This is a genomic window from Streptomyces griseochromogenes, assembly GCF_001542625.1.
Classification (GTDB): Bacteria; Actinomycetota; Actinomycetes; order Streptomycetales; family Streptomycetaceae; genus Streptomyces; species Streptomyces griseochromogenes.
Genome location: NZ_CP016279.1, coordinates 507,428 through 735,576 on the forward strand (window position 1 = coordinate 507,428; position 228,149 = coordinate 735,576).

The 228,149-nt window shown below is 70.9% G+C and carries 210 protein-coding genes, 1 tRNA gene, 3 rRNA genes and 3 pseudogenes (2 of these 217 running past the window's edge); 144 read left to right on the plus strand and 73 right to left on the minus strand.

Features of this window, described 5'->3' with window-relative positions; all coding sequences use genetic code 11:
• The 10 genes and pseudogenes from AVL59_RS02390 to AVL59_RS53880 all read left to right on the plus strand — a co-directional run.
• Nucleotides 1-1,597: the 3' portion of a hypothetical protein gene (locus tag AVL59_RS02390; RefSeq protein ID WP_067299553.1), read on the plus strand. 176 nt of this gene lie to the left of the window's left edge; the window shows 1,597 of its 1,773 coding nt (coding positions 177-1,773); its start codon lies off the left edge, out of view; its stop codon occupies nt 1,595-1,597.
• Nucleotides 1,594-3,768 carry a site-specific integrase gene (locus AVL59_RS02395; protein WP_067299554.1) on the plus strand — a complete coding sequence of 725 codons (2,175 nt, stop codon included), beginning with the start codon at nt 1,594-1,596 and terminating at the stop codon, nt 3,766-3,768. Before AVL59_RS02390 ends, AVL59_RS02395 begins: the two co-directional genes overlap by 4 nt.
• A gap of 1 nt (nt 3,769) precedes the next feature.
• Nucleotides 3,770-4,267, plus strand: a complete 498-nt coding sequence (locus AVL59_RS02400; RefSeq protein WP_067299555.1) for a hypothetical protein — start codon at nt 3,770-3,772, stop codon at nt 4,265-4,267.
• Between the two features lie 263 nt (nt 4,268-4,530).
• Nucleotides 4,531-4,986: pseudogene (locus tag AVL59_RS02405) on the plus strand (CpaE-like family protein); the annotation flags it as partial.
• Nucleotides 4,983-6,215: a TadA family conjugal transfer-associated ATPase gene (locus AVL59_RS02410; RefSeq protein ID WP_067299556.1), complete on the plus strand. Its 1,233-nt coding sequence runs from the start codon at nt 4,983-4,985 to the stop codon at nt 6,213-6,215. The pseudogene AVL59_RS02405 and the gene AVL59_RS02410, both read left to right, overlap by 4 nt.
• Before the next feature lies 1 nt (nt 6,216).
• Nucleotides 6,217-7,068: a type II secretion system F family protein gene (locus tag AVL59_RS02415; RefSeq protein ID WP_067299557.1), complete on the plus strand. Its 852-nt coding sequence runs from the start codon at nt 6,217-6,219 to the stop codon at nt 7,066-7,068.
• Nucleotides 7,065-7,850 (plus strand): type II secretion system F family protein, encoded by a 786-nt coding sequence (locus AVL59_RS02420; RefSeq protein ID WP_067299558.1) that lies wholly within the window; start codon nt 7,065-7,067, stop codon nt 7,848-7,850. The genes AVL59_RS02415 and AVL59_RS02420 overlap by 4 nt, the downstream gene beginning before the upstream one ends.
• 60 nt (nt 7,851-7,910) lie before the next feature.
• On the plus strand, nt 7,911-8,111 hold the full coding sequence (locus AVL59_RS02425; RefSeq protein ID WP_067299559.1) for a DUF4244 domain-containing protein: 201 nt from the start codon (nt 7,911-7,913) through the stop codon (nt 8,109-8,111).
• Nucleotides 8,098-8,457 (plus strand): annotated as a pseudogene (locus AVL59_RS02430) (TadE family type IV pilus minor pilin); the annotation flags it as partial. The gene AVL59_RS02425 and the pseudogene AVL59_RS02430, both read left to right, overlap by 14 nt.
• A gap of 209 nt (nt 8,458-8,666) precedes the next feature.
• Nucleotides 8,667-9,029: pseudogene (locus AVL59_RS53880) on the plus strand (Rv3654c family TadE-like protein); the annotation flags it as partial.
• 145 nt (nt 9,030-9,174) lie between these two features.
• Here the strand turns inward: AVL59_RS53880 and AVL59_RS02435 are convergent.
• Nucleotides 9,175-11,748, minus strand: coding sequence for a DEAD/DEAH box helicase (locus tag AVL59_RS02435; protein ID WP_079146495.1), 2,574 nt, complete (start codon nt 11,746-11,748; stop codon nt 9,175-9,177).
• Between the two features lie 82 nt (nt 11,749-11,830).
• Here AVL59_RS02435 and bldG point away from each other — a divergent pair, with 82 nt between their 5' ends.
• From bldG to AVL59_RS02490, 11 genes are all read left to right on the plus strand, one after another.
• Nucleotides 11,831-12,172, plus strand: a complete 342-nt coding sequence (gene bldG / locus AVL59_RS02440; protein ID WP_067299561.1) for an anti-sigma factor antagonist BldG — start codon at nt 11,831-11,833, stop codon at nt 12,170-12,172.
• 158 nt (nt 12,173-12,330) lie between these two features.
• Nucleotides 12,331-12,768: an ATP-binding protein gene (locus AVL59_RS02445; protein ID WP_067299562.1), complete on the plus strand. Its 438-nt coding sequence runs from the start codon at nt 12,331-12,333 to the stop codon at nt 12,766-12,768.
• 327 nt (nt 12,769-13,095) lie between these two features.
• Nucleotides 13,096-15,501: a sodium-translocating pyrophosphatase gene (locus tag AVL59_RS02450; RefSeq protein WP_067299563.1), complete on the plus strand. Its 2,406-nt coding sequence runs from the start codon at nt 13,096-13,098 to the stop codon at nt 15,499-15,501.
• A 215-nt stretch (nt 15,502-15,716) separates the two neighbouring features.
• Nucleotides 15,717-16,316 (plus strand): small secreted protein, encoded by a 600-nt coding sequence (locus AVL59_RS02455; RefSeq protein WP_067316802.1) that lies wholly within the window; start codon nt 15,717-15,719, stop codon nt 16,314-16,316.
• A 53-nt stretch (nt 16,317-16,369) separates the two neighbouring features.
• On the plus strand, nt 16,370-17,899 hold the full coding sequence (locus AVL59_RS02460; protein ID WP_208870295.1) for a N5-glutamine methyltransferase family protein: 1,530 nt from the start codon (nt 16,370-16,372) through the stop codon (nt 17,897-17,899).
• 301 nt (nt 17,900-18,200) lie between these two features.
• Nucleotides 18,201-18,398: a hypothetical protein gene (locus tag AVL59_RS02465; RefSeq protein WP_067316805.1), complete on the plus strand. Its 198-nt coding sequence runs from the start codon at nt 18,201-18,203 to the stop codon at nt 18,396-18,398.
• A gap of 258 nt (nt 18,399-18,656) precedes the next feature.
• Nucleotides 18,657-21,488, plus strand: a complete 2,832-nt coding sequence (topA, locus tag AVL59_RS02470) for a type I DNA topoisomerase (protein WP_067299564.1) — start codon at nt 18,657-18,659, stop codon at nt 21,486-21,488.
• A 129-nt stretch (nt 21,489-21,617) separates the two neighbouring features.
• Nucleotides 21,618-24,938 carry a dTMP kinase gene (gene tmk, locus AVL59_RS02475; RefSeq protein ID WP_067299565.1) on the plus strand — a complete coding sequence of 1,107 codons (3,321 nt, stop codon included), beginning with the start codon at nt 21,618-21,620 and terminating at the stop codon, nt 24,936-24,938.
• A 161-nt stretch (nt 24,939-25,099) separates the two neighbouring features.
• Nucleotides 25,100-26,305 (plus strand): DNA polymerase III subunit delta', encoded by a 1,206-nt coding sequence (locus AVL59_RS02480; protein ID WP_067299566.1) that lies wholly within the window; start codon nt 25,100-25,102, stop codon nt 26,303-26,305.
• 96 nt (nt 26,306-26,401) lie between these two features.
• Nucleotides 26,402-28,036: an alpha/beta hydrolase gene (locus AVL59_RS02485; protein ID WP_067299567.1), complete on the plus strand. Its 1,635-nt coding sequence runs from the start codon at nt 26,402-26,404 to the stop codon at nt 28,034-28,036.
• Between the two features lie 108 nt (nt 28,037-28,144).
• Nucleotides 28,145-28,221 (plus strand) — tRNA-Thr (locus tag AVL59_RS02490).
• 143 nt (nt 28,222-28,364) lie between these two features.
• On the opposite strand, the gene AVL59_RS02495 is transcribed toward AVL59_RS02490, so the two are convergent.
• Both AVL59_RS02495 and AVL59_RS02500 read right to left on the minus strand, forming a co-directional pair.
• On the minus strand, nt 28,365-29,393 hold the full coding sequence (locus tag AVL59_RS02495) for an alpha/beta hydrolase (RefSeq protein ID WP_099052991.1): 1,029 nt from the start codon (nt 29,391-29,393) through the stop codon (nt 28,365-28,367).
• 346 nt (nt 29,394-29,739) lie between these two features.
• The gene (locus tag AVL59_RS02500; protein ID WP_067299568.1) at nt 29,740-30,498 is read right to left on the minus strand and encodes a metallophosphoesterase family protein; all 759 of its coding nucleotides are present in this window, start codon (nt 30,496-30,498) and stop codon (nt 29,740-29,742) included.
• Nucleotides 30,499-30,587: 89 nt separating this feature from the next.
• Here AVL59_RS02500 and AVL59_RS02505 point away from each other — a divergent pair, with 89 nt between their 5' ends.
• Nucleotides 30,588-31,106, plus strand: a complete 519-nt coding sequence (locus tag AVL59_RS02505; protein ID WP_067299569.1) for a GNAT family N-acetyltransferase — start codon at nt 30,588-30,590, stop codon at nt 31,104-31,106.
• Here AVL59_RS02505 and AVL59_RS02510 read toward each other — a convergent pair.
• Both AVL59_RS02510 and AVL59_RS02515 read right to left on the minus strand, forming a co-directional pair.
• Nucleotides 31,073-32,098, minus strand: coding sequence for an SAM-dependent methyltransferase (locus tag AVL59_RS02510; RefSeq protein WP_067299570.1), 1,026 nt, complete (start codon nt 32,096-32,098; stop codon nt 31,073-31,075). The genes AVL59_RS02505 and AVL59_RS02510 overlap by 34 nt on opposite strands.
• Nucleotides 32,099-32,188: 90 nt before the next feature.
• Nucleotides 32,189-33,409 (minus strand): ATP-grasp domain-containing protein, encoded by a 1,221-nt coding sequence (locus AVL59_RS02515; RefSeq protein ID WP_067299571.1) that lies wholly within the window; start codon nt 33,407-33,409, stop codon nt 32,189-32,191.
• Nucleotides 33,410-33,874: 465 nt separating this feature from the next.
• Between AVL59_RS02515 and AVL59_RS02520 the strand changes: the two genes are divergently transcribed.
• The 13 genes from AVL59_RS02520 to AVL59_RS02580 all read left to right on the plus strand — a co-directional run bounded on the left by AVL59_RS02520 (nt 33,875) and on the right by AVL59_RS02580 (nt 48,190).
• Nucleotides 33,875-34,615: a YqcI/YcgG family protein gene (locus AVL59_RS02520; protein ID WP_208870296.1), complete on the plus strand. Its 741-nt coding sequence runs from the start codon at nt 33,875-33,877 to the stop codon at nt 34,613-34,615.
• A gap of 125 nt (nt 34,616-34,740) precedes the next feature.
• Nucleotides 34,741-35,646: a nucleoside-diphosphate kinase gene (locus tag AVL59_RS02525; protein ID WP_099052993.1), complete on the plus strand. Its 906-nt coding sequence runs from the start codon at nt 34,741-34,743 to the stop codon at nt 35,644-35,646.
• The gene (locus AVL59_RS02530) at nt 35,643-36,671 is read left to right on the plus strand and encodes a GNAT family N-acetyltransferase (RefSeq protein WP_067299574.1); all 1,029 of its coding nucleotides are present in this window, start codon (nt 35,643-35,645) and stop codon (nt 36,669-36,671) included. The genes AVL59_RS02525 and AVL59_RS02530 overlap by 4 nt, the downstream gene beginning before the upstream one ends.
• A 58-nt stretch (nt 36,672-36,729) precedes the next feature.
• Nucleotides 36,730-38,112, plus strand: a complete 1,383-nt coding sequence (locus AVL59_RS02535) for a helix-turn-helix transcriptional regulator (RefSeq protein ID WP_067299575.1) — start codon at nt 36,730-36,732, stop codon at nt 38,110-38,112.
• 5 nt (nt 38,113-38,117) lie between these two features.
• A complete protein-coding gene (locus AVL59_RS02540) occupies nt 38,118-39,002 on the plus strand; it encodes an isocitrate lyase/phosphoenolpyruvate mutase family protein (RefSeq protein ID WP_237281423.1) in 885 nt (294 codons plus the stop codon).
• On the plus strand, nt 38,999-40,171 hold the full coding sequence (gene aepY / locus AVL59_RS02545) for a phosphonopyruvate decarboxylase (protein ID WP_067299576.1): 1,173 nt from the start codon (nt 38,999-39,001) through the stop codon (nt 40,169-40,171). Before AVL59_RS02540 ends, aepY begins: the two co-directional genes overlap by 4 nt.
• Complete coding sequence (locus tag AVL59_RS02550) at nt 40,168-41,367, plus strand: phosphonoacetaldehyde reductase (protein ID WP_208870297.1); 1,200 nt, start codon at nt 40,168-40,170, stop codon at nt 41,365-41,367. The genes aepY and AVL59_RS02550 overlap by 4 nt, the downstream gene beginning before the upstream one ends.
• A gap of 26 nt (nt 41,368-41,393) precedes the next feature.
• The gene (locus tag AVL59_RS02555; RefSeq protein WP_208870298.1) at nt 41,394-42,431 is read left to right on the plus strand and encodes a C-terminal binding protein; all 1,038 of its coding nucleotides are present in this window, start codon (nt 41,394-41,396) and stop codon (nt 42,429-42,431) included.
• A complete protein-coding gene (locus tag AVL59_RS02560) occupies nt 42,428-43,549 on the plus strand; it encodes a pyridoxal phosphate-dependent aminotransferase (RefSeq protein ID WP_067299578.1) in 1,122 nt (373 codons plus the stop codon). The genes AVL59_RS02555 and AVL59_RS02560 overlap by 4 nt, the downstream gene beginning before the upstream one ends.
• A gap of 52 nt (nt 43,550-43,601) precedes the next feature.
• Nucleotides 43,602-44,495: a nucleotidyltransferase domain-containing protein gene (locus AVL59_RS02565; protein ID WP_067299579.1), complete on the plus strand. Its 894-nt coding sequence runs from the start codon at nt 43,602-43,604 to the stop codon at nt 44,493-44,495.
• Nucleotides 44,492-45,643, plus strand: a complete 1,152-nt coding sequence (locus AVL59_RS02570; RefSeq protein WP_067299580.1) for a GNAT family N-acetyltransferase — start codon at nt 44,492-44,494, stop codon at nt 45,641-45,643. Before AVL59_RS02565 ends, AVL59_RS02570 begins: the two co-directional genes overlap by 4 nt.
• A gap of 61 nt (nt 45,644-45,704) precedes the next feature.
• Complete coding sequence (locus AVL59_RS02575; protein ID WP_067299581.1) at nt 45,705-47,063, plus strand: MFS transporter; 1,359 nt, start codon at nt 45,705-45,707, stop codon at nt 47,061-47,063.
• 56 nt (nt 47,064-47,119) lie between these two features.
• On the plus strand, nt 47,120-48,190 hold the full coding sequence (locus AVL59_RS02580; RefSeq protein ID WP_067299582.1) for a GNAT family N-acetyltransferase: 1,071 nt from the start codon (nt 47,120-47,122) through the stop codon (nt 48,188-48,190).
• Nucleotides 48,191-48,465: 275 nt separating this feature from the next.
• Here AVL59_RS02580 and AVL59_RS02585 read toward each other — a convergent pair whose 3' ends face one another.
• On the minus strand, nt 48,466-49,914 hold the full coding sequence (locus AVL59_RS02585; protein ID WP_067316814.1) for a glycosyltransferase family 39 protein: 1,449 nt from the start codon (nt 49,912-49,914) through the stop codon (nt 48,466-48,468).
• Nucleotides 49,915-50,393: 479 nt separating this feature from the next.
• Between AVL59_RS02585 and AVL59_RS02590 the strand changes: the two genes are divergently transcribed.
• The 5 genes from AVL59_RS02590 to AVL59_RS47385 all read left to right on the plus strand — a co-directional run bounded on the left by AVL59_RS02590 (nt 50,394) and on the right by AVL59_RS47385 (nt 58,779).
• The gene (locus AVL59_RS02590) at nt 50,394-50,687 is read left to right on the plus strand and encodes a lactococcin 972 family bacteriocin (RefSeq protein WP_067299583.1); all 294 of its coding nucleotides are present in this window, start codon (nt 50,394-50,396) and stop codon (nt 50,685-50,687) included.
• A gap of 167 nt (nt 50,688-50,854) precedes the next feature.
• Nucleotides 50,855-52,963 carry a hypothetical protein gene (locus tag AVL59_RS02595; RefSeq protein ID WP_067299584.1) on the plus strand — a complete coding sequence of 703 codons (2,109 nt, stop codon included), beginning with the start codon at nt 50,855-50,857 and terminating at the stop codon, nt 52,961-52,963.
• 43 nt (nt 52,964-53,006) lie between these two features.
• Nucleotides 53,007-53,663 carry an ABC transporter ATP-binding protein gene (locus AVL59_RS02600; protein ID WP_067299585.1) on the plus strand — a complete coding sequence of 219 codons (657 nt, stop codon included), beginning with the start codon at nt 53,007-53,009 and terminating at the stop codon, nt 53,661-53,663.
• A 253-nt stretch (nt 53,664-53,916) separates the two neighbouring features.
• Nucleotides 53,917-54,810, plus strand: a complete 894-nt coding sequence (locus tag AVL59_RS02605; protein WP_079146499.1) for a glycosyltransferase family 2 protein — start codon at nt 53,917-53,919, stop codon at nt 54,808-54,810.
• A 453-nt stretch (nt 54,811-55,263) separates the two neighbouring features.
• Entirely contained in the window at nt 55,264-58,779 is a 3,516-nt protein-coding gene (locus tag AVL59_RS47385) for a BTAD domain-containing putative transcriptional regulator (RefSeq protein WP_079147342.1), read from the plus strand.
• Between the two features lie 43 nt (nt 58,780-58,822).
• Here the strand turns inward: AVL59_RS47385 and AVL59_RS02615 are convergent, their stop codons facing one another.
• Both AVL59_RS02615 and AVL59_RS02620 read right to left on the minus strand, forming a co-directional pair.
• Nucleotides 58,823-60,508: a bifunctional 3'-5' exonuclease/DNA polymerase gene (locus AVL59_RS02615; protein ID WP_067316818.1), complete on the minus strand. Its 1,686-nt coding sequence runs from the start codon at nt 60,506-60,508 to the stop codon at nt 58,823-58,825.
• A 48-nt stretch (nt 60,509-60,556) separates the two neighbouring features.
• A complete protein-coding gene (locus AVL59_RS02620; protein ID WP_067299586.1) occupies nt 60,557-61,303 on the minus strand; it encodes a Clp protease N-terminal domain-containing protein in 747 nt (248 codons plus the stop codon).
• A 227-nt stretch (nt 61,304-61,530) separates the two neighbouring features.
• On the opposite strand from AVL59_RS02620, the gene AVL59_RS02625 reads away from it, so the two are divergent.
• Nucleotides 61,531-62,637: a DUF2786 domain-containing protein gene (locus AVL59_RS02625; RefSeq protein WP_208870299.1), complete on the plus strand. Its 1,107-nt coding sequence runs from the start codon at nt 61,531-61,533 to the stop codon at nt 62,635-62,637.
• Nucleotides 62,638-62,697: 60 nt separating this feature from the next.
• Here the strand turns inward: AVL59_RS02625 and AVL59_RS02630 are convergent, their stop codons facing one another.
• From AVL59_RS02630 to rpmB, 4 genes are all read right to left on the minus strand, one after another.
• Nucleotides 62,698-63,213: a DUF4232 domain-containing protein gene (locus AVL59_RS02630; protein WP_067316822.1), complete on the minus strand. Its 516-nt coding sequence runs from the start codon at nt 63,211-63,213 to the stop codon at nt 62,698-62,700.
• Between the two features lie 164 nt (nt 63,214-63,377).
• Complete coding sequence (locus AVL59_RS02635; RefSeq protein ID WP_237281424.1) at nt 63,378-63,866, minus strand: hypothetical protein; 489 nt, start codon at nt 63,864-63,866, stop codon at nt 63,378-63,380.
• Nucleotides 63,867-63,932: 66 nt separating this feature from the next.
• Nucleotides 63,933-64,238 (minus strand): 30S ribosomal protein S14, encoded by a 306-nt coding sequence (gene rpsN, locus AVL59_RS02640; protein WP_067299588.1) that lies wholly within the window; start codon nt 64,236-64,238, stop codon nt 63,933-63,935.
• Complete coding sequence (gene rpmB / locus AVL59_RS02645) at nt 64,238-64,474, minus strand: 50S ribosomal protein L28 (RefSeq protein ID WP_067299589.1); 237 nt, start codon at nt 64,472-64,474, stop codon at nt 64,238-64,240. The genes rpsN and rpmB overlap by 1 nt, the downstream gene beginning before the upstream one ends.
• 62 nt (nt 64,475-64,536) lie before the next feature.
• On the opposite strand from rpmB, the gene rpmG reads away from it, so the two are divergent.
• The 8 genes from rpmG (at nt 64,537) to AVL59_RS02685 (ending at nt 68,063) form a co-directional block, all read left to right on the plus strand.
• The gene (rpmG, locus tag AVL59_RS02650; protein ID WP_067299590.1) at nt 64,537-64,701 is read left to right on the plus strand and encodes a 50S ribosomal protein L33; all 165 of its coding nucleotides are present in this window, start codon (nt 64,537-64,539) and stop codon (nt 64,699-64,701) included.
• Nucleotides 64,702-64,710: 9 nt separating this feature from the next.
• On the plus strand, nt 64,711-64,965 hold the full coding sequence (locus AVL59_RS02655) for a type B 50S ribosomal protein L31 (RefSeq protein WP_067299591.1): 255 nt from the start codon (nt 64,711-64,713) through the stop codon (nt 64,963-64,965).
• On the plus strand, nt 64,962-66,119 hold the full coding sequence (locus AVL59_RS02660; protein WP_067299592.1) for a CobW family GTP-binding protein: 1,158 nt from the start codon (nt 64,962-64,964) through the stop codon (nt 66,117-66,119). The genes AVL59_RS02655 and AVL59_RS02660 overlap by 4 nt, the downstream gene beginning before the upstream one ends.
• On the plus strand, nt 66,119-66,352 hold the full coding sequence (gene rpsR, locus AVL59_RS02665; protein WP_067299593.1) for a 30S ribosomal protein S18: 234 nt from the start codon (nt 66,119-66,121) through the stop codon (nt 66,350-66,352). Before AVL59_RS02660 ends, rpsR begins: the two co-directional genes overlap by 1 nt.
• A gap of 65 nt (nt 66,353-66,417) precedes the next feature.
• Nucleotides 66,418-66,822: a VOC family protein gene (locus AVL59_RS02670; protein ID WP_067299594.1), complete on the plus strand. Its 405-nt coding sequence runs from the start codon at nt 66,418-66,420 to the stop codon at nt 66,820-66,822.
• A gap of 7 nt (nt 66,823-66,829) precedes the next feature.
• Nucleotides 66,830-67,177, plus strand: coding sequence for an ArsR/SmtB family transcription factor (locus AVL59_RS02675; protein WP_067299595.1), 348 nt, complete (start codon nt 66,830-66,832; stop codon nt 67,175-67,177).
• On the plus strand, nt 67,174-67,647 hold the full coding sequence (locus AVL59_RS02680) for an SRPBCC family protein (RefSeq protein ID WP_067299596.1): 474 nt from the start codon (nt 67,174-67,176) through the stop codon (nt 67,645-67,647). The genes AVL59_RS02675 and AVL59_RS02680 overlap by 4 nt, the downstream gene beginning before the upstream one ends.
• Before the next feature lie 146 nt (nt 67,648-67,793).
• Nucleotides 67,794-68,063: a DUF397 domain-containing protein gene (locus AVL59_RS02685; RefSeq protein ID WP_067006203.1), complete on the plus strand. Its 270-nt coding sequence runs from the start codon at nt 67,794-67,796 to the stop codon at nt 68,061-68,063.
• Between the two features lie 111 nt (nt 68,064-68,174).
• Here AVL59_RS02685 and AVL59_RS02690 read toward each other — a convergent pair whose 3' ends face one another.
• Entirely contained in the window at nt 68,175-68,675 is a 501-nt protein-coding gene (locus tag AVL59_RS02690; RefSeq protein ID WP_067299597.1) for an ATP-binding protein, read from the minus strand.
• A 355-nt stretch (nt 68,676-69,030) separates the two neighbouring features.
• Here AVL59_RS02690 and AVL59_RS02695 point away from each other — a divergent pair, with 355 nt between their 5' ends.
• From AVL59_RS02695 to AVL59_RS02720, 6 genes are all read left to right on the plus strand, one after another.
• Nucleotides 69,031-69,855, plus strand: a complete 825-nt coding sequence (locus AVL59_RS02695; RefSeq protein ID WP_067299598.1) for a helix-turn-helix domain-containing protein — start codon at nt 69,031-69,033, stop codon at nt 69,853-69,855.
• A gap of 106 nt (nt 69,856-69,961) precedes the next feature.
• Complete coding sequence (locus AVL59_RS02700; protein ID WP_067299599.1) at nt 69,962-71,422, plus strand: aldehyde dehydrogenase family protein; 1,461 nt, start codon at nt 69,962-69,964, stop codon at nt 71,420-71,422.
• Between the two features lie 98 nt (nt 71,423-71,520).
• The gene (locus AVL59_RS02705; RefSeq protein WP_067299600.1) at nt 71,521-72,060 is read left to right on the plus strand and encodes a DinB family protein; all 540 of its coding nucleotides are present in this window, start codon (nt 71,521-71,523) and stop codon (nt 72,058-72,060) included.
• 24 nt (nt 72,061-72,084) lie between these two features.
• Nucleotides 72,085-72,726, plus strand: coding sequence for a PadR family transcriptional regulator (locus tag AVL59_RS02710; protein ID WP_067299601.1), 642 nt, complete (start codon nt 72,085-72,087; stop codon nt 72,724-72,726).
• A 93-nt stretch (nt 72,727-72,819) separates the two neighbouring features.
• Nucleotides 72,820-73,770, plus strand: a complete 951-nt coding sequence (locus tag AVL59_RS02715) for an ATP-binding cassette domain-containing protein (protein ID WP_067299602.1) — start codon at nt 72,820-72,822, stop codon at nt 73,768-73,770.
• Entirely contained in the window at nt 73,770-74,546 is a 777-nt protein-coding gene (locus tag AVL59_RS02720; RefSeq protein WP_067299603.1) for an ABC transporter permease, read from the plus strand. The genes AVL59_RS02715 and AVL59_RS02720 overlap by 1 nt, the downstream gene beginning before the upstream one ends.
• A gap of 21 nt (nt 74,547-74,567) precedes the next feature.
• On the opposite strand, the gene AVL59_RS02725 is transcribed toward AVL59_RS02720, so the two are convergent.
• Together AVL59_RS02725 and AVL59_RS02730 are read right to left on the minus strand one after the other, a co-directional pair.
• The gene (locus AVL59_RS02725) at nt 74,568-75,974 is read right to left on the minus strand and encodes a glutamate decarboxylase (protein WP_067299604.1); all 1,407 of its coding nucleotides are present in this window, start codon (nt 75,972-75,974) and stop codon (nt 74,568-74,570) included.
• Nucleotides 75,975-76,002: 28 nt separating this feature from the next.
• Nucleotides 76,003-77,289, minus strand: a complete 1,287-nt coding sequence (locus AVL59_RS02730; RefSeq protein WP_067299605.1) for an ion channel protein — start codon at nt 77,287-77,289, stop codon at nt 76,003-76,005.
• A 113-nt stretch (nt 77,290-77,402) separates the two neighbouring features.
• On the opposite strand from AVL59_RS02730, the gene AVL59_RS02735 reads away from it, so the two are divergent.
• A complete protein-coding gene (locus AVL59_RS02735; RefSeq protein WP_067299606.1) occupies nt 77,403-78,164 on the plus strand; it encodes a MerR family transcriptional regulator in 762 nt (253 codons plus the stop codon).
• Nucleotides 78,165-78,185: 21 nt separating this feature from the next.
• Here AVL59_RS02735 and AVL59_RS02740 read toward each other — a convergent pair whose 3' ends face one another.
• The gene (locus tag AVL59_RS02740; protein ID WP_067299607.1) at nt 78,186-78,551 is read right to left on the minus strand and encodes a YbjQ family protein; all 366 of its coding nucleotides are present in this window, start codon (nt 78,549-78,551) and stop codon (nt 78,186-78,188) included.
• Between the two features lie 142 nt (nt 78,552-78,693).
• On the opposite strand from AVL59_RS02740, the gene AVL59_RS02745 reads away from it, so the two are divergent.
• Nucleotides 78,694-79,680, plus strand: a complete 987-nt coding sequence (locus tag AVL59_RS02745; protein ID WP_067299608.1) for a DedA family protein — start codon at nt 78,694-78,696, stop codon at nt 79,678-79,680.
• Nucleotides 79,681-79,760: 80 nt separating this feature from the next.
• Here AVL59_RS02745 and AVL59_RS02750 read toward each other — a convergent pair whose 3' ends face one another.
• Nucleotides 79,761-81,416 (minus strand): threonine/serine exporter family protein, encoded by a 1,656-nt coding sequence (locus AVL59_RS02750; protein ID WP_067299609.1) that lies wholly within the window; start codon nt 81,414-81,416, stop codon nt 79,761-79,763.
• Between the two features lie 110 nt (nt 81,417-81,526).
• A complete protein-coding gene (locus AVL59_RS02755) occupies nt 81,527-82,018 on the minus strand; it encodes an inorganic diphosphatase (RefSeq protein ID WP_067316824.1) in 492 nt (163 codons plus the stop codon).
• A 124-nt stretch (nt 82,019-82,142) separates the two neighbouring features.
• Here AVL59_RS02755 and dacB point away from each other — a divergent pair, with 124 nt between their 5' ends.
• From dacB to folE, 6 genes are all read left to right on the plus strand, one after another.
• A complete protein-coding gene (gene dacB / locus AVL59_RS02760; protein WP_067299610.1) occupies nt 82,143-83,717 on the plus strand; it encodes a D-alanyl-D-alanine carboxypeptidase/D-alanyl-D-alanine endopeptidase in 1,575 nt (524 codons plus the stop codon).
• 88 nt (nt 83,718-83,805) lie between these two features.
• Nucleotides 83,806-84,954, plus strand: a complete 1,149-nt coding sequence (locus AVL59_RS02765) for a zinc-dependent metalloprotease (RefSeq protein ID WP_067299611.1) — start codon at nt 83,806-83,808, stop codon at nt 84,952-84,954.
• Between the two features lie 192 nt (nt 84,955-85,146).
• The gene (gene tilS / locus AVL59_RS02770) at nt 85,147-86,226 is read left to right on the plus strand and encodes a tRNA lysidine(34) synthetase TilS (protein ID WP_067299612.1); all 1,080 of its coding nucleotides are present in this window, start codon (nt 85,147-85,149) and stop codon (nt 86,224-86,226) included.
• 87 nt (nt 86,227-86,313) lie between these two features.
• Nucleotides 86,314-86,874 carry a hypoxanthine phosphoribosyltransferase gene (gene hpt / locus AVL59_RS02775; protein WP_067299613.1) on the plus strand — a complete coding sequence of 187 codons (561 nt, stop codon included), beginning with the start codon at nt 86,314-86,316 and terminating at the stop codon, nt 86,872-86,874.
• Nucleotides 86,875-87,069: 195 nt separating this feature from the next.
• Nucleotides 87,070-89,106 (plus strand): ATP-dependent zinc metalloprotease FtsH, encoded by a 2,037-nt coding sequence (gene ftsH, locus AVL59_RS02780; protein ID WP_067299614.1) that lies wholly within the window; start codon nt 87,070-87,072, stop codon nt 89,104-89,106.
• A 131-nt stretch (nt 89,107-89,237) separates the two neighbouring features.
• Complete coding sequence (gene folE / locus AVL59_RS02785) at nt 89,238-89,843, plus strand: GTP cyclohydrolase I FolE (protein ID WP_067299615.1); 606 nt, start codon at nt 89,238-89,240, stop codon at nt 89,841-89,843.
• Nucleotides 89,844-89,865: 22 nt separating this feature from the next.
• Here folE and AVL59_RS02790 read toward each other — a convergent pair whose 3' ends face one another.
• From AVL59_RS02790 to AVL59_RS02815, 6 genes are all read right to left on the minus strand, one after another.
• Nucleotides 89,866-90,354, minus strand: coding sequence for a DUF3180 domain-containing protein (locus AVL59_RS02790; RefSeq protein ID WP_067299616.1), 489 nt, complete (start codon nt 90,352-90,354; stop codon nt 89,866-89,868).
• A gap of 82 nt (nt 90,355-90,436) precedes the next feature.
• Nucleotides 90,437-91,048: a 2-amino-4-hydroxy-6-hydroxymethyldihydropteridine diphosphokinase gene (gene folK, locus AVL59_RS02795; protein WP_067299617.1), complete on the minus strand. Its 612-nt coding sequence runs from the start codon at nt 91,046-91,048 to the stop codon at nt 90,437-90,439.
• Nucleotides 91,045-91,404, minus strand: coding sequence for a dihydroneopterin aldolase (gene folB, locus AVL59_RS02800; protein ID WP_067299618.1), 360 nt, complete (start codon nt 91,402-91,404; stop codon nt 91,045-91,047). The genes folK and folB overlap by 4 nt, the downstream gene beginning before the upstream one ends.
• Nucleotides 91,405-91,654: 250 nt before the next feature.
• On the minus strand, nt 91,655-92,194 hold the full coding sequence (locus AVL59_RS02805) for a nuclear transport factor 2 family protein (protein ID WP_067299619.1): 540 nt from the start codon (nt 92,192-92,194) through the stop codon (nt 91,655-91,657).
• On the minus strand, nt 92,191-93,051 hold the full coding sequence (folP, locus tag AVL59_RS02810; RefSeq protein WP_067299620.1) for a dihydropteroate synthase: 861 nt from the start codon (nt 93,049-93,051) through the stop codon (nt 92,191-92,193). Before folP ends, AVL59_RS02805 begins: the two co-directional genes overlap by 4 nt.
• Before the next feature lie 133 nt (nt 93,052-93,184).
• A complete protein-coding gene (locus AVL59_RS02815) occupies nt 93,185-94,999 on the minus strand; it encodes a phosphatidylglycerol lysyltransferase domain-containing protein (protein ID WP_067299621.1) in 1,815 nt (604 codons plus the stop codon).
• 227 nt (nt 95,000-95,226) lie between these two features.
• On the opposite strand from AVL59_RS02815, the gene AVL59_RS02820 reads away from it, so the two are divergent.
• Both AVL59_RS02820 and AVL59_RS02825 read left to right on the plus strand, forming a co-directional pair.
• Entirely contained in the window at nt 95,227-96,354 is a 1,128-nt protein-coding gene (locus AVL59_RS02820) for an alpha/beta hydrolase (RefSeq protein ID WP_067299622.1), read from the plus strand.
• Between the two features lie 97 nt (nt 96,355-96,451).
• Nucleotides 96,452-97,831: a hypothetical protein gene (locus tag AVL59_RS02825; RefSeq protein ID WP_208870301.1), complete on the plus strand. Its 1,380-nt coding sequence runs from the start codon at nt 96,452-96,454 to the stop codon at nt 97,829-97,831.
• Nucleotides 97,832-97,908: 77 nt separating this feature from the next.
• Here AVL59_RS02825 and AVL59_RS02830 read toward each other — a convergent pair whose 3' ends face one another.
• Both AVL59_RS02830 and AVL59_RS02835 read right to left on the minus strand, forming a co-directional pair.
• Nucleotides 97,909-99,234: a PH domain-containing protein gene (locus AVL59_RS02830; RefSeq protein ID WP_067299623.1), complete on the minus strand. Its 1,326-nt coding sequence runs from the start codon at nt 99,232-99,234 to the stop codon at nt 97,909-97,911.
• Nucleotides 99,231-99,734, minus strand: coding sequence for a PH domain-containing protein (locus tag AVL59_RS02835; RefSeq protein WP_067299624.1), 504 nt, complete (start codon nt 99,732-99,734; stop codon nt 99,231-99,233). Before AVL59_RS02835 ends, AVL59_RS02830 begins: the two co-directional genes overlap by 4 nt.
• A 31-nt stretch (nt 99,735-99,765) precedes the next feature.
• On the opposite strand from AVL59_RS02835, the gene AVL59_RS02840 reads away from it, so the two are divergent.
• Complete coding sequence (locus AVL59_RS02840) at nt 99,766-100,914, plus strand: NADH-quinone oxidoreductase subunit D (RefSeq protein ID WP_067299625.1); 1,149 nt, start codon at nt 99,766-99,768, stop codon at nt 100,912-100,914.
• Between the two features lie 16 nt (nt 100,915-100,930).
• On the opposite strand, the gene AVL59_RS02845 is transcribed toward AVL59_RS02840, so the two are convergent.
• The gene (locus AVL59_RS02845) at nt 100,931-102,028 is read right to left on the minus strand and encodes an SAM-dependent methyltransferase (protein WP_067299626.1); all 1,098 of its coding nucleotides are present in this window, start codon (nt 102,026-102,028) and stop codon (nt 100,931-100,933) included.
• Nucleotides 102,029-102,146: 118 nt separating this feature from the next.
• Between AVL59_RS02845 and AVL59_RS02850 the strand changes: the two genes are divergently transcribed.
• Both AVL59_RS02850 and AVL59_RS02855 read left to right on the plus strand, forming a co-directional pair.
• Nucleotides 102,147-103,352, plus strand: a complete 1,206-nt coding sequence (locus AVL59_RS02850; protein ID WP_067299627.1) for a sensor histidine kinase — start codon at nt 102,147-102,149, stop codon at nt 103,350-103,352.
• Between the two features lie 69 nt (nt 103,353-103,421).
• A complete protein-coding gene (locus tag AVL59_RS02855) occupies nt 103,422-104,093 on the plus strand; it encodes a response regulator (protein ID WP_067299628.1) in 672 nt (223 codons plus the stop codon).
• 132 nt (nt 104,094-104,225) lie between these two features.
• On the opposite strand, the gene AVL59_RS02860 is transcribed toward AVL59_RS02855, so the two are convergent.
• Nucleotides 104,226-105,368 carry a DUF5937 family protein gene (locus AVL59_RS02860; protein WP_067299629.1) on the minus strand — a complete coding sequence of 381 codons (1,143 nt, stop codon included), beginning with the start codon at nt 105,366-105,368 and terminating at the stop codon, nt 104,226-104,228.
• Between the two features lie 172 nt (nt 105,369-105,540).
• On the opposite strand from AVL59_RS02860, the gene AVL59_RS02865 reads away from it, so the two are divergent.
• Nucleotides 105,541-105,750, plus strand: coding sequence for a hypothetical protein (locus AVL59_RS02865; protein ID WP_067299630.1), 210 nt, complete (start codon nt 105,541-105,543; stop codon nt 105,748-105,750).
• Here AVL59_RS02865 and AVL59_RS02870 read toward each other — a convergent pair.
• Nucleotides 105,747-106,943: a threonine aldolase family protein gene (locus AVL59_RS02870; RefSeq protein WP_099053257.1), complete on the minus strand. Its 1,197-nt coding sequence runs from the start codon at nt 106,941-106,943 to the stop codon at nt 105,747-105,749. The genes AVL59_RS02865 and AVL59_RS02870 overlap by 4 nt on opposite strands.
• Nucleotides 106,944-107,124: 181 nt before the next feature.
• On the opposite strand from AVL59_RS02870, the gene AVL59_RS02875 reads away from it, so the two are divergent.
• The 10 genes from AVL59_RS02875 to AVL59_RS02920 all read left to right on the plus strand — a co-directional run bounded on the left by AVL59_RS02875 (nt 107,125) and on the right by AVL59_RS02920 (nt 115,465).
• Nucleotides 107,125-108,072: a Rossmann-like and DUF2520 domain-containing protein gene (locus AVL59_RS02875; protein WP_067299632.1), complete on the plus strand. Its 948-nt coding sequence runs from the start codon at nt 107,125-107,127 to the stop codon at nt 108,070-108,072.
• Nucleotides 108,069-109,061, plus strand: coding sequence for a pantoate--beta-alanine ligase (gene panC, locus AVL59_RS02880; protein ID WP_067299633.1), 993 nt, complete (start codon nt 108,069-108,071; stop codon nt 109,059-109,061). The genes AVL59_RS02875 and panC overlap by 4 nt, the downstream gene beginning before the upstream one ends.
• The gene (locus AVL59_RS02885) at nt 109,058-110,791 is read left to right on the plus strand and encodes an L-aspartate oxidase (protein WP_067299634.1); all 1,734 of its coding nucleotides are present in this window, start codon (nt 109,058-109,060) and stop codon (nt 110,789-110,791) included. Before panC ends, AVL59_RS02885 begins: the two co-directional genes overlap by 4 nt.
• Before the next feature lie 4 nt (nt 110,792-110,795).
• On the plus strand, nt 110,796-111,773 hold the full coding sequence (gene nadC / locus AVL59_RS02890) for a carboxylating nicotinate-nucleotide diphosphorylase (RefSeq protein WP_067299635.1): 978 nt from the start codon (nt 110,796-110,798) through the stop codon (nt 111,771-111,773).
• A 5-nt stretch (nt 111,774-111,778) separates the two neighbouring features.
• Nucleotides 111,779-112,576 carry a type III pantothenate kinase gene (locus tag AVL59_RS02895; protein ID WP_067299636.1) on the plus strand — a complete coding sequence of 266 codons (798 nt, stop codon included), beginning with the start codon at nt 111,779-111,781 and terminating at the stop codon, nt 112,574-112,576.
• 171 nt (nt 112,577-112,747) lie between these two features.
• Nucleotides 112,748-113,422 (plus strand): hypothetical protein, encoded by a 675-nt coding sequence (locus tag AVL59_RS02900; protein ID WP_067299637.1) that lies wholly within the window; start codon nt 112,748-112,750, stop codon nt 113,420-113,422.
• Between the two features lie 186 nt (nt 113,423-113,608).
• Nucleotides 113,609-113,788 carry a hypothetical protein gene (locus AVL59_RS02905; RefSeq protein WP_067299638.1) on the plus strand — a complete coding sequence of 60 codons (180 nt, stop codon included), beginning with the start codon at nt 113,609-113,611 and terminating at the stop codon, nt 113,786-113,788.
• Between the two features lie 179 nt (nt 113,789-113,967).
• Nucleotides 113,968-114,384, plus strand: coding sequence for a BlaI/MecI/CopY family transcriptional regulator (locus AVL59_RS02910; protein WP_079146500.1), 417 nt, complete (start codon nt 113,968-113,970; stop codon nt 114,382-114,384).
• Nucleotides 114,385-114,393: 9 nt separating this feature from the next.
• On the plus strand, nt 114,394-114,927 hold the full coding sequence (locus AVL59_RS02915; protein ID WP_067299640.1) for an amino-acid N-acetyltransferase: 534 nt from the start codon (nt 114,394-114,396) through the stop codon (nt 114,925-114,927).
• Nucleotides 114,928-115,129: 202 nt separating this feature from the next.
• On the plus strand, nt 115,130-115,465 hold the full coding sequence (locus tag AVL59_RS02920; protein WP_067299641.1) for a histone-like nucleoid-structuring protein Lsr2: 336 nt from the start codon (nt 115,130-115,132) through the stop codon (nt 115,463-115,465).
• Here AVL59_RS02920 and AVL59_RS50265 read toward each other — a convergent pair.
• Nucleotides 115,444-116,094, minus strand: coding sequence for an SCO3374 family protein (locus AVL59_RS50265; RefSeq protein WP_067299642.1), 651 nt, complete (start codon nt 116,092-116,094; stop codon nt 115,444-115,446). The two genes, AVL59_RS02920 and AVL59_RS50265, sit on opposite strands and share 22 nt — an antisense overlap.
• 448 nt (nt 116,095-116,542) lie before the next feature.
• Between AVL59_RS50265 and AVL59_RS02930 the strand changes: the two genes are divergently transcribed.
• Nucleotides 116,543-119,071, plus strand: coding sequence for an ATP-dependent Clp protease ATP-binding subunit (locus AVL59_RS02930; RefSeq protein ID WP_067299643.1), 2,529 nt, complete (start codon nt 116,543-116,545; stop codon nt 119,069-119,071).
• A 71-nt stretch (nt 119,072-119,142) separates the two neighbouring features.
• Here the strand turns inward: AVL59_RS02930 and AVL59_RS02935 are convergent, their stop codons facing one another.
• Together AVL59_RS02935 and AVL59_RS02940 are read right to left on the minus strand one after the other, a co-directional pair.
• A complete protein-coding gene (locus tag AVL59_RS02935; RefSeq protein WP_067299644.1) occupies nt 119,143-122,226 on the minus strand; it encodes an NACHT domain-containing protein in 3,084 nt (1,027 codons plus the stop codon).
• Nucleotides 122,227-122,297: 71 nt separating this feature from the next.
• Nucleotides 122,298-122,909 (minus strand): HAD family acid phosphatase, encoded by a 612-nt coding sequence (locus AVL59_RS02940; RefSeq protein ID WP_067299645.1) that lies wholly within the window; start codon nt 122,907-122,909, stop codon nt 122,298-122,300.
• 477 nt (nt 122,910-123,386) lie between these two features.
• Here AVL59_RS02940 and AVL59_RS02945 point away from each other — a divergent pair, with 477 nt between their 5' ends.
• Nucleotides 123,387-123,938: a M23 family metallopeptidase gene (locus AVL59_RS02945; RefSeq protein WP_067299646.1), complete on the plus strand. Its 552-nt coding sequence runs from the start codon at nt 123,387-123,389 to the stop codon at nt 123,936-123,938.
• Nucleotide 123,939: 1 nt separating this feature from the next.
• On the opposite strand, the gene AVL59_RS02950 is transcribed toward AVL59_RS02945, so the two are convergent.
• The gene (locus AVL59_RS02950; RefSeq protein ID WP_067299647.1) at nt 123,940-124,539 is read right to left on the minus strand and encodes a TetR/AcrR family transcriptional regulator; all 600 of its coding nucleotides are present in this window, start codon (nt 124,537-124,539) and stop codon (nt 123,940-123,942) included.
• Between the two features lie 126 nt (nt 124,540-124,665).
• On the opposite strand from AVL59_RS02950, the gene AVL59_RS02955 reads away from it, so the two are divergent.
• The 3 genes from AVL59_RS02955 (at nt 124,666) to AVL59_RS02965 (ending at nt 127,352) form a co-directional block, all read left to right on the plus strand.
• The gene (locus AVL59_RS02955; RefSeq protein WP_079146502.1) at nt 124,666-126,258 is read left to right on the plus strand and encodes an MDR family MFS transporter; all 1,593 of its coding nucleotides are present in this window, start codon (nt 124,666-124,668) and stop codon (nt 126,256-126,258) included.
• A gap of 195 nt (nt 126,259-126,453) precedes the next feature.
• Nucleotides 126,454-126,921: a helix-turn-helix transcriptional regulator gene (locus AVL59_RS02960; protein ID WP_067316829.1), complete on the plus strand. Its 468-nt coding sequence runs from the start codon at nt 126,454-126,456 to the stop codon at nt 126,919-126,921.
• Nucleotides 126,918-127,352 (plus strand): VOC family protein, encoded by a 435-nt coding sequence (locus AVL59_RS02965; protein WP_067299648.1) that lies wholly within the window; start codon nt 126,918-126,920, stop codon nt 127,350-127,352. Before AVL59_RS02960 ends, AVL59_RS02965 begins: the two co-directional genes overlap by 4 nt.
• A 3-nt stretch (nt 127,353-127,355) precedes the next feature.
• Here the strand turns inward: AVL59_RS02965 and AVL59_RS02970 are convergent, their stop codons facing one another.
• Nucleotides 127,356-128,102 (minus strand): SDR family oxidoreductase, encoded by a 747-nt coding sequence (locus AVL59_RS02970; RefSeq protein WP_067299649.1) that lies wholly within the window; start codon nt 128,100-128,102, stop codon nt 127,356-127,358.
• Between the two features lie 139 nt (nt 128,103-128,241).
• Between AVL59_RS02970 and AVL59_RS02975 the strand changes: the two genes are divergently transcribed.
• Nucleotides 128,242-128,847, plus strand: coding sequence for a TetR/AcrR family transcriptional regulator (locus tag AVL59_RS02975; protein WP_067299650.1), 606 nt, complete (start codon nt 128,242-128,244; stop codon nt 128,845-128,847).
• Here AVL59_RS02975 and cseC read toward each other — a convergent pair.
• The 5 genes from cseC to AVL59_RS03000 form a co-directional block, all read right to left on the minus strand.
• Nucleotides 128,840-130,198, minus strand: coding sequence for a two-component system sensor histidine kinase CseC (cseC, locus tag AVL59_RS02980; RefSeq protein WP_067299651.1), 1,359 nt, complete (start codon nt 130,196-130,198; stop codon nt 128,840-128,842). The genes AVL59_RS02975 and cseC overlap by 8 nt on opposite strands.
• An 11-nt stretch (nt 130,199-130,209) precedes the next feature.
• The gene (gene cseB, locus AVL59_RS02985; RefSeq protein WP_067299652.1) at nt 130,210-130,914 is read right to left on the minus strand and encodes a two-component system response regulator CseB; all 705 of its coding nucleotides are present in this window, start codon (nt 130,912-130,914) and stop codon (nt 130,210-130,212) included.
• Nucleotides 130,915-130,955: 41 nt separating this feature from the next.
• A complete protein-coding gene (locus AVL59_RS02990) occupies nt 130,956-131,552 on the minus strand; it encodes a hypothetical protein (RefSeq protein WP_067299653.1) in 597 nt (198 codons plus the stop codon).
• Nucleotides 131,553-131,593: 41 nt separating this feature from the next.
• Complete coding sequence (locus tag AVL59_RS02995; protein ID WP_067006350.1) at nt 131,594-132,133, minus strand: SigE family RNA polymerase sigma factor; 540 nt, start codon at nt 132,131-132,133, stop codon at nt 131,594-131,596.
• A 271-nt stretch (nt 132,134-132,404) separates the two neighbouring features.
• Nucleotides 132,405-133,280, minus strand: a complete 876-nt coding sequence (locus tag AVL59_RS03000; protein WP_067299654.1) for an HhH-GPD family protein — start codon at nt 133,278-133,280, stop codon at nt 132,405-132,407.
• Nucleotides 133,281-133,461: 181 nt separating this feature from the next.
• On the opposite strand from AVL59_RS03000, the gene AVL59_RS03005 reads away from it, so the two are divergent.
• Entirely contained in the window at nt 133,462-134,268 is an 807-nt protein-coding gene (locus AVL59_RS03005) for a hypothetical protein (RefSeq protein ID WP_208870302.1), read from the plus strand.
• 82 nt (nt 134,269-134,350) lie between these two features.
• On the opposite strand, the gene AVL59_RS03010 is transcribed toward AVL59_RS03005, so the two are convergent.
• From AVL59_RS03010 to radA, 3 genes are all read right to left on the minus strand, one after another.
• Complete coding sequence (locus AVL59_RS03010; protein WP_067299655.1) at nt 134,351-134,803, minus strand: RICIN domain-containing protein; 453 nt, start codon at nt 134,801-134,803, stop codon at nt 134,351-134,353.
• 160 nt (nt 134,804-134,963) lie between these two features.
• Nucleotides 134,964-136,088, minus strand: a complete 1,125-nt coding sequence (gene disA / locus AVL59_RS03015; protein ID WP_067299656.1) for a DNA integrity scanning diadenylate cyclase DisA — start codon at nt 136,086-136,088, stop codon at nt 134,964-134,966.
• Between the two features lie 81 nt (nt 136,089-136,169).
• Nucleotides 136,170-137,579, minus strand: coding sequence for a DNA repair protein RadA (gene radA / locus AVL59_RS03020; protein ID WP_067299657.1), 1,410 nt, complete (start codon nt 137,577-137,579; stop codon nt 136,170-136,172).
• 200 nt (nt 137,580-137,779) lie between these two features.
• Here radA and AVL59_RS03025 point away from each other — a divergent pair, with 200 nt between their 5' ends.
• On the plus strand, nt 137,780-139,456 hold the full coding sequence (locus tag AVL59_RS03025; protein WP_245384177.1) for a BACON domain-containing protein: 1,677 nt from the start codon (nt 137,780-137,782) through the stop codon (nt 139,454-139,456).
• On the opposite strand, the gene AVL59_RS03030 is transcribed toward AVL59_RS03025, so the two are convergent.
• Nucleotides 139,453-140,292, minus strand: a complete 840-nt coding sequence (locus AVL59_RS03030; RefSeq protein ID WP_067299659.1) for a DUF3109 family protein — start codon at nt 140,290-140,292, stop codon at nt 139,453-139,455. The two genes, AVL59_RS03025 and AVL59_RS03030, sit on opposite strands and share 4 nt — an antisense overlap.
• A 71-nt stretch (nt 140,293-140,363) precedes the next feature.
• On the opposite strand from AVL59_RS03030, the gene AVL59_RS03035 reads away from it, so the two are divergent.
• The 4 genes from AVL59_RS03035 (at nt 140,364) to ilvD (ending at nt 144,838) form a co-directional block, all read left to right on the plus strand.
• Complete coding sequence (locus AVL59_RS03035) at nt 140,364-141,296, plus strand: Ppx/GppA family phosphatase (RefSeq protein WP_067299660.1); 933 nt, start codon at nt 140,364-140,366, stop codon at nt 141,294-141,296.
• A 148-nt stretch (nt 141,297-141,444) separates the two neighbouring features.
• Nucleotides 141,445-142,257, plus strand: coding sequence for a sugar phosphate isomerase/epimerase family protein (locus AVL59_RS03040; RefSeq protein ID WP_067299661.1), 813 nt, complete (start codon nt 141,445-141,447; stop codon nt 142,255-142,257).
• Nucleotides 142,254-142,859, plus strand: a complete 606-nt coding sequence (locus AVL59_RS03045; RefSeq protein WP_067299662.1) for a TetR/AcrR family transcriptional regulator — start codon at nt 142,254-142,256, stop codon at nt 142,857-142,859. The genes AVL59_RS03040 and AVL59_RS03045 overlap by 4 nt, the downstream gene beginning before the upstream one ends.
• A 125-nt stretch (nt 142,860-142,984) precedes the next feature.
• Entirely contained in the window at nt 142,985-144,838 is a 1,854-nt protein-coding gene (gene ilvD / locus AVL59_RS03050) for a dihydroxy-acid dehydratase (protein WP_067299663.1), read from the plus strand.
• A 48-nt stretch (nt 144,839-144,886) separates the two neighbouring features.
• On the opposite strand, the gene AVL59_RS03055 is transcribed toward ilvD, so the two are convergent.
• Entirely contained in the window at nt 144,887-146,986 is a 2,100-nt protein-coding gene (locus tag AVL59_RS03055; protein WP_067299664.1) for a serine/threonine-protein kinase, read from the minus strand.
• Between the two features lie 180 nt (nt 146,987-147,166).
• On the opposite strand from AVL59_RS03055, the gene AVL59_RS03060 reads away from it, so the two are divergent.
• The 7 genes from AVL59_RS03060 to proC all read left to right on the plus strand — a co-directional run bounded on the left by AVL59_RS03060 (nt 147,167) and on the right by proC (nt 152,072).
• Nucleotides 147,167-147,481: an SH3 domain-containing protein gene (locus tag AVL59_RS03060; protein WP_067299665.1), complete on the plus strand. Its 315-nt coding sequence runs from the start codon at nt 147,167-147,169 to the stop codon at nt 147,479-147,481.
• Between the two features lie 138 nt (nt 147,482-147,619).
• The gene (locus AVL59_RS03065) at nt 147,620-147,907 is read left to right on the plus strand and encodes a peptidase (RefSeq protein WP_067299666.1); all 288 of its coding nucleotides are present in this window, start codon (nt 147,620-147,622) and stop codon (nt 147,905-147,907) included.
• A gap of 55 nt (nt 147,908-147,962) precedes the next feature.
• Entirely contained in the window at nt 147,963-148,472 is a 510-nt protein-coding gene (locus AVL59_RS03070) for a hypothetical protein (RefSeq protein WP_067299667.1), read from the plus strand.
• Between the two features lie 173 nt (nt 148,473-148,645).
• Nucleotides 148,646-149,452, plus strand: a complete 807-nt coding sequence (locus AVL59_RS03075; RefSeq protein WP_067299668.1) for a class I SAM-dependent methyltransferase — start codon at nt 148,646-148,648, stop codon at nt 149,450-149,452.
• A gap of 121 nt (nt 149,453-149,573) precedes the next feature.
• Entirely contained in the window at nt 149,574-150,371 is a 798-nt protein-coding gene (locus AVL59_RS03080; protein ID WP_067299669.1) for an ABC transporter ATP-binding protein, read from the plus strand.
• Nucleotides 150,368-151,150, plus strand: a complete 783-nt coding sequence (locus tag AVL59_RS03085; RefSeq protein WP_067299670.1) for an ABC transporter permease — start codon at nt 150,368-150,370, stop codon at nt 151,148-151,150. Before AVL59_RS03080 ends, AVL59_RS03085 begins: the two co-directional genes overlap by 4 nt.
• A 109-nt stretch (nt 151,151-151,259) precedes the next feature.
• A complete protein-coding gene (gene proC, locus AVL59_RS03090; protein ID WP_067299671.1) occupies nt 151,260-152,072 on the plus strand; it encodes a pyrroline-5-carboxylate reductase in 813 nt (270 codons plus the stop codon).
• A 60-nt stretch (nt 152,073-152,132) separates the two neighbouring features.
• Here the strand turns inward: proC and trpS are convergent, their stop codons facing one another.
• On the minus strand, nt 152,133-153,161 hold the full coding sequence (trpS, locus tag AVL59_RS03095) for a tryptophan--tRNA ligase (protein WP_067316833.1): 1,029 nt from the start codon (nt 153,159-153,161) through the stop codon (nt 152,133-152,135).
• An 817-nt stretch (nt 153,162-153,978) separates the two neighbouring features.
• Here trpS and AVL59_RS03100 point away from each other — a divergent pair.
• The 12 genes from AVL59_RS03100 (at nt 153,979) to AVL59_RS03150 (ending at nt 166,950) form a co-directional block, all read left to right on the plus strand.
• Nucleotides 153,979-155,504: ribosomal RNA gene (locus AVL59_RS03100) — 16S ribosomal RNA — on the plus strand.
• Between the two features lie 300 nt (nt 155,505-155,804).
• Nucleotides 155,805-158,924, plus strand: a 23S ribosomal RNA gene (locus AVL59_RS03105).
• Nucleotides 158,925-159,010: 86 nt separating this feature from the next.
• Nucleotides 159,011-159,127, plus strand: a 5S ribosomal RNA gene (gene rrf / locus AVL59_RS03110).
• The 16S, 23S and 5S rRNA genes sit together here, the layout of an rRNA operon.
• 72 nt (nt 159,128-159,199) lie before the next feature.
• A complete protein-coding gene (locus AVL59_RS03115) occupies nt 159,200-159,844 on the plus strand; it encodes an HAD family hydrolase (protein ID WP_067299672.1) in 645 nt (214 codons plus the stop codon).
• A 93-nt stretch (nt 159,845-159,937) separates the two neighbouring features.
• Nucleotides 159,938-160,666 carry a VC0807 family protein gene (locus tag AVL59_RS03120; RefSeq protein ID WP_067299673.1) on the plus strand — a complete coding sequence of 243 codons (729 nt, stop codon included), beginning with the start codon at nt 159,938-159,940 and terminating at the stop codon, nt 160,664-160,666.
• Between the two features lie 81 nt (nt 160,667-160,747).
• Nucleotides 160,748-161,959: an MFS transporter gene (locus tag AVL59_RS03125; RefSeq protein WP_067299674.1), complete on the plus strand. Its 1,212-nt coding sequence runs from the start codon at nt 160,748-160,750 to the stop codon at nt 161,957-161,959.
• Nucleotides 161,910-163,082 (plus strand): acetoin utilization protein AcuC, encoded by a 1,173-nt coding sequence (locus AVL59_RS03130; protein ID WP_067299675.1) that lies wholly within the window; start codon nt 161,910-161,912, stop codon nt 163,080-163,082. Before AVL59_RS03125 ends, AVL59_RS03130 begins: the two co-directional genes overlap by 50 nt.
• Before the next feature lie 118 nt (nt 163,083-163,200).
• Nucleotides 163,201-164,016, plus strand: coding sequence for a phosphatase (locus AVL59_RS03135; protein ID WP_067299676.1), 816 nt, complete (start codon nt 163,201-163,203; stop codon nt 164,014-164,016).
• A 130-nt stretch (nt 164,017-164,146) separates the two neighbouring features.
• Entirely contained in the window at nt 164,147-164,356 is a 210-nt protein-coding gene (locus AVL59_RS03140; protein ID WP_067299677.1) for a helix-turn-helix domain-containing protein, read from the plus strand.
• A 134-nt stretch (nt 164,357-164,490) separates the two neighbouring features.
• Complete coding sequence (locus AVL59_RS47400) at nt 164,491-164,589, plus strand: 30S ribosomal protein bS22 (RefSeq protein ID WP_003948845.1); 99 nt, start codon at nt 164,491-164,493, stop codon at nt 164,587-164,589.
• A 229-nt stretch (nt 164,590-164,818) separates the two neighbouring features.
• On the plus strand, nt 164,819-165,880 hold the full coding sequence (locus AVL59_RS03145) for an NAD-dependent epimerase/dehydratase family protein (RefSeq protein WP_067299678.1): 1,062 nt from the start codon (nt 164,819-164,821) through the stop codon (nt 165,878-165,880).
• A gap of 14 nt (nt 165,881-165,894) precedes the next feature.
• Entirely contained in the window at nt 165,895-166,950 is a 1,056-nt protein-coding gene (locus AVL59_RS03150; protein ID WP_067299679.1) for a lysophospholipid acyltransferase family protein, read from the plus strand.
• 83 nt (nt 166,951-167,033) lie between these two features.
• Here the strand turns inward: AVL59_RS03150 and AVL59_RS03155 are convergent, their stop codons facing one another.
• The 3 genes from AVL59_RS03155 to AVL59_RS03165 all read right to left on the minus strand — a co-directional run bounded on the left by AVL59_RS03155 (nt 167,034) and on the right by AVL59_RS03165 (nt 170,655).
• Nucleotides 167,034-168,266, minus strand: coding sequence for a DUF5667 domain-containing protein (locus AVL59_RS03155; protein WP_067299680.1), 1,233 nt, complete (start codon nt 168,264-168,266; stop codon nt 167,034-167,036).
• A gap of 235 nt (nt 168,267-168,501) precedes the next feature.
• Complete coding sequence (locus tag AVL59_RS03160; protein ID WP_067299681.1) at nt 168,502-169,281, minus strand: ECF subfamily RNA polymerase sigma factor, BldN family; 780 nt, start codon at nt 169,279-169,281, stop codon at nt 168,502-168,504.
• A 426-nt stretch (nt 169,282-169,707) separates the two neighbouring features.
• Nucleotides 169,708-170,655 (minus strand): HAD family hydrolase, encoded by a 948-nt coding sequence (locus AVL59_RS03165; RefSeq protein ID WP_067299682.1) that lies wholly within the window; start codon nt 170,653-170,655, stop codon nt 169,708-169,710.
• A gap of 94 nt (nt 170,656-170,749) precedes the next feature.
• Here AVL59_RS03165 and AVL59_RS03170 point away from each other — a divergent pair, with 94 nt between their 5' ends.
• The 5 genes from AVL59_RS03170 to AVL59_RS03190 all read left to right on the plus strand — a co-directional run bounded on the left by AVL59_RS03170 (nt 170,750) and on the right by AVL59_RS03190 (nt 176,450).
• Nucleotides 170,750-171,031: a glutaredoxin family protein gene (locus AVL59_RS03170; RefSeq protein WP_208870303.1), complete on the plus strand. Its 282-nt coding sequence runs from the start codon at nt 170,750-170,752 to the stop codon at nt 171,029-171,031.
• A 256-nt stretch (nt 171,032-171,287) separates the two neighbouring features.
• Nucleotides 171,288-172,064 carry a redox-sensing transcriptional repressor Rex gene (locus AVL59_RS03175; RefSeq protein WP_067299683.1) on the plus strand — a complete coding sequence of 259 codons (777 nt, stop codon included), beginning with the start codon at nt 171,288-171,290 and terminating at the stop codon, nt 172,062-172,064.
• Entirely contained in the window at nt 172,061-173,758 is a 1,698-nt protein-coding gene (locus AVL59_RS03180) for a glutamyl-tRNA reductase (RefSeq protein WP_067299684.1), read from the plus strand. Before AVL59_RS03175 ends, AVL59_RS03180 begins: the two co-directional genes overlap by 4 nt.
• A complete protein-coding gene (gene hemC / locus AVL59_RS03185; RefSeq protein ID WP_067299685.1) occupies nt 173,755-174,750 on the plus strand; it encodes a hydroxymethylbilane synthase in 996 nt (331 codons plus the stop codon). The genes AVL59_RS03180 and hemC overlap by 4 nt, the downstream gene beginning before the upstream one ends.
• Nucleotides 174,747-176,450 (plus strand): bifunctional uroporphyrinogen-III C-methyltransferase/uroporphyrinogen-III synthase, encoded by a 1,704-nt coding sequence (locus AVL59_RS03190; protein WP_067299686.1) that lies wholly within the window; start codon nt 174,747-174,749, stop codon nt 176,448-176,450. Before hemC ends, AVL59_RS03190 begins: the two co-directional genes overlap by 4 nt.
• Nucleotides 176,451-176,549: 99 nt before the next feature.
• On the opposite strand, the gene AVL59_RS03195 is transcribed toward AVL59_RS03190, so the two are convergent.
• Nucleotides 176,550-177,542: a phospholipase D-like domain-containing protein gene (locus AVL59_RS03195; protein WP_067299687.1), complete on the minus strand. Its 993-nt coding sequence runs from the start codon at nt 177,540-177,542 to the stop codon at nt 176,550-176,552.
• 216 nt (nt 177,543-177,758) lie between these two features.
• Between AVL59_RS03195 and hemB the strand changes: the two genes are divergently transcribed.
• The 3 genes from hemB (at nt 177,759) to AVL59_RS03210 (ending at nt 180,947) form a co-directional block, all read left to right on the plus strand.
• Nucleotides 177,759-178,751 (plus strand): porphobilinogen synthase, encoded by a 993-nt coding sequence (hemB, locus tag AVL59_RS03200; RefSeq protein WP_067299688.1) that lies wholly within the window; start codon nt 177,759-177,761, stop codon nt 178,749-178,751.
• A gap of 265 nt (nt 178,752-179,016) precedes the next feature.
• The gene (locus AVL59_RS03205; RefSeq protein WP_067299689.1) at nt 179,017-179,373 is read left to right on the plus strand and encodes a DUF805 domain-containing protein; all 357 of its coding nucleotides are present in this window, start codon (nt 179,017-179,019) and stop codon (nt 179,371-179,373) included.
• Between the two features lie 371 nt (nt 179,374-179,744).
• Nucleotides 179,745-180,947, plus strand: coding sequence for an aminotransferase-like domain-containing protein (locus AVL59_RS03210; protein WP_067299690.1), 1,203 nt, complete (start codon nt 179,745-179,747; stop codon nt 180,945-180,947).
• 13 nt (nt 180,948-180,960) lie between these two features.
• Here the strand turns inward: AVL59_RS03210 and AVL59_RS03215 are convergent, their stop codons facing one another.
• The 5 genes from AVL59_RS03215 to AVL59_RS03235 form a co-directional block, all read right to left on the minus strand.
• Complete coding sequence (locus AVL59_RS03215; RefSeq protein WP_067299691.1) at nt 180,961-181,776, minus strand: DUF4253 domain-containing protein; 816 nt, start codon at nt 181,774-181,776, stop codon at nt 180,961-180,963.
• A 56-nt stretch (nt 181,777-181,832) separates the two neighbouring features.
• Nucleotides 181,833-182,057, minus strand: a complete 225-nt coding sequence (locus AVL59_RS51975; protein ID WP_067299692.1) for a hypothetical protein — start codon at nt 182,055-182,057, stop codon at nt 181,833-181,835.
• A 19-nt stretch (nt 182,058-182,076) separates the two neighbouring features.
• Nucleotides 182,077-182,355, minus strand: coding sequence for a hypothetical protein (locus AVL59_RS03225; protein ID WP_067299693.1), 279 nt, complete (start codon nt 182,353-182,355; stop codon nt 182,077-182,079).
• 301 nt (nt 182,356-182,656) lie between these two features.
• A complete protein-coding gene (locus AVL59_RS03230; RefSeq protein ID WP_208870304.1) occupies nt 182,657-183,178 on the minus strand; it encodes a hypothetical protein in 522 nt (173 codons plus the stop codon).
• A 126-nt stretch (nt 183,179-183,304) separates the two neighbouring features.
• Complete coding sequence (locus tag AVL59_RS03235; RefSeq protein ID WP_067299694.1) at nt 183,305-183,691, minus strand: VOC family protein; 387 nt, start codon at nt 183,689-183,691, stop codon at nt 183,305-183,307.
• A 72-nt stretch (nt 183,692-183,763) separates the two neighbouring features.
• On the opposite strand from AVL59_RS03235, the gene AVL59_RS03240 reads away from it, so the two are divergent.
• Entirely contained in the window at nt 183,764-184,741 is a 978-nt protein-coding gene (locus AVL59_RS03240; protein WP_067299695.1) for a helix-turn-helix transcriptional regulator, read from the plus strand.
• 59 nt (nt 184,742-184,800) lie between these two features.
• Here AVL59_RS03240 and argS read toward each other — a convergent pair whose 3' ends face one another.
• Complete coding sequence (argS, locus tag AVL59_RS03245; RefSeq protein WP_067299696.1) at nt 184,801-186,564, minus strand: arginine--tRNA ligase; 1,764 nt, start codon at nt 186,562-186,564, stop codon at nt 184,801-184,803.
• Between the two features lie 208 nt (nt 186,565-186,772).
• Here argS and lysS point away from each other — a divergent pair, with 208 nt between their 5' ends.
• Complete coding sequence (gene lysS, locus AVL59_RS03250) at nt 186,773-188,512, plus strand: lysine--tRNA ligase (RefSeq protein ID WP_067299697.1); 1,740 nt, start codon at nt 186,773-186,775, stop codon at nt 188,510-188,512.
• 59 nt (nt 188,513-188,571) lie between these two features.
• Here lysS and AVL59_RS03255 read toward each other — a convergent pair whose 3' ends face one another.
• The 3 genes from AVL59_RS03255 to AVL59_RS03265 all read right to left on the minus strand — a co-directional run bounded on the left by AVL59_RS03255 (nt 188,572) and on the right by AVL59_RS03265 (nt 191,829).
• Nucleotides 188,572-189,840: a DUF2637 domain-containing protein gene (locus AVL59_RS03255; protein WP_208870305.1), complete on the minus strand. Its 1,269-nt coding sequence runs from the start codon at nt 189,838-189,840 to the stop codon at nt 188,572-188,574.
• Nucleotides 189,841-189,939: 99 nt separating this feature from the next.
• The gene (locus AVL59_RS03260) at nt 189,940-190,830 is read right to left on the minus strand and encodes a DUF3558 domain-containing protein (protein WP_079146503.1); all 891 of its coding nucleotides are present in this window, start codon (nt 190,828-190,830) and stop codon (nt 189,940-189,942) included.
• Nucleotides 190,831-190,956: 126 nt separating this feature from the next.
• Nucleotides 190,957-191,829, minus strand: coding sequence for a hypothetical protein (locus AVL59_RS03265; RefSeq protein ID WP_067299698.1), 873 nt, complete (start codon nt 191,827-191,829; stop codon nt 190,957-190,959).
• Nucleotides 191,830-192,044: 215 nt separating this feature from the next.
• On the opposite strand from AVL59_RS03265, the gene AVL59_RS03270 reads away from it, so the two are divergent.
• Nucleotides 192,045-193,238, plus strand: coding sequence for an RtcB family protein (locus tag AVL59_RS03270; protein ID WP_067299699.1), 1,194 nt, complete (start codon nt 192,045-192,047; stop codon nt 193,236-193,238).
• A gap of 41 nt (nt 193,239-193,279) precedes the next feature.
• Here the strand turns inward: AVL59_RS03270 and AVL59_RS55945 are convergent, their stop codons facing one another.
• The 5 genes from AVL59_RS55945 to AVL59_RS03285 all read right to left on the minus strand — a co-directional run bounded on the left by AVL59_RS55945 (nt 193,280) and on the right by AVL59_RS03285 (nt 195,591).
• Nucleotides 193,280-193,627 (minus strand): hypothetical protein, encoded by a 348-nt coding sequence (locus AVL59_RS55945; protein ID WP_308281870.1) that lies wholly within the window; start codon nt 193,625-193,627, stop codon nt 193,280-193,282.
• Complete coding sequence (locus AVL59_RS55950) at nt 193,624-194,112, minus strand: hypothetical protein (protein ID WP_308281869.1); 489 nt, start codon at nt 194,110-194,112, stop codon at nt 193,624-193,626. The genes AVL59_RS55945 and AVL59_RS55950 overlap by 4 nt, the downstream gene beginning before the upstream one ends.
• Nucleotides 194,113-194,265: 153 nt before the next feature.
• Nucleotides 194,266-194,424 (minus strand): hypothetical protein, encoded by a 159-nt coding sequence (locus AVL59_RS53135; RefSeq protein ID WP_167549291.1) that lies wholly within the window; start codon nt 194,422-194,424, stop codon nt 194,266-194,268.
• A complete protein-coding gene (locus AVL59_RS03280) occupies nt 194,424-195,200 on the minus strand; it encodes an SDR family NAD(P)-dependent oxidoreductase (RefSeq protein WP_067299700.1) in 777 nt (258 codons plus the stop codon). The genes AVL59_RS53135 and AVL59_RS03280 overlap by 1 nt, the downstream gene beginning before the upstream one ends.
• Nucleotides 195,201-195,252: 52 nt before the next feature.
• Nucleotides 195,253-195,591: a YnfA family protein gene (locus tag AVL59_RS03285; RefSeq protein WP_067299701.1), complete on the minus strand. Its 339-nt coding sequence runs from the start codon at nt 195,589-195,591 to the stop codon at nt 195,253-195,255.
• Between the two features lie 111 nt (nt 195,592-195,702).
• On the opposite strand from AVL59_RS03285, the gene AVL59_RS03290 reads away from it, so the two are divergent.
• Nucleotides 195,703-196,173, plus strand: a complete 471-nt coding sequence (locus AVL59_RS03290; protein ID WP_308281868.1) for a hypothetical protein — start codon at nt 195,703-195,705, stop codon at nt 196,171-196,173.
• Nucleotides 196,174-196,227: 54 nt separating this feature from the next.
• Nucleotides 196,228-196,707 carry a MarR family winged helix-turn-helix transcriptional regulator gene (locus AVL59_RS03295; RefSeq protein WP_067299702.1) on the plus strand — a complete coding sequence of 160 codons (480 nt, stop codon included), beginning with the start codon at nt 196,228-196,230 and terminating at the stop codon, nt 196,705-196,707.
• A gap of 30 nt (nt 196,708-196,737) precedes the next feature.
• Here AVL59_RS03295 and AVL59_RS03300 read toward each other — a convergent pair whose 3' ends face one another.
• Nucleotides 196,738-197,142 (minus strand): winged helix-turn-helix transcriptional regulator, encoded by a 405-nt coding sequence (locus AVL59_RS03300; RefSeq protein ID WP_067299703.1) that lies wholly within the window; start codon nt 197,140-197,142, stop codon nt 196,738-196,740.
• A 134-nt stretch (nt 197,143-197,276) separates the two neighbouring features.
• On the opposite strand from AVL59_RS03300, the gene AVL59_RS03305 reads away from it, so the two are divergent.
• From AVL59_RS03305 to AVL59_RS03330, 6 genes are all read left to right on the plus strand, one after another.
• On the plus strand, nt 197,277-198,167 hold the full coding sequence (locus tag AVL59_RS03305; RefSeq protein ID WP_067299704.1) for an NADP-dependent oxidoreductase: 891 nt from the start codon (nt 197,277-197,279) through the stop codon (nt 198,165-198,167).
• Between the two features lie 91 nt (nt 198,168-198,258).
• The gene (locus tag AVL59_RS03310; protein WP_067299705.1) at nt 198,259-199,344 is read left to right on the plus strand and encodes an LLM class flavin-dependent oxidoreductase; all 1,086 of its coding nucleotides are present in this window, start codon (nt 198,259-198,261) and stop codon (nt 199,342-199,344) included.
• Nucleotides 199,341-199,919, plus strand: coding sequence for an FMN reductase (locus AVL59_RS03315; RefSeq protein ID WP_067299706.1), 579 nt, complete (start codon nt 199,341-199,343; stop codon nt 199,917-199,919). Before AVL59_RS03310 ends, AVL59_RS03315 begins: the two co-directional genes overlap by 4 nt.
• Before the next feature lie 186 nt (nt 199,920-200,105).
• Complete coding sequence (locus AVL59_RS03320) at nt 200,106-200,840, plus strand: response regulator transcription factor (protein ID WP_067299707.1); 735 nt, start codon at nt 200,106-200,108, stop codon at nt 200,838-200,840.
• Nucleotides 200,840-202,252, plus strand: coding sequence for a sensor histidine kinase (locus tag AVL59_RS03325; RefSeq protein ID WP_067299708.1), 1,413 nt, complete (start codon nt 200,840-200,842; stop codon nt 202,250-202,252). The genes AVL59_RS03320 and AVL59_RS03325 overlap by 1 nt, the downstream gene beginning before the upstream one ends.
• Nucleotides 202,253-202,485: 233 nt before the next feature.
• Nucleotides 202,486-203,754: an ArgE/DapE family deacylase gene (locus AVL59_RS03330; RefSeq protein ID WP_067299709.1), complete on the plus strand. Its 1,269-nt coding sequence runs from the start codon at nt 202,486-202,488 to the stop codon at nt 203,752-203,754.
• Here the strand turns inward: AVL59_RS03330 and AVL59_RS03335 are convergent.
• Nucleotides 203,723-205,558 carry a phosphatidylglycerol lysyltransferase domain-containing protein gene (locus AVL59_RS03335; RefSeq protein WP_067299710.1) on the minus strand — a complete coding sequence of 612 codons (1,836 nt, stop codon included), beginning with the start codon at nt 205,556-205,558 and terminating at the stop codon, nt 203,723-203,725. The genes AVL59_RS03330 and AVL59_RS03335 overlap by 32 nt on opposite strands.
• A gap of 98 nt (nt 205,559-205,656) precedes the next feature.
• The gene (locus tag AVL59_RS03340) at nt 205,657-205,938 is read right to left on the minus strand and encodes a hypothetical protein (protein WP_067299711.1); all 282 of its coding nucleotides are present in this window, start codon (nt 205,936-205,938) and stop codon (nt 205,657-205,659) included.
• A gap of 79 nt (nt 205,939-206,017) precedes the next feature.
• Between AVL59_RS03340 and AVL59_RS03345 the strand changes: the two genes are divergently transcribed.
• Nucleotides 206,018-206,848 carry a M55 family metallopeptidase gene (locus AVL59_RS03345; protein WP_067299712.1) on the plus strand — a complete coding sequence of 277 codons (831 nt, stop codon included), beginning with the start codon at nt 206,018-206,020 and terminating at the stop codon, nt 206,846-206,848.
• 257 nt (nt 206,849-207,105) lie between these two features.
• On the opposite strand, the gene AVL59_RS03350 is transcribed toward AVL59_RS03345, so the two are convergent.
• Complete coding sequence (locus AVL59_RS03350; RefSeq protein ID WP_067299713.1) at nt 207,106-207,750, minus strand: CGNR zinc finger domain-containing protein; 645 nt, start codon at nt 207,748-207,750, stop codon at nt 207,106-207,108.
• A 94-nt stretch (nt 207,751-207,844) separates the two neighbouring features.
• Here AVL59_RS03350 and AVL59_RS03355 point away from each other — a divergent pair, with 94 nt between their 5' ends.
• On the plus strand, nt 207,845-208,627 hold the full coding sequence (locus AVL59_RS03355; RefSeq protein ID WP_067316844.1) for an MBL fold metallo-hydrolase: 783 nt from the start codon (nt 207,845-207,847) through the stop codon (nt 208,625-208,627).
• 110 nt (nt 208,628-208,737) lie between these two features.
• On the opposite strand, the gene AVL59_RS03360 is transcribed toward AVL59_RS03355, so the two are convergent.
• Nucleotides 208,738-209,175, minus strand: coding sequence for a hypothetical protein (locus AVL59_RS03360; RefSeq protein WP_003974483.1), 438 nt, complete (start codon nt 209,173-209,175; stop codon nt 208,738-208,740).
• A 575-nt stretch (nt 209,176-209,750) separates the two neighbouring features.
• Between AVL59_RS03360 and hemL the strand changes: the two genes are divergently transcribed.
• The 8 genes from hemL (at nt 209,751) to AVL59_RS03405 (ending at nt 218,041) form a co-directional block, all read left to right on the plus strand.
• On the plus strand, nt 209,751-211,067 hold the full coding sequence (gene hemL, locus AVL59_RS03370) for a glutamate-1-semialdehyde 2,1-aminomutase (RefSeq protein WP_067299714.1): 1,317 nt from the start codon (nt 209,751-209,753) through the stop codon (nt 211,065-211,067).
• 35 nt (nt 211,068-211,102) lie between these two features.
• Nucleotides 211,103-211,750, plus strand: coding sequence for a histidine phosphatase family protein (locus AVL59_RS03375; RefSeq protein ID WP_067316847.1), 648 nt, complete (start codon nt 211,103-211,105; stop codon nt 211,748-211,750).
• Nucleotides 211,751-211,897: 147 nt separating this feature from the next.
• Nucleotides 211,898-213,190: a polysaccharide deacetylase family protein gene (locus tag AVL59_RS03380; protein ID WP_067299715.1), complete on the plus strand. Its 1,293-nt coding sequence runs from the start codon at nt 211,898-211,900 to the stop codon at nt 213,188-213,190.
• A 125-nt stretch (nt 213,191-213,315) separates the two neighbouring features.
• Nucleotides 213,316-213,906, plus strand: a complete 591-nt coding sequence (locus AVL59_RS03385) for a TlpA family protein disulfide reductase (protein WP_067299716.1) — start codon at nt 213,316-213,318, stop codon at nt 213,904-213,906.
• A 1-nt stretch (nt 213,907) separates the two neighbouring features.
• Nucleotides 213,908-214,672, plus strand: a complete 765-nt coding sequence (locus AVL59_RS03390) for a cytochrome c biogenesis CcdA family protein (protein WP_067299717.1) — start codon at nt 213,908-213,910, stop codon at nt 214,670-214,672.
• A 3-nt stretch (nt 214,673-214,675) separates the two neighbouring features.
• On the plus strand, nt 214,676-216,397 hold the full coding sequence (gene resB, locus AVL59_RS03395) for a cytochrome c biogenesis protein ResB (RefSeq protein ID WP_067299718.1): 1,722 nt from the start codon (nt 214,676-214,678) through the stop codon (nt 216,395-216,397).
• Nucleotides 216,394-217,494, plus strand: a complete 1,101-nt coding sequence (ccsB, locus tag AVL59_RS03400; protein ID WP_067299719.1) for a c-type cytochrome biogenesis protein CcsB — start codon at nt 216,394-216,396, stop codon at nt 217,492-217,494. Before resB ends, ccsB begins: the two co-directional genes overlap by 4 nt.
• Nucleotides 217,495-217,633: 139 nt before the next feature.
• Complete coding sequence (locus tag AVL59_RS03405; protein ID WP_067299720.1) at nt 217,634-218,041, plus strand: SRPBCC family protein; 408 nt, start codon at nt 217,634-217,636, stop codon at nt 218,039-218,041.
• On the opposite strand, the gene AVL59_RS03410 is transcribed toward AVL59_RS03405, so the two are convergent.
• The 4 genes from AVL59_RS03410 to AVL59_RS03425 form a co-directional block, all read right to left on the minus strand.
• On the minus strand, nt 218,038-219,585 hold the full coding sequence (locus AVL59_RS03410; RefSeq protein WP_067299721.1) for a type 1 periplasmic-binding domain-containing protein: 1,548 nt from the start codon (nt 219,583-219,585) through the stop codon (nt 218,038-218,040). The genes AVL59_RS03405 and AVL59_RS03410 overlap by 4 nt on opposite strands.
• A complete protein-coding gene (locus AVL59_RS03415; RefSeq protein WP_067299722.1) occupies nt 219,585-221,696 on the minus strand; it encodes a hypothetical protein in 2,112 nt (703 codons plus the stop codon). The genes AVL59_RS03410 and AVL59_RS03415 overlap by 1 nt, the downstream gene beginning before the upstream one ends.
• A gap of 90 nt (nt 221,697-221,786) precedes the next feature.
• Nucleotides 221,787-222,764, minus strand: a complete 978-nt coding sequence (locus AVL59_RS03420) for an isopenicillin N synthase family dioxygenase (protein ID WP_067299723.1) — start codon at nt 222,762-222,764, stop codon at nt 221,787-221,789.
• Nucleotides 222,757-223,206 carry a nucleoside deaminase gene (locus AVL59_RS03425; RefSeq protein WP_067299724.1) on the minus strand — a complete coding sequence of 150 codons (450 nt, stop codon included), beginning with the start codon at nt 223,204-223,206 and terminating at the stop codon, nt 222,757-222,759. Before AVL59_RS03425 ends, AVL59_RS03420 begins: the two co-directional genes overlap by 8 nt.
• A 112-nt stretch (nt 223,207-223,318) precedes the next feature.
• Between AVL59_RS03425 and AVL59_RS03430 the strand changes: the two genes are divergently transcribed.
• Together AVL59_RS03430 and AVL59_RS03435 are read left to right on the plus strand one after the other, a co-directional pair.
• Entirely contained in the window at nt 223,319-224,128 is an 810-nt protein-coding gene (locus AVL59_RS03430) for a CDP-alcohol phosphatidyltransferase family protein (RefSeq protein ID WP_067299725.1), read from the plus strand.
• 56 nt (nt 224,129-224,184) lie between these two features.
• Nucleotides 224,185-224,631 (plus strand): RICIN domain-containing protein, encoded by a 447-nt coding sequence (locus tag AVL59_RS03435; RefSeq protein ID WP_067299726.1) that lies wholly within the window; start codon nt 224,185-224,187, stop codon nt 224,629-224,631.
• 83 nt (nt 224,632-224,714) lie between these two features.
• Here AVL59_RS03435 and AVL59_RS03440 read toward each other — a convergent pair whose 3' ends face one another.
• Nucleotides 224,715-225,317 carry a TetR/AcrR family transcriptional regulator gene (locus AVL59_RS03440; RefSeq protein ID WP_067299727.1) on the minus strand — a complete coding sequence of 201 codons (603 nt, stop codon included), beginning with the start codon at nt 225,315-225,317 and terminating at the stop codon, nt 224,715-224,717.
• An 85-nt stretch (nt 225,318-225,402) separates the two neighbouring features.
• Here AVL59_RS03440 and AVL59_RS03445 point away from each other — a divergent pair, with 85 nt between their 5' ends.
• The 3 genes from AVL59_RS03445 to AVL59_RS03455 form a co-directional block, all read left to right on the plus strand.
• Nucleotides 225,403-226,152 carry an LppU/SCO3897 family protein gene (locus AVL59_RS03445; protein WP_067299728.1) on the plus strand — a complete coding sequence of 250 codons (750 nt, stop codon included), beginning with the start codon at nt 225,403-225,405 and terminating at the stop codon, nt 226,150-226,152.
• Nucleotides 226,153-226,168: 16 nt separating this feature from the next.
• Complete coding sequence (locus AVL59_RS03450; protein ID WP_067299729.1) at nt 226,169-228,019, plus strand: serine/threonine-protein kinase; 1,851 nt, start codon at nt 226,169-226,171, stop codon at nt 228,017-228,019.
• A gap of 105 nt (nt 228,020-228,124) precedes the next feature.
• On the plus strand, nt 228,125-228,149 hold the 5' portion of the coding sequence (locus AVL59_RS03455; RefSeq protein WP_067299730.1) for a DMT family transporter. Its footprint extends 923 nt past the window's final position; the window shows 25 of its 948 coding nt (coding positions 1-25); the start codon lies at nt 228,125-228,127; the stop codon falls past the right edge of the window.

Here is a 228,149-nt window from a genome sequence, read left to right on the forward strand (position 1 = left end):
CGTCGACCAGGAGAGCACGCTGGCCGGCTACCTGGGAGGGATCAGGGCCTTCACGAACGGGCTGGCCGAGCTGGGATTCACCGGCGGCGCCGCCGAGCTGACCCGGGGGCGGCTGGCCGCGCACTGGATGAGCGGGAAGTACCGCCCGGTGGAAGAGGGCCGCGCGCGGATGATGCTGCGGCGCCTTGACGACCTGCACGGCGTGTTGCGTCCGGATGTCCGTGAGCTGGTCGACGGCCGCCGGTTCGTTTCCAAGAGGCGCCGCGACCAGAACTTCATACAGCCCTACAGCGAGACCGAGTGGTCAAGCCTGACCCAGGTCTGCCGCACCGCGGTCAAGGAGTCGTACGCGGCCCACCGGCTCGCGGTGAAGACGGCGGAGTCGGGCCAGGATCCGCGCGTTGGCGGGTGGACGGACGCAAACCTGCTCTGGCTCTATGCCCAGGTGGGACCGGTGGAAGCGGCCCCGTTCGCGACCTGGTCCGCGGACCACCCCTCAGGGCTGTCGCAGTCGAGATTTCCGTGGCGCCGCAGCTGGCAGGCCGCCAAGTTGTTCCCCACGGTCAACGTCATGCTCGGCTACCGGCTGCTGTTCGGCGTCTACACCGGCATCGTCCCGGACGGGCTGGACGACCTCGGACTGGGCGATGTCGACTGGGCCGGGGACAGGACCATCCTGCTGGACTATGTGAAGGGCCGCACGGCCGAGGAGAGCCGGACGCTGACCACACGGGCGACCCGGCTGCTGCAGCAGTGGACTGACCATACAGAACTCTCCCGCCGGTTCGCCCCGCCCGGGGCACGGGACGCACTCTGGGTCCGCTACGACACACACAATGCGGGTCCTTGGATCACCCGGCCCGCCACGGTCACCACGATCCGTGCGTGGGTGGTGGACAGAGGGCTGGTGGGTGACGACGGCCAGCCGCTGGCCTTGAACATGCACCGGATCCGCACCACCTACGACTCGATGCGGGACCGCCGCGCGTGGGCGGGCAGCCGCCGCGCGACCCTGGACCCCAACCGGAGTCCTCAGGCCGAAGGCGACCACTACCTGGGAGCCGGGACCCCCAAGCAGCGCGAGCTCGTGGACGAGATCATCGCCGAGGCCCAGAACGACATGCTGAAACGGGCCGAACCACCGGTCGTCCTGGCGGACGACGACGTCGCCGAGCTGGTCCGCGACTACCCGCAGAAAGTCGCTGCCCTGGGCCTGGACGACGAGGCTCTGGCCGCGCTGGTCGGCGGGGAACGGGACGTGTTCACCGCTGCCTGCGGCGACCAGCTGTCGGGCCTGCACGGCCCGAAGGGGAAACCGTGCCCGGCCCGCCCATGGGTGTGCTTGCTCTGTCCGCTCGCCCTGTTCACCCCTCGGCACCTGCCCAATCTGATGCGGCTACGGGCGTTCTTCGCCCGCCAGTGGGACCAGATGCCCCAGGCCGAGTTCATGGGCGTCTTCGGCCGCTACGACCAGCGCCTGGCCGAGATCCTCACCCCCGATGCCCACTTCACCTCCCAGGCTCTGCTCGCCGCAGCCGCACAGGTCGCCGATGACGATGACGAACTGCCGCTGCGGCCGGAAGAAGGAACACGATGACGACCGTGACCACTAAGGCGCCCGCGGGCTCCGGACCGGTCCGGAGCCCGCTCTTCGGGCTCGATGTCTGTGAAGAGGCCGGGCTGCGGGTGAAGCCGGGCGGGATGCGGCCCCGGGTCGGTGAGCCGGTCTGGTCCTTCACCGGTGTCGAGGGTCTGCCCGTCAGCCTCAAGCCGAGTGAACGCCGGCTGGACTTCTCCAGGATCCGGGATCCGCGCTGGCGCGTCGTGGCCGAGGAGTTCATCTTCGCGCGCCTGGCTCCGGGACACGAGGCCGTACGTGAACTGCCGCAGGCCTTCCGATATCCCATCGCGATCAGGACCTGCCTGGCCCGGCTCCAGAACCTGGCCGAGTGGTTCAACTGGCTCACCGAACACGGGGTCACGTCGCTGGGGGAGGTCACACAGCTGCACTGTCAGGCGTACTACCTGCACCGCAGTGACGTGCGCGATCGCAAGGGCAGGATCCTTCGGCCCGCGGCTCCGGAGACACGGCTGGCCGCCGTCCAGGCCATGCAGGAGCCCGCCTTCTACGGCGAACTGTTCAGCACCGACCGGTTCGCCGACGGGTTCGTTCCGTGGCCCGGCCGTTCCCCCTTCGAGGTGGCCGGCTGCAAGCCGCGCGAGGCGAACGTGACCCAGCCGATGCGGCAGGACGCCCTGCAGCCGTGGCTGGCCGCGGCTCTCTACGTCGTCGAAACACTCGGCCCGCACGTCCTGGAACTGGTCGAGGCGGTCCGGCAGGAGGAAGCCCCGACCCTCTGGACCAGCAGTGAGAGGTGGCAGGCCCGTCTCAGCACAGCGATCCGTGCCCACATTGCCGAAGGTGTCCCACTGGAGGCACTCGAAGACATGGAAGTGACCAGGCGACTGCTCGACGGATGGTCCCAGGACGACCCCCTGCTGAACGTGAGCCTGAACGCCCTTGCCCGCAAGGCGGGCAAGAAGACCTTCCCCCACCGCTGGATTCCCACCCTGCGTCCGCTGATGGAACAAGCGGTGGCCGCAGTCGGCGTGAGACCCCGATGGGGACGCGACGCGCGGGCGGTGTCACGCGCGGACGGTGGCGGCGAGGTTCCGTGGACCGAAGGGGTCGAGGGAATCCTGGACTTGAAATTCCTGGTGGACAGGGTCCGGACGGCCTGCATCGTCGTCGTCGCCCTGCTCACTGGAATGCGGGCGAGTGAGTTGATGGAGATGCCGGTCGATGCCTGCGCGCCCCCGAAGGATCTGGGATCTGGCCGGATGCGATACCGGCTGAAAACCAAACTGATCAAGGGGCAGGGACCGGGCGGCGTCTGGGAAGAATGGGTCACTGTCCGCCAAGCGTATTCTGCAGTCCAACTCGCGGTCGGACTCCGGGACCCGCAGGACACGTCCTCACGCGCGTTTGGCCGGTTCACCTTCAATGGGCGGTGCGCGAGCCTGCGAACCTGGGTCAACGGCCCGGAAGGGCAACGACTGGGACTTGCGCCGATACCGAACGACCCGATTAGCCTGCAGATCACCCGCCGCACCCTGGCCATGGAACTCGCACACCGTCCCGGCGGATTGCTGGCCGCGAAGATTCACCTCAAGCACGTGAGCGTGGTCACTACCGAGGGATATGCAGCAAGGCCCGGCGGTGCACAAGCAGAGTTCCTTTCCGACGTTGCCGCAGAAGAGCAGGTTCGAAACAAAGACTTGACCTTGGAAGCCTTCCGTGATTCCCAGAAGGGGATCCTTCCCACCGGCTCCGGAGCGCGCGATCTCATCGAGTTCTTTGCCTCTGTCGACGAGAAGCTGAAGGAGATGGAGGCATCCGCACCAGGGGTCAAGCCAGGGGACCAGGAGGTCATCAACCTGCTGTCCAGACGGGCGAAGACACTACACCTGGGAATCGCCAACTACTGCTGGTTCATCGATCCGTCCAAGGCGCTGTGCCTGATCCTCGCGGGGACGCCCGGGGCCGACAAACCGCTGGCCGGCATGTGTGACTCCGTCCGCTGCCCGCAAGCCACCCACCATCAGAGCCACCGCCCGGTCTGGGCCGCCAGCGCGGAGAACAAAAAGGTCTTCATGGGCGGCATCGGGCGAGGCCAGCCCACAGAGAAATCCCGCCTGCAAGCCGACCTGAACCGCGATTTGCGTGTCCTGGCCGAGATCGATGCCGCGAACGGAACTGGAGTCTGACATGGGACGCATCAGCGAAGAGGCTCGGAGTCGGAAAGAAGAAGCGATCCGGGCCGCAACGGACCGGATCCTGCGGGGTGAACTTCCACCCGGGGGAAAATGCGATCTCAGCACCCTGGCCACAGAGGCCGGAGTGACCCGCACGGCGTTCTACCCGAAGAAGAACCGTGACGGCACCACTCGGCCCGGCCCATACCAGCACTTGGCCGAGGAATTCGAGAGGCGCTTGAAACTCCTCCAGGAAGCCGGAGCCGTCGTCGACCCCAGAATCGCCCAGATCCAACGACTCAAGGACACCAACACTCAACTCGAAGAACGCATCAAGAAACAGAACATCGAAATCGACGAACTCAAGGAATTCCAGCAACTGGCCCTGTCCCGGATAGCGGCCCAGCACCTGGAGATTGAGCGCCTACGCACTGAGGCGGCAGCCGGCGGCAAGGTCACCGTCCTCACGCCACGACGATCGGTCTCCGGGACGATCGGCACCTGCAACTGACCCTCCGGCCGGGGCCCCGGGCCCCGGCCGGCCGTCTGACGGCAAATCTCGCCTGGCCTCGTGGCACAGGGCACTGGTGAGGCTTACTCGCACCATGCAATCCTTCAGAGCCACTTCCGCAGCCACTATGACTCAAATCACTAGGTATGCTTCCGGCTGCCATCCAGAGCGACACCACGCTCCTGCGCTAAGCGACACGGGCTGAGGACTCGCCCACCGCCAAAGCGACGTGACCTGCGAGGGACACGAACTTTGCGGAAAGAAGCTGGGACCGGGGTGACTGCGTCGGCATTCCGCCCCAGGCCGTACGCGCGGTCCTGGCCGCCGCCCGGCGGCGTGGCGGCACGGTCGTCGTCGACCTCCCACGCCGCCTGGACGACGGGGTCGCCGAGGCCCTCGCCCAGCTCGACCTGGCGGTGCTCGTCGTCCCGGCCGAACTGCGCGCGGTGGCGGCGGCCGGCCGGGTGGCCTCCGCCGTCGGCATGGTGGTGCGGGATCTGCGCGTGGCGGTCCGGGGGCCGTACGCGCCCGGTCTCGACGACCGTGAGGTGGCCCGGCTGCTCGGCCTGCCCCTGGCCGGCGAGGTCCCCGTCGAGCCGGCGCTGCTGCGCCCGCACCCGGCTCCCGAACCGCCCGGCGCGAGCGGGCGTGGCCCCCTGGCCCGCTTCTGCACCACCTTCTGGGAGCAGGCCCTGGTCGAGGCGGGAGGCACCCGATGACGCTCCCCGGACTCGACCGGGCCGACGGCGCGGCCCTGCTCGACGGGGTCCGCCGATGGCTGGCCGAGAGCGGCGCCGAACCCACCCCCGCGCGCGTCGCCCAGGCGCTGCGGGAACAGGGCCGGGTGCTGGGCGACGCCGAAGTCCTCGGCGCGGCCGAACGCCTGCGGTCCGAACTCGTCGGCACCGGCCCGCTGGAGCCGCTGCTGGCCGACCCGGGCGTCACCGACGTCCTCGTGTCCGCCCCGGACCGGGTGTGGGTGGACCGCGGCGGCGGCCTGGAACTGACCGCGGTGACCTTTCCCGACCCGGCGGCCGTACGACGCCTCGCGCAGCGGCTGGCCTCCGTCGCCGGACGCCGGCTGGACGACGCACGGCCCTGGGCCGATGCCCGGCTGCCCGACGGGACCCGTCTGCACGCGGTGCTGCCCCCGGTGGCGGTCGGCTGCACCTGCCTGTCCCTGCGGGTGGTACGGCCGCGGGCGTTCACCCTCACGGAACTGGTCGAGGCGGGCACCGTGCCACCCGGCGGCGACCGGATCCTGCGGGCACTGCTGGCGGCCCGGCTGTCCTTCCTCGTCAGCGGCGGCACCGGCAGCGGCAAGACGACCCTGCTGAGCGCCCTGCTCGGCCTGGTCGGACCCGGCGAACGGATCGTGCTCGCCGAGGACTCGGCGGAGCTGAGACCGGAACACCCGCACGTCGTACGGCTGGAGACCCGCCCCGCCAACCAGGAGGGCGCGGGCCTGGTCACCCTGGAGGACCTCGTCCGGCAGGCCCTGCGGATGCGGCCCGACCGGCTGGTCGTGGGCGAGGTGCGCGGCCCCGAGGTGGTGCATCTGCTGGCCGCGCTCAACACCGGCCACGAAGGCGGCTGCGGCACCGTGCACGCCAACGCGGCCGCGGATGTGCCGGCCCGCCTGGAGGCCCTCGGTACGGCGGCCGGGCTCGACCGGGCCGCGCTGCACAGCCAGGTGGCGGCCGCGCTGTCGGTGGTGCTCCACCTCGTGCGGGGCCGGTCCGGGCGGCGCCGCATCGCCGAGGTGCACGTGCTGGAACGGGACGCCTCGGGGCTGGTGCGGACGGTACCGGCACTGCGCTGGGGCGCGCGTGCCTTCGTTCGGGAGCGGGGCTGGGAGCGGCTGCGGGACCTGCTGCGCGGCGAGTTCGAGAGCGAGAGCGGTGTGCGGCACGGGAGGAGCGAGAGGGGTGACGACGGTGAGCACTGAGATGTCGCTGAGCGCGACGGTGGCCTGCCTCGGGGCCGCGGCCTGGCTGCTGGGCGGACGGCATTACGGCGCACGGCGGGCACGGCTGTTGCTCGCGGGCGGCGGAGTGGTGACGGCCGGCCCGCCCTCCTGGGAACAGGCGGTGCGGGAACTGCGGCGGCTGTGGGGCCGGTTGGGGGTCGAGTGGTGGTCGCTCGCGGCCGGACTGCTGCTCGCGTTGCTGGGTGCCTCGCTGATTCCGGTGGTCGCGGGGGCGGCCGGGGTGCCGGTGCTGCGCCGGATGCGGCTGGCCCGCCAGGCGGGACGGGCCCGGGAGCGGCGCGCGGACGCGGTGATCGGCCTGTGCGGAGCGCTCGCCGCCGAGGTGCGTGCGGGACGGCAGCCGGGTGAGGCGCTGCTGCGGGCCGCGCGGGACTCCGGCGGGCTGGGGGAGGCACGGGCGGCCGTGGTCGCGGCGGCGCGGTTCGGCGGGGACGTGCAGGGCGCGCTCGCCGTCGCGGCCCGGCAGCCGGGCGCCGAGGGCTTGCTGGGCCTCGCCGCCTGCTGGCGGGTGGCCGTGGACCAGGGCGCCGGGCTCGCGGCCGGCCTGGACCGGCTGGACGGCGCCCTGCGGGCCGAGCGGGACCAACGTGCCGACCTGCGTGCCCAGTTGGCGGGCGCCCGGGCCACGGCGGTGCTGCTGGCCGCGCTGCCCGCCCTCGGACTGCTCCTCGGCTCGGCCATGGGCGCCGATCCGCTGCGTGTGCTGCTGCACAGCGGGGCCGGGCTGGGCTGCCTGCTGGCCGGAGCGGTGTTCGAGGGGGCCGGGATGTGGTGGGTGGCCCGGATCGTACGGGGAGCTGAGGCGGTATGAGCGCGGAAGTCGTCCACAGACTGGGGATGAGTGCGGCCGTGGTGCTCGCCCTGGGCTGGGCGGTTCGGCGGCTGGAGACGGCCCGGCGGCGGCGCCGGGCGCGGCAACGGGTGGCCGGGCTGCTGGCCTCGGGGACGGCACGCTCGGGCCCGTCCTTCGAGTTCACCGGCGCGGTACGGCGGTGGCTGCCCGTGGTGGGGGCCATGTGCGGTGTGTGGGCGCTGGTCGGCGGGGCGGCCGGTGCGGCTGTGGGGCTCGGTGTTGCCGCGGGGCTGTGGCGGTGGAGGCGCCGGCAGGCGCGAGCGGGCCCGTCGGACGAGGTCGACACGGCACTCGCCGCCCGCCAGCTTCCCCTCGCGGCCGACCTGCTGGCGGCCTGCGTCACGGCCGGGGCCGGTCCGGTGATCGCCGCGCAGGCCGTGGGGGAGGCCCTCGGCGGCCCTGTCGGGGACGCGCTGGCGCGAGGCGCGGCCGAGGTGCGGCTCGGTGGTGAACCGGCGGGCGCCTGGCGGCGGTTGGCCGCCCTGCCCGGCGCCCGAGCTCTGGCCCGGCTGCTGGAGCGGGCCGACGAGTCCGGGCTGCCGGCTGCCGGACCCGTCGCCCGTCTCGCCTCGGACGCGCGCGCCGAGTGGGCACGCGCCGCCACCACCCGGGCCCGCCGGGCGGCCGTGCTGGTCTCCGCACCGGTGGGGCTGTGCTTCCTGCCCGCGTTCATCGCGATCGGCGTGCTGCCCGTGGTGATCGGGCTGGCGGGCGGCGTGGTGGGAGGGGGTGGGGGCTGACGGGGGCGGCGACGGACGCACGGGATGAAGACAACGGGGCTGGAACGAAAGGAGCTTGGGATGCGTGAGAAGGCGGGAGAACTGCGGGCGTTGCTGCGGGAGCGGTGTCGCCGGGACGCGGGGATGGTGACCTCGGAGTACGCGATGGGGATCGTCGCGGCGGTCGGGTTCGCCTTGCTGCTCTACGAAGTTGTCACCAGCGGCCAGGTCAAGGCGGAGCTGCAGTCCATCGTGAAGCAGGCCCTCAGTGCGCGAATGTGAGCGAGGGGCGGACGCGGGGTTCGTGACCGCGGAGGCGGCCGTGGTGCTGTCCGTGCTGGTGGCGTTCACCATGGCGCTGGTCTGGGGGCTGCTCGTGATGGCGGCCCGGATCCAGTGTGTGGACGCCGCCCGCACGGGCGCCCGGGCCGCCGCCCGGCAGGACCCGCCCGACGCGGTGGTGCAGGTGACGCGGGAGGCGGCCCCGCGCGGAGCGCGGGTGAGCGTCGCCCGCGAGGGCGACCAGGTCCGGGTGACCGTGGTCGCCAGGGCGCCGGTCCTGAGCGGATTGCCGTTCGAGGTCCGTGAGGAGGCCGTGGCGGCGGCGGAGGAGACCGTGGGATCCGGGCCGGGAACGGAGAAGGCGGAGACCGTGGAGCCTGGTTCGGATACGGCGGCGCACGGGGCCGCAGGACCTGGTTCGGGTGCGGCGGCGGAGCAGGCTGCGGGGTCTGGTGCGGGAGGGTCGGGTGACCGGGCCGGAGAGGCTGACTCCGGTACCGCGGGGGCTGCGGGGCCCGGTCCGGGCGGGGCGGCTGGAACAGGGGAGGCGGGTCCGTGAAGTGGTGTCCGCGTGAACGTCGGCGCTCGGATCGTGGGTCCGCCACGATCTGGAGCCTCGGGGTGATCGCCCTGCTCTGTGTGGTCTTCGGTGCCGTCCTCGCCCTCGGGCAGGCCGTCGTCGTCCGGCACCGGGCGGCCGGCGGCGCCGATCTGGCGGCGCTCGCGGCGGCGGACCACTGGGCCGAGGGCGGCTCTCGGGCCTGTGCCCGCGCCGACCGGGTGGCCGTGGCCCAGGGGACGCGATTGGTGCGGTGCGCGATCGTGGGGGAGATCTCGGACGTGACGACGGCCTCCGGACGGGGGCCGTTCGCGGCGGAGGTCAGGGCGAGAGCGGGGCCGGCTGGACCGATGCCGACTGGATCGATGCCGACTGGATCGATGCCGCCGGGAGCGGGGCAGTCGGGAGCGGGGCAGTCGGGACCCGTGCCGACCGGAGTGGGGCCGATGGGACCGGCTCCGTCCGCGCTCCCGGGGCGGAAGCCGGCCCCGGACGCCGCACCGCTCAGCCGCCCTCCGGACCCTTCTCCGGCGCCTCCTCCGGCCTCTCGTCCGGCCTCTCGTCCGGCCTCTCCTCCGGTGCCTCCCGCAGCAGCACCGTGAGGAGCCGGACCGCGCCCCTCTTGTGCAGCGGGTCGTTGCCGTTGCCGCACTTGGGGGACTGGATGCAGGACGGGCAGCCGGCCTCGCACTCGCAGGAGGCGATGGCCTCCCGGGTGGCGCTGAGCCAGGCGCGGGCGGTGCGGAAGGCGCGCTCGGCGAAGCCCGCCCCGCCGGGGTGGCCGTCGTACACGAAGACCGTCGGCAGGAGCGTGTCGGGGTGGAGCGGGACCGAGACTCCGCCGATGTCCCAGCGGTCGCAGGTCGCGAAGAGGGGCAGCATGCCGATCGAGGCGTGCTCGGCGGCGTGCAGGGAGCCGCCGAGGATCTCCGGGTTGATCCGGGCCTCGTCCAGCTGGTCCTCGGTGACCGTCCACCACACCGCGCGTGTGCGCAGCGTGCGAGGAGGGAGGTCGAGTTTCGTCTCGCCCAGCACTTCGCCCGTGATGAGACGTCTGCGGAGGAAGGAGACCACCTGGTTGGTGACCTCGACCGAGCCGTAGCACAGGCGGCCGGCGCCCCACGGCACCTCGATGTCCGTCTCCAGGACGGAGATGGACGTGATGTCACGGGCGACCGTCGAGTAGGGCGGGTCGGCCTGCTCGACCAGCGCGACCGAGTCCTCCAGGTCGAGGGAGCGGACGAGGTAGGTGCGGCCCTGGTGCAGGTGCACGGCGCCCTCGTGGACCGTGGAGTGGGCGGCGCCCGCGTCCACCGTGCCGAGCAGGCGTCCCGTGCCCTCCTCGACGACCTGCACGGGCTGCCCGCCCGCGCCCCGGATGTCGGTCAGGTCGGCGGCCCGCTCCCGGCGCGTCCAGTGCCAGGCCTTCGTCCGGCGGCGCAGCAGCTTCGCGTCCTCCAGCTGCGGCAGCAGCTCCTCGCAGGCGGGGCCGAAGAGGTCCAGGTCCTCCTCGGTCAGCGGGATCTCCGCGGCGGCGGCGCACAGATGCGGGGCGAGGACGTAGGGGTTGTCGGGGTCGAGGACCGTCGATTCCACCGGTTGGTCGAACAGGGCCTCGGGATGGTGGACGAGGAAGGTGTCCAGCGGGTCGTCGCGGGCCACCAGCACCGCCAGGGCGCCCTGCCCGGAGCGGCCCGCGCGGCCCGCCTGCTGCCACAGGGAGGCACGCGTGCCGGGGTACCCGGCGATCACCACCGCGTCCAGGCCCGAGACGTCCACGCCCAGCTCCAGGGCCGTCGTGGCGGCGAGGCCGAGCAGCTCGCCGGAGTGCAGGGCGCGTTCCAGGGCCCGGCGCTCCTCGGGGAGGTAGCCGCCGCGATAGGCGGCGACACGCCGGACGAGGGAGCGGTCGACCTCGGCGAGGCGCTCCTGGGCGATCACCGAGATCAGCTCGGCGCCGCGCCGGGAGCGCACGAAGGCGACCGAGCGCACACCCTGCAGGGTGAGGTCGGTCAGCAGATCGGCCGTCTCGGCGGTGGCGGTACGCCGTACGGGTGCGCCTTTCTCGCCGTGCAGTTCGGTGAGCGGGGGCTCCCACAGGGCGAACACGAGTTCCCCGCGCGGGGAGGCGTCGTCGGCGACCTCGACCACCGGCAGACCGGTCAGCCGGCGGGCGGCGACGGCGGGCTCCGCGGCGGTGGCGGAGGCCAGCAGGAACACGGGCGAGGCGCCGTAGCGGGCGCACAGGCGGCGTAGCCGGCGCAGCACCTGGGCGACGTGTGAGCCGAAGACGCCCCGGTAGGTGTGGCACTCGTCGATGACGACGTACTTGAGCGACTTCAGGAAGGAGGACCAGCGGGGGTGGGAGGGCAATATGCCCCGGTGCAGCATGTCGGGGTTGGTCAGGACGTAGTTGGCGTACTGGCGGATCCACTCGCGTTCCTCGAACGGGGTGTCGCCGTCGTACACGGCCGGGCGCACCGCGGCGCCCAGAGATTGTGAAAGTTCCTTCACCGACCGGCACTGGTCCGCCGCGAGCGCCTTGGTGGGGGCGAGGTAGAGGGCGGTGGCGCCACGACCGCCCACCCGTCGCCCGCCGCCACCCCGTGGAAGCGCTTCGCGCTGCTGCGCCCCTTGGGCGGGGGCCTCGGAACCGTCCAGCAGGGCCGACAGGACCGGCACGAGGTAGGCGAGGGACTTGCCCGAGGCGGTGCCGGTGGCGACGATCACCGACTCGCCGTCCAGGGCGTGCTCGGCGGCCAGCGCCTGGTGGGTCCAGGGGTGCTCGATGCCGCGCGCCTGCACCGCCGCGATCACTTCCGAGCGAATCCGGTCAGGCCAGACGGCATGCCGACCCGCGCGGGGGGGCAAGTGCTCCGTATGAGTGATGCGCGCGGAGCGGCTCGGCCCGGAGGCGAGCCGGCCCAGGACGGTGCCCGGAGACGGGCGGGAAGCCGGGTTCGCCGGGGGTTGATCGGATCGGTGATTCTTGGCCATCGGGACCGAGTGTGTCACTGGCGTGACGGACAATGGGGCCAAGGCGTCGTGCACGCCTGCCGGTAAGTGATTGAATGCCATCGCGGCTGGCGATGCGTCCCGGGGGCCGTAAGCCGAGATGTCCCGAGGGGCGACCGCTCGATAGCAAGGTGCTGGAGGATCCGTGGACCTGTCCCTGTCGACCCGTACCGTCGGCGATCGTACGGTCGTCGAGGTCGGTGGCGAAATCGATGTATACACCGCGCCCAAGCTGCGCGAGCAGCTGGTCGAGCTGGTGAACGACGGGAATTTCCACCTCGTCGTCGACATGGAGGGCGTGGACTTCCTCGACTCCACCGGGCTCGGCGTGCTGGTTGGCGGCCTGAAGCGGGTGCGTGCCCATGAGGGCTCGCTGCGCCTGGTCTGTAACCAGGAGCACATTCTGAAGATCTTCCGCATCACCGGCCTCACCAAGGTGTTCCCGATCCACACCTCGGTCGAGGAAGCGGTGGCGGCCACCGACTGACCCGGGGCCGCCCAGCCGGGTCCGGGCCGACCTTCGGCCCGGACGCCGGTAGGCCCCGCCTCGGGCCGGTGTGCCCGGGGCCCAGAAGTTCATCAGGGGGTGCGGGCTTTCGGCGGCCCCGCTCCCGTACCGCACGCCCGTAGTCGCGAGGGGGATGCATGGCCACCGTCGAACTCCGCTTCAGCGCGCTGCCCGAGCACGTCAGGACCGCCCGTCTGGTGGCGGCAGCGGTGGCACGCCGGGCCGGAGTGGACGAGGCCGTCCTCGACGAGGTCCGGCTCGCCGTGGGCGAGGCGTGCTCCCGTGCCGTCGGGCTGCACCAGATCAACGACATCACGGCACCCGTGAAGGTCGCGCTGATCGAGGAGGAGAAACAGTTCTCCATCGAGGTCGGCGACGAGGCCCCGCACGCGGCCCCCGCCGAGCGGGTGGCGGGTGGTGCCGCCGCGGACGCGGACGTCGAAGCCGAGGAGGACGAGATGGGCCTCGCGGTCATCAGCGGCCTCGTGGACGACGTGGAGGTCACCACGGGGGAGAGCGGCGGGCTGATCCGCATGACATGGCCGACCGCCCCGCCGGCCACCGCTCTCGTCTGATGCCGCGCGCACGGTGCTGAGCCGCCGTGCACACTGCACCGAAGGGCCCTGCTGAGCAGGGCCCTTCGTGTTGTTCCGGCACTGTTTCGAGCGGCCCCGGAATTCGTGAATCAATTCACGATCGATAGCCCGATAATTTGATCAAGCATCAATGTGGTCGTCAATGCCTTTGAGGCGTTACCACTTTCGGGTCCCCTGGCCTGACCTCGATCATTTGCTGAAGAGCACAAGAAGGCCAATTCCGTTTACCGCGCCCTGTTTAGATCACGGTCGGGTACCTACAATCCGTCCACATCTTGAGCTCAGCCCAAGCGTCAAGGAGGACGAATGGCGGGGCTTTCTACCCCTCATCAGTTTGGCCACCCCACAACCTTCGCAGCCGCAGTCCTGACCGACGACAACCGGATCATCGTGGCGGTGATCGCGGCCGTTGCCCTGGCCGCGCTCGTGGTCGCGGGCGTCCTGGTGCGCCAGGTGCTGGCGGCGGGCGAGGGCACCGACAGCATGAAGCGGATCGCCGAGGCGGTCCAGGAAGGTGCCAACGCGTATCTCGGCCGGCAGCTGCGCACACTCGGCGTATTCGCCGTCGCCGTGTTCTTCCTGCTCCTGCTGCTGCCCGCGGACGACTGGAATCAGCGCGCCGGACGATCGGTGTTCTTCCTGATCGGTGCGGTGTTCTCGGCGGCCACCGGCTATATCGGCATGTGGCTGGCCGTGCGCAGCAATGTGCGCGTCGCCGCGGCGGCCCGGGAAGCGACCCCGGCCGAAGGCGAACCCCAAAAAGATCTCACCACCGTCTCGCACACCGCGATGAAGATCGCATTTCGCACGGGCGGCGTCGTCGGCATGTTCACAGTGGGGCTCGGCCTGCTGGGCGCCTCCTGTGTGGTGCTGGTGTACGCGGCCGATGCTCCGAAGGTGCTCGAAGGCTTCGGCCTCGGCGCCGCCCTGATCGCCATGTTCATGCGTGTGGGCGGCGGCATCTTCACCAAGGCCGCCGACGTCGGCGCCGACCTGGTCGGCAAGGTCGAACAGGGCATTCCGGAGGACGATCCGCGCAATGCCGCGACCATCGCCGACAACGTGGGCGACAACGTCGGCGACTGCGCGGGCATGGCGGCCGACCTGTTCGAGTCGTATGCGGTGACCCTGGTGGCCGCGCTGATCCTCGGCAAGGCCGCGTTCGGCGACTCCGGGCTCGCCTTCCCGCTGCTCGTGCCCGCGATCGGTGTGCTCACCGCCATGATCGGCATCTTCGCGGTCGCTCCGCGGCGCAGCGACCGCAGCGGAATGTCGGCGATCAACCGCGGCTTCTTCATCTCCGCGGTGATCTCCCTCGCGTTGGTCGCGATCGCCGTCTTCGTCTACCTGCCGTCGAAGTACTCCGGCCTCAACGGTGTCTCGGACGCGGCGATCAAGGCCAAGGACGGTGACCCGCGGATCCTCGCCGTGGTCGCGGTCGCCATCGGCATCCTGCTCGCCGCCGTGATCCAGCAGCTGACCGGCTACTTCACCGAGACCAACCGCCGCCCGGTCAGGGACATCGGCAAGACCTCCCTCACGGGCCCGGCCACCGTCATCCTGTCCGGCATCTCGCTGGGCCTGGAATCGGCCGTTTACACCGCCCTGCTCATCGGCCTCGCCGTGTACGGCGCGTTCCTGCTCGGCGGTACGTCGATCATGCTGGCGCTGTTCGCGGTCGCCCTGGCCGGCACCGGTCTGCTCACCACGGTCGGTGTGATCGTCGCCATGGACACCTTCGGGCCGGTCTCCGACAACGCGCAGGGCATCGCCGAGATGTCCGGCGACGTCGAGGGCGCGGGCGCGCAGGTGCTCACCAACCTGGACGCGGTCGGCAACACGACCAAGGCCATCACCAAGGGCATCGCGATCGCCACCGCCGTCCTCGCGGCCTCGGCGCTCTTCGGGTCGTACCGGGACGCGATCACCACCAACGTGCAGGACGTGGGGGCGAAGCTGACCGGCCCCGGCTCACCGCTGAGTCTGTCGCTGGACATCTCGCAGCCCAACAACCTCGTCGGCCTCATCGCGGGCGCCGCGGTCGTCTTCCTCTTCTCCGGACTCGCCATCAACGCCGTGTCGCGCTCGGCCGGTTCGGTGGTGTTCGAGGTACGGCGGCAGTTCCGCGAGCACCCCGGGATCATGGACTACACCGAGAAGCCCGAGTACGGGCGCGTCGTGGACATCTGCACCAAGGACGCCCTGCGGGAGCTGGCCACGCCCGGTCTGCTCGCCGTCATGGCGCCGATCTTCATCGGGTTCACGCTCGGGGTCGGCGCGCTCGGCTCCTACCTCGCGGGCGCCATCGGCACCGGCACGCTGATGGCGGTGTTCCTCGCCAACTCCGGCGGCGCCTGGGACAACGCCAAGAAGCTGGTGGAGGACGGCCATCACGGCGGCAAGGGCAGCGAGGCGCACGCCGCCACGGTGATCGGCGACACGGTCGGTGACCCCTTCAAGGACACCGCGGGACCGGCGATCAACCCGCTGCTGAAGGTCATGAACCTGGTCTCGTTGCTCATCGCGCCCGCGGTGATCAAGTTTTCCTACGGCAGTGACAAGAGCATCGGCGTACGGGTCGCGATCGCGGTCCTCGCGCTCCTGGTGATCGTTGGCGCGGTGTACGTCTCCAAGCGGCGTGGCATCGCGGTCGGCGACGAGGAGGGCGCCGAACGGGTCGCCAACTCACCCGACCCGGCGGTGGTTTCGTAGGCCGTCTCGACGGGGCCTGCTCAACGGGCGGGCGGGTGGCACGTACTGACGTGCCGCCCGCCCGCTTTCCATATGTGGTCTCGCCCACGTCGTGAGCCTTCTCTCCCATGGTGCAAAGAGTCACAAAAGCGGACTTATGGAGTGCCCTCCATGTGGAGGACGTCGGTGTGCCGTGTAGATTCCGGGGGCCGAGAGCCATGGAAGGGACCGATCCGGTGAACAAGAAGCTCGCGGCCGCACTGTCCAGCGGTGCGGTACTGGTAGTGGCGCTGTCGGGATGCAGCAGCAAAAAGGACAGCGGCCCCGATCCCAAGCTGGTGGCCTGGGCCAAGACGGTGTGTGACGCGGTGCCCGCCCAGGACTCGAAGATCAGGGCGGCGAACGCGTCGATCGCCAAGATCGCCACAGACAGCAATCTGCCGCCCAAGACGGCCAAGGAAACGTACGCGCAGGCCTTCCAGGACATGGCCGGCGGCTACAAGGCGATCGCCTCCGCCATCAGCAGTGCGGGGGCGCCTCCCGGGGTGTCCGACGGCTCCAAGCGGCAGCAGGACGCCGCCAAGAACCTCAACGGCCTCTCCGCCTCGTACGCCGCCCTGAAGAAGAAGGTCGACGCGCTCGACACCAAGGACCAGGGCAAGTTCGCCAAGGGCCTGCACGACGTCGCCGACCAGACGAAGGAGATCGGCCAGCAGAGCAACAGCGGCACCGAGGCGCTGAAGCGGCTGGAGCAGGGCGACGTCAAGGCGGCGATCGCCAAGCAGCCCAGTTGCCAGGTCGCCGCGTCGGCGTCGGCCTCGTCGACGGCCGGCTGACATCGGCGGGCGGCCCGCGCTGAGGCAGCCTTCGGCGGCCGCCGCGGGCCACAATGGGGGGTGTGACTGACACCGGCCTCGCCCCCCTGCCCGCCACCGACCGGCCCGACGTCGCCGCGCGCCTGCGCGACGCCCTGCTCGCGGCCTCCTTCACCGCCGACGGACTGCTCGATCTGCTCGGCGCCCCCGCCTACGCGGCGCTGGCCCGCAGTGAGACCGTGCCCGCGCTCAGGGCGACCCGCGGCGACACGCCGTTGGAGGCGCTCGTGCGGCTGTTCCTGCTCCAGCAGCCGGTGCCCCACGCGCGTGTGGCGTCCGTTCTGCCCGTGGAGGAGGCCCTGGAGTGCGGGTGGCTCGCGCGTGTGGGCGGCGACGAGGTGGCCGCGACCGTGGACGTACGGCCCTACGGCGGTCCGGGCGGCGAGGACTGGTTCATCGTGTCCGACCTCGGGTGCGCGGTCGGCGGCGCGGGCGGTATCGGGCAGCGGGACGAGAGCGTCGTCCTGGGTGTCGGCGGCGCCTCCACGACCCTCGCCGGCATCACCGTGCGGACGCCCGTCGCCTCCGCGCTCGACCTCGGTACCGGCTCCGGCATCCAGGCACTGCACGCCTCGCAGCACGCCACGCGCGTGACGGCCACCGACCTCAATCCGCGCGCGCTGCACATCACCGCGCTCACGCTGGCACTCTCCGGCGCGCCGGCCGCCGATCTGCGCGAGGGCTCGCTGTTCGAGCCGGTCCGGGACGACGAGACGTTCGACCTGATCGTGTCCAACCCGCCCTTCGTGATCTCGCCGGGCGCCCGGCTCACGTATCGCGACGGCGGAATGGGCGGGGACGATCTGTGCCGCTCACTCGTTCAGAGGGCGGGGGAACGGCTGAACGAGGGCGGGTTCGCGCAGTTCCTCGCCAACTGGCAGCACGTCGCGGGGGAGGACTGGCAGGACAGGCTCAGGTCATGGGTGCCGCGCGGGTGCGATGCCTGGATCGTGCAGCGCGAGGTGCAGGACATCACGCAGTACGCCGAGTTGTGGCTCAGGGACGCGGGCGACCACCGCCAGGACCCCGTGGAGTACCAGGCGCGGTACGACGCCTGGCTCGACGAGTTCGAGGCGCGCAAGGTCAAGGCCGTCGGCTTCGGGTGGATCACCCTGCGCAGGACAGGGGCCGCCGAGCCGTCCGTCACCGTGGAGGAGTGGCCGCATCCGGTCGAACAGCCGCTCGGGGAGGTGATCCTGGCGCACTTCGACCGCCTCGACTATCTCCGGGAGCACGACGACGCGGCCCTGCTCGAAGGCCATTTCAGGCTGGTCGCCGAGGTGGTCCAGGAGCAGGTTGGGCTGCCCGGCGCCGAGGACCCGGAGCACGTGGTGCTGCGCCAGCACCGCGGGATGCGCCGCGCCACCAAGGTGGACACGGTCGGCGCGGGCTTCGCGGGCGTGTGCGACGGCACGCTGAGCGCCGGCCGGATCCTGGACGCCATCGCCCAACTCGTCGGCGAGGATCCGGTGTTGCTGCGCGACCGCACTCCCGCGCAGATCCGGCTGCTGGTGGAGCAGGGCTTCCTGGAGCCGGTGGTGTGAGACGAACCGGTGGTGTGAGACGCGGTACGGCGGCCGGGCGGGCCGTCGTACCCCGGCTACCCGGGCCGTAGTACGGGCGTCCGGATCGCCTTCGTACGCCCGAGGCGTGAGCGGGGACGCGCCGATGTCGGGAAAACGGCCGGAAAAATGCGGTGGGCGGGCTCCGGGGAATCTCGTTCGAGTGTTCGTTCGGTATCGCGTCGACCTTCCGTTCACCCTGATGTCGCCCCTCCGTCTCCCGCGCGTGCCACCCTCCCCGCGCTGGGTACGGGCGGACGGCACGAAAGGGGCGGGCGGGGTCATGGAGAGCGGGCCGGCGATCTTCGCGGGATTGGTGTTCGCCCTGTTCGGCGGCGCCCTGCTGGTGTGGACCGGGACCCGGGTGCGGCGTGGTGAACCAGTCGCCCAGGGTGTGAGCCAGGTCGCATCGGCCACCCTGGCCGGCGCCGTCGCGGTCGTCTCGCTGGGCCTCGGCGCCTACTGCCTCACCCGCCTCTGACGTCGGGGGCCGTACTGTCGTACGGGTAACTGGAGCATTACCCTCCGGACAGGGGCCGAGGGATCACCGGGGACTCCGGGCGGCAGGAATGGCGGGAGTCGGGTTACCGTTCGAGTGGCCGTTGTGGGCTTTTCCCGTTTGACACGGGGGCGGGATGTACCGTCACACTCCGCAGCGTCACACGAGCCAGAAGCACGCCGCGACCCCGGGACGAAGGCCCTGGGGAGGCCCCAGCGTCGACCGGAGAGAAGAGCGAAGTTGTCCCCGACCAGCGAGACCGCACAGGGCGGCCGCCGACTCGTCATCGTCGAGTCGCCTGCCAAGGCGAAGACGATCAAGGGCTACCTGGGCCCCGGCTACGTAGTCGAAGCGAGCGTCGGGCACATCCGCGACCTTCCCAACGGCGCCGCCGAGGTGCCGGAGAAGTACACCGGCGAGGTCCGCCGCCTCGGTGTGGACGTCGAACACGACTTCCAGCCGATCTATGTGGTCAACGCCGACAAGAAGGCGCAGGTCAAGAAGCTCAAGGACCTGCTGAAGGACTCCGACGAGCTCTTCCTCGCCACCGATGAGGACCGGGAGGGCGAGGCGATCGCCTGGCACCTCCAGGAGGTCCTCAAGCCGAAGATCCCGGTCAAGCGGATGGTCTTCCACGAGATCACCAAGGAGGCGATCCGCGAGGCCGTCGCCAACCCGCGCCAGCTCAACCAGAAGCTGGTCGACGCCCAAGAGACCCGCCGCATCCTCGACCGCCTCTACGGCTACGAGGTCTCGCCGGTCCTGTGGAAGAAGGTCATGCCGCGCCTGTCGGCAGGGCGTGTCCAGTCGGTGGCCACCCGTCTCGTCGTCGAGCGGGAACGCGAGCGCATCGCCTTCCGCTCCGCCGAGTACTGGGACCTGACGGGAACCTTCGCGACCGGCCGCGCCGGTGACCCGAGCGACCCGTCGTCCCTGGTCGCCCGTCTCCAGACCGTCGACGGCCGGCGCGTCGCCCAGGGCCGCGACTTCGACTCCGTGGGACAGCTCAAGACCGCGAACACCCTGCACCTCGACGAGGCGAACGCCCGCGCCCTCGCCGCCGCCCTGGAGAACACCCGCTTCTCCGTGCGGTCCGTCGAGTCCAAGCCGTACCGCCGCTCGCCGTACGCGCCGTTCCGTACGACGACGCTGCAGCAGGAAGCCAGCCGCAAGCTCGGCTTCGGCGCGAAGGCCACGATGCAGGTCGCGCAGAAGCTGTACGAGAACGGCTACATCACGTACATGCGTACGGACTCCACGACGCTGAGCGACACCGCCATCGCGGCCGCCCGCGCCCAGGTCACGCAGCTGTACGGCGCCGACTACCTGCCCCCGCAGCCACGCACCTACGCCGCCAAGGTGAAGAACGCCCAGGAGGCGCACGAGGCGATCCGTCCCTCGGGTGATCGTTTCCGCACCCCGGCGGAGACCGGCCTGACCGGCGACCAGTTCAAGCTCTACGAGCTGATCTGGAAGCGGACCGTGGCCTCCCAGATGAAGGACGCGACCGGCAACAGCGTGACCGTGAAGATCGGTGGCACGGCCGCCGACGGCCGCGACGTCGAGTTCAGCGCCTCCGGCAAGACGATCACCTTCCACGGTTTCCTGAAGGCCTATGTCGAGGGTGCCGACGACCCGAACGCCGAGCTGGACGACCGCGAGCGCCGGCTGCCGCAGGTGGGTGAGGGCGACCCGCTGTCCGCCGAGGAGATCACGGTCGACGGCCACGCCACCAAGCCGCCGGCCCGCTACACCGAGGCCTCCCTGGTCAAGGAGCTGGAAGAGCGCGAGATCGGCCGCCCGTCGACGTACGCGTCGATCATCGGCACGATCCTCGACCGCGGCTACGTGTTCAAGAAGGGCACGGCCCTGGTGCCGTCCTTCCTGTCGTTCGCCGTGGTCAACCTCCTGGAGAAGCACTTCGGGCGGCTCGTCGACTACGACTTCACCGCCAAGATGGAGGACGACCTCGACCGCATCGCCCGTGGTGAGGCGCAGGCCGTGCCGTGGCTGAAGCGGTTCTACTTCGGCGAGGGCACGGTCGCGGGTGCGGCCGAGGCCGGCAACGGCGACGGCGACCACCTCGGCGGCCTCAAGGAACTGGTCACCGACCTGGGCGCGATCGACGCGCGCGAGGTGTCCTCGTTCCCGGTGGGCAGCGACATCGTGCTGCGGGTCGGCCGCTACGGCCCCTACATCGAGCGCGGCGAGAAGGACACCGAGCAGCACCAGCGCGCCGACATCCCGGACGACCTGGCGCCGGACGAGCTGACCGTCGAGCTGGCCGAGGAACTGCTGGCCAAGCCGAGCGGCGACTTCGAGCTGGGCACCGACCCCGAGACCGGGCACGCGATCGTCGCCAAGGACGGCCGCTACGGCCCGTACGTCACGGAGATCCTCCCCGAGGGCACCCCGAAGACGGGGAAGAACGCGGTCAAGCCGCGCACGGCCTCGCTCTTCAAGTCGATGTCGCTGGACACGGTGACCCTGGAGGACGCGCTCAAGCTGATGTCGCTGCCGCGCGTCGTCGGCACCGACGCCGACGGCGTGGAGATCACCGCGCAGAACGGCCGCTACGGCCCGTACCTGAAGAAGGGCACGGACTCGCGCTCGCTGCAGACCGAGGACCAGCTGTTCACGATCACGCTGGAGGAGGCGCAGGCGATCTACGCCCAGCCGAAGCAGCGGGGCCGCGCGGCCGCCAAGCCGCCGCTGAAGGAGCTGGGCGCGGACCCGGTCTCCGGCAAGCCGGTCGTGGTCAAGGACGGCCGCTTCGGTCCGTACGTCACCGACGGCGAGACCAACGCGACCCTGCGCTCCGGCGACAGCGTGGAGACGATCACCCCGGAGCGCGGCTTCGAGCTGCTCGCCGAGAAGCGGGCGAAGGGTCCCGCCAAGAAGACGGCGGCGAAGAAGGCCCCGGCCAAGAAGGCCGCTCCGGCGAAGAAGACCGCGGCCAAGAAGACGGCGGCGAAGAAGACGACCGCGGCCGCGAAGAAGACCACGGCGAAGAAGACGACGGCCAAGAAGGCGACGGCTTCGAAGGCGACCGCCTCCGGCGCGGAGGACTGACGCTCCGCCGGGCCACCGGCTTCGCGTAACGAACGTCCCGGCACCGCCCCGGCATCACTTTGGTGTCGGGGCGTGCGCATGCCCGGGCGGCCCGGGCATCGTGTCGGTGGCTGCCGATAGGCTGAACGCATGACGCGAGCCGAGCAGCCAACGGCCCCCACCACAGCACCCGACGACACCCTCGTAGCGGACTCCCGTGAGCGGGCCGTCCGCGCCCTGCTGCGCCGACCGCAGGTGCGGCGCCTGTGGAGCGCGCAGCTCGTGAGCGGTGTCGGTGACACCCTCGCGCTCCTCGTGCTGGTCCTCCTAGTCCTCCAGGCGTCCATCGTCGAGGGCTCCTTCGGCGGCGGTTACCGGGGTGTGGCGTTCGCAGTGGCGACCGTTTTCGCCGTGCGCATCCTCGCCACCCTGCTCTTCGGCGCCGTCCTCCTCGGCCCGCTGACCACGCTCACGGCCCAGGAGGGCCCGCTCGACCGCCGCTGGACCATGGTCGGCGCCGACGGCCTGCGTGCCGTACTGCTGATCATCGCGCCCCTGTGGATCGACTGGACCCCGGACAACGCGCTCGCGGTCCTGCTGGTCACCGCCTTCGTCACCGGCGTCGCCGAGCGGCTGTGGACGGTGTGCCGCGAGAGCGCGGCGCCCGCCCTGCTGCCCGCCCCGCCCCTGGAGGGGGCCACCGTACGGCCGCTGCCGGACCACATGGACGCCCTGCGCCGCCTCGCGCTGCGCACCAGCTTCCTGGCGATCCCGCTGGCCGCCGCCTCCCTGGTCGTGGCCGCCCTGCTCAACAATCTGCTGGGCACCGGGGTGGCCTGGTTCGACCAGCACCAGGCGGCCCTCGGGTCCTACGTCGCGGCCGGACTGTTCGCCGCGTCCCTGTCCGTGCTGACCTTCCTGGAGCTGCCCGACACGCGTACCCCGCGCGCGCGGTCCCCGCTGGAGGGCCTGCGCCGCCCGCGCACCGGCACGGGGGTGGACAAGGGCCGTACGGGCGCCATCCCGCTGCTCGTGCCGGCCTGCGCCGCCGTCGCCGGGGCCATCGCCGCCGCGGTCGCGGTCTGTGTCCTGCACGCCAAGGACCTGGGCGGCGGCCCGGTCCTGTACGGCCTGCTGGTGCTGGGCCTGACCGGCGGCGTCGCCGTCGGCATCCGTACGGCGCCCTCGGTGCTGCCCTCGCTCTCGCGCCGCCGGCTCCTCGCCCTGTCCATCGCCTTCACCGGCATCGCCCTGCTGGTCGCCGGACTCGTCCCGGACGTCACCACCGTGCTGCTGATCGTCACGCTGGCCGGCGTCTCCGCGGGCGCGGCCGCGAACACCGGGCACGCGCTGCTCGACCAGGAGACCGAGGAATACCGCAGGCCGCGCGTCACCGAGCACCTGCACGCGGTGGTCCGGGTCTTCATCGCCCTCGGCGTCCTGATCGCGCCCGTGGTCGCCGGGCTCATCGGCCGGCACCGGCTGGAGAACGGCCGGTTCGTCTTCGCGCACGGCGGCGCCTCGTTCACGCTGATGCTGGTCGGCGCGCTGCTGCTGCCGGTGGCCGCGCTGGTGCTCGCCAAGGTCGACGACCGCTCCGGCATCCCGCTCCGGCAGGACCTCAAGGACGCGCTGCTCGGCGGCGACGACCCCGTCGAGGCGTCCGCGGCCGGCGGATTCTTCATCGCCCTGGAGGGCGGTGACGGCGCCGGCAAGTCCACCCAGGCCGAGGCCCTCGCGGAGTGGATCCGCGCCAAGGGCCACGAGGTCGTGCTCACCCGTGAGCCGGGAGCCACGCCCGTGGGCAAGCGGCTGCGTTCGATCCTGCTGGACGTGTCCTCGGCGGGCCTGTCGCACCGCGCGGAGGCGCTGCTGTACGCGGCCGACCGGGCCGAGCACGTCGACACCGTCGTACGGCCAGCCCTGGAGCGCGGCGCGGTCGTCATCTCGGACCGCTACATCGACTCGTCCGTCGCCTACCAGGGCGGCGGCCGTGACCTGTCCCCGACCGAGATCGCCCGCATCAACCGCTGGGCCACCAACGGGCTCGTCCCGCACCTCACCGTCCTGCTGGACGTCTCGCCGGAGACCGCCCGCGAGCGGTTCACCGAGGCACCGGACCGGCTGGAGTCGGAGCCGGCCGAGTTCCACGCGCGCGTGCGGGCCGGTTTCCTCACGCTCGCCGCGTCCGACCCCGGCCGCTACCTGGTCGTGGACGCCGGGCAGGAGCCCGAGGCCGTCACCACCGTCGTCCGGCACCGGCTCGACACCGTGCTGCCGCTGTCCGAGGCCGAGATCAAGGCCCAGGAGGAGGCGCGCAGGAAGGCCGAGGAGGAGGCCCGCCGCAAGGCCGAGGAAGAGGCCGCGCGCAAGGCCGAGGAGGAGCGCCTGGAGCGCGAGCGCCAGGAGCAGCTCGCCAAGCTGCGCGCCGAGGAGGAGGAGCGCAAGCGCCGCGAGCTGGAGGAGGCGCAGCGCCGCGAGGCCGAACGGCAGGCGGAGGAGGCCCGGCAGCGGGCCGAGGAAGCACAGCGCCGGGCGGAGGAGGAGCGGCAGCGGCTGCTCGCGGAGGAGAAGGCCCGCGCCGAGGAGGAGGCCCGTCGCAGGGCCGAGGAGGAGCGGCGCCGCAAGCAGGCCGAGGAGGAGGCCAGGCTGCGCGCCGAGGAAGAGGCGCGGCAGGCCCGGCTGCGCGCCGAGGCCGAGGCGGAGCGCCTGGAGAAGCAGCGGAAGGCCGAGGAGGCCCTGTTGCGCGCGGAGGCGGCCCGCCGCGAGGCGGCCGAGGCCGCGACGACGGCCGACGCGGCGGCCCGCCGGCCCAGCACCCCGCGGCCGACCGTGCCCGGCGTGACGGACGCGGCGACCCCGGCGGTGTCGCGGGGTGCGGAGGAGACGGTTCCGACGCCGGTCGTGTCTGCGGGTACGGAGGAGACGACGGTCCTGCGGCCGGTGCGCGAGGAGCGGGACGGAGAGACCCGGAAGGCTCGGTCCGCCCCGGACTCCGAGGTGACGGCCGAACTGCCGCAGCCGCCGGTCGCCTCCGGCGCGGCGGACGAGACGGCCGTGCTTCCGCCGGTGACTCCCGGTGCGGCGGATGAGACGGCCGTGCTTCCGCCGGTGACTCCCGGCGCTGCCGACGAGACGGCGGTGCTGCCTCCCGTGTCCGCCGACGAGACCGCCGTACTGCCGCCCGTACGGGGTGACGACCCGGCGCGGCGGGTTCCGCGCGGCCTCTTCCGTGACGAGCGGCCCGTGGCGGGCCCGGACGGCTCCGAGAGCCGCACCCGCGAGATGCCCCAGGTCGACGCCGAGGGCGCACCCCGCCGCCGGCCGCGTCCCGACTGGGCCGAGGAGACCCCGCTGGACGATCTGCCGACGCTGGCGGACGAACTGCTCGGGACGTACGACGAGCGGGGGGACGGCGATGCCGGCGAGGACCAGGGCCGCCGGGGCCGGGGCCGTGGCCGCCGTGGCTGAGACCACCGAGTCCGGGCGGCGCCCGGCCCGCGATCACCGGGGCTGAGCGAGGACATGGGGCGGCGCACGTCGGAGAACCGATGAGCGCCGCCCCCGCTGTCAGTGCCGACCCGCACAATGGATGGCGGAACGCGGAGTGTGACGGAAGGGCGGCGTGACCCATGACCGTGTGGGACGACCTCGTCGGGCAGGAGAAGGTGAGCGCGGTGCTCGACGCCGCCGCGCGGGACGCCGACGCCCTGGTCACCGCCGCCGCGGCGGACGCGCCGCTGCCGGAGGCGTCGAAGATGACCCACGCCTGGCTGTTCACGGGCCCGCCCGGAGCGGGCCGGAACCAGGCGGCGCGGGCCTTCGCCGCGGCGCTGCAGTGCGTGAGCCCCGACCGCGCCCTCGGCGGATCCCCCGGCTGCGGCTTCTGCGACGGCTGTCACACCGCGCTGCTCGGCACCCATGCGGACGTCACCACGGTCGCCGCCGTGGGCTCCGAGATCCTGGTGAAGGACATGCGGGACACGGTCCGCAAGTCGTTCACCTCCCCGGCGAACGGCCGCTGGCAGATCATCCTGGTCGAGGACGCCGAGCGGCTGAACGAGAAGTCGGCCAACGCCGTCCTCAAGGCCGTGGAGGAGCCCGCCCCCCGTACGGTCTGGCTGCTGTGCGCCCCCTCCATCGAGGACGTCCTGCCGACCATCCGCTCCCGCTGCCGCCATCTGAACCTGCAGACGCCCTCGGTCGACGCGGTCGCCGACATGCTCGTACGGCGTGACGGCATCGAGCCCGGGGTCGCCCTGGCCGCCGCCCGCGCCACCCAGGGCCATGTCGACCGGGCCCGCCGTCTGGCCACCGATCCGGCGGCCCGCGAGCGCCGCGCCGCCGTGCTCAAGCTCCCGCTGCGCCTGGACGAGGTCGGCGCCTGCCTCAGAGCCGCCCAGGAACTGGTCGACGCGGCCGCCGCGGACGCCAAGCAGCTCGCCGAGGAGATGGACGGCAAGGAGGCCGAGGAGCTGAAGACGGCGCTGGGCGCGGCCCAGGGCGGCCGGCTGCCGCGCGGTACGGCGGGCGTGATGAAGGACCTCGAGGACATGCAGAAGCGCCGCAGAACCCGCACGCAGCGCGACAGCCTCGATGTCGCCCTCGGTGACCTGACCGGTTTCTACCGCGACGTCCTCGCCCTCCAGCTCGGCTCCCGGGTCGCGATCGCCAACGGGGACGCCGAGGACGCCCTGGACCGGCTGGCGCAGGGCAGCAGCCCGGAGTCCACGCTGCGCCGCATCGAGGCGATCGCCGCCTGCCGGGAGGCGCTGGACCGCAACGTGGCCCCGCTGCTGGCGGTGGAGGCGATGACGATGGCCCTGCGGGCGGGGTGAGCCGGGCGTACGGTGGTTGACGCACCACGTCCTCCGTATGAGGCCACCCTTCGCACGCACCGCACCGGCCTCGTCGCACAGCGTTACGCTCGTCCGATGCACACCTGGTCATCCCTCCGCCGGAACCGCCGGACCCGGACCCGAACCGGACCTCGGACCCGAAACCGAACCCGGGCGACGGCGCGCGTCACGGGCGCCCTCCTCGCCGCCGCCGCGATGCTCGTGTCCGCCTGTTCCTCCGGGAGCTCGACCACGTCGTCCGACGGCCCGCATGAGGCGGCACTGGCCGCGCTGCCCCGTGCCACGCCGGCGGCGCTGTCGTCGTACTACGCCCAGCACCTGACGTGGCGCGACTGCGGTGCCTCCGGCTTCCAGTGCGCCACGATGAAGGCTCCGCTGGACTACTCCAAGCCCGGCGCGGGTGACATCCGGCTCGCCGTCGCCCGCAAGAAGGCCACCGGCAAGGGAGAGCCGCTCGGCTCGCTGCTGGTCAACCCGGGCGGCCCCGGCGGCTCGGCGATCGCCTACCTCCAGCAGTACGCGGGCATCGGCTACCCCACCGACGTCCGCGCCCGCTACAACATGGTCGCGATGGACCCGCGGGGCGTCGCCCGCAGCGAGCCCGTCGAATGTCTGAGCGGGCGCCAGATGGACGCCTACACGCAGACGGACAACACCCCCGACGACCAGAAGGAGACGAACGCGCTGGTCGGGGAGTTCAAGCAGTTCGCCGAGAGCTGCGGGGCGCACTCGGCGCGACTGCTGCGGCACGTGTCCACCGTCGAGGCGGCCCGGGACATGGACATCCTGCGGGCCGTGCTGGGCGACCCGAAGCTGAACTATGTGGGCGCGTCGTACGGCACCTTCCTCGGGGCGACGTACGCCGGCCTGTTCCCGGACCGGGTGGGCCGCCTGGTGCTGGACGGGGCGATGGACCCCTCCCTCGACTCCCGCAAGCTGAACCTGGAACAGACGGCCGGCTTCGAGACGGCGTTCCAGGCGTTCGCGAAGGACTGCGTACGGCGGGCCGGCTGCCCGCTCGGCGGCAAGGGCGCCACACCCGCGCAGGTCGGCGACCACCTCAAGGCCTTCTTCCGCGAGCTGGACGCCCACCCCATCCCGGCGGGCGACCCGGACCACCGCAAGCTCGGTGAGTCGCTGGCCACGACCGGGGTGATCGCGGCGATGTACGACCAGGCGGCCTGGGAACAGCTGCGCGACGCGCTGGCCTCGGCGATGAAGCACAACGACGGTGCGGGCCTGCTCGCGCTCTCGGACAGCTACTACGAACGCGACGCGAACGGTCACTACAGCAATCTGATGATGGCCAACGCCGCCGTGAACTGCCTCGACCTGCCTCCCGCCTTCACCGGCTCCGAGCAGGTGGAGAAGGCCCTGCCCGAGTTCGAGAAGGCGTCCCCGGTCTTCGGCGCGGGCCTGGCCTGGGCTTCGCTGAACTGCGCGTACTGGCCGGTCAAGGCCCTGGGGGAGCCGCACCGCATCAAGGCGAAGGGCGCGGCACCCATCGTGGTCGTCGGCACCACCCGCGACCCGGCGACCCCCTACCCCTGGGCGAAGTCCCTCGCCGGCCAGCTCGCCTCGGGCCGCCTGCTGACCTACGTCGGCGACGGCCACACCGCCTACGGCCGCGGCAGCACCTGCATCGACTCGGCGATCGACACCTACCTCCTGCACGGCACCCCGCCGACCGCCGGAAAGCGCTGCTCCTGACCCCTCGCGCCCGCCCCGGACCCCTGGGCTCCGGGGCGTGTACGAAGCACCCCGGGAAACTGTGTAGACTTACCGACGTTGCTGATCGCACCATAGTGCGGGCAACGCGCCGCTTTAGCTCAGATGGCCAGAGCAACGCACTCGTAATGCGTAGGTCTCGGGTTCGAATCCCGAAAGCGGCTCCACTGAAACCCCAGGGCGGATGGTATCCGACCTGGGGTTTTCTCGTTCACGGGACGTCGTCGCGGCGCCCGGCGCGCGCCGCGCGGCGGTCCTGGCGCCTCCGGCGGCAAGCGTCACGAAAACGCCGTGGCGCAACACCTCGGGCTCACGAGGACGGCGTGGGGCCCTCCATCTGCTCGCTGATCCACCGCGTGGGCTCCTCCATCTGCCTCAGGTAGGTGGCGCCGTTGTGGGTGCCGCCGGGTATCTCCCACAGCTTGGTGTGGACCGGGCCCTTGCCGTAGCCGGCCATGAAGTTCTTGATGGCGTTGATGGTCGCGGGGTTCTCCTTCGAGCCGACCTGGAACGCGACGTAGACGTCCGGCCCCTTGGCGGCCGCCAGTCGCTTGGCCAGCACCTTGGGGTTGTTCTCCCGCATCTCCTTCTCGTGGCCCCGCCACAGCGGGGAGTCGGGGACGATGTCAGGGCCGTTGGCGATGGCGGTCTTGAACTTGTCGGGGTGCTTCAGGACGGCCTTCAGGCTCGCGAAGCCGCCGGTGGAGGAACCCATGTAGGTCCAGCCCGCACGGTCCTTGATCGTGCGGAAGTTGGCCTTCATCAGGTCCGGGACGTCCTCTGTCAGCCAGGTGCCCATCTTCGGCTGGTCGGGGATGTCACTGGCGTCCCAGTAGATGCCGTGTGTGTCCGGTCCCGGATTGAGGATCGGCATGGCCAGCAGGAAGGGCTTGCTCCTGCCCTGCTCGTACCACTTGGAGATGCCCTTCTCCAGCGAGAGCCTGTCCGGGCCGAACTCGCCCACCGACCAGTAGTTGCTGTCATTGCCGGGGCCGCCGGGCAGGGCGATCATCACGGGGAAGCCGCTCGCGGCGAACTTCGCGTCCTGGTACTCCTTGGGCGCCCAGACCCACACCTTGCCCTTGAACCCGGACTTCGGTCCGTCCAGGGTGACGACGCTGACGTGGGTGCCGTCGCTCAGGGTCTTGACGTTCCTGAACTCGGCCCTGGGGCCCGTGGGCATCAGCACCTTGGAGTCGGCGCCCTGGGCGGCCTTCGCGCCCTTGCCGTTCTGCGCACCGCGGGCCTGGTCGTAGTTGACGGGATCGCCCTTGTCCGTGAACGGCGGGATCTCGTAGTAGCTCATCACCTGCCAGGCGATCAGTCCGAGCGCGGCCACGGACGCCGCCCTGATGATCCAACGTCGGGCACGGGACGCGCGGCGTCGGCCCTTGGACCGGTGGGTCCCGCCGGATGGGTTCCACATCATGTTGCTCCGACTGGTACGGCCCCATAGGGCAAGAAGGTCAGTTCTGTCCCGTTGGATGGACGCGCCAAAGCCAGAGGTTGCTCGATCAAGTCGTTCAGCAGGTCTTTGATGCGAAATCATGACAATCGCACCAATGCCCCCGTCCCTGCCGCGCCGCTGGTGTGGCTGCGGCCTTGGCCGATCCATGGACGCAAAGCGCAGTGGACGGAGGGCCTGACGGTGCTGTGCGGCGGCACTTTCGTGGGCTTCCGCCGCGTCACGGGCTCGGGGGCCTGTTCTTCGGGCCGAAGATCGCGAACGCCTCTTCCTCCGTGCACCGCGCGTTCAGGCAGTGGTCGGCCCACTCCGCCGCCTGCTCGAAGGACGAGTCCGCGATGATGCGGGCGGAGGCGGAGGGTACGTCCAGGAGGGTGTGACGCAGGTGCACGCCCTGGCCGAGCAGGGCCCAGTGGGCGCCGGGTCTGCCGTACGGCATGCCGACGCTGCCGGGGTTCACGACGAGGCGGCCGGCCGCGAGGCGGGTGAACGGCATGTGGGTGTGGCCGCACACGACCGTCGTGACCTCGGGGCCGACGTCGGCGAAGACATCCGCCCATCGCTGGAGAGGGCTGTCGACCAGGACCACCTCCTCGTCGTCGCGCGGGGTGGCATGGCAGAACAGCACCGTGCCGAGCCCCTCGACCGGAAGCGTGAGCGAGATCGGCAGTCCCTCGAGGAAGCCGACCTGGTCCTCGCGCAGGCCACGGGCGGCCGAGGGGCCGATGGGGTCGGGGATGGAGGTCCGCAGCCCGCGCCGGTACTCGACCAGTTCCCGGTCCGCATTGCCCCGGACCCAGGCCGCTCGGTCGCCGAGACCCGTCAGCAGGTCCAGGACCGCGGCGGGCTGCGGTCCGCACGCGATGTCACCGGTGAGGACGATCAGGTCCGCGGCCGCGACATCGGGTTCCGCGAGGACCGCCTCCACGGCGGGCAGCACACCGTGGATGTCGGAGAGGACTGCTACGCGCTTCACCATGACCCGAAGTATCCCGGCCGTAAACCCGAGTTGGCGGCCTAGCATGGCCGGGATCAGGTCGGATGGATCGAGCGCACTCGAGGAGGGTCATGTCGGAGCCGGTCATCGAGGTCCTTGAGGACGTGGACGACGCCGTGGTCGAGGGATTCCGCCGGCTGCTGCCCCAACTGGGCAAGGAGCCGCCCGAGTTGACCGAGGAGTATGTCCGGGGCGTTGTCACCCATCCGGCGAACCTCGTGCTCGCGGCGCGCGCCGGACAGGACGTGGTCGGGCTGCTCACCCTCGTGATCCTCGCCCTGCCGACCGGAACCACCGCCCGGTTCGAGGACGTGGTGGTCGACGAGTCCGCGCGCGGCGGGGGCATCGGTCTCGCGCTCGTACGGCGGGGACTCGACCTGGCTCGCTCCCGCGGGGCCCGCCAGGTCGACCTGACCTCCCGGCCGAGCCGTACGGCCGCTCACCGCCTGTACGAGAAGGCCGGTTTCGTGCGCCGGGAGACCCATGTCTTCCGCCACGCCCCGGAGCACGCCGCAGTACTGGGGGCGCCGCGGGCGGACACGGCCGTGGCGCCCGCTCAGTCCGCCCGCGGGATCAGTTCGAACAGGTAGCCGTTGGGCGGAGTGGTGGTCGGCTGGACGGTCCGGCACTCCCATCCGGCCTCACCGAACGCCTCGTGCCACTGGTCCAGGGTGGGGAGGTAGTCGCCCATCAGCGCGTGCACGGCCTCGAAGCCGAGGGTGAAGACGGTGGTGTCCGGGCCGGGCAGGTCGCTCGTCCGTACGACGTCGCAGATGAACAGGCGGCGGGCTGCCGGGAACGCGGTGCGCAGCCTGCGCAGGGTCTGTACGCAGCTGTCGTACGGCCAGAAGTCGTGCCCCATGAAGACGCAGGTGACCGTATCCACGTCGGCGAACTCGGGGTGCGGTTCGAGGGCGAGGACATCGCCCTGGAGCAGGGTGATCCGGTCGGTGAGGCCGGCGGATTCGACGGACTCGGTGGCGAGCCGCACGGCCGCGGTGGAGATGTCGACGCCCACTCCGCGCGCACCGGGGTGGTTGCCGAGGATCCGGATGAGCCGCTGCCCGGAGCCGCAGCCGAGGTCGGCGACCTTCTCGACGGGCGGGTCGGCGAGGATACGGTCGAAGAGCGGCTCGACCTCCTCGTCCCCGATCAGCCGGGAGCCGACGGCCACCGCCCGCATGTCGCGGTGGTAGAAGTCGCCGGTCCTGCGCTCCGTGAGGGCCACGTCGGGGGCGATGCTGAAGAGTTCGCCGCAGCCCTTGACCAGCCAGTAGAAGTAGCCGCGTGCCGCGTACGCCTCGGCGAAGAGGGGGCCGGGGATGACCGCCTCATCGTCCTTGATCTCGACGACCCGCGCCCAGTGCAGGGTGCGGTGCACGGAGCGGACCACGGTGTCGGAGAGGCGATCGTCGCCACCGTTGCCGAAGGGCGCCTGACCGTGCTCGGCGAGCTGGTCGAGGATGCCGAGCTGGTGGGCGGTCGACAGAGCCGCGGTGGCGACGTAGGACGAGAAGAGATCGGCGACCGGTCCGCGGACCCAGTCGGCCGGTGCCGGCGAGCTTTCCTTCGGTGAAGACATGCCGTGTCCCCCTTTTTTCTGTTGTGGACCGTGTTGGTTCCACTCGCGTGTTGGCTCGTGCCGTCCGCGGTCGCGGACGGCCGGGCGTGGTCAACTGCCGGGTGACACCACGGGCACCATGTGCTCGCCCACCCGGTCGAGGCGCCGGATCACCTCGTCCTCGGAGCCACCGCGTACGGAGACGATCGCCACGGCGTCGTTGCAGTTCTCGGGGCGCGAGAGGCGGTCGCCGGGCCGGGCGAGCACCTGGCACTCCAGCACCCAGGGTTCGTCCGGGGGCGTCAGGGGCCGCTGGAGAACGCCGGCGTCCGCGTAGATGACGGTGAATCCGGTGAGGTGGTCGGCGGGCGGCCGCGGTACGGGTACCGTCCCCTCCACCTGGGCCCGGATGACGGCCTCGTCGAGGTTGACGCCGGTCCGGGAGAGGAAGCCGGCGATGACCCCACCGCCGCCCGCTCGGGCGCCGATCTCGCAGAAGACGATCTCGCCGTCGCGTACGAACAACTCGTGGTGGGTGACCCCGGTGAAGTCCGGGTGGGCCGCCAGGACGCGCTGGTTGAACTCCAGCAGCGCGTCGAGCTGCGGGCCGGGGCCGACGGCCACGTCACGGCAGGGGCGCAGCTCGGTGTAGGACGTGGTCTTGTCGATGTACCGGGCGGCGACGGCCGCGAGCACCTTGGAGTCCTGAACGACGCTGTCGACGTGGAAGAGTTCGCCGTCGACGAACTCCTCGACCTCGAATTCGCCGAGGCGGTCGGTCTGCCCGGCGGCGAAGGCGGCGACATCGGCCGGCTCGCGCAGGACGAAGATGTCCCGCGCGCCGCTGCCCAGCCGGGGCTTGGCGACCACCGCGGTGGTCCGGGACAGCAGTTCCCGCGCCGCCGCTTCGCTGAACGGGGCGAACTCCGGGACGCGGATGCCGTGGGCGCGCAGGTGCTCCTTCATGTGGACCTTGTCGCGGAAGAGCAGCGCCTGCTCCACGGTCTGGCCCGGCAGGCCGAGTTCCCCGCGCAGTTCGGCGGCGCGCAGCAGGAGCCGTTCGGTGATGGCCACCAGGCGGTCGGCTCTGATCCCCTTGAAGCCGGCCTGGTGGTGGACCGCGTCCGCCAGCGCGCGGTTGTCGTAGACATCGACCGCGACGACGGATTCCAGTTCTTCTCCGGTGGCTTCGCCGACCTTGTCGAGGGAGGTGACCAGCCGTACCGAGTAGCGGTCTTCCGGAAGGAAGCTGCGTCCGCCTCTGTCCTGGTAGAAGGAATAGCCGATCCGGTCGAGCAGAAGGACGGAAAGCCTGCGTCGTGGATCACTCATTTTCGTCATTGCCCCCGGTTTAAGTGCGCATGCCGCCAGGTGTGCCTGACGTGTGCTGCGCAAGTGATTTCGGGTGCCTCGAGAGGTCCGCTTCTGTCCAGTCGGGACGTTGTCCGAAGAAGCGGAGAGGCACGACATCGAACCCGGATCACAACCGTAAGCAGACCATTCAGGAAGTGTCCAGCGGTAATTTTCGGAGACGGAAAAGAGGGGGTATTTCCTGGCAAGTTGTCGGAGTTCATCCGCTTTGATGGTGCTGGATTGTGCGGGCTTGAAGCCGGTGAGGCACACGCTTTCAGTCAGTTCACGGTTCAAGATCGACAAGCCTTGACGATCACTTGGAGGCGTGTTTTGATCGGTGAATCTCTGCTGAACACAAGGAATCGCCGCGGTGTTTGCCGATGGTGAACAGGGCCCTGACCTGGGCTGTCCGGGGCATGGTGGAGAAGGGGGAAAGTGGTTCACGTGAGTCGTCTATGGCCTGCCACCGAGCAACCGCAGACGGATGTGCTGGGACGGTTTCCCGGCTGGATTTCGCAAACATACGAGGCCTTCGCCGGTAAACTGCTCGACAAGGAACGCGGTTATCCCTGCTACTTCGGAGTGCAGGGCCAGCAGCGCGGAAACAATTGGTTCACCGTATTCGACGCCTCTTTTCCGGCGGAGCACGGTGTGCGGGCCCTGGCCGACGCCCTGGTGGAATTCCGTGAGCAGGCCAGGCGAGGCCCCAAGCGGCAGACGCTCATCGTCTTCGCGGGGCCGCCCGAGCCCCGGGCCGAGCTGGCCGACCATCATGCCGCGTTCTGGACGCTGCTGAGAGACCTGAGCGCCATCGACACCGAACCCTGGCCGGAGGGCTTTCCCACCGACACCGCCGACCCGGCCTGGCAATGGTGTTTCGCCGGGGAGCCGTGGTTCACCTTCATGGCGAGCCCCGGCTACCACCACCGCGACAGCCGCAACCTGGGCCCCTGTCTCACGCTGGTCTTCCAGACCCGGCGCGTCTTCGAGGGCCTCGGTGGCTCCACCGTGGCCGGGCAGGCCGCCAAGCAGCGCATCCGGGAGGACCTGGAGCGCTACGACACGGTCCCGCCGCACCCCTACCTCGGCGATCCGATGTTCTCCTCCGTCCACAAGTGGCGCCAGTACGCGCTGCCGGACGACCAGTCGGTGGGCATCCCCGAGAAGTGCCCCTTCGCCGGCTGACACCGTCCCGCACCCGCACCCGTCCGCACGCGTCGTGAACCCGGCCGTGTGCCGGCCCATCAGCGCCGCATGAGTGCTGCATGAGTGCTCCTCTCCGATCCGACCGGTCGAAAGGTGACTCCTCCGTGCCCGACTCCGACTTCTGGTCACGCCATGTCTTCGTGCTCCTCAGCTCCGACGCGCCCTACCGGGGCGTCCACGCGGACATGGTCAAGCGACTGCGCAAGGAGGGATTCCCGCCCGTCGCCGCCCGCGCCCTCCACGCCGATCCCGAGCTGATCGACGACCTCTACGCGGACCTCATCGCCGGCCAGTGGCAGACCTGGCGGTACCGGCTGGTGGACGCGGTCCTCGCCCTGGGGCCGGCCATGGCCCTGATCTGCCGGTACGAGGGGGACACCGGGCAGCAGCCGGAGCGAGGCGCCCATGACATCCTCGCCCTGCGCAAGGGCTACCAGCACCCCGAGCAGGCCGAACACGGCACGCTGCGCCGCGACTTCGGCGCCGTCAACAGCATCGTCGGACTGATGCACAGCTCCGACGGGCCGGCGGAGTCCGAGCGCGAGGCCGCCATCTTCGGCCTGACCGCGGCGGACGCCGCCGCCGATCCGGAGGCCGCGGCCGCCGAGATCGACTACCTCTGCCAGGTCGTCGCCCCGCACACGCCCGAGCACCGGGACTTCGACCAGGTGCTCGCCGCCGTGCGCACCCGGGTGCTGGCTTCCCTCTGGGAGGACCTGCCCGCCGACGTCCGCCGCCGCGTCCGGGAACGGTTCCCGGAACCCGCCGGCCTGGGCGAGGTGAGCGCCGGGGCCGAGCTGGCGGCGCTGCTCGCCGGTCACGCCCCCGAGCCGCTGCCGGCGTTCATCGCCTGCGAGTTCGAGCCCTCGGCGGCCGGCAGCATGCGCATGTCGGTGGCCGAGCAGGCCCTGCGGACCACGGGCGTGGTGCTCGACCCCTGGGAGCGGGTGGTGCTGGAGTCCTCGCTGCATTTCCAGCCGCTGCGCGCGAGCCGACAGGCCGTCCGATGACGGTCACCGGCGCCGGGGAGCAGGTCCGGATCACTGTCACGGACTCCCTCGCCCCCGTGGGCCGCGAGGCCTGGAACGAGCTGGTGGCCGCCTGTGACGCCAGCGTCTTCTACGGCTACGACTTCCTGCGCAGCGTCGAGTCCGACCCGCTGACGTACCCGTCGACCGCGTACTACCTGCTGGCCCGCACCGGCACCGGCGAGTTGGTCGCCGCGCTGCCCGTGTACCTGCAGCGGACCCGCGACCCCTTCGCGACCGGCCCCGGCGCGGACGACGTCCTGGACGCCCTGGTCGGACACGTCTGGCACTGCTACGACACCCGCCTGCTGTACCGGGGAGAGCTGACCGCCTGGCTCGTCGAGCAGTTCTGGCAGGCGCTCGGGGATCTGGCCGCCGCGCACCGGGCCCAGATGTGGGGCCTGGTCAACGTGCCGCTGAGGGAGCGGCTGGCGCAGCAGCTCAAAGCCATCGGCGTACCGGTGGAGCAGACGGCGCCGCGCTACCGGCTGCCCATCGTGGGCGGCCCGGCGACTCTGGACGAGCATCTGGCCGGCGTCGGCCGGGCCTCGCGCAGGTCGCTGCGGCAGTACGCGCGCCGGGCAGAACGCGCCGAGGCGCGGGTCACCCTGCGCACCGGCCGCGACGTCCTCGACGAGGACGTGCTCGACCTGTGCCTGGGCACGGCGAACAAGCACGCCCCCGGCTACTATCCGCCCGACCGGCTCGGCGCGTTGATCGAGCGGCTGGGCGACGCCTGCCGGATCCTGCGCATCGACCTGGGCGGCACACTCCTCGCCACCTCCATCTGCCTGTACGACGACACCCGCATGCATGCCTGGGCCGGCGGCTGCCTCTATCCGCCGGAACTCAACTGGAGCCCGCAGTACGCCCTGTTCGAGGCGGAACTGAGGGCCGGCTTCGGCTCCGGCCGCCCGGTCCTCGAATGCGGCCGGCGCAATGACGAGTTCAAGCTCCGCTACGGCCTGCAGGCATATCCGCTCGGCCGCGCGGTGCAGCGCGGCTGAGCGCCCGGGTCTTCGCCTCAGGCCTTCACCCAACGACTTGGAATTCGGGGAAATCACCATGTCAGCCACAGTGGGAGAGGGATTCGACCGCAGGGCCGCCGCACTGCTGCGCGCCGCGGCCAACGACCTCAAACGCGACGACGACAACGCCGAGCGCGACCTCGGCCTGGAACCGGGCAGCTTCGCCGAGTACACCTCCGGACGGCGGCCCGTCGACTGGGCCCTGCTGCAGCGGGCCGCCGAGGTCTGGCCGCTCAACGAGCGTGACCTGCTGCCCATCCATGACGACTGCCCGACGGGTCTGTCCGTCCTGCGGGCCAAGGAGTCCGAGGCCAGCTCCCGGGTGCTGGCCCGGGGCGGCACGGACTACTACGAGTACCGCGACACCGCCATGTCCCGGATCGCCTCCTACCGGCCGGAGTGGATCCGGATGCTCCAGGTGGTCGGGAACGATCGGGCGGACAACCCCGACGTACGGTGGAACCGCGGGCATCTGCTGTACCAGTTCACCTACTTCGTCGGCCCCGTCAACTACTACTACCGGTGGCAGGGCGAGTCGTACTGCGTCCCCATGGAGACCGGGGACTCCGTGTGGGGCCTGCCCTTCGCCCCGCACTCCTTCACCGCGCGCGGCGACGCCGAGCCGGCCTACATCCTCGCCCTGACCTACGGCGGTGGCCTGGTCGGGGACGCCCAGCGGGAACTGGCGGTCCTCGGCCGGCGGGCGGCCCATGAACTGGCCCTCCCCGTCACCCGGGACGCCACGTCCGCCGACGGACAGATCCGCTCCTTCATGGCGGCGGGCTGCGTCACCCCCGCCGAACTCGCCGCCCGTACCGGACTCCCGCCCGAGCGGATCCGGCAGCTGACCGGTCCCGGCGCCCGGGCCGTGCCCACGCAGGACGAACTCACGGTGCTGGCAGACGGGTTGGGAGTGTCCGTACGGGACCTTCTGCCGCCCCGCAGCACCTCGCGGCACGGTGTGTCCATCCAGCACGCCCGCGACGCGCGCAGCTGGGTGCATCCCGACGAGGGCCGGCCCGCCTACCGGCTCACCCGGCTCGCGGGCGATCCGCTGCACCCGCACACCTCGGCCCTCCAGGTCGACGTGCTGGCCACCGCGGACGCGGACAGCGCCCCCCTGGCCACCCACCAGCACCAGTACCTGTTCGTGCTGGGGGACGCGCCCGTACGGATCAGCTGGGAGCGGGACGGCGAGCGCCGTACCGACGTGCTCGGGCCGGGCGACTCCGCCTACACCGAACCGCTGGTCCCCGTCACCTTCTCGGCCGTCACCGAGGCCGCTCCCCGGGTTCTGATGCTCCGCATCGGCGGACATGTCACGCCCGACGTGCGCCACGCGCTGGGCGCCATGGCCGAGCAGGGAATCGACCGCTACATCGCCGAAGACCGCCTGTGGTACAGCAAGGAAGGAAACTGATCGCCGTGCCGGACACTCAGCCGATCCAGGCCCAGGGCTCCAAGGCCGCCCGGCTGCGCGCGCTGCTCGAGGGAACCTCCGTGGTCCGAGCGGTGGGCGCGCACGACGGTCTGTCCGCCAAGCTGGTGCAGCGCGCCGGGTTCGAGGCCGTGTGGGCCTCCAGCTTCGAGATCTCCGCGAGCCACGGTCTGCCGGACGCGAGCCTGGTGACCATGACGCAGTACCTGGATGCCGCGATCGCGATGGACGCGGTCACCGACATCCCGGTCATCGCCGACTGCGACACCGGTTTCGGCGGGCCGATGAACGCCGCGTACGCGATGCAGCGCTACGAGCGGGCGGGCATCTCCGCGCTCTGCATCGAGGACAAGCTCTTCCCCAAGATCAACAGTTTCGCCGACGCGGCCCAGGACCTGCTGCCCGCCGAGGACTTCGCCCTGAAGATCAAGAACGCCAAGGAGATGCAGTCCGACCCCGACACCGTGCTGATCGCCCGCACCGAGGCGCTGATCGCGGGCCGGCCGGTGGCCGAGGCGCTGGAGCGCGCGCACGTCTACGTCGCCGCGGGCGCCGACGCGGTCCTCGTGCACAGCAAGAGCCGCCGCCCCGAGGAGGTACTGGAGTTCGCCTCCCGCTGGGAGTCGCCGGTGCCGCTGGTCGCCGTACCGACCACCTACAACACCGTGACCGAGGGCGAGCTGTACGACGCCGGGTATCGCCTGGTGATCTACGCGAACCAGGGCCTGCGGGCCGCGGTCAAGGGCATGCAGGAGGTCCTCCAGGATCTCGGCGGGGCCGATCGCGCCGCCGAGATCGAGGAGCGCATCGCGCCGATGGCCGAGGTCTTCGCGCTGCAGGGCATGCCGTCGACGTTCCGCACGAAGCCGTGACGGCTGAGGCGGCCGGCGGGTCGGAGGCCTTCCTCGCCGGGCTGGAAGCCATCGGCGTCTCGCTGGTGTCCGGGGTGCCCTGCTCCTACTTCAAGGAGCCGATCCGGCGCCTGGAACAGCACCCCCGCATCCGGTACGTCCCGGCCGTGAACGAGGGCAGCGCGCTGGCGATCGCCGCCGGTGCCAGGCTCACCGGCGAGACGGCCGCGGTGGTCGCGCAGAACTCGGGGTTCGGCAACCTGGTCAACCCGCTCACCTCGCTGGCGCTGCCGTATCGCATCCCCCTGCTGGTCTTCGTCAGCATGCGCGGCTGGCCCACGGCCGACGCGGGCGAGCCGCAGCACCACTGGATGGGCAAGGTCGTACCCCCGTGGCTCGAGTCCCTGGAGGTGCCGTACTGGTGGCTGACCACCGACGGCCCCTCGCCCGACGCGGTCGTCAAGGAGGCGGGCACCGTCCTGGAGTCCGGCCGTACCGCGTTCGTCCTGGTGGGCAAGGGCGCGCTGAAGGACGCCGGAGCGGCGCCGGCTCCGGACCCGGCCGCACCGCGGGCCTCGGTCCCGGACCGCGACGACCTCGTGGACGCGGTCCTCGCCGAAGTGCGCGAGGAAAGGATTCTGTCCACGACCGGATACCTCTCCCGCACCCTCTACAACAGGGGTGACCGGCCCGGGAACTTCTACATGCAGGGCTCGATGGGACACGTCGCGGGCCTCGCCCTGGGCGCGGCGCTGGCCCGGCCCGAGGAGCGGTTCGTGGTCCTGGACGGCGACGGCTCGGCCCTGATGCACCTCGGCAGTCTCGCCACCGTCGGCCACTTCACGCCCGCCAACCTGGTCCATGTCGTCTTCGACAACCAGGCGTACGACTCCACCGGCGGGCAGCCCACCACCTCCGCCACCACCGACTTCGCCGCGGTCGCCCGCGCCTGCGGCTACCGGCAGGTGCGCCGGGTCGGCACGGCGGCCGGGCTGCGGCCCGCGCTGCGGGCACTGCTGGACGCGCCGGGACCCGGCCTGCTGGCGGTGGACGGGAAGGTCGGCGGCGCGCCCTGCGAGCGGGCCTCCAACAGCCTGTCCGTGGCCGGCATCGCGACACGCTTCGCCGCCCAGCACCGGTCGGCCGGCGCGCACGGCGGAGCGTCGGGCGGCCACCGGGAGCAGACGTGACCAGCCCGACGCTGCCGGCGGTCACCGGTGCCTGGCCCGGACTGACCCGGCTGCCCGGCCACCCCGCGGCCCACCTGGGCGCCGGTGCCGCCGCCCGGCTGGGCGACGCGCTCGACGCTCTCGGCGCCGAGCGCGTCCTGGTGGTCCACGGCAGGACCTCCTACCGGCGCTGCGGCGCCGACCGGATCGTCGAGGCCCTGTCGGCCCACCACACGGTGGAGCACTTCGACGGAGTGCGCCCCAACCCCGACATCGAGCAGATCCGGGCCGGTATCGACGTCATGCGGCGCTTCGCACCCCAGGCAGTCGTCGGCATCGGCGGCGGCAGCAGCCTGGACGTGGCCAAGACCATCGCCGTCCTGGCCGCCCAGCGACGCGACGCCGAGGAGTGCCTGCTGCACGCCGAGGCCGTCACCGAGCGCAGGGAGTGCGCCCTCGTGCTCCTGCCCACCACCGCCGGGTCCGGCAGCGAGATGACCTGCTTCGCCACCGTCTACGTCGACGGACGCAAGCACTCGCTCGACGTCGACCAGGCCCGGGCCGACCTGGTCCTGGTCGACGAGGACCTGACCGCCTCGCTGCCGCTGGGCGACTCGGTGGCCAGCGGCCTCGACGCGCTGAGCCAGGCCATCGAGTCGTACTGGTCCGTCGCGGCCACCCCCGCCTCCCGGGAGCTGGCCCTCGCCGCCCTGGACCGGCTGGCTCCGGCCCTGGCCCGCGCGGCCGACACCGGATCCTTCGCGGACCCGGCGATCCGCGCGGGCACCGCCCACGGGGCCTCCCTGGCGGGCGCGGCGATCGGCCTCACCCGCACCACGGCGGCGCACGCCCTGTCCTACGACCTGACGGCGCGGCTGGGCCTGGCCCACGGCACCGCCGTGGCCCTGCACCTGCCCTGGGTGCTGGAGCGGCACGCGATGGCCACCACGGCCGACTGCCGCCATCCGCACGGCGCCGCGGCGGTGCGCGACGCGGTGGCCGTCGTCGAGGACACCACCCGTACGCGCACCGGCCGGAGCGTGCGGCAACTGGTGGAACAACTGCTGACCCGCGCCGGGCAGCCGGTCCGGATCGAGGACCTGGCACTGCCCGCGCGGCACTGGCGCGGCCCCATGACTCAGGCGCTCACCTCCGGCCGGGCCGCCAACAACCCCTGCGTACTGACCGAAGCCGATGTGCTTCAGCTGCTGCGCTGAAGCCGTATGACGAAAGGCGGACAACGATGGCCACTGGCCGTGTGCTGTACACCGACCCGGCGTGGCTCGTGGAGGAGGGCACCTGGAGCCGAGAACGGGCCACCGTGGAACGGGAAGTCCTCGGACCGGGCGTGGAGCTGCGCTTCGGCCCGTACGAGAACGGACGTTACCTGGTCGACAGCCCCGCGATGCATCAGGCGGCCGCCGGGTGCGAGGTGCTGGTGGTCTACCGCACCCAGGTCACCGAGGAACTCCTCGACGCCGCCGGGGACGGTCTGCGCGTGGTGGTGCGCCAGGGCGTCGGCGTGGACAACCTCAACGCCGATCTGCTCGCCGCCCGCGGCATCCCCGCCTACAACGTGCCCGACTACTGCGTGGACGAGGTCGCCGCCCACACCTCGGCGCTCGCCCTCGCGCTGGAACGGCAACTGATCCCGCAGCACCGGACGCTGACCGGGGGCACCTTCGACATCTACGCCGGCGGCACCCCGCACCGCACCAACCGGCGCACCCTCGGCATCGTCGGCTTCGGCCGGATCGGCCGCGCCGTCGCCCGACGCCTGGGCTCCTTCTACGGCGAGACACGGGTCTACGACCCCTACCTCGGCCGCGACCTCGCCGAGGGCTACGGCGCCCGCGCCGTCGACACCCTCGAGGAGCTGCTCGCCGAGTCGGATCTGGTCACCCTGCACTGCCCGCTCACCCCCGAGACCGAGCGGCTGATGGACGCCGACGCCCTGCGGGCCATGAAGCCGGGCGCCTTCCTGGTCAACGCGGCTCGCGGCAAGCTCGTGGACCCCGAGGCCCTGGGCAAGGCGCTGGAGCAGGAGTGGATCGCGGGCGCCGCCCTCGACGTCTTCTTCCCCGAGAATCCCCATCACGACCCGCGGTGGGAGCCGGTGCTCAGGCATCCCCGGGCCGTGGTCACCAGCCACCGCGCCTTCCTGTCCGAGGAGGCCGAGGCCAGCAGCCGCCGCCGGGTGGCCGAGCTGGTGCGGGCGGCCCTGGACGGACGCGTCGACGGCCACCCCGGCCGGGTCCTCGGGCAGGGGGCGGGCCGGTGACCGCGCTCTCCCCGACGGCCGCCGGGGCCCACGGACAGGACGTCGTCGTCCTGTCCACCGGTGACGTACGCGTCCCGGTGCACCCGGCGGACTCCGCCGTGCGGGTACGGCGGGCCGACCAGCACTACCGGGCCCCCGCCGGCGACCCGGACCTCAGATCTCTCATCGCTCGGTACGCCACCTCCTCGAAGGATGCCGTGGTGCCCTCCGCCGACCAGATCCTGGTGGCGCCGGGAGCCCGGCAGGCCCTGGTCGCGGTGCTCCGCGCGGTCCTCGGCGAGCGCCGCGAGGTGCTCTTCGCCACGCCGTACTGGGCCAGCTATCCGCACCTCGTGGAACTGGTCGGAGGCGTCCCCGTGCCGGTGCCGGGACGGGTCGGCGAGGGCACCCTCGACCTCGACGCGTGGGAGGCGCGGCGCACCCCGGACACCGGCGCCGTCATCGTCAACTCGCCCCGCAATCCCGACGGTGCCGTCATCGACCGGGACTCGCTGCGGGCCCTGGTCGAGTGGGCCGGCCGGCACGGACTGGTCGTGATCTGCGACGAGGTGTACCGGGGGGTCGCGCTCGGCGGCCGGCCGGCGCCCTCGGTGCGTGACGTGTTCCCGGAGCTCCCGGAGCACTGTGTGGTCGTCGACGGGCTGTCCAAGAGCCACGCCCTGGCGGGGCTGCGGTTCGGCTGGGCGATCGCCCCGGCCGGCATCCGCGCCCGCGCCGTCGCCGTCGCTTCCCACCTCATCGGCAACACCAGCGGCCTGGTGCAGGACGCCGCGGCCGTCGTGCTGGCCGACCCGGAGCCGGAGCGGCAGCGGATCGGCGCCGAACTCACCTCGAACCTGGACATGGCGATGAAGGTCCTCGACACCGTCGAGGGGCTCGTCTGTCCCCGTCCGCAGGGCGGCATCTTCCTGTTCCCGGACATCCGGCCGCTGCTCTCCGGCCTCGAGCAGGAGGCGCGCCGCGCGCCTGCCGTCTGGCTGAAGGACCGGCACCGGGTCGCGGTCGTGGACGGCGCGGCGTTCGGCGCGCCGGGCCATCTGCGGCTCTCCTTCGCCCTCCCCGCCGAGCAGCTCGCCACCGGACTGGAACGCCTGCGGCAGGCACTGACCACCGTGTGAAACCGCTCTGAAGGCACCGACGCCCCGCACCCGTTGTGAGAGGAACCATTTCGTGGATGTCTCCCTGCTGGACCGGCTGCCCGCCCCCGTGCGGGCCGAACTCGACCGGCGGCAGGCCGCCCTGCCCGCGATAGCGGCCCTGGTGGAGGCCGACCAGGACGAACCCGTGCTGCTCGCCGGCTCCTACGCCACCGGGGAGTGGAACCCCACCTCGGACCTCGACCTGCTGGTCCTCACCAGGCGGTACCGCCCGCGCCGCACCCCCGGCACCACCAACCACCCCTCGATCCTCGGGGACAGCTTCGACGGACGGGCGGGCGACCTTCCGGTCAACGTCGAGTACGTCGGCGAAGAACGTCTCCAGGACATCGCCCGGGTCCTGGAGAACACCGCCGGGGAGGACGGCACGGTCGACCTGCCGAACTTCCAGGGCCTCGAACTGCGGCTGGTCCAGCGCGTGCACCAAGGCGTCGCGCTGAGCGGTGCCGAGGAACTGGACAAGCTCCGTGCGGGACTCGACCTCGACGCGGTCCGCTCCGCGGCCACCGCCCTCGCTTTCGTGGGCACGCTCAGCCTGCTGGAGGACACGACGGTTCTGGCGAGCCCGACCCGCGAGCTGATGTGCCGGGGCGCGGCCGAATCCCTGCTGATGTCCGCGGTGAACGCCTTCGGTGTGCTCACCCACGACGGCAAACACCTGCTCACCCGCGCGGCTCGGATCGCCGAACACGACGACGTGCCAAGGCTGTTCCGGCAGATCGAAGGCCTGCTGTTCGCCGATCGCCTCGTGCACGAGGAGGCGCTCGGCCTGATCCTGGACCTGGCCGGAGACCTGTATCGCTCGTTCACCGACCCGCGCTGTCCCTCCGGGGTGCTCCGGATGCTGGAGCCCTTCGTCCCCACGTGGGGGTGGACGGGACGGGTACTCGCGGGGGAGCGCGCGTGAGCGGCGGCAGCGGCCGGGCGGCCGACGCGTGGGGACTGCTGGACCCCGATCCGCCCCTGTTCGCCTCCGAGGCGTGGCTCGCCGTCATGTCCGACCGCATCGAGGGGACGCACCGCCGCACCGTCAGCGCGCCCGGGACGCCCGACGCCACGGGCTTCTTCGCCACCGTCATCGGCGACAGCGAGGTGTCCGAGAGCAAGAACCCCTGGCAGCTGCTGTTCGAACCGTGCAGTCTGCGGACGCTGGCGCCCGAGGCCGAGGCGGCGCAGGCCGCGGCGCGCGCCGGGGGACCGGCCCGTGAGACGTGGTTCCCCTCGCTGGTGCTGATGTACCCGGGTCTCGAATGCTTCCCGACCGGTCCCGGCCGTCACCGGCCCGCCGCGCTCGACCGCGCGGTCGCGTCCGTCGTCGGTCGGGCCCGCGACGAAGGGCTGAGGTCGGTGGCCTTCCTGTACGTGCAGCCGGAGGAGCGGGTGCTCGCCGAGGCGTTGCGGCGAGCGGGGTTCGTCGAGTTTCCGCTCGCCCTGCGCTGCAACCTGAGGCCCCCCGGGACGTCGTTCGCGGACTACCGGGCCGCGCTGAGCCGCAACGCGGCCCACAGCATGGACCGCATCCGCCGCCGGATCGCCGAACGCGGCGTGACCGTCCGCCGGTTCACGCTGGACGAGCTGGACGAGGCGGGCGTCGAGCGGCTCGTCGAGCTGCGCCTGCAGCACCGTGCCAAGTACGGCCGGCGCCCCGACACGGCCGGGGAGCGGGCGCAGTTGACCGCGTTCCGCCGGCACTTCGGCGACCGCGCGGAGGTCGTGGCCGCGATGGCCGACGAGCGGATGATCGGGTTCTGCCTGTTTCTCGACGCCGGCGACGTGCGGCACGCCTGGACGCATGGCATCGACTACACCGACAGCCGGTCCAAGGACGTCTTCTTCGAGGTCTGTTACTACCGGCCGGTCGAGGACGCCTACCGTACCGGGCGCAAGGAGCTGTCCTTCAGCTACGGCGCGGAGGGCAGCAAGCTCGAGCGGGGCTGCCGTCTGGACGAGGTCAGCGGGTTCGTCCTGCCGCTGGACGACGGCGACCTGGCGTCCGCGCACAGCGCGGCACGGGCCCTCGCCCGGGGGCTCGTCCGGCCCGGGCCGGGTCGCTGACCCCGCCTCACCGGCAGCGGAGAGCAGCCACGGGAACGCACGGTACGACTACAGGAGTGTGATGGACGCCGACGCCGGCATCGCCCGCAAGGGCCTGGGCATCTTGCGTGAGCGGGGCTTCCGGTACTACTGGACGGCCCGGGCCCTGTCCCTCATCGGGGACTACGCCTTCCGTACGGCCTTTGCCACGCACATCATCAGCGTCAGCGGCTCGGCGTCCACACTGGCCGCCGCGACGGCCGTGCTGCTGGTGCCGTCACTGGTCTTCTACCTGGTGGGCGGCGCTGTCGGAGACCGTACCGCCTCCCGACGCGCCATCATGGTCTGGGTCGACGCCGCCCGGTTCGTGGTCCTCCTGCTCATCGCCGGGGTGACCTACTGGACGCCCAGCGTGGTTCTGCTCGTCGTCCTCGCCGTGCTGATCGGCGTGGCGGACGGGTTCTTCCAGCCCGCGTCCTTCGCGTACATGCTGGAGATCACTCCGAAGGAGAAGCTGGTCGCGGCGAACTCGGCGCTCTCCGTCGGCCAGCAGATCGGACTCATCGGCGGCCCGCTGATCGGCGGATTCATGGTGAGCCTCGCGGGTGCCCCGGCGACGTTCGCCTTCGACGCGGCCACTTTCCTGGTCTCGGCGATCCTGCTCCTGCTCGTCCGCGCCTCCCGGAGCACCGGCGAGGATCCGGCCGGTGCCGCGGAGCCCGACGGCGCGGCCGGGGAACCGGTGGCCGGCGGCCACCGGCTCAGGCAGGTCGGCGTGGACGTCGCCCAGGCGGTACGGTTCGTCGCCGGCCTGCGGTGGCTGCTGGTCTCCCTGGTGGTCAACGCGTGCACCAACGCCGTGTACGCGGGAGTCCTCGATGTCTCGGTGCCGCTGATCATGGCGCCGGAGGGGACCTCCGAGGGCCGGTCGCTGGGCACGTTCTACGCGTTCCAGGGCATCGGTGCGCTGGCCGGGGCGGCGGTGCTGGCCAAGCTGACGGTGCGCAGGACGGGGCCCGCCCTGTACCTCATGCTGGCCCTCATGGCGCTGTCCCTCGCGGCCACCGGTGTGACCGGCGGCGGCGCGGGCGCGCTCGCCATGGCCTTCACCTACGGGGTCGGCCTGCACTTCTTCAACTCGCTCTTCCCGAGCCTCCTGCAGGAACAGGTGCCGGACAACCTGCTCAGCCGCGTGGGCAGCCTGGCGTTCCTCGGGTTCAACGGCCTGATGCCGCTCGGCGCCCTGCTGATGGGCCCCCTGGTGAGCACGCTCGACGCCCGCGGGGCGGCCGTCGCCGCGGGCCTCGTGGCCGCGGCCACGAGCCTCGCCGCCCTGCTGTCCGCGGACGTACGCCGTCTCACCGCGGCCGGGCCCGAGCCGGACACGGGTGCGCGGCCGGACCCGGCCGACGGAGACAAGGACGCCGTCGGCCGGGTCTAGGCCCGCTCGTCACGTTCCTGCCCGACCCGACCCGACCCGACAAGAAGAGGAAGATCATGCACAGCACGGAAGTTGCGCGGCTGTCCGGTCCGTTCGACGGACCGAGCTGGGACCGGCTGGGGCCGGGCGCCGCGGTCCAGGGCGGCCGCTGGCTGACCGCGATGCTCAGCAGACTGCCGGGCGAGCCGGTCAGGGTGTCGCACGACGGCTCGGACGGCGCGCTCGGCTTCACGGGTGCGGTGGTCCGGGACGGCGACGCGTACGAGGCGTACAACCCATGGGCGATCCTGCGCCGGGAGGACCCCGTCTTCCCCGAGGTGCGGGCCCTCGGCCGACGGGTCCTGCCGCACCTCGGTGACGGCCGTGAGGCGATCCTGCCCGGACTGCTGCTGGTGGCTCCCGGATACCTCGGGGATCCGGTGGGACCGGCCGCGGACCACCCCGACAGCGTGAAGCGGTGCCTCGCCGATGTCTGTGCCTGGGCGGGCGATGCGGGTCTGGCCACCGTGTCGGTGCTCTACACCAGGCCGGCCGCCTCGCGAGTCCTGGCCCCGGCCGTCGGCGCCCTGGGCGGCGAGAGCTTCGATCTGACCACACGGTCGATGATGCCGGTGACCTGGGACGACGAGGAGAGCCTCGCGGCCGTCCGGTCGAAGCGGCGGCGTATCGAGGTGCGGCGTCAGCTGCGCCGCCTCGCGGAACACGGCTGCTCCGTCGGTACGGGCGTCCCGGACGAACTGTTCGACGAGGTCATCGAGGGCAGGTGCGCCCTGCTGCGCTGGTACGGCCAGCCCGCCGACGAGGCGGCGGAGCGGCGCCGGCTGCGCACCCTCATCGACTCGTTCGGCGAGGACCTGCTGCTCTTCACCGCCCAGGTCGAGGGGCGGCTGATCGCCCACGCGCTGTTCGTGGCCGACATGAGGACCTTGCAGAACGTCTATGTCGGCACCACGGAGCTCGGCCGGAACGTTCCGTACGCCCACCTGGCGGTGACCTATCACGCGCCCATGCGCCATGTCGGGCGCGAGCGTTACGACTGGATCGACTACGGCGTCGGCCATGGCGACACCAAGCGGACGCAGGGGTGTGAGGCCGTACCGCTGATGGGACATGTGATCCCCCTGTAGCCCTTGGTGTGCCTTCTGCACAAGGGTGCGGGCCGGCCACGACCGGTACCCCGCGGTCCGGCCTCTGCCGGCGAGCGCCGGAGGCCGAGGGGCATCACGCCCGGGCCTGCCGGTCATCGACCCCACGGCCGTGCCGGCCCGGGCAACGGTCAGGGAGGCCTTGGCCCCGGTGGGCAGCCCGTAGCCAGGGGCCACCGGACACCGTCCGGCCCCGCACCGCGTCGGGCTTCGCGGGCTCGGCACCGCTTCGCACGCCGTCGGACCGGCGGTCGGCGTCAGCGCGGGCGGCGCTCGTAGACGGTCACCCTGCGGCCGCGTACCTGCTCGTCCGTCACTGCCGTGAAGTACTCCTTGAGTACGGAGGCCTTCACCCTGTCCCGCTGTGCCGACACCGGCCTCGCCACCTCGACCGCGTCCGTGACCAGCAGAATGCGGCGCTCGGCCAGCATCGCGGCGCGGATCCGGTCGGGTCCGGCCTCCACGCCCTTCAGGGTCCCGGAGTCCTCGGGGCTGTCCCGCAGGGCGATGTCCCTCAGACCGGTGAAGTCCGCGGGGGAGACCAGCGCGGTGTCGCGCCGGGCGGCCGGTACGAAGAGCACCGCGTCCCCGGTCTGCTTGAGGCGCTGTACGTCCGCCGCCACCGACAGGACGTCGTCCACCCGGCTGGCGGGGGAGCGCTTGGCCAGCGTCTGCGGCAGCAGGGCCACCAGCGCCGTGGCGGCCACCACGGGCAGGATCCACCGGGACGCTCTCGGGAAGCGGGGCGCGGCCACCCGTACCAGGGTGCCCAGCGCCGTCCCGATCAACAGAGCGAGGCCCAGCATGCTGAACAGCACATAGCGGTCGAGGAACAGCGGCTGGACCAGGGAGAGCCCGATCAGGGTGAGCTGGGGGACGGCCAGGAGGGGAAGGCCGACGGCCGCGGTCGACAGGTGTCCCGCCGGCGGCCGGTCCAGCAGGGCTCCCAGCCCGCCGATCGCCAGCAGCACCGCAGGGCCGATCATCATGTGCCAGGTCAGCGGCGGGATCCAGGAGACCTGGTCGGACTGCCCGCGGCTGAACAGGATCAGTGGCAGCACACCCGTGGTGGCGGCCGCCGAGGCCACCGCCCAGCGCGTCCACGGTCCGCGCCCGGCCCGCGTCCAGACCAGGGTCGCGGCGTGCGCCGGCAGGATCATCAACGACAGCCAGTTGAGCAGACCGCACAGCAGGACGGTGCCGCCGTACGCCGCCCAGCGAAGCGCGTGACAACGGTCTTCGAGCAAGGTCACCAGCAGCAGTGTCGAGATCGCCGCCCCGGCCGCGACCAGGGCGTACGGCCGCCCCTCCTGGAGGTAGAACTGCGCGGCGGGCAGGAGCCCCAGGGCCAGGCCGGCGCCCAGACCCGCCCGCGGTCCGGCCAGCCGGTCGCCGATGACCGTCACGCAGGCCGCCGCCACGGCCATGGCCAGCACGGAGGGCAGCCGCAGGGTCGTGGTGCTCGGTCCGAAAGCCTCGAAGAGACCGTGCATCAGCAGGTAGTAGAGGCCGTGCACGGCGTCCACATGGCTCAGCATGTGCCAGATCTCGGGGACGGACCGCTCCGCCACCTGCCAGGTCGCGGCCTCGTCCCGCCACACGCTGTGCTGCCGGGGCAGTCCCCACAGGCCGAGGGCCAGGGTCCACAGGAGCGGTATCAGCCAGATGGGCAGGCGGCGCCGGCCGACGGCTATGTGGGAAGTCATGAAGTGGTCGAGGCCCCCGAGGTAGCGGTGCGGACCGGACACGAGCGGTCCGCGGACTTGAGGAAGAGGGACCGGGCCGCCGGTCGGGTTGCGTGGGGGCGCGGAAAAGACGCGAAGGGCACACGGTCCTGGCGGCGGGCACACGGTCCGGGCGGCGGGGGGCACGGTCCGCGCCGGGGCGGAGTTCGCCGGCCGTACCCGCGGCCAGAAATGGAAGACCGTATTCCGGAATGATGGCCGAAAATTTCCGTCAGGATTGGCGGTATTGAACCCAACGCCTCACGGCAATTTCCCGTCCACTCGCGACTTCTTCTTCGTTCGCCGCGCGCGCCGGGCATCCGGGGGTCTGCTTTTTCCGATCCTGACCTGGTTTATGTGTTGAATTGATCACGTAAATATTCGGTTGCTTTAAGTCATGCATACGATCAAGATCTGGCCTGTCCTGACCAGAACAAGATGACTTGGAGTCACTCTTGAGCATGCGAAACGGGGTCAAGGCCGCTCTCGCGACCGGCGCCATCATCATGGCCGCTGCCACACCGGCGCTGGCCGATACGGTCTCGGTCGGTGGCGGCACCTGGAGCCACGACATGGGTGCCAACACCCTGTGGTCCAACTACAAGCACCCGTACGTCCAGCACTCGTCGTCGGTGCACGGCAAGTACTGGTCCTTCAGCGGCTGCACCGCGAAGGGCCAGTGGTCCCTGGCCTCCGCGGACAAGGACCACATCCTGCCGAACGAGAACAAGGCGTACTGGTCCAAGGACTGCTAGTCATTCCGTGCCGGTAAGTCCCTTGTGGCCGTAGGCGCTTCGGCATCTGCCCACGCGTCCCGGCACGCCCGGCTGTGGGGGCGGGTCACTCGTCCCCGCAGCCGGGGTTCACCGTCCCAGCCCTGCGGGATCCGAGTTCCGGCGAGGGCCTCGAGCTAGGTAAATCCATGCTGCACCGAGGTATCAAGTTCGTCCACGCAGCCGTACTGGCGTTTTCCGCGGTGCTGGCATTTCTGTTCGTGCGGGGACTGGACGAGGACGGGGTTCTGGGCAGCTCGGCTCTTGTCTGGGTGTTCGACTCCGGCAATTCGACGACCGGTGGCCAGGTGGCCCAGGACATCGAGTCCTTCTCCGCGCGCCACGGGTTCGCGGTGGCTCGCGAGGTGCCCGATCTGAGGGACCCCGACAGCCATCGCCACCTGTATCTCGCGGCGGGCAAGAGGTCCGATGCGGCGTCGTGGCTGGATGAGGGATATCCGGAGTTCAGCAGGAATTTCCGGACGGATGTGCATCCGATCTCCGAGATCGGACAGCGTGATCCGCGCGGCTATTACTACGTCTTCGGGTCGTCCGCCGATGCCGACGCGCTGCTGGCCGAGTTCACCCGCCTCGGCCTGCAGGCCGGTGTGAGCCACCCCTTCTCCTACAGCGAGCTGGCCACCGCCTACAAGGGCGGTGCCCTGTACTGGTCCTTCTGGGTGGTCGCGCTCGCCGCGGTGACGATGTGCGGCGCGAGCGTGCTGCTCAACGCCAAGGCGTACGGGGTCCTGCGGCTGCAGGGCATGTCCTTCACGGACCTGCTGCTGCGTGATCTGAGACAGCTCGCGGTGTTCTGGTCGATCAGCCTCGGTGCCGTGGCGGCCGCGGCGGTCGCCTTCCTCGGTTTCTACAACGGCTTCGCCCGGCTCGGTCTGTTCGCCGCGGTCGCCGCGGTCCTGGCCGGCCTGCTCGTTCTCATGACACTGGCCGCACACGCCGCCGTACTCGCCCTGACCGGCAAGGTCGAGGTGCTCCGCGCCCTCAGGGGCGAACTGCCCGCCAGGGCGGCGACCGCGAGCGCCTATCTGGTGCGCGTCCCGGCCATGCTGCTGGCCCTCGGCATCGCCGTGGATGTCGCCCATGCGGGCCAGAACGTCCTGGCGCGTCAGGCGAGCCAGACCGCTTACGCCAAGGCGGGCGACGCCGTCACCATCCGGCTCAACGGAAGTCTGCGCGGCGAGACGAAACAGGTGATCAAGGAACTCGGGCCATGGCTGCGCCGGGCCGACCGGGCGGGCAAGGTCGTGGTGGCCGGGCGCCGCGACCTCCAGAGCATCGCCCCGACCTCCCATCTGCCGACCGGTGAGGTGCTCTTCGTCAACGAGACCTTCCTGAGGAAGCAGCCGGTCCTCGACCCTGCGGGCCGGCGCTACGGCCCGGCACCCCGGGACGGCAAGGCTCCCGGGACGCACGCGGTGCGGCTCATCGTCCCGCAGTCGCTGAGCGCCCGTACCCCGGCCATCGCCACCGCGGTTCGCGGGGTGCTGGACGTGGGTTCCCGCCGGCACATCCGCGTGGAGGCGTTCCGGTCGAGGAACGGCCAGCGCGTGTTCGCCTACAACCCCGGCAGTGAGATCTACAACGCGGCCCACGCCCCGGAGGAGGACCGGTCCCTCGTCCACGACCCGGTCGTCGTCGTGATCCCCAACGGGTCGGACGTCATCGACGACGACCTCTACACCGCGTTCGCCAGCCAGGAGGGGATCGTCTTTCCCGACCCGGCCGACGTCCTGAGCGCCGTCGACGGCAAGGGGCCGGGCAAGCTGTCGACCTACGTGGCGGCCGTGCGTCCTGTCGCCGAGAACTCCGCCCTGAAGAGGAGGGACGCCGTCCGGGAGCTCCGGCTGGACCTGTTCAACCTCGTCGTGGCCGTGGCCGTGCTCCTCATCGCCGGTGTCGGCGTCTGCATCATCTACTCCCGCAAGAACGCGCAGGCCATCTTCGTCCAGCACATCAGCGGGTGGAGATACGCGACCACCCACCGCTTCATCCTCGCCGTGGAGGCGGCCCTCGCGGTCGTGCTCGCCACCCGGGTGCCGTTCGAGAACTGGCTGCACAACCGGAAGTACCGGGAGTTCGCGGACGCCGGGATCCCCGCCCCTTACCCGCCCGCTCATCTCACCGCGGTGGACGTCGGCGTCATCGCCGGGCTGGTGACCGTCGAGCTCGGCGCGGTCCTCGTCACCCTCGCCGTGTTCCACCGCCGCATCGTCAAGGAAGGGGCGACCGAGGCATGAGCCCCGCACCCACGCATCCCCGCCACCCAGCCGGAGTACCGTCATGATCGATGTCGAGAAACTGTCGAAGGCCTTCGGCGCCCGGACGCTGTGGTCCGATGTCACCTTCACCATCGGGCGCGGCGAGATGGTGGCCCTGGTCGGCCCCAGCGGCTCCGGCAAATCCACCCTGCTCAACTGCCTCGGCCTGCTCGACAGGCCGAGCGCGGGCGCCATCCGCCACGAGGGACAGGACCTCACCCGGTTCGGCCCCCGCGAGACCCGGCGCTTCCGCCGCGACGTGCTCGGCTATCTCTTCCAGAACTACGCCCTGATCGAGAACGCCACCGTCGCCGACAATCTGGAGGTGGCCGTGAAACCGCGCCGGGCCGCGCGCGGCACGACCGGCACCGGCATCGCGGAGGCTCTCGACCGGGTCGGACTGGCGGGGCGGGAGCGGGAGCGGATCCACCACCTCAGCGGTGGAGAACAGCAGCGCGTGGCCCTCGCCCGGCTCATGGTCAAGCAACCCGCCCTCGTGCTCGCGGACGAACCCACCGGTGCCCTCGACCGCGCCAATGCCACCATGGTCGTCGACGTCCTCCGCGAGATGAGCGAGGCCGGGTGCGCGGTGGTCATCGCCACCCATGACGACGGTGTGCGCGACCGCTGCGACACCGTCTTCGCGGTGCGCGAATCCTCGCTCGTCGGCGTCTGCTGAGACCGCCGCCCGAGCGCGGTTCCCCGGGCTCGCGGGCCCGGACGCGGTCCCCGAGGGGCATGCGCCGGGCTGGGGAGGCCCCCGCGCCGTGCGCAGGGAAAGACAAGCAAACGCACGGACAAAAGCGGAGCAAAGGGGGTGTCAAGTGAATCGGGGTCCAGTGAACCGGCGCCCTTGAGGCAACATCTTGGTGAACGGCGAGCACCGCGCGGTCGGGACGTGGCGCCGCCGTCGGCCGGATGGGGTGAGGGACGTGGTGGAGCCGAGGATCGCGGTCGCCGTGGTGACCATGGGCAACCGGCCCGCCGAAGTTGACGCCCTGCTGGAGTCCGTGGCCAAGCAGGACATCGAGCCCGCCCGCATCGTGATCGTCGGCAACGGCTGCCGGCTGCCCGAGTTCGCCGAACGGCTCTCCCTGCCGGGCCGGGTCACCACCATCGACGTCGAGGAGAACCTCGGCTGCCCGGGTGGCCGGAACGTGGCCCTCGCCCGGCTGCGCGAGTACGACGACGTCGACGTCGTCGTGGAACTGGACGACGACGGACTGCTCGTGGACGCCGATGTGCTGCGCCGGGTGCGCGAGCTGTACGCGGCCGACCCGCGCCTTGGCATCGTGGGCTTCCGTATCGCCGACGAGCACGGCGAGACCCAGCAGCGGCATGTGCCCAGGGTGGGCAAGTCCGACCCGATGCGCGGCGGTGACGTGACCGGCTTCCTCGGCGGCGGGCACGCCCTGCGCATGGAGATGCTGGCGGAGACCGGCGACTGGCCCGCCGAGTTCTTCTTCGCGCACGAGGAGACCGACCTCGCCTGGCGGGCCGCCGACGCCGGCTGGAAGATCCGCTACGTCCCCGAACTGCTCCTGCAGCACCCCAAGACCTCGCCGGCCCGGCACGCCATCTACTACCGCGTCAACGCCCGCAACCGGGTCTGGCTCGTCCGGCGCAGGCTGCCCCTGCCGCTCGTTCCGCTGCACCTGGGGGTGTGGACGCTGCTCACCCTCGCCCGCACCCGTTCCACGGCCGGACTGCGGGCCTGGTTCGGCGGGTTCGTGGAGGGGCTGCGGGAGCCGGCCGGCGAGCGCCGGCCCATGCGCTGGCGGACGGTGTGGCGGCTCACCCGGCTGGGGCGCCCGCCCGTCATCTGAGCCGAAGGCCGGGCAGGGCTGGGCGAGGCCGGGTCAGGAGCTGAGCCAGGGCCGTGCGGGGGTTCGAGGGCGCGGGACAGGCCCCGGTCGGTCACCTCCGCCGACCGGGGCCATTTCAGGTCCCCGGACCAGGCCTACGGCGACACTCCCCCGAGTTGCGCGACATCACGCGCGCGCCGTCGACCGGATCCGATGGATTGATCACATCAGGGCCCACCAACAGATCGCTAACATGTGGCCAACGGTTCCTGCGTAGGTCGCGAACCGGTCGGCCGGAAGTCGCCGGGAGAAGGCGGCAACAAGCGGAAATCCCAGGGATTCCGGCCCCGACCGGTAGGCGGGCGGCGGCAGGAAGCCATGGGAAATGGGGCGGGATTCCGCCAGGGAACGGCGGGCGAGAGCCCGTCGCGCAGCACGGTCGGACAGGACCGCGGGAAGGCAGTGGGCGACGTGATGCGGCGATGCGAGCTGCGTTTCGGACTCCTTGGGTCACCCGTCCTCTACGACCGACAGTCGTACGGCATTTCGGACGACGCTTCTGAGGGGGCCTCGGACGGTGCCCTTCCGGGTTCGGGCTACGCCTCCGATCCCGTCCCCGACAACCTCCTCCACCCCATCGGCAGCCCCAAGGTGCGCGTCCTGCTCGCCGCGCTGCTGCTGGAGGCCGGCCGGGTGGTGTCGGTCGAGTCCTTGAAGGACGCCCTGTGGGGCGGGGCGCCCCCCGTGTCGGCGCAGGCCTCGCTGCACAACCACGTCACCCGGCTGCGCCGGCTGCTGGACGACCCCGAGCGGCTCAGGGCCGTGCCGCCCGGCTATCTGCTGCGCGTCGACCACGGCGAGTTGGACGTGCACGTCTTCGACGCCCGGGTCGCCGAGGCGCGCGCCGCGCACGCCCGGCGGGACTGGGCGGGTGTCGTGCGCGCCTGCACGGCCGGGCTCGCGCTCTGGCGCGGCACACCGCTGAGCGGGCTGCCCGCCGACTTCGGCGGCTACGCCCTCGTGCAGCGCCTGGAGGAGGCGCGGCTGCTCCTGCTGGAGTGGCGCTACGACGCCGAACTCGACCTCGGGGGAGCCAGGCTGGCCGGGCTCGTCCCGGAGCTGGCGGCGCTCATCGCCGGGCATCCGCTGCGTGAGGCGTACCACCGCCAGCTGATGCTCGCCCTGCACCGCACCGGCCGCCAGGCCGAAGCCCTGGCCGTCCACCGCGACCTGCGCGCCCGCCTGATCGAGGAACTCGGCGTCGAGCCCGGCCCCGCCGTCCGCGAGGCCCACATGGAGGTCCTGCGCGTCTTCTCACCCCCCAAGTCCAGAAGGCCCTCCCTCAAGTCCGCGCCTCCCCTCAGGCACACCCCCACCCCGGCCGCCGACGACCCGAACCCACCCCACCCGCCGGCCGACAGCGAGCGGCCCCGTCACGGCACGCAGGCACCTACAGCCACCGAGCCCCCTCGCCCCGGCGAACCGCCATCCACCGCCGCCGAGCCGCCCCGCTCCGACACTCCCGCACCCACCGTCGGGGAGCCGGCTCTCGACATCGTGCCCGCGCCTGCCGTCGGCGGGTCGCCTCTCCACCCCGCACCCGCGCCTGCCGTCGGGGAGCCGCCTCTCGACATCGCGCCCACGCCTGCCGTCGGTGGGTCGCCTCTCCACCCCGCATCCGCGCCTGCGCCTGCCGACGGCGGGTCGCCTCTCCACGCCGCACCCGCCGACGGCGCTTCCGCCCCGCAGGGGCCACCCGCACCCGACGACGAAAGCAGCACGGGTGGTGCGGGTGGGAAGACGCACCCGGCCGGAGGCCGGGTGCCGCCCCACACCCCGCCCGCCCCCGCCCAACTCCCGCCCGCCCCCGCCATCTTCGCGGGCCGCGCCACCGAACTGCGCGAGCTCCAGCACACCCTCGCCACCCAGCGAAGCCACCTCGCAGTGATCAGCGGCATGGCCGGCGTAGGCAAGAGCGCCCTCGCCCTGCACGCGGCCCACGCACTGCGGGCACGTTTCCCGGACGGCCAGCTGTACATCAACCTGCACGGCGCCACCCCCGGCATGCCCCCACTCACCTCGGCCCAGGCCCTCGTAGGACTCCTCCGCGACCTCGGCGCCGAGCCCCGCAGCATCCCCGAACACCCGGACGCGGCCGCCGCCCTGCTCCGCTCCCTCCTCGCCCCGGCCCGCATCCTCCTGCTGCTGGACGACGCGGCGAGCGCGGCCCAGGTGCGCCCCCTGCTGCCGGCCGGCCCCGGCTGCGCAGTGATCGTCACCAGCCGCTCCCCGCTGACCGCCCTGGACGGCGCCCGCCGCTTCCCGCTCGGCCCGCTCAGCGGGGAGGACAGCGCGGCGCTGCTGCGCGCGGTGAGCGGACGCGAGGAACTCGACGCCGGCCACGCCCTGGTCGAGCTGACCGGCAGGCTCCCGCTCGCGCTGCGGGTCGTCGCCGCCCGGCTGGCCGCCCGCCGGGCCCTGACCCCGGACGTGCTGGCCCGGCAACTGGCCGCCACCGAGGGCCGGTTGCACCACCTGGAGTACGACGACCTGAGCGTCCGCCGCTCCCTGGCCGTCGCCCACGACGCCCTCGCCGCCGCCGAACGCGAGGCCGACCGGGACGCGGCGCTCGTCCTGCGCCACATCGGCGCCCTCGACCTGTCGGCCTACGGCGCTCCGCTGGTCGCCCGCCTCACCGGCACCGACGAGCGCCGGGCCGAGGCCGCCCTGGACCGGCTGGTGGACGTGGCCCTGCTGGAGGAGACGGCGTACGGCCGCTACGCCCCGCACGACCTGGTGCGCGACTTCGCCCGCGAACTGGCCGCCAAGAGCCCCGAGCCGGCCACCGACGCCGATCTCACCGCCCTGCGCTGGTACGCCGCCGTCGCCGAGCGTGCCCTCATCGCCATCGTGGAGCCCGGTCTCGACCAGGACGACCGCCGCCGGCCCACCGCCGCCCAGCCGCCCGAGCACGGGGCGGACGTGGCGGCACTGGTGCCCTTCGAGTCCGCCGAGATGGCCTTCGCCTGGGGCGAGGTGGAGCTGGAGAACATCGTCGCGCTGGTGGAGCGCAACGCGGACACGGCCGACGACCGCCGGGCCGCGTATCTGTCCTCGCTCGTCCGGCTGTTCTTCCCCTATGTGCAGCGCGGCGGCCGGGTCGCCGAGATGGAGGTGCTGGGGCGGGCCGCGCTCGGCGTGGCGCGGCGGCTCGGGGACGCGGCGGCGGAGGCGTACGCGCTCGGCGACCTGGCGGGCCTGCACTACCTGACCGGCCGGCAGAACGACGCCCTCGCCCTCACCGACCAGGCCCTGGTGATCTGGTGCCGGCTCGGCACGGTCTCCTGGATCCGGCGCAGCCTGAACAACCGGGGGCTGCTGCTGGAGGGGCTCGGACGGTACGCGGAGTCCGGGGAGGCGCTGCGGCAGAGCCTCGGCTACTGCCGGCAGCTGAACGACCCCTACGGCGAGGCCGTCACTCACAGCCACCTCGGCAACCTCTACGAGCACACCGATCCGCGGGCCGCCATCGAGCAGCACCGCCGCTCGCTGGCGATCGGGGACGCCATCGGCGCGGTCATCGTGCAGCACACGGCGCACTGCAACATCGGCTACGCCCATCTCGCCCTCGGCGAACCGGCCGCTGCGGCCCGGCACTTCGAGGAGAGTCTGAGCATCCTCGGCGGGCACGGCGACTGGCACGGCGAGTCGCAGACCCGGCTCGGTCTGGTCCGCGCGCTGCGGCGGCTGGGCGAGTCCGAGCGGGCCACCCACGAGTGCGCCGAGCTGCTGCACCGGGCCGACGCCCGGGCCGACCGCTACATCGGCGGACTCGCCCGCCACCAGTACGGGCTGCTGCTGCGCGAGCGGGGGCGGTGGCCGGAGGCGTACGACATCTGGCGCGCGGCCCTCGCGGCGCTGGACGGTACGGACGAGCACGCGGTGCTGGAGGAACTGCGGGAGCTGCTGGCGGACGGCCCGGCGTCGTAAGAGGCGGACGGCCAGGCGTCGTAAGAGGCGTGGCAAGAGGCGTTCATTTGGCGTCGGCATAGCACTCCACCACCGCCGTCGTGAACGGGAAGCGCACCGGGGTGTCGCCGAAGGTCAGCCGTCCGGCGAGGTCGGCGGCGTCCTGGATGGCCCGGACGACCGTGTCGGCCTCCTCGGCGGGGCAGTGCACGATCACCTCGTCGTGCTGGAAGAAGACCAGCTCGGCCGCGAGGGCCGCGCAGGCCCGGCGCAGCGCGGCGAGCAGCAGCAGTGCCCAGTCGGCCGCGCTGCCCTGCACGACGAAGTTCCGTGCGAAGCGGCCCCGCGCGCGGGAGTTGGTGGAGGCGTAGCCGGGGACCCAGGCCCCGCCGTCGGTGTCGTCCTCGGCGACCGGGATGCCCGCCTCCTCCGCCGTGTCCTCGTCCGCCCGGGCGGCGGGCGGGCAGGTCCGGCCCAGCCAGGTGCGCACCAGGCGGCCCTCCTCGCCGGCCCGCGCGGCGTCGTCCACGTAGGCCACCGCCCTGGGGAAGCGGCGGCGCAGCGCGGCGAGGTTCTTCAGACCGTCGCCGGAGGTCTGGCCGTAGACCGCGCCGAGCACGGCGATCTTGGCCTGCTCCCGGTCGCCGGAGAAGGCGTGGTCGGACACGGACTGGTAGAGGTCGCTCGCGCGGCCGGCGACCTCCATCAGGCCGGGGTCCCGGGAGATCGCGGCGAGCACGCGCGGCTCCATCTGGTCGGCGTCGGCCACGACCAGCCGCCAGCCGGGGTCGGCGACCACGGCCCGCCGGATCACCTTGGGGATCTGCAGCGCGCCCCCGCCGTTGGTCACCCAGCGCCCGGTGACCGTGCCGCCGGCGAGGAACTCCGGCCGGAAGCGGCCGTCGCGCACCCAGTCCTGCAGCCAGGACCAGCCGTGCGCGACCCAGATGCGGTACAGCTTCTTGTACTCCAGCAGGGGTTCCACGGCCGGGTGGTCGATGGAGCGGATCTCCCAGCGGCGGGTGGACCTAACCTTGATCCCGGCCTGCGCGAACGCCTTGATCACGTCGGCGGGCAGGTCGGGCCGCACCCGGCGGCCGAAGGCCTTGGACACCTCGTCGGCCAGCTCGGCGAGGCGGCGCGGCTCGCCCCCGCCCGCGTACCGCTCGCCGAGCAGGTCGTGCAGCAGCTCGCGGTGGACCTCGGCGCTCCAGGGGAGACCGGCACCGTTCATCTCGGCGGCCACCAGCATTCCCGCCGACTCGGCGGCGGTCAGCAGCCGCATCCGGTCCGGGTGGGCGGTCTTCTCGTGCCGCCGCTGCTGCTCGGCGTAGACCGTGAGGAGGTCGGCGAGAGGCATGCGGGCGCCGGACGGCTCGAACAGCGGCGACTGGGCGCCCGGTGCGGCCGAGCGCTGCGGCGGATCGGGCGGTACGGGGCCGCCCCGGAGGCGGGCCAGGGCGGCGGCGGCCGAGCGTGGCTCGCCGTGCCGGCCCTCGTGGCCCAGCAGGAGTGTTTCGGCGTCCTCGATGTCGTAGCACCGCTCCACTCGCACCCCCGTGGCGAGCAGACGCGGGTAGACCTCGGCGGTCGACCGCCACACCCAGCGCATCACCTCCGGGCGGCTCCGCACCGCCCCGGCGAGATCGCTCTCCCGCCGCACCGGCCCGGCGGGCAGCCCGTCCGGGCCGAGGGGGGCGACGTCCACGCCACCGTCCTCGGCCGGTGCGAGTGCCCACCGGTCCGTCATGTCCGCGAGTGTGGCAGGCGGCACTGACAATCGTCGTGACCTGCGGTTTCAGTCTTCCTGAGCGGCGTCCTGCCGCTTCTGCTCCAGCAGCGGCGCCAGCGTCTTGCCCAGGTACTCCTCGACGGCGGCCTTGTCGAGGCCGAGTCCGCTGAGCACGCCCCGGCCGTTCTCGTGCTCCAGCAGGGCCAGCAGCAGGTGCTCGGTGCCGATGTAGTTGTGGCCGAGCCGGAGCGCCTCGCGGAAGGTGAGTTCCAGGACCTTCTTGGCTTCCGGACCGTAGGGGACGAGGTCGGGGGCGTTCTCCGCGGCCGGCGGGAGCGCGGCGGTCGCGGCCTGGCGCACGGAGTCGAGCACGACGCCCTGCGCGGTGATCGCATGCGCGGCCAGGCCCTCCGGCTCGGCCAGCAGCCCCAGGACCAGGTGCTCGGGGCGGCCTTCGGGGTTGTGTGCCGCCACGGCCTCGTTGTGGGCGGCCATGACCACGTTCCGCGCGCGCGTGGTGTAACGGCTGAATCCCTGGCTGGGGTCGAGATCGGCCGACTCCTTCGGCACGAACCGCTTCTGCGCCGCCTGCCGGGTCACGCCCATGCTCTTGCCGATGTCGGTCCAGGACGCCCCCGAGCGGCGGGCCTGGTCGACGAAGTGACCGATCAGATGGTCGGCCACGTCACCGAGGTGATCGGCGGCGATCACCGCGTCCTGGAGCTGGTCGAGGGGCTCGGTGTGAACTGTCTTGATGGCCTCGATGAGGTCGTCGAGGCGTACGGATGCCCTGATGTTCGGATTGCTCGCCATGTGTCAACCGTAGGTTGCCACCCTCTGGCTGTCAACCGAAGGTTGACAGCGGGTGTCCGTCCCGATGCCCTCCGCTCGGCGATTGTCGGGCGACGCCCTCGACCGCGTCCGGGAGGCGGCCGCCCGCGCCTGAGACTGTCCACAGGGTGTGGACGGCCGGGCGCCGGCACGATCCGCCGGACGGGCCGGCGGGCCCGCTGTCAGTGGCGCGTGGCACGATCGGCGGTGTGACCAGCGCTGCCAGCACCGTCGAGCGGGCCCTGAGGGCCGCCCTGTACGACGACACCGACACCGGACTCGACACCGGCGCCTCCCTGCTCGCCGCCGACCCCGCCGCGGATGCCGAACTGGCTCGGCGGGGCGAGGAGTTCGTCGCGGCCGCCTGGCAGCGCGGCTGGCAGCCCGCCGATGTCGTACGGCTGGTGCGGCGGGAGCTGGAGGACCTCCACGTACGCCTGGCCGCGAGGCTGATCCGGGCGCAGGCCGGGCAGGACCGCCCGCGCGGGCGCCGCTGGGCCGGCCAGCTGGAGGCCCTGCCGGCGGACCCCGCCCGCGGAGCCGACCGCTTCTCGCACGCCACCGCCGTCCTCCGGCTGTACCGCCTGCTGCTGCGCCTGCCCACCCTGGAGCCCCTCGAAGAGCCCCGCCGCGAGCACGGGCCCGCCGCCTCCCGCATGCTCACCCGGATCCGCGCGCTGCTCGCCAAGGCCGAGGCGACCGACTATCCGGAGGAGGCGGAGGCGCTGAGCGCCAAGGCGCAGGAGCTGATGGCCCGGCACAGCGTCGACGAGGCGCTGCTGGCCGCCGGTGCCCCCGCGTCGGACGCGCCCGGCGCCTGCCGCATCGGCGTCGAGCCGCCGTACGAGCAGGCCAAGGCGGTCCTCCTGGACGCGGTCGCCACGGCCAACCACTGCCGCGCGGTGTGGAACGAACCGCTGGCCTTCTCGACGGTCGTCGGCTTCGAGGCGGACCTGGAGGCCGTCGAGCTGCTCTACACCTCGCTGCTGGTGCAGGCCACGCACGCGATGACCAAGGCGGAGGCCGCCCAGAGAGCCGGCGGCCGCAAGCGCACCAAGACCTTCCGGCAGTCCTTCCTCGCGGCCTACGCCCACCGCGTCGGCGACCGCCTCGCGGCCGCGGCCGAGACCCAGGTGACCCAGGACCTGCTGCCGGTCCTCGCCACCCGGGACATAGCCGTCACCGACCGGCTGGAGCGCATGTTCCCCGAGACCACCACGACCCGGCTGCGCGGCGTGAGCGACGCGGCGGGCTGGACGGAGGGCGCACGGGCGGCGGACCGGGCCCAGGTCAGGACCCGCCCGCGACTGCCGTGAGACCCCGTGCCGACGCGGGCCCCCGTGCCGACGTGAGACCTCGTGCCGACGCGCGGATGATCAGTCCCCGACCTGCTGGAAGGCGCTGACGGAGGCGTCCGGGGTGTTCGAGGAGCCCTTGGCGGCGACGGGTCCGTACGACCACGGGAAGCTTCGGGTGCTTTCGGAGCCGGGCAGGGCGATCTTCACGGTCTTCGCCGCCAGACCGGACTTGTCACCCTCCTTGCCGCGCACATAGCTGATGGTGAAGGTCGCCGAGTCGCCCTTGGCGAGCTTCAGCTTCTGGGCCTTCGCACCCTGCTGCACGGGCACGTCCACGTCGGCGCCGCCCGTCTTCAGCGATGCGCTCGGGAAGTGGTCCAGGGTGCAGGGAGCGCTCTGGTTGGTGATGCTGACGGGCACCTCGCCCGTGTCACCGGCCTTCGGCGCCACGCTCGCCGATCCGATCTGCACCGACACCCCGCCGATCTCGCAGGCGGAGCTGCTCTTGCCGTTCTTGCCGCCCCCGCTGTCGTTGCATGCGGTCAGCAGGAGAGCGGCGGCGAGGGCGGTGACGGTGAGCGGAATGGCGCGCATGAGCAGGTCCCCATCGAGGTCGTGGCGGTCTTCCCGCATCATGGCCCATGCGCCCTGGCCCCGATCGCCCGGCCCGGCCGAATTCACCTGATTCCGACGAGGATGCGCAGACGCTTGACGCCGAGGGGGAAACGGCCGGGAAGGCGACCGCTCCGGGCGCGCCGTCAGGACTTCGCGGCTGCCGTCGGCAGACCCGGGGGCAGCTTGCCGCCCTCGGCCTTGGTGTAGGTCTCCTGGCCGAGCTTGCCCGACCAGGTCACCTTCATACCGTCCTTGTTCACCGAGTCGACCATGCCGGTGCCCCGGTCCTTGTTGCCGTCGGTGCAGGTCAGATGGATCATCTGCATGCCCGACTCGGCGCCCGCGGCGCCGCTGCACACGGAGCCGCCGGTCGCGAAGAGCCCGGCCTTCTTCCCGGTGATCACCAGGGCCACGATCGTGCCCTTGCTGGTGGTGATCCAGCTGCCCTGGAGCTTGTCGGAGGCGCCCGTCACCGCGCCCGTGGCGCCACCGGTGGACGTCGGGGTCGCGCTCGGTGTCGAGGAGGAGGTGTCGTCCTTGGAGCCGCTCCCGCTGCACGCGGTCAGGGCGAGCACGCCCACCAGCCCCGCGGCCGCGGCCGCCGTCCGCACCCTTGCAGTCGCCGTCGTCACGTCAAGCTCCCATGCTCCAGTGGTCGGCCGCCCGTGGCCGGAGGGACCGCAGCAAGCTATCAGCCGTTACCAGGACGACTTCCGAACGCCGGGCAGGAATCCCTTGTGAGCCTGCGCTCGCAGGCTCACCCGGGACAGACCGAACGTGCGCAGGTAGCCGCGCGGCCGGCCGTCCACCTGGTCGCGGTTGCGCACGCGCGTGGCGCTGGCGTCCCGCGGCTGCCCGCGCAACTCCCGCTGTGCGGCGAGCCGTTCGGCCTCCGTGCTGGAGGGCCGCCGGATGATCTCCTTCAGCTCGGCGCGGCGCCCGGCGTACCGGGCGACGACTTCCTTGCGGCGCTCGTTCTTCGCGATCTTGCTCTTCTTCGCCATCAGACCTTCACTCCCCGGGCGCGGATCCGGACCACGGCCGCCTCGACGCCGATGGCGTCCACGGTCTTGATCGCCTTCGTGCTCAGTCGCAGCCGGACGTACCGGCCCTCGCCGGGCAGCCAGTAGCGCCTGGTCTGGATGTTCGGGTCGAAGCGCCGGGAGGTGCGCCGGTGGGAGCGGGAGATGCGGTTGCCGAACCCCGGCCGGGCGCCGGTCAGCATGCAGTGGGCGGACACGGGTGACGTACCTCTCCTCGTTGGTGATTGGTAATGGATTTCATTTTCAGTACCATAGCAGCATGGCACGCAACGAACTCCGCCCGGTCATCAGGCTCCGGTCCACCGCCGGGACCGGCTACACCTACGTGACCCGCAAGAACCGCCGCAACGACCCGGATCGCATGACGCTGCGCAAGTACGACCCGGCCGTCGGCCGTCACGTCGACTTCCGAGAGGAGCGCTGAGACACCGCCGTGCGCAAGGGAATCCACCCCGATTACGGGCCCGTCGTGTTCCGTGACCGTGCCGCCCGCCACGCCTTCCTCACCCGCTCGACGATGACGAGCGAGAAGACGATCGAGTGGGAGGACGGCCACACCTACCCCGTCGTGGACGTCGAGATCTCCGACGTCAGCCACCCCTTCCACACCGGCACCGCCCGCGTCCTGGACACGGCCGGCCGGGTGGAGCGCTTCGAGCGCCGGTACGGGAAGCGGGGCGGGGCGTGAGTCTGTCCGTGACGGTCGTCGGCGGGCTGCACGCCGAGGCCCGCAGGGCGGCCGTGGACCGGCTCCTCGCCGACGTCCCCGGCAGCGTCGTCCTCCACCACGACCTGGCGACGGCCGTGGCCGGCACGGTCGTGCGCACCGTCCGCGACCGTGACGGCATCCTCTCTGCCGGCGAGGCGCCCCTGGTCAACGACTGCGCGTGCTGCGCCCTGCGCGAGGACCTGGTGCCGGAGCTGCGCCGCCTCGCCGATGACGGCACGACCCGCCTCGCGGTCGTCGAGCTGTGGGACTCGGTCGAGCCCAAGGCGATGGCCGAGGTGGTCACGGCCGGCGGCCTCACCGTCACCGGCGTGATCACCGCGGTCGACCCGGCGCTGGTGCTGCCGTACCTCGGCAACGGCGACGACCTCGTGGACGCGGGGCTCGCCGCGGCCGCCACCGACCGGCGCACGGTCGCCGACACCTTCGCCCGCCAGCTGGAGTACGCCCCCGTCCTCGCCGTGGCCGACTCGCCGGAGGCCGACGACGAGGACCGCGAGCTGCTCGCGCAACTCCATCCGACGGCCCGCCGCGTTCCGATCGGCCACGGTGGCCCGGCGGGCGCACCCGCGGCGTCCTCCCCGCTGGCCGCGGCCGCCCTCGCCGGTTTCGACGTGGAGGCGGCCGCGGCGGCCCAGCACCCGGCCTGCGCCCTCCTACCCGCCGAAGCCGACGGCCACGGTGTCTCCACCCTGGTCTGGAACCGCCGCCGCCCCTTCCATCCCGAGCGGCTGTACGCGGCCCTGGAGGACCTGACCTGCGCCGCGGCCCGCAGCCGGGGCCGGTTCTGGCTCGCCGACAAACCCGATGTGCTGCTGCACTGGGACGCGGCCGGCGGTGCGCTGTGCGTCGAGAGCGCGGGCCCGTGGCTGGCCGCGCTGCCCGACGCGGCCTGGGAGATGGTCCCGCCGGTGCGCCGGGCCGCCGCCGCGCTGGACTGGCACCAAGAGCACGGCGACTGCTGCAACCACCTCGTCTTCACCTCGCCCGGCCTCGACCGCGACGGACTGGAGCACCTCCTGGAGTCCTGTCTGCTCACCGATGCCGAGTACGCCGCCGGGCGCGACGCCTGGAGGAAGCTGCCGCCCGCCTTCGACACCCTGCTGGAGGTCTGATGCCTCGCACGAGCGACCGCAAGCCCGCCAAGAGCCGCCCCAACCCGCTGGACCGGGCCGGGATCACTTATATCGACTACAAGGACACCGACCTGCTCCGGAAGTTCGTCTCCGACCGCGGCAAGATCCGCAGCCGCCGGGTCACCCGGGTCACCGCCCAGCAGCAGCGACTCCTGGCGCGGGCGGTCAGGAACGCACGGGAGATGGCGCTGCTGCCGTACTCCAGCAGGTGAACGCATATAGGTAGGCAATCTCCTACGATTGACGCGTAGGTAATTGCCTACCTATTCTTCGGGGCATGGCCATCACACACGCCTCTTTCGTCACGCTTCCCGTCTCCGATCAGGACCGCGCGCTGCGCTTCTACACGGAGGTCCTCGGCCTCGAGGTCACCGCCGACCGGGACATGCCCCAGGGCCGCTGGCTCCAGGTGGCCCCCGCGGGAGCCCAGACCGTCTTCACGCTCTCCGGGCCGGGCATGGGCCGGGGGTCCGGGGGTGCACCCCGGGAAAAAGGTGCCGGACCCGGCTCCGCACAGGGGATCATGTTGGTCACGACCGACGTCGACGCGGACTGCGCCCGGCTCGCCGAGGCCGGGGTCCTCGTGCAGGGACCGGACGAGCTCCCCTGGGGGCGCATGGCCTCCTTCGCGGACCCCGACGGCAACGGTCTGATGCTGCTGACGGAGAAGGAAGGCTTCTGACCGCTCCATGAACGGGACGGGTACCGCCGACGAGGACCGCGTCTTCGCCGCGCTCGCCAACGCCACACGCAGGGAAGTGCTGCGGCTGCTGCGCGAGCGCGGACCGCAGCCCGTCCAGAGCCTGGCCGACCACTTCGACATGCGCCGCCCGAGCCTCTCGGAACACCTCAAGGTGCTCCGGGAGGCCGGCCTCGTCTGCGAGCAGCGCTCCGGCCGGCAGCGCATCTACCGCCTGGAGGCGGCCCCGCTCGCCGAGGTGCAGGACTGGCTCCATCCGTACGAGCGGTTCTGGCGGGACCGGATGAAGGGTCTCGGCGATCTCCTCGACCGTATGCCCGACGATGACCGCCCATGAGCACCGCACCGCCCGGCGACGCCGACGACCTCACCACGATCCGCGTCGACCAGTTCTTCCCTCATCCGCCCGCCAAGGTCTGGCGGGCCCTGACCGAGCCCGAGCTGCTCGCCCGCTGGCAGATGCCCGGCTCCGAGGACTTCCGCCTCGAGGTCGGCCACCGGTACCGGATGACCTCGGTCCCGCGTCCCAACTCCCGCTTCTCCGGCGTCGTAGAAGTGCAGGTTCTCGCCTACGACACCGAGCGGATGCTGTCCCTCCGCTGGGCGGATGCCGATCCCGCCAATCCCGCGGACTGGACCATCACATGGACCCTGGAACACGAAGGGCGTGGTACGCGTCTCTTCCTAGTGCACGAAGGGTTCGATCCGGACGACCCGGCGCAGCTGATGGCACGGAAGATCATGGACGGGGGCTGGAGGGGGCATGTACTGCCGTCTCTGGGGCAGACGCTGGACCGGCTTCGGTAAAGCGGGCGTCAAAGGTGTAATCGCGGGAACACCCCCCGTGCACGTGCATCTGTCCATGCATCTGCACGTGAACGGGGTTATGATCCGGGTCAGTTGACCACAGCATCTATGGCCTCACCAGCCAGTGCACCACCGGGGAGCGACCTGTGGACCGCGACGTTGACGGCGTGTACGGGGGGTACGACGTGTACAACGGCATGGCTGCCACGCAGCTGGACGGAGTGGCCTGGCAGAAGAGCAGGCACAGCAACTCGCAGGGCTCCTGTGTGGAGTTCGCGCGGCTGCCCGGCGGCGAGGTGGCCGTACGCAACTCGCGCTTCCCGGACGGGCCCGCGCTCGTCTACACACGCGCGGAGATCGAGGCCATGCTCCTCGGTGTCAAGGACGGCGAGTTCGATCACCTGGTGGCCGGCTGAAACGACTCACCGGCCCTGACGCGACCGAGGGGTCACGGCGGGCCGGCCGGGGTCGGGTGAAGTCCGGATGTACGCGCGTAGAACCGCGGCATCCGTCGGCGCCGGGCCGCGTCAGTCGGCCGGCCGGAGCCGGAACAGCGCCCAGACGACCTTGCCCTCGAGGTTGCCCGCGAGCGGGTGCCAGCCCCAGCTGTCGGCGAAGGAGTCGACCAGGAACAGGCCGCGGCCCGACTCGGCCGAGAAGTCGTCCGAGTCGCGCGGGGCGGGGGTCTCGTGGCTGGGGTCGCGCACCGCGCACACCAGCCGCTCGGTCCAGCGCATCAAGTGCAGCCGTACCGGGGACTGGCGGTCGGCGCAGCCCGCGTCGGCCGGGTCGCAAGGGTGGTGGTGGGTCAGTGGCAGGCCGTGCCGCAGGGCGTTGGTGACCAGTTCGGAGACGACGAGGCATATGTCGTCGAAGCGGTCGCCCACGTCCCACTGGTCCAGTGTGCGACGGGTGAAATGTCTGGCCTCGCGCACCGCTTCGTACCGGGCGGGCAGAGCGCAGGAGGCGGCATCGGACACGGCTGCGGGGTCCAGCGGCGGAAGGCCCTGCCGTAACGGCTTGAGCATGGTCGATCCATTCGTTCCCATGCGAGGCACTCCCGGGAATTCGCGGTCGTTGCGATGCAGCGGTGGCGCGGCACCATGCTTTCGGATGCGAACGGCAGATGCAAGGGCAGATGCACGTGCACGCGACCGAATTGAACCTGCCCGCCCCGCTTCTTGGCCATTTTTTCCGCCAAGTTGAAGCGGTTGCTGTCACAGGTCCTGTCCTCTTCCCCGCCCAAAACGGCTGACCTCTTTCCGTTTCCGTAACCGGCCGAGTACTGCTCGAAGTGTTTTAGTGGCAGACTTCGGCCCCTGAAGACGGTTGGGGAGGCTGGCGAACGTGAGCGCGGGAGAGCCCGGATCGGTGGTGCGGCGCATGCTGCTCGGCTCGCAACTCAGGCGACTGCGTGAAGCACGGGGGATCACGCGCGAGGCGGCGGGTTACTCCATCCGCGCCTCCGAGTCGAAGATCAGCCGGATGGAGCTGGGCCGGGTGAGCTTCAAGACCAGGGACGTGGAGGACCTGCTGACGCTGTACGGCATCACGGACGAGGTGGAGCGCGAGTCGCTGCTCTCCCTCGCCCGGGAGGCCAACGTCGCGGGCTGGTGGCACAGTTACACGGACGTGCTGCCCAGCTGGTTCCCCACTTATGTGGGCCTGGAGGGCGCCGCTTCCCTGATCCGGGTGTACGAGGTGCAGTTCGTGCACGGCCTCCTGCAGACCGAGGAGTACGCCCGCGCGGTGGTGCGGCGAGGCATGAAGGGCGCGAGCGCGGCCGACGTGGAGCGGCGGGTCGCGCTGCGCCTGGAGCGGCAGAAGCACCTGCTCGCGGAGCACGCGCCCGAGCTGCACATCGTCCTCGACGAAGCCGCCCTGCGCCGTCCCTACGGCGACCGCGACGTGATGCGCGGCCAGCTCCAGCACCTGATCGAAATGTCCCAGCGCCCCAACGTACGGCTGCAGATCATGCCGTTCGGCTTCGGCGGGCACTCCGGCGAGAGCGGCGCCTTCACCATCCTCAGCTTCCCCGAGTCCGACCTGTCCGACGTCGTGTACCTGGAGCAGCTGACCAGCGCGCTCTATCTGGACAAGCGCGAGGACGTCACCCAGTACGAGCAGGCGCTCAAGGAGCTCCAGCAGGACAGCCCCGGCCCGGACGAGAGCCGTGACCTGCTGCGCGGTCTGCTGCAGCTGTCTTGACCTCACAACTCACGGGAAACACAAGTACGATGACGTGTGATCAGACCGTGTAGTCGACCGGGTGTCTGTCTGGCTGCTACCCAGCAGCGGGGGATCGAGGGAACACATGTCGTCCTGCTTCACCGACCTGGCCCAGCAGTACATCGGCGGCGAGTGGCGTCCGGGCACGGGTTCCTGGGACATCATCGACTTCAACCCGTACGACGGCGAGAAGCTGGCCTCGATCACCATAGCCACCGTTGACGAGGTCGACGACGCCTACAGAGCCGCCGCCCGGGCCCAGCCCGCATGGGCACAGACCAACCCGTACACCCGCCGTGAGTTCTTCGAGAAGGTCCTGCGCCTGGTCGAGGAACGCGAGCGCGAGATCACCGAGATGATCATCGCGGAGCTGGGCGGCACGCACATGAAGGCCCGGTTCGAGATCCACCTCGCCAAGGAGTTCCTGCGCGAGGCGGCCCAGCTGGCGCTCCGCTGCGACGGCCGTCTGCTGCCCTCGCCGGTCGACGGCAAGGAGAACCGCCTCTACCGCCTCCCGGTGGGCGTGGTCGGCGTCATCAGCCCCTTCAACTTCCCTTTCCTGCTGTCGGTCAAGCCGGTCGCCTCCGCCCTCGCGCTGGGCAACGCCGTCGTCCTCAAGCCCCACCAGGACACCCCGATCACCGGCGGCACGCTGATCGCCAAGCTCTTCGAGGACGCGGGCCTGGCGCCCGGCCTGCTCAACGTCGTGCTGACCGACATAGCCGAGATAGGCGACGCGTTCATCGAGCACCCGGTCCCGAAGGTCATCTCCTTCACCGGTTCCGACAAGGTCGGCCGGCACATCGCGACCGTGTGCGCGGCGCAGCTCAAGCGCTCGGTGCTGGAACTGGGCGGCAACAGCGCGCTGGTGGTCCTGGACGACGCCGACATCGACTACGCGGTCGACGCGGCGGTCTTCAGCCGTTACGTCGACCAGGGGCAGGTCTGCATGGCCGCCAACCGGGTCCTGGTGGACCGGTCGGTGAGCGAGGAGTTCACCGAGAAGTTCGTCGCCAAGGTCAGGACGCTGAAGACGGGTGACCCGCGTGACCCGCAGACGGTGATCGGTCCGGTCATCAACTCCCTCCAGGCGAACGCCATATCGGCCGCGATCGACCAGGCGGTCGCCGAGGGCGCCACCGTTCTCGTCAGGGGCGGGGCGAACGACAATCTGGTGGAGCCCTCCGTCCTCACCGACGTGCCCTCCGGCTCCTCCCTCCTGCACAAGGAGATCTTCGGACCGGTCGCCCTGCTCGTGCCGTTCGAGGGCGAGGAGGACGCGGTCCGCATCGTCAACGACACCCCCTACGGGCTCAGCGGCGCCGTGCACACCGCGGACGTCGAGCGCGGGGTGGCCTTCGCCAAGCGGATCGACACGGGCATGTTCCATGTGAACGACGGGACCATCCACGACGAACCGCTGGTCCCGTTCGGCGGCGAGAAGAACTCCGGGATCGGCCGGCTGAACGGCGAGACCACCCTGGACGCCTTCACCACCCTGAAGTGGATCTCGGTCCAGCACCGGCGCAGCGACTTCCCGTTCTGAGCCCCCGGACTTGCGGACAGAAGCTGACCGCAAGCACCCGTAGCGTCATCGGTGTCAGGGGAAAGGACCCCGAGGACTGCGAGGAAAGGCGGCCGGTCATGGTCACTCACGTGCAGGCGGAGACGCAGGGCGACGAGCGCGGGGCGCTGCTGGCGTTCGTGGAGGAGCAGCGCGGCGGAATCCGCAGGGCGCTGCTGGGGCTGACCGAGGAACAGGCCCGGCTGCGCCCGAGCGCCAGCGAGCTGTCTCTGGGCGGGCTGCTCAAGCATGTCGTCGAGGTCGAGCAGGGCTGGGTGGCCCGTGCCAAGCAGGAGCCGCCGGCCATCCACCGCGACGAGTCGAACTGGCACGAGACCTTCCAGCTGGTCGGGGACGAGACGGTCGCCTCGCAGCTCGCGTACTGGGAGCAGGTCGCCGCCGAGACGGAGAAGTTCGTCCGCTCCGCGCCCAGCCTGGACGACACGTTCCCGCTGCCGAACGACCCCTGGTTCCCGCCCGAGGCCCGGGTCTCCCTGCGCTGGCTGTGCCTGCACCTGATCCGCGAGACGGCCCGGCACGCGGGGCACGCCGACATCATCCGCGAGTCCCTGGACGGCAGGACGGCGTTCGAGCTGGTGGCCCTGGAGCAGGCGGGCTAGCCGCGCGGCAATAACCTGGACGGCATGTCAGCGATCCGTCTTCTCGTGCTGGGCGCCGTCCGCCAGCACGGGCGGGCCCACGGCTACCAGGTGCGCAACGACCTGGAGTACTGGGGCGCGCACGAGTGGTCCAACGCCAAGCCGGGCTCCATCTACCACGCCCTGAAGCAGATGGAGAAGCAGGGGCTGCTGCACGCGCACGAGATCGCGCCGTCCACCGCCGGGGGCCCGCCGCGCACCGAGTACGAGATCACGGACCGGGGCGTGGAGGAGTTCTTCCGGCTGCTGCGCGAGTCCCTGGTCGCCTACGACCAGAAGATGGACATCCAGTCGGCGGCCATCGGCTTCCTGGTCGAGCTGGAGCGCGCCGAGGCGCTGGACCTGCTCGGGGAGCGGATCCGGCGGATCGAGGAGTGGCGCGCCGCCGTCACGGAGCACTACATCCCCGAGGACGGTCCCGAACAGCTCGGCCACATCGGCGAGATCATGAACCTCTGGGTCCACACGGCCGACTCCGACGCGGCCTGGACCCGGGGGCTGATCGCCCGTCTGGAGGCGGGCGCCTACACGTTCGCCGGCGAGGGCGAGCCGTTCGTGGGCGTGCTCCCCGAGGGCCGGGAGAACCCGTACGCGACAGGGGAGCGGCACCCGGGGGACGACCGCTGACACGGCGGAAGGCCTACTGATCAAGTTTGACCAATGAACGGGACGGCGTTACCTTCGATGAGTAGTCAAGTTTGACTAGCGAGGGAGCGGCACGTGGCCGACACGGCGATCACCGTCGAGGACGCACGCAAGACCTACGGCACCAGACACGCCCTGGACGGGCTCGACCTGCATGTCGCACGGGGCACCGTGCACGCGGTGCTCGGGCCCAACGGGGCGGGCAAGACCACCTTGGTCCGGATTCTGTCCACCCTGCTCAGGCCGGACGGCGGCCGCGTCGAGGTCGCCGGGCTCGACGCGCTCACCGAGGCCCGCGCGGTCCGCCGGCGCATCGGTCTGCTGGGCCAGTACGCGGCGCTGGACGAACAGCTGGACGGCCGGCAGAACCTGCAGATGTTCGCCCGCCTGCACCACCTCGGCGCCCGCCCCGCGCGCGTGCGCGCCGCGGAGCTCCTGGAGCGCTTCGACCTCGCCGGCACCGGCCGCACCCCGGTCGCCCGCTACAGCGGCGGCATGCGCCGCCGTCTCGACCTCGCCGCCTCCCTGATCACCGATCCCGAGGTGCTGTTCCTGGACGAGCCGACGACCGGACTCGACCCGCGCGGCCGCGCGGAGGTCTGGGCCGCCGTCCGCTCCCTGGTCGGCGGCGGCACGACCGTCCTGCTCACCACCCAGTACCTGGAGGAGGCGGACCAGCTCGCCCACCGCGTCGCGTTCGTGGACCGCGGCCGGGTCGTCGCCGACGGCACCCCCGACGAGCTGAAGACGCTCACCGGCGGCGACCGCCTCGACGTCGTCCTGCGCGACGCGGGCCAACTCGGCGCGGCCGTCGCCCTGCTGCCCGTCACCGGCGTCTCGGTGGACACCGACCGCCGACTGCTCAGCGCCCCGGTCACCGACCGTATGAGCGCGCTCTCCGGGGTCGTACACGCCCTGGAGGCCGCCGGCATCGAGGCGGCGGACGTCGCCCTGCGCCGGCCCACCCTGGACGAGGTGTTCCTGTACCTCACCGGCGACGTGAACCGAGTGAAGGAGGCCGCGTGATGGCGGTGTCCCCGTCCGCTCAGTACGTCCTGACCGACTCCTGGACCATGACCCGGCGCGAACTCGCCCGCTGGGCACGGCAGCCAGGGCAGGTGCTGGTCGCCCTGGTCTTCCCGGTGATGCTGCTGCTGATGTTCGGCTACCTGATCGGCGGCGGCCGGGGCGTCGCCGGCGACTACGTCGACTACCTGGTGCCCGGCATGCTCGCGCTCACCATGGCCTTCGGCCTGGAGGGCACGATGCTCAACGTCACCCAGGACCTCACCAAGGGCGTCATCGACCGCTTCCGGTCCCTGCCCATGGCGGACGGCGCCGTCCTGGTGGGCCGTTCGGCGGCCGACATGCTCCAGTCGACGGCCGGACTCGCGCTGATGACGGGTGTGGCGTACGCGCTGGGCTGGCGGGCGCACGCCGGCCCCGGCGCCTTCCTGGGCGCCGTGGGCCTGCTGCTCCTGCTCCGCTTCGCCATGCTCTGGGTGGGCATCCACCTGGCCCTGATCGCCGGCCGGCCCGAGATGGTCCAGGCGGTCCAGATCCTCATCTGGCCGGTCGGTTTCCTCTCCAACGCCCTCGCCACACCGGACGCCATGCCCGGCTGGCTGGGCACGGCCGTCCAGTGGAACCCCCTCTCCCGCACGGCCACGGCCGTACGGGACCTGCTCGGCGGCCAGGGCGGCGAGCAGGGGCACGTCTGGGCGGCCGTCGCCTGGCCGCTGGGTCTGCTGGCCGTGTTCCTCCCGTTGGCCGTGGGGAAGTTCGCGCGGCTGGGCCGCTAGCGCCTGCCCGCCGGACGCGGCCTAGTGGTGGAAGCCGGTGGCCGCCTCCTTGTCCCGGGTCAGGGGGTGCGGCTGCCGGCGAAGCTCGGGCACCAGACGGGTCAGGTCGTCCAGGAACAGGTCCGCGAGGTCGTGCGAGAAGCCGTTGCGGCACACGATCCGGATCACGGAGAGATCCTCCCGGTTGGCCGGGAAGGTGTACGCGGGCACCAGCCAGCCGTTCTCGCGCAGCCGCCGGGAGACGTCGAAGACGTCGTACGACGTCACGTCCGCGGCGGTGGTGAAGGCGAACACCGGCAGCTCGTCGCCGTGTGTGAGCAGCCGGAAGTCGTCCAGCGCCCCGATCCTGCCGGCGACGTACCGCGCCGTGTCCCGTGTCGACTGCTGCACCGCCCGGTAGCCCTCCCGGCCCAGCCGCAGGAACGTGTAGTACTGCGCCACCACCTGGGAGCCGGGGCGGGAGAAGTTGAGCGCGAAGGTCGGCATGTCGCCGCCCAGATAGTTCACCCGGAAGACCAGTTCCTCGGGCAGCGCCTCCTTGTCCCGCCACAGGGCCCAGCCGACGCCCGGGTAGACCAGGCCGTACTTGTGGCCCGAGGTGTTGATCGAGGCCACGCGCGGGAGGCGGAAGTCCCACACCAGCTCCTCGTCCAGGAAGGGCGCCACCATGGCCCCGGACGCGCCGTCCACATGCACCGGGACGTCCAGGCCGGTGCGCTCCTGAAGGGCGTCCAGGGCCGCGCACAGGTCCGCGATCGGCTCGTAGGACCCGTCGAAGGTGGAGCCGAGGATGCCGACGACCCCGATGGTGTTCTCGTCGCACAGCTCGGCCGCCGCCTGCGGGTCGAGGTGGTACCGGTCGCCCTCCATGGGGACCAGGCGGGCCTCCACCTCCCAGAAGTTGCAGAACTTCTCCCAGCAGACCTGCACGTTGATGCCCATGATCAGGTTCGGGCGGGCGCCCGGGTAGCGGTCGGCGTTGCGCTTCGCCCAGCGCCGCTTCAGCGCCATCCCGGCGAGCATGCACGCCTCGCTGGACCCCGTGGTCGAACAGCCCACGGCGGCCGACGGGTCCGGCGCGTTCCACAGGTCGGCGAGGATCGCCACACAGCGCCGCTCCAGCTCGGCGGTGCGCGGGTACTCGTCCTTGTCGATCATGTTCTTGTCCCGGCACTCCGCCATCAGCACCCCGGCCTGCGGCTCCATCCAGGTGGTGACGAAGGTCGCCAGGTTCAGCCGGGAGTTGCCGTCCAGCATCAGCTCGTCGTGCACGATCTGCGCCGCCGTGGTGGGAGGCAGGGGCGCATCGGGGAGCCGGTGCTTGGGCGGGGCCTCGGTCATTTCGACCACCGGGTTCGCCTCCCCGAAGAACGGGTTGACCGACACCGGCCGCTCGTCGTGTTTCTCGGGACCTTTGTGCAGAGCCATCGAACATGCCTCCAGGCGGGGGAGTCGATCAGCGGATCGGGGTGCCGTCCGGCCGCAGCTGCATCTGCGGGCGCCCCGTGACCAGCAGCCAGGCCGGCAGCGAGGCGATGCAGAGCAGAGTGAGGACGACGGGTGAGGCGACCAGGACGGCGGCGGTGAACAGGCTCACCCAGCCCTGCCGGGTGATGGCCAGGAGAATGCCCAGTACGCCCGCCGCCACGCCCACGGCGGGCGGGACGGCGGGTACCAGGGCGTGGGCGCACAGACCGAGGGCGGTTCCCACGAACACGGCGGGGAAGATCCGGCCGCCACGGAAGCCGCAGGTCGCGGCGGTGACCAGGGCAGCCAGCTTCACCACCGCCATCGTGGCGAACTGCCCGGCCGACCAGCCCTCGGGGTCGCGCGCCAGCTCCGCGATCTGGTCCAGCCCCTTGAAGAGCGTCAGCGGGCCGCCCAGGGCCCCCAGGGCCCCGAGGACGGCCCCGCCCACCGGAAGCATCAGCATCGGGTGCCGCAGCCGCTGGAAGGCGCTGTGGAGGTACGGGAAGACGTAGACCGCGCACATACCGAGCACCGCGCCGGCCGACGCGACGACGAGCGCCGCCAGCACGTCGCCCGCGTCCGGACGGCCGATCGGGGGCAGGCGGAGGTCGAAGCTCGCGTGGTGGAGGAGGTCCGTCGTCAGGGCGCCCGCCGCCGCGGCGGCCAGCGGGGCGAAGAGGTTGTCCCACAGCAGCCCTCTGATCGGCCGCCCGGCCAGCGCTTCCGAGATGACCAGGGCGGCGGCCACCGGGGTGCCGAACAGCGCGCCGAGCGTCGCCGCCTCCGCGAGCATCCCCCACAGCGAGGACGGCAGCCCGGGCACGAACCGGCGGCCCAGCCACACCGCCAGCCCGATGTTGGCGGCGATGATCGGGTTCTCGGGGCCGAGGCTCGGGCCGCCCGCGAGCATCAGGGCCGCGGCCAGCAGCAGACCGGGCAGGACGAAGGGCGGCAGTGCGGGCGCGTTCAGCCCCATGGTGGCCGGGTCGGGCCCGGCGTGCCCCGGCACCAGCCACACCACCAGACCGACCGCGATGCCGGTCGCGATGAGCATGACGAAGATCCACAGCACGGAGTAGCGGCCGATCTCCAGGGCGTCGGGCAGGCCCTGCCACAGCACGCCCTGGAGTCGCTCGGCCCCGACGCTCACCCCCACGAAGAGCAGGCTGGACCCCACGCCCACCACGAGGGCGGGCAGGATCGACGGCAGCAGGGCGCGCGCGGGGGCCGCGGGAGCGCTGGTGGGCGCCTGCTGCGCGCTGTCCTGGGCCACGGGCTCACCATAAGCGGACAAAAGATGACGAACATCCCGAAGTGAATTCGCCTTGCACCTCACGTTGCGTGAGGCCTCAGCGTTGAGGGCGTACCGACGACAAGGAGCGGAAAGTGAGCTACTCCGTGGGACAGGTCGCGGGGTTCGCCGGAGTCACGGTGCGCACCCTGCACCATTACGACGAGATCGGCCTGCTCGTACCCAGCGAGCGCACCCACGCCGGCCACCGGCGTTACGGCGACGCCGACCTCGACCGGCTCCAGCAGATCCTGTTCTACCGGGAGCTCGGCTTCCCGCTCGAGGAGGTCGCGGCCCTGCTCGACGACCCGGATGCGGACGCGCGCGCACATCTGCGCCGCCAGCACGAACTGCTGACCGCTCGGATCGAGAAGCTGCAGAAGATGGCCGCGGCCGTGGAGCACGCCATGGAGGCACGCACGATGGGCATCAATCTCACCCCCGAGGAGCGTTTCGAGGTCTTCGGGGACAACGATCCCGAGCAGTACGCCGAGGAGGCCGAGCGGCGCTGGGGCGGCACCGAGGCCTACGCGGAGTCGCAGCGCCGTGCCGCCCGCTACACCAAGGAGGACTGGAAGCGCCTGCAGGCCGAGGCCGACGACTGGACCGAGCGCTACGTCGCCCTGATGACCGCCGGCGAGCAGCCGTCCGGCGAGGCGGCGATGGACCTGGCCGAGGAGCACCGCGGGCACATCGGCAAGTGGTACTACGAGTGCCCGCACGCCATGCATCGCTGCCTGGGCGCGATGTACGTCGCCGACGAGCGCTTCAAGGCGTTCTACGACGCCGTGCGGCCCGGCCTCGCCGAGCACCTGAGCGAGTCGATCGCCGCGAACGCCGACCGGCATCCGGCCTGATCCCCTGGTCCGGGAGGAGGCCTACTCCCGGGCCAGGACCACGGCCGTGCCGTACGCGCACACCTCGGTGCCCACGTCCGCGGCCTCCGTCACATCGAACCGGAACGCCAGTACCGCGTTGGCCCCGCGCGCGCGTGCCTGCTCCACCAGCCGCTCCATGGCCTGGTTGCGGGTCTGCACCAGCGTCTTGGTGAGCCCCTTCAGCTCGCCGCCGATCATCGACTTCAGCCCGGCGCCGATCTGGCTGCCGAGGTGCCGGGAACGCACGGTGAGACCGAAGACCTCGCCGATCACCTGCTGCACCCGGTGGCCGGGCACGTCGTTCGTCGTCACGACCAGCACGTCCGGCTGGGGCCCCTGGCCGCCGCCGTAGTCATCGAGTCCCATGGCTCACAGCTTTGCCCCAGTTGTCCCACAGTGCATCCTGGAGCCACCGGTGGAACCTGGGGCGGTCACATCGCGTTGATAGTTTTGTGCGCCCGCACAAGGACGCCGTAGCCGCCCTTCATCCCCTCAGGAGCCCGGACCCGTGATGACACTCGCCCTCGGCCCGAGCTGGCTGGATCCCAACTATCTGCTCGACACCTACAGCATCTGGGGCCTGCTGCTCATCGTCTTCGCCGAGTCCGGTCTGCTCATCGGCTTCTTCCTGCCGGGCGACTCGCTGCTGTTCACCTGCGGTCTGCTGATCACGTCCCACCAGCTGGACTTCCCGCTGTGGGGCGCGATCGCGCTGATCTGTCTCGCCGCGGTCCTCGGCGACCAGGCGGGCTACATGTTCGGCAAGAAGGTCGGCCCGTCGCTCTTCAACCGTCCGGACTCCCGCCTCTTCAAGCAGGAGAACGTCACCAAGGCGCACGAGTTCTTCGAGAAGTACGGCCCGAAGTCCCTGGTCCTGGCCCGCTTCGTGCCCATCGTGCGCACGTTCACGCCGATCATCGCGGGCGTCAGCGGCATGAAGTACCGCTCGTTCCTGATCTTCAACGTCATCGGCGGCGTCCTGTGGGGCGCGGGCGTCACGCTGCTCGGCTCCTGGCTGGGCAACATCGACTTCGTCAAGAACAACATCGAGGCGATCCTCATCCTGATCGTCCTCGTGTCCGTGGTCCCGATCGCCATCGAGTTCCTCCGCGCGCGCGGCAAGAGCAAGAAGGCGGAGCCCGCCCGGTCCGAGCCGCGGCCCGCCCCCGAGCAGCAGCCCCTGTACCAGCACCAGCCGCCCATGGACGACGCGACGACCCGCCTGCGCCGCATCGAACCGGAGCAGCCCTACGAGCAGCCCTACGAGCAGCCCTACGAGCAGCCGTACGAGCAGCCGTACCAGCCGCAGCCGCAGCAGCAGAACCAGCAGTACTGGGACCAGGGGCACGACAACCAGGGCTACGACAACCACGGCAACCAGGGCTACGACAGCCACGGCAACCAGGGCCACGGCAACCAGTACTACGACCAGCAGCAGTACCCGCAGCAGCAGTACGACCAGTACCAGTACCCCTACGATTCCCGCCGGCAGTAATAGGGGCGCGGGGAACCGCGCGAACGACCACGACGAACCCGCACCCGCCGACGGCGAAGGCCTCCCGAGTTCTCCGGCGCCTAGAACCCTCGGGTCCGCTTGGCAGCCCTTCGCTTACCGGCGGAGCCGACCCGCAGGGTCAGCCTGGAGATCTCCGACCCCAGGTTGACCCCGATGGCGATCGCCATGGCCAGCGAGGCGGCCTTCGCGAGGGACACCAGCCCCTTGTCCACCTCGTTCTGGGCCATCGACAACAGCCCGAAGTACGTGGCCGAACCGGGCAGCAACGGCCCGATCGCAGCCGTCGTATAGGGCAGCGCGGACGCGAACCGGAACCGCGACAACAGCTGCCCGAACAGCCCCACCAGCCCCGCCGCCACGGCCGTGGAGGCGACCGGCGAGATGCCGCCCGTGTAGTGCATCGCGCCGTACACCGACCAGGCGACGCCCCCGTTGAGCGTCACCGCGAGCACGGTGGACCGTTCCTGCTGCAGCAGTACGGCGAAGGTCAGCGACAGCAGCATGGACGCGGCGATCTGGATCAGCGGCCGCTCGGACAGGACCAGCGCCGCGTCCGGGTTCAGCTTGCCGCCGACCTTCACACCGAAGTACAGGACGACCAGCACGCCGATGACGATGCCGACGAAGAAGTACATGACCTCCAGCAGGCGCGCCGACGCGGTGATGTAGAAGCCCGTCAGACCGTCCTGCACCCCCGCCACCAGCGCCCGCCCGGGCAGCAGCGCGAACAGTCCAGCGGTGACGACGGCGGACGCCTTGACGTCGACATGGGCGAGCGCGAAGGCGACCCCGATCGCGGCCGGCGGCATCGCGGCGATCATGAACTGGTAGAACTCCGGCAGCCCCCGCCCCGCGCACAGCCACGCCAGCCGGTCGCCGAGCATCGCGCCCAGCGCCGCCGCGAAGAACACGATCAGATCACCGCCGACCAGAATGGAGGCCGCCCCCGCGAGCAGCCCGTTCGCCAGGGTCAGCGCCCAGCCGGGGTAGGGGTGCCGGTTGCGGCGGATCTCCGCCAGGCGCCGGTAGGCCTCCTCCAGGGAGACATGCGTCTCCGGGTCGGTCAGGTCGTCCACCAGCCGGAACACGGCCGCGAGCCGCGTGTAGTCCGTGCCGCGCCGCCGTACCGTCCGTGAGGACGTCACCGGGTCCTCCACCAGGGACGGCTGGTGGGAGATCGACAGCAGCGTGAAGGTGACGTTCGGCTCGCACCGGTCCAGGCCGTAGGACCGGCACACGGCGAACATCGCGGCCTCCACGTCCTCCGCGCCCTCACCGCCCGCCAGCAGCAGTTCCCCGATACGCAGGGTGAGGTCGAGCACACGCGGGACCGCCGGGCCGCCCTCCTCGGCCCGCTGCACGTGCTCCGGCGCCGGCCGCTCGGCCACCGGCATGCGCAGCATCGTGCGCATCCGGTCCTGCCAGGGCGCGTCCTTGACCAGGCTGACCGCCGGAATGCCGGTCGCCGGAGTGAAGGCGGTCGGGGCGTCCTTGGCGCTGTAGGTGCTCGGCAGGCTGAACGCCGAGCCCTCCGGCTCGGCACCCGTCGGCTGCGGCGCCTGCAGGCCCTTCGGCACGGCGAACTCGGACGTGGTCTCCGGCTCGCCGCCGCCCTCGGGAACCTCGATGCCTCGGGGGACGGCGAACTCGGACGTGATCTCCGGGTCGTACCGCGCCTCGTCCGACCGGGGCTTGCGGTCCTCCGTCTCCGTCACCTCGGCACTCCCTGAACGACACCTTCCGCTGGCCTCAGTATGCGCATGGGTACGCGAACGGGCCGCACGCGTGCGCGTACGGCCCGCGGAACCGGTACGGTTCCGGACGTTCAGTGACCGCCCTGCTCCTCGAAGCGCTTGTAGGACCGCTCGATCTCCGCCTCGGCGTCCGTGCGGCCCACCCAGTTGGCACCCTCGACCGACTTGCCGGGCTCCAGGTCCTTGTAGACCTCGAAGAAGTGCTGGATCTCCAGGCGGTCGAACTCCGACACGTGGTGGATGTCGCGCAGGTGCTCCACGCGCGGGTCGGTGGACGGCACGCACAGCAGCTTGTCGTCGCCGCCCGCCTCGTCCGTCATCCGGAACATGCCGATCGCGCGGCACTTGATCAGGCAGCCCGGGAAGGTCGGCTCGTCCAGGATGACCAGCGCGTCCAGCGGGTCGCCGTCCTCGCCGAGGGTGTTCTCGACGAAGCCGTAGTCGGCCGGGTAGGCGGTCGAGGTGAAGAGACGACGGTCCAGCCGGATCCGACCGGTCTCGTGGTCCACCTCGTACTTGTTCCGCGAACCCTTCGGGATCTCGATCGTGACGTCGAACTCCACCGGTGGCTCCTCCATGATCAGCACATAGTTCTGGTGATTAAGTGTCCCTCACGCAGGTGTGTGATCGCGAAAGGGGCTGGTGGTCGTGCCAGAGCTGAGGCCTTGGCGAGCCGCGGAACCGCAGGTGGAGCGGATCGCGAACGCCGTACGACCGCGTCTGGCACGCGCCGCGACGGCCGTGAGGCCCCGGGCCGCGCGGCTGGCGCGATCGGTTCGGCCCGGTCTCGCCCGGATTGCGCACCTCCCCCGTCCGCGACCCGTGAGGACCTGGCAGTACACCGCTGGCGCGGTCACCGCCGGGCTGGCGCTGGCCGCCGGTGTGGTGACCGTGGCCGGCCCCTGGGACGCCACCGGCCAGCGTACGGCCGAGCGGGACCGCGCGGCCGCCCTGGAGCGGTCAGGTGGCGCAGATCACGGCGGCTCGGGCACGTCCGCCGGAGCGCCCCGGCCCGCACCGAGCGCCCCGCCCGTCCTGACGGGCCTGGACGGCGCCGCGGGCACCGTCAGCACCAAGAAGGCACCACCCGCCGGAAAGGCCTTCTCAGACGTCCTGAGGCCGCTCCTGGGCGTCTCCGCGCTCGGTGGCAGCCACGCGGCCGTCGTCGTCGACGTCACCACCGGCGAGCGGCTCTACGGCACCGGTGCCGGCATGGCCCTGGCCCCCGCCTCGACCACCAAGATCGCCACCGCCGTCGCCGCGCTGTCCGCCCTCGGCCCCGACCACCGCTTCACCACCCGCACCGCCCTCGAACCCGACACCAGGGAACTGGTCCTGGTCGGCGGCGGCGACCCCACCCTCACGGCCCGCGACGACCGCCGGAACACGGACGGCTGGGCGAGCCTGCGCACCCTGGCCGCCGACACCGCCGCCGCGCTCGAGCGGCGCGGCATCCACAAGATCACGCTCTCCTACGACACCACGCTCTACTCCGGCCCCGCGCTGCACCCCATCGGCGTCAACGACAACCTCGCCCCCGTTAGCGCCCTCAGCGCCGACGAGGGCCGCACCGACGACTCCACGAGAGGGCCGGCGTTCCGCGTGTCCGACCCGGCGGCGGACGCGGCCGGCAAGTTCGCCGGCTTCCTGCGGGCCGCCGGCGTCCAGACCACCTCTCCCGGCCCCTCCAAGGCAACCGGCCGCGCCACGGCCCTCGCCACCGTCACCTCGCCCCCGCTGTCCGACGTGGTCGAGCGGATGCTGACCAACAGCGACAACGACATCGCCGAGGCCCTCGCGCGTCAGACCGCCCTCGCGAGCGGCGGGCCGGCCGACTTCGAGGGCGGCGCCAAGGCCGTCGCCGCGCAGCTCGGGAAGCTCGGCCTGCCGATGTCCGGCGCCTCCTTCCACGACGGCAGCGGCCTCAGCCGCGACGACCGGCTCACCGCGGACCTCCTGACGGCTCTGCTGGTCAAGGCCGGCGACCCGGCCCGCCCCGGCCTCCGCCCCGTCCTCAGCGGCCTCCCCGTGGCACGCTTCACCGGCACCCTGGCCGGCCGCTACGCCGACGGCGCTGCAGGATTCGTACGAGCGAAGACCGGCACGCTCACCGGCGTGAACACCCTGGCCGGCACGGTCGTGGACCAGGACGGACGCCTCCTGGCCTTCGCCTTCCTCGCCTCCGGCACGACGGACCCCCACCAGGCCCAGGCGGCCCTGGACAAGACGGCCACGGCCCTCGCGGCCTGCGGCTGCCGGTAGGGCCGTCGCCGCCGCGCGCGGCCCTTCGGCGACCCCACGCGAGGGCCATGGCCTGCCTCAAGCGGCAGCGCTCACGTACGGTTGACGCATGACGAGCTTCGGTGGCACCGCATCTTCCGGGATGGTCGACTGGAACCTCGCGGTGGCGACCGCGACACGGCTCGTACGACCGGGCCCGGACGTCAGCCGCGACGAGGCCAGGGCCGTCGTCTCGGAGCTGCGCCGGCACGCGAAAGCCTCGGAACGTCACGTCCGGGGCTTCACTCGTATGGGCACCGAGGGGACCCACGACACCCCCGTCCTCGTCGTCGACCGCCCGGGCTGGGTCCGGGCGAACGTCGCCGGCTTCAGGGAGATCCTCAAACCCCTTCTGGACAAGATGCAGGAACGACGCGGCAGCAGCCCCTCGGGCGCCGTCCTCGGCGCCGTCGGCGGCAAGGTCACCGGCGTCGAACTCGGCATGCTGCTGTCCTTCCTCTCCTCCCGCGTCCTCGGCCAGTACGAGACCTTCGCCCCCGCCACCCGCGACCTCCCGGCCGGCGGCCTCCCCGGCTCGCCGGACGGCGGCGGCCGCCTCCTGCTCGTCGCGCCCAACATCGTCCACGTGGAGCGCGAACTCGACGTCGCGCCCCACGACTTCAGGCTCTGGGTGTGCCTGCACGAGGAGACCCACCGCACACAGTTCACCGCCGTGCCCTGGCTGCGCGATCACCTGGAGGGTGAAATCCAGTCGTTCTTGGCGGAGACCGACGTCGACCCCATGACCGTGCTGGAACGTGTCCGCGAAGCCGCCCAGTCCCTCGCCGGCGGCCGTCCCGAGGGCGAGGAGGACGACGGCGGCCGCTCCTTCGTGGAACTCGTGCAGACCCCGGTCCAGCGCGAGATCCTCGGCCGCCTCACCGCCGTCATGTCCCTGCTGGAGGGCCACGCCGACTTCGTCATGGACGGAGTCGGCCCGAGCGTCGTGCCGAGCGTCGCCGAGATCCGCGAGAAGTTCCAGCAGCGCCGGGCCAAGGGCGCCTCCCGGCTCGACCTGGCCCTGCGCAAACTGCTCGGCCTGGACGCCAAACTCAGGCAGTACCGGGACGGCGAACGGTTCGTACGAGCCGTCGTCGAGGAGGTCGGCATGGACGGCTTCAACCGTGTGTGGACATCCCCCAACACCCTGCCCACCAAGGCGGAGATCGCCAAACCGGCGGACTGGGTCGCACGGGTGCATCGCAAGCCCGAGTCGTGAACCCCACGGGGAAGTCGTGTGCGAATCCGGCCGACGGCAGGCGAACGCCCCTTCAATCACCCGTCCGAGGGACCGTGTGCCATGGGTAGGCGTGCGATGCTCGGGGAACGGCCCGGTTCTGTCACCATCTACACACTCTGAGTGACCGACCTCGGGCCTCACCCCCCGAAAACTTCATGAAGGGAACCGGACATGGGTCCCCATCCTGCGGTCGCGGCGATACGCCTGGCGGTCCGCCGCGTCCTCCACGACATCCTCACCGACCACCGCCGCGACCCCGAGGCGGCGACGACAGCGGCAGCGAGAGCGGCCGCGGCCCCCGGCGAAGCCCGCGAACGCCTTCGGTGCGCGCTGGCGCCGTCCCCCCTCGTGTTCGTCGCGTGCTCCGGCGGCGCCGACTCCATGGCGCTCGCCTCCGCCCTCGCCTTCGAAGCCCCCAAGCTGGGCATCCGCGCCGGCGGCATCACCGTGGACCACGGCCTCCAGCCCGGCTCCGACCTCCGGGCCGACGAGGTCGTCCTCAGGCTGCGGGAGATCGGGCTGAGCCCCGTCGAGTCCATCGCCGTGACCGTCGGCCGCGACGGCGGCCCCGAGGCCGCCGCCCGAGACGCCCGCTACGCCGCGCTCGACGCCGCGGCCGAACGCCATGGCGCCACCGCGGTCCTGCTCGGCCACACCCGCGACGACCAGGCGGAAACCGTCCTGCTCGGCCTCGCCCGCGGCTCCGGCATCCGCTCCCTGTCCGGCATGGCCGCGGTCTCGGGGGCCGGCGGCCGTTACCGGCGCCCCTTCCTGCACCTCGACCGGCAGACCGCCCGCAAGGCATGCATGGCCCAGTCCCTGTCCGTCTGGGACGACCCGCACAACGCCGACCCCGCCTACACCCGCTCCCGGCTGCGGCACGAGGGTCTGCCCGCCCTCGAAAAGGCCCTCGGCAAAGGCGTCGTGGAGGCCCTCGCCCGCACGGCCCAGCTCTCCCGTGACGACGCCGACGCCCTCGACGCGTGGGCCAGCCAGGCCGAGAACTCCGTACGCGACGCCACGGGCCTTCTGGAGTGCGCCAAGCTCTACGCCCTCCCGCCCGCCGTACGCCGCCGCATCCTGCGCCGCGCGGCCATCGAGGCCGGTGCCCCCGCGGGATCCCTCTTCGCCCGCCACATCGAGGAAGTCGACCGGCTGATCACCGGCTGGCGCGGCCAGGGAGCCATCAATCTCCCCGGCAAAGTCGTCGCGCAGCGACAGGGTGGCAGACTGGTGATTCGGCAGGGCTGAATTCCCGACCCCCGGAGCGACCCTCCGACGGCGGCCGGGCAGCCGGTCGCCGTAAGTGCGGCCGTAAGTGCGGGACGACCGAAAGTGATGCGGGTGGACGCGAAAGACATGGGTGCCGACCTCCAGCAGGTACTCATCAGCAAGGAAGAGATCGACGCGAAGCTGGCCGAGCTGGCCGCGAAGATCGACGCGGAGTACGCGGGCAAGGACCTGCTCATCGTCGGCGTCCTCAAGGGCGCCGTGATGGTCATGGCGGACCTCGCCCGGGCGTTGTCCACCCCCGTCACCATGGACTGGATGGCCGTGTCCTCCTACGGGGCCGGCACCCAGTCCTCCGGTGTCGTGCGCATCCTCAAGGACCTCGACACCGACATCAAGGGCAAGCACGTCCTGATCGTCGAGGACATCATCGACTCGGGCCTGACCCTGTCGTGGCTGATCAACAACCTCGGCTCCCGCGAGCCCGCCACCCTGAAGGTGTGCACGCTGCTGCGCAAGCCGGACGCCGCCAAGGTCGCCATCGACGTGGAGTGGGTCGGCTTCGACATCCCGAACGAGTTCGTCGTCGGCTACGGCCTCGACTACGCCGAGAAGTACCGCAACCTGCCGTTCGTCGGTACGCTCGCGCCTCACGTCTACGGCGGCTGAGCCAACCGGGTCAGCTCTTGTAAGACGATCGGGAACCCCAGCGGGTTTCGCGCCGTTGGAGGAAGCAGAGACGGGATCGCCTGCCGTCCATGCCACTCCGTGCGGCTTCGGACAACAATGCTGGGGTACCGTCAGAAGAACTGTCTTATCAAACTCACTATGGCAGGAGGGACGGGGCGGCACCGCTCCGTATGGATGGACGTGAAGCGATACTTCCGTGGGCCGGTCATGTGGATCGTGCTGGCCGTCCTTGCCGTGGTCGTGTTGATGCAGGTCGTCGGCTCGTCCGGCGGCTACAAGACGGTGGACACCGGCCAGGTCGTGGCGGCGATCAACGCGAACAGGGTCGAGTCGGCCAAGCTCACCACCGGTGACGAGCAGACCATCAAGGTCACCCTCAAGGACGGCCAGAAGGTCGAGGGCAGCTCGAAGATCCAGGCGAGCTACATCGGCGACCAGGGCGTGACCATTGCCGCCACGCTGCAGGACAAGTACCAGCACAAGCAGATTCCGGACGGCTACACGGTCTCGCCGTCCAAGCAGAACCCGTTCGTCGGCGTCCTGCTCTCCCTGCTGCCCTTCGTCCTGATCGTGGTCGTCTTCCTGTTCCTGATGAATCAGATGCAGGGCGGCGGTTCCCGGGTCATGAACTTCGGCAAGTCCAAGGCCAAGCTCATCACCAAGGACACCCCGAAGACGACCTTCTCCGACGTCGCCGGCTGCGACGAGGCCGTCGAGGAACTCCACGAGATCAAGGAGTTCCTCCAGGAGCCGGCCAAGTTCCAGGCCGTCGGCGCCAAGATTCCCAAGGGCGTGCTCCTCTACGGCCGTCCCGGTACGGGCAAGACCCTGCTCGCCCGAGCGGTCGCCGGTGAAGCGGGCGTCCCGTTCTACTCGATCTCCGGTTCCGACTTCGTCGAGATGTTCGTCGGTGTCGGTGCCTCCCGTGTCCGTGACCTGTTCGAGCAGGCCAAGGCGAACGCCCCGGCGATCGTCTTCGTGGACGAGATCGACGCGGTCGGCCGCCACCGCGGCGCCGGCCTCGGCGGCGGTCACGACGAGCGCGAGCAGACGCTGAACCAGCTGCTCGTCGAGATGGACGGCTTCGACGTCAAGGGCGGCGTGATCCTGATCGCCGCCACCAACCGGCCCGACATCCTCGACCCGGCGCTGCTGCGCCCCGGCCGCTTCGACCGTCAGATCGCGGTCGACCCGCCGGACCTGCAGGGCCGCATGGAGATCCTCAAGGTCCACCAGAAGGGCAAGCCGGTCGCGCCCGACGTCGATCTGGCCGCCGTCGCCCGCCGCACCCCGGGCATGACCGGTGCCGACCTCGCCAACGTGCTGAACGAGGCCGCGCTGCTCACCGCCCGCAGCGACCAGAAGCTGATCGACAACAAGGCGCTGGACGAGGCGATCGACCGCGTGGTCGCGGGCCCGCAGAAGCGGACCCGGATCATGTCGGACAAGGAGAAGAAGATCACCGCGTACCACGAGGGCGGTCACGCCCTGGTCGCGGCGGCCTCGCCGAACTCCGACCCGGTCCACAAGATCACGATCCTCTCCCGCGGCCGCGCCCTCGGCTACACGATGGTGCTCCCGGACGAGGACAAGTACTCGACCACCCGCAACGAGATGCTCGACCAGCTCGGCTACATGCTGGGCGGCCGCGCCGCCGAGGAACTGGTCTTCCACGACCCGACCACCGGCGCCGCGAACGACATCGAGAAGGCCACCAACCTGGCCCGCGCGATGGTCACGCAGTACGGCATGACCGAGCGGCTCGGCGCCATCAAGTTCGGCGGCGACAACAGCGAGCCCTTCCTCGGCCGTGAGATGGCTCACCAGCGTGACTACTCGGAAGAGGTCGCCGCGCTGGTCGACGAAGAGGTCAAGAAGCTCATCGAGAACGCGCACAACGAGGCCTGGGAGATCCTGGTCGAGAACCGCGACGTGCTCGACCAGCTCGTCCTTCACCTGTTGGAGAAGGAGACCCTGGGCAAGGAGGAGATCGCCGAGATCTTCGCCCCGATCGTCAAGCGCCCGCCGCGGCCCGCCTGGACCGGCTCCTCCCGCCGTACGCCCTCCACCCGCCCGCCGGTGCTCTCCCCGAAGGAGCTGGCACTGACCAACGGTGCGAACGGCGCGACGGCGGCGATCAGCACGGTGAAGTCCACGGCGACCGAGGCGGCCCCGGCGACGGAGCACCCGGAGGACCGCACCGACGGCTGACCGCTTTCGGCCAACCGGCCCGGAATGAATGCCGCGCCCCCCAGGTTTTAGCCTGGGGGGTGCGGCGTTTCGCCATGTCCGCACGGAGCGCGTGGGCCGCACGCGTCACAGGCACAGGAACGAGGAACCAGATGACCGACCCCGTCACCCTGGACGGAGAGGGCACCATCGGCGAGTTCGACGAGAAACGCGCCGAGAACGCCGTACGGGAACTGCTGATCGCGGTCGGCGAGGACCCGGACCGTGAGGGCCTCAGGGAGACCCCGGCTCGGGTGGCGCGGGCCTACCAGGAGATCTTCGCGGGCCTGTGGCAGAAGCCCGAGGACGTCCTGACGACGACGTTCGACCTGGGGCACGACGAGATGGTGCTGGTGAAGGACATCGAGGTGTACTCCACCTGCGAGCATCACCTGGTGCCGTTCAGGGGCGTCGCCCACGTGGGCTACATCCCCTCCGTGACCGGGAAGATCACCGGCCTGTCCAAGCTGGCCCGGCTCGTGGACGTCTACGCCCGGCGCCCGCAGGTGCAGGAGCGGCTCACCACGCAGATAGCGGACTCGCTGATGGAGATCCTGGAGCCGCGGGGTGTGATCGTGGTCGTGGAGTGCGAGCACATGTGCATGTCGATGCGGGGCATCCGCAAGCCGGGTGCGAAGACCATCACGTCGGCGGTACGCGGTCAGCTGCGGGACGCGGCGACGCGCAACGAGGCGATGAGCCTGATCATGGCGCGCTGATGCCCCTTGCCGGAGCCGGTGGTCAGGCCACCGGCTCCGCGCCGGGGTGGTTCTGGTCCTCGTCCTCGGGGAGTTTGCACACCCGCTCCAGGAACAGGGCCGCCGCTATCACGGCGATGCCGGCCAGGACCGAGAAGCCGGCGTAGATGGCCTGGTCGCGGCGGACGGGGATGTCGAGGAGCTCCAGCAGGAAGACGCCCGTGCCGCCGTACATACCGGCGACCAGGGCGGCGACCAGGGCGCTGGCCTGGCCGAAGACGACCGCTCGGGCGGCCATCAGGGGGTCGACCCCCTTCGCTCCCGGGCGGCGCTCGCGCTGGGCCTTGAAGCGGGAGCGCAGCGAGAGCGCCGTGGAGAGCAGGACCACCGCGATCAGCGCCAGGACGATGGGGGCGGCCAGGGGGACGCTCGGGAGGGTCCCGACCGAGTTCCAGAGGCGGGCGCCCGCCCAGGAGAGGACTCCGGCAACGACGAACACGCCGGCCAGCACCCTGATGCGCAGCTGTTTCACGGTGTCCCTTCAGCTCCCCCGGACCGATCCCGGACTGTGCTCGTCTCGACGCTCGTCTCGACGCCCGTCTTGACCTTAACGACTACTCGGGCAGTCGGAGTTCCAGGTCCTCGCGGGGTGCGACACCGTCGCGGGTGACGGCCGACAGCAGCTCGGCGACCGCGCCGATGCCGGGCAGCTGCGCCTGGGGGTCGACGTCGTGCCAGGGCGCGAGCACGAAGGCACGTTCGTGGGCGCGCGGGTGGGGGAGGGTCAGCTGCGGGTCGTCGGAGGTGACGTCCGCGTACGCGACGATGTCGACGTCCAGGGTGCGCGGTGCCCAGCGCTCGTCGCGGACCCGGTTGAAGGCTTCCTCGACGGCGTGTGCCCGCTCCAGCAGGGAGGACGGGGGCAGCGTGGTCTTCAGGACGACGACCGCGTTGAAGTAGGAGGGCTGGCTGCCGGGCTCGACGCCCCACGGCTCGGTCTCGTACACCGGCGAGACCGCCTTCACGCGGACGCCGGGGGTGTCCTCCAGGGCGTCGACGGCTCCCTGGAGCGTCTCCAGGCGGTTGCCGAGGTTGGAGCCGATGGAGATCACGGCCCGTTTGGGATTGCTCAGTGTCGTGTCGGCGGCGTCCACCTGCTCGACGACGGAGGCGGGCACCGGCTGGACGGTCGGGTCGCTGTGACCCTGGGCGAAAGGTCGGGTCATACTCGGCTCCGGGTGATGGTGACGGTCACGTCGTCGAAGGGGACCGTGATCGGCGCGTCCGGCTTGTGGACGCAGACCTCGACCTCCTGGACTCCATCGTGCTTCAGGCAGGCCTGCGCGATCCGCTCGGCGAGCGACTCGATGAGGTTCACCGGCTCGCCTTCGACCACGGCCACGACCTCTTCGGCCACGACGCCGTAGTGCACGGTCTTCGCCAGGTCGTCGTCGGCGGCGGCCGGCCGGGTGTCCAGGCCAAGGACGAGGTCCACGATGAAGGTCTGGCCCTCCTCGCGCTCCTTGGGGAACACGCCGTGGTGCCCGCGGGCCTTCAGGCCGCGCAGCGCGACACGATCCACGCGAATCACTCCTGCAATCGTCGGGAACGACCGGTGGGTGTCGCGTGCGGGCGGCACACCGGCCACAGACGAATCTACCTGCGGGCACTGACACGGCCGGGGCACGGGGCCGCGAGCCGGGCCCGGAACCCAGAGGGTTCACCGCGTGTTTCCCCCGGGGAACCCGGTCGCATCATGGGCTGGAAGCCGCACCTACCCCGAGGTTCGTGATTCCAACCACTTCTTCGTCGCCGCGGGGTGCGCACCCGTTCTACGTGAGCGGACCGCCGTCCGTATTCGAGCCGTTCGTACCGTTTTGGTCGTTGTCTTCTTCCTCGTCGGTCTCGGCCAGGACCGGCGAGGCGTGGTGCGACCAGATCTTCCAGCCCTCGGGCGTGCGCCGGAAGACGTTGGTGGCGACCACCAGCTGCCCGACCAGGGGGCCGAGCTCCGCGCCGCCCTCCGGGGCCGGGCCGCCGCTGAGGATGTTCTCGGTGCAGGTCACCAGGGCCGTGTCGCCGGTGACGGAGACGTGCACGTCGGTGAGGAAGAACTGGATGTAGTCGGTGCTCGCCATGATCAGCGCGTACGACCTCAGGACCTCGCCGCGGCCGGTGAGCACCGGCCAGCCGGGGTGCACGCAGGAGATCACGCCGGTGTCCGCCGGGTCGTGGTACTCCTCGTCGACGCCCAGGTCGGAGGGTGTGAGCCAGAGCGCGGACAGTTCCTCGAAGTCACCGCGTTCCATCGCCTCGTAGAAGGCGGTGTTGGCGGCCTCCACCTGCTCGACGTCGGTGTGGGGGGCGCTCACCGCGCTCCTTCCACGGCCCGTGCGACCCGTACGGCGTCCGCTGTGGCGTGCACCTCGTGCACGCGCACCGCCCAGGCGCCGGCCTGCGCCACGAGCGCGGAGACGGCGGCCGTGGCGGCGTCCCGCTCGCGGGCCGGCGGGGGAGCACCCTGCGGGCCGGCGAGGACACGCCCGAGGAACCTCTTGCGGGAGGCGGCCACGAGCAGCGGGTGTCCGAGGGCGTGCAACCGGTCGAGGTGGGCGAGGAGGGTGAGGTCGTGGTCTGCCTCCTTGGAGAAGCCGAGGCCGGGGTCGACGACGATGCGGTCGGGGGCGATGCCGCCCTCCAGTACGGCCTCCACGCGCGCGTGGAGTTCGTCCATGACTTCGGCGACGACATCCCCGTACCTGCCCTTGACGTTGCCGCCCTGGAGGAAGCCGCGCCAGTGCATGACCACGAAGGGCGCGCCGGTGGCGGCGACCACCGGGATCATCGCGGGGTCGGCGAGGCCGCCGCTGACGTCGTTGACGAGGGCGGCGCCGGCGGCGAGCGACTGCTCGGCGACGGAGGCGCGCATGGTGTCGACGGAGACGACGACGCCCTCGGAGGCGAGGCCGCGGACGACGGGGATGACGCGCCTGAGTTCCTCGGCCTCGTCGACACGGGTGGCGCCCGGGCGGGTGGACTCGCCGCCGACGTCGACCAGGTCCGCGCCCTCGGCGACGAGTTCCAGGCCGTGCTTGACGGCGGCGGTGGTGTCGAACCAGCGGCCGCCGTCGGAGAAGGAGTCGGGGGTCACGTTCACGACGCCCATGACCGCGCACCGGTCCCATTCCGGAAGGCCCGCGACCCGGCCGCGCCCGCTGAGGATGTTCATACGTTCAGCGTAGGCCCAGGACGGGGCCGTGAACGCGCCGCGGCCCGGGCGGAAGGCCCCGTGCTGGAGGGGGTGGGGCTTCCGCCCGGGCCAGTCGGGGGCCGGGCCGGGCTCGGTGCGGACCGGGCCGTGCTCAGGCGGCTCTTACATCGTGTTCCGCCATGGTGTGCGCGCAGGGGCGCGCGGCGGACGCCCGGCGCCGGCGCAGGAAGCGCGGGAGCGGCAGGGCGAGGGTGACGAAGCCCTCCGCCTGCATCGTGGCGAAGCCGATGCGGGGCAGGTCGGCCGTGGCCCGGTAGACGATGAACCGGGGCTCCCAGCGCGGCTGGAACTTCGCGTTGAACTTGTACAGCGACTCGATCTGGAACCAGCGGGAGAGGAACACCAGCAGCCCGCGCCAGGCGCGCAGCACCGGCCCCGCGCCGATCTTCTCGCCGCGCGCGAGGGCCGAGCGGAACATCGCGAAGTTCAGCGAGACCCGCGCGATGCCGAACTTCGGGGCGGCCTGCAGGGCGGCGACGATCAGCAGTTCGTTCATGCCGGGGTCGGCACTGCGGTCACGGCGCATCAGGTCCAGGGAGGCGCCGTCCTTGCCCCAGGGCACGAAGTGCAGGACCGCCTTCAGGTCGCCGAACTCGCCGGGCTCGTCGTCCTGCTTGTGAGCGGTGGCGATCAGGCAGTCGCCGTCGGTGGGGTCGCCGATACGGCCGAGCGCCATGGAGAAGCCGCGCTCGGTGTCGGTGCCGCGCCAGTCCTCCGCGGCCTGGCGGATGCGCTCCAGCTCGGCCTCGCCGAGGTCACGGATACGCCGTACCCGGGTTTCGTAGCCGGCTCGCTCGATGCGCTTGACCATCTGTCGCACGTTGCGCATCGCGCGTCCGGCCAGCGAGAAATCCGCGACGTCGACCACCGCCTCGTCGCCCAGTTCCAGGGCGTCGAGGCCCGTCTCGCGGGTCCACACCTCGCCGCCGGTCTCCGAGCAGCCGACGACCGCGGGGGTCCAGGAGTGCGCCTTGGCCTCGTCCATGAAGCGCTCGATGGCGCCGGGCCAGGCCTCGACGTCGCCGATCGGGTCGCCGCTGGCGAGCATCACACCGGAGATGACGCGGTAGGTGACCGCCGCCTTGCCGCTGGGCGAGAAGACGACCGCCTTGTCGCGGCGCAGCGCGAAGTGGCCGAGGGAGTCGCGGCCGCCGTGCTTGGTGAGCAGTTCGCGCAGCCGGGACTCGTCCTCCTCGGTGAGACGCGCGGCCGGGTGCTCGGGCCGGAAGGCGAAGTAGATGGTGGTGACCGCGGTCAGCCAGCCGAGGGCGCCGAGCGAGAAGGCGACCGTCCAGGAGGTGTTGCCGTCGTAGTCCAGGGGGCCCTCGAAGCCGAACAGGCCGTAGACGACGTGCGTCAGCCGGTCGGCCAGGCTCGGGTCGCCGACCATGCCGTGCCCGTGGACGCTGACGATGACCATTCCGAGGATCAGGGAACCGGCCGCCATGAGCACGAAGTTGGCGAGCGCGCGCCAGCGGCTGCGCGGATCGGGCAGGGCGGTGAACTCGTTGCGGTGGCGCAGCAGCGGTACGAGGAGCGCCACCGAGATGAGCACACCGATGACCGAGTGCCGGTAGACGAACTCGGCGAAGGCGCCGGCCGGCAGCAGCGCGACCGCGGCCCGCCAGGCCCGGCGCTTGCGCCGCCTGAGACCGTGGGCGAGCAGCAGCAACAGCACACCCGCGCTGAGCGAGAGCGCCGCCGCGAACGGCCCGAAGGAGCCGGGCAGTACCTCGGCTATGGCGTGCATTCGGCTGTGACGGAAGCGCGGGAACACACCCGCGGCAATGTCCAGAGCGCCCACGACGGCGCACGCCCTGGCGACCAGAGCGGGAACGGCCTCGGGGCGTGGGCCGCGCAATATGCGCCGCGCCCGGCTTGATCGGCTCGGAACCTCGCCCGACATTTCCCCATCTATCCTGACAGACATCGCATCCCGTAGTTCTGCGAGAGACCTTGAACCCGGTGCCGATCGGGGCATCCGGCGACATTGCGCCCTCTAGGACGGTGTCACGGGGAGAGAGGTTCACTCCCCTCCGGAAAGTCGGGTCAAAGGCCAAGGAAAGCCCCGGGCAAGCCCTTGCAACGAAGCATGGGCGGCAACGGGCGGAAAGCGCAGGCAGGAAGCAGCCCATGGGTCTCACGAGCAACAAGGTGCTGGTACTGGCGATCGTGATCGCCGTGGTGCTGTTCGCAGGAACGGTGTGGCTGTGGCCACGGCTCGCCCGGCAGAGCTGGCGGGCCGTCACAGGCCGCGTCGGCCTGCTGCTCGCCACGCAGCTCGCCCTCTTCTCCTCCCTGGGGATCGCCGCCAACCAGGCTTTCGGTTTCTACGCCAGCTGGGCGGACCTCTTCGGTCAGGAGACCGACCAGGGTGTCGTGGTCGACCACACCGCGAACGGCCGCCCCGGCGGTCCGCTCCAGGTGATGTCCACGGCCTCCGTGAAGGGTGTCAGGAGCTCGCGGCCGCAGACGGGCGGGCAGATCCAGAAGGTCGCCATAGCGGGCCGCAAGACCCACCTCACCACACCGGCCTACGTCTACCTGCCGCCGGAGTACTTCCAGCCGCAGTACCGCACGCGTACGTTCCCGGCGGCCGTGGTGCTGACCGGCTATCCCGGTACGGCGCAGGCGCTGGTGGACAAACTGGACTACCCGCGCACGGCGCAGCAACTGGCCAAGAACGGGCGGATGCAGCCGATGATCCTGATCATGCTGCGGCCGACCGTGGCGCCGCCGCGCGACACGGAGTGCGTGGACGTCCCGGGCGGGCCGCAGGCGGAGACGTTCTTCGCCAAGGATCTGCCGGAGGCCGTCCTCGCGCACTACAGGGTGGGCAAGCGGCCCGGCAGCTGGGGCGTCATCGGCGACTCCACCGGCGGCTACTGCGCGCTGAAGCTCGCCATGCACCACCCGGACGTCTACGCGGCCGGCGCCGGTCTCTCGCCGTACTACAAGGCGCCGATCGACCCCACGACCGGTGACCTCTTCCGCGGCGACAGGAATCTGAAGAATCGTGCCGACCTGTGGTGGCTCCTCAAGCACGAGCCCGCGCCGGACACCTCGCTGCTGGTCACCAGCAGCAAGATCGGCGAGCACAACTACAAGGACACGCTCAAGTTCATAGACCAGGTGCAGGCCAAGAACCTGACCCGGATCTCGTCGATCATCCTGGACAGCGGCGGGCACAACTTCAACACCTGGCGGCGGGAGATCCCGGCGACCCTGCAGTGGATCAGCGGACGGCTGACCGACCGCTGAGCCGACGTGTGCCTGATGCCCCGTGAAGCGTTTGGTGTGGCCGTGTTTTTACGGGGCGGGGGCCCACGATTCGCCTACGCGCGGTAAGTTTCTGGCCATGCCACGTGGACGCCACCGCCATTCCCCGCCTCTGCACCGGCTGTTGCCGCCGTCGGCGATCGCCGGCGTCTCCGTCGTCTGCGCGCTGGGTCCCTGGGTGTTCTCCGCGGCCACCGTGCTGCGCACGCTGGCCGCGGCCGCCGCGGCGACCGCCGTCGCCGGCGCGGTCGTGATGCGCCGCTGGGACACCTCTGCGGGCAAGCGGGTCGCCGACCTCGCCCGCGCGCGCACCAGCGACGAGTGGCGCTACGAGGAGCGGGTCGCCGAACTGGAGACCGACCTGGAGGAGTCGCGCGAGGTGCGCACCAAGCTCGAGCAGCGACTGCGCGCCAAGCGCGCGGAGCTGGCAGGGCTGCGCAACGAGCACGCGGCCCTGCTGCGCCGCTACGCCACCGCCGAGACCGAGCGCGCGACCGCCCTGGAGGGGCGCCGGCTGCTGGAGATCGAGGCGGCCGAGCCGTCCGGTTCCCTCGCGCTGCCGCCCGCGCGGAGCGCCGAGCCGAAGGCGCCGGAAGCGCCGGAGAAGACGGCCGAGGACAAGCCGGAGCCCGGCGCGGTGTTCTCGCCCGAGGGCTCGCGGCTGTACCTGCGGGCCGCGGCGGCACTGGCCCGGTTCGGCTCCGACGCCTCCGCCGGCCCGGAGTCCGCGAAGCCGTCCGCCGGGTCCGAGCCTGTGACGCCGTCCCCCGAGTCGGAGATGGCGAAGCCTTCCGCCGAGTCGGAGATCGCGAAGCCCTCCGCCGGGGAGCCGGTGGACACTTCCGCCGAGACCGAGCCGGTGAATCCTTCCGCCGAAGCCGAGCCGGTGAATCCTTCCGCCGGGGCCGAGCCGGTGAAGCCCGTCGCCGGGTCCGAGGCCGTCGAGCCCGGACCGGATCGGCCCGGGCCCGCTGCCAAAGGAGCGGGCGCCGTGGACGCGGAAAGCGTGAAGGAGACGGCCGACGCTCCCCGGAGCGAAGGCGCGGCCCAGGAGGGCGAGGCGCAGGGGCAGTCCGAGGCGGCCGACCCGCACGCGCGCGCGGCGGACGCCCCGGCCGAGACCGCACCGCCCGCGGGACAGCAGGGCGCCGGGCACTTCGCGGTGCCCACCGCGGTGGCCGTCGTACCGGCCGCGCCCGCCCGCCCGGTGATCGAGGGTGGCTTCGATTTCTTCGGCACCCAGAAGCAGACGTCGTCCGCCGCGCTGGACTCGGTGCAGAACGAGGACCTCGCGGACGTCGTCGGCCAGGAGGCCCTCGCGGTGCACAAGGCCGAGGCCGAGGCCGAGTTCAAGCCCGCCGACGCGCGGTCGCGCGGCGCCGGGCAGGTCATCGACCTGACGGCGCACGACGAGACGGAACAGATCGACCTTCAGGGGCTGCGCAGCGCGGCTTCCTGAGAAGTCCTGAGATGTCCTGAGATTTCGGCAAGCACAGCGCCTCGGAGCCCGGTTCACCCGTGAGGGGTGGGCCGGGCTCAGGCCATCCAGCGGTCCGGACGGGCGTCCCCGCGGCCGGTGCGGGACCGCTCCGCCTGGGCGCGCAGCAGCCGCGCGGCCGCCTCGGCGTCCCGCAGACGGGCCGTGACGGTCTTGTCGGCTCCGGTGTCCACATGGACGTCGGCGAGCCGCCACAGACGCTCCCAGGGCCCCTGGGTGAGCCGTACGCTCTGGACCTTGGCGTGCGGGACCAGGGCCAGGCGGCGGCGCAGCAGGCCGTGCCGGGCGGCGAACACCGTGTCGGTGACCGCGAGGCCGTGCCCGCGCCACCACACCGGCACACACCACCCGGCCCGCCGCGGCGGCCGCGACGCCGCCGCCGGAACGGTCACGCCGGGCAGCACGCGCGCTATGACCGACTCGGCGACCGCGCGCGGGGCGACGGGCACCAGCACCGAGTTGTCGGATCCCGCCACGTCCAGTTCCACCCGCACCCAGCCGCGCCGCCGCCACAGCACGGGCTCCACGATCCGCACGGTCTGCACCCGCCCGGGCGGCACCGTCTCGTGCGCGCGGTCGAGCAGCCCGTGGTCGATACGCAGCCCGTCCGGGGACTCGCCGACGGTCCAGTCGTACTCGGCGACGAACCGCCCCCCGCTCCTCGCGCCCGCCGCGCCGAGCAGCGGCAGCCCGGTGGCCAGGACCGTCCACAGGCTGTGGGTGGCGAGCCACAGCACGGGCGGTACGACCAGGGCGGCGGTCAGCGAGCCCCAGGTGGCGACCGACAGCACCAGGGAGAGCGCCAGCTCGCGCGGGGGCACGCGCAGCAGTTCGTGGGCCGGCGCCTCGCCGACTTCGCGGGCCGTCTCGGGCGCGAAGCCCGCCGCGCGCGCGAGGAGTTCCGCGCGCAGGACGCGGGCCTCCCGCTCGCCCAGGAAGGCGAGTTCGTCCTTCTTGTCCGCTCCGACGACGTCGATCCGCAGCTTGGCGACGCCCGCCACGCGCGCGAGGAGCGGCCGCGTGACGTCGACCGCCTGGATGCGTTCCAGCCGGATGTGCGCGGTGCGCCGGAACAGCAGCCCGGTACGTATGCGCAGTTCGGTGTCGGTGACCGCGAAGTGTGTGAACCACCAGGACAGGAAGCCGTAGAGGCCGGCCGCCGGGACCAGCACGGCGAGCCCGACGAGGAGCATGGTCGAGGTCAGCCGCTGCAGCTGCTCCTGCGCCCCGTTCGGGTCGTGCACGGCCCATCCGGCGCATACGGTGACCGGCGCCCACGCCCGCCGGAAGGGCGTGACGGGGTGCAGCCGCCGCTCGGAGAGGGGCGGGCGCGCCGGCGCGTCGTCGGGCCCCGGAGTCGTCACAGTCCCGCCGATCGGGCCTCGCCCAGCTCCGTGAGCCGGTCGCGCAGCCGCTCCGCCTCGGCCGGGTCCAGCCCAGGGATGGCCGCGTCGGTCGCGGCGGCCGCGGTGTGCAGCTGCACACTGGCCAGCCCGAAGTACCGCTCGACGGGCCCCGAGGTGACCTCCACCAGCTGCATCCGCCCGTACGGCACCACGGTCTCCTCACGCCACAGGACACCCCTGCTGATCAGCAGGTCGTCGGCGCGCTCGGCGTACCGCCAGGAGCGCCAGTTACGGCCCAGCAGCCGCCAGCCCCACCCGCCCAGGGCCAGGGGGAGCAGTGCGAAGGCGGCCCAGGCAGGTCCCGCGAGCAGGCCGGGCAGCAGCCCCGCCGCGAGGGAGAGCACGCCCGTCCACGTCATCAGCAGCAGCCGCCGCATGCGCAGCAGGCCGGACGGCAGTCCCCGCCACACCGGCTCGTCCCCCGCCACCCCGGTCTCTTCCGGGCTCCCCGTCTCCATGGGCCCAGCGTACGTAGGGGAAACTGGGTCCATGAATGCGACGGAGACCACGGTCGGCATCGGCGGTGCCGCCGAGAGCACCGACATGGTGCTCAACATCGGCCCCCAGCATCCGTCCACGCACGGCGTGCTGCGGCTCAAGCTGGTGCTGGACGGGGAGCGCATCCTGCACGCGGAGCCGGTGATCGGCTACATGCACCGGGGCGCGGAGAAGCTCTTCGAGGCGCGCGACTACCGGCAGATCATCATGCTCGCCAACCGTCACGACTGGCTGTCGGCGTTCTCCAACGAGCTGGGCGTGGTCCTCGCCGTCGAGCGGATGCTCGGCATGGAGGTCCCCGAGCGCGCGGTGTGGACGCGCACCCTGCTCGCCGAGCTGAACCGGGTCCTGAACCACCTGATGTTCCTCGGGTCGTACCCGCTGGAGCTGGGCGGGATCACGCCGGTGTTCTACGCGTTCCGGGAGCGCGAGGTGCTCCAGAACGTCATGGAGGAGGTCTCCGGCGGGCGCATGCACTACATGTTCAACCGCGTCGGCGGCCTCAAGGAGGACCTGCCTGCCGGGTGGAGCGCACGCGCGCGTGCCGCCGTCGCGGCGGTGCGCTCCCGTATGGACGTCTTCGACGACCTGGTGCTCGGCAACGAGATCTTCCGCGGGCGCACGCGGGGCGTGGGGGCGCTCACGCCCGAGACCGTCCACGCCTACGGCGTGAGCGGGCCCATCGCGCGCGCCTCGGGCGTCGACTTCGACCTGCGCCGCGACGAGCCGTATCTGGCCTACGGAGAGCTCCAGGACACGCTGAACGTCGTCACCCGCGGCGAGGGCGACTGCCTCGCCCGGTTCGAGTGCCTGCTGGAGCAGACCCACAACGCGCTGGACCTCGCCGACGCCTGCCTGGACCGGCTCGCCGAGCTGCCGCCCGGACCCATCAACCAGCGGCTGCCCAAGGTGCTCAAGGCGCCCGAGGGCCACACGTACGCGTGGACCGAGAACCCGCTCGGCATCAACGGCTACTACCTGGTCAGCAAGGGCGAGAAGACCCCGTACCGGCTGAAGCTGCGCTCGGCGTCGTACAACAACATCCAGGCGCTGACCGAGCTGCTGCCGGGCACGCTGGTGGCGGACATGGTGGCGATCCTGGGGTCGATGTTCTTCGTGGTCGGGGACATCGACAAGTAGGACAGGCCCGGGCGTCCTAGGGGAGCGGGTCCGCAATGCCCACCGGCTGGAGCAGCCAGCCGAAGTCGCCGAGGCCACCGGAAGCGGTGAGTTCGGCGGCCTCCCCGGTACTCGCGAGAGCGCGTACGTAGGCCGAGGGGTCCTTGGAGGCGAGCGCGAGCGGGGGGCGTGCGCCGGTGAGCTCCAAGGTGTGCAAGGCGGCGCGTTGCGTGAGCAGGCGCGCCGCGGGGAGTGCGCACGCTGTGCCAGGAGGTGTCCGAGCGTGGTCGGGCGCGGTGCGGGCTGTGCCCGAGGGCGTGCGCGCCGTGTCCGCCGACGTGCACGCGGCCGCGCACGCGTCCAGCGCGACGTGTGCCGTGATGTCGCAGGACCCGTCCGGCGCGGGCGCCGTCTCGCGCCCCTCCCGGAAGCCGGTGAGCGTGCCGAACGGGGGGCGCGCGTCCGCGGTGTGGGCGTAGTCCACGGCCACCGCGAGCCCCCGCGCCACCCGGTCCACGGCCGCCGCCCACGCCAGGTCCCTGGGCAGCCCGATCTCCGCGCGCAGCCCCTCCTCGGCCGGCAGCGGCCACCACCGCGCCAGCCAGTCCGCCTCCGCGCCCGACACGGGCTCCCCGAGAGCCTCGGTGCCGTCCGCCGCGACGAGCACCAGCCGGGGCACACCCGCCGGGTCCACCTCGGCGACGTCGACCGGCACGTTGTCCAGCCACTCGTTGGCGAACAGCAGCCCGGTGATCTCCCGCGGGGGCTCGCTCAGCCAGGTGATCCGCTCGTCCAGGCCGTCCGGACGGCCGGCGAGCTCGACGGCGTACCCGCGCGCGCGGGCGGCCACGTCGGCCGGCAGGGCGGCGAGCACGCCGCCGACCAGTTCACCGTGCCCGGCGCCCAGGTCCACGAAGTCCAGCGTCCGCGGCCGCCCGAGCGCCTCGTCGACCCGGCACAGCAGCCGGGCGATCGCGTGTGCGAACAGCGGGGACGCGTGCACGGACGTTCGGAAGTGACCGGCAGGGCCCTCGGGCCGCCGGTAGAAGCCGTCCGGCCCGTAGAGGGCCTCCTGGGTCGCCGCACGCCAGCCGCGTCGCTCGCCGCCGCCCTTTGACCTCGCACCATCCGTCACCGGAACAGACTAGGCGCACAGGTGATCACTGCCTCCACCTTGCGGAGTATGCGTCCGGGGTAGGGATCGGCCCTCCGGTTGACCCCTGCACACATCTCACTTCCCTACTCTGGGTTACGTGCAGCGCCTCTATGACTTCCTCCGCAGGCACCCGACGTGGGTCGACACCTTCTGGGCCGTCGTCCTGTTCGGGCTCTCCGGCGTGAGCGTGATGAGTGTCGACGAGGCGCCCGGCCACCACATGGGGCTCGGCGGGGGGCTGGCGGTCTCCGCCGTCCTGTGCGTCGTCGTCGCGCTGCGCCGCCGCTACCCGGTGCCGATGCTGCTGCTGGCCCTCGTGACCGGCCTGCTCCAGCTCGTCCTGGACATCGAGACGACCGTCGCCGACTTCGCCATGCTGGTGATCACCTACACGGTCGCCATGGTCGGCGCGCGCTGGGCCTCGCGGCTGGCGCTCGCGGTGAGCCTCGGCGCCGCGACCCTGGCGCAGCTGCGCTGGCCGGAAGTGGGGACGAGCTTCCTGGGGCATGTGGCGATCGCCGTCTTCCAGACGGTGCCCTTCGCCCTCGCCTGGGTGCTCGGCGACTCCATGCGCACCCGTCGCGCCTACTTCGCACAGCTGGAGGAGCGCGCCGCCCGGCTGGAGAAGGAGCGCGAGGCGCAGGCCAAGGTGGCGGTCGCCGCCGAGCGCGCCCGGATCGCGCGCGAGCTGCACGACGTCGTCGCGCACAACGTGTCGGTGATGGTCGTCCAGGCCGACGGCGCCGCCTACGTCCTCGACGCCGCCCCCGACCAGGCGAAGAAGGCCCTGGAGACGATCTCCTCCACCGGCCGCCAGGCCCTCGCCGAGATGCGCCGCCTGCTCGGCGTCCTGCGCACCGGGGAGCACCAGGAGAGCGGGGAGTACGTTCCTCAGCCGGACGTCGAGCAGATCGACGACCTGATCGAGCAGTGCCGCAGGTCCGGCCTGCCCGTCGACTTCAAGGTCGAGGGCACCCCGCGCCCGCTGCCCAGCGGAGTGGAACTGACCGCGTACCGCATCGTGCAGGAGGCACTCACCAACACCCGCAAGCACGGCGGGCCCAACGCGGGCGCGAGCGTGCGGCTGGTCTACTTCGACGACGGGCTCGGCCTGCTCGTCGAGGACGACGGCAAGGGCGCCCCGCACGAGCTGTACGAGGAGGGCGGTGCCGACGGCCAGGGGCACGGCCTGATCGGCATGCGCGAGCGGGTCGGCATGGTCGGCGGCACCCTGGACGCGGGCCCGCGCCCGGGCGGAGGATTCCGCATCAGCGTGCTGCTCCCGCTCAAACCGGCGCACTGACGTCCCCGTGCGCACCCTGTTGACACCTGCCACACCCCCGGCCCCGCCCGCCCGAACGAAAGAGACCCGATGACGATCCGCGTGATGCTCGTCGACGACCAGGTGCTGCTGCGCACCGGATTCCGGATGGTCCTCGCCGCCCAGCCGGACATGGAGGTCGTCGCGGAGGCGGGCGACGGCGTCGAGGCCCTCCAGGTGGTGCGCTCCACCGCCGTCGACGTCGTTCTCATGGATGTGCGCATGCCCAAGCTGGACGGTGTGGAGGCCACCCGGCGGATCTGTGTGGAGCCCAATCCCCCGAAGGTGCTGATCCTGACCACCTTCGACCTGGACGAGTACGCCTTCTCCGGGCTGAAGGCGGGCGCCTCCGGCTTCATGCTCAAGGACGTGCCGCCCGGCGAGCTGCTGGCGGCCATCCGTGCCGTGCACAGCGGCGACGCCGTCGTGGCCCCGTCCACCACCCGGCGCCTGCTGGACCGGTTCGCGCCGATGCTGCCCTCCAGCGCCAAGGAGCCCCGGCACAAGCAGCTGGAGCGGCTCACCGACCGGGAGCGCGAGGTCATGGTGCTGGTCGCACAGGGCCTGTCCAACGGGGAGATCGCGGCCCGGCTGGTGCTGTCCGAGGCGACGGTGAAGACCCATGTGGGCCGCATCCTGACCAAGCTCGGACTCAGGGACCGGGTGCAGGTGGTGGTGCTGGCCTACGAGACGGGGCTGGTGCGGGCGGGCGGCCACGGCTGACGCCCCTGCGGCCCTGAAAGGGGTGCGGGGCCGTGCCGGTATGCGGCTCCGCCGCGTGGGCGCGACCAGCCACGACGGCGCCGCAGGCGGTCGACGGCACATCGCGGCTCCCCGGCACGGCCGGCGGAGCGTCTAGCGCAGGACGCCCTCGATGAAGTCGCTGCCCAGGCGCGCCACCGCCGACAGGTCCAGCTGGTGCCGGACGTACCTGCCGCGCCGGCCGCTGGTGATCAGGCCCGCCTTCTTCAGCACCGCAAGGTGCCGGGATATCTCGGGGGCGGACATGCCGTGCGCGTCCGCCAGTTCGCTCGTGGTGTGCGGGGCTCGGGCCAGATGGCGGCACAGCCGCATGCGCACCGGGTGGGCCAGCGCCTCCATGCGGCGTGTGAGCTGCTCCACGGACGGCGTCTGCGGGCGGGAGTCGCTCACCGGATAGGTGATCGAGGGCTGCCAGCCGTACCGGTGCAGGACCATCACATGCGGCCAGCCGAGGCTGGTCGGCACCAGCACCAGGCCGCCGTCGCCGGTCGCCGTGCGGCCCACCAGGAGCTTGTCGACGGTGATGAGCGCGGCTTCCTCGTCCAGCGAGATGGCACCGGAGAGCGAGGCGAGGGTCTCGCCGAGGCCTTTGCGCCGCAGCAGCTCGCTCTTGTGCCGGGCCTCCGCCGCGAGCTGGGGCTGGATCCGGGCCCAGGTGTCGGCGAAGAAGGCCTCGTCGCAGTCGAGCATCAGCTGCCGGAACCACGCGCGGATGGCCGGCGGATCCTCCAGGAGACGGCGGGTGAACCGCTCCTGGGCACCGCCGCGCGCGGCGGCCAGCTCCAGGGAACGGCGGCGCAGCCCCGGGTCGTCGAGCGGACCGGGATCCGCCACGTCGTAGCGCAGCTGGCAGGTGAACTCCAGGGCCGCGTGGACGAACTGTTCGTCAGTCAGCTTGTCCAGCTGGTCCAGCTCCTCGGCGAGGGTCGCGCCCGGCAGCTCGCGCCCGCCGGGGATGCCGGCGAACGGCGCGAAGACGTCCGAGAACGTCATGCGCCACAGGAAGTCCGCCTCGCACAGCCGGTCGGCGAGACCCGGGTCCAGCCGGGTCGACACGGCGGTGGCCCAGCCCTGCAGGCGTGGGTGGTGACCGGGCTCGCTGAGCGCGTGCAGCGCCATCCCCAGCTCCGCCAGCGGAGAGGGCACGACGGAAACCCTCCCCCACCTCTCGGCCGCGCCCGAGCCGGAGGCACCCCCGTCGGCGGCCAGCCCGGTGATGTCGATGATCACGCTCATGCCCCCATGGTGCACCCGCCCACTGACAGCGCCCCGTCGATTGACGGCAGTCGTCAATCGACGGGACATCCGCTCTGAGCAGGGGCAATCTGTGGACACCGGGGCAGCCGCGGAGCCCGATCAGTCACCGGGTCATCGGTGATGAGTCCACGTCCCGAAAAGGCGATCCGCCATGAGCATCACTCAGCAGTACCTCCTCGACACCTACCGCGCCCGTCTGCACGGCGAGCCCGAGCCGCCCGCTCCGGGCCGGCACGACCTCGACCTGGTGCGCGAGCTGCGCGAGTACCGGCGCTTTCGCGCGGTCCTCGCCGGGCGCCCCGCGCGCGGGCGGCTCCGCCGGGCCCTGGCCCGCCGGCTGCGCCCGCGCGCCCTCGGCTAGACCTGGCCCGGCAGGCGGTCCACGAAGTCCCGCACGGCGGTGCGGACGTCGTCGGCCGTCCACTCCAGGCCCGCGGCACGGATGACGACCTCGGTGAACGCGATGCCGGGCCCTTGGCCGTCCCAGGGGTTCGCGAAGAGCATCACCGAGGTCTCCTCCGCCTGGCGCACGGCCGCCTGCGCCACCACCTCGGGCTCGTAGGGCAGCCAGACCTGGAACTCGTGGGTGTGTGGTTGTTCCGGGTGGACGCGGGCCCAGGGCACCCCGGCCGCCGCGAAGCCCTCGCGCAGCGCGGCGGCCACCACGCGCGCGTGACGCACGTACTCGGGCAGCCGGGGCAGCTCACGGTCCAGGCCGATCAGCGCGGACAGGGCGGTCGGGAACTGCTGGAACACCATGCCGCCGTACCGGTGCCGCCAGGTCCTGGCCTCTTCCACCAGGGTCCTCGGGCCGGCGAGCGCGGCGCCGCCGAAGCCGCCGAGGGACTTGTAGAACGACACGTAGACGCTGTCGGCCAGGCCGGCGATCTCCTCCAGGGGGCGCCCGAAATGGTCCGTGCACTCCCACAGGCGCGCGCCGTCGAAGTGCACCACCGCGTCGCGCTCCCGCGCCGCCTCGACGACCTCCGTCAGTTCCTCCCAGGTGGGCAGCACGAACCCGGCGTCCCTGAGCGGCAGTTCCAGCATCAGTGCCCCGAAGGGCTCCTCGCACTCGCGGATCTCGGCCGCCGTGGGCAGCCGGGGCCCGCCGCCCACCCTGACCGGGCGCAGGCCGCTGACCTGGCTGAACGCATGCCGTTCATGCACCTCGGGGTGGGACAGGGCGTGCAGGGCCACCGCCGGGTCGCCGGTGCGGGCCGCCCAGCAGCGCAGAGCCACCTGCTGGGCCATCGTGCCGGTCGGGAAGAACGCGGCGGCCTCCGTGCCGAGCAGCTCGGCGACCCGCTCCTCCAGGGCGGCCACGATCCGGTCGCCGTAGACGTCGGCCGGCTCGTCCAGGTCGTACACCCCGGCCCCCGCCTCCGTCAGATACGCGAGACGTTCGCGGATCGTGGACCCCCAGCCCGCGCGGGACAGCGTGCGCCGCGCCTGCCGCTGGGCGACCGTGCGCCGGTCCCGCAGCCGCTCCCTTTCCGATCGTTCCCCGCCCTGCCCGGTGTCCTGCTCCGGACCCTGCCCAGTCGTGTCGGTCATGCCGGGGATCATGCCGCTCCGGACCCGCGCGGGGTACGGAATATGTCCGGGGGCGAACCGCGACGGCGTGGTGTAACCCACAGCCTGTGGACAACCGATCGGCGTCGAACCGAGATAGCGTTAACATGACGAGAAATCGTCCGGTACCCAGAGCGGACTGGAACGGGAAGGCCGCCGTCGCGTGAGTACAGTCCACCAGCCAGACCTCAAGGACCGCCCCGCGCGGCTCACCGTCGGCGTCGTCGGCGCCGGCCGGGTGGGTCCCGCGCTGGCCGCGTCCCTGCAGCTCGCCGGGCATCGCCCGGTAGCCGTCTCCGGAGTCTCCGACGCCTCCCGCAGGCGCGCCGAGGCCATGCTCCCCGACGTGCCGCTGGTGCCGCCTGCCGAGGTCCTCCAGCGCGCCGACCTCGTCCTGCTCACCGTCCCGGACGACGCCCTGCCCGGCCTGGTCGCCGGCCTCGCCGAGACCGGCGCGGTACGACCGGGACAGCTGCTCGTGCACACCTCCGGGCGGTACGGCGCCAAGGTGCTCGACCCCGCCCTGCGCGCGGGCGCGCTGCCGCTGGCCCTGCACCCGGCGATGACCTTCACCGGCACCCCCGTGGACGTCCAGCGCCTGGCGGGCTGCTCGTTCGGCGTCACCGCTCCCGAAGAGCTGCGGCTGGCCGCCGAGGCCCTGGTCATCGAGATGGGCGGCGAGCCCGAGTGGATCACCGAGGAGAACCGCCCGCTCTACCACGCGGCCCTCGCCCTCGGTGCCAACCACCTGGTGACCCTGGTCGCCCAGTCCCTGGAGCTGCTGCGCACGGCCGGTGTCGAGGCCCCTGACCGGATGCTCGGCCCGCTGCTCGGCGCGGCCCTGGACAACGCCCTGCGCTCGGGCGACGCGGCGCTCACCGGCCCGGTTGCGCGCGGGGACGCCGGCACGGTCGCCGCGCACGTCACCGAGCTGCGCAGACACGCCCCGCAGACCGTCGCCGGCTACCTGGCGATGGCCCGTGCGACCGCCGACCGGGCCCTCGCCCACGGCCTGCTGAAGCCGGAACTCGCCGAGGACCTGCTCGGCGTGCTGGCCGACGGATCCGACGGCACCAACGGCACCAACGGCACCGAGGGGAACGCCCGATGACCACCGCCCTGCTGAGCACCGCCGAAGAGCTGCGCGCGCGCGTGCGCGGTGGCCGCCGCGCCGTCGTGATGACCATGGGCGCCCTGCACGAGGGCCACGCCACGCTGATCCGCGGCGCGCGCGAGATCGCCGGCCAGGACGGCGAGGTCGTCGTCACCGTCTTCGTCAACCCGCTGCAGTTCGGCGCCGGCGAGGACCTGGACCGCTACCCGCGCACCCTCGAAGCCGACCTGAAGCTCGCCGAGCAGGCCGGCGCCGACGCCGTGTTCGCGCCCTCCGCCGACGAGGTCTACCCCGGTGGACAACCCCAGGTGCGGATCACCGCCGGCCCCATGGGCGAGCGCCTGGAGGGCGCCTCGCGGCCCGGCCACTTCGACGGCATGCTCACCGTCGTCGCCAAGCTGCTGCACCTCACCCGCCCCGACGTCGCCCTGTTCGGCCAGAAGGACGCCCAGCAGCTGGCCCTGATCCGGCGCATGGTGCGGGACCTGAACTTCGGCGTCGAGATCGTCGCCGTACCGACCGTGCGCGAGGAGGACGGGCTCGCCCTGTCGAGCCGCAACCGCTACCTCTCGCCCGACGAGCGCCGCAGCGCACTCGCCCTGTCCCGCGCCCTGTTCGCCGGCCGCGACCGGCACGCCGCGCAGGAGGCGCTGCGCGCGCGGGCCCGCGAAGTGCCCTCCACGCACGCGCGTGCCGAGGCGCTGAGCGCCATAGGGGAGTCCCGTGCGGCGGCCGACGCGCACGCCGTGGCCACGGCCGTGCCCGGCGCCCCGGCGGCCGTCCGCGCGGCCGCCCGCCAGGTCCTGGACGAGGCCGCCCGCCTCGACCCGCCGCTGCGGCTGGACTACCTGGCCCTGGTGGACCCGTCCGACTTCACCGAGATCGGCGACGGCTTCACCGGCGAGGCCGTCCTCGCCGTCGCCGCCCGGGTCGGTACGACCCGGCTGATCGACAACCTTCCTCTCATCTTCGGAGCCGCTTCGTGACCAGCACCGGCACCAGCACAGGCATACGACTGCACGCGCCCGCCCCCGGCTGGGCCATCTCCGCGGACGTGGTCGTCGTCGGCTCCGGGGTGGCCGGCCTGACGGCGGCTCTGCGCTGCGAGGCCGCCGGGCTCACGACGGTCGTCGTCACCAAGGCCCGTCTGGACGACGGCTCCACGCGCTGGGCACAGGGCGGCATCGCCGCCGCCCTCGGCGAGGGCGACACCCCCGAACAGCACCTCGGGGACACCCTGGTGGCCGGCGCCGGCCTGTGCGACGAGGAGGCCGTACGGATCCTCGTCACCGAGGGCCCCGACGCGGTACGGCGGCTCATCGACACCGGCGCGATCTTCGACGAGTCCTCCGCGGGAGAGCTGGACCTCGCCCGCGAGGGCGGCCACCACCGGCGCCGGATCGCGCACGCGGGCGGCGACGCGACCGGCGCCGAGGTCTCCCGGGCCCTCGTGGAGGCGGTACGCGCGCGCGGGCTGCGCACCATCGAGAACGCGCTCGTGCTGGACCTGCTGACCGACGCGGAAGGCCGTACGGCCGGTGTCACGCTGCACGTGATGGGCGAGGGCCAGCACGACGGCGTGGGCGCCGTGCACGCCCCCGCCGTGGTCCTCGCGACCGGCGGCATGGGGCAGGTGTTCTCCGCGACCACCAACCCGTCCGTGTCCACCGGCGACGGCGTGGCGCTGGCGCTGCGCGCGGGCGCCGAGGTCAGCGACCTGGAGTTCGTGCAGTTCCACCCGACCGTGCTGTTCATCGGTGCGGACGCCGAGGGACAGCACCCGCTGGTCTCGGAGGCGGTGCGCGGCGAGGGCGCCCATCTGGTCGACGGCGACGGCGTGCGCTTCATGGTGGGCCAGCACGAGCTGGCCGAGCTGGCGCCCCGGGACATCGTCGCCAAGGGCATCACGCGGCGGATGCTGGAGCAGGACGCCGACCACATGTTCCTCGACGCCCGGCACTTCGGCGCCGACATGTGGGAGCACCGTTTCCCGACCATCCTGGCCGCCTGCCGCGCCAACGGCATCGACCCGGTCACCGACCCCGTCCCGATCGCCCCGGCCGCCCACTACGCCTCCGGAGGCGTGCGTACCGACGCGCGGGGGCGTACGACCGTCCCCGGGCTGTACGCGTGCGGCGAGGTCGCCTGCACCGGCGTGCACGGCGCCAACCGGCTCGCCTCCAACTCGCTTCTCGAAGGCCTCGTCTACGCCGAGCGCATCGCCGCCGACATCGCCTCGGCCCACGCCGCGGACGGCCTCCACGCGCGCGTGCCCGAGCCGGTCCCGGACCCCGAGAGGCCCGCCCACCCGCTGCTCGCCCCCGAGGCCCGCTTCGCCATCCAGCGGATCATGACCGAGGGCGCGGGCGTGCTCCGTTCGGCCGGTTCCCTGGAGAAGGCCGCGGACCAGCTCCAGCGGCTGCACACCGAGGCCCGCGACGCCCTGGAGGAGAACGGCAAGACCGCCGAGCCCGGCGTCGACACCTGGGAGGCCACCAACCTCCTGTGCGTGGCCCGCGTCCTGGTCGCCGCCGCCCGGCTGCGCGAGGAGACCCGCGGCTGCCACTGGCGCGAGGACCGCGCCGAGCGCGACGACACGCACTGGCGGCGCCACATCGTGGTACGGCTCAATCCCGACCGGACCCTGGCCGTACGCACCACGGACACCGCAGACTTCCCCCCTACCCGGCAGACCCAGCGCCCCCAGGAGCAGTGAACAAGTGAGCACCGACGACCTTCCCCTCGTCCCGACCGCCGGCTGCGGTGACGGCTGCGCCTGCGGCGCCGAGGGCGACGAGGAGTACCTGGAGAGCGGGCTCGACCCCGCGCTGGCCGAGCTGCTGGCCGCTGCCGGACTCGACCCCGTCGAGGTCGAGGACGTCGCCAACGTCGCCATTCAGGAGGACCTGGACGGCGGCGTGGACGTGACGACCGTCTCGACCATCCCCGAGGACGCCGTCGCCACCGGCGACTTCACCGCGCGCGAGGCCGGCGTGGTGGCGGGCCTCAGGGTCGCCGAGGCCGTGCTCTCGGTGGTCTGCACGGACGAGTTCGAGGTCGAGCGGCACGTCGACGACGGTGACCGCGTCGAGGCCGGGCAGAAGCTGCTGTCGGTCACCACGCGCACGCGGGACCTGCTCACCGGCGAGCGCAGCGCCCTCAACCTCCTGTGCCGCCTGTCCGGCATCGCGACCGCCACGCGCGCGTGGTCGGACGTGCTGGAGGGCACCAGGACACGCGTGCGGGACACCCGCAAGACCACGCCGGGTCTGCGCTCGCTGGAGAAGTTCGCGGTGCGCTGCGGCGGGGGCGTCAACCACCGCATGTCGCTCTCCGACGCCGCCCTGGTGAAGGACAACCACGTGGTGGCCGCCGGCGGCGTCGCACAGGCCTTCAAGGCCGTACGGGAGACCTTCCCGGAGGTGCCGATCGAGGTCGAGGTCGACACCCTGCACCAGCTGCGCGAGGTCGTCGAGGCGGGCGCCGACCTGATCCTGCTGGACAACTTCACGCCCGTGGAGTGCGCCGAGGCCGTCGGCATCGTCGGCGGCCGGGCGCTGCTGGAGGCCTCCGGCCGGCTCACGCTCGACACCGCGCGCGCGTACGCCGACACCGGCGTGGACTTCCTGGCCGTCGGCGCCCTCACCCACTCCTCGCCGATCCTCGACATCGGCCTGGACCTGCGCGAGGCGGAGTAACGGCCATGCTGCTCACGATCGACGTCGGTAACACGCACACCGTGCTCGGCCTGTTCGACGGCGAGGACATCGTCGAGCACTGGCGCATCTCCACGGACGCGCGCCGCACGGCGGACGAGCTGGCGGTGCTGCTGCAGGGCTTGATGGGCATGCACCCGCTGCTCGGCGAGGAACTCGGCGACGGCATCGACGGCATCGCGATCTGCGCCACCGTGCCGTCGGTGCTCCACGAGCTGCGCGAGGTCACCCGCAGGTACTACGGCGACGTGCCCGCGGTGCTGGTCGAGCCGGGCGTGAAGACGGGCGTGCCGATCCTCACCGACAACCCCAAGGAGGTCGGTGCGGACCGGATCATCAACGCGGTGGCCGCCGTCGAGCTGTACGGCGGTCCGGCGATCGTCGTCGACTTCGGTACGGCGACGACGTTCGACGCGGTCTCCGCGCGCGGGGAGTACGTCGGCGGGGTCATCGCGCCCGGCATCGAGATCTCCGTGGAGGCGCTCGGCGTCAAGGGTGCGCAGCTGCGCAAGATCGAGGTGGCCCGGCCGCGCAGCGTGATCGGCAAGAACACGGTGGAGGCCATGCAGGCGGGCATCGTGTACGGGTTCGCCGGGCAGGTCGACGGAGTCGTCAGCAGGATGGCGCGCGAGCTGGCCGACAATCAGGACGACGTGACGGTGATCGCCACGGGCGGTCTTGCGCCGATGGTGCTGGGGGAGTCCTCGGTGATCGACGAGCACGAGCCGTGGCTCACGCTGGTCGGGCTGCGCCTGGTCTACGAGCGGAACGTGTCGCGCATGTGAGGGGACCGGCGCCCGCGACGGCGCCGGTTTTCGCTACTACCCGCGCGCGCGTGGCCCCGGTCGAGGGAAACCGGGAAGCGACACGCGGCGACATGACATTCCGATCCGTAACTTTTGTCCGATTAGCGGTAGCGTCGCCGCATGCCCACGCCATACGGATCCCGCGGCGGCATGGCGTTCGGCGCGGAGGAGCTGCGTGTGCTCCGCCGCGCTCTCGCCCTCGCCCTTCACCCCGGCAAAGCGTCCGCCGAGGACGTCAAGGACTGCTTCCGCCTCGCCGAGTCCCTCGACGAGGCGATGCGCGAGGGGGCCCGGCTGCGCGCCTTCCTGGTGGCCGACCTCGGCCGGTACCGCGCCGCACTGCCGGGCACCGCCGCCGATTACCTCGCGGTCCTGGAGGAGGCGCTGGGCTCCGGGCACCGGCCGACGCCGGACGACCTCGCCGCGCTGGCGGCGCTGAGCGGGAACCCCCTGGCGGCCGCCCTGCTGGACCGCTGCCGGGTGCTCGCCGAGCAGGACGTACGGGCGCGTTTCGCCCAGGGCGCGCGCAAGGCCCCCGCCCCCGCCGTACCCCCCTCCCGGACGCGCCTGCTGGCCCTTCCGGGCGGCGCGGAGGACGCGGGGGCCCTCCGGTCCGAGGACCCGGAGAAACCCGCTCAGAAGCCGGCGCAGGACCCTGCCGGGAAGCCCGCCCCGAAGCCCGTCCGGCCCCCTTCCGAGCGTCCCGCCACCGAGCCGGCCGCCCCGAAGCGCCCCATCCCCACCCCGGGTGAGGTCTTCCCGCCCCGCAGAAGGCCCGGCCCATCGGCCACTCTCCCCGAGACGCGGCAGCTCGCGGCCGGCTGAGCGGATCGCGACAGCCGGGGCGCCCGGCCGGGTGGCGCGGCCGGGCGAGGACTCCGGAGGGGGCGACACGGCGGCGCGGCCGGCCGAGCGGGCATCGTCGCAGGCCAGGGCGTCCCGTCCGGGCCCGGCGCCCCGCTTCGTCCACCCCGCCCCATTCGCCCCGGCTCCCGTGGCTAACCTGAAGCCATGGACTATGTCTCCGCGCTCGTGCCCCCGGTCGTCATGGCCGTGTTCTTCATCGGTCTGGTCAGGGTGATCGTGAAGACCCAGGGCGGGGCCGCCAAGGCCAAGGAGGACGCGGCCGTGGACGCCGCTCTCGCGCGCGCGGACAGCGTGCACAAGGCCCCGGCCGGCGGCGACGCCTGAGCCGGCGGCCGAACAAGCGGCCGAACGGACGGCCGGACATCTCCCAGGGCGTACGACTCCCCGCACCCCCGGTGCTTTCCGAGCCGTACGCCCTTTTTGTTCGCGTTCGTAGCCTAAGCGCACGTCCGGCACGCCATTGTCGGGATCTCCCACTATTGTTCTGAGCTGTGCCTCGCCCATTGGGAGAACTCGAAGACGCGGTCATGACGCGGGTGTGGAAGTGGAACCGCCCGGTGACCGTTCGAGAAGTCCTGGAAGACCTCCAGCAGGAACGGTCCATCGCGTACACCACCGTGATGACCGTTTTGGACAATCTCCATCAGAAGGGCTGGGTGCGCCGCGAGGCGGAAGGGCGCGCCTATCGATATGAGGCCGTCTCGACGCGAGCCGCGTACGCCGCCGCCCTGATGAACGACGCCTGGTCGCAGAGCGACAACCCGGCCGCCGCTCTCGTCGCCTTCTTCGGGATGATGAGCGACGAACAGCGCCAGGCCCTCAGGGACGCCGTACGGATCGTCCAGGGGCCGGAAACGCGGGAAGCTCAAGGCCCGCAAGAGGAGAACCCCGGCTCGGCGGGGGACGCCGACGGGCGATAGCGTCCGCTCATGTCAGCAGAGCGTCCCGAAGTCAGCGCAAAAGCCATCACCGTCCGGCGGGCCCGGACCAGCGATGTCCCGGCCGTGCGCCGGCTCCTCGACGCCTACGTTCGCGACCGCATCCTGCTCGACAAAGCCACGGTCACGCTTTACGAGGACATCCAGGAGTTCTGGGTCGCGGAACGCGACGACAACGCCGAGGTGGTCGGCTGCGGCGCGCTGCACGTCATGTGGGAAGACCTCGCGGAAGTCCGCACTCTCGCGGTGAAGCCCGGCCTGAAGGGCGCGGGCGTCGGTCACCAGTTGCTGGAGAAGTTGGTGGAGACCGCGCGCTGGCTCGGCGTTCGGCGCGTTTTCTGCCTGACCTTCGAAGTGGACTTCTTCGGGAAGCACGGCTTCGTCGAGATCGGTGAGACGCCGGTTGACACCGATGTCTACGCGGAGCTGTTGCGTTCCTATGACGAGGGCGTCGCCGAGTTCCTCGGTCTCGAACGAGTGAAACCGAACACCTTGGGCAACAGCCGGATGCTTCTGCATCTGTGATCGTCATTGCCCCGGTGGCCTATGTCCGAAACGCGCATGTTTCCCGGCCGAGGCGGGTCCCCGGATCTCTCCCAGGGGTTTGTGTTTTTCCGGCAAAAGCGGTTTGCTTTCCGACGTACTGCAGTACTGCATATAACAGGGGCGGCGAAACGGCGGACGCCGCACACCCCCTGCCCTCACGTTATCGATGAAAGGAAATCCGGTGGCACAGAAGGTTCAGGTCCTTCTTGTCGACGACCTCGACGGCGGCGAGGCGGACGAGACCGTCACGTTCGCGTTGGACGGCAAGACGTACGAGATCGATCTCACGACCGCCAATGCGGACAAGCTGCGCGGCCTTCTCGAGCCCTATGTGAAGGGCGGTCGTCGTACCGGAGGCCGTGCTTCGGGCGGGCGCGGAAAGGCGCGTGCCGCTTCCGGCGGCAGCCAGGACACCGCGGCGATCCGCGCCTGGGCGAAGGAGAACGGTTACGAGGTCAACGACCGTGGCCGTGTTCCCGCGTCCATTCGCGAGGCCTACGAGAAGGCCAACGGCTGATTCTGATTTCTCCGGCAGGCGAGCGAGGGGGCGCTCGCGCGCCGCAGCCGGACGCGGTGGCACTGCGCTGCCACCGTGTCCACCAGTCGTACGAGATCGGGGGTGCCCCCCGGGCCCCCCATGGCCGGCAGTGCCGGCAGCGAGGCCTCGACCTCGCACCCCGGCGAGGGGGGTCGCAGCCATACGGCGGCCCCCTGAACGGCATCGGCGCCGTCCCCGCCGCGGGCCCGCCCCGGCGGCAGTGGCGCCTCCGTCAGGCCGCCCGTGCCCAGGGCTCGCAGATCGAGCGCCAGCGCGCCCCATTCCAGCCAGTCCAGCACCTCCGGCAGCTCCTCCGCGCTGCCCGCGGCCACCAGCAGCCGCATCCGGTCGCCGCAGCGGGCCACCGGAGAGTCCGGTACGAGATGCCTGAGCGCCGCGGCGCCCGCCTCGGCCGGCACGTCCAGCACGTCGAACCGCACCCCCGTGAGCAGCCGCAGCGGCCGTCCGGGCACGGTCGGCCAGCCCAGATCGTTCTCGTACCAGTGCCGGGCCCGGACATGCGGGCCGGGCCGGGCGTCCGGGAGGCCGGGCCTCTCCGGATCGACGGGGCGGCGGGGAAGGGGGACCGTGGAGGTTGTGGAGGTCATGGAGACCGTGCCAGCCATGCCAAGCGCAACAGCCGAAGCGGGCCACAGGTTACGCTGGGTGTTCTGTCGTACGCGCAGAGTGCCCAGGAGAGGGACGTGTGGGGGCCCGGGGAGGCGCAAGGTTGTTCGCCCATAGCGGAGGGAACCGGTGCGCGCGGCATGGAGTGTCAGTCCCTGCGGGTAAGACATGCCTAGTGGGAGGGGGCGACGCGCAGGACGGGACGTCTCACGTTCGCCATCGGCGTAGTGGCGAGTGGGGTAACTGCCTGGCCTGCGGGAACATCGTCTCGCACCATCGGGTTGGAGCAGATGTCGGCGTTCGGGGTCAGGAGGCCAAGGACGGTGTCGGCAGTTGGAATGAGCGGTCCCCGCTTGCGGGACTAAGCTGCGGAAGGACAGGGAGGGGAAGTTCCCCCCACTGCCTGACCGCTCTGAGGAGCGATTAACGATGTTCGAGAGGTTCACCGACCGCGCGCGGCGGGTTGTCGTCCTGGCTCAGGAAGAAGCCCGGATGCTCAACCACAACTACATCGGCACCGAGCACATCCTCCTGGGTCTCATCCACGAGGGCGAAGGTGTCGCCGCTAAGGCCCTGGAGAGCCTCGGCATTTCGCTTGAGGCGGTCCGCCAGCAGGTGGAGGAGATCATCGGCCAGGGCCAGCAGGCCCCGTCCGGGCACATCCCCTTCACCCCCCGTGCCAAGAAGGTCCTGGAGCTGTCGCTCCGCGAGGCTCTTCAGCTGGGCCACAACTACATCGGCACGGAGCACATCCTGCTCGGCCTGATCCGCGAGGGCGAGGGCGTCGCCGCCCAGGTCCTGGTCAAGCTGGGCGCAGATCTCAACCGGGTGCGGCAGCAGGTCATCCAGCTGCTCTCCGGTTACCAGCAGGGCAAGGAGGCCGCCACCGCCGGCGGTCCCGCCGAGGGCACGCCCTCGACGTCCCTGGTCCTCGACCAGTTCGGCCGGAACCTCACCCAGGCCGCTCGTGAGTCCAAGCTCGACCCGGTCATCGGGCGCGAGAAGGAGATCGAGCGGGTCATGCAGGTGCTGTCCCGCCGTACCAAGAACAACCCGGTGCTGATCGGTGAGCCCGGCGTCGGCAAGACCGCCGTCGTCGAGGGCCTCGCCCAGGCCATCGTCAAGGGCGAGGTGCCCGAGACCCTCAAGGACAAGCACCTCTACACGCTGGACCTCGGCGCCCTGGTCGCCGGCTCCCGCTACCGCGGTGACTTCGAGGAGCGCCTGAAGAAGGTCCTCAAGGAGATCCGCACCCGCGGCGACATCATCCTGTTCATCGACGAGCTGCACACGCTGGTCGGTGCGGGTGCCGCCGAGGGCGCCATCGACGCCGCCTCGATCCTGAAGCCGATGCTGGCCCGCGGTGAGCTGCAGACCATCGGTGCGACCACCCTGGACGAGTACCGCAAGCACCTGGAGAAGGACGCGGCCCTGGAGCGCCGCTTCCAGCCCATCCAGGTCGCCGAGCCGTCCCTGCCGCACACGATCGAGATCCTCAAGGGTCTGCGCGACCGGTACGAGGCCCACCACCGCGTCTCCATCACGGACGAGGCCCTGGTCCAGGCCGCCACCCTGGCCGACCGCTACATCTCGGACCGCTTCCTGCCGGACAAGGCGATCGACCTGATCGACGAGGCCGGATCCCGGATGCGCATCCGCCGGATGACCGCTCCGCCGGACCTGCGCGAGTTCGACGAGAAGATCGCCGCCGTCCGCCGGGACAAGGAGTCCGCGATCGACTCGCAGGACTTCGAGAAGGCCGCCTCCCTGCGCGACAAGGAGAAGCAGCTCCTTGCCGCCAAGGCCAAGCGGGAGAAGGAGTGGAAGGCCGGCGACATGGACGTCGTCGCCGAGGTCGACGGCGAGCTGATCGCCGAGGTCCTCGCCACGGCCACGGGCATTCCCGTCTTCAAGCTCACGGAAGAGGAGTCCTCCCGCCTGCTCCGCATGGAGGAGGAGCTGCACAAGCGGGTCATCGGCCAGACCGACGCCGTCAAGGCGCTGTCGAAGGCGATCCGCCGTACGCGTGCCGGTCTGAAGGACCCGAAGCGTCCGGGTGGTTCGTTCATCTTCGCCGGCCCGTCCGGTGTCGGTAAGACCGAGCTGTCCAAGGCGCTCGCCGAGTTCCTCTTCGGCGACGAGGACGCGCTGATCTCCCTCGACATGTCGGAGTTCAGCGAGAAGCACACGGTCTCGCGTCTCTTCGGTTCGCCCCCCGGCTACGTGGGCTACGAAGAGGGCGGCCAGCTGACGGAGAAGGTGCGGCGCAAGCCGTTCTCGGTGGTTCTTTTCGACGAGGTCGAGAAGGCGCACCCGGATATCTTCAACTCGCTGCTGCAGATCCTGGAGGACGGTCGTCTGACCGACTCCCAGGGCCGGGTCGTGGACTTCAAGAACACGGTCATCATCATGACGACCAACCTCGGCACCAGGGACATCTCCAAGGGCTTCAACCTGGGCTTCGCGGCCTCGGGTGACACGAAGACCAACTACGAGCGCATGAAGAACAAGGTGTCGGACGAGCTGAAGCAGCACTTCCGCCCCGAGTTCCTCAACCGCGTCGACGACGTGGTCGTCTTCCCGCAGCTGACGCAGGAGGACATCCTGCGGATCGTCGACCTGATGATCAGCAAGGTGGACGAGCGCCTCAAGGACCGGGACATGGGCATCGAGCTCTCCCAGTCCGCCAAGGAGCTGCTGTCCAAGAAGGGTTACGACCCGGTGCTGGGCGCGCGTCCGCTGCGTCGCACGATCCAGCGCGAGATCGAGGACACGCTCTCGGAGAAGATCCTCTTCGGCGAGCTGCGCCCCGGTCACATCGTGGTCGTGGACACCGAGGGCGAGGGCGAGTCCCAGACCTTCACCTTCCGCGGCGAGGAGAAGTCGGCGCTGCCGGACGTTCCGCCGATCGAGCAGGCGGCCGGTGGGGCTGGGCCCAACCTGAGCAAGGACGCGTAAGCGTCGCGGCCGAGAGGCCGAGCGAAAGGGGCCGGTGCTTTCGGGCACCGGCCCCTTTGCCGTGGGCGGCGTCAGAGCGCGTACGGGCGGGACTGCGCCACGGTGACCTGGGCATGGGGGAACAGGGGGGCGTAATCGGCCTCGTGCAAGGACACCGCGGTCGAGTCCTGGTACAGCTTCACGGTGCGGGCCCGCGGGCACAGGCCGGCGAGGGCCGAGAGGTCGTCGCCCTGCTGAACCCTGGTCACCTGGATCAGCTCGATGCCCGTCAGCTCGGGGGCACCTGTGGAGGAGGGCACGACGGCCGTGTCGATGCTGAGGCCGGTGAGCGAGGGAAGCGCGGCGACTTCGTGCCAGTCCGCGCGGCCGAGGAAGGAACCCTCTCCCCTGAGGGTCAGGTGTTCCAGCGTGGCCCACTGACCCAGCCCCCGCAGGCCGCTGTTCAGGACGGCTTGCTCACCCAGTCCGAGCGAGGTGAGGGGCGCGCTTCGGGGAAGGTCGGCCAGCCCCCCGGACAGGCTGGTCATCACTTGCAGGTGGCTGAGGGTGTCGAGGCGGTCGAGCCCGGCCACCCCGCCCAGGCCGGTCAGGTACAACTCGCTCAGCGCCAGTTCCGTCAGCGGCGTCAGATCCCCTGTGCCCGGGCAGTTCGCCAAGTTCAGCATGTCAAGCGCGGTCAAGGCCGTCAGCGGACGCAGGTCTTCGACCAGGGGGTTGTCGGCCAAGGCGAGTCTTTGCACGCCCGCGGGCAGCGCCTCCAGCATGGTCCGGAGGTCGTGAGGTCCCTGGATCAGCATGCGGGCCCGGTGTCCGATACGCGGCAGCTCACGCAGCGTCTCGGGCGTGGTGATGCAGATGAAGAAGTCCGCGGAGTCGACATGGGCCAAGATCTCGTCCGCGTACGCGGCCAGGTCGTAGCGCTCCCACGCTCGTGCCAGGGTGTTCCGCACCCGCCACTCGGAATGCCCTGAGAAGCGCGCCAGCACCGGCAGGGAGCCGTCCGTCCCCACCAGCGCGGCCGTCGCCGTCACCGCCTCGGCCTGGTCGTCGGTCAGGCCGTCCGGGCCGGGCAGCAACTCCAGCACCAGAGGGCCCGCCTCGGCGAGTTCCCTCGCTTCTTCCGCCGTCCCGGGCGGCAGCAGGGCCGATGCCAGCTCCTCGACCCGGCGGCGTACCGCGGGATCCAGCTGTGTCGCGTGTTCCAGGCACGCCATGGCCAGCAGATGGGCCCGCTTGGCGGGGACGGCCATCAGCAGGTCCAGCAGTTCGGCGCGTTCGCGGGGCCGGGCCTGGGCAACGGCCATACGGATCACGTCCGCCCACTGGTCGTCGGTGGCGTGCTCGGCGAGGAGGCCGAGGTCGCCGGCCTCCACGGCCGCACGGGCACCCAGGAAGTCCTGGAAGGTGCGGTGGACGAAGTGGAGGGTGTCGGGACCGGGAGAGAGGAGCAGACCGGTGCGGATCAGGAAGTGCTCCAGCACGTCCGTGGTGTCACCGAGGGCCGATGCGGCCGGCACGGCCGGCAGGATCTCCCCGACGATGCGCTCGGCGCGGCTGCGGTCCATCTCCGTACGGCCGTTGCGGATGAGCCAGTAGGCGAGCCGCTGGAGCAACTGGAGTTGGGGCTCCTCACTCAGCTCCGGGCCGGCCATGTCGCGCTCACGGTCACGGCGGACCAGCAGCATGGAAAGGGCGGACTCGTACAACTCCTTGCGACCGTGCGGCAGATAGCCGCGCCGGTCGCGGTGCAGGGCGCAGATCAGGCCGCACATCAGTGGATTGGTGGCCAGGCGGCCCAGATCGCCCTTGGTGCGGACGGCATGGAGGAGCTGGCTCTCGTACGAGGCGAGCAGCGCGTCCGCGTCGGGGTTACCGGTGACGGCCGCCCGGTGCCAGCGGCCGATGAACGCCGCCACGTCCGCCGGGCTCATCGAGGACAGCCGCAGTTCGGTGAAGTCCTCGTCCGCGAGCCAGTCGTCGCGTACGGCGCTGGGACGGGAGGTGACCAGCCAGCGGTTGCCGGGGAAGGTCTCCACGAGGTCGCTCAGCCAGCGGCGGGTGCGCTCCCGCTCGGCTTCGGGTACCTCGTCGAGGCCGTCCACCAGGACGAGTGCGCGTCCGCCGGTCAGGACCCTGTCCTCCCAGCCCTCCGGCTGGGCTCCGGCGAGCGGGCAGCCGACGGCCCGGAGGAAACCGGCGGGTGCCGGAAGGGGTTCGCCGTGCCGGGTGAGGGTGCGCAAGGGAAGGACGAACGGCATCCGGCCGGCGAGGTGGGCCATGCGGTCGGTGGGATCCGTCGCGGCCGACACGGCGAGCCACTGGATCAGCGTCGTCTTCCCCGACCCCGCGACTCCCCGGAGCAGGACGCGGTCGTGGCCGGCGAGCGTCTGGTCGGCAGGCGTGGGCAGGGGCGCGGCGGAGGGCAGCCCCGGGAGGGGTTCGCCGCCGCGTCCGGTCACTTCCAGGCTCAGATATGCGGCGCTCAGCGGCCATTGGCCGGGGGAGTTGCTCAGGTCGATGCCGTAGATCGTGAGCTTGCTGTGTTTCTTCGCGACGTACGGCAGATAGCGGCGCTCGAAGGCGGTGTCGCGGGCGTCGGGACGTGGGATGCGGGCGATCAGCTCGTCCACCTTGGCGATGAGTTCCGCGTGCGCCCGGCTCTGTTCGACGAGGGTACGGGCCACAAAGGTGGAGCGGCGGGTGAAGAACTCCAGGACCTGCAGGCAGGCCCACTCGGTGGCCGAGTCGAGGAAGTGGTGGGCGTCCGGGGACAGGCCCTCGGGGGTGGTGGCGCCATAGTGCAGCTTCTTGGCCAGCTCACGGTGGCCGAGGCGGACGGCCTGGACGTCGTCCATCTCCAGGTCGCCGAGGGCGAGCAGCCGCCTGGCCAGGGCCTCGGCGACGGCGGGCTGCTCCGCCGCGGGAAACGGCGCCTCGCCCGGTGATTCCACCGCCTGCGCGACCAGCCGCTCGGCCAGCCGGTGGACGTCCTTCTCGGTCAGGGTGCGTTTCTCGCCCCGGAAGGACACGAGCGCCGACAGACGCACGGGCTTGTCCACCAGCCCGGCGCCGGGCCCGTCCGCCACGAACAGCTTCTTCACCAGCGGCCCGATCAGACCGGACGCCAGCTTGCCGCCCAGTACGGTCGGCTCCATCCGCCACCCCCCGTGGTCGCACAACGGCAGAGACAGGGATGGAGCCTAACCGGAGGAGATTCAGCTTCGCGTCAGGACAACTGCCCGTTGTAGTCCGGGAGTTTGAACGTCTTCTCGGCGTGGCCCCCCGACAGGTCGGTGGCGCTGTTGCCGATGTTCGCGATGATCTTGTAGCCGTGGTTCTCGATGTCGACGCGCTGGGCGGTCTTGTAGGCGGCGACGTCCTTGAAGAGGTCGAAGAGACCGCGGACGTAGAGGCCGGAGACGTCGTAGCCGTCGTGCTCGAGGTTGTACTCGGTGGGCCAGTAGATGATGCCCGGGCGAGCGGTGACGAAGAAGAGGGAGACGCCGTGCTCCTGGGCGTACCGGGCGACGTCCAGGACGGGCTTGTTGGCCGGCTGCGGGTAGCTGAAGCCGAAGTCGGTCTCCAGCGTGGTGTTGTCGATGTCGAAGACGATCGCCTGCTTCTCGCCGGGCCCGGCGTCGGCGATGCGCTCCTTCAGGTACGGCAGGGCCTGGTCCATCACCGTCTGGCAGTCCTTCTGCCAGGTCGCGTAGTCGACCTTGGCGGTGCTGCTGCTGGTGGTCGTCGTCGCCGCTTCGGCCGGGGTGGCGAGCGCGGCGAGCGCGGCCACGGAGACGGCGGTGACGGCTGTCCGGCGCGCCCAGGGGCGTCTGGTCATCGGTGGGGGTCCTCTCACGTCCGTACGGTGCACGGCCTGAACGGGAAATGTGCGGGGGATGTCAGGGGCATGATCCGTGGCCCGGGTGGCGTGAGGGGAACCGTAAGGTTACTGAACGGTAGGTGCCTAGAGGTGTGCATCACATTTCTCAGGCTGTCGGTTTAGGGAGCCGACGGTATGCCGGTGATATGACGCACAGGCGTTTTGTCCGTTACTAGCTCGGATAGTGGGGCATCTTATCCAGGCAAAAGGGGATTTTTATGCCGGAACTCTGCGTGAAATGACGACGTCGGCCGGTCGATTCCCGGGGTGTGGGCCCTCTGTCAAGAAGTGGATTGTTCTGTGCTCACCTACTACTGGGTGCCGTAGACAGGGGGCATTGAGGGCGAATGGGGCGTCGGGTTACCAATGACGGGCCGTCCGGCGAGCGAATGTGCGCCGGAAGGGCGGTTCTGTCCCCGAATCCACGAGGTCTCGATGTTCAAGCGCGTCACGTCCCGTTCCTCCCGCACGTCCTCGCTCCGTACCCGCGTGACCGTCCTGGCCGCCGGAGTGGGCGCCACGGCCGTGCTGGGTGCCGGGGTCGCGAGCGCCGCCGCGCCGTCCGCCGCCTCCTGGGTCGACCCGGTGAAGAAGTACACGCTCTCGGCCAGCTTCATGCAGGCCGGCAGCCACTGGGTCGCCAAGCACAGCGGTCAGGACTTCGCCGTGCCGACCGGCACCGAGGTCGTCGCCGCGCACGGCGGAACCGTCGTCAAGGTCGGCCCGAACGGCGCCGGTGACGGCCCCGCGTACGGCAACGCCGTCGTCATCAAGCACGGCAACGGCAACTACTCGCAGTACGCGCACCTGTCCCGGATCGACGTCAAGGCCGGCCAGGTCGTCAAGACCGGTCAGCACATCGCCCTTTCGGGCAGCACCGGCAACTCCACCGGCCCGCACCTGCACTTCGAGATCCGTACGACCCCGAACTACGGTTCCGCCGTCGACCCGGTCACCTTCCTGCGGTCCCACGGCGTGACCGTCTGAGTCAGGCTCCCCCGCGGGCGCCCTCGTGCGCCCGCGTGATGAGGTCCAGAGCGACCTCGAGAACGGCCGCGCGCCTCTTCTCGAAGTCGCTCTCCAGGTCCTGCATCAGGAACATCCCGGCGTGCAGCGTGAACACGGCGCTGACGCAGCGGACCTGTTCGACGAGCGGCGCCTCGGGGTCGATGAAGATGTCCCTGAGGTCGCGCATGCGGTCCTTGAACGTGTCGCCGATGCGCAGTTCCCGTACCGTCGCCTGGTTCTCCTGCATGAAACGGAACAGCGGTTCCGCACCGACCAGGGCCCGGCTGTAGCGCCGTACGATCTCGTGCTTGGTCTCCAGGGTGTGCGGCTGCTTCCTGCCCCACTCGATCAGTTCCTCGATCGGCTTCGTCAGGTCCTCGAAGAGGCTGACGATGATCTCTTCCTTCGTCTTGAAGTGGTAGTACAGGGCCGCCTTCGTGACGTCGAGATGTTCGGCGATCTCGCGCAAAGAGGTCTTCTCGTAGCCCTGCTCGGCGAAGAGTTCGAGTGCCACGTCCTGGATGCGCTGGCGGGTGTTGCCGCGGCGCTGCTGTTTGGTGCCGTCCATGGTGACGCCCATCCTGGTACTCCTCGCGCTCCCGCGGAAACTTACTTGACGCCCGGCTAGTGACAGGTCTACCTTCCCAGTGTAGTGATAACTAGCCGGGCGGCAAGTAAGCGCCAGTCGTCAGGGGGAGTAGGAGAGATGGCGGACACGAAGGCGGCCCCCGTGGGCCACGAGATATCGGACCAGCCGGAGAAACAGCCCAAGAGCGTGCGGGTGGTCCTGCTCGCGCTCATGATCGCGATGATGCTCGCGATGCTGGACAACATGATCGTGGGTACGGCGATGCCGACGATCGTGGGTGAACTGGGCGGCCTGGAACACCTCTCCTGGGTAGTGACCGGCTACACGCTGGCGACCGCGGCCTCCACCCCGATCTGGGGCAAGGTCGGCGACATGTACGGGCGCAAGGGCGCCTTCCTCAGCTCGATCGTCCTCTTCCTGATCGGCTCCGCGCTGAGCGGCATGGCGCAGGACATGGGACAGCTGATCGGCTTCCGGGCCGTGCAGGGTCTGGGCGCCGGCGGTCTGATGGTCGGCGTCATGGCGATCATCGGCGACCTGATCCCGCCGCGGGAGCGCGGCAAGTACACCGGCATGATGGCCGGCGTCATGGCGCTGGCGATGATCGGCGGTCCGCTGGTCGGCGGCACCATCACCGACAACTGGGGCTGGCGCTGGTCCTTCTACATCAACCTGCCGCTGGGCGTCGTGGCCCTGGCGCTGGTCAGCGCCGTGCTGCACCTGCCCAAGAAGCGGGCCAAGGCGCGCATCGACTACCTGGGCGTCGCGCTGCTGACCGTCGGCATCACCTCGATCGTGCTGGTCACCACCTGGGGCGGTACCGAGTACGCCTGGACCTCCGCGCGGATCATGGAGCTGATCGGCATCGGTGTCGCCACGCTGATCGGGTTCGTGCTGTGGCAGACCAGGGCCGCCGAGCCGGTGGTGCCGCTGCACATGTTCCTCAGCCGCAACTTCACCCTGATGTCGGTCATCGGCTTCATCACCGGCTTCGTGATGTTCGGTGCCACGCTCTACCTGCCGCTGTACCAGCAGTCGGTGCAGGGTGCCTCCGCGACCAACTCCGGCCTGCTGCTCCTGCCGATGCTCGGCGCGATGCTGGTGACCTCGATGGTCGCGGGCCGGGTCACCACCAACACCGGCCGCTACAAGGTCTTCCCGATCGTCGGCGGTGCGCTGATGATCGTCGGGCTGTACCTGCTGTCGCTGATGGACACGGAGACGACCCGGCTGACGTCCGGCATCTACATGGCCGTGCTCGGCGCGGGCATGGGCTGCCTGATGCAGATCACGATGCTGGTCGCGCAGAACAGCGTGCAGATGAAGGACATGGGCGTGGCCTCCTCGTCCAGCACCCTGTTCCGCACGCTCGGCTCCTCCTTCGGTGTCGCCATCATGGGCGCGCTGTTCAACCACAAGGTCCAGCACGTCATGGCCGAGCGGGCCGGCGCGGCGGGCAAGCACATGACCGAGAAGTCCGCGGCGCTGGACGCGAAGAGCCTGGCGAAGCTGCCTCCGATGGTGCGGGAGGCGTACCAGCACGCGGTGTCCGCCGGTACGCACTCGGCGTTCCTGCTGGGCGCGGCCATCGCGGTGCCGGTGCTGATCGCGGCGCTGTTCGTGAAGGAGGTGCCGCTCAAGGGCGGGCCGCAGAAGTCCTCCACGGACACCGAGGACGCGGCTCCGGCGCAGGTGATCGAAGCGGTCTGAGCCGAAGCGCATCCAGAGCCGAAGGCCCCCGGTCGGTGTCCGCCCCGGGGGCCTTCGCCTTTTTGCGCCCGAACCGGCGCCGCTCTCGCGGACCTGGCCGATCGCGGTCGTGGTTCCTCACATGATGGTTGCGGCCCTGGTGGGCTCTTCAAAGCGTTGTCAGTCCCCCGTGCCACCATCGGCCCCATGGACAAGATGCGCCGTCTGCGCCTGGCCAAGGACGCCATGGACCGGGACTGGGCCGACCCCGGGCTCGACCTGGACGTGGTGGCCGCGCACGCCGGATACTCGCGGTATCACTTCCTGCGCGCCTTCAAGGACGCGTACGGCGAGACACCCGGTCAGTATCTGACCCACCGGCGCATCGAGCGGGCCGAGGAGATGCTGCGCGGTGCCGACCTGACGGTGACCGAGATCTGCCTGCTCGTCGGCTTCAGCAGCCTCGGCACCTTCTCCACCCGCTTCAAGGCCCGCACCGGACTCACCCCGAGCGAGTACCGCACGAAGCACGTGGGCCGGGGCGCCTCCCTCATACCCGGCTGCTACGCCATGCTCTGGGCCGGCGGCTTCAAGGTCGCAACTTTGGAGAAGCGCTCCGGGACCGGCCCTGCCTACGGTGACGAGCAGGAACAGCGGCACCCCGATGGGAGAGCGGAGCCATGATCAAGGGCCTGGGCATCACCACCGTATGGACCTTCGACCAGCAGCGGACCAAGGCCTTCTTCACGGAGAAGCTGGACTTCGAGGTGTGCAGCGAGGTCGCCATGGGCGACATGCGCTGGGTCACCGTCGGAGCCAAGGACCAGCCCGGGGTGGAGCTGGCACTGATGAGCCTGGACGGCCCCGGCCTCGACCCCGAGTCCGCCGAGGCGCTGAAGAAGCTGGTGGCCAAGGGGGTGCTGGGGGCCGGGGCGTTCCGCACCGACGACTGCCGGGGGGACTACGAGACCTTCAGGGCACGGGGCGTGGAGTTCCTCCAGGAGCCGCAGGAGCGGCCGTACGGCATCGAGGCGATCTTCCGGGACGACAACGGCAACTGGTACTCACTGACCGAGCGCAGCGAGGAGCTGGACTTCTCGAAGGACTGGGCCTGAGCCTCAGCGGCCGGTCGCCAGGGTGGCGCCGCCCGTCGCCTCCAGGACCACGCCGGTCACGAAGCCGTTGACGGCGAGCATGTGCACGGCGCGGGCGATGTCCTCGGGGCGGCCGACGCGGCCCACGGGGGTGATGGCGGCGAAGCCGTCGAAGAGGGCGCCCCGCTGCTCGGCCGGTACGGCGTCCCACCAGGGCGTGTCGACGACGCCCGGGGAGACCGCGTTGATCCGCAGCGGCGCCAGTTCCACCGCGAGCGGCGGCACCATCGCCTCCAGAGCGCCGTTGATCGCGGCGAGGCCGGCGGTGCCGGGGAGGGCCGCGCGGGCGGAGGCGGCGGTCACCAAGGTGACCGAGCTGCCCTGGCGCAGGGCGGGCAGGGCCGCCTGAAGGGCATGGACGTGCGGCCAGAACTTGCCGTCGAAGCCGGCCGCCAGCTCCGTCAGGTCCAGTTCGGCGAAGGCCCCGCCGCCCTTGGCGCCGCTGAGTGCGAGGACGAGGTGGTCCACGGGTCCTGACTGGGCGAAGAAGGCGTCCAGGGCGGACCGGTCGGCCGCGTCCAGGCGGTACGTCGACACCTTGCCCTCGATCCGCGCCGCGGCCGCGTCGAGCCGGTCCTGGCCACGGCCGGTGATGACCACCTCCGCGCCGTCGGCCGCGAAGGAGGCGGCTGTCGCCTCGCCGATCCCGGAGCTGCCGCCCATGACGACGACGCGCTGTCCGGCGAGGGGGCTGGTGTTCGGAGTGCTCATGAGTGGCTTCTCTCCTGATGCGTCACCGGGTTCCGACCCTTTGTCGAGAACGTCGGTCTCGTTAAAGTGTTACCGAGACTGGTAGTCTCGTCAAGGGGCGACCGAGCCGGAGGGCCCGGGAGTCGGAGAGGATGAGCCCGTGGACACCAAAGAACCCGGCACCGCAGGCGCGGCACCCCGACCGCACACCGGCCGGCGCCGCAACGAGGCGGCCCGCCGGGCGATCCTCGACGCCGCTCTGGAGCTGCTCGCCGACGCCGACGCCGACGGCGCCCCGGTGAGCGTGGACACCATCGCGCGGGCGGCCGGGGTCGGGAAGCAGACGCTGTACCGCTGGTGGCCCTCGAAGGGCGCCGTGCTGCTGGACGCGCTCACCGACCGGTCGGCTCAGGACGTACCCGCGCCGGACACCGGCACCCTGCGCGGGGATCTGTGCGCGCTGGCGGCTGCCACCTTCGAGGCCTCGCAGCGGCGGCCCGCCGCCCCGGCCCTGCGCACCCTCCTCCGGGAAGCGGGCCGCGATCCCCATCTGGCGGAGCTGATGCGGACGTTCACCGAGTCCCGCCGGGCCGCCGTACGTGAGATCCTCGAACGCGGCCGGGGCCGCGGCGAACTCCCCGGCGACCGGGACGTCGACCTCCTGGTCGACCAGTTCTACGGCTTCTTCTGGTACCGCTTCCTGCTCGGCCACGCCCCCCTGGACGCGGCCACGGCCGAGCGGCTCGCCGACTCCCTGCTCAGCTAGAGCCGCCGGACAGCGGCAGCATGGGATAGCTGCCCGTGCTGGTGGGGGCGTGCTCCGGAAGCCAGAGGACGGCCACCGCGCCCTCCGCCGGGATGTGCTCGGGAGCGCCGATCGGGCGCACGTTGCGGAAGGTCAGGCGGGCGCCCAGCACCCGGGCCTGGCCGGCCGCGATGGTCAGGCCCAGGCCGTGGCCCTGCCCCGCGCGGTCCATGCTGCCGGTGCGGAACCGGCTCGGGCCGTCGGCGAGCAGTGCCTCGGGGAAGCCGGGGCCGTGGTCGCGCACGCGGATGACCCGGCCCTCGACACTGACCTCGATCGGCGGCCTGCCGTGCCGGGCGGCGTTGGCGAGCAGGTTGAACAGCACCCGCTCCAGACGGCGCGGGTCCGTGGTGACCTCCGACTCGTGCACCACCCGCACGGCGATGTCCGGGTCCTTGGCGGCCACGCGCCGGGCCACGAACTCGCCCAGCATGATGTCCTGCAGCTCGGCCCGCTCGGAGGCGCCGTCGAGACGGGCCACCTCCAGCACGTCCTCGACCAGGGTGCGCATCGCCTTCGCCCGGTCCAGGACCAGCTCGGTCGGCCGGCCAGGCGGCAGCAGTTCGGCCGCGGTCAGCAGGCCCGTCACCGGGGTGCGCAGCTCGTGCGCGATGTCGGCGGTGACCCGGCGCTCGGCCTCCAGGCGCTGCCGCAGCGCGTCCGCCATGGCGTCCACCGCACGCGCGAGATCGTCGGTCTCGTCCCGTACGACCCCGCCGATGGCCTCCCGCACGCGTACCTCCGTCTCGCCGTTGGCGAGCTGGCCCGCGGCGGCGGCGGCCTTGCGCAGCCGCCGTGACAACTGCCCGCCGATGAGGACACCGAGCGCGCTGCCGCCGAGCACGACCGCGATGGAGCCGATGATCAGCGCCTGGTCGAGGTCCTTCAGCACATCCGTGGAGCGGTCCGGGAAGTGGCCGTGCAGGGACAGCACATGCCCGTCCTTGACCGGCACGGCCGCCCAGATGTCCGGGATCCCCGCCGGGTTGTCCGACACATAGGTGGCCCGGCGGCTCTCCTCGACCTTCTCGCGCAGCGCGCGCGGCAGCTCGGGGTCGTCGATCTTGACGTTGGGGAAGTTCGGCCGGCCGAACCGATTGTAGTTGCCCTGGGCAATCTGCATACGCTCGTCGGCCAGGTCGCGCGCGTTGTCCAGCATCGAGACCCGGGCGGCGTTGTGCACGACCAGGCTGAGCACTATGGCCACAAGCCCGGCGACCAGGGCGATCGCCGCGCTGAGCTTCCATCTGAGCCCGGTCCGCAGACCGGCACGCTCCGCCCACCCCACCGGGTGTCGAATGATCCCCCGCATGTCCGCCCCGCTCAGGCCTTCAACTTGTAGCCGAAGCCGCGGACCGTCTCGATCCGGTCCTGGCCGATCTTCGTGCGCAGCCGCTGCACATGGACGTCGACGACCCGGGTGTCACCGCCCCAGCCGTAGTCCCACACCCGCTCGAGGAGCTTGTCGCGGGAGAGCACCGTCCCCGGCGCCGAGGAGAACTCCAGCAGCAGCCGCATCTCGGTCGGGGTGAGCGCGACGGGCTGCCCGGCCCGGCGCACCTCCATGCCCTCGGTGTCGATGTCCAGGTCCCCGAAGGTGAGTACGCCACCGGTCACCGTGTCCTCGGCCGCCTCGGTCCGATCGCTGCCGCCCGCGTGCCCGAAGCGGCGCAGCACCGCCCGGATCCGCGCGACCAGCACGGCGCCGTCGAAGGGCTTGGTCACATAGTCGTCGGCGCCCGCCTCCAGGCCGAGGACGACGTCGATGGAGTCGGCGCGCGCCGAGAGCATGATCACCGGCACGGTCGACTCGTCCCGGATACGACGGCACAGGCTGACGCCGTCCAGACCGGGGACCATGACGTCCAGCAGAGCGATGTCGGGGCGGTTCGCCCGGAACGCCTCCAGGCCCGACAGGCCGTCGGGCATGGCGGTGACCGCGAAGCCGTCGCGCTCCAGGGCGAGCTGGGTGGCCTCGCGGATGACATCGTCGTCCTCGACGAACAGGACGTGGGTCTGGTCTGCCATCCCGGTGCTCTCAGTCCTCGTGGTGTGCGTGCGTGGGGGGTTCAGCTGTCCGACGCGGACGCGGCGTCGCCGCCGCTTCTGCTGTAGTAGTTGTCGTGCCGGCTCCGCTCGGTGAACCGGCCCGCCTGCCACCTGTATGTGATCACGGTCTCCCTGGACGGGTTCGACATCTGGTCGTCCGAGTCGTACACCTGCTTCGTCACGGTCAGATCGGTGTCGTCTATCTCCGCGACGACCGGCGAGTCCTCCTCCTTGAACACATTCTTGTACGTGCCCCCGACGTCCCGGTACACGTACGTGCCGATGCCCACCCAGTCACTGCAGGCCGACACGTTGACCAGGATGTCGTCGACGGATCCGCCGGTCAGATGGCCGTAGGTGGCTTCGACAGGGTAGTCGTCGCCGTCGCACGGCTTCAGCTCCCGCTTCACCGTCGCGGAGACCGCCGGGTCCTTCTTGACCAGCTCCACCGCGTCCACCTGCCGATAGACGGTGGTCGGGCTCGGGCTGGGAGAGGCGGCCCCTCCCGCGACGGCCGACGCGTGCGCGGGGCCCTCGTCCCGGGTGCCGGTGCCCCCGGTGCCGCACGCGGCGACGAAAAGGGCGAGGGCGGCGACCGCGGCCACAGCCGAGATCACCGCCAGAGAATTCCCTCGGGCCCCGCTGGGCCCGGCCCCGGTCAGGCCGCGCAACGCTCCCGCTCCTCACGCTCCAGCGCGCGTGCGTCCAGATCGCGGGCCTCCAGCTCCTCGCGGAGCCGGGCGAGCGCCCGGTGCAGCGTGCTCTTGACCGTACCGGCCGACATGCCGAGGGCCGCGGCCGTCTCCTCCGTGGACATCTGCTCCCAGTGTCGCAGCACCACGACGCTGCGCTGCTTCGGGGCGAGCACCTTCATGATGTCCATGAGGAGCGCCCGGTCGGCGTGCTGCTCGGTGGAGTCGTCCACGGACGCGTCCGGCAGCTGCTCGGTCGGGACCTCCTCCAGCTTGCGGGCCCGCCACCACTCGGTACGGGTGTTGATCATCACCCGGCGCAGGTAGGCGTCCGCGAGCCGCTTGTCCGCGATGCCCTCCCAGCGGCCGTACGTCCGTACCAGCGCGGTCTGCAGCAGGTCCTGCGCGTCGACCGGGTCGGGAACCAGCCGGCGGGCGCTGCGCAGCAACGCGTCCTGCCGGGTGCGGACGTACTCCTCGAATTCGAGCACCTCGCCCTGCGCCATGATCAACCGCCTCCGTTCCCCGTGTACTCCGGCTCGCGCCCGAAGTCCCGCCGTTCCGCTCGCCCGTGGTCCGCCGGGCACGAGAAAAAACTACGGAGTGGTTGTCACGGGGCTGTCCGAAGCAGCCTTCGGCTAGCAATCGGCTGTCCGTCGGTTGTGTAACGGAAGCGGGAGCGGGGTAAAGGAGTTGACCCTTATGTCCATTTATGGTGCGGTTTGCCTGGCGTGATCGGCCGTAACGAAGGGCCCTGCGCTGTGACTTGGCTGTGTGTCAGGTCAGCGGCAGCCGGTAGAGACCGCCCGGCAGCGGCTCCACCAGACCGTCGGTCACCAGCCCGTCGAGCGCGCGGGCGCGCTGCACCGGCTCGTGCCACACCCGGTCCAACGCCGCCTGCGGCACCGGGGTGTGTGCCTCGCGCAGCACGGCGAGCAGCTTGCCCCGCACCTGGCGGTCCGTGCCCGCGTACGTCTGCCCGCGGCGCGGCGGACCCTCGTGCTCCGGCTTGCCCGCGAGCCGCCAGGCGCACCGCGCGGCGATCGGGCAGCGGTGACAGCCCTCGTTCTTCGCCGTGCACACCAGCGCGCCCAGCTCCATGGAGGCGGCGGCCCAGCGGGCGGCGGTCCGCTCGTCCTCGGGGAGCAGCTCGCGGGCCAGGTGCCGCTCCGCGGCCGTGGTGGCGTTCGGCGGGTACCGCACCCCCGTCACCGCCCGCGCGAAGACCCGGCGGACGTTGGTGTCCAGCACCGCGTGCCGCTGCCCGTACGCGAAGGACGCCACCGCGGCCGCCGTGTACTCGCCGATGCCGGGCAGCGCCAGCAGCTGCGCGTGATCCGTCGGTACGTCCCCGCCGTGCCGTTCCGTTATGGCGAGGGCGGCGCCGTGCAGGCGCAGGGCGCGGCGCGGGTAGCCGAGCCGGCCCCAGGCGCGCACCGCCTCGCCCGGGGGGTCCGCGGCGAGGTCGGCGGGGCGCGGCCAGCGGGACAGCCACTGCTCGTAGACGGGCAGCACCCGGTTCACCGGGGTCTGCTGGAGCATGAACTCGCTGACCATCACCCCCCATGGGCCCGCCTCCGGGCGGCGCCAGGGGAGGTCGCGGGCGTGGGTGTCGAACCAGGCGATCACGGGAGCGTGGAGCTTCTCAGTCATGGCCTTCCGATCCTGCCACGCATCGGGCGGGCATGGTCGGTGACAACGCGGACACGCAGCGTAGCGATCGGTGAAGGGCGGTGTTCCCGAGGGCAGTTGCCGGGATGATGATCCGGAAAAGTTGGCGCCCGGGCGGCGGGTGACGAGAGCAAGCGCGCCGGTTTCTCGTACAGTTTGCGCCGTGGGATCTCTGCGCAATCCGGTCGGGCCGCTTCCCTCCTCCATCTATTGGCGACGGAGGGTCGTCATGCTGTCGGTGGCCGCCCTGTCGGCGCTGCTGATCGCCTGGATCGTCACGTCCGGCGACGGGGGAGGCAAGAAGAACGCCGACGGCTCCAACGGCAAGAATCCCGTGTCCACGATCACGCCCGGGCCCTCCTCCTCGGGACCCGCGATCAGTCAACACCCGGGCGGTCGCGACGAGTCGAGCGGCGGCGACTCCGACGGGAGCGGTTCCGGGGCGGGGGACGGCTCGGGTTCGGACGGCAAGGGCGGCACCGGCTCCTCGGGGTCCGACGGCTCGTCGGGCTCGGGATCCGGCGGCGAGGTCGGTACGGGCGATGCGCTGCCGGCGTCCTCCTCGCTGCCCGACTGCACCGCCGGCGCGGTCACGCTGACCCTGCGCAGCCGGCACAACTCCTACTCGCCGGACCAGACGCCGACCTTCGAACTCACCGCGAAGAACGGTTCGTCCACCGACTGCAAGGTCGATCTCGGGCCGAAGAACGCGGTGTTGACCGTCACGCCGGCCGACGGGGACGACACGTTCTGGTCGTCGGCCGACTGCCCCCAGGGCGCGGGGAGCCTGGTGTTCCGGGTGCCGGCGGGGCAGAGCATCACGTACACCGTGAAGTGGGACCGGAAGCCGAGTGCGGCACAGTGCGCGACGCCCTCCGCGGGTTCGGCGAAGACGGGCACGTACCTGTTGGAGGCCAAGACACCCGGATTCGGGAAGGTGCGGGCGTCCTTCGTGCTGTCGGACGACTGAGACGGTCGTCCGGGGCGGTCGGCAAAGGGAACACCCCCGACCTCAACGAGGCCGAGGGTGTCGACGTGCGATGAACCGCGGATCAGCTCCAGCGCTTGGCCGGGACGTCACTGTCACTCGCGGTGTGAACCTGCCCGTCGAACCCCACGTCGAGGACGCGCCCGGTGGCCTTGTCCTTCAGCGTCCAGCCGGTCAGGCCCTGGATCTCGTGCCACTTCTGGTAGTTGCCACCGTTGCAGTCGCCGACGTACACGTCACCGCTGCTGTTGCTGTCGAGGCACTTCCCGGTCATGTGGTGCTTCAGGACGTAGGTGCCGTCGGACTGCTTGTACTCGTCCCACTTCAGGCTCGCGCTCTGGCTGGGGTCGGCGTTGATCGTGCGGACCCGGGAGTTGGAGTACGCCAGGTAGTTGCCGTTGCCGTAGTTCTTCCAGGTCACGGGGTTGCCGGCGGCGAATGCCTCCCCCGTGCCCGCAAGGGCCAGCACCGGGGCGAGGACTGCCGCGGCGCACATGCCTATGAGGCGCTTCTTCATGGAGTTCCCCCTACATAGTTCGAATCCAAATCGAACATCATGGTCGGTGTCACGCTACCTTGGCGCGATCACGTCATGCAAGGTCATTTGGATCAACTGGGGGAAGCCGCCCGGGAGTTGGGGCGCGCGGCCCGAACCCGGACGTAGCCGCTCCGGAACGTCAGACGTACCGCTCCAGAATGGAGGACTCGGCCAGGCGTGACAGGCCTTCCCGTACGCTCCTCGCCCGGGCCTCTCCCACGCCGTCCACGGTCTGCAGGTCGTCCACGCTCGCGGCGAGCAGCTTCTGCAGGCCGCCGAAGTGCTCCACCAGCCGGTCGATGATCGCGCCCGGAAGACGCGGAACCTTGGCCAGCAGCCGGAAGCCCCGCGGGGACACCGCCGAGTCGAGGGTCTCGGGGGAGCCCGTGTAGCCCAGCGCCCGCGCCACCGTCCCCAGCTCCAGCAGTTCCGCGTGGGTGAGCGCGTCCAGCTCGGACAGCGCCTCCTCCACCGTGCGGGAGCGCTTCGCCGTGGGCTCGGGGACGTAGTCCCGGACGACCAGCTCGCGGTCCGGCTCCACGCCCGCGATCAACTCCTCCAGCTGGAGAGTCAGAAGGCGACCGTCCGTGCCCAGTTCGACCACGTATTCGGCGATTTCGGTGGCGATACGCCGGACCATCTCCAGCCGCTGCGCGACCGCCGACACGTCCCGGACCGTCACCAGGTCCTCGATCTCCAGCGCCGACAGCGTGCCCGCGACCTCGTCCAGGCGGAGCTTGTACCGCTCCAGCGTCGCCAGCGCCTGGTTCGCGCGGGACAGGATCGCCGCCGAGTCCTCCAGGACGCGGCGCTGCCCGTCGACGTACAGGGCGATCAGCCGCATCGACTGGGAGACCGACACCACCGGGAAGCCGACCTGCTTGGAGACCCGGTCCGCCGTGCGGTGACGCGTACCCGTCTCCTCCGTCGGGATCGTCGGGTCCGGCACCAGCTGCACACCGGCCCGCAGGATCTTCGACAGGTCCGACGACACCACGATGCCGCCGTCCAGCTTGCACAGCTCCCGCAGACGCGTGGCGGTGAACTCGACATCCAGGACGAAACCGCCCGTGCACATCGCCTCGACCGTCTTGTCGGAGCCGAGCACGATGAGCCCGCCGGTGTTGCCCCGCAGGACCCGCTCCAGGCCGTCACGCAGGGCCGTACCCGGAGCCACGGCGCTCAGCGAGGCGCGCATCAGGCCATCGGTACCGGCACTCCCACCGGACTTTCCGGGAGCTGCTGCCCGGTCGTTGGCTGCCACTGCACTCCTCCGGTCGCGGGTTCTGGGGCGCCGCCGCCGTGCGCACTCGGTTCGTACGGACGGGCGAGACCTGGGCAAAGTCTACCGGCGGTCCTCCGCCTCCCGTGGGGCCTCTCGGCGACGGGAGCGCGGCAGCACCCTCAGCGCATCCCCTATGTCGGCCACTTCCAGGACCTTCATGCCGGGCGGGATCTTGCCCGGATCGCCCGGCACGAGCGCGTGCGTGAAGCCGAGCCGGTGCGCCTCGGAGAGCCTGCGCTGCACGCCCGTGACCCGTCTGACCTCGCCCGCCAGACCCACCTCGCCGATCGCGACCAGGTTCTTCGGCAGCGGGACGTCGCTCGCGGCCGAGGCGAGCGCGAGCGCGACGGCGAGGTCGGCGGCCGGCTCGGAGAGCTTCACGCCACCGACGGTCGCGGAGTAGATGTCCCGCTTGCCGAGCGCGCTGATCCGGCCGCGCTGCTCCAGCACCGCGAGCATCATCGACACGCGGGAGGTCTCCAGGCCCGAGGTGGTGCGGCGCGGGGAGGGGATCTGGGAGTCCACGGTCAGCGCCTGGACCTCGGCCACCAAGGGGCGGCGGCCCTCCAGGGTGACCGTCAGGCAGGTGCCGGGAACCGGTTCGTCACGACGGGTCAGGAAAAGTCCGCTCGGGTCGGCAAGGCCCGTAATGCCCTCATCGTGCAGTTCGAAGCAGCCGACCTCGTCCGTGGCGCCGTAGCGGTTCTTCACGCCGCGCACCAGGCGCAGACGCGCGTGCCGGTCGCCCTCGAAGTGCAGCACCACGTCCACCAGGTGCTCCAGCAGCCGGGGGCCGGCGATCGCGCCGTCCTTGGTGACGTGGCCCACCAGCAGCGTGGACATCCCGCGCTCCTTGGAGGCGCGGATCAGGGCCCCGGCCACCTCGCGGACCTGGGCCATGCCGCCCGGCGCGCCGTCGATCTCCGGGGAGGCCACCGTCTGCACCGAGTCGAGGATCAGAAGGGAGGGCTTCACCTCGTCCAAGTGGCCGAGGATGGCAGCCAGGTCGGTCTCGGCGGCCAGATAGAGGTGGTCGTCGAGGGCGCCGATGCGGTCGGCGCGCAGCCGTACCTGGCTCGCGGACTCCTCGCCGGTCACGTAGAGGGTCTTGTGCTCCGCGCTCGCCGACTTGGCGGCCACGTCCAGCAGCAGGGTGGACTTGCCGACGCCCGGCTCGCCGGCGAGCAGGACGACCGCGCCGGGGACGAGACCGCCGCCGAGCACCCGGTCCAGCTCCGGCACGCCGGTCGTGCGGGCGGTGGCCTGCCGGCCGTCGACCTGGCCGATGGGCACCGCGGACGTCGTGACGCGGCCGGGTGCCGTCGTACGGACCGCGGGCGTGCCGTACTCGTCGATCGTGCCCCAGGCCTGGCACTCGGGGCAGCGGCCGAGCCACTTGGCCGTCTGCCAGCCGCACTCGGTGCAGCGGTAGGACGGGCGGTCCTTGGTGGTCTTGGTACGGGCAGCCATGCGGAAACCGTAGCCCGAGCCACCGACAACGCCCGCCCGGGTGGCATCCGGGTGATCCCGTTCCGGCCATGGCCTATCGGATTCCAGCCATGGAACAAGAGACTCCTGTCCCCTTATGAGGGATCGTTTCACCCGTACGGATTAAAAGTGCTCAAGGTGCAAGAAGGGGCACTCCGGGGCCGCCTACGGTCGCACGGGTGATGAGCCGCAGTCCGGAGACCACGACCCGCACCAGCGGTGCACATCGGGCGCACCGCGAAGCGCGCGACCGAGCCGCCGCGCGCACCCTCGCCCAGCGGCCGCCGGGGCGCTACGAGCCGTACCTGGACGGCCTGTTCACCTACTGCCTGTCCGTGCTGTGCGACCACGACGCGGCCACCGCCGCCCTCGGGGACGTCCTCGCCCTGGCGGAGCGGCGCGGGCAGCGCGTCCCGCAGGCGGCCGCGGACCGCAGGGCGTGGCTGTACGCGCTGGCCCGCTGGGCCTGTCTGCGAGGGCTCGCCGAGGCCAAGCAGAAACGTCAGGTCACCCATGCGGCGGGGCGCTCCGCGGCCGGAAGACAGGTGCCCGATCCGCCCGTCACGCCCGAGGCCGAGGAGCAGCGGCGCCGTGAACTGGCCCTGCTCGCCTGGCCGGAGGCGGCCGGCACCACGCCCGAGCAGCGCGAGGCCCTCGAACTCGCCGTGCGCCACCACCTCGCCGCCCACGAGGTCGCCGCCGTCCTCGGCATGGAGCCCGCCACCGCCCGCGAGCTGCTGGCCTCCGCCGCCTGCGAGGTCGAGCGCACCCGCGCCGCGCTCGCCGTGGTCGAGACCGGCGGCTGCCCGAGCGTGGCCCACCTCACCGGAGACGGCCGGCTGGTCCTCAGCACGGCCCTGCGCCGCGAGCTCGTCCGGCACGTCGACGACTGCCCGCGCTGCCGCCGTACCGCCGAGCGCGCGGTGCCCGGCCGCTGGCCCGGCGCCACGGTCACCCCGGCCGAGCTGCCCGTCCTGGAGGCGCCCCGCGCGGCCCTGCACATCGCCCTCGCGCACCACCCGCGCGTGCGGGGAGCCGTCCCGCGCTTCGACCGGCGGGGCTTTCCGATGGATCCCAAGGACCACGCGGCCCGCCGCGACCGCCTCCGCGCGCGTGCCGTCACCACGACGGTCGTCGCCACCGTCGTGGCCGCCCCCGTGCTCGCCCTGTGGGCCGCCTACCGGGGCGCTCCCGCCGTCGGCGAGGACGGCCGCGCGGCCACCGCACGGGAGGCGCAGGGCCCCGACGCGCTCGGCGGCGACGCCGCGGGCGGCTACGAGAACGCGGGCAACGCCAGCGTGAAGCCCGGAAGCGGCCCGGGCAAGGAGCACAAGGCGGACGTCTCCGTGGAGGTCGTCAGCGTCTCCGGAGGGGACAAGAGGGGCGTGGGACGGCTCGCGGTCGGCGCCGCCAACGACGGCGACACCACGGTGATCACCCTCACCGCCTCCGGTTCCGCCCCCGTCCGCTGGTCCGCGTCCACCTCGGCGCCCTGGCTCTACCTCAGCAGGCCGGCCGGAACCCTCGCCCCCGGCCAGACGTTGACGATCAAGGTGTACGTCGACCATCTGCGCGAGCCGTCCGGCCGCTGGCGCGCACAGGTGGCGGTCTCACCGGCCGGCGCGGTGGTCACCATCGACGGCTACGGCACCGCCCCCAGCGGCCCCGCGACCCCGCCCTCGACCCCCAGTGCCGATCCGACGACGCCCCCCGCCTCGCCCCCCGCGACCCCGCCGTCCAGCCGGCCCCCGTCCCCGACCGACCCGAGCCCCAGCCCCAGCGACCCGACCCCGTCCGACCCGCCGAGCCCGTCGCCGTCGCCGAGCGACGACGGCAGCCCGAGCCCGTCGGGCAGCTAGGGGGTGACGTCCGGGTCCGCCGGGTGCGGTGCCACCAGCGGCAGCTGCGACGCCAGACGCTGCTCGCACAGCTCGACCAGCCGGTCGTAGCCGGCCTTGCCCATCAGCTCGGTCAGCTCCGCCCGGTAGGAGACGTACACCGGGTCGCCCGCGCCGTGCGCCGAGGTCGCCGACGTGCACCACCAGTGCAGGTCATGGCCGCCCGGACCCCAGCCCCGGCGGTCGTACTCGCCGATCGACACCTGGAGCACGCGGGTGTCGTCCGGCCGGTCGATCCAGTCGTACGTCCGCCGGATCGGCAGCTGCCAGCACACGTCCGGCTTGGTCTCCAGCGGCTCCCGGCCCTCCTTCAGGGCGAGGATGTGCAGCGAGCAGCCCGCGCCGCCCGCGAAACCGGGGCGGTTCTGGAAGATGCACGAGCCCTGGAAGGGCCGGGTCTGCCGGGATCCCTCCTCGTCCTCGGAGATCCAGCCACCCCGCGAGCCCTCGTCGTAGTGCTGCCAGATCTCCGGGGTGAGCCGCGCCACATGCTCGGCCACCCGCTTCTCGTCGTCCTCGTCGGAGAAGTGGGCGCCCAGCGAGCAGCACCCGTCGTCCGCGCGGCCCGCCTGGATGCCCTGGCAGCCGCTGCCGAAGATGCAGTTCCAGCGAGAGGTCAGCCATGTCAGATCGCAGCGGAAGATCTGCTCGTCGTCCGCCGGATCAGGAAACTCCACCCATGCGCGCGCGAAGTCGAGCCCCTTCTCGTCGCTCGCCTTCGGGGCCTTCCTGGGTGTCTTGCCGGACTTGGAAGACTTGGCTCCCTTGTCGTCCTTCGCCTTTTTCGTCTTTGGCACGTGTCCAGGGTAAGTGGCCCAGGGGCGCTGCGGGGACCGAGCAGACCGGATCTGGCAGTAGCGTTCCGTACATGAGACTCGGTGTCCTGGACGTGGGTTCGAACACGGTGCATCTGCTGGTGGTGGACGCTCACCCCGGCGCGCGCCCGCTGCCCGCGCATTCGCACAAGGCCGAACTGCGGCTCGCTCAGCTGCTCGACGACAGCGGTGCCATCGGCGACGACGGCATCCAGAAGCTGATCGCAGTCGTCCGGGACGCCCTCCAGGCCGCCGAGGACAAGGGCGTGGAGGACCTGCTGCCGTTCGCGACCTCCGCCGTGCGCGAGGCCAGCAACGCCGATGACGTCCTCGCGCGCGTGGAGGCCGAGACCGGCGTACGGCTCCAGGTACTCACCGGCGCCGAGGAGGCCCGGCTCACCTTCCTGGCCGTCCGCCGCTGGTACGGCTGGTCCGCCGGAAAACTGCTGGTCCTGGACATCGGTGGCGGCTCCCTGGAGATCGCCTACGGCATCGACGAGGAGCCCGACGCGGCCGTCTCGCTGCCGCTCGGCGCCGGCCGCCTCACCGCGGGCTGGCTGCCCGGCGACCCGCCCGACCCCGAGGCCGTCCGCGCCCTGCGCCGCCACGTGCGCGCACAGATCGCCCGGACCGTCGGCGAATTCAGCCGCTTCGGCGCCCCCGACCACGTGGTCGCCACCTCCAAGACGTTCAAACAGCTGGCCCGCATCGCCGGCGCCGCCCGCAGCACCGAGGGCCTCTACGTCCAGCGGGAACTCAAGCGGGAGTCCCTGGAGGCCTGGGTGCCGCGCCTGTCCGGCATGACCGCGGACCAGCGTGCCGAGCTCCCCGGCGTCTCGGAGGGCCGAGCCGCCCAGATACTGGCCGGCGCCCTGGTGGCCGAGGGGGCCATGGACCTGTTCGGAGTGGAGAGCCTGGAGGTCTGCCCCTGGGCCTTGAGGGAGGGCGTGATCCTGCGGCGCCTCGATCACATGGGTTCGGCCTGAGTACCGGTGGGGCGCGGGGCCGTATCGACATGCGGCCGGGCCGCGTGGGCGCGACCGGCTCCCACGCACCCGCACCCGCAAATGGCGAACGTCACAACGGCGAATAGGCACCCAACGCCCCCGCCACCCAACCCCGTAAGGTGACGACGTGGCTGAACCAAGGGACGTCCTCGTCGCGCTGTCGACCGCCTCCGTGTACCCGGAGTCGACGGCCACGGCCTTCGAGATCGCCGCACGCCTCGGCTACGACGGTGTCGAGGTCATGGTGTGGACGGACCCGGTCAGCCAGGACATCGAGGCCCTGCGCCGCCTGTCCGACTACCACGGCATCCCGATCCTGGCCGTCCACGCCCCCTGTCTGCTGATCACCCAGCGGGTCTGGTCCACCGATCCCTGGGTCAAGCTCCAGCGGGCCCGGGCGGCCGCCGAGAAGCTGGGCGCCACCACCGTCGTCGTACACCCGCCCTTCCGCTGGCAGCGGCAGTACGCCCGCGACTTCGTCGCCGGGATCTGGCGGATGGCGAACGAGACGGACGTGCGCTTCGCCGTCGAGAACATGTACCCGTGGCGCTACCGCGACCGCGAGATGCTGGCCTACGCCCCCGACTGGGACGTCACCAAGGACGACTACCGGCACTTCACGGTCGATCTCAGTCATACGTCGACGGCCCGCACCGACGCCCTGCACATGATCGACCGCATGGGCGACCGCCTCGGCCACGTGCACCTCGCCGACGGGCGCGGCTCGGCCAAGGACGAGCACCTGGTCCCGGGACGCGGCACGCAGCCCTGCGCCGAGCTGCTGGAGCGCCTCGCGTTCACCGGCTTCGACGGCCATGTCGTCATCGAGGTCAACACCCGGCGGGCCATGTCCGGTGCCGAGCGCGAGGCCGACCTCGCCGAGGCCCTGGCCTTCACGCGCCGGCATCTGGCCTCCGCGGTGGAGGTGCCGAGGCGATGAGCGGGACCACGGCACGGCGGCGGGGGCGGCCCCCGCGCGCCGAATCAGCGGACACCCGCGACCGCATCCTGACCGCGGCCCGCGAGGAGTTCTCCGAGCGCGGGTACGAGAAGACGTCGGTACGGGGGATCGCCAAGTCCGCCGGTGTCGACTCGGCGCTGGTCCACCACTACTTCGGCACCAAGGAACAGATCTTCGAGGCCGCCATCGCGGTCGCCTTCGCGCCCGCGCTCGACGCGCCGAACGCGGTGGCCGACGGCCCCCTGGAAGGGGTGGGGGAGCGGCTGACCCGCTTCGTCTTCGGTGTCTGGGACAACCCCACGACCCGTGCGCCCCTCCTCGCGATCCTCCGGTCCGCCGTGAACAACGAGACCGCCGCCGCCGTCTTCCGCCGCCTGGTCGCGACCCAGCTGCTGCGGCGGGTCGCCGCCCAGGTGGACCTGCCGGACGCGGAGCTGCGGGCCGAGCTGGCCGCCGCGCAGATCGTGGGCACGGCGATGATGCGCTACGTGATCAAGCTGGAACCGCTGGCCTCGGCGGACCTGGAGCAGATCATCACGCGGGTGGCGCCGGTGGTGCAGCGGCATCTGACGCAGCCCTGAAACCGCCGGTCCCTGAAACACGCGTCCCGCATTCCGGACATCCTTGTCCAGCCCTTGGAGGGGCGGCGTACGCTCGTAGGCAGCCAGAACTCTCTGGCGGCAGTTCTCCGAAGGAGCGAGCGACGATGCCCGAGCTGAGGTCCCGCACAGTCACCCACGGCCGCAACATGGCGGGCGCCCGCGCCCTTATGCGTGCCTCCGGTGTACCGGGTGCGGACATCGGCCGGAAGCCGGTCATCGCGGTCGCCAACTCCTTCACCGAGTTCGTGCCGGGCCACACCCACCTGCAGCCGGTCGGCCGGATCGTCAGCGAGGCGATCAAGGAGGCCGGCGGCATCCCGCGCGAGTTCAACACCATCGCGGTCGACGACGGCATCGCCATGGGCCACGGCGGCATGCTCTACAGCCTCCCCTCCCGCGACCTGATCGCGGACAGCGTGGAGTACATGGTCGAGGCCCACTGCGCCGACGCCCTGGTCTGCATCTCCAACTGCGACAAGATCACCCCGGGCATGCTGCTGGCGGCCCTGCGCCTGAACATCCCGACGGTCTTCGTCTCCGGCGGCCCGATGGAGTCCGGCCGGGCCACCCTGGTCGACGGCACGGTCCGCACCCTCGACCTGGTCGACGCGATCTCCGACGCCGTCAACGACAAGATCTCGGACGAGGACATCCTCCGGATCGAGGAGAACGCCTGTCCGACCTGCGGCAGCTGTTCCGGCATGTTCACCGCCAACTCGATGAACTGCCTGACCGAGGCCATCGGCCTCTCCCTGCCCGGCAACGGCTCGGTCCTCGCCACCCACACGGCCCGCCGCCGGCTCTACGAGGACGCGGCCCGCACGGTCATGGACCTCACCCGCCGCTACTACGAGCAGGACGACGACTCGGTCCTCCCGCTCAACATCGCGACGTTCGCGGCCTTCGAGAACGCCATGGCCCTGGACATCGCGATGGGCGGCTCCACGAACACGATCCTGCACCTGCTGGCCGCCGCCCAGGAGGCGGGCGTCCCCTTCGGCCTGGAGCAGATCGACGCCGTCTCCCGCCGCGTCCCCTGCCTCGCCAAGGTCGCGCCCAACGTCGCGAAGAACCGCACGTACTACATGGAGGACGTGCACCGCGCCGGCGGCATCCCCGCCCTCCTCGGCGAGCTGCACCGCGCCGGCCTCCTCAACGAGGACGTCCACGCGGTCCACAGCCCCTCCCTGTCCGACTGGCTGAAGACCTGGGACGTCCGCGGCGGCTCCCCGTCCCCCGAGGCGGTGGAGCTGTGGCACGCGGCCCCCGGCTGCGTCCGCTCCGCCGAGGCCTTCTCCCAGTCCGAGCGCTGGGAGGCCCTGGACGAGGACGCCGAAAGCGGCTGCATCCGCTCGGCCGAGCACGCCTACTCCAAGGACGGCGGCCTCGCGGTCCTCAAGGGCAACCTGGCCGTGGACGGCTGCGTGGTGAAGACGGCCGGCGTCGACGAGTCGATCTGGACCTTCGAGGGCCCGGCCGTGGTCTGCGAGTCCCAGGAGGAGGCCGTCCAGCGGATCCTCACCCAGGAGGTCAAGGACGGCGACGTCGTCGTCATCCGCTACGAGGGCCCCAAGGGCGGCCCCGGCATGCAGGAGATGCTCTACCCGACCTCGTACCTCAAGGGCCGGGGCCTGGGCAAGACCTGCGCCCTGATCACCGACGGCCGCTTCTCCGGCGGCACCTCCGGCCTCTCCATCGGCCACGCCTCCCCCGAGGCGGCCTCCGGCGGCACGATCGCCCTGGTCCGGGACGGCGACCGGATCCGCATCGACATCCCGAACCGCACGATCGAGCTGCTGGTCGACGAGGCGGAACTCGCGCGCCGCGAGGAGTCCCTGGGCGGCGTCTTCACCCCCGGGAACCGCGACCGCAAGGTCTCGGCCGCCCTGCGCGCCTACGCCGCGATGGCGACCAGCGCGGACAAGGGCGCGGTGCGCGACGTGACCAAGCTGGGCTGACCGGTTCACGGAAGGGGCCGCTCCTCGGTGGGGCGGCCCCTTCGTGTGTCACCAGGCGGACGGGTCGCGTCCGTTCAGGGCGAAGACGGTTCCGTCGGGGGAGGCGGCGTAGACGCGGTCGTCGACGAGCAGCGGCGCCGGCAGCGCCGAGGCGACCTCGCCCGCCCGCGTGCCGAGCCGCGGCGGCGTCTGCCCCACCAGGCTTCCGTCGCGCGCGTCGAAGGCGAGCAGACGTCCGTCGGGGGCGGTGAAGTAGACGTGCCGGGCGGAGGCGACCGGCGCCGAACCACGGCTCACAGACGTCTCGACGTGCCACAGCCGTCTGCCTGTGCCCAGGTCGACGGCGTCCAGAGAGCCACCCGCCGCGAGCAGGTGGACGACATCGCCGCGCACGTCGGTCTGGGGCGCCGTGAGCGGGACGGCCAGAGCCGCACGGCGTACGGCCTTGGAGGCCGGCGTGTACCGGACGACACCGGTCGCGTCCCCCGAGGCGGGGTCGACGGCCAGCAGGAACAGCGAACCGTTCTGGCTGCCGATGGGCTGCAGCGAGCCCTTCAGCCGCGCTTCCCAGCGTGCGGTACCGGTGCCCGGGTCCACCGCGGTGACCAGCGTGTACGTGCCGTCCGCCGAGGTGGCGGCCGCATAGGCCAGCGGGTCGCCGTCGTAGGAGGCCAGAAAAGGGGTGCCACGCCCGGACACCCGTCGGTGCCACTTCGTGTCTCCCGACGCCCCGGCCACCCCCGTCACCGACCCGTCCGTGCCGGTGACCAGGAGCATGGACCCGGCGAACCGGATCCCCGTGTGCGCGGGCAGGTCCCGCTGCCAGCGCGGCGCGCCCGAGGCGGGATCCAGTGCCACCACCCGCCGGCTGCCGTTCGTCGGCAGCAGCAGGAGGCCGCCCGAGAGGGCGGGAGCGTAGCTCGTTCGTTCCTCGGCGACCGCGCGCCGCCACAGGAGCGAGCCGTTCGCGGGATCGAGGGCGAAAGCCACCCCGGACCGGAGGCAGAGCAGCTTCCCGGCCGCATGGACGCACTGGGGCATCCCGGAACTCTTCCCGGCCGGCTTCGCGCGCCAGGCGGCAAACCCGGCGGAGACGGCGGGGGTGCCGCTCTTCTTCACCGTGGGAGCACCGTCGTCGCCCGGCCACAGCAGTCCGGTGAGGACACCGCCCAGGGCAAGGGCGAGTGCCCCGGTGGCGAGGGCGGCACGCCTGTCGAACCGCCTGCGCGGCGCGGGCACCGGCTCGACGCCGGAGGGTTCCCGCTCGGGCGCGTCGTTCCGGCCGCGCTGCGCCGGTATGAACGCCTGGGTGTCGTACGAGGCCGCCACCGACCGCAGTTCCCGCATCAGTTCGTCGGGAGTGGGCCGGTCCTCGGGCTCCTTGGCCAGACACCGCAGCACCAGCGGCGCGAGGCTCCCCGGCACCCCGGTCAGATCCGGCTCGTCGTGCACCACCTGGTACGCCACGACGTACGGGCTGTCGGAGTCGAACGGCCCCCGCCCGGTGGCCGCGTGCACCATCACCGACCCGAGGGCGAAGATGTCCGCCGCCGGTCCCACCTCCCGCGGGCGCCGGAACTGCTCGGGCGCCATGAAAGGCGGTGTGCCGATCAGCTTCCCGGTCTCGGTGCGCAGTTCACTGTCCTTCGGCCGGGAGATACCGAAGTCGATCACCTTCGGCCCGTCCTCGGCGAGCAGCACGTTGCTCGGCTTGAGATCCCGGTGCACGACCCCCACCCGGTGGATGTCGCGCAGCGCCTCGGCGAGCCCGGCCATGAGCCGGCGCAACTGCGCCGTCGGCATCGGCCCGTTCCGCTTCACATGCTCCGAGAGCGTCGGACCGGGAATGAACAGCGTGGCCATCCAGGGCCGTTCGGCCTCCGGATCGGCGTCCACGACCGGCGCGGTGAAGGCACCGCTCACCCTCCGGGCCGCAGCCACCTCCTGCCGGAAACGGCCTCTGAACTCGGGGTCCCGCGCGAACTCGGCGTGTACGACCTTCACCGCGAGCCTCAGCCCGGAGGTGCTGCGGGCCAGATGCACCACGCCCATGCCACCGGAACCCAGACATGAGTCCAGGTGGTACTGGCCGGCGTACTCGGGAAGTTCCGCTTCCGCGCCCGCTCCGGTGTTGCGCTGTGGCGTCATGGACCACCCCCGTGCTGTTCGTCCGCGCGCGCGACGCACGGAGCCTAGTCGATGACTCGTACGAGACCGAGGCGGCTTGCTAGCCTCCGCGTGCGAGTTGCGGACACGCGTTTCGGAACTCGCCACAAGGGAAGCGAAGGACCCCATCACCGTGGTGGGGCTCAACGGGGGAGGTCTGTCATGTCTGTCGAGCATGCGGAGGCCGCGGGCGGCGGCGAGAACGAGTCTCTGGTGGCGGAGTCGGGCGTACGCACGTACGCGACCGCCCCGGGGGTGCGCCTGAACGTCCGCAGCGGCCCTGGCACCGACTACGGCATCATCCGGGTCCTCACCGAGGGCACCCGCGTACCGATCTTCTGCCAGACGCCGGGTACGACCGTGACGGGCCCGTACGGCACGACGAAGATCTGGGACAACATCAACAACGGCGAATTCGTTTCGGACGCCTACGTGCACACGGGCACCGACGGCTACGTCGCGTCGCGTTGCTCATGATTTCCAGGAGACATCGATGACATCCCACAGACACGGACTCGCTCTGCTGGCAGGCGCGGCAGGAGCCCTGCTCATGATCGTGAGCGCGCCGGCCACGGCGTCTGCCGCCTGCTGGCAGGCGCGGCAGGAGCCCTGCTCATGATCGTGAGCGCGCCGGCCACGGCGTCTGCCGCGGGTCTGCGTTACTACCCGGTCGCGCCGGGGGTCCGCCTGAACGTCCACATGGGCCCGGGCACCGACTACAACATCGTGCGCCTGCTGCCCGAGGGAGCCCAGGTCCACATCTACTGCCAGGCACCGGGCACCAAGGTCACCGGCACCTATGGCACCTCCACCATCTGGGACAACATCGACAACGGCGAGTACGTCTCCGACGCCTACGTCAAGACGGGCAGCGACGGTTACGTCGCGGCGCGCTGCGGCTGAGCACCGCGGCCGACCCGACGAGGAGCCCGTCCCCGCCCGGCGCCATAATCGTCCCGTGAGCGACGAAACCGGTACCCCGGACACCCCGGCGGGCTCCGCGGGCGGCGGCCCCCGCCCGGAGCCCCTTCGCTTCTTCGGCACGTCCTGGGTGGACCACGACAACGGGTACGCGGCCCGCCGCGTCGGCGCGGCCGCCGGCTCCCTCGCGGCCGCCACCGGCTCCTGCCTGATCCTGCGCTTCGCCTACCAGGGCATCCAGATCGCCGACACGGGCGCCTTCGTGACGGTGCTGATCATCGCCATGTTCGCGATCTGCAGCGCGCTCGCCTTCCGCAACACCTGGGAGGGCTTCGGCAAGCGCCACGACCCGGCGCGGCAGGCCTCCCTGCGCGGCCTGCTGGCCATCGGCTTCGTCGGCTCCCTGCTCGCCTACTTCTTCCGCTCCCTCACCGAGGCCCCGGGCGAGAAGCTCCACCGCAAGGAGTACGACAAGGCCCGCGAGGAGTACGACCGCCGCTCCGACCGCCGCACCGGCAACCCGGCGAAGAAGAAGCGGCGCCGGTGAGCGAAGCCGGGCCGGAAACCACGTAAGGCCAGGTCAGGGGACCCGCGTAAGGCCGGGCCAGAGGATCCGCGTAACGCGCGGGCAGCAGACCGGCGCGAAGTCGGCTGCCCGAAAACCGCCGCCCGTCCGGATACCCGCTGTCCCCACGTGCTCCGCCTCGCCACCATGGCGGCATGACCACGACCCCGGCCTCCTCACCGCCCCACGAGCCCTCCGCACCGCCGCACGCCCGGCGCGCCACGTCCTTCGACGCCGCGGCCGCGCAGTACGCCGCGAACCGCCCCTCCTATCCGCCCGCCCTCTTCGACACCGTCGAAGAGCTGGCCGGCCGGCCGCTGTCCGGCGCCCGGGTCGTGGACGTCGGCGCCGGTACGGGTATCGCGACCGCCCTGCTGCACGCCCGCGGCGCCGACGTCCTCGCCGTGGAACCCGGTGCGGGCATGGCCGCCGAGTTCCGCCGCGGCCTGGCGCACATCCCGATCGTGCGCGGCGACGGCAACGCCCTGCCCGTGGCCGACGCCCACGCCGACTTCCTCACCTACGCCCAGGCCTGGCACTGGACCGACACCGCCCGCTCGGTGCCGGAGGCGCTGCGCGTGCTGCGGCCCGGCGGCGCGCTGGCGCTGTGGTGGAACACCGACGCCATCGACGTGCCGTGGATCGCCGAGGCGGCCGACCGCACCGGCCGGTTCACCGGTGTGGACATCCCCGCCGAGAAGCGCAGGGCCGCGGACCGCACGGACCTGGCCGACCCCAGCGGCCGCCTCGGCTTCACCCGCCGTGAGGTCCGCTGGAGCCGCCGCGTCCCCGTCGACACCCATCTCGCCAACATCGGCAGCCACTCGGCCTTCCTCGTCGCTCCCGAGGGGCGCAGAACCGCCTTCCTGGAAGAGGAGCGCGGTCACCTGCTGAAGGTCTTCCCGGACGGCATCGTCGAGGAGACGTACGACGTGCTCGTGCTCGTGGCGACCAGACCCTGACCCGACGCGCACAGGCGCACAGCGGCGGCGGCCCGGTTCCTTCCCGGGCCGCCGCTTTCGTGTACGGCACACCGGCCGCCTCCCCTTGACGCCGTCAGCGCGCGGCAACATTATTCATCGCATGATGAATTACGTGCCCGAGCCACCCCGTCCCCCGGCACCGGACGCCGTCCACGCCGAGGACCTCACCGTCGTCCGAGGCCCCCGCACCGTCCTCCACCACCTCGGCTTCACCGTCCCCCGCGGCCAGATCACGGGCCTGCTCGGCCCCTCCGGCTGCGGCAAGTCCACGCTCATGCGCTCCGTCGTCGGCACCCAGGCCAAGGTCACCGGCACCCTCGACGTCCTCGGCCTCCCGGCCGGCCACCCCGCCCTGCGCAGCCGCATCGGCTACGTCACCCAGGCCCCCTCCGTCTACGACGACCTGACCGTCCGCCAGAACCTCGACTACTTCGCCGCGATCCTGAACCCCGGGCGCGCCGGTGCCGAACGCCGCGCCGACGTCGAACGCGTCCTCGCCGACGTCGACCTCACCAGCCACGCCGACGCCCTCGCCGGCAACCTCTCCGGCGGCCAGCGCAGCCGCGTCTCCCTCGCCGTCGCCCTCCTCGGCACCCCCGAACTCCTCGTCCTCGACGAGCCGACGGTCGGCCTCGACCCCGTCCTGCGCCGCGACCTGTGGAACCTCTTCCACGCCCTCGCCGCCGACCGGGGCGCCACCCTCCTCGTCTCCTCCCACGTCATGGACGAGGCCGAGCGCTGCCACCGCCTCCTGCTGATGCGCGACGGCCGGATCCTCGCCGACGACACACCGGAGGCCCTGCGCACCCGCACCGGCACCGACACCGTCGAGGCCGCTTTCCTCCGCCTCGTCGACGAAGCCGCCGCCGCGGACCGCAGCAAGGAGACGACCCGATGAACACGACGACACACACCGCCCCCGCCGCACCCACCGGCGTGCTGAACGCCGCCCGCACCACCGCCACCGCGGCCCGCGTCCTGCGCCAGCTCCGCCACGACCCGCGGACCATCGCGCTGATGATCCTCATCCCCTGCCTGATGCTGATCCTGCTGCGCTACGTCTTCGACGCCAGCCCGCGCACCTTCGACAACATCGGCGCCTCCCTGCTCGGCATCTTCCCGCTGATCACGATGTTCCTGGTCACGTCCATCGCCACCCTGCGCGAACGCACCTCGGGCACCCTCGAACGCCTCCTCGCCATGCCCCTCGGCAAGGCCGACCTCATCGCCGGCTACGCCCTCGCCTTCGGCGCCCTCGCCATCGTCCAGTCGGCCCTCGCCACCGGACTCGCGGTCTGGTTCCTCGGCCTGGACGTCACCGGCTCGCCCTGGCTGCTCCTGCTCGTCGCCCTGCTCGACGCCCTGCTCGGCACGGCCCTCGGCCTCTTCGTCTCGGCCTTCGCGGCCTCGGAGTTCCAGGCGGTCCAGTTCATGCCCGCGGTGATCTTCCCCCAGCTCCTCCTCTGCGGCCTGTTCACTCCCCGCTCCGACATGCACCCCGTCCTCACGGCCGCCTCCGACGTCCTGCCGATGTCGTACGCCGTCGACGGCATGAACGAGGTCCTCCACCACACCGACATGACGGCGACGTTCGTACGGGACGTCCTGATCGTGGCGGGCTGCGCGGTACTCGTACTGGGACTGGGGGCGGCGACGCTGCGCCGACGTACCGCATGAGCCCGGGGCGCCCGCTTCCCGGCCCACCGAGTCGGGACGGGCGGTTCGGCGAGTCCGCCCACCGGACATCCCGCCCGCACCCCTCCTCACCGGTGCCAAACTGACCCGCATGAGCCAGAAAGTCGCAGTCCTCGGCACCGGCAAGATCGGCGAAGCCCTGCTCAGCGGAATGATCCGGGCCGGCTGGGCCCCCGCCGACCTCCTGGTCACGGCCCGCCGCCCCGAACGCGCCGAAGAACTCCGCACCCGCTACGGAGTCGCCCCGGTCAGCAACATCGAGGCCGCCAAGACCGCCGACACCCTGATCCTCACGGTCAAGCCGCAGGACATGGGCACCCTCCTGGACGAACTCGCCCCGCACGTCCCCGCCGACCGCCTGATCATCAGCGGAGCCGCCGGCATCCCCACCTCCTTCTTCGAGGAGCGCCTGGCCGCGGGCACCCCGGTCGTGCGCGTCATGACGAACACCCCCGCCCTCGTCGACGAGGCCATGTCCGTCATCTCCGCGGGCAGCCACGCCACGGAGGCGCACCTCCTGCACACCGAGGAGATCTTCGGAGGCGTCGGAAAGACCCTCCGCGTCCCCGAGAGCCAGCAGGACGCCTGCACCGCCCTGTCCGGCTCCGGCCCCGCGTACTTCTTCTACCTGGTCGAGGCCATGACCGACGCCGGCATCCTGCTCGGCCTGCCCCGCGACAAGGCCCACGACCTCATCGTCCAGTCCGCCATCGGCGCCGCCGTGATGCTCCGCGACAGCGGCGAGCACCCCGTCAAGCTCCGCGAGAACGTCACCTCGCCGGCCGGTACGACGATCAACGCCATCCGCGAACTGGAGAACCACGGAGTCCGCGCCGCCCTCATCGCCGCGTTGGAGGCCGCCCGCGACCGCAGCCGCGAACTCGCCTCCGGCAAGAAGGACTGAAACCGACGGGACGCCGAGGGCGGCGGGTCTCCCCGCCGCCCCGCGTCCGGCGGACGGCGCTCAGGACACGGCGGCGTCCAGCGCGGGCTCCGCCACCGGCGGCAGCAGCCCGATCGCGCGACAGGCGGAGTCGACGACCGGCCGGGCGATCGCCCGGGCCTTGTCCGCACCGTCCCGCAGCACCCCCTCCACAGAGGAGGGATCGGCGCACAGCTCCCTGTGCCTGGCCTGCACGGGCCTGAGGACCTCCACCACGGCCTCCGCGGTGTCCTTCTTCAAGGCGCCGTACGACTCGTACGCACCGGCCAGGACCTCCGGGTCCCCACCCGTGCACGCCGCGAGGATCTCCAGCAGATTCGCCAGGCCCGGCCGCGTTTCCCGGTCGTACTCCACGTCCCGCCCGCTGTCGGTGACGGCACGCATGATCTTCTTCCGGACGGTGTCCGGCTCGTCGAGCAGATAGACGACCCCGAGACCCGAGTCGTCCGACTTCCCCATCTTCGACGTCGGGTTCTGCAGATTCATCACCCGGGCCGCGATCCCAGGACGCGTCGCCTTCGGCACTACGAACGTGTACCCGTACCGCTGGTTGAACCGCACCGCCAGATCCCGCGTCAGCTCGACATGCTGCACCTGGTCGTCCCCGACCGGCACCTCCTGCGCGCCGTACGCCAGGATGTCCGCCGCCATCAGCACCGGATACGTCAGCAGCGACAGCCGCACGCTCCCGCCGCGCTCCCTCTCCCGCGCGGACTTCTCCTTGTACTGGATCATCCGACGCATCTCCCCGTCGCTCGCCACGCACTCCAGCAGGTACGACAGCCTCGTGTGCTCGTCGACATGGCTCTGCAGGAACACGGTGCACACCTCGGGATCGAGCCCGGCCGCCAGCATCAACGTCGCTGTCTGCCGACTGAGCCTGCGTACCCGCGCCGGATCGTGGTCCACGGTCAGCGCGTGCAGATCCACGACGCAGAACAGCGCGTCGGCCCGGTGCTGGTCCGTCTCCGCCCAGCGCCGCATGGCTCCCAGGTAGTTGCCCAGTGTCAGGTGCCCGGTCGGCTGGATCCCGCTGAAGACCCGCGTCATCTCCACTCCACCTCCTGATCGAGACCACCGCTCCTGCGGCCGGCCTCCGGAGTCCTGGAGGAGATACGAGAACGGCCGCCGAAGCGGCGGCCGTTGGATGCATACGTGAGTACGGCCGCCGTCAGGCGGCCCACCAAAGCTGGGTACACGTACGCGTGGTCATGACGACCAGGCTACGCCCTGGGAGTACTCCCAGGACAAGAGTTGACACGCCCCACGCAGGTACGTAATGTTCTCCGGGTTGTCCGACGTGAGCGCCGACTCCGGTCGGTCCCCGGACAGCCATTCCGCAAGTAGCAACCCTTGATCGACGCTCTGTCGTCGACTGCTTTGGCGCGCGCATTTGCGAAATGAGGAATCCGCGTTCGAAAGGACGCAGCCCCCGATTAGCTCGGGGGCGGGGATTCCGCTAAAGTCTCACTCGTCGGAACGGCCCAGCGGCCGGGAAGACAAACCCCCCTGACTGGGAGTCAGACGCCGAAAGGATCTGATAGAGTCGGAACCGCCGGAAAGGGAAACGCGAGAGCGGGAACCTGGAAAGCACCGAGGAAATCGGATCGAGAAAAGATCTGATAGAGTCGGAAACACCGAAGGGAAGCCCGGAGGAAAGCCCGAGAGGGTGAGTACAAAGGAAGCGACCGTTCCTTGAGAACTCAACAGCGTGCCAAAAATCAACGCCAGATTAGTTGATACCCCGTCTCCAGCATCTGCTGGGACGAGGTTCCTTTGAAATAACACAGCGAGGACGCTGTGTGCGAGGGGATCATTCCTCCTCTCGCACCGCTCTCGTGGTGTTCATCCCGATTACGGGAAAACATTCACGGAGAGTTTGATCCTGGCTCAGGACGAACGCTGGCGGCGTGCTTAACACATGCAAGTCGAACGATGAAGCCCTTCGGGGTGGATTAGTGGCGAACGGGTGAGTAACACGTGGGCAATCTGCCCTTCACTCTGGGACAAGCCCTGGAAACGGGGTCTAATACCGGATATCACTTTCGCAGGCATCTGTGAGAGTTGAAAGCTCCGGCGGTGAAGGATGAGCCCGCGGCCTATCAGCTTGTTGGTGAGGTAATGGCTCACCAAGGCGACGACGGGTAGCCGGCCTGAGAGGGCGACCGGCCACACTGGGACTGAGACACGGCCCAGACTCCTACGGGAGGCAGCAGTGGGGAATATTGCACAATGGGCGAAAGCCTGATGCAGCGACGCCGCGTGAGGGATGACGGCCTTCGGGTTGTAAACCTCTTTCAGCAGGGAAGAAGCGAAAGTGACGGTACCTGCAGAAGAAGCGCCGGCTAACTACGTGCCAGCAGCCGCGGTAATACGTAGGGCGCAAGCGTTGTCCGGAATTATTGGGCGTAAAGAGCTCGTAGGCGGCTTGTCACGTCGGGTGTGAAAGCCCGGGGCTTAACCCCGGGTCTGCATTCGATACGGGCTAGCTAGAGTGTGGTAGGGGAGATCGGAATTCCTGGTGTAGCGGTGAAATGCGCAGATATCAGGAGGAACACCGGTGGCGAAGGCGGATCTCTGGGCCATTACTGACGCTGAGGAGCGAAAGCGTGGGGAGCGAACAGGATTAGATACCCTGGTAGTCCACGCCGTAAACGGTGGGAACTAGGTGTTGGCGACATTCCACGTCGTCGGTGCCGCAGCTAACGCATTAAGTTCCCCGCCTGGGGAGTACGGCCGCAAGGCTAAAACTCAAAGGAATTGACGGGGGCCCGCACAAGCAGCGGAGCATGTGGCTTAATTCGACGCAACGCGAAGAACCTTACCAAGGCTTGACATACACCGGAAAGCATTAGAGATAGTGCCCCCCTTGTGGTCGGTGTACAGGTGGTGCATGGCTGTCGTCAGCTCGTGTCGTGAGATGTTGGGTTAAGTCCCGCAACGAGCGCAACCCTTGTTCTGTGTTGCCAGCATGCCCTTCGGGGTGATGGGGACTCACAGGAGACCGCCGGGGTCAACTCGGAGGAAGGTGGGGACGACGTCAAGTCATCATGCCCCTTATGTCTTGGGCTGCACACGTGCTACAATGGCCGGTACAATGAGCTGCGATACCGTGAGGTGGAGCGAATCTCAAAAAGCCGGTCTCAGTTCGGATTGGGGTCTGCAACTCGACCCCATGAAGTCGGAGTTGCTAGTAATCGCAGATCAGCATTGCTGCGGTGAATACGTTCCCGGGCCTTGTACACACCGCCCGTCACGTCACGAAAGTTGGTAACACCCGAAGCCGGTGGCCCAACCCCTTGTGGGAGGGAGCTGTCGAAGGTGGGACTAGCGATTGGGACGAAGTCGTAACAAGGTAGCCGTACCGGAAGGTGCGGCTGGATCACCTCCTTTCTAAGGAGCACTTCTTACCGGGTTCGCTCGGTCAGAGGCCAGTACATCGGCGAATGTCCGGTGCTGGTTGCTCATGGGTGGAACGTTGATTATTCGGCACTTCTCGGATTGCTTCTCCTCCTAGTACTGCTTCGGCGTGGAACGGATGAGGGAAGAGGCGAGGGTGTCGGGCACGCTGTTGGGTGTCTGAGGGAATGAACCCCCTCTGAGATGCCGGCCCCGGTGAAGCACTGACGATGTTGGTGTGTGACGGGTGGCTGGTCGTTGTTTGAGAACTGCACAGTGAACGCGAGCATCTGTGGCCAAGTTTTTAAGGGCGCACGGTGGATGCCTTGGCACCAGGAACCGATGAAGGACGTGGGAGGCCACGATAGTCCCCGGGGAGTCGTCAACCAGGCTTTGATCCGGGGGTTTCCGAATGGGGAAACCCGGCAGTCGTCATGGGCTGTCACCCGCTGCTGAACACATAGGCAGTGTGGAGGGAACGAGGGGAAGTGAAACATCTCAGTACCCTCAGGAAGAGAAAACAACCGTGATTCCGGGAGTAGTGGCGAGCGAAACTGGATGAGGCCAAACCGTATGCGTGTGAGACCCGGCAGGGGTTGCGCATGCGGGGTTGTGGGATCTCTCTTCTGTTGTCTGCCGGCAACAGGACGAGTCAGAAACCGTTGATGTAGGCGAAGGACATGCGAAAGGTCCGGCGTAGAGGGTAAGACCCCCGTAGTCGAAACGTCAGCGGCTCGTTTGAGAGACACCCAAGTAGCACGGGGCCCGAGAAATCCCGTGTGAATCTGGCGGGACCACCCGCTAAGCCTAAATATTCCCTGGTGACCGATAGCGGATAGTACCGTGAGGGAATGGTGAAAAGTACCCCGGGAGGGGAGTGAAATAGTACCTGAAACCGTGTGCCTACAAGCCGTGGGAGCGTCGGATGCAGCTTGCTGCATCTCGTGACTGCGTGCCTTTTGAAGAATGAGCCTGCGAGTTTGCGGTGTGTTGCGAGGTTAACCCGGGTGGGGAAGCCGTAGCGAAAGCGAGTCCGAATAGGGCGTTTTAGTAGCACGCTCAAGACCCGAAGCGGAGTGATCTAGCCATGGGCAGGTTGAAGCGGAGGTAAGACTTCGTGGAGGACCGAACCCACCAGGGTTGAAAACCTGGGGGATGACCTGTGGTTAGGGGTGAAAGGCCAATCAAACTCCGTGATAGCTGGTTCTCCCCGAAATGCATTTAGGTGCAGCGTCGTGTGTTTCTTGCCGGAGGTAGAGCACTGGATAGGCGATGGGCCCTACCGGGTTACTGACCTTAGCCAAACTCCGAATGCCGGTAAGTGAGAGCGCGGCAGTGAGACTGTGGGGGATAAGCTCCATGGTCGAGAGGGAAACAGCCCAGAGCATCGACTAAGGCCCCTAAGCGTACGCTAAGTGGGAAAGGATGTGGAGTCGCACAGACAACCAGGAGGTTGGCTTAGAAGCAGCCACCCTTGAAAGAGTGCGTAATAGCTCACTGGTCTAGTGATTCCGCGCCGACAATGTAGCGGGGCTCAAGCGTACCGCCGAAGTCGTGTCATTGCAGCGTATAGCCCCAACGGGTGCTGTGATGGGTAGGGGAGCGTCGTCTGCCGGGTGAAGCGGCACTGGAAGGTAGTCGTGGACGGTTGACGAGTGAGAATGCAGGCATGAGTAGCGATACAAACGTGAGAAACGTTTGCGCCGATTGACTAAGGGTTCCTGGGTCAAGCTGATCTGCCCAGGGTAAGTCGGGACCTAAGGCGAGGCCGACAGGCGTAGTCGATGGATAACCGGTTGATATTCCGGTACCCGCTGTGAAGCGTCAAACATTGAATCAGGCGATGCTAAGTCCGTGAAGCCGTTCCGGACCCTTCGGGGAAAGGAAAGTGGTGGAGCCGACGAACCAGACTTGTAGTAGGTGAGTGATGGGGTGACGCAGGAAGGTAGTCCAGCCCGGGCGGTGGTTGTCCCGGGGTAAGGGTGTAGCCCGAGTGGTAGGTAAATCCGCCACTCATGCAGGGTGAGACCTGATGCCGAGCCGATTGTGGTGAAGTGGATGATCCTATGCTGTCGAGAAAAGCCTCTAGCGAGTTTCATGGCGGCCCGTACCCTAAACCGACTCAGGTGGTCAGGTAGAGAATACCGAGGCGTTCGGGTGAACTATGGTTAAGGAACTCGGCAAAATGCCCCCGTAACTTCGGGAGAAGGGGGGCCATTCCTGGTGAGGGGACTTGCTCCTCGAGCTGGGGGTGGCCGCAGAGACCAGCGAGAAGCGACTGTTTACTAAAAACACAGGTCCGTGCGAAGCCGTAAGGCGATGTATACGGACTGACGCCTGCCCGGTGCTGGAACGTTAAGGGGACCGGTTAGCTCCATTTCGGTGGGGCGAAGCTGAGAACTTAAGCGCCAGTAAACGGCGGTGGTAACTATAACCATCCTAAGGTAGCGAAATTCCTTGTCGGGTAAGTTCCGACCTGCACGAATGGCGTAACGACTTCTCGACTGTCTCAACCATAGGCCCGGTGAAATTGCACTACGAGTAAAGATGCTCGTTTCGCGCAGCAGGACGGAAAGACCCCGGGACCTTTACTACAGTTTGATATTGGTGTTCGGTTCGGCTTGTGTAGGATAGCTGGGAGACTTTGAAGCAGGCACGCCAGTGTTTGTGGAGTCGTCGTTGAAATACCAGTCTGGTCGTGCTGGATGTCTAACCTGGGTCCGTGATCCGGATCAGGGACAGTGTCTGATGGGTAGTTTAACTGGGGCGGTTGCCTCCTAAAGGGTAACGGAGGCGCCCAAAGGTTCCCTCAGCCTGGTTGGCAATCAGGTGTTGAGTGTAAGTGCACAAGGGAGCTTGACTGTGAGACCGACGGGTCGAGCAGGGACGAAAGTCGGGACTAGTGATCCGGCGGTGGCTTGTGGAAGCGCCGTCGCTCAACGGATAAAAGGTACCCCGGGGATAACAGGCTGATCTTCCCCAAGAGTCCATATCGACGGGATGGTTTGGCACCTCGATGTCGGCTCGTCGCATCCTGGGGCTGGAGTCGGTCCCAAGGGTTGGGCTGTTCGCCCATTAAAGCGGTACGCGAGCTGGGTTTAGAACGTCGTGAGACAGTTCGGTCCCTATCCGCTGTGCGCGTAGGAATATTGAGAAGGGCTGTCCCTAGTACGAGAGGACCGGGACGGACGAACCTCTGGTGTGCCAGTTGTTCTGCCAAGGGCATGGCTGGTTGGCTACGTTCGGGAGGGATAACCGCTGAAAGCATCTAAGCGGGAAGCCTGCTTTGAGATGAGTATTCCCACCTCCTTGAGAGGGTAAGGCTCCCAGTAGACGACTGGGTTGATAGGCCAGATATGGAAGCCCGGTAACGGGTGGAGTTGACTGGTACTAATAGGCCGAGGGCTTGTCCATTGATGCTCGCGTTCACTGTGTTGGTTCTGAAACCACGAACAGCCCCACCTTAAATAGGCGGTGCGGCGTTCACAGTTTCATAGTGTTTCGGTGGTCATAGCGTGAGGGAAACGCCCGGTTACATTCCGAACCCGGAAGCTAAGCCTCACAGCGCCGATGGTACTGCAGGGGGGACCCTGTGGGAGAGTAGGACGCCGCCGAACAAATTTTGGGAAAACCCCCGCATCGAAAGATGCGGGGGTTTTCTGCGTTCGGGGTCGTTTAGGGTCGAGGGCATGCGCCATGACCTGATCATCTTCGACAACGACGGTGTCCTGGTGGACAGCGAGCCGATCTCCAACCGGCTGCTGGCCGCCTATCTGACCGAGCTGGGGCACCCGACCTCGTACGAGGAGTCCATCCGGGACTACATGGGTTCGGCGATGCACCGGATCCACGACCTCGTCCTGGAGCGGACCGGGCGGCGGCTGCCCGAGGACTTCGACGATGTCTTCCATGCGCGGGTCTTCGCGGCGTTCGAGCGGGAGTTGAAGCCCGTGCCCGGCGCCGACGACGTGCTGGAGAAACTCGCCGCGGACGGGGTGCCGTACTGTGTGGCGTCCTCCGGGAGCCATGAGCGGATCCGGGTGGGGCACCGGACGACGGGGCTCGACCGGTGGTTCGCCGCGGAGAGGCTCTTCAGCTCGCAGGACGTGGGACGGGGCAAGCCGGCGCCCGATCTGTTCCTGTACGCCGCCGAGCGGATGGGTGTGGCTCCGGAACGGTGCGCGGTCGTGGAGGACTCTCCCCTGGGCGTGCAGGCGGCCGTGGCGGCCGGAATGCACGTGTACGGGTTCACCGCGATGACGTCGGCGGAGCGGCTCACCGGGGCGAACCAACTCATATCCAGCATGGGAGAGTTGGCTGACCTGCTGGTATGACCCGTGCCATCAGGACGGGGCTGACATTTGTCATGCGGACCACCGGACGATCGTTTCTGGTGGCGGACCCCGCCCGGCGGCGAAGCTGAGGGCATGACGAAGAACGCGGGGGCCCAGGGCCGGAGCAAGAACCAGCAGCAGCCGAGCGTGCTGGACAACTTCAAGCCCCTGATCCTGGATGTGGCGGTGCCGCTCGGCTCGTACTACCTCTTCAAGTACGGCTTCGGGATGAGCACCTTCGCGGCGCTCGCCTGGAGCAGCGTGGTGCCGGCGCTGCGGACCGTGTGGGGCCTGGTCAAGGAGCGGAGGACCAACGCCCTGGCCGGCCTGATCCTGATCGTCAACATCGTCTCGCTGCTGCTGAGCTTCGTCTCCGGGGACCCGAGGCTGATGCTCGCCAAGGACAGCGGGATCAGCAGCACGGTCGCGATCGGGATCCTGGTCTCCGTCGTACTCGGGAAGCCGATGATGACCGCCGGCATGAAGCCCTTCCTGCTGAAGGGGGACGCGGAGAAGGAGACCGCCTGGGAGCGGCTGATGTCGGGGGCGGCCGCCGGATCCGCGGCCTTCGTGCGTAAGGAGCGGGCGTTCTCCGTCGTCTGGGGTGTGGCCCTGCTCGCCGAGTGCATCGCGCGGATCGTGGGCGCGTACACCATCCCCGTGGACACCATGGTGTGGCTCGGCACGGTCTTCCTGATCGGTGCGATGGCGATCGCCTTCGTCGTCGGCGGCGGCCTGGCCGTCGAGCCGATGGAGAAGATGCTGGCCGCCGAGGTCGAGGCCCACAAGGCCGGGACGCCCGAGGTCGCCGTCGCCGCCTGAGCCTCCGCTCGGCAAAGCTGAAGGAAATTCATCTTTGGCTGGATCTACCCACAGGTAAGCCGGGGCCCTACGCTCGCCGCCATGACTGATGTGCTGCGGCGCGGTAGGGCCTCGTTGGCGTTCAGCTTCTTCGCCCAGGGCGCCGGCTTCGCGTTGCTGGTGACGCGCATTCCGGCCATCCAGGACCGGTACGGCATCTCGGACGCGTTGTTGCCGGTCTTCCTGGCCGCCGTGCCGATCCTCGCCGGAGTCGGCAGCGTGACGACCGAGCAACTGGTCAAGCGGGTACGGCCCAGTCGGCTGCTGCGCTGGTCCCAGCCGGTGGTGCTGCTGGCGCTGGTGGGCGTGGGGGCGGGCGGGCAGCTTGCCGAGCTGGCCGTGGCCCTCGGTGTGTTCGGACTGGCGGTCGGTGCGCTGGACGCCTCCATGAACATGCTCGGGGTGAGCCTGCAGCGGACGTACGGGCGCAGCATCATGCTGAGCTTTCACGCCGCCTACAGCCTGGGCGGGATCGTGGGCGCCTCGCTGGCGTGGGCGGGCGCGCACTGGCATCTGGCGCTGTGGGTGTCGTACCTGCCGGTGGCGGCGGTGCTGCTGCCGGCGACGCTGGCGGGGAGCCGGTGGTACGTCGACGGGGATCCGGCGCCGGTGGCCGAGGAGCCGGGGGCGCGCGGGGCCGTCGTGTTCCGGCTGCTGCTGCCGCTCTGCCTGGTGATGACCTTCGCGTACATCGGGGACTCGACCGTCTCCAACTGGAGCGCGAAGTATCTGAAGGACGTGCTGGGCAGTTCCGAGCAGCTGGCGACCGTGCCGTACAACGTGTACATGGTGACCACGCTGGTGGGGCGGGCCATCGGGGACTTCGGGGTACGGCGGTTCGGGGCGGTGGCGGTCGTGCGGCTCGGGGCGCTGGTGGCGGCCGGCGGGTTCGCGGTGGTGTCCGTGGCGCCGGACGCGTCGGTCGGCATGCTCGGGTTCACCCTGCTGGGGCTGGGGCTGTGTGTGCTGGTGCCGCAGACGTTCGCGGCGGCGGGGCGTCTGTTCCCGGGTGCGTCGGATGCCGCGATCGCACGCCTCAACATCTTCAATTACGTCGGCTTCCTGGTCGGTTCCCCGTTGGTCGGGGCGCTCGGGGACGTCTGGAGCTACCGGGGCGCCATGCTGGTGCCGATGGTGTTGGTGCTGGTGACGCTGGTGTACGCCAGGTCGTTCGCGGCTCAACCGGACCGATACGGTGGCGGGCATGAGCGGCCGCGCACAGCTGATGTGGGACGAGGCAGTAACGGGCTATGACTTCGGGCCGGACCATCCGATGGATCCGGTCCGGCTGGAGCTGACCCGGAAACTGGTGGGTGCCTTCGGGCTCGACCGGGAGATGGGTGTCGTCGCGGCGAAACCGGCCGGGGAGTCGACACTGCGGCTGGTCCACCGGGAGGACTACATCGCCGCCGTGAAGGCGGCCTCGGCGGATCCGCGGTCGGCCGACGGGTCGTACGGGCTCGGTACGGTGGACGATCCCGCGTTCGCCGGGATGCACGAGGTGTCCGCGCTGATCGCGGGGCAGTCGGTGGGGGCGGCGGAGGCGGTGTGGCGGGGGGACGTCGACCACGCCGTGAACTTCGCCGGCGGGATGCATCACGCGATGCCCGGCGGCGCGGCGGGGTTCTGCATCTACAACGACGCGTCCCTGGCCATCGCGCGGCTGCTGGAGCTGGGGGCCGAGCGCGTCGCCTATGTGGACGTCGACGTGCATCACGGGGACGGGGTCCAGGCCGCCTTCTGGGAGGATCCGCGGGTTCTGACGATCTCGCTGCACGAGCATCCTCGTACGTTGTTCCCGCAGACCGGGTGGCCCGAGGAGACCGGGGCCGGGGCCGGCGAAGGGGCGGCCGTGAACGTGGCGCTGCCTGCGGGGACCGGGGACGCCGGGTGGGTGCGGGCGTTCCACGCGGTGGTGCCGGAGCTGCTCGCCGAGTTCCGGCCGCAGGTGCTGGTCTCGCAGCACGGGGCCGATACGCACTTCGAGGATCCGCTCGCGCATCTCGCGGTGTCGCTGGACGCGCAGCGGGCCGTGCAGGTGGCCTGTCATGAGCTGGCGCACGAGTACGCGGACGGGAAGTGGGTCGCCCTGGGCGGCGGCGGGTACGCGGTGGTGGACGTGGTGCCGCGGTCGTGGACGCACCTGGTGGGGATCGCCGCCGGGCGGGAGATCGCTCCTGGGACGGTGATTCCCGAGGGCTGGCGGCAGGAGGTGTTCGCCCGCACCCGGCAGTTGGCTCCGCAGCGGATGACCGATGGCCGGTGGCCGGTGTCCTTCGCGTCCTGGGAGTCGGGCTACGACCCTGCCGACCGGCTCGACCAGGCTTTGCTGGCCACTCGGCGGGCCGCGTTTCCGCTGCGGGGCTTGCTGCCGTGAGCGGCCCACCCGTCTCGGCCGGCTGAGCAGGCGCCCATGAAAGGCCCATTACGCCAACCGTGCGGTCTTTCCCCGTTCTCTGCCTGATCTCACCTTCCAATGGGCCACCATCGCACCCGTGTTGACCGCCGATGCCCTCCGTGCGCATCTGCTGGCTGTCCGGCTCGCCGGGGAGGTGGCGACTTCTCGGGAGGAGAGTCTTCGTAGTTATCGGCTGTTCGCGGCTCGGGATCCGCGGGTGTTGATCGGGATTGATCCCGAGTGGAGCTGGGGGCAGCGCGATTTGCTTGCGTTGATGTCGCAGAAGTGTGGGGTTTCGGCCGATCCTCGGCACACTTCAGGGCTGGACGTGATCGACCCGGAGCTGACGCTGGCCGCGCTGGACGCGTTCGCGGAGCGGATCCGGAGTGCGGCCCGGCGGGGTGCGCCCGTGCTGCTCGGCACCGGGCATCCGCACCGGTTGCTCGGGTTCTACGGCGGCTTGGCGGACGCGCTGTCGGCGGTGGGGTGTGAGGTGCTCACCCCGGCGCAGGGTCGCTGTGTCGACATATTGACCCGGTTCGGTCTACGCACGTACCACCTCGACTACGTTCGAGGTGTTGCCTTGGTGCGGGAACCAGGGGTCGAGCGCCCCGGTTGTGAGCCGGGTGTCCACAGCCATTCGCCGCTGCCGGTTCGGGTCGCTCTGGCGGCCGCGGCCGAGGTCGGCGGGCCTTTGCCGGAGCTGGTGATCGGTGACCACGGCTGGGTCTGCGGCGCAGGTCAGCTGGGGTTCGAGGCGATCGGGCTGGCAGATACGGATGATCCCGCGCTGTTCGTGGGGGAGGCGGAGGGGGTCGTGTCCGTCGCCGTTCCGGTTGATGATGCCGTGCGGTCTGCTTACTACCGGCCGCTGACCCGCTACGTACTCAATCGAGCGTGTCTGTCACAGTAGGCCGCCGATGGGTGCACCTCTTCCCCACTCGCATCACCCGCCCCTACATTGGGGAGTGAGCACGCAACGACGAAGAGTCACCGGAAGGGGAAGCCGGTGGCCCGTCGAGTGCGGAAGGTTCAGGTGTGTCATGGCTGCTGGCGAGAGGCCTCTGAACGAGGTTGTGTTCCTTACCGTGGCGGAGGTTGCCGCGGTGATGCGAGTGTCGAAGATGACCGTGTACCGGCTGGTGCACAGCGGTCATCTGCCCGCGATCCGGGTGGGGCGGTCCTTCCGTGTCCCCGAGCAAGCGGTACACGAGTACCTTCGCGAGAGTTATGTGGGGGTGGAGACGGCCTGACGGCACTTCCGGGAGACCCCGGAACACGCCTCGATTACAAGCTCGTCGCTCAAGCGGGTAGGCTAGCCCCTCGTAGGTCGTGTGGGCCCATGGCGCCCAAACAACCGAGTGATGAGAAGTGAGCGAGGGTAGTCGTGGGCTCTGTTATCAAGAAGCGGCGCAAGCGGATGGCCAAGAAGAAGCACCGCAAGCTGCTGAAGCGCACGCGCGTTCAGCGCCGCAACAAGAAGTAAGCGGCGCCGCGAGAGCGTGTCCTGTGGCCCCCCACCCCGTGCGGTGGGGGGCCACAGTCATGTCCGCCCGCGATTCCCGGCCGGCGTCGGCATATTCCGACTGGGGAATTTCCGTCACCTCGTGCGTCGGGCGGTCATCACAGCGCAACATCGACCCGCTAAGTTGGCGCACACGGGGAACGCGGCTGGGACCAGGTTTCGCACGAGATCGGGAAGGAAGGCGCTGATCTTGGGGAAGGTCGTGCTCGTCACCGGAGTGGCCCGGCAACTGGGCGGCCGGTTCGTGCGGCGGATCCAGCGGGACCCGGAGGTCGACCGGGTGATCGCCGTGGACGCGGTGCCTCCGGCGCACCATCTGGGCGGGGCCGACTTCATCCAGGCCGACATCCGCCAGCCCACCATCGCCCGGGTGCTCGCCGAGACGGGCGCCGACACGGTCGTCCACCTGGATGTGACTGGTACCGCGCTGGGCGGCGGCAGCCGGGCCACGGTCAAGGAGACCAATGTCATCGGCACCATGCAGCTGCTCGGCGCCTGCCAGAAGTCGCCGACCGTGCGGCGGCTGGTGGTGAAGTCCAGTACGAACGTCTATGGATCCGCGCCGCGGGATCCCGCCGTGTTCACCGAGACGACCCCGCCCAAGTCGCTGCCCAGCGGCGGCTTCGCGAAGGACACGGTGGAGGTCGAGGGGTATGTGCGCGGGTTCGCCCGGCGGCGGCCCGACGTCGCCGTGTGCGTGCTGCGTTTCGCCAACATCCTCGGGCCGACCGCGGACACCCCGCTCGCCTCGTACTTCGCGCTGCCCGTCCTGCCGACCGTGTTCGGCTACGACCCCCGGCTGCAGTTCGTGCACGAGGACGACGTCATCGAGGTGTTGCGGATCGCCTCGCACGAGCCGCGCCGGGGCACCCTCAACAGCGGCACCTTCAACATCGCCGGGGACGGCGTCCTGCTGCTCTCGCAGTGCTCGCGGCGGCTCGGGCGGCCCACCGTGTCGCTGCTGCTGCCGGCGGTCACCTGGACCGGTTCCCTGGTGCGTACGCTGGGCATGACGGACTTCTCCCCGGAGCAGATCCGGCTGCTCACGCACGGCCGGGTGGTGGCCACGGACCAGATGCGCGAGACGCTGGGATTCGCGCCCAAATACACGACGGCGGAGACGTTCGCGGACTTCGCGCGCAGCGAGGGACCAGGGTTGCTGCCGCCGGAGGCCCTCGCGGGGGCCGTGGACCGGATCGCCGCGCTCGCCGCGAGGAGCGGCGGGCACCTCCCGACGCACAGCGCCAACTGAGGAGCGCAGCAACGATGGCTGACGCCAAGGTCATTCCGTTCGACGACGACCGGTCCCGCGGGGGTGCCGTGCAGCGACCGTCGCGGCGCCGGAGCGCGGCGAGCCGGCGCGCCCCCGCGCCGGGCGAGCCCGCGCCGGTCGGCGAGGTCCAGCCCCTGCCCACCAGGGCCGCCCCGCAGGATGATGTCCCGGTGACCCGGGAGGAACAGCCACTCGATGAGCCGCAGGGCGGCGGCCTCGAACGGCGCATCGCGGGCGGCCTGGCCTTCCTGCGCCGCCGCCTCACCGGGGACTACGAGGTCGACGACTTCGGCTACGACGAGGAGCTCACCGACCAGGTCCTGATGTCGCTGCTGCGGCCGGTGTACGAGAAGTACTTCCGTGTCGAGGTGAAGGGCATCGAGAACATCCCGGCCGAGGGCGGGGCACTGATCGTCGCCAACCACTCCGGGACGCTGCCGCTGGACGGCCTGATGATGCAGGTCGCCGTGCACGACCAGCACCTCGCCGACCGCCATCTGCGACTCCTCGCGGCCGACCTCGTCTTCGTCCTCCCGGTGGTCAACGAACTCGCCCGCAAGCTGGGACACACCCTCGCCTGCGCGGAGGACGCCGAACGGCTGCTGGGACAGGGCGAGCTGGTCGGGGTGATGCCGGAGGGTTTCAAGGGCATCGGGAAGCCGTTCAGCGAGCGCTACAAGCTCCAGCGGTTCGGCCGGGGCGGTTTCGTCTCCACGGCACTGCGCAAGGGCGCGCCGATCATCCCCTGCGCGATCGTCGGGGCCGAGGAGATCTACCCGATGATCGGCAACTCCAAGACGCTCGCCCGGGTGCTGGGATTCCCGTACTTCCCGCTGACGCCCACGTTCCCGTGGCTCGGGCCGCTCGGGGCGATCCCGCTCCCCACCAAGTGGACGATCCAGTTCGGCGAGCCGATCCCGACGGACGGCTATCCGCCGGAGGCCGCCGAGGACCCGATGCTGATGTTCAACCTGACCGACCAGGTCAGGGAGCAGATCCAGCACACGCTGTACAAGTTGCTGGTGCAGCGGAGATCGGTGTTCTTCTGAGTCCTTCCGCGTTCCTCTGAGAACGGCGACGGGGGCGCCCCTGCTCGGAAAGGGGTGTCCCCGCCGCCGTGTCCGGGTGGCGTCTAGTTCGCCTCGTCGCTGTTGATGCCCAGGCCGGGCAGCAGGCCCGGGAGGAGCGGTGGGAGGGTGACGTCCGGCGCGGTCGTGGGCGGCTTGCTGGTGGGCGGGGAGCCGCTTTCGGAGCCGATCTTCGGCGGGTCGAGCAGACCGCCCGTGTTGCCTCCGATCAGGCCGCCCCCGCTGTCGCCGGTGGCCGAGCCGCTGGGACTGCCGGAGCCCGTGTGTCTGCCGGCGGACGGCGTGCCGCCGGCGCTGGGCGTGGTCGAGTGGTGGGGGCCGGAGGAACGGGTGGATGCCGAGCCGGAGCCGTGCCGCCTGCTGTCGCCCGTCTGGGCGGGCTGCTGCGGAAGCAGCGACTGCAGCGGGGCGACCTCTTGGTCTATGGCGTCGAAGACCGACGAGACCTGCTGTTTGACGTCTCCGAGCTGTACGGGCAGCTTGTTGCTGAGCGCGCTCCAGGCCTCCCGGTGGGACCGGGAGAAGCTGGAGAGGACCTGGATGGGGCCCAGGGATCCGGGGTCGCGCTCATAGGCCGCGTGCAGCAGGCGGTGGCCTTCGGTCACGTCGTGCTGCATGCCGGACAGGGTGCGGCGGATCTCGCCGATGGACTCGTGGTCGAGCTGGCCGCCGCGGCCGCGCTCCATTAGCCGACGGGCCTCGCTCAGCCGGGTGGAGGCCTGATCGAGGTAGGTCTGGCCGCGCTGGTCGTCGCCATCGCTCAGGTAGTTGAGCCTGAAGTCCTCGATGCCGCGCTTGAGGCCGTACAGCGAGTCGCCGGGCAGGGCGTCGGAGCTGGCGGCGGCGACCCCGCCGAAGGCCCCGGCGGCCACACCGACGCTGAGCCCGCCCGCGGCCAGCCCCTTGGTCAGCCGGGAACGCGGCCGCAGTTTGCCCAGCGGGCTCGCCCGGTGCGCACCCCGGCCTCTCGCCCGCTGGCCGGGCAGCGATGTGTCCGCCGCCCCGCCCGCGGTGCCCTCCTGGAGCATGGCCTCCATCGCGGCCACCAGCTGAGCACGCTGGACGGCTTTGACCTCGGGGTCGAGCTGTGGCCTGGGCAGCGCGCCGAGATCCGAAGCGACGGCCAACAAGCGGCCTTGTTCGGTGTGTTCCTCGGCGGTCGGCGGTGATTCCGCCGGTGCTGCGGTCTGCTCGGCCGCCGTGTCCCGGCCGGACTGCTCCTCCAGAGCCTGGGCGAAGGCGCTCGCCCGCCGGTGCGCCGATACGTTCGCGATCACTGGCGGCACCTCCTCTCGTCATGACGGTCGACTCCCCAGGGGGTCCTGAGGGTTGCACGCCCGCGACCACTTCACACGATCGAGCGATCAGCGATGGCCAAGACGTGACCACAGGGAGCCTGTATCCCGCACAACGACTGGCGCGGCACTTGGGTTACGGACGGCGGATGATCGGGTCAGAAAGGCAACAGGCTCTCACGGAACGTGAGTTGGCTGTCGCCCACGGTGGCGGCGTTCAGCGTGCGTCGTCCGGCAGAAGTCGGGCGAGGGTGCGCACGGCCCGGTACTGGAGCGTCTTGATGGCGCCCTCGTTCTTGCCCATCACACGAGCGGTCTCGGCGACGGAGAGGCCCTGCAGGAACCGGAGTGTCACGCACTCCTGCTGCTGGGGGTTGAGCCGGCGTACGGCGTCGAGCAGCGCGGCGTTGGAGAGGGACTCCAGGACGGAATCCTCCGGGGAGCGCTCGACCTCGTTGGCGTCGAGCATCTCGCCGGTGGTGACCTCCAGCCGGAAGCGGCTGGACTTGAAGTGGTCGGCGACGAGGTTCCGGGCGATCGTCACCAGCCAGGCGCCGAAGTCGCGGCCCTGCCAGGTGAAGGTGCCGATCCTGCGGAGCGCCCGCAGAAAGGTCTCACTCGTCAGGTCCTCGGCGGTCGCCTTACCGCCCACCCGGTAATAGATGTATCGGTACACCGTGTCGCTGTACTGGTCGTAGAGGCGGCCGAAGGCCTCGGCCTCGCCGGACTGGGCGCGCTCCACGAGGTCCATCATCCGGGCGCTGTCACTGTCGGCGGCAGGCCGACGGGCGGTGGCCGCGCCGGGCGCGCGGCCGCGTCTGCCGACGGCTGCGCTGCCCTCGGCCAGTGCGTAGCACGGGCCTAGGGGCGCGGCGGCGGCGAAGGCGGGGACGGCGTACGCGGTGGGGACGAAGCCGCGCAGCGTCTCTTTGACCGTTGCGACTGTTGCGCGCAGCGTAGCCAGGCCCGAGGCGTCAACCCCGACGTGTGGGTACACGGGACTCCCAGAGGCAGAGCTTCCATCACGTGCAGTGCGGGACCGTTCACCCGTCGTAGCGACGGAGGGGTACCGGTTTGCGTCTGAGGAGAATAACGCTTCGTGCAGGCACTGCTACACCGAGTTGCTCAAATCATCGATTGAGTCGCTTCTGTAGCCGATTGACGCCCCATCAAGTTCCACGGAATGATCGGTTGTTGATCGGAAAAGGGTGTGTTTCGGCGAAGTGGGGGGCGTGTTGGGGGAGGGCAGGCATAATCCGGCGGCAGACAACAGGTCTTCGATGGGATCGGTCAGGGGCATGACAGGTGCCGGGCGGCTGCGACTCCCCAGGGGCGCGGGGAAGTGCGTGAGGGGCCACAGCGTGCCCGTGGCCGGGGGGCGGCTCGCCGGTCTGCGGCGATTACCCGCTGATCACGCGCGGGACTACCGACGACGCCGGCTCAGCGCGATCGCCGCCGCGGTGCCACCGGCGACCGCGCCGACGCCCGCCGCCGCCGGGATGCCCACCTTGGCCGCCTTGCGGCCCGTGCGGTAGTCCCGTAGGCGCCAGTCCTTTTCCCGGGCGTGTTTGCGGAGCTTGGCGTCTGGGTTGATCGCGTAGGGGTGGCCGACCAGGGAGAGCATCGGGATGTCGTTGTGGCTGTCGCTGTAGGCGGCGCAGCGGGCGAGGTCCAAGCCCTCGGCCGCGGCCAGCGCCCGTACCGCCTCCGCCTTCGCCGGGCCGTGCAGCGGCTCGCCGACCAGCTTGCCCGTGTAGACGCCGTCGACCGACTCCGCCACCGTGCCGAGCGCGCCCGTCAGACCGAGGCGGCGGGCGATGACCTGGGCGATCTCGACCGGGGCGGCGGTGACCAGCCACACCTTCTGGCCCGCGTCCAGATGGGCCTGGGCGAGCGCCCGGGTGCCCGGCCAGATGCGGTCGGCCATGTACTCGTCGTAGATCTCCTCGCCGATCGTCTCCAGCTCGGCGACCCGGTGGCCCTTGACGATGGACAGGGCCGAGTCGCGGGCGTCCTGCATGTGCTCGGGGTCCTCGACCCCGGCCAGCCGGAACCAGGCCTGCTGCCAGGCGAATCTGGCGAGGTCGCGGGTCTCGAAGAACTTCCGCTTGTACAGGCCCCGCCCGAAGTGGAACAGCGCGGCACCCTGCATCACGGTGTTGTCGAGGTCGAAGAAGGCGGCCGCCTTGTCGTCGCCGACGACGGGGAACTGCGGTTCCTGGTCGGCGGCGTCAGGGGTCTCCTGTGCTTCCTGGGCTTCCAGTGCTTCCTGCGAGGACTTGCGGGCAGCCTCCGCCGAGGCCTCGCCTGCCAACACGCTGCGCGCCGTGGCGGAGCGCCTACGGGGGGTGAGCCATCCGAGAGCGGCCATGGCGTGAGCATAGCCAGTTTGTTCGGGGGTTCCGGAGTCGAGAGGTTTGAAGGGTGTGAACTCTCCGCGACCGCGTCGTTAAAGAAGGGCGAGAATGGCCGACATGAGCCCCCTCTTCCGGCGTAAGGCCGCCCCGCAGGAGCGTTTGGTCACCCTCGTCCGCAAGCCCGGATGTCATCTGTGTGACGACGCCGAGGCCGTGATCGAAAAGGTCTGCGGCGAACTCGGTGTTCCCTGGGAGCGGAAGGACATCACCGAGGACAAGGAGCTGCACGACCGGTACTGGGAACAGATTCCGGTCGTCCTCGTCGACGGCAGGCAGCACACCTTCTGGCGGGTGGACGAGGGCCGCCTCCGCAAGGAACTGACCGAGTAGTACAAGGCCACACCGGACGTCCCTTAGGATCGATGGCGGTTTGGTCTCGGGGGCGGGATTCATGAGGAGTGTGTCGGTTTTGCCCCCAGGAAGGTTCCCGAGGGACCCTGGAATGACGCGCGTGACCCCGGTCACGTTGGCCGGGCAAATCGGACACCATCTTTGTGCACGCGTTCACAAAGACATAGCCTGCTGTCGACGGGGCGGTCTGGGGACGTATGACCGCCTGCAGCCCCGCTCTACCCGCAGGAGCACCGTGGCAACTGGCCGAACACACCGACCGGCGACCCGTAGCCGAGGGATTCCCGAGGCCACCGTCGCCCGGCTTCCGCTGTACCTCCGAGCCCTGACCGCATTGTCGGAGCGCTCGGTACCCACGGTCTCCTCCGAAGAACTGGCCGCGGCGGCCGGAGTCAACTCCGCCAAGCTGCGCAAGGACTTCTCGTACCTGGGCTCCTACGGAACGCGCGGTGTCGGCTACGACGTGGAGTATCTCGTCTACCAGATCTCCCGTGAACTCGGCCTGACCCAGGACTGGCCCGTTGTCATCGTCGGTATCGGTAATCTCGGCGCAGCCCTGGCCAACTACGGCGGCTTCGCCTCCCGCGGATTCCGGGTGGCCGCGCTGATCGACGCCGATCCGGCGATGGCCGGAAAGCCGGTCGCGGGCATCCCCGTCCAGCACACCGACGATCTCGAGAAGATCATCAACGACAACGGGGTCTCCATCGGCGTCATCGCCACCCCGGCCGGCGCCGCCCAGCAGGTCTGCGACCGGCTCGTGGCCGCCGGGGTGACCTCCATCCTGAACTTCGCGCCGACCGTGCTTTCCGTGCCGGACGGCGTCGACGTGCGCAAGGTCGACCTCTCCATCGAGCTGCAGATCCTCGCCTTCCACGAGCAGCGCAAGGCCGGCGAGGAGACCGGGGCGGGCGAGGGCGCGCTGCCCGCGGCCGCTCCCCATGGCGCAGCCGCCGACGATTCCGCGGACCAGGGGCCGGACGGGGACGTACCCGCCGTGATGCCGGCATGAGTCTCCTCGTCGTAGGGCTGAGCCACCGCAGCGCCCCCGTGAGCGTGCTGGAGCGGGCCACGCTCAGCGTGGACGCCCAGATCAAGCTGCTCCAGGACACGGTCGCCGCCGAGCCGGCCGGCGAGGGCGCGGTCCTCGCCACCTGCAACCGCATCGAGCTGTACGCCGACGTGGACAAGTTCCACGCCGGTGTCGCCGAGCTGTCCACGCTGCTGGCCCAGCACAGCGGGGTCGGCCTGGAAGAGCTGACGCCCTATCTCTACGTGCACTACGAGGACCGGGCCGTCCACCATCTGTTCTCGGTGGCCTGCGGTCTGGACTCGATGGTCGTCGGCGAGGGGCAGATCCTTGGCCAGATCAAGGACTCCCTCGCCCGCGCCCAGGAGCTGCACAGCGCCGGCAAGCTGCTGAACGACCTGTTCCAGCAGTCCCTGCGGGTCGGCAAGCGCGCCCACTCCGAGACCGGGATCGACCGGGCCGGCCAGTCGCTGGTCACCTTCGGCCTGCAGCAGCTGGCCGCGGGCGGGGACGTGCGGGAATGGGCCGGGGGCCGACGGGCGCTGGTCATCGGCGCCGGGTCGATGTCCTCCCTGGCCGCCGCGACGCTCGCCCGGGCCGGGGTCCGCGAGGTCGTCGTGGCCAACCGCACCTTCGAGCGCGCCGAACGCCTCGCCCAGATCCTGACCGGGGCCGACGACAACGCGGTGGCGGCTCGCGCGGTACGGATGGATGCCGTACCGGACGAGCTGACACGTGCCGACGTCGTCGTCTCCTGCACCGGGGCGACCGGTCTGGTGCTGACGGCGGAGTCGGTCGCGCAGGCGGTCGAGGGCCGCACCGGGGAGCCCGTCGACGTCCGCGACAGCGGCCGTACGGCCGTGAAGGCGCCGCAGGCGCCCACCGGCGTCACGGCCGAGGAGAACTGCCCGCTGGACCTGGCCGCCGTACAGGGCGCGACCGGCTTCTCCGTGCACGGCGAGGCCGCCGTGGCCGGCATGGACGCGGCCACCCTGGAGCAGCACGCGGCCTGGGTCGACAACGGCACCGTGGACCGCCGTGAGGCCGCGCGGCGCAGCCCCGAGGCCGACGCCGAGGTGATCGCCGCGCTCGCCGCGACCGCCGCGACGGTCGGCCGGATCCCCGAGCGCCGCAAGCCCGAACCGGTGGCCGTGATCCCGCGCCCGGCCCCCGCCATGTACCTCCTCGACCTGGCCATGCCCCGCGACATCGACGCGGCCGTGCACCGGCTGGCCGGGGTGCGCCTTGTGGACATCGAGTCGCTGGCGGAAGCTTCCGCCGACGCGCCGATGGCGTCCGACGTGGACCAGGTCCGGCGTATCGTCTCCGACGAGGTCGCGGCCTTCGGCGCGGCACAGCGGGCGGCGCACATCACGCCGACCGTGGTCGCGCTGCGCACCATGGCCGCCGACGTCGTCGCCGGCGAGATCGCGCGGCTCGACGGCCGCCTGCCCGACCTGGACGAACGCCAGCGCGGCGAGATCCGGCAGGCCGTGCACCGGGTCGTCGACAAGCTGCTGCACGCGCCGACCGTACGGGTCAAGCAGCTCGCGGCCGAGCCCGGCGGCGCCGGGTACGCGGACGCGCTGCGCACCCTGTTCGACCTCGACCCCGAGACGGTGGCCGCCGTCTCCCGGGCCGAGGACAGCACAGACAAGAAGGACCGACCGGCATGAGTGAGAAGGCACTGCGACTGGGGACCAGGCGGAGCAAGCTCGCCATGGCCCAGTCCGGGCAGGTGGCGGAGGCCGTGAGCCGGGTGACCGGCCGGCCCGTCGAGCTGGTCGAGATCACCACGTACGGCGATGTCTCCCGCGAGGCGCTCGCGCAGATCGGCGGCACCGGCGTGTTCGTCACGGCGCTGCGTGACGCGCTGCTCAAGGGCGAGGTGGACTTCGCGGTTCATTCGCTCAAGGACCTGCCGACCGCGCAGCCCGAGGAACTGGTCCTGGCCGCCATACCCGTGCGCGAGGACCCGCGGGACGTGATCGTCGCCCGGGACGCGCTGAAGTTCATGGATCTGCCGCGGGGCGCCCGCATCGGCACCGGTTCGCCCCGCCGCATGGCGCAGCTGAACGCGTACGCGCGCACCCACGGCCTGGACATCGAGACGGTCCCGATACGGGGCAACGTCGACACGCGGATCCGATACGTCCGCGACGGTGAACTGGACGCCGTCGTGCTGGCCGCCGCCGGACTGAACCGGATCGGCCGCAGCGACGAGGTCACCGACTTCCTGTCGGTCGACACGGTTTTGCCCGCCCCCGGCCAGGGGGCCCTGGCGATCGAGTGTGCCGCGGACCACGCGGACCTCATCGCGGCGCTCGGTGAGCTCGACGACCCGTTCACGCGGGTCGCCGTCACCGCCGAGCGATCACTGCTCGCCGCCCTGGAGGCCGGTTGCAGCGCACCTGTGGGCGCGTTGGCCGACTTTCCCCCACTCTCGGCTCCGCTCGAGCGGGGGGACCCCCAGGCCGACGGGCAGATTGTCAAGGAAATGCGCCTGCGCGGCGTCGTCGGCACGACCGACGGCACCCGCATGGTGCAGCTGTCCACCACCGGTCCCGTGCCCCAGACGCACGAGCAGGCGATGGCACTCGGTCGCGACCTCGCCACCGAGATGCTCGCCCAGGGCGCGGCCGGTCTGATGGGGGAGCGAGCACAGTGAGCCCCACCACCCTTCCCGCCGGTCCGGAACACGGGCACGTCACCTTCCTCGGTGCCGGACCCGGGGATCCGGGACTGCTGACTCTGCGCGCTGTGGAGGCGCTGTCGAACGCGGACGTCCTGGTCGCCGAGCACGAGGTGCTCGACGTGATCCGGACGCACGCCCGACAGGGCGTCTCCGTCGTGCCGATGAACGCGGATCCCTCCACGATCTCACCGCCGGGCACACCCCAGCTGACGGTCGTTGACGGCACGTCAACAACCGCCGCCGTCCCGGCCGCTGCCCGGGATGCCGCTCATCTTGTCATGGAGGCTGCGCGGGGCGGCAGGCGGGTCGTCCGTGCGGTTTCCGGCGACCCGGGACTTGATACGTACGCGGCCGAGGAAATGCTCGCCTGCGCCGCCGCCGGTGTGCCCTTCGAGGTCGTGCCGGGTGTGGCGGCAGCGGTCGGCGTGCCCGCGTACGCGGGTGTGCCGCTGCGGGACGCGCAGGGGACGGACGTCCGGTTCGTGGACGCCCGTACCGCCTCCGACCGCTGCTGGACGGAGGTGGGCGCCTCCGACGGCACGGTGGTGGTGTCGACGACGCTGGACGCGGTGGCTGCGGCCGCCGGCGAGCTGGTGTCGGCGGGTCGCAAGCCGGACACGCCGATGACGGTGACGGTCGCCGGTACGACCACCCGTCAGCGGACCTGGACGGCGACGCTCGGGACGATCGCGCAGACGCTCAAGCAGGCGAAGGTGCTGCCCTCGCCCGAGGGCGGCCGGCCGGTGATAGCCGTGGTCGGTGAGCGTTCCGCCGCCGCCCAGCGCGACCAGCTGTCGTGGTTCGAGTCCAAGCCGCTGTTCGGCTGGAAGGTGCTCGTGCCGCGTACGAAGGAGCAGGCGGCCTCGCTCTCCGACCAACTGCGGTCCTACGGCGCCGTGCCGCACGAGGTCCCGACGATCGCCGTCGAGCCGCCGCGCACGCCCCAGCAGATGGAACGTGCCGTCAAGGGGCTCGTGACCGGACGGTACGAGTGGATCGCCTTCACCTCGGTGAACGCGGTCAAGGCCGTACGGGAGAAGTTCGAGGAGTACGGGCTCGACGCCCGGGCCTTCGCGGGCATCAAGGTGGCCGCGGTGGGCGAGCAGACCGCCAAGGCGCTGATCGCCTTCGGCGTGAAGCCGGATCTGGTGCCGAGCGGTGAGCAGTCGGCCGCGGGTCTGCTGGAGGACTGGCCGCCGTACGACCCCGTATTCGACCCGATCGACCGCGTCTTCCTGCCGCGCGCCGACATCGCGACCGAGACTCTTGTGGCCGGGCTCATCGAGCTGGGCTGGGAGGTCGACGACGTCACGGCCTACCGGACCGTGCGGGCCTCGCCGCCGCCGGCGGAGACGCGGGAGGCGATCAAGGGGGGTGGCTTCGACGCGGTGCTCTTCACGTCCTCGTCGACTGTCCGGAACCTGGTGGGTATCGCGGGCAAGCCGCACAACGTGACGGTGATCGCGTGCATCGGTCCGGCCACGGCCAAGACGGCCGAGGAGCACGGGCTGCGGGTCGATGTCATGGCTCCGGAGCCTTCGGTGCACAAGCTGGCGGAGGCGTTGGCCGACTTCGGTCTGAAGCGGAGGGCCGCCGCGCTGGAGGCGGGGGATCCGGTGACCCGGCCGAGCGAACGGCGGCCCGGGGCTCGTAGGCGCCGCACGACCACCTGAGGTACCAGGGGGCTCCGCCCCCTGGACCCCGTCTTCACCCACCCGCCGTCGCTCTGCCCACCGAGTCGGGTGGTTGGTGCGGGGCAGGTGGAGCAGGACTTACGCGGGTGTGCCGCCCGCGTAGTCGCCGTTGAACGTCGTCTCGATCGTCTGCGCAACCGGCTGGGCCACGCCCGTGCCGGTCAGGATGATGCCCAGCTCCCGGTTGTTGCTCAGGGAGTTGCTGCTGATGTTCATGGAGCCGGCCTCGACCTCCTGGGTGGACAGGCCGTAGTCGGCGACCATCGCCTTGGCGTGGATGTAGAAGCCGTTGGGGTCGGAGTAGCCGACGACCTTGCCGCCGGCCGCCTTGATGGACGACACCTGACTGGAGTAGCTCGACGGGTTCTCCAGGACCACCCGGACCGCCACGCCCGCCTTCGCCCGGGCCACGATCGCGTCGACCACCGTGCTGTCGCTCAGCTCCAGTTCCTCGACGTCGAGGGTCTTGGTGGCCGTGTCGACGACGGACACCAGACGGTTGCGGGAGTCGGTGGGGGACCACAGGAGGTGGTCGCCGTCGGTGGGGGTGACCGATGTGGCGGCGTAGTCCGCGTTGAAGACCTTCTCTATCGAGGCGACGTCGCGGGTGTCGTCGTCGAGGACGCCGTAGTCACGGCTGGTCGCGTAGTACTGGGAGGTGAGGTTCCCGGTCAGGATCAGGGACTTGGTGCCGTCGACCGTGATGGTCTTCTGGTGGGTGTAGACGAAGGCGGAGGAAGACCAGACCACGCCTATGCCCGCGTTCTTCAGGGCCGTGTACGCCGAGTTGTTCGCGGTCTTGTGCTGGCGGTCCAATATGACCCGGACCGTGACGCCCTTGGCCTTCAGGGCTATGAGGTCGTTGACGGCCGTCGTGTCCTCCAGCTCGTACATGGTCATGTCGAGCGTGCTGGTGGCCGAGTCGACGAAGTCGTAGACGGCGGGCTGGCCGCCGCTCCGGGAGAAGGCGAACGCGGAATAGCTCGCGGCGTTCGCGGGGACGGCGGCGGCGACGACGGCTGCGCCGGCGGCCAGAGCGACGCCCGCACGGCCGAGGACCTTCCACAGCATGAGTGACTCCTGGTGGGGAGAGGGGGGAACGCACGTGGGCGGAACATGGGGGGAGTGGCGCGTGCATGACACCACGCGCGTAGAACGCTGGGGAGTCATGCGCATCGAGGGACGGCCAGGAGCTCGCAAAGACTTCGTATGAGGGGCCGCTATGCCCTTCTTGGGCCGACAGGGCGTCGGCAAAGGCGCGGGGTCGGCGGGCGTAGCGTAGAAGGCATGACGAAGTACGGATCCTTCCCCGGTACGCGTCCCCGGCGGCTGCGGACCTCGCCCGTCATGCGGCGGATGGTCGCCGAGACGCGACTGCATCCCGCCGACTTCATCCTTCCGGCGTTCGTCCGGGAGGGCGTCGGCGAGCCCGTGCCGATCGCGGCCATGCCCGGCGTCGTCCAGCACACCCGGGACAGCCTGAAGAAGGCCGCCGCCGAGGCCGTCGAGGCCGGGATCTCCGGGATCATGCTCTTCGGCGTGCCGGAGGAGGGCAAGAAGGACGCGTGGGGGACTCCCGGGACCGATCCGGACGGGATTCTCCAGGTCGCCATCCGGGACGTGCGCGCCGAGGTCGGCGACGACCTGCTCGTCATGTCCGACCTGTGTCTCGACGAGACCACCGACCACGGGCACTGCGGGGTGCTGGACGCCGAGGGGCGGGTCGACAACGACGCCACCCTGGAGCGGTACGCCGAGATGGCCCAGGTGCAGGCCGACGCGGGCGCCCATGTGGTGGGGCCCAGCGGGATGATGGACGGCCAGATCGGCGTCATCCGCGACGCGCTGGACCAGATCGGCCGCGAGGACGTCGCGATCCTCGCCTACACCGCCAAGTACTCCTCCGCCTTCTACGGCCCCTTCCGCGAGGCCGTCGCCTCCTCCCTCCAGGGTGACCGGAAGACCTATCAGCAGGATCCGGCCAACTGGCGCGAGTCCCTGCGGGAGTTGGAGCTGGACCTGGCCGAGGGCGCGGACATGGTGATGGTGAAGCCGGCCGGACCGTACCTCGACATCCTGGCCCGGGTCGCCGACAGCGTGGACGTACCCGTCGCCGCCTACCAGATCTCCGGCGAGTACTCGATGATCGAGGCCGCCGCCGAGAAGGGCTGGGTCGACCGCGACCGGGCCATCCTCGAGACGCTGACCGGCATCAAGCGGGCCGGGGCGCGGAACATCCTCACGTACTGGGCGACCGAGGCGGCGCGGAAGCTGCGCTGACGGACACGGTTCGAGATCGGTCCGGTACCGAAACAGTGCCGGACCGGCGTCTGTCTGCCTTCGGTTCGGAAACGGAATGAACTCGGTTTCGGGAACGTCCGGTTGCCGCCCCCGTAATAGCCCACGATCATGGGCGGATCTGTCCTGAAAACGATGTTTGGCGCGCCCCTCGAACGGAAATGACGCGCTCTCGCCAAACCCCTAGCCTCTGCGCCTGGCCTGATCCATTCCGGAGTGGCTGAACGTCGATCCCTGGGGGGTTGCCATGAGCTGGTTCATCGAGGCGCTCAAGAAGTACGCGGTCTTCAGCGGGCGTGCCCGCCGCAAGGAGTACTGGCTGTTCTTCCTGTTCGCGTACATCACCTACATCGTCTTCGCGGGCATCGGCGCCGCTGCTCACGCGGTCTACCTCGTGGCCATCCCCGCGCTCGCGTTCCTGCTGCCGGGCCTGGCCGTCACGGTGCGCCGCCTGCACGACACCGGCCGCTCCGGCTGGATGATCCTCCTCGGGCTCATCCCGCTCGTCGGCCCCATCATCCTGCTGGTCTTCTACTGCTCGGACAGCGCGGCGGGCGCGAACAAGTACGGCCCGAACCCGAAGGAGGCGGCGGTGCTCGCGTAACACCGCGCGGGTGCGTCAGCCGTACCGAGGCCGCCCGGGCCGTTGCCCGGGCGGCTTCTGCGGTTCACCGGCCGGCGGTGTCGTCCTGGCTCCGCTGCCAGTGCGTGACCTCCAGCGAGCTGTCGTAGTACCCGTCATGCCGCCCTCGCCGCTGCCGTCGGCGGAGGAGAGCAGGACGGCCGCGTAGCCGGACTCGCCGGGCGCGAGACGCGTCACGGCCTTCGGGTGGGTCAAGGAAGACACCACCAAACTCTGAGAGCCGCGGCCGGTGCACCGGACGTCCGGATCCCGGAATTACGGGTGTAGACGGCAGTTGCTTTCTAGGCTGCGGCCGGAAGACGTACCGACGTGTCCGCAAAGGAGCCGCAGCCATGACCGTCACCGAGCCCGCTCCACCCACCGCCCCCGTGCCACCGCTCGCGGCCCGTGCCCGCAGCGTGGGCGGTTCACCCGTGCGGGACATCCTGGCGGTCACCGCCCGCCCCGAGGTGATCAACTTCGCGGGCGGTCTGCCGGCTCCCGAGCTGTTCGACCGGGACGGCATAGCGGCGGCCTTCCGGGACGTGCTGGCCGAGACCCCGGAGCAGGCGCTCCAGTACTCCACCACCGAGGGCGAGCCGGCGCTGCGCTGCGGGCTGGCGGCCCGCGTCACCGCGTCCGGTCTGCCCACCGCCCCCGACGACCTGCTCATCACCACCGGCTCCCAGCAGGCCCTGTCCCTGCTGGCGACCGCGCTGGTCGAACCCGGTGACACGGTCCTGGTCGAAAGTCCCTGCTATCTGGCGGCCCTTCAGGTCTTCGGGCTGGCGGGGGCCCGGGTCGTGCCCGTGCCGGGGGACGAGGAGGGAGTGGACCCGACGGCCCTCGAGGAGGCGGTGCGGCGTGAGCGTCCGAAGCTGCTCTACCTCGTCCCCACCTTCCAGAACCCCACCGGCCGTACGATGCCGGCCCCGCGCCGGAGGGCCGTCGCCGCCGTGGCCGCCCGCCAGGGCCTGTGGATCGTCGAGGACGACCCGTACGGCGAACTGCGCTACGACGGCGCCCGCGCACCCTGGATCGCCTCCTGCCCCGGCGCCGAGGACCGCGTCGTCCTGCTCGGTTCCTTCTCCAAGGTGATGGCTCCCGGCCTGCGCCTCGGCTGGCTCCGCGCCCCCGCGGACCTGCGGCGGGCGTGCGCGGTGGCCAAGCAGGCGGTGGACCTGCACACCCCGACGCTCAACCAACTCGCCGCGGCCCGCTACCTGGACGTCCTCGACGCCCATGTCGCCCGCGTCCGGGCCGTCTACGGCGAACGCCGCGACGCCATGCTGGCCGGCCTTCCCGAGGCCCTCCCGGAGGGCTCCACCTGGAGCCGGCCCGAAGGCGGCATGTTCCTGTGGGTCCGGCTCCCGGGCTCCTACGACACCACGGCCCTGCTCCCGCGCGTGGTGGAGCAGGGCGTGGCCTACGTGCCCGGCGCGCCGTTCTACGCCGCCGACCCCGACCCCTCCACCCTCCGGCTGTGCTTCGTGACGCAGACACCGCAGGAGATCGCGGAGGGGCTGCGGCGGCTGGGCAAGGGGCTGGGCCGGTGAGCGGGGACGGCCGTCAGTCCCACCAGAAGGACCAGGCCGGCTCGCCGATCAGGCCCTTGGCGTAGGCCTCCAGGGTGTCCGGGCAGTTCTGCGTGATGTTGTCCGGGCAGAACGCGAAGTGCTCCGCCGCCACCGCCTCGGCTTCGGCCTGGGTGGCCGGCGGGGCCGCGACGGCCACGGTCAGGGTGTCGAAGGTGAGCGCCACCACCCGTATGCCGAAGCGGTCCTCCCAGGAGCGCAGGATCGTGCACAGCCGGGCCACGTCGTTGTCGTAGTTCAGCGGGCCCGTCCAGCCGATCGCCGCCGGGATGTCGGCCGACCTGCGCGCCGGGACCAGGGCCAGACGGGGGTCCTTCAGCCGGGCGCGCGTGCCGTCCGTCAGCGAGTCGGCGATCTGGGCGGCGCGGGTGTCGGGGTCGGCGGTCGGCGAGGCGGCCGGGGCGAGACCGGGCCACTGGGCACCGAACGGCTCGGCCTCCTCGTCCAGTTCGTCTTCCGCGACGTCGTCCCAGTACTCCGCGAGCAGCTCGGCCGCGTCGTGGTCGCCGGGATAGGACATCTCTCCCGGCATCAACTCCCAGCTCTCCACCCCGCCCTGGGCTCCACCCGCGTCCACGAGCACCGGGAGCAGACCGGCGCGGGCGGCCGGTGCGCCGAGGGCCTTCCAGGTGCCGGGCGCGGCCTGCTTCTCCGCGTGCCACAGCAGGGGTTCGTGCCACGGGCCGTCGTCCGTCGCGTCGATCAGTCTGCCGGGCGGGAGCTGGAGCCCGAGGGTACGGCCGCTGGGGTCGGTGGCCAGTTTCGGCAGCGGGTTGGGAAGAGTTGCCATGACGCCGACTGTAAGGGAGAGCACTGACAACGGCGTTGGCGATGTGACCGACGTGTCTAGAGGAGGGTCAGCCGGGGCCCGTCCGCCGCCTCCTCGACCCGGTACCGGGCGGCCAGCTCGGCCAAGGGCCTGCCGACGCACTCGCCCGGCACCGTCAGTTCGGCGAGCTTGCGGTCCTCTCCGGGCACCAGGCGGATCCCGAGCCGGTCGTCCCCCTCCGCCACGATCTCCGCCAGCGCGATGATGTGTCCGTCCGCACCGAATGCCGCGTGTACCCGCACGTCCTACCGTCCGTTCCGCTCAGGGGGTGACCAGGACCATGGAGAAGAAGAAGTCGGAGTTCCCGGTCGCCCGGAGCTTCAGGCCCCAGTACGGCGGAGCGGGGTCGTCCCCCTCCCAGAACGCGTACTCGGACACGTACTCCAGGGCGGCGCTGCTGTCGCTGAAGGAGGTGTGATTCACACTGGGCCGCAGCCAGGAGCTGGCGGCAGCGGTCCTGCGGAAGTCGTAGGCGAAGCCACTCTCCTGACCGTTGGCCAGGAACAACTCACCGCTGTACTTGATCTCCAGTCCCGCCATGCCGCGCCGCCTCCCGAAATTCCGTGCGATGTGCCGGAGTTACTGCAACAGGGTGAGGCTGCATCGCGAAACCGGTGAAGAGGGCGAACACGGAGGTCACCCAAATGGCCCTGGATGTTGGGACGGGTGCGACCTGGGTGACAGGGCAGGACCGATTGCCGTGGTGCTTCCCATGGTGGCGCGTGCGGCGGGGATCCGGCGCCGGCTCCGTGGCGAGCACGCCGAGCCGGCGCCGGCTTGAGGGAGGCCTGCTACCGAGGGGCGAACGGCCGGCCCCACTGGTGTCGCGCCCCGCGCCGGATCACGGGCTGCCGGGCTTCCACCCCACGTACGTGCCACCGCTGACGGCGGTCTTGTAGTTGGACTTGAAGCCGATCGCGCCGTTGTCCGACGCGTCCGTCATCCAGACGCCGCCCCTGCCGTCCGACAGGCCCACGTGCCAGTAGGGCCTCGACGTCTTCCAGAACACGAAGGAGGCGATGGGCGGGGTGCCCGTCGTGTGCTGGGCCCCGTCGTCGGACGTCCAGTGGGTCTTCGCCGAGTAGTGGACGATGTGCCGCTGCCAGGCCGCTGCCACCGCGTATTCGCAGCGGCCGTGGTAGGAGGTGTCGCCCTTGTGGGCCACGAACCAGTCCATGGCCTCGATGACCGGGGATCCCTGGGGGAGCACCGGAGCGCTGACGGCGGAACGCTGAGTACCGGCCGCCGTTCCCTCGGCGGCGGCCGATGCCACACCGGACGCCGATGCGGTCAGCGCCAGGCACAGGGCGGCGCCGAACAAGGCGCCCGACAGGCGGTTCTTGGGCTGTTTTGCGGTATGCAAGATTCCCCGTTTTCGTCATGTTCTGATCGTGGTCGCGCATCCTGAGACGCCTGGCCAGTATGACCGTTCACGCATACGGGAGCGGAACGTTTTTCCAACGGCGGCCCCAGGCAGCCACGTTCGCCGTCAGACCAGGGTCGAGATGCAGAACGGGTGACCTGCGGGGTCCAGCAGGACGCGCCACCGGTCCGGCGCCGGCTGGAACTCGGGCCTGGTGGCGCCCAGGTCGAGCAGTCGTTTCTCGGCGATGTCCAGGTCGTCGACGCCCAGTTCGATGTGCGCCTGCTTCTCCTGGGCGGGGTCCGGCCAGGTCGGCGGGCGGTAGTCAGCCAGGCGGTTGAAGCCGAGGCCGGGCGCGCCCTCCTTGCCCAGCAGGACGAAGTCGTCGTTGGAGAAGAGCACCGGGAACGCGAGCAACTCGCCGTAGAAGCGGGCCATCTCGGCGGGGTCGGCACAGTCGAAGGTGACGGCGGCGTAGCGGAATGCGGGTGTCGAAGTGGTCTCTGCAGTCATGGGAGGGACGCTAGGACATGACCAGGACAGTTTCGGTCCTGGTCATACCGGACGTGTGCGAGACTTCGGGCCGTGCTCAGCTCGTCCGCCCGCCTGCTGCGGCTGCTGTCCCTGCTGCCCTCCCGGCCGTCCTGGACCTGTGCCGAACTGGCCGAACACATGGAGGTCACCGACCGCACCGTCCGGCGGGACATCGCCCGGCTCCGGGAACTCGGCTACACCGTCGACTCCGACGCCGGACCGTGGGGCGGCTACCGCCTGCGCGCCGGATCCCGGGTGCCGCCGCTCATCCTCGACGACGAGGAAGCGCTGGCGGTGGCGGTCGGCCTGCGCGAGGCGGCCCTGAGCGACGCGCTCGGTGGCGACCAGGCCGCGCTGTCGGCGCTGCTGAAGCTGCGCCAGGTACTGCCCCGGCGTATCGCGGACCGCCTCGGCGAACTGGACGACGCCTTCGTACGGCTGCCCGGGGCGGACGGCCCGCAGATCAGGCCCGGCCTGCTGCTGGAACTGGCGACCGCGTGCCGGCGAGGGGAGCGGGCCCGGCTGTCGTACACCGACGGGGAGGGACGCGCCACGGTCCGGGACGTCGACCCGTACCGTCTCGTCCACACCGGACGGCGCTGGTACTTCGTCGCGAGGGACGTGTCCCGTGGCCAGTGGCGGACGTTCCGGGCCGACCGGGTCGACCGTCTACGGCCCACGGGACAACCGGTGCGCATCACCGACCCGCCCGACCCGGCCTCGCTGGTCTCCCGCAACATCGCCAACGGCCCCTACCCCCTGTCCGCGACCATCCGCCTGCCCGTCCCCCTGGACCAGGCGCTGCGTCTCGTCCCGGCCACCATCGGCACCCACCGCCCCGACGGCCCGGACGCGACCCTGGTGGACATCGGCGGCCCCGACCCGGACGGCCTCGCCCGCTACCTCCTCGGTCTCGGGACGCCTCTGCGCGTCCTCGCCCCGGACGCCGTTCGGCAGGCCCTGACGCGCCGTGCGCGGGAACTTGCCGAGGAGAACGCGGAGGACGTCGGTACGCCACCCTCCGGTTAGCCGCTCTCCGGCCCCGGTCCGCAGCGCGGACCGAGGCCGATGGCGAGCAGCGGCAGGTGTCAGAGCTTCTCCGGCGTCCTGATGCCCAGCAGGGCCATGCCCTGGTGCAGGGTGCGGGCCGTCACGTCGCAGAGGAAGAGGCGGTTCTCCACCTGCTCCGGCGTCTCGGCCTTCAGGACCGGGCACTTGTCGTAGAACGTCGTGTACAGGGACGCCAGCTGGTACAGGTACGCCGCCAGCTTGTGCGGGGCGTACTCCGACGCCGCCTCCGCCACCGTCTCCGCGAACGCGTCGACGTGCAGGCCGAGGGCCCGCTCGGCCTCCGCCAGCTCCAGCTCGGGACGCGCGGCCGGGCGGACCTCGCCGGCCTTGCGCAGGATGGACCGGATACGGGCGTACGCGTACTGGAGGTACACGGACGTGTCGCCGTTCAGCGAGACCATCTGGTCCAGGTCGAACTTGTAGTCCCGGTTCGCCGACGTGGACAGGTCCGCGTACTTCACCGCGCCGATGCCCACCTGGGCGCCCCGCTCGCTGATCTCCTGCTCGGACAGGTCCTGGGCCTTCTCACGGACCACGGCCGACGCACGCTCGATCGCCTCGTCCAGCAGGTCGACCAGGCGGACCGTCTCACCCTCACGCGTCTTGAACGGCTTGCCGTCCTTGCCGAGCACCGTGCCGAAGGCCAGCTGGACCGCCGTCACGTCCTCGTTCAGCCAGCCCGCCCGGCGAGCGGTCTCGAAGACCATCCTGAAGTGCAGGGCCTGCCGGGCGTCCACCACGTACAGCAGGGTGTTCGCCTTGAGGTTGAAGACGCGGTCGCGGATCGCGGACAGGTCGGTGGCCGCGTAGCCGTAGCCGCCGTCCGACTTCTGCACGATCAGCGGGACCGGGTTGCCGTCCGGGCCCTTGATGTCCTCGAAGAAGACACACAGGGCGCCCTCGGAGCGGACCGCGACGCCCGACTCCTCCAGCAGGCGGCAGGTCTCGGCCAGCATGTCGTTGTAGCCGGACTCGCCGACGATGTCGGGGTCCTGGATCTCCATGTCCAGCTTCTCGAAGACGGAGAAGAAGTAGATCTTCGACTCGTCCACGAACTTCTGCCACGTGGCCAGGGTCCGCGGATCGCCGGCCTGCAGGTCCACGACACGACGGCGCGCCCGGGTCTTGAACTCCTCGTCGGAGTCGAACAGCTTGCGCGCGGCCTTGTAGAGGCGGTCGAGGTTCGACATCGCCTCCTCACCGGTCACCTGGGCGGCCTTGTGGTCCAGCTCGTGCGGGTGCTCGTCCAGGTACTGGATGAGCATGCCGAACTGGGTGCCCCAGTCGCCGATGTGGTGGCGGCGGATCACGTTCTCGCCCGTGAATTCGAGGAGGTGGACCGCCGCGTCGCCGATGACCGCCGACCGCAGGTGGCCTACGTGCATCTCCTTCGCCACGTTCGGCTGGGCGTAGTCGATCACCGTCGTGCCCGGGTGCGCGGCCTGCGGCACGCCGAGGCGGCCCGACTCGTCCGCGTACCGCGCGGCCAGGTTCTCGGTGATCGCCCGGTCCGCGATCGTGATGTTCAGGAAGCCGGGGCCGGAGACCTCGACGTCCTTGATCACATCACCCGTGACCACCTGGGAGAAGACCTGCGTCGCCAGCTCCCGGGGGTTCGCCTTCGCCTTCTTGGCCAGGGCCAGGATGCCGTTGGCCTGGAAGTCGGCCCGGTCGCTTCGTCGCAGCAGCGGGTCCGCGCCGGCGGCCTCCGGCAGGGTGGCCGAGAGGGCGGACGCGAGATGCTGCTGGACGGAGTCGCTGAGGGACGTGACCGAGGCCATAGGAAGGGGTGCCGTTCTCCTCGTGGGCGGATAGTCCCCGCCAGTATCCCACGGGGGGTAAAGCGAATTTTCCTGTCGGTGACTGAACGCGGACCCCGGGCAGCGCGTCCAACGCGGTGAAAAGGCGTTTTCGTGGTTGCTGTCCCACCTGGGACAATGGAGCGGTCAGCCGTGTGACCGTACCGGCTGCCCGAGGAGAAAGAAGGACGTGCCGATCGTGGCTCAGAGCACCGAGACCACCGACTGGGTCTCCCGTTTCGCGGATGAGGTCATCGAAGAGTCGGAGCGCCGTGCCCCGGGCAAACCGGTCGTCGTCGCATCCGGCCTCTCCCCCTCCGGGCCCATCCACCTGGGCAACCTCCGCGAGGTCATGACCCCGCACCTGGTCGCCGACGAGATCCGCCGCCGTGGCCACCAGGTCCGGCACCTGATCTCCTGGGACGACTACGACCGCTACCGCAAGGTGCCCCAGGGCATCGCCGGGGTCGACGACTCGTGGGCCGAGCACATCGGCAAGCCGCTGACCTCCGTCCCGGCCCCGAAGGGCTCCGCCCACCCCACCTGGGCCGAGCACTTCAAGGCCGCGATGATCGCCTCGCTGGCCGAGCTGGGCGTCGAGTTCGACGGCATCAGCCAGACCGCCCAGTACACCTCCGGTGTCTACCGCGAGCAGATCCTGCACGCCATGAAGCACCGCGGCGACATCGACGCGATCCTCGCCCAGTACCGCACCAAGCCCAAGACCAAGAAGCCCCAGCAGAAGGCCGTCGACGAGGCCGAGCTGGAGGCCGAGGAGGGTTCCGGCGCCGCGGCCGAGGACGACGGCAGTTCCGGTTCCTCCGGGTACTTCCCGTACAAGCCGTACTGCGGCAACTGCGACAAGGACCTGACGACCGTCACCTCCTACGACGACGACACCACCGAGCTGTCGTACACGTGCAACGAGTGCGACTTCTCCGAGACCGTCCGGCTCAGCGAGTTCAACCGCGGCAAGCTGGTCTGGAAGGTCGACTGGCCGATGCGATGGGCCTACGAGGGCGTCGTCTTCGAGCCGAGCGGTGTCGACCACTCGTCGCCGGGCTCCAGCTTCCAGGTCGGCGGACAGATCGTCGGCATCTTCGGCGGCAAGCAGCCCATCGGCCCGATGTACGCCTTCGTCGGCATCTCCGGCATGGCGAAGATGTCGTCCTCGCGCGGCGGCGTGCCCACCCCGGCCGACGCGCTGAAGATCATGGAACCGCAGATCCTGCGCTGGCTCTACGCCCGGCGCAGGCCCAACCAGTCCTTCAAGATCGCCTTCGACCAGGAGATCCAGCGGCTCTACGACGAGTGGGACAAGCTGGCGGGGAAGGTGGCCGACGGGTCCGCGCTGCCGGCCGACGTCGCCGCCTACACGCGGGCGGTCGGCCCGGCCGCCGGTGACCTGCCCAGGACGCCCCGGCCGATGCCGTACCGCACGCTCGCGTCCGTCGCCGACATCACCGCCGGACACGAGGACCAGGCGCTGCGCATCCTCTCCGAGCTCGACCCGGAGCAGCCGCTGGCCTCCCTGGACGAGGCACGGCCGCGCTACGACAAGGCCGAGGCGTGGATCAACGCCCACGTCCCCGCCGACCAGCGCACCATCGTCCGCGAAGAGCCCGACGGCGAACTGCTGAAGTCCCTCGACGAGGCCTCCCAGCAGTCCGTACGACTGCTGCTCGACGGGCTCGCCGAGCACTGGTCCCTCGACGGGCTGACCCACCTCGTCTACGGCGTGCCCAAGGTCCAGGCCGGGTTCTCGGCCGACGCCACGCCCAAGGAGCTCCCGCCGGAGATCAAGACGGCCCAGCGGACCTTCTTCGCCCTGCTGTACCACCTGCTCGTCGGGCGGGACACCGGCCCGCGGCTGCCCACGCTGCTGCTGGCGGTCGGGCAGGAGCGGGTGCGCAAGCTGCTCGGCGCGTAACGAGCGAGCGGCAAAGGAAAGGGGCCCTCGGTCGAGGGCCCCTTTTTCGTGCACTTGCTCTAGGCGATGTGGTCGTCCTGCAGTTCCGCCGAGTGGCGGCTGGTGAAGCGATTGACCATGCGCTCGGCCTCACGCTGCGGCATGGCGATGCCGTACGTCGCCTCCACGTCGCCACGGAACTGGCCGGCCGTGGGGTAGCTGCCGTCGATCGACTGCCGGAAGACCTGGTAGTAGGCCTCCTCGTCGGGCTCGACGGGCGGGGTGCCGCCGCCCTCGCCCAGTTCGCGGGTCCGGTTCGGGCCCACGGGGATGGGGAAGCTGCCGGTCTCCTCCGAGGGGGAGGGCTGCTGGAACTGCTCCGGCGGCTGCTCCTCGTACCACTCCTCGTACTGTTCCTCGGGGACGTACTGAGGGTCCGGGGGCGGTTCGTAGGTGGGGTCGTAGCCGCCGTGGTAGTCCACCTCGCGCGGGGTCTGGAACCAGGGGCTCTCGTCCGGCTCCTGGGCGACTTCCGGGGACTCGGTGCGCTGGCCGGGCAGTCGGGGGCGCTGTTCGCTCCGAGGCGCCTCCCCCAGTGCCTGAACGGCCTGGGAAGTACCCCCATCGCCCACCCGTGCCGCCCCGGCGGCGCGATTGCCCGCGGCCACGGGAGGGAGGAGCACCGGCTCTATGCCCGCCGCCGCCAGCCCCGCCGGAGCCGTCTCCGCCAGGGGCACGCCGTAGCGGGCCAGACGGAGCGGCATCAGGGACTCCACCGGGGCCTTGCGGCGCCAGCCACGGCCGAAGCGGGCCTGCAGTCTCGCCTGATAGACGAGACGTTCCTGTTCCAGCTTGATGACCTGGTCGTAGGAGCGCAGCTCCCACAGCTTCATGCGGCGCCACAGCAGGAAGGTGGGCACCGGAGAGAGCAGCCAGCGGGTGAGGCGGACGCCCTCCATGTGCTTGTCGGCCGTGATGTCGGCGATCCGGCCGATGGCGTGCCGGGCCGCCTCGACGGCGACCACGAACAGGATCGGGATCACCGCGTGCATGCCCACGCCCAGCGGGTCCGGCCAGGCGGCGGCGCCGTTGAAGGCGATCGTCGCCGCCGTCAGGAGCCAGGCCGTCTGACGCAGAAGCGGGAACGGGATGCGGATCCAGGTCAGGAGCAGATCGAGAGCGAGCAGAACACAGATGCCTGCGTCGATGCCGACCGGGAACACATAGGAAAAGTTCCCGAAGCCCTTCTTGATGGCCAGCTCACGGACGGCCGCGTACGAACCGGCGAAGCCGATACCGGCGATGATCAAAGCGCCGGACACGACCACGCCGATGAGTATGCGGTGCATCCGAGTCAGCTGCGGTGGCGCGGCCACTCGTACTCCCCTCCCCTTGCGTGTTGTTGCGCGCAACAGAGTGGCATACGCGTGCGAAGAACGTGACGCCGGTCAGTTCTTCTTGTCGGCCGACTTCGACGCGGACGCGCTGGAGGAGGGCGACTTCGACGGGGACTTCGACGCCGGCTTGGACGGGGAGGACGAAGCCGTCGTCGAGGAACCGGCCCCGGAACCCTTGGCGTTGGCCTTCGAGACGGCCGCCACCGTCTCCTTGACCGCGTTCTCCGCGTCCTTGGTCAGGTCGTCGGCGCTCGGCGTCTTCTCGCCCGCGAGACCCGCGCCGTTGTAGTCGAGGGTGATGACGACGTTCTCGACCCGGGCGACCACCGTCTGCTGCTTGAAGGCGCCCTCCTTCTTCTTCAGGTCGTAACGCACCGCCGTCGCCTCTTCACCCACGCCCGCGACCGGCTCCGACTTGGTGTTCTGCGCACCGGAGACCGACTTGGCGTCCTTGACCTGCTGGGCGTAGTACGCCTGCGCCTGCTCGTTGCCCGAGCCACGGCTGGAGTCCGAGTCGAAGCGCAGCAGGGAGACGTTCAGCCAGCGGAACTGGGAGCCCTTGACACCGTTGTTGTCCAGGCTGCTCCAGGAGCAGGAGGAACGGGTCTTGACGTCGTCGGAGCTGCCCTCCTTGCCCGAGCTGTCCTTCGGCACCAGATCGGACAGGGTCTTCTTCGACAGCACCGCGCACGGCTCGGGCAGCGTCTGGTACGCCGCCGCCTGGACGGACGGCGAGGCCGAGGGCTGCTTCGACGAAGTACCGCCGCCCGCGGTCTGCTGGGCGCCGGCACCGCCCTTGTCCTTGGAATCGCCGCTGTCCGAGGAGCAGGCGGCGGTGATCAGGACCGCGGGAACGGCTGCCGCGCAGACAAGAGCGCGGCTCAGGCGCTTGGCTCGCTGGTGAAGCTTGGCACGGACGTCTCGCTGGGCTGCTCGCTGCATGGTTCCTTCACTCGTGACGCTCGGTGTTCGTGCGGGTTCCTGCGGGGCCACCGTACGCGGTGAAGGAGCTGTGCGGTTTCCGTTCGCGCGCTTTGCCGGTGGCGGCCGAAGCGGCCCTCGCGGGGGTCAGCCGTTGAGCGCGTCGTCCAGCTGGGAGGCCAGATTACGGGCCCTGTCCTGCATTTCCTCGCTGTCCGGGACCGTTCCCGTGGCCATCGGCTGCTCTTCGTACTCGATGGTGACGATGACGTTGGACGTGCGGAACACCACAGTCACCGTCCGCTGCTGGGCCGTCGAGGCGGAGGTGTCGAGCTGGTCGTCCAGATACGCGTCGTCACCGAGATCGCCCAGCACACGGGGCTGCAGGTCGGCCGGGGTGGCTCCCGAGGAGGAGCCGGAGGCGGAGTCCGAGGGGGAACCGGTGGAGGAGCCGGAAGGGGAGCCCGAGGCCGTGTCCGACTTCGACGGGGTCGCCGAGGCGGAGGGGGACGCCGTACCGCTCGCCGTGGCCGTAGGGGTGGGGGAGGGCGTGGTGGTGGAGGCGCTCGGCTCGGGGAGGTCGGCGGCCGTCTCCATGTCCTGGAACAGCTTCTTGGCCTGGTCGTCGTCGCTGACCGCGTTGTCGTACGACACCACGCGCTCGAAGTCGACGGAGAGACGGTCGGTGGCGTCGGGGGACTCCACCTTCCAGTGGCAGCCCACCTTGCGGTCGGTGTTGTAGGTGAGCGTGGCGTCGCCCTGGTAGGCCTTGTCCCGCTGGTCCGGGTCGGCGATCTGCTTGATGCCGGGCAGCAGGGAGCCGAGCGTGTCGTGATCGACCGCGCCGCAGGGCTCGGGGAGGCTGCGGTACTTGCCGGGCTGGGCGGCCACCGTCGCCGTACCGGCGTCACCCGGGTTGGCGTTGTCCGTCGGGCTGTCGCCGCCGGACCCGCTCGTGCAGCCGGCCAGCAGCGCCGCGAGGAGGGCGGCGGTGCCGGTTACATACGCCTTCCGCTGCACGGTCGGGCTCCTCTCGACGGTGTGCGATCGCTCGGTGCTTCAGTGTCCCCGCTGGTTATTCGCTTGCTGCGGCGGGGCGCCCCCTGGAGACAATGTGTATCGCACGCACCGCAGTGGATGCCGGTCCCTTGTCCCTTTTCGTCGACATTGGTACTGCTTTTGCGTTTTGTTGCTTCTAAGCCTTTTGTTGTTGTTTCCGGGGGAATGAGGAAGACATGTCGTACGTAGAGATGCTGGGCGCGAAGGTCCCGATTCGGATGTGGACCGACCCCGCGACGGTCGAGGACGTGGCCCTGCGCCAGCTCCAGAACGTGGCCACCCTGCCGTGGATCAAGGGCCTGGCGGTCATGCCGGACGTCCACTTCGGGAAGGGCGCGACGGTCGGGTCGGTCATCGCGATGCAGGGAGCGGTATGCCCTGCCGCGGTGGGTGTGGACATCGGCTGCGGGATGTCGGCGGTGAAGACGTCGCTGACGGCCAATGATCTTCCGGGGGATCTGTCGCGGCTTCGGTCGAAGATCGAGCAGGCGATTCCGGTGGGGCGGGGGATGCATGAGGATCCCGTCTGGCCGGGTGAGTTCCATGGGCTGGCCACTGCCGGGTGGGAGGAGTTCTGGGGGCGGTTCGACGGGGTTGCCGAGGCGGTGAGGTTCCGGGAGGAGCGGGCGCATAAGCAGATGGGAACGCTCGGGTCGGGCAACCACTATATTGAACTTTTGTTCGATTCTGATGGTGCTGTGTGGCTCACGCTGCACTCCGGGTCTCGGAACATCGGCAAGGAATTGGCTGAGCACCACATCGGCGTGGCCCAGAAGCTTCCGCACAACCAGGGCCTGGTAGACCGCGACCTCGCCGTCTTCGTCGCGGACACCCCGCAGATGGCGGCCTACCGCAACGACCTCTTCTGGGCGCAGGAGTACGCCAAGTACAACCGCGCGCTCATGATGGCGCTCCTGAAGGACGTGATCCGCAAGGAGTTCAAGAAGGCGAAGCCGACCTTCGAACCGGAGATTTCCTGCCACCACAACTATGTGGCGGAGGAGCGGTACGAGGGCATGGACTTGCTGGTGACTCGCAAGGGTGCGATCCGCGCCGGCTCCGGTGAGTTCGGGATCATTCCCGGCTCGATGGGCACCAGCTCGTACATCGTGAAGGGGCTCGGGAACGAGAAGGCCTTCAACTCGGCGTCGCATGGGGCCGGTCGGCGTATGAGCCGCAATGCGGCAAAGCGTCGCTTCACGACCAAGGACCTGGAGGAGCAGACGCGGGGTGTGGAGTGCCGCAAGGACTCCGGTGTTGTGGACGAGATTCCTGGCGCTTACAAGAACATCGACCAGGTCATGGACCAGCAGAGCGACCTGGTTGAGGTCGTGGCAAAGCTGAAGCAGTTCATCTGCGTGAAGGGCTGATGCAAGAGGCCCCCGGTCTCCGGGGGCCTCAAATCGTGCGGCTACTGCCCGCTGGGCATCGGCACTTGCCCTGTTCGCAGGCGCCAGAGACGGAGACCGCAGCTCATAACGGTCCTGCCGAGTTCGTCGGCAGCCGCTGCGGGATTGTTGATCTGCAGAAGAACTCGGTCCTCCTGTGTACTCCAGGGTCGCTGTGTGTACGCGGCCCTCATGCCAGCGGGACGTTCCCATGTGGCGAGAGAGTTGGCGGCAGCGCGCTTGCGTTCCAAGGACAGGCAGCCGGGGTAGTACAGGTCAGCTGCCAGGCGCTGGGCCAACTCCATCGAGTAGAAGATGTTGTAGATGTCATCGCGGGTGTTGCGCTTGACGTTGCGCTCGGCTCCCGTCACGTCCTTGCCGTAATCGCACAGATGGGACGCGATCGCACTGCTGGCAGTGGTGAGGGAACGAAGGGGAATCCCTTGCTGGTGAAGCCGACTGAGCCGTCTGCGTCGATCAGACCTCGCAGGTAGTCGCAGCGCGGGAATTCGACGTTCGGCGGAGCGATGGTCTTGGACTTGCGGCCGTAGGGAAGGCCGAGTTCGTTGATCGTGGTCCTGGCTTCCAGGGAGCACACGCTCCAGATGGCGGCGGTGTGCATCTCGGCGAAGTTGGTCGACCGGGTGCGCTCCCTGATGCTGCTGTTGTACGGCGTCAGCTTCTGGAACTCGCGCAGGAGATCGATGTCCTGGGCGCTGATCTCCACGGTCAGTCGCCCTTTCTGGCCCACGCCCTTCGCCAGATGCCCGTCCGCCTGTAAGAACGCGAACATGTACGCGTACTCGGGCACCGTGAGGTCCATGAACCGGTGGGCGTTAGGCTCGCGTTCAGCCACAGGGAAGCCTCCACTTCCGTGCTGGTCAGGCCCTCGGCTGGGCTGCATCCCTGCCGAGGGCCGTCGCATTGATGTTGTGGCGCGAGCCTAGGTCGCCAGTTCGTCTGCCGTTCGGGTGATCGATGAGGTTCGCCCGTACGGGTTACTCGTAGCTCACTTCGCGTGCCGCACCGCGTAGATCATCACGAATGCCACGAAGTGGATGCCGAAGAGGAAGTACGCCAGGAAGTACCAGACCTGGCGTTCGTTCTTCGTCTCCTGGGCCAGGCGGCGTTTCTCCAGGGAGTCGGCGGAGTCGGGGGTCTCGGGCATCACTGCTCCCGGTGAACCTTCGTGTTGGAGGCCTGGGCGCGCGGGCGCAGGACCAGGAGGTCCACGTTGACGTGGCTGGGGCGGGTGACCGCCCAGGTGATCGTCTCGGCCACGTCGTCGGCGGTGAGGGGCTCGGCCACGCCCTGGTAGACCTTGGCCGCCTTGTCCGTGTCGCCGCCGAAGCGGGTCAGGGCGAACTCGTCGGTCTTGACCATGCCGGGGGCGATCTCGATGACGCGTACCGGCCGGCCGACGATCTCCAGGCGGAGGGTCTCGGCGAGGACGTGGGTGCCGTGCTTGGCGGCGACGTAGCCACCGCCGCCCTCGTACGTGCCGTGGCCGGCGGTGGAGGACACCACGACCACCACGCCGTCGCCGCTCGCCTCCAGCTTCGGCAGCAGGGCCTGGGTGACGTTCAGGGTGCCGATGACGTTCGTCTCGTACATCGTGCGCCAGTCGGCCGGGTCGCCGGTGGCCACCGGGTCGGCGCCGAGGGCTCCGCCGGCGTTGTTGACCAGGACGCCGATCGTCTTGAAGGCCGTGGCGAACTCGTCGACCGCCGCGCGGTCGGTGACGTCCAGCTGGTACGCCGTCGCCGAGTGGCCCGCCGTGGTGAGTTCCTCGGCCAGGGCCTCGATGCGGTCCTTGCGGCGGGCGGTGAGGACGACGCGGTAGCCGGCCTCGGCGAGTCCCCGGGCCGTGGCGGCGCCGATGCCGCTGCTCGCACCGGTGACGACGGCGATGCGGGAGGCGGCGGACGGGGCGGCGGTGGCCATGGGACGCTCCTGAGGTCAGTGGGTGGTCGACGTCGTCCAGCGTAGGCGAGGGTCAGGTGCCGTTCCTCGGCGCCCACATGATCACGGCCATCCCGGCGAGGCAGATCAGGGCTCCGGTGATGTCCCAGCGGTCGGGGCGGTAGCCGTCGGCGACCACGCCCCACAGGATCGAGCCGGCCACGAAGATCCCGCCGTAGGCGGCCAGGATGCGGCCGAAGTGGGCGTCCGGCTGGAAGGTCGCGACGAAGCCGTAGGCGCCGAGGGCGAGTACTCCGCCGGTGACCCACAGCCAGCCGCGGTGCTCGCGTACCCCTTGCCAGATCAGCCACGCGCCGCCGATCTCGAACAGGGCGGCGACGACGAAGAGGGCGGCGGAGCGGAGGATCGGCATGGGGGCAGCCTCGCACGGGGGTGTGGTGTCACCTGTTGGAGGGCGCCTGGTGGTCCGTGCGCGTGGCATACATCCGTACGGCATACGGGATGAAGCCTGAGGCGAGGTGGCATGCGGATGAGGTCGTGGGTGCTGGGTGCGTGCGGTGCCGTGGTGATGGCCGCGTCGGGTGCCGGGGCGGCCGGAGCCGCTCCCGCGCCCGAGGCCGATCTGGTCTTCCACGGGAGCGCGGTGATGAACGGGGACCAGGTGGAGGTCGCTCTGACGCCGGGCGACAACGGTCCGTCGGCCGTGCCGGACGCGAGCGTGCTGTTGCGCTGGTCGGTGCCGCTGGCCGACGCGCAGCGGCTGCCGGGCGGGTGTGCGCGGACGGACGAGCGCACGGTGGTGTGCGGGACCGGGGCGCTGGGTGTGGACCAGGTGGGGGAGAAGATCAAGGTGACCGTGCGGCTGAAGGAGAAGCCGTCGCAGCTGACGCTGGAGGTGGACACCGCCTGGAACGGGGGCGTGGTGGACAAGAACCGTGCGAACGACCAGCTGAAGGTGCTGGTCCTCGGCACCGGTGACGCATACGTCTTCTGAGGTGCCGGGAGCGTCGTACGATCTCTGCACCACGCAGACGAAGGGGAGTACGGCATGGCCGGGAACGGGACCGGGCGGTCCAGGCTGCTGGCGGAGCTGGGCGCGGTGTCCCGGCGGTACATGGCCTCGTACGCCCTGTTCAATCAGGCCGTCGCGGACCGGATCGGGCTGCACCCCACCGATCTGCAGTGTCTGAATCTGCTCACCCTGGAGACGGAGCCGGTCACCACGGGCCGGGTCGCGGAGCTGACGGGGCTGACGACGGGGTCGGCGACGCGGCTGGTGGACCGGCTGGAGCGGGCCGGGTACGTGGAGCGGCGGCGCGATGCGGCGGACCGGCGGCGGGTGCTGGTGGCGACCGTGCCGGAGAAGATCGCCGAGTTCGGCCGGATGTGGGACGCGCTGGCCGGTGACTGGTCCCGGATCTTCGACGAGCTGGACGATGCCGAGCTGGCCACGATCGTGCGGCACATGGAGCGGACGGTGGAGTTCGGCGGGGAGCAGATCGCGCGGCTGCGGGAGGGCCGGGTCTAGGGCCTGATCCGCCGGACGGGCCCTGGCCGGCTAGGCGGGGTTCTCCCCGTCGTACTGCTCGCGGGCCGTCCGTACCTCCTCGAAGTGGGTTTCGGCCCATTCCTTCACCGCGGTGAGCAGGCCGGCGAGGCTCTGGCCGAGCGGGGTGAGTTCGTAGTCGACCCGGACCGGGACGGACGGGGTGACGGTGCGGGAGACGATGCCGTCGCGTTCCAGGGTGCGCAGGGTCTGGGTGAGCATCTTGGGGCTGACGCCGGCGATTCGGCGGCCGATGTCGCTGTAGCGCTGGGGGCCGGCGTAGAGGGCGGAGACGACGAGGCTGACCCACTTGTCGCTGAGCCGGCCGAGGAGCTGGTTGGTGGGGCAGTTGCGCAGGAAGGCGTCGTAGTCGATACGGGCCTGCTCGCGGCGCTGGGCGGCGGTCTTGGTCGCCATGGGCTCTCCTCCGGGTCTTCTACGCACTCCCAGGTAACTACTTACCCATGGATAGTAGCTCTCCTAGAGTTGGTGCTGCGGCGGGGAAATCGCCGCAGAGCTCATCAAATGCCTTTGAATCGGGGAGAGTTGATATGCGTGCTGCCGTGGTGACGACGTTCGGTGGTCCGGAGGCCGTGGAGATCGCGGATGTGGCGGTGCCGGAGCCGGGGGCGGGGCAGGTGCGGATCAAGGTGGCGGCCAGTGCGGTGAATCCCGTGGACCTGGCCGTGCGGGCCGGCGTCTTCGGCGGGGCGGGCCGGACGCTGGGGCTCGGCTGGGACGTGGCCGGGACGGTGGACGCGGTCGGGCCGGCCGCGGCCTGGCGGGCCGGCGAGCAGGTGGTGGCCCTCGCGGCGGGCGTGGCCGAGCCGCTGGGCGCGCACGCCGAGTACGTCGTCGTGCCGGCGGACGCGGTGGCCAAGGCGCCGGCCACGGCGGACGCGGTGCACGCCGGGACGCTGCCGCTGAACGCGCTGACCGCCGTTCAGGCCCTTGACCTGCTGGAACTGGCGCCGGGCGGGTCGTTGCTGGTGACCGGTGCGGCGGGTGCCGTCGGCGGGTTCGCCGTACAGCTGGCCGCGCACCGGGGGATCGCCGTGACCGGGCAGGCCCGGTCGGCCGACGAGGGGCTGGTGCGGTCCTTCGGGGCCGCGGACTTCACGGCCGAGGGGGTCGCGCCCGGGAGCGTGGACGCGGTGCTGGACCTGGCCATGCTCGGTGAGCCGGCGCTGGAGTGGGTGCGCGACGGGGGTGTGTTCGTCAGTGCCCAGCCCGGCCGACAGCCCGCCTCGGTGCGCGGGGTGCGGACCACGTCCGTGCAGGTGGGCGCCGACGGGGCCCGGCTGGCGGAGCTGGTGCGGCTGGTGGACGAGGGGGTGCTGAGCCTGCGGGTGGCCGAGACGTACGGCCTCGCGGACGCGGCGAAGGCGCATGCGCGGCTGGCCGCGGGCGGGGTGCGCGGGCGGCTGGTGCTGGTGCCCTGAGGGGGGTGCCTCCGGGGGCCGGAATATCGCCGGGTGGGTGACCGTTGGAGGGGTGTAGTTGAATGGTCAACCACTTGGAGGATGAGCGACCATGCAGTTCGGGATCTTCACGGTCGGCGACGTCACGCCGGACCCCACCACGGGGCGTACGCCGACCGAGCGCGAGCGGATCAAGGCCATGGTCGCCATCGCGCTCAAGGCCGAGGAGGTCGGGCTCGACGTCTTCGCCACCGGCGAGCACCACAATCCGCCGTTCGTGCCGTCGTCCCCGACCACGATGCTCGGCTACATAGCGGCGCGGACACAGAAGCTGGTCCTCTCCACCTCGACCACCCTGATCACCACCAACGATCCCGTGAAGATCGCGGAGGACTTCGCGATGCTCCAGCACCTGGCCGACGGGCGGGTGGACCTGATGATGGGGCGCGGCAACACCGGACCGGTCTACCCCTGGTTCGGGCAGGACATCCGGCAGGGCATCAACCTCGCGGTCGAGAACTACGCCCTGCTCCACCGGCTGTGGCGCGAGGACGTCGTCGACTGGGAGGGGAAGTTCCGCACACCGCTGCAGGGCTTCACGTCCACGCCCCGGCCGCTGGACGGCGTAGCGCCGTTCGTCTGGCACGGGTCGATCCGCTCGCCGGAGATCGCCGAGCAGGCCGCGTACTACGGCGACGGCTTCTTCCACAACAACATCTTCTGGCCCGCCGACCACACCAAGCGGATGGTCGAGCTGTACCGGGCCCGCTACGCCCACTACGGGCACGGCACGCCGGAGCAGGCGATCGTGGGGCTCGGCGGCCAGGTGTTCATGCGCCGCAATTCGCAGGACGCGGTACAGGAGTTCCGGCCCTACTTCGACAACGCGCCGGTGTACGGGCACGGGCCCTCGCTGGAGGACTTCACCGAGCAGACCCCGCTGACGGTCGGCTCCCCGCAGCAGGTGATCGAGAAGACGCTGAGCTTCCGGGAGTACGCCGGTGACTACCAGCGCCAGCTGTTCCTGATGGACCACGCGGGACTGCCGCTGAAGACCGTGCTGGAGCAGATCGACATGCTCGGCGAGGAGGTCGTGCCGGTGCTGCGCAAGGAGTTCGCCGCCGGGCGTCCGGCCGGGGTGCCCGAAGCGCCGACCCACCGGTCGCTGCTCGCCGCGAAGGAGGCGATCACCGTATGAAGCTCGTCGTCGTATCGGCGGGGCTGAGCGTCCCGTCCTCCACCCGGCTGCTGGCCGACCGGCTGGCGGCGGAGGTGGCACGGCAGGCGTCGGCGCCGCTGGAGGTCCAGGTGATCGAGCTGCGTGGCCTCGCGGTCGAGATCGCGCACAACTTCACCAACGGGTTCCCGGGCAAGGGCCTCGCCGCCGCGCAGGACGCGGTGGCGGGGGCCGACGGGCTGATCGTCGTCACGCCGGTGTTCAGCGCCTCCTACAGCGGGTTGTTCAAGTCGTTCTTCGACGTCCTGGACAAGGACGTGCTGGCGGGGAAGCCGGTGCTGATCGCCGCGACGGGCGGCACGGCCCGGCACTCGCTGGTGCTGGAGCACGCGCTGCGGCCGCTCTTCGCCCACCTGAGGGCCGTGGTCGTACCGACCGGCGTCTACGCCGCCTCCGAGGACTGGGGCGCGGAGGGGCTGCCGGAGCGGATCGAGCGGGCCGCCGGTGAGCTGATGGCGCTGATGCCTCTGGCGGGCCGGCCGAACGGGACCGCCGTGGTGTCCTTCGCCGAGCGGCTGGCCGCGCTGAAGCCGTGATTCCCTCTCCCGCGCGCCCGGCCCGGTCGGCTCGGCGGTGGCCGACGCGGTGGGGTGGCCGACGGTGAGAAGACGGTAGGGCGGGCCTTCCGGTTGCCTCTGCGACGGTGAGAGGGCGGTAAAAAGCGTGATCGTAGGCCCGCTCGTCCCGGCCGAATCGCCGCGGGTCTTGGCAGACTGGGGGGCGTGCCCCAGACTGTGCTGCTCGCCGAAGACGATCGTGCCATCCGCCATGCCCTGGAGCGTGCCCTGGCCCTGGAGGGGTATGAGGTGACGGCGGTCGCCGACGGCGTGGAAGCGCTGGCGCAGGCCCACAAGACCCCGCCGGACGTCCTCGTGCTCGACGTGATGATGCCGGGCATCGACGGGCTCCAGGTCTGCCGGGTGCTGCGGGCCGAGGGCGACCGCACCCCGATCCTCATGCTCACCGCCCTCGTGGAGACGGCCGACCGCATCGCGGGCCTGGACGCCGGTGCCGACGACTATGTCGTCAAGCCGTTCGACGTCGAAGAGGTCTTCGCCCGGCTGCGGGCACTGCTGCGGCGGACCAGCCCGGTGCCCGCGGGCAGCGGCGCCGGGGGCACCGGCGGCGACGGCGCGCGCGAGGCGCAGATCTCCGACCGCCAGGTGGAGGCCGCCGGGATCCGGATGGACCTGCAGGCCCGGCGGGCCTGGCGCGGCAAGCGTGAGCTGGAGCTGACCCGCACCGAGTTCGAGCTGCTGGAGCTGCTGGCGCGCAACTCCGGGATCGTGCTCGACCACTCCACCATCTACGACCGCATCTGGGGCTACGACTTCGGCCCCGGCTCCAAGAACCTCGCCGTGTACGTCGGCTACCTGCGGCGCAAGCTGGACGAGCCCGGCGCTCCGCAGCTGATCCACACCGTGCGGGGCGTGGGTTACGTGCTGCGGGAGGACTAGTGGCCCGGCGGTGGCGGCTGCGGGCCGGGCACCGGCCCAGGCTGGTCTCCCTGCGCACCACCTTCGCGGTGTCCTTCGCGGCCGTCACCGCCGCCGTCACGATGCTCGTCGGCATCCTGTCGTACGGCTCCGCCGCGCGCCTGGTCCGGGTCGACCAGCAGTCGGTGTTCACGCAGGTCGTACAGGACGTGCAGGACGAGGTGCGGACGCACGAGATGGTCCCGGAGGACTTCTCCTCCTCCCGCCCGGGGCACGATCTGGTCCGGCCGGCCCGGACCGATGTGCAGGTGCTCGGGGCACAGGGGCAGATCGTCGACCACGGCAGCCCCGTGCTGCCCGTCACCGTCCGGGACAAGGCGATGGCGCGCGCGCAGGCGGCCGGGAAGCTGGTCCAGCACAAGGACGTCCGGGTCGAGGAGGACCTGTTCCGCATCGCCACCGTCTCGCTGGGGGACGGGAAGGGCGCCGTGCAGGTCGCTCAGGAGTTCAGCGACACCGAGGATCTGCTGCGGGCCCTGCAGCAGCGGACGCTGATCCTGATGGCCGCCGTCGTGGTGGCCGCGGGCCTGTTCGGATGGTGGCTGGCGCGCCGGATCACCCGGCGCCTGGTGGTCCTCACCTCGGCCGCCGAGGACGTGGCCCGCACGCGGCAGCTGGGCATCGAGGTCCCGGTCGCGGGCCTCGACGAGGTGGGGCGGCTCGGGCGTGCCTTCGACCGGATGCTGGGGCGGCTCGCCCAGTCCGAGGAGGACCAGCGGCGGCTGGTCCAGGACGCGGGGCACGAGCTGCGGACGCCGCTCACGTCGTTGCGTACGAACATCTCGCTGCTGCGCAGGATCGACGAGCTTCCCCCGGCGACCCGGGAGGAACTCGTCGCCGATCTCACCCAGGAGGCCCGGGAACTGACCGATCTGGTCAATGAGCTGGTCGATCTCGCGGCCGGGCAGTCCGACACGGAGCCGCCGCAGCGGGTGGATCTCGCCGACATCGCCGAGGAAGTGGTGGGGCTGGCCAAGCGGCGTACGGGGCGGGAGATCGTGCTGCGTACGAGCGGGGACACGAGTACCGACGGGCGGCCGGGGATGCTGCAGCGGGCGATCTCCAATCTGGTCGAGAACGCGGCGAAGTTCGACCGGGAGGGGAAGGGGCCGATCGAGGTCCATGTCGGGGGGGCCGCGCGGGCGGGGACGGTGCGGGTCGAGGTTCTCGATCGGGGTCCGGGGATCGCCGAGGGGGATCTCATCCGGATCTTCGACCGGTTCTACCGGGCCGCGGATGCGCGCTCGTTGCCGGGGTCGGGGCTGGGGCTTTCGATCGTGCGGGAAGTTGCCATGGCGCATGGTGGGGCGCCGTTCGCCTTCCGACGGGAGGGTGGTGGGGCGGTGATCGGGTTCACCGTGGGTGGGGGCTGAGGTATCCGGGTTTCCCACCCGCACCACCCGTGCGGCTTTCGTGGTCGGGTGGTGCGGGTGGCCCTTGTGGGGGTGCTCGTCGTCGGCGGCTTGCGGTGGGTTTCGTTCGGTTTTCCCACCGGCGCCGCTCGTGCGGCTTTCGTGGTCGGGCGCGGGTGGCCCCTGGGGGGCTCGTCAGCGGCGGCTTGCGGGGTCATGATCTGAGACGAAGCCGTCCCGGGAGGGGAGTCCCCGTGCTCAGTGATCAGGAAGCCGCCGCACTCGCGTGTGTCGACGAGGCGGCCGTCGGGCGGACGCTGCTGGAGCTGATCGCGATCCCGAGCGTGACCGGCAGCGCCGCCGAGTCGGAGATCCAGCATCACCTCGCCGGGCGGCTGGAGCGGCTCGGGCTCGATGTCGACCTGTGGTCCATGGACCTGCCCGCGCTGCTCGCCGACCCGGCGTTCCCCGGCATGGAGGTGCCGCGCGAGGAGGCCTGGGGTCTGGTGGGGCACACGGCGGGCGGTGACGACGGGCCGACGCTGATCCTGCAGGGGCATGTGGACGTCGTACCGCCGGGGGACCGTGCCGCCTGGGACGGGGATCCGTTCGTGCCGAGGGTGACCGGGGACGTCGTGCACGGGCGTGGGGCCTGCGACATGAAGGCGGGACTGGTGGCGCACCTCGCCGCGCTGGAGGCTGTCCGGGCGGCCGGGCTGCGGCTGCGCGGACGGGTCGCCGCCCACTTCGTGGTCGGCGAGGAGGACGGCGGGATCGGTGCCTTCGGCACCCTGAAGCGGGGGTACGGCGGTGACGCCTACGTCATCACCGAGCCGACCGCCGGCACGCTCATCACCGCGAACGCGGGCGCGCTGACGTTCCGGCTCACCGTGCCCGGCAAGGCGGCCCACGCCAGTTCGCGGGATGCCGGGGTCAGCGCGATCGACGCCTATGTGCCGCTCCACGAGGCGCTGGCCCGTCTGGAGGCGTCCCGCAACGTCGACCCCTCGCCGCTGATGGCCGAGTACCCGATCCCCTACGCCCTCTCCGTCGGCACCCTGCGCTCGGGCGACTGGGCGAGCAGCGTGCCCGACCTGCTGGTCGCCGAGGGCCGGCTGGGCGTGCGGCTGGGCGAGGAAGTGGCCGACGCGCGCGCCGAGCTGGAGTGCTGTGTGGCCGAGGCCTGCGCCGCCCACCCCTGGCTGCGGGAGCATCCGGCGACCGTGAGCTGGCCGGGCGGGCAGTTCGCGAGCGGACGTCTCACCGAGGGGCATCCGCTGCGCGACGAGGTGCGCGACGCCTGCGCCGACGCGGGCGGCTGGGCCGCCCGGCCCCGGGAGCGCGGGGCGCCCTACGGGAGCGACCTCAGGCTGTATGCCGGGGCCGGGATTCCGACGCTGCAGTACGGGCCCGGGGACGTGCGGGTGGCGCACAGCGCGCGGGAGTGCGTGTCCGTGCCCGAGGTGGTGGCGGTGGCACGGACACTGGTGCTCACGGTGCTGCGGTCGGCCGGGGTGAAGTGAGCTCCGGGGAGGCCGACTGCCTGCGGCGGGTGAAGGCCGGCAGGGCCGGCGGGGTCAGAAAGCCCTCCGCGCGGGCGCTGGCCAGGCCGATGCGGGGGATGTCGCTGCTCTTGGCGAAGAGAAGGAAGCGGGGCTCCCACACCGGGCGGTACTTGGCGTTGGCGCGGTAGAGGGACTCGATCTGCCACCAGCGTGAGAAGAAGGTGAGGACCGAGCGCCACAGGCGCAGCACCGGTCCGGCGCCGAGGCGGGAGCCTCGCTCGAAGACCGAGCGGAACATCGCGAAGTTCAGCGACACCCGTCGTACACCCAGCTTCTCGCCCTGGAGCAGCAGCTCCACGACCATGTACTCCATCAGGCCGTTCTCGCAGTCGCGGTCGCGGCGCATCAGGTCCAGCGAGAGGCCGTGCTCGCCCCAGGGGACGAAGCTGAGCAGGGCGCGCGGCACGTCGTCGGCGTCCAGGCACTCCAGCATCACGCAGCGGCCGTCGCCGGCGTCGCCGAGGCGGCCGAGCGCCATGGAGAAGCCGCGCTCGGTGGCGCCGTCGCGCCAGTGGTCGGCGCGGTCGATGAGCAGGGCCATCTCCTCGTCGGGGATGTCCTCGTGGCGGCGGATGCGGACCGTGTAGCCGGCCCTGCGGACACGGTTGTGGGCCTGGCGCACCACGCGCATCGCCCGGCCGTCGAGGGTGAAGTCGGCGAGGTCGACGATCGCCTCGTCGCCCAGTTCCAGGGCGTCCAGGCCGTGGCGGGCGTAGATCGTGCCCGCTTCCTCGCTCGCGCCCATGACGGCCGGGGTCCAGGCGTGCCGGCGGGCCTCCGCCAGCCAGGCGTCGATGGCGCCGGGCCAGGCCTCGGGGTCGCCGATGGGGTCGCCGGAGGCCAGGCTGACGCCGCCGATGACGCGGTAGGCGACGGCCGCCTTGCCGCTGGGGGAGAAGATGACGGCCTTGTCGCGGCGCAGCGCGAAGTAGCCGAGGGAGTCGCGTTCGCCGTGCTTGTCGAGCAGGCAGCGCAGCTGCCGCTCGTCCTCCTCGGCGAGCAGGCACTCGCCGCGCGGGGAGCGGAAGCAGGCGTACAGCACCAGCAGGAAGGTCGCCGCGATCAGGATGTTGACGATCACGTCCGCCCAGCGGGGGGCGTGCACGGCGTCGACCCGGTCGGCGAGCGGGCCGACACTGACGCCCCGCAGCAGGGTATAGGCGATCTCGTCCTTGAGGGTGGCGCCGGGGAGTTTGTTCGTCGCGTGCACCAGCAGCGTGCCGAGCGTGCTGCTGACCAGCGCGCCGCCCGCGCCGACGACGAGTGCGAGGCGCGGGTTGGAGCGGTCGCCGATGGCGTCGAACTCACGCCGGCCGATCAGCAGGGCCGCCACGAACAGGCCGGTGAGGGCCGCGGAGAGCCAGTTGAAGACGTGCTCGCGGTACGGCTCGCGGGTCAGGGCGAGCACGTAGAGGCCGAAGAGGGGGCCGGCGAGCAGGAGGTTGAAGACCCATGCGGCCCGCTTGCGGCGGCGCATCACCACCGCGAGGAACAGGGCGAGTGCCGCCGAGATGAGGCCCGCGGTGGCCAGGTACGGTGTGAAGAACTCGCCCGCGTTGTGCTCGTGCACCTCCTCGCGGAACGGCAGCGAGAGAACGGCGACGATGTTGAGCACGGCCTGCAGCCGCAGGTACCAGACGGTGGCCGACGCCGCGCGCTTGCGCAGCCGGTCGTCGCCGGACGGCAGAGCGGGGATGGGGAGGCGGGGCCTCCGCTGAGCGGGAACCTGTGGAGTGACTGGGGGCGACTGACTCGCGGGCATGGTGACGGGCACCTTGAAGGAGGGGACGGGGCAACGCTGACCCTACAACTCGTAGGGTAGCGGGGGCACGGGCTTGCGCATACCCGGTGCACAGGTTCTCATCCCGGTCCCCGGGTGCCGCGCCGGGCGGCCGCCAGCAGCCAGGCCAGATTGCCCACCGCCGCCCCGGCCGCCACCACGGCGACGATCACCCCGCCGGTGGCGAGGCCGTCGCTGAACAGATGCGGGCGCCGGTCCAGGCTGTGCAGCCCGAAGCCGCACAGCTCGTAGACGCCGACGGCGGCGATGACCAGGCTGACGGCCAGCAGGGCCAGCGTCGGGGCGAGACTGCGCGGACAGAGGGCCGCCGTTGGGCCGGGCTCCGTTTCTGTTTCCTGCATTTTCTCCCCCGTTGAACAGACGTGTGGCCGTGGGCGGTTGGGAACCTACAATACGTAGGGTCGGGTTAGGGTCGGTGCCGTGCGGATCTACATCAGCGTGGACATGGAAGGCATCACCGGGCTCGTCGACGCCGACGACGTCCAGCCGGGCGGGCGGGACTACGAGCGGGGCCGCTCCATGATGGCCGAGGACGTGAACGCGGCCGTGCGAGGCGCGCTGGCGGCCGGGGCGAGCGATGTCCTGGTGAACGACGCACACGGCCCGATGCGCAACCTGCTGCCCGAGGCGCTGCATCCGGCGGCCCGCCTGATCCGCGGCAAGCCCAAGCAGATGGGCATGCTGGAGGGGCTCGACGCCGGGCACGACGCCGCGCTGTGTGTCGGCTATCACTCCCGGGCCGGTGCTCTCGGCGTGCTCAGCCACAGCTTCATGGGGCACGAGATCGAGGACATCCGGCTGGACGGCCGTCCCGTCGGGGAGATCGGCCTCGCCCACGCCACCGCGGCGGCCCTCGGCGTCCCCGTGGTGGCTCTCACGGGTGACGACACGGCGTGCGCGGAGATGACGGCGTGGGACGCGTCGGTCGTCACCGTCGCCGTGAAATACGCCCACGACCGCTTCGCGGCCCGGCTGCGTCCGGCCGACGAGGCGCGCGCGGCCATCGAGGAGTCGGTCGCGCGGGCCCTGGCCGTACCGCCCGCGCGCCCTCGGGCCTCCACCGCCGAGGCCACCCTCGCCGTCCGCTGGCAGTCCGCCTCGGTCGCGGCGACCCTGCTCGGCATACCCGGGGTGACGGCCGAGGACAGCCGCACGGTGCGGGTATCCGGTGAAATGCCTGCTCTATACCGGTTGTTCGGGGTGTGGATGCGAGTGGCGGCGTCGCTCACCAACCAGGCGCCGTACTGCTGAGCGCCCCAAAGGGGCGCGGGGAACTGCGCGATCGGCCCAGACGGCGCAGCAGACGCCCGGCGGCACTTCGCGGCACAACCAGCGGCGCGCACCTCAGCCGAACCGCCCCGCCACATGATCCGCCGTCCGCTGGTCCACCGGCGCGTTGAACATCCCCTCGGCCGGCCCGTGCTCGACGATCCCGCCCGGCGTGCCCTGATCGGCGAGAAAGGACGCGCACTGGTCGCAGACGCGGCCGCCGAACGCCGCGCCGGGAATCAGCTGCCTGTATCGGCCACGCCTCCGCCGGCTCGGCCGGCCGGTGGCGGTGCGGTGCGGCGGGCGTAGGCGCGGGCCGCGCGGGCGCGGTCGCCGCAGCGGGTGGAGCACCAGTGGCGGCGGCCGTGCCGGAGCAGGTAGCGGTTGCAGGGAGTGGAGCCGCAGGCGGTGAGGCGGTCGGCGTCGGGGCCGGTGAGCAGGTCGGCGGCGTCGGCGGCGAGGGCCGCCAGGGCGTGCTCGACGATCTGGGTGGTCGGGTGGGACGCCGCCCGGTACAGACCGTGCTCGGGGTGCCAGTGCAGCAGGGCGGCCGCGGGGGCGCGGGTGAGCGCGTCGTTGACGGCGGTCAGGGCGGCCGCGGGGGCGGGGTGGCCGCCGACCCGGGAGGCGAGCAGGGAGCGGACCTCTTCGCGCAGGGACCGCAGCCGGGCCGCACAGGTCTCCTGGAGGTCCGTGCCGGCCGGGGCCAGGCCGCGCTCCACGAGCCACCGGTCCGCCGCGGCGGGCGTGCCGAGCAGGTCGATGAACTGGCCGCCGGGCAGGGCGACGGCGCTGTTGGCGAGGTCGAGGGCCGGATGCTGCTCCGCGCCCGGCGCGGGGGGTGGTGCCTGCTCGTCTCTCACGCTCCCTGTCATGAATCTCATGGTAGGGCTTGCACCCATCCGTGAGGAACTACTAACGTCACTTCACGGATAGACCACTATTCATCCGTGATGACGATGCTGTGAGGTGCTCACCATGGCTGCTGCCGGTCCGACTTCCGACACCACGAGCGAGCAGATACCCGTCCGCGTCCTCGGCGGTCCGACCGTCCTCATCGAGTACGGCGGACTCCGCTTCCTCACCGACCCGACCTTCGACGACCCCGGCGACTACCCCGCGCCCAGCGGCCGGGTCCTGACCAAAACCGCCCCGCCCCGGATCGGCCGGGCCGAACTGGGCCCCGTCGACGTCGTCCTGCTCTCCCACGACCAGCACGCCGACAACCTCGACCACTCCGGCCGCGCCCTGCTCGCCGAGGTGCCGCGCACCTTCACCACCGCGAGCGCCGCGGGCCGCCTCGGCGGCACCACCCGGGCCCTGGCCCCCTGGGAGTCCGCCGAACTGCCCCGCCCCGACGGCGGCACCGTCACCGTCACCGCCGCGCCGGCCCTGCACGGGCCCGAGGGCTCCGAGCCGATCGTGGGCGAGGTCACCGGCTTCGTCCTGACCTCCGCCGACCTGCCGAGCGTCTACGTCAGCGGCGACAACGCCTCCCTGGACCTGGTCCAGGAGATCGCCGGCCGGTACGCCCCCGTCGACACCGCCGTCCTCTTCGCCGGCGCACCCCGTCTGCCCGTCCTCGACGACGCCCTCCTCGTCCTCGACGGCGCCGGAACCGCGAGGGCCGCACAGCTATTGAACGCCCGCCGCGTCGTCCCGGCCCACTGCGACAGCTGGGCCCACTTCACCGAGACGCGGGAGGACGTGGTGAAGGCGTTCACCGCGGCGGGGCTCGCGGACCGGCTGCAACTGGACTGACGAGCGACCCGGCCGACCGCCCGCACGGTGCCGGTCCGGCCGCCCGCCCTCATCGGCAAATGACGAGGGCGGAACCCGAAGGCCCCGCCCAAACCCCACGAAACCCCAGCTCAGGGCCACACGAGGCAATACGGCTGATGCCCCGCCTCATGCAGCCGGTGCGAGAAGTCCTGCCACTCGTGCAGCAGCTGGTACACATTGAACGCGTCCCGAGGTCCACCCCGGTCCGGCACCGTCGACCAGATGAAGGCCGCCGCGCCCACCGCTTCCTCGCCGATGCCGCGCAGGGGGTCGACGACCGTCATGGGGAGCTTGACGACGGCGTAGTCGGGGTGCAGGACGACCAGCTCCAGGGGCGGCACCTTGTGCAGGGGCACGCCCTCGATGCCGGTCAGCACCATCGCGGCCATCGTCTCCGGCTTGATCTTGGTGAACATGCCGTTCATGCCCAGCTCGTCGCCGCCGAGTTCCTCGGGGCGCATCGAGATGGGGACGCGGGCCGCGGTCGCGCCGTCAGGCGCGCCGAAGTATTTGTACGTCACCCCCACCCGACCACCATTTCTGCTCCCCGCCCGCAAGCGGTCGGCCCGGTGGTCGAGCCGACTGTCGATCGGCCGGTCCGGATACTCGTCCAGCTGCCGGTCGATCTGCCGGTCGTACCGCTCGGGCTCACTCGGTACACCCTGTGCCTGACGTGCCTCAGTCTGACGTGCCTCGGTCGCTTCCTCCGCCTCGCGCCGGTGCCTTCCCCGCCGGGCACGTCGAGGACCCAGGTCATCAGTCCCCTCGCCCAGTCCGCCACCGCGATGCATATCTCCACCCGACTGCTTTTCTAGGACGCGTGGCCCCCGCCGCGCAACCCGATCATCGTGTCAGTGACCTCCCCCACGGCCGCCCGCCGAAACGTGCGGTGAAACACCAGTCCGCAGGATCTTCAACAGCTCCTGACTAGTACGTGCCCATGAGCTGTGTGTATCAGGTGTCAGTCTCGCAGATGCCACGGCCGCGATCGCGGCTCCGATCCCGAGGTGGGCCGCAACCGGAGCGGGCCGCGGCCTACCCTGAGGAGGTCACCACGCAACCGGAGTCCGAGAAGTCGGAGAAGTCGCACGTCATGAGTGCCATGAGCGAACTGCCCTATCCCTATGAAGCGCCTGTCTCACAGGCGCTCTTCGACCGTGCGTCCGTCGTCACACCGGGCGGTGTGAACTCGCCGGTGCGCGCCTTCCGCGCCGTGGGCGGCACGCCGCGGTTCATGGTTTCCGGCAAGGGGCCGTACCTGACCGACGCCGACGGGCGCGAGTACGTAGACCTGGTGTGCTCCTGGGGGCCGATGATCCTCGGGCATTCCCACCCCGAGGTCATCGGCGCCGTCCAGGAGGCGGTCGCGCGCGGTACGTCCTTCGGTACGCCGGGTGAGGGCGAGGTCGCACTCGCCGAGGAGATCGTCGCCCGGGTGGAGCCCGTCGAGCAGGTGCGGCTCGTCAGCAGCGGGACCGAGGCGACCATGTCCGCGATCCGGCTCGCCCGCGGGTTCACCCAGCGGTCCAAGGTGATCAAGTTCGCCGGGTGCTATCACGGACACGTCGACTCCCTGCTCGCCGCGGCCGGCTCCGGCGTCGCGACCTTCGCGCTGCCCGACACGCCCGGCGTAACCGGCGCCCAGGCGGGGGACACGATCGTGCTGCCGTACAACGATCTGGAGGCCGTCCACGAGGCTTTCCACCGGCACCCGGGCGAGATCGCCTGCGTGATCACCGAGGCCTCGCCCGGCAACATGGGCGTCGTGCCGCCGGACCCCGGGTTCAACCAGGGGCTCAAGGACGCCTGCCGGAAGAACGGTGCGCTGTTCATCTCCGACGAGGTCATGACCGGGTTCCGGACCAGCAGGGCCGGGTGGTACGGGATCGACGGGGTCAAGCCCGATCTCATGACCTTCGGGAAGGTGATGGGCGGCGGGTTCCCCGCCGCCGCCTTCGGCGGACGGGCCGATGTCATGGCCCACCTCGCGCCCGCCGGGCCCGTCTACCAGGCCGGCACCCTCTCCGGGAACCCCGTCGCCACCGCCGCCGGCCTCGCCCAGCTGCGGCTCCTGGACGACGCCGCGTACGACAAGGTCGACGCCGTGTCGGAGCAGATCCGGGGCCTCGTCGGCGAGGCGCTGAGCAAGGAGGGCGTCGCCCACCGGCTGCAGACCGCCTCCAACATGTTCTCCGTGTTCTTCACCGACCGGACGGTGCGGAACTACGAGGACGCCCGGCGGCAGGAGTCGTTCCGCTTCACCGCCTTCTTCCACTCGCTGCTGTCGAACGGCGTCTATCTGCCGCCGTCGTCCTTCGAGTCCTGGTTCGTGTCCACGGCCCACGACGAGCGGGCCATCCAGAAGATCGCCGACGCCCTTCCGGCGGCGGCCCGGGCGGCTGCGGAGGCCACCGCGTGAGCGACAACAGCAAGGACATCACCGTCGTCCACCTCATGCGGCACGGGGAGGTCGAGAACCCGGACGGGATCCTGTACGGGCGCCTGCCCGGCTACCACCTGTCCGAGCTCGGCCGGCAGATGGCCGACCGGGTCGCGGACCACCTCGCCTCGCGGGACGTCACCCATGTGGTCGCCTCGCCGCTGGAGCGAGCGCAGGAGACCGCCACCCCGATCGCCAAGGCACACGGTCTCGACCTCGCCACCGACGGGCGGCTCATCGAGGCCGGCAACGTCTTCCAGGGCAAGACCTTCGGGGTCGGCGACGGCGCGCTGCGCAAGCCCGAGAACTGGAAGCACCTGGTCAACCCGTTCAAGCCGTCCTGGGGCGAGCCCTACATCGACCAGGTCGTGCGGATGATGGGCGCGCTGAACGCGGCCAAGGACCAGGCCCGCGGGCACGAGGCGGTGCTGGTCAGCCACCAGCTGCCGATCTGGATCGTGCGCTCCTACGTCGAGAAGCGGCGGCTGTGGCACGACCCGCGCAAGCGGCAGTGCACGCTCGCCTCCCTGACGACTTTCACATATCAGGGCGACAGGATCGTCTCCGTCGGCTACGCCGAGCCCGCCATAGATCTCGTTCCGGCCCATCTGCGCGCGGGTGTCAAGCCCGTGAAGGGGAAGAGCAAGGCTTTTGGCGCGTAACTGCCGCTTCTGGTAGTCCGTTTGACATGTCTTAGGGCTTCTTTGCCCGGGATGTTACGAAAAATATGTGAACCAAACTGAACCTCCCCGATCGTCACGTCCTCTCACTGGATGACCACCAGCGGGCGTGATGAATCGGGGATTTCCATGCGCACCAACTCCCGGACCCTTTCCCGGAGGGGAATACTCGGCCTCGGCGCGGGCGCGGCGGCAGCCGCCGGTCTCGCCGGCTGCGGGTCCCTCAACTCCTCGGACGGCGGCGGGCACGCATCCGGTTCCGGAGACGGCTCGGACGGCGGAGGCGGGAACGCCGGGGCCAAGGGCCGTCCCATCGGCGACGGCTCCACCTCCTTCACCGGCAAGCAGCCGCATCAGCCGGGCAAGCCCGAGCCGCTGGAGCCGGGCCAGACCCCGCCGCAGTTCGTGATCTTCTCCTGGGACGGTGCCGGCGAGGTCGGCAACGGTCTCTTCCCGCGCTTCCTCGACCTGGCCAAGCAGCACGGCGCGAGCATGACCTTCTTCCTCTCGGGGCTTTATCTGCTGCCCGAGGGGAAGAAGCGGATGTACGAGCCGCCGAACAACCTGCGCGGCGCCTCCGACATCGGCTACCTCAGCGACCCGCACATCAAGGCGACGCTGACCAACGTGCGCCGGGCCTGGCTGGAGGGGCACGAGATCGGCACCCACTTCAACGGGCACTTCTGCGGCGAAGCCCATGGCTCGGTGAAGTGGTGGACCCCGCAGCAGTGGGAGAGCGAGATACGCCAGGCCAAGGCGTTCGTGAAGGAGTGGCGGACCAACACCGGCTGGACGGACATGCCCTCCCTGCCGTTCGACTACGACAAGGAGCTGGCCGGCGGCCGTACGCCCTGTCTGCTCGGTCAGAACAACCTGCTGCCCACCGCCAAGAAGCTGGGCTGGCGCTACGACGCCTCCTCGTCGGGCGGCCTTCAGGTGTGGCCGACGAAGAAGCTGGGGATCTGGGACCTGCCGTTGCAGCAGATACCTTTCCCCGGCCGTTCCTTCGAGGTCCTGTCCATGGACTACAACATGCTCGCCAACCAGTCGCTCAACTCGACCAAGGCGCCCGCCTACAACTACCCGGGCTGGCGCAAGCAGTCCGCCGGGGCGTACATCGCGGGCTTCGAGCGGGCATACAGGACAAACCGGGCGCCGTTCTTCATAGGCAACCACTTCGAGCACTGGAACGGCGGCATCTACATGGATTCCGTCGAAGAGGCCTTCAAGCACATCGCGCGCGAGAAGGAGAAGGGTGCGGATGTGCGCCTGGTCTCCTTCCGGCAGTTCGTGGACTGGGTGGACGTCCAGAAGCCGGAGGTGCTCGCCAAGCTGCGCACGCTGGGGGTCGGGCAGCAGCCGTCCGGCGGCTGGAAGGACTTCCTGCGGGACACCAAGTCGGCCTCCTCGGACGCCGCCTGAGGGACTTCCGGGGGCGGCCGGGGGAGCCGCCCGGAATGTCCGGAGTAAATACCTCCTGAAATGCGGATTTCTGCCCGGCAGGGGGGTGCGCGAGATCCTCGGAACGGGCATGCGAAACTTTTCACATGAGTACCCGTAGCCGCGCCGCCCTGCTCAGCGCCGGGGCCGCCGTAGCGGCCCTGACCCTGTCCGCGTGCGGTAACGGCGGCACCTCCGGCGGCGGCGGAAACACCAACTTCGTCACCGGCAACAACGGCATCAGCACGGTCTCCAAGGGCAAGCGGGCCACGGCCCCCGACCTGTCCGGCAAGACCATCGACGGCAAGCCCCTGGACGTCGCCGACTACAAGGGCAAGGTCGTCGTGATCAACGTCTGGGGCTCGTGGTGCGGGCCGTGCCGGGAGGAGGCCCAGTACTTCTCCAAGGTCTCCAAGGCGTACGAGGGCAAGGGCGTCCAGTTCGTCGGCATCAACACCCGGGACACCAGCACCACCCCCGCGGTCGCCTTCGAGGAGGAACACGGGATCGACTACCCGAGCCTGTACGACCCGACGGGCAAGCTGATGCTCCGCTTCAAGAGGGGCACGCTCAACCCGCAGCTGATCCCCTCCACGCTCGTCATCGACAAGGACGGGAAGGTCGCCGCGCGGGCGCTGGAGGCGCTCGACGACACCACCCTGCTGAAGATGCTCAAGCCGGTCCTCGCGGAGAAGTGACGTGAGCGCACTCGTCACGCTGGCCGCCGAGAACCAGACCGTGAAGCACGGCGCCCTGCTGGTCGCCCTGCCCATCGCCCTGCTCGGCGGGCTCGTCTCCTTCTTCTCGCCCTGCGTGCTCCCGCTGGTCCCCGGTTACCTCTCCTACGTCACCGGGGTCGCCGGCACCGACCTGGCCGACGCCAGACGCGGGCGCATGGCCACCGGAGCCGCCCTGTTCGTGCTCGGCTTCAGCGCCGTGTTCGTCTCCGGCGGGGCGCTGTTCGGCTCCTTCGGCTGGACCCTCCAGGAGCACAAGGACGTTCTGACCAAGGTCCTCGGCGTGCTCATGATCGCCATGGGCGTGTTCTTCATGGGGCTGATGCCCTGGTTCACCCAACGCGAGTTCCGCTTCCACAAGCGACCGACGACCGGCCTGGTGGGCGCGCCGATAGTCGGAGCCCTGTTCGGCATCGGCTGGACGCCCTGCATCGGCCCGACCCTCGCGGCGGTGAACGGCCTCGCCATCGAGCAGTCGAGTGCCGGGCGCGGGGCGGTGCTGATGGTCGCCTACTGCGTGGGCCTCGGGCTGCCCTTCGTGCTCGCGGCGGTCGCCTTCCGCAAGGCGCTCGGCGCCTTCGGCTGGGTCAAGCGCCACTATGTCTGGGTGATGCGCATCGGCGGCACGATGATGATCGTGACCGGTGTGCTGCTGCTGACCGGGGCGTGGGACAGTCTCGTGCAGGAGATGCAGGGCTGGTCCAGCGGCTTCAATGTGGGGATCTGATCGATGAGCAAGACCGAAACCGACAAGGGCCAGGACCAGGAGGACCTGGGGGCGGCAGGATCCCAGCTGTCCACCGCCCCGCAGGAGGAGATCGCGGGCGGCCTGCCCGGTCTCGGTGTCATCGGCTGGGCCCGCTGGTTCTGGCGGCAGCTGACCTCCATGCGGGTCGCGCTGCTGCTGCTCCTGCTGCTCTCGCTCGGCGCGATCCCCGGCTCGCTCATCCCGCAGACCGGCGCCGACCTGAACAAGGTCGACGACTTCCGCAAGGCGCACAAGACGCTCGCGCCGATCTACGACAAGCTCGGTCTGTTCCACGTCTACAGCTCGGTGTGGTTCTCCGCGATCTACATCCTGCTGTTCGTCTCCCTCATCGGCTGCATCATCCCGCGCACCTGGCAGTTCGTCGGCCAGCTGCGCGGCCGCCCGCCGGGCGCCCCGAGGCGGCTGACCCGGCTGCCCGCCTACACCACCTGGCGCACCACCGCCGAGCCGGACGAGGTCCGCGAGGCCGCGCTCGCGCTGCTCAAGAAGCGCCGCTTCCGCGCCCACATCGCCGGTGACGCGGTCGCCGCCGAGAAGGGCTATGTGCGCGAGGTGGGCAACCTGGCCTTCCACATCGCGCTGATCGTGCTGCTGGTCGCCTTCGCCTCGGGCCAGATGTTCAAGTCGGACGGCACCAAGCTGATGGTGGAGGGCGACGGCTTCTCCAACGCGCTGCCGATGTACGACGACATGAAGTCCGGCAGCATGTTCACCCCCGACGACCTCGTGCCCTTCAGCTTCGGCCTGAAGGACTTCCACGCCACCTACGAGGCCAGCGGCCCCAACCGGGGCACCCCGCGCACCTTCCGGGCGAAGATCACCTACAGCGAGGGCGCGTACGGCAAGCAGAAGTCGACCAGCATCAAGGTCAACGAGCCGCTGAAGATCGGTGACGCCAAGGTCTACCTCGTCAGCCACGGCTACGCGCCGGTCATCACCGTCCGGGACGGCCGGGGCAAGGAGGTCTACCACGACGCGGTGCCCTTGCTGCCGCTCGACGGCAACGTCACCTCCAACGGCGTGATCAAGGTGATGGACGGCTACCGCGACGGCAAGGGCAACAAGGACCAGCTCGGCTTCCAGGCCTTCTTCGTGCCGACCTTCGACCCGAAGAGCGGCACGATGCTCTCGCAGTTCCCGGCGCTGCTGAACCCGCTCCTCGCGGTGAACGCATACCACGGCTCTCTGGGCGTCGACGCGGGCCAGTCGCAGAACGTGTACCAGCTCGACACCAAGCGCATGAAGCAGTTCAAGGACGCCAAGGGGCAGCTGCTGAAGAAGCTGCTCAGGCCGGGCGACACCCTGCAGCTGCCGAACGGTGCCGGGTCCATCACCTTCGAGAAGGACGTCAAGGAGTGGGCCGGCTTCGAGATCGTCCAGGAGCCGGGCACCGGCTGGGCGCTCGGCGGTGCCCTCGTCGCGATCTTCGGTCTGGCCGCCTCGCTGTTCATCCAGCGCCGCCGCGTGTGGGTGCGGGCGGTGCGCGGCGCCGACGGCGTCACGGTCGTCGAGATGGCCGGGCTCGGCCGCAGCGAGTCCGCCAAGGTGCCCGAAGAACTCGGCGACCTCGCCGGAACCCTCTACGAGCAGGCGCCGGGGGCACCCGACCCCGACGGCTCTTCAGCAACCAACGAAGCAACCCCCGACTCCGAAGTCGTACCTGCCGAAGGGGCTGAGAAGTGACTCTCGCCGCCGCAAACGATCTCGCCGTAGCGACCAACGAACACCTGGCGAGCATCAGCAACACGCTGATCTACTCCTCGATGGCCGTCTACACGCTGGCCTTCTTCGCGTACATCGCCGAATGGCTCTTCGGCAGCCGCAGCAAGGTGGCCCGTACGGCCGCGGCGCTGACCGGCGACGGAGCGCGGAAGGCGGGGGCGCCCGCAGTCACCGTCAAGCAGGCCGGCGGGACCGCCGTGCTGGAGCGGCCCAAGGTCGTCGTGCGCTCCACCTCCGGCGCCCGCGACGTGCCGGACGGGCCGGGTGCGCACGGCGGTGACGAGCAGGGCGACCTGTACGGGCGCATCGCCATCTCCCTGACGGTGCTCTCCTTCCTGGTGGAGCTGGCCGGGGTCGTCACTCGCGCGGCCTCCGTGCAGCGGGCGCCGTGGGGCAACATGTACGAGTTCAACATCACCTTCTCCACGGTCGCCGTCGCCGTGTACCTCGCGCTGCTGGCGCTGAAGAAGAACGTGCGCTGGCTCGGCCTGTTCCTGATCACCACGGTCCTGCTCGATCTCGGCCTCGCGGTCACCGTCCTCTACACCGCGAGCGACCAGCTGGTCCCCGCCCTGCACTCGTACTGGCTGTACATCCACGTCTCCACCGCGATCTTCTGCGGCGCGGTGTTCTACGTCGGCGCGGTGGCCACGATCCTGTACCTGTTCAAGGACTCGTACGAGAACAAGCTGCAGACCGGCGGCAAGCCCGGCTCCTTCGCCACCTCGGTGCTGGAGCGGCTGCCCGCCTCCGCCTCGCTCGACAAGTTCGCCTACCGGATCAACGCGGCCGTCTTCCCGCTGTGGACGTTCACGATCATCGCGGGCGCGATCTGGGCGGGCGACGCCTGGGGCCGCTACTGGAACTGGGACCCGAAGGAGACCTGGTCCTTCATCACCTGGGTCGCCTACGCCTGCTACCTGCACGCCCGGGCCACGGCCGGCTGGAAGGGCCGCAAGGCCGCCTACCTGGCGATGATCGCCTTCGGCTGCTGGCTGTTCAACTACTACGGCGTCAACATCTTCGTGAGCGGCAAGCACTCCTACGCGGGCGTGTAAGTCCCCCGACACCGAGGCCGGTTCCTGTGGCGCACGCCACGGGAACCGGCCTTCGTCGTACGGACGCAAGCCGGACGGGAATCTTTGGTGCCTGCATCCCGCGGGTGCGGGAACCCGCGGCCGGCGCGACGCTGGTGTCATGAGCGGTTCCATCGAACAGGGCATCAGTCAGACGCACGGGAACACGCACATACTCCATTTCCTGGTGAGGCTCCCGCGGCCCATGGAGCAGGTCTGGACGGCGGTGGCCACCCCCGAGGGGCTCGGGTCCTGGTTCACCGCCGCCGACGTCCTGGAGCCCCGGCTCGACGGCATCGTCGCCCTGCGTGACCTGGGTACGGGGCGGGTCACCGCGTGGGACGTGGACCGTGTCGCCGAGTACACCGTGGGACACGGTGGCCGGATCCGGTTCCATCTGGAGCGGGCCGGGGGCGAGGGATGCGTGCTGCGCTTCACCCATGAGTTCCAGGGCGAGGGGGAGTCCGAGGCCGGCTGGCGGGCCCGCTTCGAACGTCTGATCGAGAATCTCAGGCCCTCCCCGGCCTAGGACGGCGGCAGGCACTGCTTCGCCGGCGGCTTCCCCTCCGGCCAGGCGATCTTCACGAACCGCGAGCTGCCCTCGGGGGTCAGCTCCACGATCGGCACGGCTTTGTCGTACGGGTTGCCGTGCATGTCCAGGCAGATCCAGCCGCTCGCCCCGCTCACCCGCAAGGAGCCCTTGACCTGCGGCCACTGCAGACCGACGTCCGTGAGGGCCGGGAAGCTCCGCCCGTCCGGCACCGCCTCGCGAATGCCGTGCACCGCCAGCTGCAGCGCGTCGTAGCCGATGATCAGCTGGCCGTCGTCCAGGGCGGCGGACCCGATCGGCCCGGCGGGCCCCCGCCCGGCGGTGGTCAGCAGCTGTCGCAGCACCCCGAAGTCCGCCGCCGAGCCGCCCGTCCTCGCCGGGTCCTTCGTCCAGGCGTCCGGGTGGGCGAGGGAGGTGTAGCGCACGGAGAGACGGTGGCGCAGGGCGGCGCGGTCCAGATCGCTCTCGTGCGTCAGATACGAGGCCTCGTCGCCGGTCAGCACGGTGAACGACCGGTCCTGGCAGCCGCGCCCGCCCAGCGCGTTGATGAACTGCCGCAGCTGCGTGTGCCGCCCCGCGAACAGGATCGTGTCCGTCTCCCGGGAGGTGTCGCACACCAGATGCGTGATCTGCCGGAAGGTGTTCGCGGTGGTCCCCTCCTCGCTGCGGTCCGCGGGCGGCGTGAACGGCTGCGGCTCGTACGGCGAGCCCTTGATCAGCGCCGCGAACGACTCCTGCAGCGTCCGTGTGTAGGGGTCGCCCGGCTTGTCGTACACCAGCAGCGCCTTGCCCGCGGTGACCTTGGCGAACGAGGCCAGCGCGCGGGCCTCGTCGGTGTTGGTCGGCGAGACCCGGGCGAGCCCCGGGTAAGGGTCCTTGCCGCCCTGCCCGTTGGCCAGGTCGTCGGCGGTGATCGAGGAGCCGACCACCGGGATCCCGCGCCCGGTCAGGGCCTTGACGGCCTTCTTGTTGTTGTCGGTGCTCTGCCCGATGCCCGCCACGGCCCGCAGCCGGTCCGCGCTCTTCGTCATCCGCTCCAGCTGGTCCACGGCCCGCTGCCAGTGGTCCCCGGTCGCGCCCGGGTTGGCGAGCACCAGCCGGATCGCGGGCTCCTGCCCGTTGGAGTCGTGGTTGGCCTGGTACTGCGCCAGATAGGCGCCCTGCAACTGGTGCTGGATGTCGTTCAGGTTGGTCGGCGAGGCGGAGCTGTAGGGGAGCATCAGCGCCACCGACACGTAACTGCCCGGCTTGAGCCGGTCGTTCTCCCGCGCGATCGCCCGCACGACGTCCCGCAGCTGGGTGTGTCCGAAGTCGTACGCGCCCGTCGCCACGCCCACGCACTCGGCGCTGCCCTCGGGCCGCGACACCCCGGGCGCGCAGGAGCGGTCCTCGTGCGCGAGTGCCCGCACCGCGAACACCAGCCCCGTCACCAGGGCCGCCGTGACCAGCAGGGCCAGATAGCGGCGCAGCGGGATCTCCCACACGCTCTCGCGTATCCATGTGCCCACGTCTGTGCGCGCCATCACGCCTCCCCGCTCCGGTCGTCCGGGCCGTCGTCCGTGTCGTCGGGGTCGCCGGGGTCGGCAGGGTCCCCGAGGGGGTGCCCCGCCAGCGCCGCCGCCGGCCAGTCCCTCGACGCCCGCCACAGCAGCGCGTTGCCCGCCGGCCGCAGGTTGGACAGCTGCTCCAGCTCGAAGCGGAGCCGCTGGCACACCGTCGGATCGGGCAGCACCAGCGGGTCGGTCAGCTGCCACACCGCCTGCAGCAACCGCCGTATGCGCAGGTGCAGTACGGCGTCCACGTCGTCCGGCACCCGGTGACCCGCGTCCGTGCGGCCGAGCGCGACCGCGGCCCGCCGGTCGCCGTGGCCGGTGAAGTCGCGGCCCTCGGCGTCGTGCGCGTGGAAGTACGGCGCGGACGCGACGAAGCGCAGGGTGCGCAGCCAGGTGCGGGTGTCCAGGGTGGGGAAGGTGTCGCGCAGGTGGGCGACCGCCGGCTCCGTGACGCCGAGGGCGAGTTCGTGATGGAGCCGGAAGCGGGCGTGCCCGGGGTCCGGGTAGTGCGCGATCAGCGTCTCGTGCGCGGTACGCCAGAACGCGTGGTCGGCGTCCAGCAGATGCAGCCTGAGCAGCAGCAGGGTGCGGACGAAGGGATCGCCGACGAACCGGCCCGGCACCGTCGGCAGCCCCTCCTCGGCCAGCCGGGTCTGCAGGGCCCGTACGTCCGCCGGTCCGAAGGTGTCCGGCAGCAGGGCCCGGGCCAGCGCGCAGGCCGAGTCGTGGTCGTGGGCGGCGGCCAGCACGGTCAGCTCGTCCAGGTGCTCGGCGGGCACCAGCCGGTCCAGCAGCGCCTGGTAGGCGGGCACCGCGGGCTCGTCCTCGCCGGGCCGTACGCCGGCGGTGAGCAGCTCGCCCAGCGAGGCGGATCCGGGCAGGTTCTGCGCGGCGGACTCGGCGAGCAGGGCGATGCCCAGCGGGTTGCCGGCCGTCAACCGGTGGGTGGCATGAGGCAGTTGGGGCGGGACCGGGGTGTCGCCGCAGACGGCGCCGACGATGTGCAGGGTGTCGTCCGGGCTCAGCGCGGGCAGCGCCACGAGCAGCGCCCGTGAGGAGGGCGCCGCGTCCGGGGTCCAGTCGCCGCGCCGGGCCACCTCGGGCAGCTCCCGCCGGATGGCGCCCGGCAGCTCCTCGCGGCCCTCGCCGCGCCGGGCCGCGATGAACGCCACCTGGTCCGCGACGCCCTCGGCACGGTCGCGCAGCACGGCGTCGACGAACCCGGGACCGGGCGCGGACTGGGTGTTGTCGATCAGCACCAGCGGCCGGCCGAGGCGCCGCATGCGCGGCAGCACCCCCGCGTACGCCTCCGTCAGATCGGCCAGCAGCGCCCGCACCAGATACCGCTCCGCGTGCTCGCGGGAGGTGCCGCCCGCCCGGAAGTGGCCGGACAGCAGAATGAGCCCGCGCTGGGCGTGCCCGCCCGCGTTCGGGTACGTCCGGTACCACACGGACGCCTTCTGGTGCCGGCGGCTGGTGAAGCCCTCGGCGACCGACTCCAGGGTCGCCTCGATCGCGCCCGACACCAGCGGCCCGGTGCCGGTGGCCGCGGCCACCACCTTCGCGGCCACCCTTCCGGCCCAGCGCCCGGCGAACCCGCTGATCCACGAGCCGCTCTCGTTCAGCAGCAGGATCCGCTCGACCTCCCTGCGGATCCGCTCCGAGTCGGCGTCGCCCCAGCCGCCCGCGGCCACCGCCACCAGGCCCGACATCAGCCGGGGAAAGGTGATCCGCCCGGCGCCCGTCACCGGCTCCGCCAGCTGCTCGGCGATCACCAGCAGCGCCTGCGCCACCGGCGACCAGGACTCGGCGGGCCGGCCCTCGGGCGGCCCCGCGAACTGCTCCTCCGCGCAGTCGATCAGCGCGACCGGCGTATGCCCTTGGTAGGCGTCCCGCAACTCCGTGAGCACCGCGCTCTTGCCCAGACCGCGGGCGCCCGTGAGCACCACGAAGGGCGGCTCGCCCGGGTGCTCGAACGGATGACTGCGATGCTGATGGGGCCGCAGGCCCACGAGGCGCGGCGCGAGACCGGCCGGATCGACGTCGAACAGCGCTGCGCGCCCGTGCAAGCGTCTGTGCACCGCATCTCCCCCTCAACAGCAGTGTAAGAAGGGGAAGTTGCCCCGGACCAGAGTCAGTGATGTCCGTTGGATTACGAAAGTGACCAGTGATCAGCCGACGGTGATGGAATCGAGCTTCTCCCGCAGGTAGACGTGCGAGTCGACCGGCGGGTACGCCACCCGGCCCACCGGCGCCGGCACGGACCGGACCACTGTGCCCGGGGTGCACTCGCCGAAGTAGACGAGGGACATCAGCTCCTCGGCGGGCGCGTCGCAGGGCGGCGGCAGTACCCGGTGCCGCCCCGACCGCCACCGGTCCCCCGTCCAACGGGCCATCAGATCACCGATGTTGACGGTGAACGCGGCCGGATCATAAGGCGCGTCCTCCCAGCCGGCACCTCCGTCCGCCGGATCCGTGTACACCTGCAGGCCGCCCTTGCCCGCCTGCCGGTCCAGGATGGTGACGGTCCCGAAGTCGGTGTGCGGGCCGATCCGGAACTGCCCGGGTTCGGGCTCGCCGACGACCTCGGTCCCCGGATACCAGTTGATGTTGAACCCGTACGTCGGATGGTCCATGTGCCGGGAGAAGAAGTCGGGTTCGAGGCCGAGGGCGTACCCCAGCAGCGTCAGCAGTTCCTTCTCCAGATCGGCCATCCTCGCCAGGTACTCCTCGCACAGCGGCCGTAGTCCGGGGACCTCCGCCGGCCACACATTGGGCCCGTACCACTCGGCGTTGACGACCGGATCGTCGAAGGGCTCGTGCGTGGCGAAGGTCAGCGACTCCTTCAGGTCGGGCGGAGTCTCGGTGCCCTCCGCGTACCCGTTGGCCTCGGCCCCCGGCCCCAGCCACCCGCGCCCGCCGACCCTGGCCGCATACGGCCGCTTCACCTCCTGTGGCAGCAGGAAGAAGTCCCGGGCGACGGTACGGATCCGCGCGCGCAGGCCGGGGTCGACGCCGTGCCCGGTGACGAGCAGGAAGCCGGCGGTCCTGAGGGCCTGGTCGACGGTGCGGGCGACGGCGGCGCGGGCCTCGGAGCCGCCGTCCAGCCAGGGCCGCAGATCGATGGTCGGAATGCGCGTACTACTCACCGATGTCCTCGTTCCACAGAGCCGGGTTGTCGCGGATGAAGGCGCGCATCAGGCCGGCGCACCCGGGGTCGTCGAGGAGCACGATCTCCACGCCGTGCGCGGCGAGCCAGTCCTGTCCGCCGCGGAAGGTGACCGCCTCGCCGATCACCACCCGGGAGATCCCGAACTGACGGACCAGGCCGCTGCAGTACCAGCAGGGGGACAGGGTGGTCACCATGGTCGTGCCGCGGTAGGTGCGCCGCCGTCCCGCCGCGCGGAACGCGGCGGTCTCCGCGTGCAGGGAGGGGTCCCCGTCCTGGACACGGCGGTTGCGGCCGCGGCCCAGCAGGGTGCCGTCGGCGCCGTAGAGGGCGGCGCCGATCGGGATGCCGCCCTCGGCGAGTCCGGTACGGGCCTCGGCGACGGCGGTGGCGAGCCAGGCGCGGGCCAGTGCCTGATCCATACCCTCACTGTCCCCCGGCGAGGGCCCCGCGGCAACGTGCCGCGCCCCCGAACGGGGGTGCGACACGCGTCTGTACCCTGGCCCGATCACATCACGCGGGAGGGAAACGCCCATGGTCGCTGCCCCGGTTCTGGAGGAGCTGCGGGAGGTCTGCCAGCCGTACGCCAAGCTGGCGAGCCGCAACGGGGAGCACTGGGCGGGCCGGCTGTACATGCGCCGTGTCTCGCTGCGGTTCACCCGGCAGCTGGTGCGCACCGCGGTCACCCCGGACCAGCTCACCTGGACCATGGTGGTGTGCGGGATCGCCTCCGGCGCGGCCCTGCTGGTCCCCGGCCTCACGGGTGCCGTGCTGGCCGTCGTCCTCATGCAGCTGTTCCTGCTCTTCGACTGCGTGGACGGCGAAGTCGCCCGCTGGAAGGGGCAGAACAGCGCGACGGGGATCTACGTGGACCGGCTCGGGGCGTATCTGGCGGACGCGGCGCTGATGGCGGGGATCGGGTTCCGGGCCGCGGAGAACGGGCTCGGCGGCTGGCTCTCGCTCGGTGTCGCCACCGCGCTCGGGGTCGTCCTGCTGAAGGCCTCGACCGACCTGGTGGACGTGGCCCGGGCCCGGCGCGGGCTCGGCGTCGCCGACGACGAGTCGACCCGGCCGCGCTCGCAGGGCGTGGCCACGGTGCGGCGGCTGGCGGCCGCCTTCAAGATCCACCGGGTGACCAACGGCATCGAGGCGTCGCTGGTACTGCTCGCGGCGGCCGCCGTCGACACGGTCACCGGCGGCGTCGACGCGACGCGCTGGGCACTGGTCGCACTGGCCGCGGTCACCTGGCTGATGGTCCCGGCCCACCTGCTGTCGATCCTGTCGTCGTCGCGGCTGCGCCGGCCGGAACCGCATGGTGGGGGTGATCGCGCCGGGGTAGCGTGACGCCGTCCTTGACGCTCGATTCGGCATGCAGAGACCACTCTTGACGGGGGAGCTCCATGAAGAAGCGCTTGACGGGCAAGTTGGCCGCCGCGGCAGTTCTGGCCCCGGTGCTGGCCTTCGCGGGTACGGGGCAGGCGTTCGCCGCCGGCCACGCCGTCACCTGGAAGAACAGGAGCAACGGCAAGTACCTCGCGTATTTCAACGGTAAGGTCCGCACCACTTCCGCCACCGGGGCCAGCATGAAGTGGGACGAGAGCAAGCATTCCGACGGTTCCTACACCATGAAGCACCACCTCACGGGGAAGTGCCTCGACAGCAACAGGAACGGCGCCGTGTACGTGGGTGCGTGCAACGGCGGCAACTACCAGAAGTGGTACGAGACCCATGACTCCTCGGGCTGGCGGCTGAAGAACAAGGCCACCGGGCGCACCCTCCAGGTGGCGCCCAGCGGGGCCGTCAACACCGCTTCCGACTCGGGCGCCCCGCGCCAGCGCTGGAGCTGATCCTCAGCCCGTACCCGGGCCGGTACGGCATCCGTTCGACGCGGACGCGGTACCGGCCCGCCGCTGTGTGTGCGCCACCGGGGTCACTTCGGCTCGGCGGCGACCGAACGCCAGATCCTCTCCGGCAGGATCAGCGCCGCCTCGTCCAGGTCGACGTCGTCGATGCCGGACAGCCAGCGGCGGGAGAGCCCGACGACCGGACCGAGGATCAGCGACTCGATCAACGGCGGCGGCAACGGGGCGAGTTCACCGGCGGCGACGTACGCCTGGGCCCACTGTGCGAGCGGTGACAGACGGGCCTCCTGGGCGTCGCGCAGCCGCTTGCCGTCGGCCATCCCCTGGCGGTCCGCGTAGGAGGAGTGCAGCAGCCGTGCGGCGTCCCGGTGCTCCTGGACGAAGGCCAGGTAGGCGCCGACCAGGGCCCGGATGCCGGTGTGGGCGGTCCGGGTGCCCTGCACGGCCGTGACCAGCTCACCGAGCAGCCGCTCCAGCCAGCGCGTCAGCAGCGCGTTCATCAGGCCGTCGATGCTGCCGAAGTGGTGGTAGAGGCTGCCCAGGCTCACCCCGCTCGCCTTGGTGACGGCGCTGACCGTCAGCCCCTGGTCGCCCCCCTCCGCGTACACGCGCAGTGCGGCGTCCAGGAGCTGCTCGACGGTGGCTTCACCCCGCTGCTGTTTGCGACTCATTCTGGAATACTTTTCTAGAAAGATCTTTTAGAACAGTGGCCTGTTGCGCCACACTGATGCACATCCTCACACCAGGGAGCCGCCGGTGTCGTCGCCCGAGTCGTCCGAGATCCACATTTCGCTCACGCCCCAGCAGGCGGCCTCCGGAACGGTCCTGAGGCTGCCGTCGGAAACGGGGGTGCCGCCCGTGCGCATCCCGCCCGTCCGCGACGGCGATCTCGTACGGCTGCGGGCCGGCGAGCGTGAGCTGCTGTTAAGGGTCCACGTCACCGCGTCGGGCACGACCACCGCGGCCCAGGGCGCCCAGAAGCGGGGGATCGCCTGTCTCGGCGTGCTCGGCGTCGCCGTCGTGGTCGTGCTGCTGGTGGTGCTGACCAACCGGGGCGGCGACGGTTCGTCCGACGACTCCGCGGACGGCTCCTCGTACAGCCCCTCGGCATCTGCGACCACCTACGACCCGTACACACGGGATCCGGCCACCGGTGACCCGTACGAGTCCAGCGCCCCCAGCGGTACCGGCGACCCCTACGGGACCGGCGCTCCCTACGGCGGCGTGAGCGAGGAGCCGAGTCCGTTTACGTCCGGCACCTGCCTCAACGGAACCCTGCCCACCTCCACAACCGCACAGGAGGTCAGCGGCGTCGAGGAGGTCTCCTGCTCGGCGTCCGACGCGCACTACAAGGTGATCGAGACCATCCCGTTCAGCACGGACATGAGCCGCTGCAACAGCAACCCCCGTACGCAGTACGCCTTTTCGTACCGCTACACGCTCAACGGCGCGGCCGTGAACGAGTACGTGTACTGCCTCGTGGGCCTAGGCTCGTACGCGCGCTGACAACTGGGGGAGAGAGTTGAACGGGGACCACAACGGGGTCGAGCCGCTGGAGGACGACGACCCGCGCCGGATCGGTCCGATCCCGCTGGTCGGACGGCTCGGCGCCGGCGGCATGGGACGGGTCTATCTCGGCGTGCACGAGGGCCGGTACGCGGCCGTCAAACAGGTACTGCCCTCCGTCGTCGGCGAGGACAAGGACTTCGTCCGCCGCTTCGGGCACGAGCTGGACAACCTCGCCCGGCTGCCCGCAGGGGCCACCGCACCACTGCTCGTGGGCGACCGCGCCGCCCGGCCGCCGTGGTTCGCCACCGCCTACGTGCCGGGCCTGACCCTGCGCGAGGCCGTCGAGCTCAACGGCGGGCCGCTGCCGCCCGAGGCGCTGTGGCTGCTGCTGCGGGAGGCCGCGGCAGGACTGGTGGCGGTGCACGAGCTGGACATGGTGCACCGGGACGTCAAGCCGTCCAACGTCATGCTGACCCTCGACGGGCTCACCCTCATCGACTTCGGCGTCGCCCGGGCCGCCGAGCAGAGCCAGCTGACCCGGACCGGCATGGTGGTGGGCACCCCCGCCTACATGTCTCCCGAACAGGCCTCGGGAGCACGGGTGTTGACCGGCGCCGTGGACGTCTTCGCCCTCGGCTCCGTCGTGGCGTACGCGGGATCGGGGCGGCCGCCCTTCGGCGACGAGTCCGGGCACGGCGTGCTCTACCGGATCGTGCACGAGCAGCCCGACCTGGAGGAGCTGCGCGCGGCCGACCCCGAACTGGCCGCCGTCGTCGCGTCCTGCCTGGACAAGGACCCCGAGGACCGGCCCACCGCCGCCGAACTCCTCGAACTGGCCGACGGACGGGGCCCGTCCGAGTCGCCGCTGTGGCCCGGGTCCGTCACGGAACGACTCACCGGGCGGGCGGAGTTCGCGGCGGTGGTGCCGGAGGTGACGGAGGTGCCGGAGCCGCACCGCGAACCGGAGCCGGAGGCCGAGCCGGGGCCCGAGGTGGTCGTACGGCCTCCCGCGGAGCAGCGGCAGGGCAAGCGGCCACGCGAACAGCGCCGCAGGCGCGTCCTGGTGGCCGTCGTACCGGCCGTGATCGTCGTCGGTACGGCGACCCTGGCCTTCCAGCTCCTGCCGTACGCCACCGACTCCGGCCGCAAGGGCACCGCAGGTACCCCCGAAGCCTCCGTCTCCGCGTCGGCCGATCCGGCACCCGGCGAGCCCTCCGAGAGTCCTTCCGGCACCAAGAAGCCGGGCAGGAAGGGCTCGGCCTCTCCCGCGGGCGAGAAGAAGCCGCACAAGGGAGGTTCGGACGGCGGCGCGGAGGGACCGGGCGGCTTGGGCGGTTCGGGTCCGGCGGGCGGCTCAAGCGGCACCGGAGGCGATCCGGGCTCCGGTTCCGGCGGCTCCGGAGGTTCCACCGGTTCCTCCGGCGGTTCCTCGGGGGGCTCGGCCTCCGGTGGTTCCCCGGGCGGCTCCTCCTCCGGCGGAACCTCCACGGCCGGTCCCGGCTCGGGCACCTTCCGCCTCAAGAACGGTGAGAACGGCAAGTGCCTGACCCAGGTCTACGGCTCCACGGGCCTCGGCGACTGCTCGGACCCGACCGCCCACTGGACCTTCCGCAGCGCGGCGGGCGGCAGCGTCAAGGTCGTCAATGTCTCGACCGGTGCCTGCCTGAGCGCCAACGGCAACAACCAGGCCGTCTTCGTCGGGGACTGCTCCCAGGGCAGCAGCGGCCTGCGGTGGAGGACGGGCTCGGGCAACTCCCTGCGTACCGTCTACGACGGCGGCTGCCTCGACCTCGCCTTCGGCGGGGGAGTGGCCGAGGCGACCTGCCAGTCGGGGGCCGCCTCCCAGAGCTGGGCGAGAACCTGAGACACACGCCGGACCAGGGCCCATCGGCGCCGCCGATGGGCCCATCGGCAGGACGCCCCACTGGGCCGTGGACCAGGGCTGACGTCCGTTCGTAGCGTCGGCGGCATGACCCCAGAGCACAAGGGCACGG

Coding starts and splice junctions, on each gene's coding strand:
- AVL59_RS02395 (WP_067299554.1), top strand. CDS start 1,594: ATGACGACCGTGACCACTAAGGCGCCCGCGGGCTCCGGACCGGTCCGG.
- AVL59_RS02400 (WP_067299555.1), top strand. CDS start 3,770: ATGGGACGCATCAGCGAAGAGGCTCGGAGTCGGAAAGAAGAAGCGATC.
- AVL59_RS02410 (WP_067299556.1), top strand. CDS start 4,983: ATGACGCTCCCCGGACTCGACCGGGCCGACGGCGCGGCCCTGCTCGAC.
- AVL59_RS02415 (WP_067299557.1), top strand. CDS start 6,217: ATGTCGCTGAGCGCGACGGTGGCCTGCCTCGGGGCCGCGGCCTGGCTG.
- AVL59_RS02420 (WP_067299558.1), top strand. CDS start 7,065: ATGAGCGCGGAAGTCGTCCACAGACTGGGGATGAGTGCGGCCGTGGTG.
- AVL59_RS02425 (WP_067299559.1), top strand. CDS start 7,911: ATGCGTGAGAAGGCGGGAGAACTGCGGGCGTTGCTGCGGGAGCGGTGT.
- AVL59_RS02435 (WP_079146495.1), bottom strand. CDS start 11,748: ATGGCATTCAATCACTTACCGGCAGGCGTGCACGACGCCTTGGCCCCA.
- AVL59_RS02445 (WP_067299562.1), top strand. CDS start 12,331: ATGGCCACCGTCGAACTCCGCTTCAGCGCGCTGCCCGAGCACGTCAGG.
- AVL59_RS02450 (WP_067299563.1), top strand. CDS start 13,096: ATGGCGGGGCTTTCTACCCCTCATCAGTTTGGCCACCCCACAACCTTC.
- AVL59_RS02460 (WP_208870295.1), top strand. CDS start 16,370: ATGGGGGGTGTGACTGACACCGGCCTCGCCCCCCTGCCCGCCACCGAC.
- AVL59_RS02465 (WP_067316805.1), top strand. CDS start 18,201: ATGGAGAGCGGGCCGGCGATCTTCGCGGGATTGGTGTTCGCCCTGTTC.
- tmk (WP_067299565.1), top strand. CDS start 21,618: ATGACGCGAGCCGAGCAGCCAACGGCCCCCACCACAGCACCCGACGAC.
- AVL59_RS02480 (WP_067299566.1), top strand. CDS start 25,100: ATGACCGTGTGGGACGACCTCGTCGGGCAGGAGAAGGTGAGCGCGGTG.
- AVL59_RS02485 (WP_067299567.1), top strand. CDS start 26,402: ATGCACACCTGGTCATCCCTCCGCCGGAACCGCCGGACCCGGACCCGA.
- AVL59_RS02500 (WP_067299568.1), bottom strand. CDS start 30,498: ATGGTGAAGCGCGTAGCAGTCCTCTCCGACATCCACGGTGTGCTGCCC.
- AVL59_RS02505 (WP_067299569.1), top strand. CDS start 30,588: ATGTCGGAGCCGGTCATCGAGGTCCTTGAGGACGTGGACGACGCCGTG.
- AVL59_RS02510 (WP_067299570.1), bottom strand. CDS start 32,098: ATGTCTTCACCGAAGGAAAGCTCGCCGGCACCGGCCGACTGGGTCCGC.
- AVL59_RS02515 (WP_067299571.1), bottom strand. CDS start 33,409: ATGAGTGATCCACGACGCAGGCTTTCCGTCCTTCTGCTCGACCGGATC.
- AVL59_RS02530 (WP_067299574.1), top strand. CDS start 35,643: ATGACGGTCACCGGCGCCGGGGAGCAGGTCCGGATCACTGTCACGGAC.
- AVL59_RS02535 (WP_067299575.1), top strand. CDS start 36,730: ATGTCAGCCACAGTGGGAGAGGGATTCGACCGCAGGGCCGCCGCACTG.
- AVL59_RS02555 (WP_208870298.1), top strand. CDS start 41,394: ATGGCCACTGGCCGTGTGCTGTACACCGACCCGGCGTGGCTCGTGGAG.
- AVL59_RS02575 (WP_067299581.1), top strand. CDS start 45,705: ATGGACGCCGACGCCGGCATCGCCCGCAAGGGCCTGGGCATCTTGCGT.
- AVL59_RS02580 (WP_067299582.1), top strand. CDS start 47,120: ATGCACAGCACGGAAGTTGCGCGGCTGTCCGGTCCGTTCGACGGACCG.
- AVL59_RS02585 (WP_067316814.1), bottom strand. CDS start 49,914: ATGACTTCCCACATAGCCGTCGGCCGGCGCCGCCTGCCCATCTGGCTG.
- AVL59_RS02590 (WP_067299583.1), top strand. CDS start 50,394: ATGCGAAACGGGGTCAAGGCCGCTCTCGCGACCGGCGCCATCATCATG.
- AVL59_RS02595 (WP_067299584.1), top strand. CDS start 50,855: ATGCTGCACCGAGGTATCAAGTTCGTCCACGCAGCCGTACTGGCGTTT.
- AVL59_RS02600 (WP_067299585.1), top strand. CDS start 53,007: ATGATCGATGTCGAGAAACTGTCGAAGGCCTTCGGCGCCCGGACGCTG.
- AVL59_RS47385 (WP_079147342.1), top strand. CDS start 55,264: ATGCGGCGATGCGAGCTGCGTTTCGGACTCCTTGGGTCACCCGTCCTC.
- AVL59_RS02615 (WP_067316818.1), bottom strand. CDS start 60,508: ATGACGGACCGGTGGGCACTCGCACCGGCCGAGGACGGTGGCGTGGAC.
- AVL59_RS02620 (WP_067299586.1), bottom strand. CDS start 61,303: ATGGCGAGCAATCCGAACATCAGGGCATCCGTACGCCTCGACGACCTC.
- AVL59_RS02630 (WP_067316822.1), bottom strand. CDS start 63,213: ATGCGCGCCATTCCGCTCACCGTCACCGCCCTCGCCGCCGCTCTCCTG.
- rpsN (WP_067299588.1), bottom strand. CDS start 64,238: ATGGCGAAGAAGAGCAAGATCGCGAAGAACGAGCGCCGCAAGGAAGTC.
- rpmG (WP_067299590.1), top strand. CDS start 64,537: ATGGCACGCAACGAACTCCGCCCGGTCATCAGGCTCCGGTCCACCGCC.
- rpsR (WP_067299593.1), top strand. CDS start 66,119: ATGCCTCGCACGAGCGACCGCAAGCCCGCCAAGAGCCGCCCCAACCCG.
- AVL59_RS02670 (WP_067299594.1), top strand. CDS start 66,418: ATGGCCATCACACACGCCTCTTTCGTCACGCTTCCCGTCTCCGATCAG.
- AVL59_RS02675 (WP_067299595.1), top strand. CDS start 66,830: ATGAACGGGACGGGTACCGCCGACGAGGACCGCGTCTTCGCCGCGCTC.
- AVL59_RS02680 (WP_067299596.1), top strand. CDS start 67,174: ATGAGCACCGCACCGCCCGGCGACGCCGACGACCTCACCACGATCCGC.
- AVL59_RS02690 (WP_067299597.1), bottom strand. CDS start 68,675: ATGCTCAAGCCGTTACGGCAGGGCCTTCCGCCGCTGGACCCCGCAGCC.
- AVL59_RS02695 (WP_067299598.1), top strand. CDS start 69,031: ATGCTGCTCGGCTCGCAACTCAGGCGACTGCGTGAAGCACGGGGGATC.
- AVL59_RS02700 (WP_067299599.1), top strand. CDS start 69,962: ATGTCGTCCTGCTTCACCGACCTGGCCCAGCAGTACATCGGCGGCGAG.
- AVL59_RS02705 (WP_067299600.1), top strand. CDS start 71,521: ATGGTCACTCACGTGCAGGCGGAGACGCAGGGCGACGAGCGCGGGGCG.
- AVL59_RS02710 (WP_067299601.1), top strand. CDS start 72,085: ATGTCAGCGATCCGTCTTCTCGTGCTGGGCGCCGTCCGCCAGCACGGG.
- AVL59_RS02720 (WP_067299603.1), top strand. CDS start 73,770: ATGGCGGTGTCCCCGTCCGCTCAGTACGTCCTGACCGACTCCTGGACC.
- AVL59_RS02725 (WP_067299604.1), bottom strand. CDS start 75,974: ATGGCTCTGCACAAAGGTCCCGAGAAACACGACGAGCGGCCGGTGTCG.
- AVL59_RS02740 (WP_067299607.1), bottom strand. CDS start 78,551: ATGGGACTCGATGACTACGGCGGCGGCCAGGGGCCCCAGCCGGACGTG.
- AVL59_RS02765 (WP_067299611.1), top strand. CDS start 83,806: ATGACGAGCTTCGGTGGCACCGCATCTTCCGGGATGGTCGACTGGAAC.
- tilS (WP_067299612.1), top strand. CDS start 85,147: ATGGGTCCCCATCCTGCGGTCGCGGCGATACGCCTGGCGGTCCGCCGC.
- hpt (WP_067299613.1), top strand. CDS start 86,314: ATGCGGGTGGACGCGAAAGACATGGGTGCCGACCTCCAGCAGGTACTC.
- ftsH (WP_067299614.1), top strand. CDS start 87,070: ATGGACGTGAAGCGATACTTCCGTGGGCCGGTCATGTGGATCGTGCTG.
- folE (WP_067299615.1), top strand. CDS start 89,238: ATGACCGACCCCGTCACCCTGGACGGAGAGGGCACCATCGGCGAGTTC.
- folK (WP_067299617.1), bottom strand. CDS start 91,048: ATGACCCGACCTTTCGCCCAGGGTCACAGCGACCCGACCGTCCAGCCG.
- folP (WP_067299620.1), bottom strand. CDS start 93,051: ATGAACATCCTCAGCGGGCGCGGCCGGGTCGCGGGCCTTCCGGAATGG.
- AVL59_RS02815 (WP_067299621.1), bottom strand. CDS start 94,999: ATGTCGGGCGAGGTTCCGAGCCGATCAAGCCGGGCGCGGCGCATATTG.
- AVL59_RS02820 (WP_067299622.1), top strand. CDS start 95,227: ATGGGTCTCACGAGCAACAAGGTGCTGGTACTGGCGATCGTGATCGCC.
- AVL59_RS02825 (WP_208870301.1), top strand. CDS start 96,452: ATGCCACGTGGACGCCACCGCCATTCCCCGCCTCTGCACCGGCTGTTG.
- AVL59_RS02835 (WP_067299624.1), bottom strand. CDS start 99,734: ATGGAGACGGGGAGCCCGGAAGAGACCGGGGTGGCGGGGGACGAGCCG.
- AVL59_RS02840 (WP_067299625.1), top strand. CDS start 99,766: ATGAATGCGACGGAGACCACGGTCGGCATCGGCGGTGCCGCCGAGAGC.
- AVL59_RS02855 (WP_067299628.1), top strand. CDS start 103,422: ATGACGATCCGCGTGATGCTCGTCGACGACCAGGTGCTGCTGCGCACC.
- AVL59_RS02860 (WP_067299629.1), bottom strand. CDS start 105,368: ATGAGCGTGATCATCGACATCACCGGGCTGGCCGCCGACGGGGGTGCC.
- AVL59_RS02865 (WP_067299630.1), top strand. CDS start 105,541: ATGAGCATCACTCAGCAGTACCTCCTCGACACCTACCGCGCCCGTCTG.
- AVL59_RS02870 (WP_099053257.1), bottom strand. CDS start 106,943: ATGACCGACACGACTGGGCAGGGTCCGGAGCAGGACACCGGGCAGGGC.
- panC (WP_067299633.1), top strand. CDS start 108,069: ATGACCACCGCCCTGCTGAGCACCGCCGAAGAGCTGCGCGCGCGCGTG.
- AVL59_RS02895 (WP_067299636.1), top strand. CDS start 111,779: ATGCTGCTCACGATCGACGTCGGTAACACGCACACCGTGCTCGGCCTG.
- AVL59_RS02900 (WP_067299637.1), top strand. CDS start 112,748: ATGGCGTTCGGCGCGGAGGAGCTGCGTGTGCTCCGCCGCGCTCTCGCC.
- AVL59_RS02905 (WP_067299638.1), top strand. CDS start 113,609: ATGGACTATGTCTCCGCGCTCGTGCCCCCGGTCGTCATGGCCGTGTTC.
- AVL59_RS02915 (WP_067299640.1), top strand. CDS start 114,394: ATGTCAGCAGAGCGTCCCGAAGTCAGCGCAAAAGCCATCACCGTCCGG.
- AVL59_RS50265 (WP_067299642.1), bottom strand. CDS start 116,094: ATGACCTCCACAACCTCCACGGTCCCCCTTCCCCGCCGCCCCGTCGAT.
- AVL59_RS02930 (WP_067299643.1), top strand. CDS start 116,543: ATGTTCGAGAGGTTCACCGACCGCGCGCGGCGGGTTGTCGTCCTGGCT.
- AVL59_RS02935 (WP_067299644.1), bottom strand. CDS start 122,226: ATGGAGCCGACCGTACTGGGCGGCAAGCTGGCGTCCGGTCTGATCGGG.
- AVL59_RS02940 (WP_067299645.1), bottom strand. CDS start 122,909: ATGACCAGACGCCCCTGGGCGCGCCGGACAGCCGTCACCGCCGTCTCC.
- AVL59_RS02945 (WP_067299646.1), top strand. CDS start 123,387: ATGTTCAAGCGCGTCACGTCCCGTTCCTCCCGCACGTCCTCGCTCCGT.
- AVL59_RS02950 (WP_067299647.1), bottom strand. CDS start 124,539: ATGGGCGTCACCATGGACGGCACCAAACAGCAGCGCCGCGGCAACACC.
- AVL59_RS02955 (WP_079146502.1), top strand. CDS start 124,666: ATGGCGGACACGAAGGCGGCCCCCGTGGGCCACGAGATATCGGACCAG.
- AVL59_RS02960 (WP_067316829.1), top strand. CDS start 126,454: ATGCGCCGTCTGCGCCTGGCCAAGGACGCCATGGACCGGGACTGGGCC.
- AVL59_RS02965 (WP_067299648.1), top strand. CDS start 126,918: ATGATCAAGGGCCTGGGCATCACCACCGTATGGACCTTCGACCAGCAG.
- AVL59_RS02970 (WP_067299649.1), bottom strand. CDS start 128,102: ATGAGCACTCCGAACACCAGCCCCCTCGCCGGACAGCGCGTCGTCGTC.
- cseC (WP_067299651.1), bottom strand. CDS start 130,198: ATGCGGGGGATCATTCGACACCCGGTGGGGTGGGCGGAGCGTGCCGGT.
- cseB (WP_067299652.1), bottom strand. CDS start 130,914: ATGGCAGACCAGACCCACGTCCTGTTCGTCGAGGACGACGATGTCATC.
- AVL59_RS02995 (WP_067006350.1), bottom strand. CDS start 132,133: ATGGCGCAGGGCGAGGTGCTCGAATTCGAGGAGTACGTCCGCACCCGG.
- AVL59_RS03000 (WP_067299654.1), bottom strand. CDS start 133,280: ATGACTGAGAAGCTCCACGCTCCCGTGATCGCCTGGTTCGACACCCAC.
- AVL59_RS03010 (WP_067299655.1), bottom strand. CDS start 134,803: ATGAAGAAGCGCCTCATAGGCATGTGCGCCGCGGCAGTCCTCGCCCCG.
- radA (WP_067299657.1), bottom strand. CDS start 137,579: ATGGCTGCCCGTACCAAGACCACCAAGGACCGCCCGTCCTACCGCTGC.
- AVL59_RS03025 (WP_245384177.1), top strand. CDS start 137,780: ATGAGCCGCAGTCCGGAGACCACGACCCGCACCAGCGGTGCACATCGG.
- AVL59_RS03035 (WP_067299660.1), top strand. CDS start 140,364: ATGAGACTCGGTGTCCTGGACGTGGGTTCGAACACGGTGCATCTGCTG.
- AVL59_RS03045 (WP_067299662.1), top strand. CDS start 142,254: ATGAGCGGGACCACGGCACGGCGGCGGGGGCGGCCCCCGCGCGCCGAA.
- ilvD (WP_067299663.1), top strand. CDS start 142,985: ATGCCCGAGCTGAGGTCCCGCACAGTCACCCACGGCCGCAACATGGCG.
- AVL59_RS03055 (WP_067299664.1), bottom strand. CDS start 146,986: ATGACGCCACAGCGCAACACCGGAGCGGGCGCGGAAGCGGAACTTCCC.
- AVL59_RS03060 (WP_067299665.1), top strand. CDS start 147,167: ATGTCTGTCGAGCATGCGGAGGCCGCGGGCGGCGGCGAGAACGAGTCT.
- AVL59_RS03065 (WP_067299666.1), top strand. CDS start 147,620: ATGATCGTGAGCGCGCCGGCCACGGCGTCTGCCGCGGGTCTGCGTTAC.
- AVL59_RS03075 (WP_067299668.1), top strand. CDS start 148,646: ATGACCACGACCCCGGCCTCCTCACCGCCCCACGAGCCCTCCGCACCG.
- AVL59_RS03080 (WP_067299669.1), top strand. CDS start 149,574: ATGATGAATTACGTGCCCGAGCCACCCCGTCCCCCGGCACCGGACGCC.
- AVL59_RS03085 (WP_067299670.1), top strand. CDS start 150,368: ATGAACACGACGACACACACCGCCCCCGCCGCACCCACCGGCGTGCTG.
- proC (WP_067299671.1), top strand. CDS start 151,260: ATGAGCCAGAAAGTCGCAGTCCTCGGCACCGGCAAGATCGGCGAAGCC.
- trpS (WP_067316833.1), bottom strand. CDS start 153,161: ATGACGCGGGTCTTCAGCGGGATCCAGCCGACCGGGCACCTGACACTG.
- AVL59_RS03115 (WP_067299672.1), top strand. CDS start 159,200: ATGCGCCATGACCTGATCATCTTCGACAACGACGGTGTCCTGGTGGAC.
- AVL59_RS03120 (WP_067299673.1), top strand. CDS start 159,938: ATGACGAAGAACGCGGGGGCCCAGGGCCGGAGCAAGAACCAGCAGCAG.
- AVL59_RS03125 (WP_067299674.1), top strand. CDS start 160,748: ATGACTGATGTGCTGCGGCGCGGTAGGGCCTCGTTGGCGTTCAGCTTC.
- AVL59_RS03130 (WP_067299675.1), top strand. CDS start 161,910: ATGAGCGGCCGCGCACAGCTGATGTGGGACGAGGCAGTAACGGGCTAT.
- AVL59_RS03140 (WP_067299677.1), top strand. CDS start 164,147: ATGGCTGCTGGCGAGAGGCCTCTGAACGAGGTTGTGTTCCTTACCGTG.
- AVL59_RS03150 (WP_067299679.1), top strand. CDS start 165,895: ATGGCTGACGCCAAGGTCATTCCGTTCGACGACGACCGGTCCCGCGGG.
- AVL59_RS03165 (WP_067299682.1), bottom strand. CDS start 170,655: ATGGCCGCTCTCGGATGGCTCACCCCCCGTAGGCGCTCCGCCACGGCG.
- AVL59_RS03170 (WP_208870303.1), top strand. CDS start 170,750: ATGGCCGACATGAGCCCCCTCTTCCGGCGTAAGGCCGCCCCGCAGGAG.
- AVL59_RS03180 (WP_067299684.1), top strand. CDS start 172,061: ATGAGTCTCCTCGTCGTAGGGCTGAGCCACCGCAGCGCCCCCGTGAGC.
- hemC (WP_067299685.1), top strand. CDS start 173,755: ATGAGTGAGAAGGCACTGCGACTGGGGACCAGGCGGAGCAAGCTCGCC.
- AVL59_RS03195 (WP_067299687.1), bottom strand. CDS start 177,542: ATGCTGTGGAAGGTCCTCGGCCGTGCGGGCGTCGCTCTGGCCGCCGGC.
- hemB (WP_067299688.1), top strand. CDS start 177,759: ATGACGAAGTACGGATCCTTCCCCGGTACGCGTCCCCGGCGGCTGCGG.
- AVL59_RS03205 (WP_067299689.1), top strand. CDS start 179,017: ATGAGCTGGTTCATCGAGGCGCTCAAGAAGTACGCGGTCTTCAGCGGG.
- AVL59_RS03210 (WP_067299690.1), top strand. CDS start 179,745: ATGACCGTCACCGAGCCCGCTCCACCCACCGCCCCCGTGCCACCGCTC.
- AVL59_RS03215 (WP_067299691.1), bottom strand. CDS start 181,776: ATGGCAACTCTTCCCAACCCGCTGCCGAAACTGGCCACCGACCCCAGC.
- AVL59_RS03225 (WP_067299693.1), bottom strand. CDS start 182,355: ATGGCGGGACTGGAGATCAAGTACAGCGGTGAGTTGTTCCTGGCCAAC.
- AVL59_RS03235 (WP_067299694.1), bottom strand. CDS start 183,691: ATGACTGCAGAGACCACTTCGACACCCGCATTCCGCTACGCCGCCGTC.
- argS (WP_067299696.1), bottom strand. CDS start 186,564: ATGGCCTCGGTCACGTCCCTCAGCGACTCCGTCCAGCAGCATCTCGCG.
- AVL59_RS03255 (WP_208870305.1), bottom strand. CDS start 189,840: ATGCACCGCATACTCATCGGCGTGGTCGTGTCCGGCGCTTTGATCATC.
- AVL59_RS03260 (WP_079146503.1), bottom strand. CDS start 190,830: ATGCAGCGAGCAGCCCAGCGAGACGTCCGTGCCAAGCTTCACCAGCGA.
- AVL59_RS03270 (WP_067299699.1), top strand. CDS start 192,045: ATGTCGTACGTAGAGATGCTGGGCGCGAAGGTCCCGATTCGGATGTGG.
- AVL59_RS53135 (WP_167549291.1), bottom strand. CDS start 194,424: ATGCCCGAGACCCCCGACTCCGCCGACTCCCTGGAGAAACGCCGCCTG.
- AVL59_RS03280 (WP_067299700.1), bottom strand. CDS start 195,200: ATGGCCACCGCCGCCCCGTCCGCCGCCTCCCGCATCGCCGTCGTCACC.
- AVL59_RS03285 (WP_067299701.1), bottom strand. CDS start 195,591: ATGCCGATCCTCCGCTCCGCCGCCCTCTTCGTCGTCGCCGCCCTGTTC.
- AVL59_RS03290 (WP_308281868.1), top strand. CDS start 195,703: ATGCGGATGAGGTCGTGGGTGCTGGGTGCGTGCGGTGCCGTGGTGATG.
- AVL59_RS03295 (WP_067299702.1), top strand. CDS start 196,228: ATGGCCGGGAACGGGACCGGGCGGTCCAGGCTGCTGGCGGAGCTGGGC.
- AVL59_RS03300 (WP_067299703.1), bottom strand. CDS start 197,142: ATGGCGACCAAGACCGCCGCCCAGCGCCGCGAGCAGGCCCGTATCGAC.
- AVL59_RS03305 (WP_067299704.1), top strand. CDS start 197,277: ATGCGTGCTGCCGTGGTGACGACGTTCGGTGGTCCGGAGGCCGTGGAG.
- AVL59_RS03310 (WP_067299705.1), top strand. CDS start 198,259: ATGCAGTTCGGGATCTTCACGGTCGGCGACGTCACGCCGGACCCCACC.
- AVL59_RS03315 (WP_067299706.1), top strand. CDS start 199,341: ATGAAGCTCGTCGTCGTATCGGCGGGGCTGAGCGTCCCGTCCTCCACC.
- AVL59_RS03335 (WP_067299710.1), bottom strand. CDS start 205,558: ATGCCCGCGAGTCAGTCGCCCCCAGTCACTCCACAGGTTCCCGCTCAG.
- AVL59_RS03340 (WP_067299711.1), bottom strand. CDS start 205,938: ATGCAGGAAACAGAAACGGAGCCCGGCCCAACGGCGGCCCTCTGTCCG.
- AVL59_RS03350 (WP_067299713.1), bottom strand. CDS start 207,750: ATGAGATTCATGACAGGGAGCGTGAGAGACGAGCAGGCACCACCCCCC.
- AVL59_RS03355 (WP_067316844.1), top strand. CDS start 207,845: ATGGCTGCTGCCGGTCCGACTTCCGACACCACGAGCGAGCAGATACCC.
- hemL (WP_067299714.1), top strand. CDS start 209,751: ATGAGCGAACTGCCCTATCCCTATGAAGCGCCTGTCTCACAGGCGCTC.
- AVL59_RS03375 (WP_067316847.1), top strand. CDS start 211,103: ATGCGGCACGGGGAGGTCGAGAACCCGGACGGGATCCTGTACGGGCGC.
- AVL59_RS03380 (WP_067299715.1), top strand. CDS start 211,898: ATGCGCACCAACTCCCGGACCCTTTCCCGGAGGGGAATACTCGGCCTC.
- AVL59_RS03385 (WP_067299716.1), top strand. CDS start 213,316: ATGAGTACCCGTAGCCGCGCCGCCCTGCTCAGCGCCGGGGCCGCCGTA.
- resB (WP_067299718.1), top strand. CDS start 214,676: ATGAGCAAGACCGAAACCGACAAGGGCCAGGACCAGGAGGACCTGGGG.
- AVL59_RS03405 (WP_067299720.1), top strand. CDS start 217,634: ATGAGCGGTTCCATCGAACAGGGCATCAGTCAGACGCACGGGAACACG.
- AVL59_RS03410 (WP_067299721.1), bottom strand. CDS start 219,585: ATGGCGCGCACAGACGTGGGCACATGGATACGCGAGAGCGTGTGGGAG.
- AVL59_RS03425 (WP_067299724.1), bottom strand. CDS start 223,206: ATGGATCAGGCACTGGCCCGCGCCTGGCTCGCCACCGCCGTCGCCGAG.
- AVL59_RS03430 (WP_067299725.1), top strand. CDS start 223,319: ATGGTCGCTGCCCCGGTTCTGGAGGAGCTGCGGGAGGTCTGCCAGCCG.
- AVL59_RS03435 (WP_067299726.1), top strand. CDS start 224,185: ATGAAGAAGCGCTTGACGGGCAAGTTGGCCGCCGCGGCAGTTCTGGCC.
- AVL59_RS03440 (WP_067299727.1), bottom strand. CDS start 225,317: ATGAGTCGCAAACAGCAGCGGGGTGAAGCCACCGTCGAGCAGCTCCTG.